General features: G+C 39.0%; 136 protein-coding genes and 1 other RNA gene (1 of these 137 only partly in view). 85 read left to right on the forward strand and 52 right to left on the reverse strand.

Annotated features, from left to right (window positions below):
* From sprA to AAC073_RS05025, 5 genes are all read left to right on the forward strand, one after another.
* Nucleotides 1-3,203 carry the 3' end of a cell surface protein SprA gene (sprA, locus tag AAC073_RS05005; RefSeq protein WP_339922879.1) on the forward strand. 3,808 nt of this gene lie to the left of the window's left edge, so only the last 3,203 of its 7,011 coding nucleotides appear in the window; its start codon lies beyond the left edge, outside the window; its stop codon occupies nucleotides 3,201-3,203.
* Nucleotides 3,204-3,255: 52 nt separating this feature from the next.
* A complete protein-coding gene (gcvH, locus tag AAC073_RS05010) occupies nucleotides 3,256-3,633 on the forward strand; it encodes a glycine cleavage system protein GcvH (RefSeq protein WP_339922746.1) in 378 nt (125 codons plus the stop codon).
* A gap of 47 nt (nucleotides 3,634-3,680) precedes the next feature.
* Complete coding sequence (locus AAC073_RS05015; protein WP_339922880.1) at nucleotides 3,681-4,019, forward strand: VanZ family protein; 339 nt, start codon at nucleotides 3,681-3,683, stop codon at nucleotides 4,017-4,019.
* 75 nt (nucleotides 4,020-4,094) lie between these two features.
* Complete coding sequence (locus AAC073_RS05020) at nucleotides 4,095-4,769, forward strand: energy transducer TonB (protein WP_146948280.1); 675 nt, start codon at nucleotides 4,095-4,097, stop codon at nucleotides 4,767-4,769.
* 92 nt (nucleotides 4,770-4,861) lie between these two features.
* Nucleotides 4,862-5,224 (forward strand): DUF2237 domain-containing protein, encoded by a 363-nt coding sequence (locus AAC073_RS05025; RefSeq protein WP_339922747.1) that lies wholly within the window; start codon nucleotides 4,862-4,864, stop codon nucleotides 5,222-5,224.
* A 105-nt stretch (nucleotides 5,225-5,329) separates the two neighbouring features.
* On the opposite strand, the gene AAC073_RS05030 is transcribed toward AAC073_RS05025, so the two are convergent.
* From AAC073_RS05030 to AAC073_RS05050, 5 genes are all read right to left on the reverse strand, one after another.
* Nucleotides 5,330-5,749 (reverse strand): NUDIX hydrolase, encoded by a 420-nt coding sequence (locus AAC073_RS05030; protein WP_339922748.1) that lies wholly within the window; start codon nucleotides 5,747-5,749, stop codon nucleotides 5,330-5,332.
* 248 nt (nucleotides 5,750-5,997) lie between these two features.
* Nucleotides 5,998-7,878 carry a 6-phosphogluconolactonase gene (locus tag AAC073_RS05035; RefSeq protein WP_339922749.1) on the reverse strand — a complete coding sequence of 627 codons (1,881 nt, stop codon included), beginning with the start codon at nucleotides 7,876-7,878 and terminating at the stop codon, nucleotides 5,998-6,000.
* Nucleotides 7,879-7,888: 10 nt separating this feature from the next.
* Nucleotides 7,889-9,355 carry a sodium:solute symporter family protein gene (locus AAC073_RS05040; RefSeq protein WP_339922750.1) on the reverse strand — a complete coding sequence of 489 codons (1,467 nt, stop codon included), beginning with the start codon at nucleotides 9,353-9,355 and terminating at the stop codon, nucleotides 7,889-7,891.
* Nucleotides 9,356-9,573: 218 nt separating this feature from the next.
* Nucleotides 9,574-10,767: a Gfo/Idh/MocA family oxidoreductase gene (locus AAC073_RS05045; protein WP_339922751.1), complete on the reverse strand. Its 1,194-nt coding sequence runs from the start codon at nucleotides 10,765-10,767 to the stop codon at nucleotides 9,574-9,576.
* 276 nt (nucleotides 10,768-11,043) lie between these two features.
* Nucleotides 11,044-12,396, reverse strand: coding sequence for a Gfo/Idh/MocA family oxidoreductase (locus AAC073_RS05050; RefSeq protein ID WP_339922752.1), 1,353 nt, complete (start codon nucleotides 12,394-12,396; stop codon nucleotides 11,044-11,046).
* 799 nt (nucleotides 12,397-13,195) lie between these two features.
* Between AAC073_RS05050 and AAC073_RS05055 the strand changes: the two genes are divergently transcribed.
* From AAC073_RS05055 to AAC073_RS05070, 4 genes are all read left to right on the forward strand, one after another.
* Entirely contained in the window at nucleotides 13,196-14,200 is a 1,005-nt protein-coding gene (locus tag AAC073_RS05055) for a Gfo/Idh/MocA family oxidoreductase (RefSeq protein ID WP_339922753.1), read from the forward strand.
* A gap of 314 nt (nucleotides 14,201-14,514) precedes the next feature.
* Complete coding sequence (locus AAC073_RS05060) at nucleotides 14,515-15,597, forward strand: LacI family DNA-binding transcriptional regulator (protein ID WP_339922754.1); 1,083 nt, start codon at nucleotides 14,515-14,517, stop codon at nucleotides 15,595-15,597.
* Between the two features lie 597 nt (nucleotides 15,598-16,194).
* Nucleotides 16,195-17,070: a carbon-nitrogen hydrolase gene (locus AAC073_RS05065; protein ID WP_339922755.1), complete on the forward strand. Its 876-nt coding sequence runs from the start codon at nucleotides 16,195-16,197 to the stop codon at nucleotides 17,068-17,070.
* Nucleotides 17,071-17,076: 6 nt separating this feature from the next.
* Nucleotides 17,077-18,153 (forward strand): agmatine deiminase family protein, encoded by a 1,077-nt coding sequence (locus AAC073_RS05070; protein ID WP_339922756.1) that lies wholly within the window; start codon nucleotides 17,077-17,079, stop codon nucleotides 18,151-18,153.
* A gap of 50 nt (nucleotides 18,154-18,203) precedes the next feature.
* Here AAC073_RS05070 and AAC073_RS05075 read toward each other — a convergent pair whose 3' ends face one another.
* Both AAC073_RS05075 and AAC073_RS05080 read right to left on the reverse strand, forming a co-directional pair.
* A complete protein-coding gene (locus tag AAC073_RS05075) occupies nucleotides 18,204-20,843 on the reverse strand; it encodes a PAS domain S-box protein (protein ID WP_339922757.1) in 2,640 nt (879 codons plus the stop codon).
* Nucleotides 20,844-21,252: 409 nt separating this feature from the next.
* Nucleotides 21,253-21,765: a VOC family protein gene (locus AAC073_RS05080; protein WP_339922758.1), complete on the reverse strand. Its 513-nt coding sequence runs from the start codon at nucleotides 21,763-21,765 to the stop codon at nucleotides 21,253-21,255.
* Nucleotides 21,766-21,881: 116 nt separating this feature from the next.
* On the opposite strand from AAC073_RS05080, the gene AAC073_RS05085 reads away from it, so the two are divergent.
* Nucleotides 21,882-22,196 carry a helix-turn-helix domain-containing protein gene (locus AAC073_RS05085; protein WP_339922759.1) on the forward strand — a complete coding sequence of 105 codons (315 nt, stop codon included), beginning with the start codon at nucleotides 21,882-21,884 and terminating at the stop codon, nucleotides 22,194-22,196.
* A 172-nt stretch (nucleotides 22,197-22,368) separates the two neighbouring features.
* On the opposite strand, the gene AAC073_RS05090 is transcribed toward AAC073_RS05085, so the two are convergent.
* The 13 genes from AAC073_RS05090 to AAC073_RS05150 form a co-directional block, all read right to left on the reverse strand.
* The gene (locus AAC073_RS05090) at nucleotides 22,369-22,926 is read right to left on the reverse strand and encodes a DsrE family protein (protein ID WP_339922760.1); all 558 of its coding nucleotides are present in this window, start codon (nucleotides 22,924-22,926) and stop codon (nucleotides 22,369-22,371) included.
* A gap of 302 nt (nucleotides 22,927-23,228) precedes the next feature.
* Nucleotides 23,229-23,720, reverse strand: coding sequence for a CIA30 family protein (locus tag AAC073_RS05095; protein ID WP_339922761.1), 492 nt, complete (start codon nucleotides 23,718-23,720; stop codon nucleotides 23,229-23,231).
* Between the two features lie 346 nt (nucleotides 23,721-24,066).
* Nucleotides 24,067-25,308 (reverse strand): polysaccharide deacetylase family protein, encoded by a 1,242-nt coding sequence (locus AAC073_RS05100; protein ID WP_339922762.1) that lies wholly within the window; start codon nucleotides 25,306-25,308, stop codon nucleotides 24,067-24,069.
* A 15-nt stretch (nucleotides 25,309-25,323) separates the two neighbouring features.
* Nucleotides 25,324-26,679 carry a neutral/alkaline non-lysosomal ceramidase N-terminal domain-containing protein gene (locus tag AAC073_RS05105; protein WP_339922763.1) on the reverse strand — a complete coding sequence of 452 codons (1,356 nt, stop codon included), beginning with the start codon at nucleotides 26,677-26,679 and terminating at the stop codon, nucleotides 25,324-25,326.
* Nucleotides 26,679-28,058 carry a hypothetical protein gene (locus tag AAC073_RS05110; RefSeq protein ID WP_339922764.1) on the reverse strand — a complete coding sequence of 460 codons (1,380 nt, stop codon included), beginning with the start codon at nucleotides 28,056-28,058 and terminating at the stop codon, nucleotides 26,679-26,681. Before AAC073_RS05110 ends, AAC073_RS05105 begins: the two co-directional genes overlap by 1 nt.
* 111 nt (nucleotides 28,059-28,169) lie before the next feature.
* Entirely contained in the window at nucleotides 28,170-31,223 is a 3,054-nt protein-coding gene (locus AAC073_RS05115; RefSeq protein ID WP_339922765.1) for a PVC-type heme-binding CxxCH protein, read from the reverse strand.
* Nucleotides 31,224-31,843: 620 nt separating this feature from the next.
* Nucleotides 31,844-33,418 (reverse strand): sodium/solute symporter, encoded by a 1,575-nt coding sequence (locus AAC073_RS05120; RefSeq protein WP_339922766.1) that lies wholly within the window; start codon nucleotides 33,416-33,418, stop codon nucleotides 31,844-31,846.
* Between the two features lie 16 nt (nucleotides 33,419-33,434).
* A complete protein-coding gene (locus AAC073_RS05125; protein ID WP_339922767.1) occupies nucleotides 33,435-34,817 on the reverse strand; it encodes a hypothetical protein in 1,383 nt (460 codons plus the stop codon).
* Between the two features lie 12 nt (nucleotides 34,818-34,829).
* Nucleotides 34,830-35,603 (reverse strand): SDR family oxidoreductase, encoded by a 774-nt coding sequence (locus AAC073_RS05130; protein WP_339922768.1) that lies wholly within the window; start codon nucleotides 35,601-35,603, stop codon nucleotides 34,830-34,832.
* 65 nt (nucleotides 35,604-35,668) lie between these two features.
* Nucleotides 35,669-37,000 carry an aspartate aminotransferase family protein gene (locus AAC073_RS05135; RefSeq protein ID WP_339922769.1) on the reverse strand — a complete coding sequence of 444 codons (1,332 nt, stop codon included), beginning with the start codon at nucleotides 36,998-37,000 and terminating at the stop codon, nucleotides 35,669-35,671.
* 45 nt (nucleotides 37,001-37,045) lie between these two features.
* Nucleotides 37,046-38,272 carry a Gfo/Idh/MocA family oxidoreductase gene (locus tag AAC073_RS05140; protein ID WP_339922770.1) on the reverse strand — a complete coding sequence of 409 codons (1,227 nt, stop codon included), beginning with the start codon at nucleotides 38,270-38,272 and terminating at the stop codon, nucleotides 37,046-37,048.
* 604 nt (nucleotides 38,273-38,876) lie between these two features.
* The gene (locus AAC073_RS05145; RefSeq protein WP_339922771.1) at nucleotides 38,877-39,512 is read right to left on the reverse strand and encodes a GntR family transcriptional regulator; all 636 of its coding nucleotides are present in this window, start codon (nucleotides 39,510-39,512) and stop codon (nucleotides 38,877-38,879) included.
* A gap of 341 nt (nucleotides 39,513-39,853) precedes the next feature.
* Complete coding sequence (locus AAC073_RS05150) at nucleotides 39,854-41,479, reverse strand: hypothetical protein (protein ID WP_339922772.1); 1,626 nt, start codon at nucleotides 41,477-41,479, stop codon at nucleotides 39,854-39,856.
* 465 nt (nucleotides 41,480-41,944) lie between these two features.
* Here AAC073_RS05150 and AAC073_RS05155 point away from each other — a divergent pair, with 465 nt between their 5' ends.
* From AAC073_RS05155 to AAC073_RS05170, 4 genes are all read left to right on the forward strand, one after another.
* Entirely contained in the window at nucleotides 41,945-42,511 is a 567-nt protein-coding gene (locus AAC073_RS05155) for a DUF6252 family protein (protein WP_339922773.1), read from the forward strand.
* Between the two features lie 227 nt (nucleotides 42,512-42,738).
* Nucleotides 42,739-43,416 (forward strand): helix-turn-helix transcriptional regulator, encoded by a 678-nt coding sequence (locus AAC073_RS05160; RefSeq protein ID WP_339922774.1) that lies wholly within the window; start codon nucleotides 42,739-42,741, stop codon nucleotides 43,414-43,416.
* Between the two features lie 527 nt (nucleotides 43,417-43,943).
* Nucleotides 43,944-46,427: a DUF5686 family protein gene (locus AAC073_RS05165; RefSeq protein WP_339922775.1), complete on the forward strand. Its 2,484-nt coding sequence runs from the start codon at nucleotides 43,944-43,946 to the stop codon at nucleotides 46,425-46,427.
* 314 nt (nucleotides 46,428-46,741) lie between these two features.
* A complete protein-coding gene (locus AAC073_RS05170) occupies nucleotides 46,742-47,410 on the forward strand; it encodes an SGNH/GDSL hydrolase family protein (protein WP_339922776.1) in 669 nt (222 codons plus the stop codon).
* 71 nt (nucleotides 47,411-47,481) lie between these two features.
* Here the strand turns inward: AAC073_RS05170 and AAC073_RS05175 are convergent, their stop codons facing one another.
* Genes AAC073_RS05175 through AAC073_RS05185 form a run of 3 tightly spaced genes read right to left on the reverse strand, consistent with a single transcriptional unit; the run spans nucleotide 47,482 to nucleotide 52,895 of the window.
* On the reverse strand, nucleotides 47,482-48,360 hold the full coding sequence (locus AAC073_RS05175; protein WP_339922777.1) for a YicC/YloC family endoribonuclease: 879 nt from the start codon (nucleotides 48,358-48,360) through the stop codon (nucleotides 47,482-47,484).
* 17 nt (nucleotides 48,361-48,377) lie between these two features.
* The gene (locus AAC073_RS05180) at nucleotides 48,378-51,809 is read right to left on the reverse strand and encodes a biopolymer transporter Tol (protein ID WP_339922778.1); all 3,432 of its coding nucleotides are present in this window, start codon (nucleotides 51,807-51,809) and stop codon (nucleotides 48,378-48,380) included.
* Between the two features lie 30 nt (nucleotides 51,810-51,839).
* Entirely contained in the window at nucleotides 51,840-52,895 is a 1,056-nt protein-coding gene (locus AAC073_RS05185; RefSeq protein ID WP_339922779.1) for an FAD-binding oxidoreductase, read from the reverse strand.
* A gap of 56 nt (nucleotides 52,896-52,951) precedes the next feature.
* On the opposite strand from AAC073_RS05185, the gene AAC073_RS05190 reads away from it, so the two are divergent.
* From AAC073_RS05190 to AAC073_RS05210, 5 genes are read left to right on the forward strand one after another with little or no spacing between them, the layout of a single operon-like run.
* Nucleotides 52,952-53,605, forward strand: coding sequence for an MBL fold metallo-hydrolase (locus AAC073_RS05190; protein ID WP_339922780.1), 654 nt, complete (start codon nucleotides 52,952-52,954; stop codon nucleotides 53,603-53,605).
* The gene (gene pssA, locus AAC073_RS05195) at nucleotides 53,602-54,306 is read left to right on the forward strand and encodes a CDP-diacylglycerol--serine O-phosphatidyltransferase (RefSeq protein WP_339922781.1); all 705 of its coding nucleotides are present in this window, start codon (nucleotides 53,602-53,604) and stop codon (nucleotides 54,304-54,306) included. The genes AAC073_RS05190 and pssA overlap by 4 nt, the downstream gene beginning before the upstream one ends.
* Nucleotides 54,307-54,343: 37 nt before the next feature.
* Complete coding sequence (gene porU, locus AAC073_RS05200) at nucleotides 54,344-57,550, forward strand: type IX secretion system sortase PorU (protein ID WP_339922782.1); 3,207 nt, start codon at nucleotides 54,344-54,346, stop codon at nucleotides 57,548-57,550.
* Nucleotides 57,547-58,761 carry a type IX secretion system outer membrane channel protein PorV gene (porV, locus tag AAC073_RS05205; protein WP_339922783.1) on the forward strand — a complete coding sequence of 405 codons (1,215 nt, stop codon included), beginning with the start codon at nucleotides 57,547-57,549 and terminating at the stop codon, nucleotides 58,759-58,761. Before porU ends, porV begins: the two co-directional genes overlap by 4 nt.
* Complete coding sequence (locus AAC073_RS05210) at nucleotides 58,758-60,035, forward strand: pitrilysin family protein (RefSeq protein ID WP_339922784.1); 1,278 nt, start codon at nucleotides 58,758-58,760, stop codon at nucleotides 60,033-60,035. The genes porV and AAC073_RS05210 overlap by 4 nt, the downstream gene beginning before the upstream one ends.
* A 10-nt stretch (nucleotides 60,036-60,045) precedes the next feature.
* Here AAC073_RS05210 and AAC073_RS05215 read toward each other — a convergent pair whose 3' ends face one another.
* Nucleotides 60,046-61,041: a glycosyltransferase gene (locus AAC073_RS05215; RefSeq protein WP_339922785.1), complete on the reverse strand. Its 996-nt coding sequence runs from the start codon at nucleotides 61,039-61,041 to the stop codon at nucleotides 60,046-60,048.
* A gap of 64 nt (nucleotides 61,042-61,105) precedes the next feature.
* On the opposite strand from AAC073_RS05215, the gene AAC073_RS05220 reads away from it, so the two are divergent.
* Nucleotides 61,106-61,702: a YigZ family protein gene (locus AAC073_RS05220; protein ID WP_339922786.1), complete on the forward strand. Its 597-nt coding sequence runs from the start codon at nucleotides 61,106-61,108 to the stop codon at nucleotides 61,700-61,702.
* On the opposite strand, the gene AAC073_RS05225 is transcribed toward AAC073_RS05220, so the two are convergent.
* The gene (locus AAC073_RS05225; protein ID WP_339922787.1) at nucleotides 61,695-62,297 is read right to left on the reverse strand and encodes a 3'-5' exonuclease; all 603 of its coding nucleotides are present in this window, start codon (nucleotides 62,295-62,297) and stop codon (nucleotides 61,695-61,697) included. The two genes, AAC073_RS05220 and AAC073_RS05225, sit on opposite strands and share 8 nt — an antisense overlap.
* On the reverse strand, nucleotides 62,294-63,784 hold the full coding sequence (gene nhaC / locus AAC073_RS05230; RefSeq protein WP_339922788.1) for a Na+/H+ antiporter NhaC: 1,491 nt from the start codon (nucleotides 63,782-63,784) through the stop codon (nucleotides 62,294-62,296). The genes AAC073_RS05225 and nhaC overlap by 4 nt, the downstream gene beginning before the upstream one ends.
* A 292-nt stretch (nucleotides 63,785-64,076) precedes the next feature.
* On the opposite strand from nhaC, the gene AAC073_RS05235 reads away from it, so the two are divergent.
* Together AAC073_RS05235 and AAC073_RS05240 are read left to right on the forward strand one after the other, a co-directional pair.
* Nucleotides 64,077-64,556 (forward strand): Mpo1-like protein, encoded by a 480-nt coding sequence (locus tag AAC073_RS05235; protein ID WP_339922789.1) that lies wholly within the window; start codon nucleotides 64,077-64,079, stop codon nucleotides 64,554-64,556.
* Between the two features lie 114 nt (nucleotides 64,557-64,670).
* A complete protein-coding gene (locus AAC073_RS05240; RefSeq protein ID WP_339922790.1) occupies nucleotides 64,671-66,686 on the forward strand; it encodes a cation:proton antiporter in 2,016 nt (671 codons plus the stop codon).
* Nucleotides 66,687-66,765: 79 nt separating this feature from the next.
* Here AAC073_RS05240 and queA read toward each other — a convergent pair whose 3' ends face one another.
* A complete protein-coding gene (queA, locus tag AAC073_RS05245; RefSeq protein WP_339922791.1) occupies nucleotides 66,766-67,815 on the reverse strand; it encodes a tRNA preQ1(34) S-adenosylmethionine ribosyltransferase-isomerase QueA in 1,050 nt (349 codons plus the stop codon).
* 117 nt (nucleotides 67,816-67,932) lie between these two features.
* On the opposite strand from queA, the gene AAC073_RS05250 reads away from it, so the two are divergent.
* Nucleotides 67,933-69,177: an ABC transporter permease gene (locus tag AAC073_RS05250; protein WP_339922792.1), complete on the forward strand. Its 1,245-nt coding sequence runs from the start codon at nucleotides 67,933-67,935 to the stop codon at nucleotides 69,175-69,177.
* Between the two features lie 31 nt (nucleotides 69,178-69,208).
* Here AAC073_RS05250 and recA read toward each other — a convergent pair whose 3' ends face one another.
* Nucleotides 69,209-70,258, reverse strand: coding sequence for a recombinase RecA (recA, locus tag AAC073_RS05255; protein ID WP_339922793.1), 1,050 nt, complete (start codon nucleotides 70,256-70,258; stop codon nucleotides 69,209-69,211).
* A gap of 182 nt (nucleotides 70,259-70,440) precedes the next feature.
* Between recA and AAC073_RS05260 the strand changes: the two genes are divergently transcribed.
* The 5 genes from AAC073_RS05260 to AAC073_RS05280 all read left to right on the forward strand — a co-directional run bounded on the left by AAC073_RS05260 (nucleotide 70,441) and on the right by AAC073_RS05280 (nucleotide 75,031).
* Nucleotides 70,441-71,235 (forward strand): DUF3108 domain-containing protein, encoded by a 795-nt coding sequence (locus AAC073_RS05260; RefSeq protein WP_339922794.1) that lies wholly within the window; start codon nucleotides 70,441-70,443, stop codon nucleotides 71,233-71,235.
* Between the two features lie 159 nt (nucleotides 71,236-71,394).
* Nucleotides 71,395-72,081 carry a response regulator transcription factor gene (locus AAC073_RS05265; protein ID WP_339922795.1) on the forward strand — a complete coding sequence of 229 codons (687 nt, stop codon included), beginning with the start codon at nucleotides 71,395-71,397 and terminating at the stop codon, nucleotides 72,079-72,081.
* Nucleotides 72,078-73,151, forward strand: coding sequence for an ATP-binding protein (locus AAC073_RS05270; protein WP_339922796.1), 1,074 nt, complete (start codon nucleotides 72,078-72,080; stop codon nucleotides 73,149-73,151). Before AAC073_RS05265 ends, AAC073_RS05270 begins: the two co-directional genes overlap by 4 nt.
* Before the next feature lie 69 nt (nucleotides 73,152-73,220).
* Nucleotides 73,221-73,934, forward strand: coding sequence for an RluA family pseudouridine synthase (locus tag AAC073_RS05275; protein WP_339922797.1), 714 nt, complete (start codon nucleotides 73,221-73,223; stop codon nucleotides 73,932-73,934).
* Between the two features lie 893 nt (nucleotides 73,935-74,827).
* Nucleotides 74,828-75,031 (forward strand): hypothetical protein, encoded by a 204-nt coding sequence (locus AAC073_RS05280; protein ID WP_339922798.1) that lies wholly within the window; start codon nucleotides 74,828-74,830, stop codon nucleotides 75,029-75,031.
* Nucleotides 75,032-75,353: 322 nt separating this feature from the next.
* Here the strand turns inward: AAC073_RS05280 and AAC073_RS05285 are convergent, their stop codons facing one another.
* Nucleotides 75,354-75,692 carry a hypothetical protein gene (locus AAC073_RS05285; RefSeq protein WP_339922799.1) on the reverse strand — a complete coding sequence of 113 codons (339 nt, stop codon included), beginning with the start codon at nucleotides 75,690-75,692 and terminating at the stop codon, nucleotides 75,354-75,356.
* Between the two features lie 157 nt (nucleotides 75,693-75,849).
* Complete coding sequence (locus tag AAC073_RS05290; RefSeq protein ID WP_339922800.1) at nucleotides 75,850-76,878, reverse strand: DUF4221 family protein; 1,029 nt, start codon at nucleotides 76,876-76,878, stop codon at nucleotides 75,850-75,852.
* A gap of 2,234 nt (nucleotides 76,879-79,112) precedes the next feature.
* Between AAC073_RS05290 and AAC073_RS05295 the strand changes: the two genes are divergently transcribed.
* The 5 genes from AAC073_RS05295 (at nucleotide 79,113) to AAC073_RS05315 (ending at nucleotide 83,718) form a co-directional block, all read left to right on the forward strand.
* Entirely contained in the window at nucleotides 79,113-79,493 is a 381-nt protein-coding gene (locus AAC073_RS05295; RefSeq protein WP_339922801.1) for a hypothetical protein, read from the forward strand.
* A 217-nt stretch (nucleotides 79,494-79,710) separates the two neighbouring features.
* Nucleotides 79,711-80,799, forward strand: a complete 1,089-nt coding sequence (locus tag AAC073_RS05300; RefSeq protein WP_339922802.1) for a cytochrome c peroxidase — start codon at nucleotides 79,711-79,713, stop codon at nucleotides 80,797-80,799.
* Nucleotides 80,800-80,802: 3 nt separating this feature from the next.
* The gene (locus AAC073_RS05305; RefSeq protein WP_339922803.1) at nucleotides 80,803-81,549 is read left to right on the forward strand and encodes an MbnP family protein; all 747 of its coding nucleotides are present in this window, start codon (nucleotides 80,803-80,805) and stop codon (nucleotides 81,547-81,549) included.
* 23 nt (nucleotides 81,550-81,572) lie between these two features.
* Nucleotides 81,573-82,631: a cytochrome c peroxidase gene (locus tag AAC073_RS05310; RefSeq protein WP_339922804.1), complete on the forward strand. Its 1,059-nt coding sequence runs from the start codon at nucleotides 81,573-81,575 to the stop codon at nucleotides 82,629-82,631.
* 10 nt (nucleotides 82,632-82,641) lie between these two features.
* On the forward strand, nucleotides 82,642-83,718 hold the full coding sequence (locus AAC073_RS05315) for a hypothetical protein (RefSeq protein ID WP_339922805.1): 1,077 nt from the start codon (nucleotides 82,642-82,644) through the stop codon (nucleotides 83,716-83,718).
* Nucleotides 83,719-83,852: 134 nt separating this feature from the next.
* Here the strand turns inward: AAC073_RS05315 and AAC073_RS05320 are convergent, their stop codons facing one another.
* Complete coding sequence (locus AAC073_RS05320) at nucleotides 83,853-84,062, reverse strand: hypothetical protein (protein WP_339922806.1); 210 nt, start codon at nucleotides 84,060-84,062, stop codon at nucleotides 83,853-83,855.
* A 484-nt stretch (nucleotides 84,063-84,546) separates the two neighbouring features.
* Between AAC073_RS05320 and AAC073_RS05325 the strand changes: the two genes are divergently transcribed.
* The 4 genes from AAC073_RS05325 to AAC073_RS05340 are packed head-to-tail and all read left to right on the forward strand — an operon-like array spanning nucleotide 84,547 to nucleotide 89,064.
* Nucleotides 84,547-85,776 carry a pitrilysin family protein gene (locus tag AAC073_RS05325; protein ID WP_339922807.1) on the forward strand — a complete coding sequence of 410 codons (1,230 nt, stop codon included), beginning with the start codon at nucleotides 84,547-84,549 and terminating at the stop codon, nucleotides 85,774-85,776.
* Nucleotides 85,773-86,417: a class I SAM-dependent methyltransferase gene (locus tag AAC073_RS05330; protein ID WP_339922881.1), complete on the forward strand. Its 645-nt coding sequence runs from the start codon at nucleotides 85,773-85,775 to the stop codon at nucleotides 86,415-86,417. The genes AAC073_RS05325 and AAC073_RS05330 overlap by 4 nt, the downstream gene beginning before the upstream one ends.
* An 11-nt stretch (nucleotides 86,418-86,428) precedes the next feature.
* A complete protein-coding gene (locus AAC073_RS05335; RefSeq protein ID WP_339922808.1) occupies nucleotides 86,429-88,027 on the forward strand; it encodes a LysM peptidoglycan-binding domain-containing protein in 1,599 nt (532 codons plus the stop codon).
* 44 nt (nucleotides 88,028-88,071) lie between these two features.
* Nucleotides 88,072-89,064, forward strand: coding sequence for a DUF3078 domain-containing protein (locus AAC073_RS05340; protein ID WP_339922809.1), 993 nt, complete (start codon nucleotides 88,072-88,074; stop codon nucleotides 89,062-89,064).
* Between the two features lie 73 nt (nucleotides 89,065-89,137).
* Here the strand turns inward: AAC073_RS05340 and AAC073_RS05345 are convergent, their stop codons facing one another.
* The 3 genes from AAC073_RS05345 to AAC073_RS05355 all read right to left on the reverse strand — a co-directional run bounded on the left by AAC073_RS05345 (nucleotide 89,138) and on the right by AAC073_RS05355 (nucleotide 91,864).
* Nucleotides 89,138-89,527 (reverse strand): hypothetical protein, encoded by a 390-nt coding sequence (locus AAC073_RS05345; protein ID WP_339922810.1) that lies wholly within the window; start codon nucleotides 89,525-89,527, stop codon nucleotides 89,138-89,140.
* 191 nt (nucleotides 89,528-89,718) lie between these two features.
* Complete coding sequence (locus tag AAC073_RS05350) at nucleotides 89,719-90,864, reverse strand: DNA polymerase III subunit gamma/tau (protein WP_339922811.1); 1,146 nt, start codon at nucleotides 90,862-90,864, stop codon at nucleotides 89,719-89,721.
* Nucleotides 90,865-91,003: 139 nt separating this feature from the next.
* Nucleotides 91,004-91,864, reverse strand: a complete 861-nt coding sequence (locus AAC073_RS05355; RefSeq protein ID WP_339922812.1) for a GNAT family N-acetyltransferase — start codon at nucleotides 91,862-91,864, stop codon at nucleotides 91,004-91,006.
* A 125-nt stretch (nucleotides 91,865-91,989) separates the two neighbouring features.
* Between AAC073_RS05355 and AAC073_RS05360 the strand changes: the two genes are divergently transcribed.
* From AAC073_RS05360 to AAC073_RS05375, 4 genes are all read left to right on the forward strand, one after another.
* Nucleotides 91,990-93,477 (forward strand): DUF5687 family protein, encoded by a 1,488-nt coding sequence (locus AAC073_RS05360; RefSeq protein ID WP_339922813.1) that lies wholly within the window; start codon nucleotides 91,990-91,992, stop codon nucleotides 93,475-93,477.
* Entirely contained in the window at nucleotides 93,474-94,172 is a 699-nt protein-coding gene (locus AAC073_RS05365) for an ATP-binding cassette domain-containing protein (RefSeq protein ID WP_339922814.1), read from the forward strand. Before AAC073_RS05360 ends, AAC073_RS05365 begins: the two co-directional genes overlap by 4 nt.
* A gap of 341 nt (nucleotides 94,173-94,513) precedes the next feature.
* Nucleotides 94,514-95,749 (forward strand): sulfite oxidase, encoded by a 1,236-nt coding sequence (locus tag AAC073_RS05370; protein ID WP_339922815.1) that lies wholly within the window; start codon nucleotides 94,514-94,516, stop codon nucleotides 95,747-95,749.
* A gap of 1 nt (nucleotide 95,750) precedes the next feature.
* Complete coding sequence (locus AAC073_RS05375) at nucleotides 95,751-96,203, forward strand: hypothetical protein (RefSeq protein ID WP_339922816.1); 453 nt, start codon at nucleotides 95,751-95,753, stop codon at nucleotides 96,201-96,203.
* A gap of 1 nt (nucleotide 96,204) precedes the next feature.
* On the opposite strand, the gene AAC073_RS05380 is transcribed toward AAC073_RS05375, so the two are convergent.
* Nucleotides 96,205-97,536 carry a DUF3748 domain-containing protein gene (locus tag AAC073_RS05380; RefSeq protein ID WP_339922817.1) on the reverse strand — a complete coding sequence of 444 codons (1,332 nt, stop codon included), beginning with the start codon at nucleotides 97,534-97,536 and terminating at the stop codon, nucleotides 96,205-96,207.
* Nucleotides 97,537-97,732: 196 nt separating this feature from the next.
* Between AAC073_RS05380 and AAC073_RS05385 the strand changes: the two genes are divergently transcribed.
* The 5 genes from AAC073_RS05385 (at nucleotide 97,733) to AAC073_RS05405 (ending at nucleotide 103,998) form a co-directional block, all read left to right on the forward strand.
* Nucleotides 97,733-99,898 carry a TIM-barrel domain-containing protein gene (locus AAC073_RS05385; protein ID WP_339922818.1) on the forward strand — a complete coding sequence of 722 codons (2,166 nt, stop codon included), beginning with the start codon at nucleotides 97,733-97,735 and terminating at the stop codon, nucleotides 99,896-99,898.
* Between the two features lie 219 nt (nucleotides 99,899-100,117).
* Nucleotides 100,118-100,564, forward strand: coding sequence for a hypothetical protein (locus AAC073_RS05390; protein ID WP_339922819.1), 447 nt, complete (start codon nucleotides 100,118-100,120; stop codon nucleotides 100,562-100,564).
* Between the two features lie 117 nt (nucleotides 100,565-100,681).
* On the forward strand, nucleotides 100,682-102,493 hold the full coding sequence (gene typA / locus AAC073_RS05395) for a translational GTPase TypA (RefSeq protein WP_339922820.1): 1,812 nt from the start codon (nucleotides 100,682-100,684) through the stop codon (nucleotides 102,491-102,493).
* A gap of 156 nt (nucleotides 102,494-102,649) precedes the next feature.
* A complete protein-coding gene (pfkA, locus tag AAC073_RS05400; protein ID WP_339922821.1) occupies nucleotides 102,650-103,624 on the forward strand; it encodes a 6-phosphofructokinase in 975 nt (324 codons plus the stop codon).
* A gap of 2 nt (nucleotides 103,625-103,626) precedes the next feature.
* Nucleotides 103,627-103,998: a hypothetical protein gene (locus tag AAC073_RS05405; RefSeq protein ID WP_339922822.1), complete on the forward strand. Its 372-nt coding sequence runs from the start codon at nucleotides 103,627-103,629 to the stop codon at nucleotides 103,996-103,998.
* Here the strand turns inward: AAC073_RS05405 and miaA are convergent.
* Nucleotides 103,986-104,870 carry a tRNA (adenosine(37)-N6)-dimethylallyltransferase MiaA gene (gene miaA, locus AAC073_RS05410; protein ID WP_339922823.1) on the reverse strand — a complete coding sequence of 295 codons (885 nt, stop codon included), beginning with the start codon at nucleotides 104,868-104,870 and terminating at the stop codon, nucleotides 103,986-103,988. The two genes, AAC073_RS05405 and miaA, sit on opposite strands and share 13 nt — an antisense overlap.
* A 72-nt stretch (nucleotides 104,871-104,942) precedes the next feature.
* Between miaA and AAC073_RS05415 the strand changes: the two genes are divergently transcribed.
* From AAC073_RS05415 to AAC073_RS05435, 5 genes are read left to right on the forward strand one after another with little or no spacing between them, the layout of a single operon-like run.
* Nucleotides 104,943-105,701, forward strand: coding sequence for a response regulator (locus AAC073_RS05415; RefSeq protein ID WP_339922824.1), 759 nt, complete (start codon nucleotides 104,943-104,945; stop codon nucleotides 105,699-105,701).
* On the forward strand, nucleotides 105,694-106,074 hold the full coding sequence (locus AAC073_RS05420) for a response regulator (RefSeq protein WP_339922825.1): 381 nt from the start codon (nucleotides 105,694-105,696) through the stop codon (nucleotides 106,072-106,074). Before AAC073_RS05415 ends, AAC073_RS05420 begins: the two co-directional genes overlap by 8 nt.
* Nucleotide 106,075: 1 nt before the next feature.
* Nucleotides 106,076-106,354 carry a hypothetical protein gene (locus AAC073_RS05425; RefSeq protein ID WP_339922826.1) on the forward strand — a complete coding sequence of 93 codons (279 nt, stop codon included), beginning with the start codon at nucleotides 106,076-106,078 and terminating at the stop codon, nucleotides 106,352-106,354.
* A complete protein-coding gene (locus AAC073_RS05430) occupies nucleotides 106,351-107,112 on the forward strand; it encodes an MBL fold metallo-hydrolase (RefSeq protein WP_339922827.1) in 762 nt (253 codons plus the stop codon). Before AAC073_RS05425 ends, AAC073_RS05430 begins: the two co-directional genes overlap by 4 nt.
* Nucleotides 107,113-107,155: 43 nt before the next feature.
* Nucleotides 107,156-108,679, forward strand: coding sequence for an NFACT RNA binding domain-containing protein (locus AAC073_RS05435; protein WP_339922828.1), 1,524 nt, complete (start codon nucleotides 107,156-107,158; stop codon nucleotides 108,677-108,679).
* A 194-nt stretch (nucleotides 108,680-108,873) separates the two neighbouring features.
* Here the strand turns inward: AAC073_RS05435 and pyk are convergent, their stop codons facing one another.
* Entirely contained in the window at nucleotides 108,874-110,304 is a 1,431-nt protein-coding gene (pyk, locus tag AAC073_RS05440; RefSeq protein WP_339922829.1) for a pyruvate kinase, read from the reverse strand.
* Nucleotides 110,305-110,315: 11 nt separating this feature from the next.
* Nucleotides 110,316-110,744, reverse strand: a complete 429-nt coding sequence (locus AAC073_RS05445) for an IPExxxVDY family protein (RefSeq protein ID WP_339922830.1) — start codon at nucleotides 110,742-110,744, stop codon at nucleotides 110,316-110,318.
* Nucleotides 110,745-110,892: 148 nt separating this feature from the next.
* On the opposite strand from AAC073_RS05445, the gene AAC073_RS05450 reads away from it, so the two are divergent.
* From AAC073_RS05450 to AAC073_RS05470, 5 genes are read left to right on the forward strand one after another with little or no spacing between them, the layout of a single operon-like run.
* On the forward strand, nucleotides 110,893-111,129 hold the full coding sequence (locus AAC073_RS05450; protein WP_010855324.1) for an acyl carrier protein: 237 nt from the start codon (nucleotides 110,893-110,895) through the stop codon (nucleotides 111,127-111,129).
* Nucleotides 111,130-111,148: 19 nt separating this feature from the next.
* The gene (gene fabF, locus AAC073_RS05455) at nucleotides 111,149-112,402 is read left to right on the forward strand and encodes a beta-ketoacyl-ACP synthase II (protein ID WP_339922831.1); all 1,254 of its coding nucleotides are present in this window, start codon (nucleotides 111,149-111,151) and stop codon (nucleotides 112,400-112,402) included.
* 2 nt (nucleotides 112,403-112,404) lie between these two features.
* Nucleotides 112,405-113,148 carry a ribonuclease III gene (gene rnc / locus AAC073_RS05460; RefSeq protein ID WP_339922832.1) on the forward strand — a complete coding sequence of 248 codons (744 nt, stop codon included), beginning with the start codon at nucleotides 112,405-112,407 and terminating at the stop codon, nucleotides 113,146-113,148.
* Nucleotides 113,149-113,186: 38 nt separating this feature from the next.
* Nucleotides 113,187-115,043, forward strand: coding sequence for an NAD(+) synthase (gene nadE / locus AAC073_RS05465; RefSeq protein ID WP_339922833.1), 1,857 nt, complete (start codon nucleotides 113,187-113,189; stop codon nucleotides 115,041-115,043).
* Nucleotides 115,044-115,075: 32 nt separating this feature from the next.
* Nucleotides 115,076-116,182, forward strand: coding sequence for a prolipoprotein diacylglyceryl transferase (locus AAC073_RS05470; protein ID WP_339922834.1), 1,107 nt, complete (start codon nucleotides 115,076-115,078; stop codon nucleotides 116,180-116,182).
* Nucleotide 116,183: 1 nt separating this feature from the next.
* Here AAC073_RS05470 and yidD read toward each other — a convergent pair whose 3' ends face one another.
* A complete protein-coding gene (gene yidD, locus AAC073_RS05475; RefSeq protein ID WP_081652350.1) occupies nucleotides 116,184-116,405 on the reverse strand; it encodes a membrane protein insertion efficiency factor YidD in 222 nt (73 codons plus the stop codon).
* A gap of 74 nt (nucleotides 116,406-116,479) precedes the next feature.
* On the opposite strand from yidD, the gene AAC073_RS05480 reads away from it, so the two are divergent.
* The 3 genes from AAC073_RS05480 to AAC073_RS05490 all read left to right on the forward strand — a co-directional run bounded on the left by AAC073_RS05480 (nucleotide 116,480) and on the right by AAC073_RS05490 (nucleotide 120,944).
* Nucleotides 116,480-117,940 carry a BamA/TamA family outer membrane protein gene (locus AAC073_RS05480; RefSeq protein ID WP_339922835.1) on the forward strand — a complete coding sequence of 487 codons (1,461 nt, stop codon included), beginning with the start codon at nucleotides 116,480-116,482 and terminating at the stop codon, nucleotides 117,938-117,940.
* Nucleotides 117,941-118,017: 77 nt separating this feature from the next.
* Complete coding sequence (locus AAC073_RS05485; protein WP_339922836.1) at nucleotides 118,018-118,845, forward strand: hypothetical protein; 828 nt, start codon at nucleotides 118,018-118,020, stop codon at nucleotides 118,843-118,845.
* Nucleotides 118,842-120,944: a helix-hairpin-helix domain-containing protein gene (locus tag AAC073_RS05490; protein ID WP_339922837.1), complete on the forward strand. Its 2,103-nt coding sequence runs from the start codon at nucleotides 118,842-118,844 to the stop codon at nucleotides 120,942-120,944. Before AAC073_RS05485 ends, AAC073_RS05490 begins: the two co-directional genes overlap by 4 nt.
* 45 nt (nucleotides 120,945-120,989) lie before the next feature.
* Here AAC073_RS05490 and mscL read toward each other — a convergent pair whose 3' ends face one another.
* Complete coding sequence (gene mscL / locus AAC073_RS05495; RefSeq protein ID WP_339922838.1) at nucleotides 120,990-121,409, reverse strand: large-conductance mechanosensitive channel protein MscL; 420 nt, start codon at nucleotides 121,407-121,409, stop codon at nucleotides 120,990-120,992.
* Between the two features lie 125 nt (nucleotides 121,410-121,534).
* Between mscL and AAC073_RS05500 the strand changes: the two genes are divergently transcribed.
* Nucleotides 121,535-123,595, forward strand: coding sequence for a S9 family peptidase (locus AAC073_RS05500; protein ID WP_339922839.1), 2,061 nt, complete (start codon nucleotides 121,535-121,537; stop codon nucleotides 123,593-123,595).
* Nucleotides 123,596-123,909: 314 nt separating this feature from the next.
* Here AAC073_RS05500 and AAC073_RS05505 read toward each other — a convergent pair whose 3' ends face one another.
* Nucleotides 123,910-124,983, reverse strand: a complete 1,074-nt coding sequence (locus AAC073_RS05505; RefSeq protein WP_339922840.1) for a DUF4221 family protein — start codon at nucleotides 124,981-124,983, stop codon at nucleotides 123,910-123,912.
* A 588-nt stretch (nucleotides 124,984-125,571) separates the two neighbouring features.
* Here AAC073_RS05505 and AAC073_RS05510 point away from each other — a divergent pair.
* The 5 genes from AAC073_RS05510 to AAC073_RS05530 all read left to right on the forward strand — a co-directional run bounded on the left by AAC073_RS05510 (nucleotide 125,572) and on the right by AAC073_RS05530 (nucleotide 131,057).
* Nucleotides 125,572-126,999: a circularly permuted type 2 ATP-grasp protein gene (locus AAC073_RS05510; protein WP_339922841.1), complete on the forward strand. Its 1,428-nt coding sequence runs from the start codon at nucleotides 125,572-125,574 to the stop codon at nucleotides 126,997-126,999.
* Nucleotides 127,000-127,013: 14 nt separating this feature from the next.
* Nucleotides 127,014-127,994: an alpha-E domain-containing protein gene (locus AAC073_RS05515; protein WP_339922842.1), complete on the forward strand. Its 981-nt coding sequence runs from the start codon at nucleotides 127,014-127,016 to the stop codon at nucleotides 127,992-127,994.
* A complete protein-coding gene (locus AAC073_RS05520; RefSeq protein ID WP_339922843.1) occupies nucleotides 127,991-128,731 on the forward strand; it encodes a peptidase in 741 nt (246 codons plus the stop codon). The genes AAC073_RS05515 and AAC073_RS05520 overlap by 4 nt, the downstream gene beginning before the upstream one ends.
* 51 nt (nucleotides 128,732-128,782) lie before the next feature.
* Nucleotides 128,783-129,640: a transglutaminase family protein gene (locus AAC073_RS05525; protein ID WP_339922844.1), complete on the forward strand. Its 858-nt coding sequence runs from the start codon at nucleotides 128,783-128,785 to the stop codon at nucleotides 129,638-129,640.
* A gap of 172 nt (nucleotides 129,641-129,812) precedes the next feature.
* Nucleotides 129,813-131,057: a metallophosphoesterase gene (locus AAC073_RS05530; RefSeq protein ID WP_339922845.1), complete on the forward strand. Its 1,245-nt coding sequence runs from the start codon at nucleotides 129,813-129,815 to the stop codon at nucleotides 131,055-131,057.
* Between the two features lie 57 nt (nucleotides 131,058-131,114).
* On the opposite strand, the gene AAC073_RS05535 is transcribed toward AAC073_RS05530, so the two are convergent.
* From AAC073_RS05535 to AAC073_RS05555, 5 genes are all read right to left on the reverse strand, one after another.
* Nucleotides 131,115-134,165: an efflux RND transporter permease subunit gene (locus tag AAC073_RS05535; RefSeq protein ID WP_339922846.1), complete on the reverse strand. Its 3,051-nt coding sequence runs from the start codon at nucleotides 134,163-134,165 to the stop codon at nucleotides 131,115-131,117.
* Nucleotides 134,166-134,168: 3 nt separating this feature from the next.
* Nucleotides 134,169-135,230 (reverse strand): efflux RND transporter periplasmic adaptor subunit, encoded by a 1,062-nt coding sequence (locus AAC073_RS05540; protein WP_339922847.1) that lies wholly within the window; start codon nucleotides 135,228-135,230, stop codon nucleotides 134,169-134,171.
* Between the two features lie 338 nt (nucleotides 135,231-135,568).
* Complete coding sequence (locus tag AAC073_RS05545) at nucleotides 135,569-137,119, reverse strand: SulP family inorganic anion transporter (protein ID WP_339922848.1); 1,551 nt, start codon at nucleotides 137,117-137,119, stop codon at nucleotides 135,569-135,571.
* Between the two features lie 177 nt (nucleotides 137,120-137,296).
* Nucleotides 137,297-138,181 (reverse strand): serine hydrolase, encoded by an 885-nt coding sequence (locus AAC073_RS05550; RefSeq protein WP_339922849.1) that lies wholly within the window; start codon nucleotides 138,179-138,181, stop codon nucleotides 137,297-137,299.
* A gap of 12 nt (nucleotides 138,182-138,193) precedes the next feature.
* Nucleotides 138,194-139,612 carry a DASS family sodium-coupled anion symporter gene (locus tag AAC073_RS05555; RefSeq protein WP_339922850.1) on the reverse strand — a complete coding sequence of 473 codons (1,419 nt, stop codon included), beginning with the start codon at nucleotides 139,610-139,612 and terminating at the stop codon, nucleotides 138,194-138,196.
* A gap of 976 nt (nucleotides 139,613-140,588) precedes the next feature.
* On the opposite strand from AAC073_RS05555, the gene ssrA reads away from it, so the two are divergent.
* The 16 genes from ssrA to AAC073_RS05635 all read left to right on the forward strand — a co-directional run bounded on the left by ssrA (nucleotide 140,589) and on the right by AAC073_RS05635 (nucleotide 160,257).
* Nucleotides 140,589-140,995: a transfer-messenger RNA gene (gene ssrA, locus AAC073_RS05560) on the forward strand.
* Nucleotides 140,996-142,477: 1,482 nt separating this feature from the next.
* Nucleotides 142,478-142,618: a hypothetical protein gene (locus tag AAC073_RS05565; protein ID WP_339922851.1), complete on the forward strand. Its 141-nt coding sequence runs from the start codon at nucleotides 142,478-142,480 to the stop codon at nucleotides 142,616-142,618.
* A 638-nt stretch (nucleotides 142,619-143,256) separates the two neighbouring features.
* Nucleotides 143,257-143,988 (forward strand): Fic/DOC family N-terminal domain-containing protein, encoded by a 732-nt coding sequence (locus tag AAC073_RS05570; RefSeq protein ID WP_339922852.1) that lies wholly within the window; start codon nucleotides 143,257-143,259, stop codon nucleotides 143,986-143,988.
* A gap of 39 nt (nucleotides 143,989-144,027) precedes the next feature.
* Nucleotides 144,028-144,348: a hypothetical protein gene (locus AAC073_RS05575; RefSeq protein WP_339922853.1), complete on the forward strand. Its 321-nt coding sequence runs from the start codon at nucleotides 144,028-144,030 to the stop codon at nucleotides 144,346-144,348.
* A gap of 109 nt (nucleotides 144,349-144,457) precedes the next feature.
* Nucleotides 144,458-144,586 (forward strand): hypothetical protein, encoded by a 129-nt coding sequence (locus AAC073_RS05580; RefSeq protein ID WP_339922854.1) that lies wholly within the window; start codon nucleotides 144,458-144,460, stop codon nucleotides 144,584-144,586.
* Between the two features lie 36 nt (nucleotides 144,587-144,622).
* Nucleotides 144,623-144,775 (forward strand): hypothetical protein, encoded by a 153-nt coding sequence (locus tag AAC073_RS05585; RefSeq protein ID WP_339922855.1) that lies wholly within the window; start codon nucleotides 144,623-144,625, stop codon nucleotides 144,773-144,775.
* Entirely contained in the window at nucleotides 144,772-147,771 is a 3,000-nt protein-coding gene (locus AAC073_RS05590) for a DEAD/DEAH box helicase family protein (protein WP_339922856.1), read from the forward strand. Before AAC073_RS05585 ends, AAC073_RS05590 begins: the two co-directional genes overlap by 4 nt.
* Before the next feature lie 323 nt (nucleotides 147,772-148,094).
* Nucleotides 148,095-149,072, forward strand: coding sequence for an FAD/NAD(P)-binding protein (locus AAC073_RS05595; RefSeq protein WP_339922857.1), 978 nt, complete (start codon nucleotides 148,095-148,097; stop codon nucleotides 149,070-149,072).
* Entirely contained in the window at nucleotides 149,050-149,604 is a 555-nt protein-coding gene (locus AAC073_RS05600) for a hypothetical protein (protein WP_339922858.1), read from the forward strand. The genes AAC073_RS05595 and AAC073_RS05600 overlap by 23 nt, the downstream gene beginning before the upstream one ends.
* Before the next feature lie 220 nt (nucleotides 149,605-149,824).
* A complete protein-coding gene (locus tag AAC073_RS05605; protein WP_339922859.1) occupies nucleotides 149,825-150,523 on the forward strand; it encodes a hypothetical protein in 699 nt (232 codons plus the stop codon).
* Between the two features lie 299 nt (nucleotides 150,524-150,822).
* Nucleotides 150,823-150,999, forward strand: a complete 177-nt coding sequence (locus tag AAC073_RS05610) for a pinensin family lanthipeptide (protein ID WP_339922860.1) — start codon at nucleotides 150,823-150,825, stop codon at nucleotides 150,997-150,999.
* Between the two features lie 69 nt (nucleotides 151,000-151,068).
* Nucleotides 151,069-153,051: a lanthionine synthetase LanC family protein gene (locus AAC073_RS05615; RefSeq protein ID WP_339922861.1), complete on the forward strand. Its 1,983-nt coding sequence runs from the start codon at nucleotides 151,069-151,071 to the stop codon at nucleotides 153,049-153,051.
* Nucleotides 153,048-155,243 carry a peptidase domain-containing ABC transporter gene (locus tag AAC073_RS05620; protein WP_339922862.1) on the forward strand — a complete coding sequence of 732 codons (2,196 nt, stop codon included), beginning with the start codon at nucleotides 153,048-153,050 and terminating at the stop codon, nucleotides 155,241-155,243. Before AAC073_RS05615 ends, AAC073_RS05620 begins: the two co-directional genes overlap by 4 nt.
* Nucleotides 155,240-156,535, forward strand: coding sequence for an HlyD family efflux transporter periplasmic adaptor subunit (locus AAC073_RS05625; protein ID WP_339922863.1), 1,296 nt, complete (start codon nucleotides 155,240-155,242; stop codon nucleotides 156,533-156,535). The genes AAC073_RS05620 and AAC073_RS05625 overlap by 4 nt, the downstream gene beginning before the upstream one ends.
* 3 nt (nucleotides 156,536-156,538) lie before the next feature.
* On the forward strand, nucleotides 156,539-159,268 hold the full coding sequence (locus tag AAC073_RS05630) for a lantibiotic dehydratase (protein ID WP_339922864.1): 2,730 nt from the start codon (nucleotides 156,539-156,541) through the stop codon (nucleotides 159,266-159,268).
* A gap of 83 nt (nucleotides 159,269-159,351) precedes the next feature.
* On the forward strand, nucleotides 159,352-160,257 hold the full coding sequence (locus AAC073_RS05635) for a thiopeptide-type bacteriocin biosynthesis protein (protein WP_339922865.1): 906 nt from the start codon (nucleotides 159,352-159,354) through the stop codon (nucleotides 160,255-160,257).
* Here the strand turns inward: AAC073_RS05635 and AAC073_RS05640 are convergent.
* Nucleotides 160,232-161,650 carry a methyltransferase domain-containing protein gene (locus tag AAC073_RS05640; protein ID WP_339922866.1) on the reverse strand — a complete coding sequence of 473 codons (1,419 nt, stop codon included), beginning with the start codon at nucleotides 161,648-161,650 and terminating at the stop codon, nucleotides 160,232-160,234. The two genes, AAC073_RS05635 and AAC073_RS05640, sit on opposite strands and share 26 nt — an antisense overlap.
* A gap of 117 nt (nucleotides 161,651-161,767) precedes the next feature.
* On the opposite strand from AAC073_RS05640, the gene AAC073_RS05645 reads away from it, so the two are divergent.
* Genes AAC073_RS05645 through AAC073_RS05660 form a run of 4 tightly spaced genes read left to right on the forward strand, consistent with a single transcriptional unit; the run spans nucleotide 161,768 to nucleotide 167,599 of the window.
* Entirely contained in the window at nucleotides 161,768-164,089 is a 2,322-nt protein-coding gene (locus tag AAC073_RS05645; RefSeq protein ID WP_339922867.1) for a TonB-dependent receptor, read from the forward strand.
* 57 nt (nucleotides 164,090-164,146) lie between these two features.
* Nucleotides 164,147-164,860 (forward strand): ATP-binding cassette domain-containing protein, encoded by a 714-nt coding sequence (locus AAC073_RS05650; protein WP_339922868.1) that lies wholly within the window; start codon nucleotides 164,147-164,149, stop codon nucleotides 164,858-164,860.
* Nucleotides 164,860-166,269 (forward strand): DUF3526 domain-containing protein, encoded by a 1,410-nt coding sequence (locus AAC073_RS05655; protein ID WP_339922869.1) that lies wholly within the window; start codon nucleotides 164,860-164,862, stop codon nucleotides 166,267-166,269. Before AAC073_RS05650 ends, AAC073_RS05655 begins: the two co-directional genes overlap by 1 nt.
* A gap of 4 nt (nucleotides 166,270-166,273) precedes the next feature.
* Nucleotides 166,274-167,599, forward strand: coding sequence for a DUF3526 domain-containing protein (locus AAC073_RS05660; protein ID WP_339922870.1), 1,326 nt, complete (start codon nucleotides 166,274-166,276; stop codon nucleotides 167,597-167,599).
* A gap of 530 nt (nucleotides 167,600-168,129) precedes the next feature.
* Here AAC073_RS05660 and AAC073_RS05665 read toward each other — a convergent pair.
* The 5 genes from AAC073_RS05665 to AAC073_RS05685 form a co-directional block, all read right to left on the reverse strand.
* The gene (locus AAC073_RS05665) at nucleotides 168,130-170,274 is read right to left on the reverse strand and encodes a right-handed parallel beta-helix repeat-containing protein (protein WP_339922871.1); all 2,145 of its coding nucleotides are present in this window, start codon (nucleotides 170,272-170,274) and stop codon (nucleotides 168,130-168,132) included.
* Between the two features lie 1,178 nt (nucleotides 170,275-171,452).
* Nucleotides 171,453-171,809 carry a helix-turn-helix domain-containing protein gene (locus AAC073_RS05670; RefSeq protein ID WP_339922872.1) on the reverse strand — a complete coding sequence of 119 codons (357 nt, stop codon included), beginning with the start codon at nucleotides 171,807-171,809 and terminating at the stop codon, nucleotides 171,453-171,455.
* Between the two features lies 1 nt (nucleotide 171,810).
* Nucleotides 171,811-172,104, reverse strand: a complete 294-nt coding sequence (locus AAC073_RS05675; RefSeq protein ID WP_339922873.1) for a type II toxin-antitoxin system HigB family toxin — start codon at nucleotides 172,102-172,104, stop codon at nucleotides 171,811-171,813.
* A gap of 1,370 nt (nucleotides 172,105-173,474) precedes the next feature.
* The gene (locus tag AAC073_RS05680) at nucleotides 173,475-173,798 is read right to left on the reverse strand and encodes a type II toxin-antitoxin system PemK/MazF family toxin (protein ID WP_339922874.1); all 324 of its coding nucleotides are present in this window, start codon (nucleotides 173,796-173,798) and stop codon (nucleotides 173,475-173,477) included.
* Nucleotides 173,789-174,034, reverse strand: a complete 246-nt coding sequence (locus tag AAC073_RS05685; RefSeq protein WP_339922875.1) for an AbrB/MazE/SpoVT family DNA-binding domain-containing protein — start codon at nucleotides 174,032-174,034, stop codon at nucleotides 173,789-173,791. Before AAC073_RS05685 ends, AAC073_RS05680 begins: the two co-directional genes overlap by 10 nt.
* Nucleotides 174,035-174,944: the final 910 nt, after the last annotated feature.

Genomic DNA, 174,944 nt, shown 5'->3' on the forward strand with positions numbered 1-174,944 from the left:
AAGAAAACGGACAAGGCAGCGACAATCAAAGCCCTTATGTATTGCCTCCAGGCATCAATAGAGACAGGGACAATACCTCAACCGTAGAAAGACAACTAAACGAACAATCCCTTCGCTTGTGCATCGACAACCTTCAAAGCAGAGACTCAAGGGCAGTCTTTAAAAATGTAAATCAAGACCTCGTACAATATGGTCGGCTAAAGATGTTTTTGCACGCCGATAGTCAGGATGCACAAGACGGGGAGTTATCGGCCTTTTTAAGATTGGGTACAGATTACACCGACAACTACTATGAAATAGAGGTACCCCTAAATATCACTCCAACAGGCACTAGGGACCCGAGCCAAATCTGGCCTTCGGAAAATGAAATAGATGTGGCATTTGATGAAATAGTAGGCGTCAAAGCAGAAAGAGACAATAACCAGCAACCTCAAAACCTCCCCTACTCTGTCATGGTGAGGCAATATAAGATCACCGTTGTTGGTAGGCCTGAATTAAGTTATATTCAAGGAATGATGATAGGTGTTCGAAACCCTGGAATCGGTGGCGCTAGTAAATCTATCTGTCTTTGGGCCAATGAATTGAGGGCTACAGACTTCAATAAGTCTTCTGGATGGGCAGCCAATGCGCGTCTAAATGCTCAAATTGCAGATGTAGCTACCATTTCTTCTTCCATCCGACACAATACCTTCGGCTTTGGAGGTTTAGAAACCCGCCTTTCTGAAAGAGCAAGAGAGTCGACCACTCAATATGACGTTTCTGCCAATGTCAACGTAGATAAACTGTTACCAAAAGGACTTGGGGTAAGTATACCGCTGTATGCAAGTATTGAAAACTCTTCTACCAAACCAGAGTTTGACCCACTCAATCCAGATGTACCTTTCGAAATTGCACTTCAGAAATTCAGGTCAGATACTGAAAAAGAAGAATATCAGAACCTGGTGATGGATCAATCCAAAAGCAGGAATTTTAGTCTTAATAACGTAAGAAAGTTAAAAAACCCTGAGAAAGAAACCAACCGCATCTATGCATTAGAGAACTTCTCCTTTTCCTATGCTTACGGCTCCGTTACACAAAGTAATATTCAGCTAGAGAGCTACAATTATGAAACCACACGTGGAAGCATTGCTTATAATTATCAACCTGACCCGCTAATAGTCACTCCTTTCAAAGGATGGGGGATATTTAATAGCCGTTATTTGCAACTGTTTAAAGACTTCAATTTAAACTTTTCACCAAGTCTCATTTCGGCAAGATTGGATGTGGACAGGCGTTTTATGCGAACTCAAAATAGGAATGATCTATTGACTACTGCAGGCGTTGATCCACTTTTCCAGAAAAGCTTCTATTTAAATCGTTTTTATAGCCTCAATTGGGACTTGACCGAAAATCTATCCTTTGATCTAAGCTCAAGTGTAAATGCTGTAGTAGATGAACCAGAAGGAGATTTAGACACGGAGGCAAAACTAGATTCTTTGAGAAACAATATAAAAAAACTAGGAAGGACGACCAATTACAACCAGCAAGCTGTCGTCAATTATAAAGTCCCACTAGACAAGTTTCCGCTTACCGACTGGATAAGTGCTGACCTAAGGTATGAAGCTACCTATGGCTGGATCACCGGGGCCCTAGGTCAAAGGGATACGCTGGGCAATGTAATTCAGAATTCTAGAGACAGGTCGATTTCAGGCAAGCTTGACTTGGTTCAATTGTACAATAAAAATAAAAGGCTCAATGCGCTAAATTCACCTAAGAGACCTACAATTCCAGGTAGACCTACTCCAAATGCAGATGAACCAGAAGATGGTGAAAAAGAAAAAGTACTTTCAACTGACGGATTTGGATCAAATTTATTAAGGTTCATGATGATGTTAAAGGATGTAAACTTTAGGTACCAGATCACGCAAGGTACTTACCTCCCTGGCTATATGCCCAATACAGGGCTATTTGGCATGGATAGAAGTTTTATCAATCCGGGCCTAGGTTTTATTTTCGGTGAACAGAATAGTAGCATTAGGTACAATATGGCCAATAGAGGTGCATTGGCTTCCAGTTCTTCATTGACGCAAGCTTTTAGTCAGAACGAATCCAGAAACCTTCAGCTTAGCTCATTGATAGAACCCATTAAAGACTTTAAAATCACGCTTGAGTTTAGGAAGCGAGAAAACGGAAACTACAGTGAAATATTCAGGAGAAATGGCCCTGGGGAAGACGACTTTGCATCCATTAATCCTAACAGGCTAGGAAGCTATAGTATTTCCTATAATGTACTTAAAACCGTTTTCAGCAAACAGGACGCTCAAAATAACTCTCCATTATTTGCAGAATTCGAAAGCTACAGAGCTGTCATTCAATCTCGGCTTGAAATTGAAAACCCTGGAGGAAGCTATAATGTGAATGGACAAGATGTATTAATTCCTGCATTTCTAGCAGCTTACTCAGGTCAGGCAGCTACTGACATTGCCCTGAATCCATTCCCTAAAATGCCTTTACCTAATTGGAGAGTGGAATACAGAGGATTGGCAAGATTACCCGCATTGAATGAATACTTTTCATCAATAAATTTGACTCATAATTACACTTCATCTTATGAAGTAAGTAATTTTTCTAATGCGCTTATTTACCAAGAAGGATTAGAGTTGTACAACACTTTACAGCGCCTTCCTATGGCGAGTATGACAGATGAATTTGGTTCTTATATTCCGATAATGATCCTGAATCAAGTAGTGATATCGGAAAGGTTTGCACCTCTGATAGGTGTGGACTTGCTTACCAAAGACCGAATGAATATTAGCTTTGAATACAACACCGAGAGAAACATTGGTTTGAACTTTTCCAATGCACAAGTTACCGAACAAGGCAGTCAGGATTTTAGGTTTGACCTTGGATATACCAAAGCAGGTGTGAAAGTTCCTTTCAAGATACAGGGAAGGCAAGAAGTACTTAACAATGACCTTACGATTCGAGTGTCTACCAGAATTGTAGACACCAACACGATCCAGAGAAAAATAGAAGGAGAGCATACACTTACGAACGGTAATCTTAACGTTCAAATAAGGCCTAGTGTAGGATATGTGGTCAATCAAAAACTTAATATTCAATTCTATTTTGACAGAACCATTAATGATCCAAAGGTTTCTACTGCCTATAGAACTAGTTCCACAGCATTTGGTGGACAATTAACATTTAATTTAAGTCAATAATTTTTTGTACTATCTAGAAACATCGTATTTTTGAACAGTTAAAACATTTAGCATGAAATTTCCAGAAGATTTAAAATACACCAAAGACCACGAATGGGTCAAAATAGACGGTGAAACTGTTACTATAGGAATAACTGATTTCGCCCAGAAAGAATTGGGGGACATTGTTTTTGTAGAAGTAGAAACAGTAGGTGATTCCATGGATTCCGGAGAGGTTTTCGGAACCGTAGAAGCAGTAAAAACTGTTTCTGATTTATTCATGCCTATCAATGGTGAGATTCTTGAACTGAACAGTCTTCTGGAGGACTCTCCTGAATTGGTAAATGAAGACCCCTATGGAGAGGGTTGGATGATCAAGGTGAAATGGGATCAGAAAAATGATACAGATTTACTGACGCAAGAAGAATACAAAAACCTTATAGGACAGTAATTCATTTGAGAGAAAAAGTCACTCTTGCACTACTCTGGTCATTTGGCATGGCTTATGCTCTATTTAGCCCAGCTAGCAATGTACCGGATATACCAAAATTCTATGGATCAGATAAGGTCATTCATTTTGGGATGTTTGTGGGTATGGCTTTCTTGTGGAACCGAGTGGTGCGTCATAACGTAAACATAAATAGGAAGAATAGCACGAAATTATTTACTAATTATTTAGTTTTATGGATTTTTATTGCTATATTGACAGAGTATTTACAAAGATTGGTACCAGGAAGGTCATTTGACTATTTTGATATTATCACGAATATTGTAGGCGTAATTATAGGTGCAGGTATTTTTATTTATTTGAATAAGAGGGGCAGCGTCCTTGTATAAATAAAAATTATTTGTTATGATTGTTAATTGGAATTATTAAACTGAATCAACAAAAATTAAAAAAGAGTTATAACCATGGAAGCCAAAAAAACACCAAAAGCTGACTTAACCAAAAAGACGGGAATGTTCCTAAATCTTGGGTTAATGGTCAGTGTTGGTCTGGTCCTCTTTGCCTTTGAGTACAAATCATTTGACGATGGTTTACTTAAAGACCTTGGATCGATCGATGATGACTTTGAGGAATTATTAGACATTCCGATTACGGAACAACCACCTCCACCGCCGCCACCAGTAGAGCAGCCGGAGATTAAAGAAATTCCTGATGAAGTGGAAATCGAAGAAAAAATTGAAGTTAACTTCGACGTAGATGTTCAGGAAGAAACAGTAATCAAGGAAGTGGTAATCGAAGAAGCTCCTGTTGTTGAAAAAGCAGATGAGATCTTTGATGTTGTGGAAAACATGCCAACCCCTCCGGGTGGAATGGAAGGATGGAACAAGTATCTTTCTAAAAACCTAAAATACCCCACTCAAGCAAGAAGAATGGGAATTGAAGGAACTGTTTACGTAGTATTCGTAGTAAATACGGATGGATCTATCCAAGATGTTGGTATCCTTAGGGGTGTTGGCGGAGGATGTGATGAAGAAGCCGTAAGAGTTGTGAAAAATGCTCCAGCTTGGGAACCAGGGAGACAAAGAGGTCGACCAGTTAGGGTAAAAATGAGATTGCCTATCAGGTTTAAATTGAGCTAATCGCTTTATTAAAATCTAGGTAAACAAATAGATATAAAGTGCCATGAATGAAAATTTCATGGCACTTTTTTAATTTTACTTCCCCTAAAAATATGGCTAATAATGTATTTGGCGAACCACTTATCCCCTGTTGCCTTTCCCCAATAACAGGTTTCTACAGGGATGGATACTGCCAAACGGATGCACTTGATACCGCAAAACATACCGTGTGTGCCGTGATGACTGAAGACTTTCTAAATTTCAGCCTTGCAACAGGCAATGACTTATCCACTCCAAGACCAGAATACGACTTCCCTGGGCTTAAACCGGGTGACAAGTGGTGCGTTTGCCTTACCAGATGGCTCCACGCTTATCAAGAAAAAAAGGCACCGGGTGTAATTCTTGAGGCAACACATGAAAAAACCCTCGAACTCATTCCGCTTGAAGAACTGATTAAATATGCGGTGAAAAATTAAGACAACCGATCTACTAAAGAAATTCTATTGTTCAATCTGTCACATTACAGATTTGAGCACTGTAACTAAAAAGCTTAAAACTAAATCCTGAAATGTAGCGCAGCCTTATAAGCCAGCGCTTTTAATAATATCCAGGTGGTCAAATGCTAGGGCAGGAAGTTCGGAAATAGAAAACCAAGCGACCTCCTGACTGTCTGATCCAGCCTTTACCTTCTCCAATAAGGCCTTATCGACTTCAAACAGATAAGCCACACTTACAGTCCATCCCCTGGGATCTCTCCCCTCTTCCCCAAAAACACCTAATAGATGGCCTCCTGTGAGTTGAAGGCCTGTTTCTTCATGCAATTCCCTTAAGCATCCGTTTATAGGCAGTTCATTCTTCTCAACAAAACCACCTGGTAATGCCCATTTTTCTTCAAAAGGAGGATTTTTTCTATTAATCAATAAGATTTTGTAGGCTTCAGCACAATATACCACAGCATCAGCTGTAAAGGCGGGTCTTGGATAATCATACGTGTATGGCATTTTATTTTTAGTTAATTCCCCAACAAATATCTGACAAACTTATTAAAACCAACCCTCATTAAGGTAAACTACAAGCAGCGCTATTTTCCTAATCGCAATTTCCCAAACGAATAAACACTACAAAAGGTTAGCTGTATTAGTTTTTGAGCAACAACAGTAAAAAAAACAGGGATGGAAAGTTTACCAAAGCTATTAACTTGATAACACTCCCACCCCCATATGAACACATTAGGAAAGTATAAAAAATATTATTTTTCTAGTGTTTGGTCGGAGACCAATTCCCCATCTTTATAGACTTTCTGTATGTTTACTACCTTGTCTTTGACTTTAAACAGTACCCAATCCTTATTCGACACCTTATCACCTGCCATGTATTTTAATGGCAGCACTGAGGCTTTTTTCCAAGCTTCAGACAAAGACAATAGTTGACTTTCAAGCAAGTAATCTATATTTTCCAACAGGTCCTTACCTGCCCCTGCCAATAATCCATTGGCACCTTTCATAGACAACCTTCCACTTGCTTCCAAAACAACCTTTCCACCAATGGGTGAATCATATTCTCCCGGAGCCATACCAGCAAAGCACGTGGCATCACTTACAAGCAAGCACTCATCACCTTTTGCACGGAAAACAACCTTTAAAAAGGAAGGTGGTAAATGAAAGCCATCAGCTATCAAACTGGCATAAATTCCTTCTTGAGCCATGAGTTCCCATATTATATTAGGATGGCGTTGCAAATTCAAAGGGACACCATTGCCTAAATGCGTGGCCAGGGATGCACCTGCATCTTTTGCCATTTGTACATGTGCTCCGGTGGCCAATGAATGTCCAATAGACACCTTGACCCCTCTTTTAGTACAAATTCTTATAAATTCTTCACTTCCTTCTAACTCGGGAGCAAGGGTAATTAAAGCAATTGGTTTCAAAGAGATCTCTTGAAGCTGATCCAAAAATGCTATAGAAGGATTTCTAGTAAATTCTTCGGGATGAGCGCCCTTAGCGCCGGGCTCTGATGAAATAAAGGGTCCTTCTATGTGAAGACCAGCCACGCAAGAATTTACCAAAGGATAGGCTTGGCAAGCCTTATTGATGGTCTCTACCAGTTGTAAAATGGTATCAAAGCCATTGGTGACAATCGTCGGGTAATAAGTGGTAACGCCTTTAGATAGCAAATACTTGGTACATTCCAAGATCGCTTCAGGCTTTGTTAAGGTCGTATTAAAATCTACTCCCTTGATGCCATTGATCTGAATGTCTACCAAACCTTCTCCTACATACTCATCTACCTCAAAATCTGCTGGCAATAGTACACGGGTATTGCTTATTGTATTCAATAGTACGGGTCGGTTGCTCAGGACATCAATAGCCGTTATATTAAAGGTTTTCTCTTCTTTTTGGATAGGAAAAGGATTTGAACCTGTGTCAAGAAACAATTCGCAATTTTCTAATTGTCGAAGAATGGAACCTGGACAACTGGTAGAAATTTCACCAAATAAGGATTGGTATACGGCAGCTTTTTTGGCAGTTCCTGGTACCACACAAAACAGGTAATTTCCATTGGTTAATGCAGGAATCGTCAATGTCAATGCAGTTTCAGGAACTTCAGAGAATTGGCCAAAGCAGCCATCATTGACCTGTTGTTGCCTGCAAAGCGTATCCAATGTCACCTTTTTAACAGTAAAAGAATCGTTAAAATCAGCCACAGGAGGATCATTAAAGGCAATATGACCATTTTCACCTATGCCTAAGCAAACGATGTCAATAGGCGCTTCATTGAGTAATTTTGAATACCTCTGTACTTCAATATCAGGGTTTACTTCACCGTCAAGTAAATGAACTTGATGAAAAGGTACGCAATCGAAAAGATGCCTCTTAAGGAAGTTTGAAAAAAGCGCTGGTGAATCCTTGGACAAACCAATATATTCATCCATGTGGAAGCCAATTATACGGTCCCATTGGATTTTTTTGCTAGAAGTAAGGTAGTTCAGCATCTCCGTCTGGGAAGGTGCTGCAGCAAAGATTATTCTTATATATTCTTTCTCTTTTAAAAGTTCTTCAATTCTATCCTCAACAGCTTTTGCAGCCGCGATCCCCATCTCATTTCGGGATTGGTGTAAATGTAAATTCATATTAGGTAAATTATTCTTTCTCAATGGACTGAAGTAAATCAGCTATTTTTTCTACATTCCTGTTGGCTTCAAAAAATCCAACAACAATGTACGTAAGGGTAGAGACTATTAAGGGTAAACTAATTTCTAATGCCAAACTTAATGCGTCTATGTTTTTTGTTACCACAAAGGTAATCAATCCAGCCACTATAGAACCTATTGCGGCAATAGGACCACTTTTCTTAAATACCGGAAGTAAACCAAAAAGCATCGGAATAGCGATCGGTCCCACTAAAGCGCCAAACCAAGAAATAATAAGGCCTAAAATGCCTCCAAAATATTCGTATTGAAAGGCTATTAATATAGTGAACATCGTAAAAACGAAGGTCGTCAATCTCGCCACAAACAAAGAGGACTTTCCTTTTTTGATTTTCTTGAAAACATTCGGTAAAATATCTCGGGTAATTACTGCTGATATAGTGTTAATATCTGAAGAGGTCATGGACATGGTATTGGCAAAAAGAGAGGCAATGACCAATCCAACCAAACCTGATGGCAATAACAATAGGGTGAGTTCTCCGTAGGATTTGCTTGGGTCAGCCAAATCTGGCAATAAAATCGGAGCAGCCCACATTGGGAAAAACAGTATTAGTGGCCATATTAGATATAATATTCCGGAAAGACGTGCCGCTTTAGTGGCTGCTTTTTCATTTGGAGAAGAAATGAACCGGGTAGCCAGGTTCCATTGCCCTCCATTATAGGCAAGAAAGTTGATAAATAAGAAAGCCAAGGCGAAACCTACTCCGTAAGGTTCATTGAATAGTTGCCCATTTTGTTGCGGAAGTTTATCCCACAATGTAAATATCCCTTCAATTCCTCCTAGGTGCTGTAAGACCACTACAAACATGACCAAGCCAGCCAGTAGTTGGACAATAAATTGAGCAAAATCAGTGATAACAACTGCCCATAAGCCTCCAAAAGTTATGTACAATAAAGAAATCCCACCTGATATTAATATTCCAACTGGAAGACTAACCCCAGTAAAAACATTGAGTAGAAGTGCTATAGCAGCCCATTTTGCGCCTACATCGAATAGTTTGAGGATAACGCCACTCCACGCCATCACTTGTTGTGTCCATAAATTGTAGCGGCGTTCCAAAAACTCCAACGGAGACTGTATCTGGTACCTTTTCCTTAGTCTAACCCAGTACACTGGAAAAACATGTGCACTTATTAATATCGATAGACCAATGGTTAATGCCCACCAAGTATATATAGCAAATCCATGTGTATAGGCCAATGCGGCATAAGCGACAAAAACGGCGCCACTGTATCCAGACACATGGTGAGAGATTCCTGAAAGCCACCATGGTAAATTGCCGCCAGCAACAAAATAGTCATCAGCGTCATTGTTTCTAAAATAAGCATATACACCTATGACGAGCATGAGCAAGAAAAAAAGGCCAATGACCACCAAGTCTAATTCATTCAATTTCATTGCAATATCTTTGTTTAAAGTTTAAGAGATATTCAATCTCTAAGTTAAATACGCACATTAACTACTTACTCCAATAGAATAAATATTTGGTTGGCATGGAGAAATAATAGGAACTGAGGGTTAATGCATTGGACCAATTAGGAAAAGTAAGAAAAACTGAACTCCTTCAGATTTCAGTTTTTCTACTCCTTGCTATAATGAGGGAAAGGAAAACAATTCTAACTTTTAGACCAATACTGGAATTTTTCTTCTTCCATGGCCTTATTGCCAAGGTGAACGGCCACTGCTGTGTCTTTTCCTTTGTTTACATCGCAAAAAGGTTGTCGACCTTCCCTTACGCAACCAACAAAATCAATTAATGCATAGGAAGTTGGGTCTAAGTCTTTACCATCATTTTTTCCAAATGGAATTGGTTCTCCTTTATCCCCTGACCCATTTTTAACTGTTGCTCCTGAAACACCATCTACCGTCCCTAGCTCCAAATATTTGGGTTCTGCATAAATAAATGCTTTGTCCCTCAAGATCTCTACCGTTCCCTCAGTACCTAAAATATTCATAGAATAGCCTTTGTACGCATTGGTCAATACAGAACTAACACTGGACATGATGCCTTCCGGGTAATAATAGGTAGCTCGAACGTGGTCAAAATTTTCTCGTCCATCTTTCCAATAATCCAAGGAACCCATACCTGTTACTTTCTGAGGAGAAGTACCAACAAACCAATTGACAATATCTATCTGGTGTGCGCAAAGTTCTGTCATCAATCCGCCAGAATATTCTTTGTACATCCTCCAGTTAATATGTCTCTCCATGGCAGGATCTTTCACTGGTTTTCTCCAGTCTTGGTTGCTGTGATATTGACATTCAAATTGTGTGACTTGACCACACCAGCCTTTGTCAATGATTTCTTTAACCTTATGGTACAGGGCATAATACCTATATTGGTGCCCAACCTGCAAAATGGTAGAAGAGCCATTCACTCTTTGCGCCAGCTTTTCTGCTTCCTCTATTGAGTAGGTAATTGTTTTTTCTACGTATATGTGCTTTCCTGCATCAATGGCATCCATTGCCATTGGAAAATGAAGGTACAATGGTGTGGCAATAATAACGGCATCAACATTGCCTTTCTCTAGTAGCTCCCGGTAGTCAGAAAATCCTTTTGCTCCTTTGTCTGCATAGGCAAGGCCTTTATCAAGGTGTTCTTTAATCGGATCGCAACAGGCTACCAAGGATATCATGGGCAGATTTCTCATAAGGGAAGCCAAACCTTGCCCTCTGCTTCCACATCCTATCAGTCCTACTTTCAATGGTTCTTCCTTATCTTTACTATAAGAAAATGGAGAAAAAGCAGAGAGGCTTAACCCTGAAGCAGCCATAGCACTGGTAAGTATAAATTTTCTTCTTGTGTTCATTGAGCAAGTAATTTTCGTTAACGTTACCGAATTAATTTTTAAATAAACGAATTTTTTTTAAAAAATCTAAATAACCCAAAGTATTTCCTTTCTGAACTTTAATTGGTACACAAAGGAAAATCAATGATTGTATCTTATATTCAATAGGAACCTATACCCCATTTGAGTTTAAATACCCAGTTTACGCAAAAAAAAGCAACTTCACCATAGATTTTCTAAGTTGAAATTGCTTTTTGTAAATCTCATTTAAGCCGTGTCAATTAACTTAAAGTGGCATCAGACTTTTGGCTCCCAGCCTTTTTCATACGCTCTGCTCCAAAATTTATTAGCAGCTTTGTTTTTAAGTATATGTCCATTGCTTGGATCGACATTTAAAGTTTCTCCACTCAACTGGGCAATATTACCAAGTTGACACAATAAAGTACTGATATGTCCACTTACAATATCTGAATTTAAAGGTACACCTTCTCTGATGTTGGAAAATAAATTTTGAATGTGTACACTGTCGAGGGCCTGGGCAGGATTTGCCAGATTTCTTGGATCAATTTTGGTGTCATTTTTAACCTCTTTGACAATGTTGTTGTTCAGGTCAAAGATGGTATAGGCATTTCCACCTTCAATTTTCAGTACACCTGTTTCTCCAAAAAACATTACGCCAACACTTGCTCCTTCTATGGTATGTCCATTGCAACTCCTGCCTTCCCAGGTAATCTGGGTATTGTTGTCAAACTCCATACTGATCGTCTGCGTGTCTGGGGTCTCCCAATCATCAGCATACCTGTATCTTCCACCAGAAGAATTCACTTTTACAGGATAATCAACACCTAAGCCCCATCGGGCAAGATCTATCATATGTGTACCATTGTTCAGGGCTTCACCAGTCCCCCAGTTCCAGAACCAATGCCAGTTATAATGTAGGTAATTATCTTTATATGCAGTTCTTGGCGCAGGACCTTGCCACAAGTCATAATTCAACCAATCCGGAACGGATGCAATTTTACCAATACCTATAGAGGGCCTATTATTTGTGTACCAGGTTTTGGCATAATAGGGTCTACCGATTACCCCAGCCTTCAATTCATTAATCCCTGCGATGACATTTGGCCAAGACCGACGTTGATTGCCCATTTGAAGTATTCGATTGTATTTTTCGGCTACTTTCACTAAAATTTCTCCTTCATTTGGATTGTGACTGGCAGGTTTTTCCAGGTACACCTCTTTACCTGCCTGGCAAGCAAGAATTGCTGCTGGGGCATGCCAGTGGTCTGGGGCTGCCACTACCAATACGTCCACATCCTTGTCCTCTAGGCTCTTCCTAAAGTCAGGAACAGCCTTTGGACTAAACCCTTGTGCTTCATTCACATGTGCAATGCATTTCTCAGCAGCCCTCGTATCTACATCACAAATATGGATAACGTCACAATTGTCCTGTTTGGCAAAATTTCCTGCCAAAGCTTTACCTCTGCTGTTTACCCCCATTACGGATACCTTAATTCGGTCATTGGCACCAAGGATGTTTCCATAACTTTTGGCAGAAAAAGCAGGAAGCATCCCCCCTACAGACAATGCTGTGGCACTTACGAGTGATTGCTTCAAAAATGTTCTTCTCGAATCTTTTACCTTTTTCATAAAATTTAATTTAATGCATAATTAATGGCCTGGATTTTGAATATTGTAAGAACAAAGTTTCAAATTAGTTTAATATATAAACGGAAATAAACTGTTTTCAACTTTGGCATTTATCATCATTTGAATCATATAGGGGACTTCATTTTTTTAATCATCCGAGTAAAATAATCCATCAATTTTTCAGCAAGAGTTTTACAATCGATTTCCAGATTAAAAGGACTAAAATCGGAATTTACTGGTGACATGTTTACGTTACCGGATTAAATAAAAATCCTGCTCTACCTATCTAATAGACAAGGAAGTTAGATAAAGAAAACACAAATAAATCCCAATAAACACCTTTAAATAAGGCATGTATCACAAACTTGATTATTAGAAATAATCTTACTTTAATAAGGAAGTAAAAGTTTTTGAAACCCCTTATTAAAAATCAAATTATCCAATAGTTTAAAACTAGCCATTTAAGCTAAAAAATCCTATTAGGATATATTATTCTAATGAACTGCCTTATAATAAACTAAAACACATTGATTTTAAAATAATGTAATTTAATTAACTACACAAGCATTCAATTACCAATATTTATTTGTTTTTATTATGTAAAACACTAGATTTACCAGTAATGATGTGTACGTTAACGAATAATCTAACCCATTGAACCTTATTTTTAAAAGATCTTGATTTTAAATTGTAAGCACAACTTTAAGAATGCTTGAAAGAACTGGGAATATAGCCTAAAGTTCCAAAATCGTTCAATATAAACCATCTGTCCTTTATCCACTTCAACTCAATACAAGACATGAAAAATCTCGAACAATTAAAACGCAGAATCTTTTTAAAAAGCTCAGTAGTTGCTGGCCTGGGTTTGACAATTGGGCTCCCCTCCTACGGGAATTCCCTGATAGAAGGGAAAAATGTGGGCATTATCGGCTTAGACACCTCTCATAGTCTTGCTTTTACTAAAGTTTTAAATGGAAATAAAGACAATGCAAGTTACCATGGATACCAGGTAGTAGCTGCTTACCCGTATGGCAGCAAAACGATACCCTCAAGTGCCGATAGAATACCAGACTACATAAATAAAATTAAGGAATACAATGTCACCATTACCAGTTCTATTCAGGAATTATTAGATAAAGTAGATGTAGTCTTGCTAGAGACCAATGACGGTCGACTTCACTTAGAGCAAGCCATGGACGTATTCAAATCTGGGAAACGAGTATTCATTGACAAACCTGTGGCAGCATCATTAAAGGATGCAATAGCAATATTTGATGCAGCAAAAAAATACGATGTTCCGGTATTTTCTGCTTCCTCTCTTCGATACATAAAAGGAATAGAAAAACTAGAAGGTAAAATAATTGTCGGTGCAGACACTTACAGCCCAGCAAGCCTGGAAGCTACCCATCCTGATTTATACTGGTATGGAATCCATGGAGTAGAAACTTTATTTACAGCTTTAGGCCCAGGCTGTATATCCGTAACGCGTACCCACACCCCATTTACTGATATTGTAACAGGCATTTGGGAGGATGGAAAGGTTGGTACTTTCAGAGGTACAAGGTCTGGAGATTCTGGTTTTGGGGGCACAGTATTTACTGACAAGGGTGCAATTGTGCTTGGCCCTTATGGAGGATATGAACCTTTATTAAAAGAGATTACCAATTTCTTTGAAACAGGAGTGGTTCCTGTTCAGCCGGAAGAGACATTAGAAATATTGGCCTTTATGACGGCTGCTGATGAAAGCAAAAACAAAGGTGGCAAATCTATAAAATTAGCAGATGTAATGAAAAAAGCCCGTTAATCTATTTGGTTGATACCAGATTAATTGGATGAATCATTCAATAATTGGTAAATGTTTTAAACGCGTTGAAATGAAGAGATAAGAACAGAAATTATAATTAATTAAGAAGTAGCAGATTTCTAAAATACAATAACAGATTGTCTTTAATTTGGTCAAATTAGGGGTAGCAACTACACTTAGATGAGAGAGCAATGAAGCAATTTGGAAAAAGTAGGGGTAAAACGAATTATTCTTTTAATTTTGAAGGTCAATTCAATCAGCTACGGATAAGTTTAATAATTCTTTACATTATCATCTATTGATTGTTTACTATAATGAAGCTTTATAAGGATGGAATGCATATGAAAAAACCAAGCAGTCAAACGGGAGTCAAAGAAATAGCAAAACGAGGAAATGTATCCATAGCAACTGTAGACCGAGTGATTCATAATCGCCCGGGAGTTTCAGCCAAAACCAAAGCAAAAATAGAGGCTATCATTAAAGAATTGAACTACCAGCCCAATGTATTAGCTAGCAGATTGTCCTCAGGAAAGGTTTTTCATTTAGCAGTTATTATACCCAAAACTTCCATACATTCCGATTTCTGGGAAGCGCCATTAAAAGGCATTGCCAAAGCAGAATCTGAAATCAGACAATACGGAGTTACGGTCGAAAACTATCTTTTTGACCTGACAAATAAAGCTTCCTTCGTTCAGGTTACAGAAGAAATCAAGGATAAAAATATAGATGGGGTTTTGATGTCCCCTTCCTTTGTTAAAGAGGCTGATGAATTCTTTCTTTATTGCCAAGCCAATAAAATCCCTGTGGTATGCATAGACAGTAATATTGAAGCTGAAGGGAGTCTGTCTTACATCGGCCCCCCTTTATTAGAAAGTGGCTATGTAGGAGCTAGTCTATGTAAACTTGGGATTTCCAAAACACCTAAAGTCCTAATTGTAAACATTGCAAAGCAAAAGAAAAGCTTCAATTTAACTCAAATTGAAGCAGGGTTTAAAAAGTTTTTCTCAGAGCCTCCAAACCAGGCCACTTGCATTAATTTAAACATTCAGGACATAGATCAGGAATCAGTAGAGCTCTTCCTTCACAAAACCTTTATAAAAAACCCAGATATTGAGGCTATTTTCGTTACAAATTCAAGGGTTTTTGCAGTTGCTGAATACCTGGAAAAGCGAGGGCGGACGGATATCATGTTAGTGGGTTATGATTTTCTTAAAGAAAACCAAAAACACTTAGAGAAAGGCACCATTAATTTTCTAATATGCCATAAACCTGAAGAACAAGGTTATAAAGGTATCATGAGTTTGTACCATTCCCTTGCATTAAACCTCTCTGTTGAAAAACTTTATTATATGCCCATTGACATTGTTACAAAGGAAAATCAGGAATTTTATAGGTAATGTAATTGAAGAATTTGGAGACAAATGTTCATTCAAACTTTTGTCAAACTTTCAAGTAGCCATAATCGACTGATTGAATCCTGATTTTTAGATCCATTAGAACACAAATTTGATTTGAAAGGTAACCAAGAATGTATTACAATTGACTGCTTAATTGAGATGCTAGGAATAGCGGATTTTGGCCAAAACTAAATATTCCGAACATTTCATCGCCTGTTTAAATACTTTGGGACTAAGACAAATCTCGACTTTTAGAAATGATGTTGTAATAATTGGTATGTAGTAAAGCTTATTTTTTCCACTTAATATCAGACTGTGATTTGATGGTAATAATTGTCTTTTTTCTCCCCTTTCTTGTCATTTACACCTACTCCCCATTTATATCTATATCAAAAACAAACTCAAAGCATCTACTATTCGTTACGATGAATGAAATTGGATAAAACGTTAAAAATATTAAACCAATCGCATAGTTATAGCCTTTCTATTTAATCGCTTACCAAAAATTAAAAATGCTAGAAAAGGAATTTAAGCATATCGTTTTGGGATTGCAGCATTAGGTGGTATCTTTGTTCACGCATTAAAAAAGAATTAATTTTGGCAAATAAAACTGTAAAAATAGGCTTGGTTCAATTGAGTTGCAGTGCTGATGTGGCAGCAAATCTTGAGAAAACCATTGCAGGCATACGTAGTTCTGCTGCACAAGGAGCTCAGGTAGTTGTGCTTCAGGAGCTTTTTCGATCTCTATATTTCTGCGATGTAGAAGATTATGAAAACTTTAAATTGGCCGAGGCTATACCAGGCCCGTCCACAGACCTCTTTAGCAACTTGGCTAAAGAACTAGGCGTTGTGATCGTTGCTTCTCTTTTTGAAAAAAGGGCGGAAGGATTGTATCACAATACCACGGCAGTTTTAGATGCTGATGGTACTTACCTCGGCAAATACAGGAAAATGCATATCCCTGATGATCCTGGTTATTTTGAGAAGTTTTACTTCACTCCAGGCGACTTGGGTTATAAAGTTTTTCCAACCAAATTCGGGAACATCGGTGTTTTGATCTGCTGGGATCAATGGTATCCTGAGGCTGCGAGAATTACCGCTTTGAAAGGTGCCGACTTTTTGGTTTACCCTACAGCGATTGGCTGGCACAAAGATCAAGATGGCCTAACCAATGAAGAACAATACGGTGCATGGCAGACCATTCAGCGTTCACATGCCGTAGCCAATGGCATACCTGTTGTTTCGGTAAACCGATGCGGGATAGAAGGCGACATGAAATTCTGGGGTGGCTCTTTTGTTTCCAATCCATTTGGAAGGGTGATTTTTAAAGCCTCTCACGAAGAGGAGGAAATTCACGTAGAAGAACTTGATTTTGAGAGTTCCGACCGATATAGAACACACTGGCCATTCCTAAGGGATCGGAGAATTGATTCTTATCAACCAATTACCAAAAGATTTCTTGACGAAGAATAAGCAATCATGAAAAGTATTTTTGATCTAGCTAATTCAGGGGAAGTTACTCCGGCAGAATTGGGGTATTATTTCCCTGCTGAATTTGCTCCACATACCGCTACCTGGCTAAGTTGGCCGCATAAAGAAGAATCTTGGCCAGGGAAAATTGAAACAGTTTACCCTGCTTATGCTGCCTTTATCAAAATTGTAGCCCAAGGAGAAATGGTAAATATCAATGTGAGCAATGAGGCCATGAAAGCCTTTGCCTTGACTCACTTAGAAAACGCGGGAGTGGATCTAAGCCAGATAAAATTTCACTTCTTCCCAACCAATGATGCTTGGTGTAGAGATCATGGCCCTGCATTTTTGATCAACCCTAACGCTGCTGAAGCCAAGGCAGTGGTGAAATGGAATTACAATGCTTGGGGAGATAAATACCCTCCTTATGACCTAGACAACTTAATTCCTCATAAAATTGCTGACCATTTAGGAGTGCCATGTTTCACGCCTAACATTGTAATGGAAGGTGGTTCTGTGGAATTTAATGGAGCAGGAACACTTCTTACTTCAAAGGCCTGTCTATTAAACAAAAATAGAAACCCGAATTTAAATCAGGCTCAGATCGAAAAATATCTGTGTGATTACTACGGGGTAAGCAATATTCTTTGGGTAGGTGATGGGATTTTAGGAGATGACACCGATGGACATATCGATGACATTACGCGTTTTGTAAACCAAGACACGGTACTTACTGTGGTAGAAGAAAATAGGCTAGACGAAAACCATTTAATTCTGAAGGAGAACCTACAATTGCTTAGAGATATGCGTTTAGAAGACGGCAAGCAATTGAACATTGTGGAATTGCCAATGCCGGGAGCTAAATTTTATGAAGACCAAAGGTTGCCAGCGTCCTATGCTAATTTTTATATCGCAAATGAAGCTGTAATAGTCCCTACATTTAAAGATAAAAATGACCAGAAAGCCATTGATATCATTTCAGGTTGCTTTGCTGATCGGCAGGTTGTTGGGGTTGATTCACTAGATATTATTTGGGGATTAGGTTCATTTCATTGCTTAAGTCAACAAGAACCAGCGGTAGTTTAGTGGATAAATGAATACCTTCTAATTGTCCAAATTCTAGCTTTAGTGAAGCTTTATAAAGCTTCATGGCTGGTTTGCACAATCTTTCTAATGACTTCATCTAGTTCAGTAGCTGATGTCATGATAAACTTAAGAACTTGTTCCTTTTCATCCTCACTTAAAGATTCTGAATCGGCCCTAAGTAACTCAACCAAGCCCATTATTCGTGCCAGAGGGGCGCGCACTCCATGAGATTGCATCCATGCAATTTTTTTGAATTTCTGGTTTTGGCCTTCAATGGCCTGAATATGTTTATAACGTTCGGTAATGTCTGTTGCCAATATTACTTCCGCGTCCTTGCCTTGATAGGTCAATGCATTGCTTTGTATTTCAACAATAATCTCTTGCCCATTTCTTTTTTTATGCAAATATTCATCTCTGTTATAGCCTCCTTCATTTTGTATTATTTGTAGGACAGCCGCTTCCAATTTAGGGATTTCAGACTTGGGCCTTATCTCTCTTAAAGTCATGTTCAAAAACTCATCATAGGAATACCCATAATGCTTAATAGCTGCTTTATTGACATCCAGAAATTTTAAGGTAGCCAAATCATAAACCCACATTGGCTGTGGACTAAGATGGAATAAGTTAGCATAACGTTGTTCGGATTCTTTAAGGGCTTTTTCATGTTGAATTCGGTCTGAAATATCCAGACCTAAAGCCTGCATTTCTGAAGGTGCTCCATTTGCATCTAAAACACAAATAAAATCCCAAAGAGTAGTGATGATTCTTCCATTGGTAGAAGGTTTGTCTAATTCAATTTTAAAAACTTTCCCAGGTTCTGCGATGCATTCTTCAACTGTACCTTGTACTTTCTGATGATGGTATTCCATAATGGATGACATACAATTTTCACCCAATATCTTCCCATCGGCATATACCCAGCCAAATTCTTCAATAAATTTTTTATTTACATAGGTGTAATCACCATTCATATCGGTACGGACCACATAGTTGGTTTGTGATTCGTATAAACCCCTGAAATACGCCTCACTCTTTTTTAATTTTTCTTCGGTGAGAATTCGTTCAGTAACATCTCTTGAATTGGCCACTATGCCTCCAACTGCTGAATCATCCATGAGGTTAGTAAAAATGGTTTCAATCCATCTCCATGAACCATCCCCGTGTTTAAACCTAAATGGCTTGATAGCGAGATGTTTCAATTGTTTCAAGCACAAGAGACTTTCATAAACAGTTTTCTTAAAATCAGGATGAATTAATTCAAAGGCATTTTTTCCAATATATTTCTCTGGCGGAGTGCCGAGCACTAAAGTAGAAGTAGGGCTTACGTATAAATAATTACCTTCAATATCAAGGATGGCAATTAAATCAGAGCCATTTTGAACCAAGGCTTTAAATCTTTTTTCACTTTGCTCAATTTCAAGTTCAATTTCTTTTTGATGAGTGAAATCAAGAATAATAGCGTCCCAAATAGTACTACCATCCTCCAAACGGGAAGGGCTTCCTGATCCCTTGTGCCATTGTGTTGTACCATTAGGATGATAATAGGGCCATTCATGCTCCCAAAAGCTTAAGTCTTCAGCAGATTTTTGAATTGTTAAAAGAAATGCATCTAAATCGTTCTTTTTAAATCTTTGCCAAATTAAATTATTGTTTTGCATAATCTCCTCGGCAGAGAAGCCCCAAAGGTTTTTGGCTCCATTGCTTAATAGCTGCACCTCACCTTCACCATTTGGGTAGCGCTTATAGCGAAAAACTGCACCGGGTATATTGTTAGTGATTGTCTGAAATTGTATTTCTGTGTTTTTCCGCTCGGTAATATCGGTATGGGTTCCCGCCATAAGAAGCGGTTGTCCATCTGCTGCCCAACTAACAACTTTACCTAAGTCATGAACCCACACGATAAAACCCTTTTTGTGTAAAAAGCGAAATTCACCTTCATAGAATTCGGATTTTCTTTCAACACAAGCTTTAACCTTTTCATTAAGGGCCATTGCATCTCCAGGATAGATAAGCTTTTGAAAAGATTCAAAGTTAAATGGTTCAAGTTCTTTTAACGTGTAACCTAACATTTCCGCCCAGCGCTCATTCACGGTAACTTTTCCATTTACAATATTCCATTCCCAAATACCAGCACGGGTAGCATTGATGATATTGTTTAGACGGATTGTTTCTAAAGAAAGATTGTCCCCTATTTCCTTGATCTCTATCCGATTTTTGCGTAACTCAAAAAGCTGAACCACCTGATTGGCTAGAGATTTCAAGGCTTCTAACTGTTTTTTTTCAAGGGATCGAGGTTGCTTGTCTAAAACACAAAGCGTACCAAGTGCATTTCCATCCTTACTTACCAAAGGCATGCCTGCATAAAAGACGATATGAGGTTTGCCAGTAACCATAGGATTATCTTTAAAACGCTCATCTTTTCTGGCATCTTTCACTAGGAAGATTTGTTCAGGAGATTTAACGGCATGCGCGCAAAATGACCACGTTATTGGTGTTTCAATATCAGTCAATCCATGATTTGATTTGAAAAATTGTCGGGTATCTGTCACAAGCGATACCAGAGAGACAGGCGTGTTACAGATTAAGGCCGCCAGACCGGTGATTTCATCATATTCTTTTTCAGGCAAGGTGTCCAAAATCTGCAATGATTTAAGATCATTTAATGCGCTATTACCTAAATCATTCGCCATTATCTCTCAATTTTATAAAACTACGAGACTTATTTAAATATCAAACCAATCCCAATAATACAGGAAGTCAGTAGAAATTACCATTTTACACAAATTATTCTAGCCTTAAAAAAATACCTTCTAAAAAGAAATTTAAAAGCTCGTTTAATTCTTAAAATAAATTAACCTCAACTCAATAAATATATTAAACTTATTAATAAATAATAAAGGCTAAATTTAGTGGTAATTGTCTTACCAATGGCTGATTTTTCCAAGAGATAATTTCAAGCAGTTACTGTATTCCACATCAAAACAACAGAGAGATAAAAAAGTTTACTTTTGATTACCCACATTCTAAGCCTTATTGCCTAATAATGCAAAACCTTTGTCTTCTTTGCTTAGCGTTTATGGTGCCTGAGGCTTCAAAGTTCTATTTTTGGTAAGCGCCTGAGGAATAGGTGAGCTCGTAACTATGGGTATAAATTTCAAAGACAATTCCAAAAGGATCTTCCACGTAACACATTTTATAAGGTTTGTCATTGGGATAATATTCTCTAATAGGCATTCTTTGCTTGCCTCCATAGGATAAAATCTTATCTATTAATGTTTCAATATTAGGATCTTGAATGCAAAAATGAAATAATCCCGTATTGAAAGGGTTAAATTCGGGCGCTTCCTTAACTCCGTGGGGAAATGAGAAAAGCTCTATTCCTATCCCATCAGAAGTTGACATATGGGCAATTTCAAATTCCTCCCAGTTTTCTCCAAAAACGTCTATGCACATTTGCCCAATGGCCGTATGGTTTTCTTTTTTTACTATAGATGGCTCCATGATGACATACCAACCCATTACTTCTGAATAAAATCGTACTGCCTCTTTAATTTTGGGTACGGTAATTCCAATGTGCGAAAAGGATTTTGGATAATTTTTATTTGCAGTCATATCTTAATTTTTTTTTCAAAATTGGGTTATATTTGCTTTAATTGCAAGAACACACTTTATGGTAACCTACTTACAAAAAAGGGTACTATTCTGATTATAAGTGATTTAAAATTAAAATGAAAAATAAAAGTTATTGCCCACTTAACTATACGATGGATTTAATAGGCACGAAATGGAAACCATTGGTATTGTTTCATTTATTGGATGGACCTTTACGCTCTGGAATATTACAGAAAAAGGTACCTGATATTTCTAATAAAATGTTTACCCAAACAGTAAGGGGGTTAGAAAAAGATGGTCTTCTTGTCAGAAAAGTTTTTCCTGAGGTTCCTCCGAAGGTTGAATATTACCTTAGTGAAAGAGGAAAATCCCTCGAGGATATTTTAAGAAGCCTAGACAGGTGGGGATTGAAAGACAATGAGAGTACCTGAGAAGCTCCATATCGAATATTAATTTGTATTCGTTAAGTCATGTACTAAAAATACAGTCAGGCAATAATCTTCCAGACTTATAACTATCAAAAGCAATCATTCGATTGCCATCCACTAGGATCAAACCAGAAAACCAACTTTTAGCACCTTGATTATTCAATAAGAATAAGAATTAGAATTTGATGAGACCATAATTATTCCTTTGGTATACGGTCAACACGGTCATAGCCGATAAACCAACTTTTACCTCAGGCAGCAAATCTTCTTTATTGTATCCCCTAGACATCATTGATTGCCCACAGATATAAATGCCTACCCCCATTTCTGAAAGGGTTTTGATCAATTCTTTATTGGGGTTTTCCACATTATACTTCGCCTTATAGGCTTCGGATGACAAAACATCTTTTGTAGATCCACCATGTACAACAAATGCCAGGTGTAAATTTTCTTTTGGTATTCCGGAACGAACATGCATATTGTAATAACGGTGCAAGCTTGATATAATAGCGTTGTGCTGACCTGGGTCTGCTTGATCTCTGTCCACATCAAATACCGCCTTGTATTGTTGGGTACTGTCTAGCGGGAAATCCACATTATCTATGGAATAAACAGGTCCATAATCATCGAAAACAGGCCCAGTAGAGGATTTGACATTTTGCCCAAAAGAGGGGGTTACATAAACTAAAATAATGGCTAGAAAGAATAGCTGACTTTTAAATGTTTTTTTCATAGGGTAATTAATTCCAATTTTCTAAATATGCATTTATAAATACACCACAAGTTAGCCAATGCTTAGCATCCCAATAAGAGCAATGACAGCAATTAGGCTTATTGAGCATTTTTCTTTGGTTTAGCCATTTTAAGTTATGAAAAAAAGCGAGACCATCATCAAACAAACCCCAGAATGATTTTAGCTAAAACGACCTGGCAGAAAATCTACCTCGCCCTACACCTATTCTTTTTGAATAATTAATATTGAAAAGCCCTTATTTGTGCGTAACCTGGCACGCGTTATTGTCTCCTTGTCAAATCTTATTTCAACACAATACTGTCTATCTCAAGATTGAAATTTTCTTCCTTCTTATTTCCTATTAAAAAAGTAATCTGTTCTAAAAAATTCTCGTGAAAATTTGCCTGATCAAGTTTTCGTCCTCGAAAAGATGGATACATCTCATCAAGAGTAAAGGCAATTTCCTGCCATTCTCCTGTGGTTGAAAAAGGTGCGATGTACGAATAGTAATCCTGAGAGTTAGCTTTTACCCTAAATTGATAATTCTTGCCATCTCCACGAAGTTTAACAGTAACTTTAGAAAATTCCTTTACATCCAATTTTTGAAATCTGTAGCGAACAGACGAAAACCCTCCATTATTAGCTAAAGAAATACGCCCCTTGAATACACCGTGTCCATCATCATTCAAAGTAAAGGACCCTGAGGATTCACCTCCCATCACCACATCATCTACAATTGTCCAGCCCTGTATGTCTGACTTTTTGTTAAAATCGTAAATTAATATCGAGTTCATTGAAACATATAAGATTATGCTATAAAGGATAATTTTCATATAACAGCGCTAAAATGGTTCGCGTCTACTTAAAGAAAGAACTTTTTATTTAAGCTAATGTTTAGAATAGCGCTTTTATAGCTTCAAGATTTTGGACAATCTTAATGAAATTTTTTTTACGATTTTTATTTTGCGCTAAAACACATTTGCTGATACGCCGATATGGAACAAGCATTTTATCTCAACTATTTCACCAAAAGAATGCAACCTGTCACTAGTGTAAATGGCAAGAAGTAGGTTGCAGTCCATTGGTAATCCCAATTGTGTAATCGTGCTTAATAAATGAAAAACACTGCCAAAATTTCGTTTATTTTTTGACCGGAACTAAAGTTAAAGCTTTTAAATCCATTAGGGCACCCTTATCAAACCCCTCTCCTGTTGCTACAATTATCCTGTTGAAATCTTCTTCGAGTGACAGTTCGCCAATCTTTATTTTTTGAAAAGTCTCCCAAGAACCTGAAGGTTTTATCACTCCTTTTAAAGTCTGGCTACCAGAAGTCAGCATAAAAGGTTTACCGGCTTCCTCATCTGAAACAGACCACTCCATCCAAACTTCGTAAGTACCTTCTCTGGGAAGGTTCATGTCCCATTCTACCCTATCCTTAGCCATAAACCAACCGAAAGCATTCCACTCGGGCATGTATTGAATGTCTGGACCTATTCCTCTTCCTTTCTCAGAAGTAAGGTAAATATTACCATTAGCTGCAGGTTTGGAAATTCCAGGGATATTCAAGTTCCCTTCCATTGCTTTTCGTTGTTCTTTCACATATTTGGCTACTGTCCCTACTGGTGCGATCCAAATGCCATTGGCAGGATCATTGGCATATTCACTTAACTTCCTCAACATACTCAGGTAAGTAGTTTGATTCCCTTCTGTGCCATTTTCATGTCCAGCAAGCACTAGCCACTGTCTATTTTCCGATGCTGCTTGAATTATGGGTAAGATTTCTTCAAAAGACATATTGTCCATTTTCATTCCAGTCAGCTGTGCCATGTCCGCATAATAAGGATCTACTGGGGCCTCATCCAGCCATCCTCTTCCCGATAGGAACATTTCAGAAATCAAAGGCACATAACTTTGGGTTTCTTCTCCCTTGCCTACAAACGAAAGACCACAAGGATAAGCAAATACTTCTGGTCTCACTCCTAATAGTCGCTCGATTTCATCGTTTGTATCAGACAATTCTTTCCGCATACGCGCGAGGGTATAATCTTCTAATGCCCTATCTCTAGACCATGCAAAATTACCGCTACAGGGGTGGTATAGGGAGTGGTTACCAATCTCATGTCCTGTTGCTACTACCATCTTCCATCCCTCAATATCCTGCTCCATACTTGCAGGAACCACATAAAAGGTGGCTTTTACCCCATATTCATTTAATAAGGTAGCACCAGGGTCTGGATTACTTGCCCTGGCATCATCAAAGCTTAAACTTATGGCCATCTTTTTTCCCTCCGGCCAAGGAAAATCTGGATTCTGTGCGCTTGCACTCAGTCCTCCAAAAACTAATACTACTATAATTGCGCTTACTGAAAATATTGACTTCATCTCAGGATTGGTTTATTATTTACTTTTTAATTCACTTTCCAGATAAGACAAAACTGCCTCACCGAATTTTGTGCCTGCACTTGGTACATATGGGGAAACCGTTGGTTCATAGCCTTTGTATTTCCATTCTTCTTCTGTCAGCATGTAGCCTAGCCAACCATTGGTATAACCATAATAGAAGGTATAAGGAAATGGTGAGCGTTCTCTTACTTCATTGGAAATTTCACAAAACAACTCCAAAGGACTGGCCCAAATGGCAATCTTATCATTGATATTGAGAAAACGAACAGGCAATTTGATCGTTTTAGCAGCTCTCTTTTCATCTACAATATAGTCATTCAAAGCTTCAGGCCATTTTAATCCTTCTTTCATAGGAGTCAAAAACTCCATCTCAGAAGCAGAGAAAGAAACCTGGTCTTCGTATTTCAAAATATCATCATTGGCCTTCAAAATCTTATCACCCAGTAGCCTTCTGAATTGATTCATCCTTCCAGCGGTGGCATTAGGGTATACGCTGTAAATCGGAGCGATATTTCCTGCCGCACCATTAATAAATAGCATAGGGGCTCCGGATTTTTCCTCGACATATTTTGACACTACTCCTTGAACATCACCGCTAATCAGTAAATTCTGCCCACCCAATACGGTACCGTGAATGGCATAATTGGCCACAGTAACCATCAATCGATGGTCTTCTTTATGTACAATTTTTAAAACGCCTATTTTCCTATCCACCGGACCATCAGGATCCATCCCTAAAAAAGCTTTGTCATCAATGTCCTTGGCCCTTCGATTTATATTGGCGGAGGAATGTCCCCAGCCAACTCCCAAACTTGCAGGTGCCAATTCTTTGATGCCTCTTTCGATCCCAGCCAATAATTTGGCAGTCACCAAATCAGTATAGTTGGAATCAATAGGATGGGTATATCGCTCTCCCATAAATGCCTCCGGAAGTCCGGGAGCACCTACTTCAGGTGCTGAATGGGTATGGGTTACTGACCACCAAAAATTACTGCGTGCTATTCCAAACTTCTTTTCAACCAATTTCGCCACTTGATCATAGGTGGCTGGTGAGAGCACACAGATATCTGTGGAGACAAGTGCAAAGGTGGACTCACCATCCTCTAATATTAAAATTTGATGGTAAATACTATCCAGAATCCCTTCGGATAGCCTGGCCCCATAGCCTAATAATTGTTTGGGAACTTTCGGTGTAATATTTTCCGTGACCACAGCAGCCCTAAAATCACCGGCAAAAGAAGATTGCACTGACATTAGAAGACCGAAGACAAGTGCCGTAAAGTAAGCTAAGGACCTACTTATTGGAAGCTTTCTATTGGCTTTTGGACGCATGTGTTTTAATAAATACATTACTTGCTTGATTTAGGTAAAATAGAATAAATGCCATTCATAATTATTTCTTCCACATCCTCAGTAAATTTAGAAGGTTTCTCATAACCGATCATCGCCGATTCTGCTTCGTATCCCCCTTCTTTCAATATCCTTAGCGATGGAATATAACAAGGCATGTCGCTGGCATAAGCATTTACCCATACGCGGTCTTCACCTAATTCCTGCTTTAGCCGGAGCGCATAATCTACCACTACTTCGCCTGCCAAAAATATCATGACCAGGTCTTTACCAAAATCCCAAACCTGAATAGGATAATTGATTTTCTCTGGAACATCGCCACTTCTGGCCATTCGCCCAAGCAAAAGCAGAGAGTAATTGCTTGTCCTTCCGGCTCCCTTGGCATCTTCCGCTAATTTTCTAGGGTCAGGCATTTCTGCAAAAGTAAGTTCCACATATTTCAATTTACCTTCAGGCAATTGACGGATACTTTTCCAATTGCCTTCTCCTAGCAAGCGATTAACTTCAGCAGCAATTTGTTTCCCTTGATCTTTGGCATACACCAAATCCATTTCAGGATTTTTATTGTTCATGCGTGGGGAAGAATTCTGATCTGCTCCACACCCTATGACTACCAATGCCATGGCACCTTCAGGCAAGTTTTCCTCCACCTGAATCTGTGCTTCTCCTACCCAATCACCGTGGGCCACATTGTTTTTTGGTCCTAAAGTTACTGCATGACAAGCATAATTAAGCATCACTGCTTTTGTCTTGCCTTCAAGATTTGTAATACGCATTACTGGCAAAGAATGGTCTGACACTCCATTTGGATTAATGGATGTCCTCCTGTTGACTGCAAAATTCACCTCTCCTTTGGCATGAGAAACCAAGGATGGGGCAGCGTTTGCTATGGCTTCCAAAGCCACACCTTTTAACTTTGGCACTAGTCCCATGGCAAAAAGTGATATTTCTGCTAGTTCGTCCGGGTCAAGGGGCTTATTGAAATGCGATACAATGTTTCCAATTTGTGGACCACTGTGTGTGTGGGAAGCACAAATGGATAGATTGGCAGCTGAAATACCTATTTCTTTTGCAAGCGCATCTCTTACCCTTTCAGTGACCTGATGAGGTATACCCAGCAAGTCAACGGTAATTATTATTCGGTATCCTTTTTCCTCCTCTCCGAATGCCATCGCTTTGGCCCATAATTCATGCTCAACACCTTCAAACGGGATATCTCTACTGGAATAGCCTGTTAACCGAACCGGGATTTCTGGGGTAATAACTACACGTGCCAAACCTACATTCAAGGGTTTTGGAGCAGCTCCATAAACCGTTAACTGAAAGAATGCAAGAGCCAACATCAATAGAACCAACCGTTTAAAATCTATAAATTTCATTTTCTTTTATTATTTGAGTGTTATACTAATCCTGATTTATGGGAATGTTTAGCTATAGTTGGTATTAATCCTATTGATTAGGTTTGAAAATAATGAGCTCTAAAAAAACCTTTATTCGGCTTTTCGAATATAAGCCAACAAATCGGCCATTTCCTGTAGTGAAATGCTTTGCTCAAGACCTGTAGGCATGGCCGACATTTCTATTAATTTCAAGGACTTAATATTCGTTCTGGAAATACTATTGTCTATACCTCCTGCATTTCTAAGGTTGATTGCCGTAGGTGTTTCTGAAGAAATTAACCCTTGATAGTGCTCACCATTTTGCAATTCCACTTCCCAAAGATCATAACCATCAGCGATGGACAAATTGGGATTGAGAATATCGCTCATGATGCTTGCCGCTCGTCTGTTTTTGAGGGAAGAAAGATCTGGACCAAAGGCAATCCCTTGATCCTCTCCCATTTGATGACATATCGCACAGTTTTTCTGAAAAACAGTGGCCCCTCGATCAATGGTACCATTAAGCTCCAAAGCAGGTTGATAGTTGGCTATAATTTTCTCACTCTCTCCTTCAGGTCGAGTCAAAATAGCCCTCGCCCTAAGTCTAAGTGCTTCATCCTTATTCGCCATTAAACCAACACTTCTTCTCCATCCAATTGTTGCCTTTTGAACCAAACCATTTTCAAGTGCTTCTAATAAAACAGCGATTCGCTCTCCATTCATCATCATGGCACTAATCCCCGCATCCCTCAATTCAGGAGTAAATCTATCCCAGCGATCAATAACCATTTGGGAAAAGGAATTGTCCTCAGATCTGCTTAAAGTACGGAATGCGGCCAACTGAACAGGTAGTGGCTCACTGGGCTCCACTAGACCAATAAGCATTTTTTGGTATTCAGCGATATTGGCCATGGCCAAAAACCGAATTCCCATACTTCGTTCATCGCCAGTCAATGCTTTATCCATGGCTATGGCTTCTGCTTTTGCTAAAGACTGGCTTTTACCAGCAACGTTATCCAAGCCAATCCCTTCTAATACCTGGATGGCTGCTCCTTTCACTTCTGGGGAAGGATGCTCAAAAACAGTGGTGGCCAATAAGCCTGCGCTTGATCCATGTGATCCAGACAGTTTTTTACTTTTGATTCCCTGCGCTAGACCTCTCAAAAGCGCCGGCTGCCAATTGTATTCATTTTTAGCATTTTTTCTTATGGCGCTTTGCACCATGGTAAGAATGGCATTCTCATCCATGCTTGCACCTACCATGGAAGCAAGTTTCTGCACCAATCCATTATAAGCTGGGGTGGCCTTATACCGATTCAGTACAGGATCAATAAGCCGACTACTTTCAGAAAAAGGTGCTGAAAGTGCTGCCAATTGTACCCACTTGTCGTCAATATCCTTAAACAAAAGTTCTTTTCGAACTTGAAAAGCACTTTCACTTTCAATGGAGCCCAGCGTTTGCATTAGCTGAAACCTCACTTTCGGATCTGAGTCATCTTTTAATGCCAATAATTTTGGCGCAAGTACTGTTGATTGGGATAAGAATAACTCTGACAATTTCACTGCATTTTCGCGAATGCCTGCAACAGGATCTTTTAAGGAATTGGCTACCGTTATCTCATCAAGTGCTCCAATTCCCTGCAAAGTCCACAGTGCATGAAGCCTACCCATTGGGCTTTCCCCAGACATGGCAAGCTCTTTTAAAGCAGGTATCAAAGTTTCCGGATGCTGATCCACTATCATTCGTTGCGCATTCATCCTCCACCATGCATTTTTATGCGAGAGTTTGCTAAGCAACTCATCAGGATAAGCTGTTCCCAAAGACAATTTATCTGACCAATCAATAGGGGAAGTCCCTTTAGGAGTGATCCTATATATCCTCCCTTGGTCTGTTCCATTGTACAATGCCCCTGATTGCACCACTTCCTCGGCCATCCATTCAGGATGCTCTATAATTTGGCGATAATAATCAATTATATACAATGCCCCATCAGGTCCAACATAGGCATTTACCGGCCGAAACCAAGCATCTGTAGAAGCCAAGAATTCCTTGTCTTCATGCTCCCTTGAAGCTTTAAAACCTGAACCATCATCTTTCACAAAATCCACATGAACCAAATTGCTGACCGGCTCTGAAACGAAGGTGGCTTGATTGTACCGCTCAGGGAAAGACGCCCCCAAATAGGCCGTCAATCCACAGGCTGAGGTTATTACGCCTAAATCTGTCAATAACTGATGCTGTGGATTAATGGTTATTGGAAAAACTTCAGCACCATTTCCGTGGTCAGAAGAAGACTGGGTAACCTCAGTAATTACCAAATGAGGATTTCTATCTAAGTAATCTGCGGTTAATACCTCCTGTATTATATGATTGCTATTGTTCACTAAAAACCTATGACCAAAAGCATCTGCAGTATGACCAAATTGGGTACGACTACTTAGCAATTCCAAGTCGTAGGTATCAGGTTTAAATCGGACACTTCTACCTCCTGCATTTTGGGACAACCTGTTCACATTTGGTTTTTCAGGGTAATAGACATCTGTCCCCTTATCGCCAAGTAAGTCTTCATAAATGGTTGTCGTCACTGCTGGTTCGTGACCTATATAAATCCAGTTGTCCAGCGCCAGTTTAGGGCTGTTGACATTGTGTTGAGGGTTGGAAAGTGCAAACCCCGTTAACAGGGTTTGCTTGATATCTGCTCTTCCATCTCCATCGCTGTCTTCCAGGTAATATACATTGGGCGGATCTGTTACGATAAGGCCTTGTTTCCAACGCATAATCCCAGTTGGTACCACCAGATTATCTGCAAAAACAACACTTTTATCCATAATGCCATCCCCATCAGTATCTGAAAGGCGTTTCACCTTACCGGATCCACTGAGGTCCAATGGATAACCATGCATTTCTACTACGTATAGACTACCATGTTCATCTATTACCATATCCACTGGATCTGCAACCAGCGGTTCTCCTGCAATAAGCTCTATCTGAAAGTCATCCTCAAGAACAAAAGTAGACAAAGCATTTTCAAGCGTTCTATCTTGGGTGGATGACTTAGGCTGGCAAGCATAAAGCATTGGTCCAAGGACCAATGCATAGAGGGGTGTGCGAAGCGTGTAAAATAGGTCTTTCATCGCAGGTAAACACAAATTCCTTTTTAGCATGTTAATTCTAATTTGTTCAATCTACATCCCACCAAAGAGGTGTATTAAAAATATATTTCAGCCTCTTGAATACATCTAACTATTTTGTGTCACAAAAGCCCAATTATTTTTGCAATCAATAAAACTGAGCAGACATGAGCAGAATTAATTATATAGGTGATCGGTGGACTTTGATAAATCTATCAAAGAATTTACTATTTACAAAATAGATTTATATCAATAGAAATTTTAAGAAAACATTAGGGCACAAAATCTACCCTTGCATAACCACATGTAACCAAAGATTAACCATTATTTTAACCTACACCTCTTGCTTTAGGTTGAAAACGATGCCCATACTCCATAGTTGAGTAGAGGACTAAAAACTAATACCAATAATCCCTTACCCAAACCACGCAATAGAACCATTTCTACTATTCTCAACCCTATTAAAACCTTCAATTTCTGTCTCACCAATTTTGGGATCAGAAAATCACCCAGTATGGTTTAACCAAAGCGGAAGGGAAGTTTTTTTCCTGAATGACAATTATCTACAGCAGCGGTTATTCTTATATGAAAGACCCCAGTTACTAGCCATCTATGCTAGCAACCGGGGTGTTCTAATCCCAACCAATTATGGGTTAAGCATACCTAATGTAGAAATATAAAACCATGACCATTACAATGGCCCACCAAATAAATGGATGTCGCCAGCCTTTTTGTTGCTCTCTTTCACTTTTGGGGAGAGACAGGCTTTCTTTGGTCCAAATCAACCCTTCCAATTCTTCATCACTTTTTCTCTGGCTCACCAAACTGACGAGGACGCACAGTAGCATACAGGTCCAGAAAACAATTCCCGTCCTGTTAAAAAATGGCATTTCTGGAAAGAAATACTCCACCAATAGAGACAAAGGGATGGTCAGTAAACCTGCCGTTAATGCCCCCGCATGGGTCGTTCCCTTCCAGAAAATCCCCATTAAAAACATGGTGGCAATACCAGGTGTAAACAAGCCATAAGCATTTAACAGGTAAATAAATATGGGTTTTTCGGAATAAAAAACTAGAACCCCGGTACACAAAATACCGATAAGGATCACAAGTATCCCAGTTATTCTTCCAAACCGTATAGAGGCGGCTTCAGAAGCATTGGGACGAAAATAGGGCAAATAAACATCTATCGTCAAGATGGTAGTACAAGAATTAATGGCTCCTGACAAGTGCGACATGATCGCTGCTATAAGCCCAGCCATCACCAATCCTACCAAACCTGTAGGAAGCAAGTGCTCAACCAGCATGGAAAAGAGCAAGTCTGGCTTTTCAAGGTCAGGGAAGATTTTTGGTGCCACGATGGCAGGTATGATGATCAATAGGGGAATTAAAAACTTCAGGTAATCGGCGAAAATCACCCCCATCCGCGCATGCCATTCGTTCTTTGCCGCAAGGGTTCTCTGCACAATAAACTGATTGGTTGCATTGTAAAAGATACTAATACAAAGTAATCCTCCCAAATACATGGTCCAGGGGAAATCAGGATCATTGGCTGGCAACATTAGTTCCCAATCCTTAGAAGATGCTACAATGGCCTCAAATCCACCAGATGCATCAATGGTATAATACGACAAAGCAACCATACCCAAAACAAGCACGGCAAGCTGCAACATTTCGGTCCATACAACTGCTCTTAATCCTCCCAATACAGTATAAACCCCTGTAAAAATCGCCAAAAATAGGATACTCGCCAACATAGGAATTCCCAGCAAGGATTGTAGAGAAATAGCTCCTAAATAGAGTACCGCACTGATTTCCACAAAAATATAGGTCAAAAGTACCAATATCGAATAGGCTGTCCTGGCTCCTCCACCAAATCTCTTCTGAAGAAACTCCGGCATGGTGTAAAACCCATTCCTAATGTAAAAGGGTAAAAACACCCATAGCAATACATTAAAACCTACCAGTATTGCCCCCCACTCTATTACAATCGCCACAAAGCCTCTTTCATATGCCACTCCCATGACCCCTACTAAATGATGGCTACTGATATTGGCAGCAATAATACTTCCTCCTATCATCCACCACGGAAGTTTGTCACCTGCAAGAAAATAATCACGTTTACTTTCACCGGTACTTTTCCTGGAGGCATATAGCCCTAGACCTATTATTCCCACAATGTAGAGGATGAATATCCCTAGATCTAAATTCGTAAAATTGGATTCCATATTATTTTAAAGCTAATCAGGGTTTGCTTTTCATTTTATTTAAAACCTTTTTGGCCAAAACCTCATATGCGCCTGCTTTAAAGGGTGTTTGCCAAACGGTATACATGTCCTTGTCATAAAGTTCCTCAGGTGGTAAGTACCCTACATGCCCATTGACGATATTTCCTACGACCACAGCAGAAGAAGGAAATTTTTCCCGTAGCGTTTGCTGAAAAACAGCATAGGCTTCATTGGGCTGCACTACGATCCGACAATCTCCCAGTCGCCAATACCAAACCTTGACTGTGACTTTAGCCCCATCACCAATTGAACTTCTCACGCCCAGTTTACGGATAAGCCTTTCCTTTAGCACAGGATCCTCACATTCATTGATGGACTGCTTAAGTTTCTTGATGGATGGCCAAGGCTTTAATGGCAATTCGATCCTGATTATTTCAGCTGACACCTTACTTTCGGTAGGAACTGACTCCGGTTCCCAAATAGCCAAAGGGGCCCCAGAGGCAACTGTTTTCTTAAAAACAAGTGTTTTGCCTGGAGCGGACATGCTTTCGAGTACCGCTAAAGCAGAAAATGCCAATTGTCTACCGTGTTTTTCCGCGAGCGCCACATTGCCTGAATATTGCTCCGCTGGCGCAAGGTCTCCCGATGCTCCCTGAATGAACAAACTTGGAGCACCGGTATTTTCTTTCATTATCTTTTTGAAAGTACCTGGGAAATCCGGAGAAATTTTAAGATTGCCCCAGGCTAAAGTTGTTGGGTGACAAGCATAATTCACAATTGTCCCCATTATTTCTCCAGCAGTATCCGTAATTCTCCCAACAAGCAAGGTATCATCGGCAGGTTTACTGGAATTGTAACCAACAAAATATTGATTGCCCTCTGGGGAATAATAATCCCGGTTTTTGGCCAGCCTACAACTACCATATTCCCAAGTGAGTACACCTGAAACTTTGTTCTTCAGACAATCTTTAATTAATTCAGCACATGTTTTCCTTAAGGCATCCAGGTAAGGAGCTATCATCTCTCCTCCTGGTTTGTCCTTGTCTCCTCTATTAAGGTTGGGGCCGGCGTGGGTATGAGAAAAACAAAACAAAAGAGAAGCCTCCTCCAGCCCTGTGTTTTCCAGGATAAAATCCCTAACATAGGCTTCATCCTGCATGTTTTTCCACCAGCCCAGATCCGCTGACAAAATAACCTTAGGAGAGGGATTGCTTTTCGTCTCTATACTTATACAGGTCACCAATAATGCCTGGTGAATGCCAGTGGCCGTGTCCTGAGAAGAAGCTCCCCAGTTTTTATTATTGATGCCAATAGGTGGCGTAATATCCCTTTGTCCTATCCCAAATTCTCCTTCAAATGGTCTATTCCCTTGTTTTCTATAAGTATTACCAGAGCTCATATTGGAAATAGTTTAGGACAGTAATGACAATCCCCCATCCATAAGCAGGGTGCTGCCTGTCATGTGTTTATTCTCAAAGTCACACAACCAGAGCACACTATTGGCAACTTCATCTGGGTGCATAATTCTTTTGACAGGTACTTTTTCTGTCGCCTTTAGCTTAGCTGATGCATCGCCATCTAAAACCTGCTTACTTAAACCAGCATCCACATAGCCGGGAGCAATTTCATTTACCAGAATATCGTTAGGAGCAAGTTCCAATGCCATGCATTTTGATAGCATTCTTAGACCTGCTTTGGACACACTGTAGGTAGGTAGATTTTGGTGAACCGTTTCTGCAGCCCAACTTCCTACGAAAACCAACCTTCCTGAGACCTTTTCTTGGAGCAGCTTTTCACTGGCAAATCTAGAAAGGTAAAATGCTCCGTCAAGATTCACTTTCAATTCGTTTGCCCATTCTTGAGGGCTAATTTCCATGATCCCTTTTATGGTAACTGTAGCGGCGTTAGGTACGATTATATCCAAACTTCCCAGCTCATTAGTAGCCCGATCGACCCATTGTTTCACTTGGGATGGATCTCGTACATCTACAGTGTCATACAAAACCTTCACTTCAGGATTTAAAAGATTTAGGCTAGCCAAAAACGCTTGTGCTTCATCGATTTGTTTCACATCTCCCAAAGCCACATTCGCTCCCTTCAGAACAAAAGCTTTAACTATTGACCTACCAATATCTCCAAGAGCACCGCTAATGATCACACTATGGTTATTAAATGGTCTAGGCATATTATTTTATATTTTTAGATAAAACATTCCTCAGTACACATGAATAAATAAGTCTGCATCCAGACCTATTTATTCATAAGTTTTTTCACAACTTTTTCAGTTTTATCCAGTGTTTCAGTGATGTCTTTTTCGGTGTGGGCAAAGGAAATACTGCCTTGTTTGATGGGCAAAGGAAAATTATAGACCCCTTCATTAATAAGTTCATTTCTATAAGCTTTATCCCACTCAAAATCATGATTCAACACAATGTCATGAAAATCTACCGGAGCATGATCCATAAAGTAAACACAATAGGCCGATTTTATACGTGCCACCTTAAATGGCTTATCATATTGGTTGAAAATGTTTGTCAATCCATTTTCCAACATTCCTCCCATCGCTTCCAGATGTTCATATACCCCAAATTCTGGTGAAGACAACTTTTTCAAAGTAGCAATAGCAGCAGCATCAGTGAACGGATGGGCGTTAAAAGTCCCAGCAATCAATACTCTCTTTCCTTTCTCTGGGTGATTAAAGTAATCCATGTACTTCTTCTTTCCTCCAATCACACCTATTGGGTAACCATTGGCCACAGCCTTACCAAAGGAACTTAAATCTGGGGTTATCCCACAAATGCTTTGATAACCACCTAAAGCATGGCGAAAACCTGTTTTCACTTCATCAAAAATCAAAAGAAACCCTTTCTCATCTGCCATTTCACGAAGCCCCTTGAGGTAATTCTCGTTTGGTTTTACAATTCCAATGTTTTGTAAAATCGGCTCGAGAATTATACAGGCTACTGGGTATTTTTCAACCACATAAGCTATTGATTCCAGATCATTGAAATTAACCACGTGAATCAGGTCTTTATGGCCTTGTGGAATCCCTGCTGACAAAGAATCATAAGGATACTCTCCCGGTGAAACCCTAGGGCCTATGTCTTCCATACTGCTCATCACATTTGCCGAGACATCGTTGTGCCAGCCATTATAACCTCCCTGAATGATAATAACATGGTCTTTTTCAGTAACTGCTCTTGATATTCGAATGGCATGATAGGTGGCCTCCGAACCGGTACAAGTCACCTGTATGCTCTCCACAGTAGGCACGCAGGCACAAAATAAGGCTGCTAATTCTCCTTCATGGGTGGTAGGCCCAGCCCCCATTAGCAGCTCATGATTTTGCATGGATTCCCTTACTGCTCCATTGACGTCTGAATCATTGTGTCCTAGAAAAGCTGAAGCAAAGCCCGCTTGATAATCGATGTATTCATTCCCATCAATGTCCCATATCCTACTTCCTTTGCCCTTGGTAAACGCAATATTTGGATCTGATTTTCGATTTAAAGAAACAACACCACCAGGTATCCATTTCTCGTTTTTATTAAGTAATGCTTTTGATTTTGGCCAATTATTCATAGTACTAAATTGAATTGTATTTAAAACACCCACTAAGGATGCCAATTATATGTCAAATGATGGGATCTTCATGTTTTCCCCTCCCCTTAGTGCTGACTGATGGGCAACGATACCAGGAGCGGTATAAGCTAATGCTTCATGAATATTCACCAAAGGATCTCGCTCATTTATTACTGCCTCCACAAATTCATGGGTGATAAAGGTATGTGAACCATCATGTCCACTATTGTGCCTCATTAATTTAGGCAAAGCATCCGTATCCCACCATTCCTGCTGATGGTAATCTTCTTTCTCTGCTCGCTTAAACAAAAACCCTGCATCATCTCTTCCCAATTCTTCAGACGCGTTGATTTTCACTTCATCGAGCCCATGCGGATCCCTGGCATACAAACTCATTTTATCACCATGCCATTCTCCCCTTTCTGTACCCATCAAGGCTCCTCTCCAACATACAGACATCCTGCTGGCATTGCCTTTATTGGTTTTAAAAAGTGCCGTTTCATTCCAGAAGGGATTGTTATAAGGGTTACCTTTCAAAGCTTCACTATCATCTCCCCAACCAAGACAACTCACATCGGTAAATCGCTCTCCAGTAACCGAAATATGGTAAGCCGTACAGTGCGTTGGATACATCATTGGGGCCATACCATGTCTCCAGGTAGGCTTTCCATCTTCATAAAAAAGCACTTCAAGACCTGGGTGATGATAATCGGCCTCTACCCTAAATATATTTCCAAATTTACCTTCATTATAGTATTTCCGCGCAGAAATCACCACTTGATGGAAAGCACTTGTTTCAGCCATCATATAGGTCAGACCTGTTTTATTAACAGCATTCCTAAGTCTTTCACAATCTTCTAGAGTCATCGCAGCCGGAACTGCACATAGCACATGCTTGCCCGCATTCAAGCAAGCAAGTACATGCTCAGCATGATCGGGTACTGGAGTAGCCACGAATACCGCTTCTACTTTTGGGTCTTTAATTAGTTGTTCCAGAGATTCATAACTTTTGGAACAGTTATACACCTCCATCAACTTTTCTCTCCGGTCTTTTCGTAAATCACTAACCGCCTCCACTACGCAATTAGGATGCTCATGAAAGAAAAAGCTAGCGCCAAATCTCCCACCTACCACTGCCATTCTTAGTTTTCGATCACTTTTAGGTGGGCCGGCAAAGGCGAACCTAGGACTCATCACTAAAGATGCTCCCAGTATACCTGCTGTTTTCAAAAAATCCCTTCGTTGCTTTCCTGATAATGATTCTGGTTTCATAATTATATTAAATTAAGTTTTGAGTTTTTAAATTAATAATACCTAAATAGACCATTGAATAGGGCCTGATAGCTACAAACCCGGGTTAATAGTTTGGGTTTTGAATTAACGTAGGCCCATCATTGGTTTCACTAAGGTCAATTTGCGCCTGCGGGATGGGATATATCTCATTTTTACCTTTTGTGAAGTAAGAACAATAGATTAAATAAAAAGCCCTTTCCTCTACCACTTCGCTCACATTTGTAATTCAGATTTTGATATTATAAAGTTTTGAATAATACCAGAAAGCTATGCGGTATAAAGACTTGTAATAATTAACATAGGTTTTAATTACATTTTGTTTACCAAAAATATATTTTTTTGTTTACAAAAGAAAAAACATATCGATAAAAACCCGATTATACTAGATAAAAAAAATGAAAACAATACATATGGCACTTATATTCAATAGGTTAATACTTAACCCTGAGAGAATCTAATAAAAATAACTTGAGTTAAGTTTACATTTAAGAACTACAATAAAAAAAACACTATAGCACTCAAAATAATAATTAAGTGCAATCTATAAATTCAGCAACTTAGATGAAAACCTTGAATTCTGACATTACAAGTCAAGAGAAGCCATTTCCCCCCTAAGCAAATGCTTCTTTAGCATTTCTTCAGCCTTAGTTAAGTCTTTATTTTTAATAGCGTCCACGATCTCCCTGTGCTCTTGGTCAGTATGTTCGTAATCACTCATATGCACCTGAGTATGCCCCAATTTTTGGTGGAAAAGCGGGATATTACTCAATTGATAAATTTGCATCAACTTTTCATTTCCAGAAAGCTCAATCATTTTCTCATGGAACCTTACATCTGCTTCACAGGCTCCTTCAAAGTACTCACGCTTAAACATGGTAGTAAAATCATCGCATATTTCCTCCAGAAGGGAGATGTCATTTTGGTTCTGCTTTTGAAAGACCAACCTCAACGCACCGAGCTCGATAATTTCCCTGACCTCACGTATCTCCTTAACATCTCCAGGTGTCAAACTTTTAACAAAGAAACCTCCCTTTTCGCCAAAAACCACAAGGTTTTCACCAAGCAAACGATTCAATGCTTCCCTTACGGCCATCCTATTTACATTTAAATAGGTTGCCCAATAATCTTCTTTCAAGCGGATGCCTGAAACCAAATGATTGGACAATATTTTCCTTCTTAGTTCTGAATAGACCTTGAAGGAAAGTGAATCATTTTTCATTTACAGCATGTTAAGTTTACAAAATGACCACAAAATAACACAAAAAACACCATTAAAATAGGCTTTTTCACTCAAACCTTAAAATTGTAAACAAAATAACTAAATATTGGTAGGGAAATCAATCATTCCATTTATAAAAAATATTTAAGATAGAGCAAATCGAGGGACATCTAAATCCGTTCAAACCATAAAAAGAGTTATGATTTGAACTGATTTTATCGAATAAAATATTTGATATTATTAATAAACGGACTTGAAACGTGAAATTCGGAATGGTCCGGAACTGCTTAATACATTGGGTGAAATGCTGACTTATTCAGAATGCCATCTTGAACATTGACCTATTCCATAATTTCTACCAACATCCATCCCTCATCGGTTTTAACAAAGCGCCCCGTTTCGATATCGGCCATTCCAGCACCTATGTCCCCCATCATAGAGTTTATCATATTTCCAGACACGCCTCCTTTAATACTTTTTTTGATTGAATAGTCACATACAAATCCTCCCCGGTTGGCAGACTTTTCACAGGTGATTTTTCTAAAATACTCCAAAACCACCTCGGCATCTTTTAGGAACATTCCCCCTAACACTAAGGGTAGATTCATTGAATTCTGTTTGTTCAGTTTCGTGTTGCTTATTTGTTCTATTTTTTTGTTTTTTAAATCAACCTGACTTTGAATTGCAAACCTCATTTGAGCCTCTGTAGGCTCCCCGGAAGCAGTAGTTTCACGCATCATGTCATCGATTTTTTTTTGCGCTTGCAGTCTTGCCATCCGCTCCATTTCTTCTTCCTTTCTTTTTTCTTCAGCAATTAGTTTCTGTTCCAATCTGGAAGTCAGGCTTTCCAATCTTTTTACAGCAGGTTGACTTTCAAGGTTTGATAAAAACAAAGCTCTTTTCTCAATTAAATGATTTCTGTCTGTTAAAGACCTGAAATATTCTCCTAGCTCACTTTCATTGTTCTCTACTATCTCTGTTTTCAATTTTTTCATGTACAAAAACATACCGCCAACTATAGGTAACCTACCAAACTCCCCTGCATCCTTAACAATCATTTGGTAGAGTAACTCTACCTTAACCAAGGAAGTAAAATCATCCATTGCTATATTGTTAAGTTCCTTCTCCCTTATCACTTCAAATACTGAGGCAAAGACCGAGGACACATAAGCATCGCCCATCTTTTTAAGTTTTTCTTTTTGGTCAGAAGAGATTTTACTGTATAGTTCCCTATGATTGTTAGAGAAAGCTGCTATTTGGTCTACATGTACCATATTGAGTGGTTGTTGAACGATTTGTTCCATTTTTTCATGAAGCATCGCAAAAGCTGCATTCTTTTCTCTACTGACAACAAGGTCGTCAAACGTTTTTTTTTCTTCCGGGTAGAAATAAAAATAATCATGTCTCATAAAATCCCGATAGGAAAGCAATTCTTCCCAGCCCATTGATTCATTGGATTCCATTTTTAAAATCATGGAATCGTAATCTTTTTTTACCTTACTTAAATCTTTCGCCAATTTTGCTGGTGCCAGCAGAAGCCTCCCATCATCTCTAGGATTTAACAAGTGATAGTTTTCGTTTACTACCCGGTTGTATTTACGTACCCATTGATTCTGATCATTAGTTTTCACAGGTACGCTTTTAACTTTCATTGTATTTTTGCTGATACCTCCTGCTATCAAAAGCCCCCCCAATAAACCTGCCCCTCCATAGGCTGCCGCATTTTGTTCTTGACTTTCCAGCCCTATAAACACATCAGAATAATACCCATACGCACCACCTGCTGCGACACCCAAAAGGGGGGCAATAAGCCATACACCGTTCTTTTTCACTTTCCATTGAGGTTCGACCAAGATGGCCCCTCTCTTAGTATCCAACTTTTCTACTACGGTAGGTTTTTTACTGACGCAGGAATTACCTATTGAAAAACAAATACCTACCAGGATAACAATACATACATTTCTCATGTCAATACAAATTAGCTTAGGACTTCAGTTCTATTAACCAAGGTAAAATTTCAAGATGCGTTTTCAATCACCAATAATGGTGGTTTTATGCAAAAACCACAGGTAACTTTATTTCTGCTGGAAGAAAAAATGGCAATAATAGAACATTAGGCTGAAGATTGTAACGTAATGTATAAGGCTTAATCCTATCCTCCCAAGTAGCTGATAGCTGTTATTTAAATAAAAAGTAGAGAGCGTATCAGGCTTAAATTAGAATTTATGAGATCTAGAAGTGGAATCAGTGAAGAGAATATTTCAAAGACCATCTCTTCTAAAAACAAGGGGCACACTTTTGAAGGACAGAAGATTATTAAAAACCACCATTAATGGTGAGAAACATTACCAATAAACCAACTAATTTTATTTGAAAATAAAATTCTAGTTAGGCTTTAACAATTAAAATCTTCCACCTAAAAATTTAGCCCTATGAAAATTAACCTAAGCTTCATTTACCTAATTTTATTATTCGCTTGCGAACCTGAACAAATAAATCCGCAGGACAACGTTCAGACTATCACTGCAAAAATTGATGGTATTGATTTTAAGGCCTCTTTAGATCCGAATGACCCAAAGGATTTTGAAGAAATCGTCACAAATCAAGTTACTTTTTCAAGCGGACTAGGCTTTGTTTTAGCCATTGCAGGAGCAGATTTCAGCCTTGAAGATGCTGCCGTTGCAGACATTAGACTGATATTGATAGGACCTGAATTGGCTGGGTTAAAACCAGGCACCGTTATCAATTCAAGAGGTACTGATTCCGAACCACCCTACACCTCTTTAATGGCTGCAGGCGGTACGACTAAGAAACTGCTTAATGAAGAGAATGCCTATGTAGCGGATACCGACGACTTTGGTGATATCGAGGTAATCATAACGGCTTTTGACACTACAGCCAGACGTATGTCAGGCACCTTTGAATTTACGGCAATTGATCCAGACAATAACGTAACAGTTAATGTAACAGAAGGAGAATTCAAAAACATTAGCTGGTAGGAAAAGAAAAAGAGTAAACAAATAATAGTAAAAAGTATAAGACCTTGGAAATTTATTGCATTTAGGAGATAATTCCTTCTGGAAATTAGATAAATTCCATTCCCTACTTTTATTGCTCACTCCCAAAAATAGAAGCTTCAAGAATTACCTAGCCACGCTCACGAACAAAATTTCCATCCATTTAAAACAGTTCCTTAATTGTAGTCAACCACTAAAGGCTATATACAATGGAACCTATACTAACACCTGAACAGGAATTTATCGAAACAAAAATAAATGGGCTAAAAATTGCTGGAGAATGGATACCGGGCATCAAAATTGTCCAAAGCACTCAGCCTATTCAAAATTTATTTATCTGTAATCTTGGCTTGAAAAAATACGGTCTAACAGAAAAATTTTTTCGCCACCTTCCACTCCATGAATACAGAAAGCTTATTTTCAATCCTAAAGGGTCTAACACTTGTCTTCTTGAAAGGACAAATTCATGTAGTAGCGACATCTCTGCTAAAGAGCTGTATATTCGGTATGCTCAGCATCAGGAAAACCAAGAGATAGAATTAATAATAATGTATCATTTCTTACCTGATAGTGATGGAAACACTCAGTATTCCTTTACCCAAATTCTACCTTTAGGTTTTCAACCCTGGGTTATTCCAAAGGCTAAAAGGATAGCTAAAGAAGTGACTTTCCGTAAGAAAAATCAGAAAAAGTTTTCGCAGCTAACAGATAGAAACAAAGAGGTCCTTACCCTTATGGGGCGTTGTCTAAAAGCGGAGGAAATTGGAGACAGGTTATTTATAGGAACGAATACCGTAAACTCCCATAAAAAAAGAATCAAAGAACTGCTGGAAACCAACGACACCTGGGATTTAATCCAATATGGTTTTGCCTTTGACTTGGTATAAATTATCCGAAGTACGTATCAGACCTCCCACTGTCTGAATACATCTATTTGGAATTAAAAAGCAAAAAATCAGTCAAATCCCCATCTCAGTAAGCCAAATACCTTTGACAAACAGGCAAGATTTTTTTATAATTCACCCAGCTATATAAACCTAGGTATAACATTTTCGCCAAAAATAATCGTTCTTTAAAAGGTTAACAGTTTAGGTCATGTCTATTTTAAAATGATATTAACTCGGACTTAACCAATTAATCAAAAAAATCGGAAACACCTTGACAAGGTATTTTACCAAAATCATTTCCATTTTTTAGTGCATTTCCCCACAATTACTACACTTATTACCTGTTCCAAAGGAGCAAAGACCTATGAAAACCTTTTAGTTAAATCTTAGGATGGCTTCATTATAGTTTAAAATAATAATATTTTTTAACAATTTTATTCTTCCAAATAGAACTTTTGCCTACTTATTTCGATTAACAACCTATGGTAAATTACTTTTTGCCAAAGAAAATAATTAACGACTGAAAATTGAAAACAAAATCTTTACTTTTAATTTTTTCTATTTTATTCTCCATGTCTACTTATGGACAGGTAGTCATTAATGGAAAAGTTACAGATGCTGAGACAGGGGACCCTATTCCTTTTGCTTCAGTTATATTGAAAGGCACTAGCACAGGTAACTCAACTGATTTTGAGGGCAACTACAGTATAACAAGCAACAGTAGCGCAGACAGTGTTGAGGCCACTTATATAGGGTATACCCCTCAAACAAAAGCCATTGGCAGCGGAAACGCCCTTACCATTAATTTTCAACTCCGACCTTCTGACTTTCAAATGGAAGCATTTGTTTTTGAGGCAGGAGAGAATCCAGCATTCGAGATTATCAGAAAAGCGGTCGAAAAGAAAAAACAATTTGATAAAAGAAGTCTCGATTCTTACGAAACAAAAAACTACACCAAAATAGAGATTGACATTGACCATGTCTCCGAATCCTTTACAAAAAGAAAAGCTGTTCAAAAAGTAACAGCAGTTCTAGACTCTATAAAGCAGTTGACCAATGATGAGGGCGAAAAGATTTTGCCAGTATTTTTCTCTGAAACACTTTCCTCCTTTTACTTTAGAAACAACCCTGAACTAAAAAAAGAAGTAGTAGAAAAATCTAAAGTTACAGGTGTGGGTATTACAGATGGATCCACTGCTTCCCAAATCACCGGTTCCGCTTTCCAGGAATACAATTTTTACAGAAACTGGCTGATTATTTTAGAAAAAGAATTCGTCTCCCCAATTGCAGATGGATGGCGTGGTTTTTATGACTACGATCTAATGGATTCTGTCAAAATTGGTGAGGACTCCGTTTATGCCCTGCAAGTTTATCCATTAAGAGAACAGGACTTGGCATTTTCCGGTACCATTTGGATCAATAAGAATACCTATGCATTGAAACAGGTAGACCTTACGATCCCAAAGGAGGCCAACCTTAATTTTATTGAAAGAATTAAAATCCAACAGGAGTTATCACCTACTCAGGAAGGTGCACTAATCCCTTCAAAGACTCGTGTTCAAGTAAAAATAGGGCAGATAACACCCAAAACGGCAGGCTTATTGGCCAAATTTTATACTGCTGTTGACAGTGTGAATACTGGGAACCCAAAGCCTACTTCCTTTTTTAATCAGGCCGTTGTTCTTAAACCCGATTTTGATACCGAGGGGGAGGAATTTTGGAACCAAAACAGAAAGGATCCGCTAACCAACGAAGAGCTGGCAGTTCTACAAATGGTAGACACTTTAAAAAAAATACCTGTAATCAGGTTTTACTCAGAAGGCTTGAAATTTCTCGCTACTGGTTATTTACCAATTGGCAAGTTTGATCTGGGGCCTTGGCCCGGTTTCTTTAATTACAATAATGTAGAAGGAATAAGGTTAGGTGCAGGTTTACGAACCAATTCGAAATTCAGTAATAAATGGTCACTTATGGGCTATGTTGCTTATGGTCTACTGGACCAACGCTGGAAATATGAAGGAGCAGTAACCAGAATTTTGGACAGGGAGAGGTGGACTACTGTAAAATTATCAACTCAAAAAGAAATAGACCAGGTTGGACTGGAGATGGAAAATTTGGATGGGAATAGTGTTTTCTTGGCCGCAAGTAGATTTGGCACACTAAGAAAACCTTTTATATCTACCAACCATCGACTCGACATTAAAAGAGAATTATTCAAAGGGCTAACCCTTTCAGGAGGACTTAAATCAAATCATTTTGACCCTTTGTTCAATTTCTACCACATGGACAATGAGGGAGATTCTGAGCTTATAACAGAATACAGAACCACTGAAGCTAAAGTAGGCATTCGGTATGGAAGAGACGAAACCTTCATCATTAATGACAATGAAAGGATTTCTTTAGGACCTTCCCGTTGGCCAATTTTCGCACTTAATTATTCTCAGGGTTTTAAATGGCTAAAAGGCGAATACGATTACTCCAAATTGAATCTGACCATTTCTCAAAAACTAAACATGGGCATGTTAGGTATTTCCAGATATGAAGCGGAAGCAGGTAAGGTTTTCGGGGAAGTGCCCTATCCTATAATGGAAAACCACTTAGGAAATGAAACTTTGTTTTATACTTCCGCAGCATTCAACACGATGAATTTCAATGAATTTGCTTCCGATCAATACTTTAGTATTCGATATAGGCACTTTTTTGAAGGTTTTCTTTTGAATAAGATTCCATTGATTAGAAAATTAAAATGGAGAGCTGTAGCCAATGCCAATGTGCTTTTTGGTTCGGCTAGTGAGGCCAATAAGTCTCATGCACCGGTGATGGATCCTGAAGGCTTTGCTTTACAACCTTTTGGAAGCCTTGACCCTACGCAGCCCTACCTGGAACTAGGATATGGTGTTGAGAATATTTTTAAATTTTTTAGAGTGGATTTCTTTCACCGGATGACCTATCTGGATGACCCTGCAACCAAACCATTTGCTGTCAAAGTCAGTGCCCAAATAATTTTCTAAATTTTGTTCCCTTGAATTATAGCAAGCTCTAACATAGAAATATCAGTACTTGATAGTCATCCAAAGAGATAAAATTGCTCAATTAAAAAAATAATCCTAGTTTAGGTACTTGGCAAACATAGATCAGGGAAAAGATTTTCCCTTCTAAAGAAAAGCTACTTCAGAAATTTAAGATTTAAGGAGAATGAGAATACTCCCTTGCCATCGAATTTGAAGTTATCCCTTTCCAAGAGTGATAAACGCTTGTACAATGAGGAATAACGAGGTTAACTATAATAGAGGATCATATAATGTATATATTCCAATATTTTAATATGAGAACATGCAAAATCAAATCCTTAATTATCCTTATTCTAATAATTCCCATAACGAGTTTTCATCAAAATAAACCTAAAATCCTTATTATTGGAGATTCAATTTCCATTGGATATACTCCTTATGTGAGGGATAAATTAGAAAACGAGGCAATTGTTTTTCATAATCCAGGAAATGCCCAGCATACTGGAACAGGTCTGGAGAAAATCGCTGAATGGATTGGAGATGAGCAATGGGACATTGTACAATTCAATTGGGGATTATGGGACTTATGCTACCGCCATCCAGATTCAAAAGTCCAAGGTAATAGAGATAAAATAAATGGGCAAATCACTTTTTCCCTGGAAGAATATGTTGTAAATCTTGATTCAATTGTCTCCAAATTAAAGGCAATCTCTGACGCTAAATTAATCTTTGTAACTACCTCCTATGTCCCTAAAGAGGAAGCTGGACGCTATAGCAAGGATGCCATCCGCTATAATGCTGCTGCAAAAAAAGTCATGAAAAAACATTCGATTGTCGTAAATGATATTTACAGGCAAACCATCCCTATCCACAAACAATATGGTAAAGGGCCAGATGATGTACATTATACCAATCAAGGATATAAAAACCTAAGCGAACAAATAGCAAATTTTTTAAGGGATGAATTAAACAATAAAAGGTAAGTAGAACATCACCACTTACCTTTTAAACATAAAAAAATTGCATTCTTGTAGGAAAGCATCTGCTACCCTCACTAAATGATGTTCAAAGCCTGTTCTTTGATCTTCTCCAATTCATCTTTCATATTGATTACATAGTGTTGTATGGAGGAATCGTTTGCCTTGGACCCTATGGTATTGATTTCTCTACCCATTTCTTGACTTACGAAACCCATCTTCTTCCCTTCAGATTTATTTGACCTTAACACCTCTGCAAAAAGGTTCAAATGAGCCTCTAACCTAACAACCTCTTCCGTGATGTCTAACTTCTCAAAATAATAGATAAGTTCTTGCTCAAATCGGTTTTTATCAAAATCCTGATCCTTTACCCATTCAGAAAAATTATCTCTAATCTTCTCTATAAGCCTGTTTTTACGAACAGGAACCAAGGAATTAATACTGTTTAGGCTTTCTGTAATGACAGCAAGGCTTTCTTGAAATTTCTCCATTAGCACAGCGCCTTCATCGATTCTAAATTGGTCGCAGTCTTTCAAAGCTTCTGCAAGAACTGGTAAAATAATTTTCCAGGCTTCATTGTAATTAGACTTCTCTACATTCACAGTAGTGACTCCTGGAGACTGTAGGGCCAATTTGAATATATCTGTGGTCGAACCTTTGACCATTTCGGCCATTCCTGCATATTTCTCGTAATACCTTTGAAAGAGCTCCTCTTGTATTATTATAGGAAGGTCGTCTTCTTTTTTGGCACTAAAATCAATGGAAACATTGACTTTCCCTCTTTCAAGAATGCTAGAAACAATGCTTTTTACTTCTGTTTCCTTTTCTGAAAACTGTTTTGGAGCTCTGAAATTCAGGTCTAAAAACTTGGAATTTAAGGTTTTAACTTCTACTTGAACTGTAAAATTAGCGTCCTCATATACTGCCAGGCCAAAGCCTGTCATTGATTTTATCATTTCAAAAGATTTTGTATCTAAAAATTATAACCCAAAGTTACATAAAATCTCGTTTTCTCAACCGTATAATTCCTTATTGGTCTTGCTGCATCAAACTTCACGTAATAATTTAACAATACCGTCCTTACCCCTGCGCCATAACTCTGTAGCCATGGGTTGTTGAAATTATTTAGCGTAATGACAAATGGTGAACCTTCGGTATTGATTACTTCTGTGTTTTGATCATTTACACGCTCCCAAGGAGCAGAATCTGACCAGGAAGAACCAGTGTCATAAAAGCCAACCAACTGAAAATTCCTAATGAAGTTTGAAGTGATGTTGCCCCTAGACAAGTAAGAAAACAATGGAATCCTTAACTCTGAACTAAAAGTAATGACATTATTACCTCTGATTTCATCATAATCGAAACCGCGAAGATCTACAAATTCAGCAAAGAGCAAGTTAGAATTTTCGACTCCGTCCTCATTTCTGATAGGCGAAACCTCTGGTCTATTGGAAGGTGGTTGGTAAAACTTATTAAATAACCAATTCTGCATCCCTCCAACTAAATATTTTTGAGGATTGCGCCCGAAATAACCACCTGCATACAGTCTGGTGGCAAGGGTGATGTTTTTATGGATTTTCTGATAATTCCTTAAATCCAGGAAGACATTACTAAAAGATCTTTCGCTTCGGTTTAGCCCTTGGTAGTGTAGCATACCTATTTTGCCTTTAAACCCTTGCTCCATGTACAAGCCCAAAAGCCTTGTTTTGTCTATGACCAATTCTGCTCGACCACCGGCATAATTGACATCCAACCGATTTTGGGTTGGGTCAGTCCCTCTAATAATTGAGTCTGGGTTTAAGTTAAAATATTGGGTTTTGGCAATAAAAGGAGACAAACTCACCCTAGCTCCTGTTGACAAAGGGTATGAAATACCAATCTCTGTTTTGCTAAGGATATATTTTTGGAAGGTAAGATCGCCTTCATTTCTCAATATTGAGCGACGATCAAATCGCCCACTAAAGTCCAGCTTGTATTTTCTATATTCGTATTCAAAATAAAGGTCACTTCCAGACTTGAAATCCAAAGCAGTTAAAACCCCTCCTTTAATGGCGTGGTTGTCTAGCAAGTCAGTCATTTGACCACTAATATTTAATCCAAAACCCCTCAATGGGTCAACTACGAAGGATGTATTGAGACTACTTGTTATAAATTGTGGCACATAATCTCTTGGACCTTGTACCTTCTTCACCATATTCTGCTTCCTAAAGGCATCCAGAATATTGCTCCTTCTGTCTGCGAGACCTGAGGGATCTTCCAATGGCTTAGAGGACTCTTGTCCATAAAGGTTTGGTATGGTATCAAAGCTGTAATTGTCGGTATCAAGACCACCCTCTGTCTCAAACCTTAACCTGTCCACATTGATAGCAGCCGTTATGGGTTGATTTTGAGAAGGGACGCTATCAGTAAGGGATGTGGACCTATCAGGTAGGTTGGCCCCTGCAAGTTGAGGATCACCTCCTGATAAAAGCTCTTCCAGATCCACTCCAGATACACTGGTATCTGCAGGAGTTAATAGAACGCCGCTATCCTCTTCCCCACTGCTTATAGGATCTTCACTGGAATTTTCAACCGATCTTTCCTCTTCTTGTCTTTGTATTCTTCTGTTGGATATCCTTTCGTTTACAATTTTAGCCTGCTCCAATTGGATCCGAGGCGTGCTTGGGGTAAACTGGTCCATATTGGGGAAGTTTTCCAAAATAAGTTTACTCTGACTCCCATCCTTAATGGAATAGGCCCATTTGTTGTTTTCTAAATCATAATCAAAGGACTCTATGCTCTTATTAAATGCAGAAACCTGACTTGAAACATTACTCCCTAGACCTAATCGCATCAAATTAGTAATTCCGCTCTGCTCACTAAGGAATAAAATAGTAGCATTGTTAAGCTTCTTTGGATGCAGGTTGATGTGATTTACATTGGTTAATTTGGTTTCTATTACCGAATCTCCCAAATCCAACTGATATATATTATAGTAATCAGGGAAATTTTTAACATCTATTACTCCTTTTAACAAACTGTCTGCCAGGTCGACTTTATTGGAGGCATAAATAATAGTAGTATCATTCAGGTAAATAGGTGTTCGGTTGTCAAAGACATCATTAGTAATTCTTCTCCCCTGACCTTTCAAATTTAAAGTATACACATCTGTATTGCCATTGTTTATAGCGGACAAAATCATGGTACGCCCATCGGGAGAAAAATCAAGGTCTAAAATTTGGGTAATGTTTCTTAGAAATATTTTATCTTGACTACTTCCGTCGATTGCTCTCATTCTCAAGGTCGTTACTCCCCTTTTGAATGTGCCTATCACTAAATTCAGGGTATCTCTCCAAGCAATAGTAGGCGTACTGTAATCTGCCTCCTGTTCAAAAGAAACATAACCTCCTTTATAGATCACCTTTTCTCTGCCCGAAGAAACCTCCCTGACTTTCACTTTAAATTTCCCTTCAACATTTTCTACATAGGCAAGGTTCTTGCCGTCAGGGCTAAATCTGATACCTGTAATCTCACCAAAGCGATTCTTTGAAGTAACGTTGATTACATTTTCCTCATTGATGTCTTTAAAGTTCTCAAATACGCCTGTATTGATGTCTTTGTAAAATTTGCTCCACTCAGTAGTAAAATCTTTGAAGCGACGACCTAGGGTGTTCGCTATACTGGTTCCTTCGTTTCGATTAATCCTACTTAGGTTAAGAATGCTGGAAATGTACCTTCTTCCATATTTTTCAACCACATAATTCCAAATAGACTGCCCTACTAGGCCAGCCTCTTCATTTTGAAGCTTAAATAATTTCGGATTATCATTGTCTCTTAGGTAGTGACGGACAAAGTCATCCATTTCTCGGCTCCAACCATAGGCCAAGTAATTAGCCGCTCCATCTATAAACCAGTCCGGGAAATTATTCACAAGGTTGGCCTGGAAAGCATCAGAAATGCTTGACCCATACAGCATCTCCTCAATGATTACTTTAGAAGTTTTGTATAATAATTCTTTCTTAAAAGATTCCCATGATCCCGAATAGGCTGCTTCGGCAAGGAGTTTACTAAAAAAAGTTTGCCCATCTACAGTAAAATTATTCGAGTTGAGATTTAAATTACTTTCAAGCAGCTCTTGTTTGGAGTTGTAAATAAAAACCTTGGGCTTGGTATAAGCTACATAACCTATGGACTGCGTTAAGTTATCAAATTCACTTTCTAAAAATTCTATAGCCCTACGTGCATTTGTTTGTCCACCATCATAATAGTACACCTCAAAATTATTGGATGTAAAAAAATACCATTCTTTATTTTTATGCTGAACCCTGTTCTTTCCAAATTTCTCCTTGTTGAACTGCGCCATTAACTCACCGCTAGTGAAGCAAGAGCTAAGGATCCATATTAATAATAAATATTTAAGTCTCATTTACGTGCCTTAGAATTATTAGCCAATGTTTTAAATATACTTAAAAAATCTATTTATGTTCACTTCTTTATGAGGTTCCTCACCCCAAACCATAAGTTTTACCATCTGATCACTCAAATATGGCATAAACGATACTCCCTTAGCTCCAAAGCCACCGAACAAGTAAACGTTATCTTTGCTAGGATGTTTTCCAAGAACGGGTAATCTATCTCTTATCCCAGGCCTGATTCCTACTTGGTGGTCCAGGATTTCTACCACTTCACGATCGATTAACTGTCCTAATTTATCAAGAATTTCCATTTTTCCTGCATCTGTAGGGCACAAATTGACTTCAGAATTATTGTAGGTAGACCCAACCTTACCAATTCCTCCACCCAGATCTATTCTAAACACGCCTCTATTAACTATTTCGGAAGAAAAGAAATCTTGCTTCACCGTCAATATTTCACCTTTCACTGGGATAAAAGGTATCCAGTCAAAAAAAGAATTGTTCCTCGCTTGGATGCCGTTAGCAAACACAACCTTCTTAGCTAGAATATCTTTAAATTGCCAATGCCCTTCTTGAGTTTGTACTAGATCATTTTCTGACATCACATAATTAGTCAGTAAGTTTCGCTCTTTTAACCATTCCTCATAACCATTGACCAATTCCCGAGTATCAATATAGCCAGTAGACTTGAGCAACAATCCCCCAAATGGATCCTTTACTCCTTGATTTCGCGTTTGGGAAAAGACCTGATCTATATAATCATTAAACTGAGGATCAGCACTTTTAGCAACCCATTCATTTTGTTCTTCATAAGAAACAAAAGGGCGGTATATTCCTACTGGATGTACGAATTTTTTATTAAGTAAGACCTCCATCTCGCGATAAAACACCTCTATTTCTTTAAAAAGAGCATCAGCTTGCCAGGTTTTTACCAAATTCCTACCCGTTACAGGGTTATAAAGTCCAGCAGCGATCTTAGAGCTGCTGTTAGGATCACCATCATCTATCAAATGAACACTAAAACCTTTTTGAATAAGTCGATGAGACAAAACGGTTCCTGCTAATCCCTGACCAATAAGTAAAAAATCCACTTCCATGCCTAAAATTAAATCATTCTTTGTTATTTTGATGCAGGAATTCAAATCAATTTAAAATGCTGCAGATTAAATCATTTACATTCAACCCTTTCTCGGAAAATACTTATATCTTATTTGATGAAACCAAGGAAGCATTAATCATTGATCCTGGCTGTTATGAAAAACAGGAAAAAGGAATATTGTATGATTTTATTACCAAAGAACAGTTAAAACCGGTAAAAATTATTAATACCCATTGCCATATAGACCACGTTTTAGGGAATGCGTTTATGAAAAAAACGTATAATATCCCCTTGTGGTTTCACGCAGAGGAAGAGCCTATATTAAAGGCTGTGAGTTCCTATTCTTCCAATTACGGATTCGCCCAATACCAAGAAAGTAGTGTGGATCACTTGTTACAGGAAGGTGAAATAGTGAAATTCGGAAATACGGAGTTGATGCCAATTTGGGTACCAGGCCATTCACCTGGACATCTGGTATTGTATCATCAAGCATCTAAAACATGTATAGCAGGTGATACTTTGTTTCAGGGAAGTATTGGCAGAACAGATCTTCCTGGTGGAGACCACAACACCCTTATAAATGCCATTAAGGAGAAACTTTTCAACCTTCCTGATGATGTGGTCATTTATCCAGGACATGGGCCAACAACAACAATTGGTTTCGAAAAGTTAAACAATCCCTTTGTGGGAAAAAACGCAGTAAATTGACCATAAAAAAACATATCCCAAACGCTATAACCAGCTTGAATTTACTTTCAGGCATGATAGGAATTCATTTCGTAATGGTAAATGGTCCCTATTATGGTTTCTACTTTATTATAGCAGCAGCCATCTTTGATTTCTTTGATGGCTTTGCTGCTAGAATGCTGAAAGTTCAAAGCCCCATTGGCAAAGAATTAGACTCACTAGCAGACCTTGTTACCTTCGGGGTCTTGCCTTCTTTTATCGTTTTCTTGCTTTTGGAATCTGTCAGCACCTCTGAATGGCTACCCTATATTGGTTTTGCCATAGGAATCCAGTCCGCTCTTAGGCTGGCCAAGTTCAATATTGATGAAAGACAAGCGGATAGCTTCATCGGCGTACCCACTCCTGCCAACGCTTTGTTTTTCTCCACATTGCCCCTATTGGGAACTTCAGTGCTTTGGATTGGAAATGGACTCGAAAACCCTTGGATACTCGCTGGCGTTACCTTACTCTTTTCCTATCTGCTTACTGCCGAATTGCCACTATTGGCCTTGAAATTCAAACATTTTAAATGGAAAGGAAATCAATGGAGGTACCTCGTGCTTATCATATCAGGGCTGAGCATCCTTATTCTAGGCTTTGCAGGAATTCCAGTTGCTGTTCTTTCTTATATTTGTCTATCATTGGTCAATAACTCGATAGACGGTCATGAGGTTAAGCTGTAAATTTGTTTTCAAATTCTTGATGTGGACATTAAGTAGTATGTACTACTTCATTCCCTTGCAAGGTCAACAAATTTACAAATTCCCGATTTTGCATGAAGGTGTCTATCAACTAAGTCAAGGACAGGCCACTGACTGGGGACTGGGAAATCTGGATCAAATCAGGATTTTAGGACACCCGGGAATGCTGGATCAAAAAATTGACAGTAGCCTCTTTGCTCAAGAGGAAATTCCACAGCTTAAAATAGCTGATAAATTGTATTTTTTTCTTGAAGGACCTGACCAAGTCTATTTCGATAAGGGAAAAGCCAAAATAAAAGAGCACCATTATACAGACACCCTTTACTACCTACTTCAGACGGGAAACCCATCCACTAGAAAGGTTACACAAGTAGGTGACGCCATAGAAATTGAAGAGGGACTGTACTCACCAAAACCGCTGTATCAGATTTCCCTCCATAAAGAAGAAGAAGACAATATTTTGAGCTCAGGACGAAATTGGTATGGATACCGAACGTTTAACAGTGGTAGCCACATAATCTCCATCGCTCAACCCTCAGCTAACTCTGAAGGACCTGTAACTATTTGGGCGCAATTGATGGCTCAATCCTTTTCAGAAAGCAAATTCACCTTCGCCGCTAATAACCAGGTCCTCGGTGAAGCCAGCATCCCTTCCATCCCTGACAGCAGGTATGCCATCAAAGGAAGGGAAGTAAGTTTTGATGCCAATTTCCCTAAACCTCAAGGCAATAAACCCCAGGACATAGTCCTCACCTATTCTTCTAACCACCCCAATGGCACAGGATATGTGAAAAACATCCTTTTGGGATACCCTTTTTCTTCTTCCCTGCTCCCTGAAGGGGTTTATTACAATCCTGACGACAAACCCTATCCACTGCAAACTACCTTTTCAGGATTATGGGATGTAAGTGATTTTTATCAAGTTAAGGACCTAAAAACAAGTAATGCTCAAGTAATTGATTCCCGAAAAATAGTCGTATTTAATCCTGAAAACACACCTGAAATAGCAAGTCCCGAAAAAGTAAAAGAAAGACAGAACCTTTTATCTGGACAACCCGAATTCATCATTATCACTTCTGAACTTCTTTACGGACAGGCAAAAAGGCTTTCTGAATTTAAAAATGCCTTGGGATTGTCCACCGAAGTGGTCTTGACCAATGCCATTTATGACAGTTATGGCTATGGCAATCCAGATATAACCAGTATTAGAAATTTCTTGGCAGACTACTGGCAAACAAGCGGCATTTTAAAAAATGTTTTGTTCTTTGGGAAAGGCAGTTTCGATTATAAACATAAATTAGGTGGAAGGCCCAACTTAGTACCCACCTACAGTTCCAGGGTCAGCCTAAACCCACTAACCACCTATGGGTCAGACGATTATTTTGGTTTTTTAGAAATAGGGAATGGGGATTGGTTGGAAAGTCCGGAAGGAGATCATATACTACAAATAGGCATCGGGCGAATCCCCGCCATTAATGCCAGAGAAGCTAAAATAGCAGTAGACAAAATCATCACTTACCAAACGGGAAATGATGGGAATTGGAAGCGAAATCTCTTATTTGTGGCGGATGATGGAGACAATAATATTCACCTCAAGGATTCAGAAAAACATACCGCCTACCTGCATGACCAATCTCCTGCATTTAAATTAAAAAAATTATACCTTGACGATTTTCCTCAGGAAATGACAGCCAATCTACAAACAGTGATAAAAGCCAAAGAAGCTTTTATCACTGAAATAAAAGAGGGGCTTTTGCTCCTTAACTATATTGGACATGGCAATGAATTGAACCTAACCGCTGAAGGACTGTTCACTGTAAGTGACATTGAAGACTGGCCTATTACCAATCGATTCCCTGTGATGGTTACCGCTACTTGCGAATTTGGGAGGCATGATAGTCCTTTTATTCGCTCTGGGGCCGAAGAGCTTTTACTCGCGGAGCAGAAAGGGGTTATAGCGATGTTGACTACCGGCCGGCCTGTTTTTAGTAGCATTAATTATGCGTTAAACAAAGCCTTTATAGAAGCCGCCTTCAAACAAGGAGAAGGATTGTCATTGGGGGAAATATTCAAAAAGACAAAGAACAATAGTCTCAATGGACCATTGAATAGAAATTTCTCTTTACTAGGTGATCCTTCGTTGAAATTGGACCTCCCACTATACGAAGCAACCGCAAAGGAATGGATGGAGGTGAACACACAATTTAATATCGATAGCCTATCTGGTCTGAATAGACTTGAATATAATGGTAAGGTAGAAGACCCACTGACCAGCGCCAATGTCACGCAATTTGACGGTACTTATGAAATATCCATCATTGCACCTCCTAAGCAAAAAGAAACCCTTGGTGACGAAAGCCCTGAAACCAGCTATACGGATTACAATCAACCCCTGTTTCACGGAATAGGAACAGTAAATAAAGGCCTTTTTACTGGAGAAGTTTTACTTCCTGAATTGGATGATTATTCTGAGGGTGAACTTCAGGTGAGTTTATTTGCAAGCCATAATGACTTAAGTATGGAAGCATTTGGGGCTACTAAAATCGTTGCTAAACAAAAGCATGCTGACATTTTACAGGAAGATATTGGGCCTGGGATAGAGGTTTGGATAGCGGATAGCCTTTTAAGTAAGCCGATAATCTCATTTAAAAACACCCCTATTTGGGTGGAATTATCTGATGACTCAGGCATTAGCACACAGCATCCCATGGACATATCACTTCAGGTAAATGATGCCAAAATCCTATCCCTAACCAGTGAATATACTGCCGTAAACGGGAGTTACAAATCAGGCAGAATCAACGCTTGGGTAAATGGCTTAAAAGAAGGAACAAACAAGCTTATTTTTTCTGCTACAGATCAGTTGGGAAATACAACCCATCACATTGAAAATGTGGAAGTAATAGGCAGCAACCAACTCAAAATAGAAAACCTTTTGGTATACCCAAATCCTTCAATTGATCAATTCAACTTTAAAATAGCTCACAATCGTCCGGGAGAAACCTTAAATCTAAACTTAAGTATATTTTCTTTGCAAGGAACTGAAATATTTTCTTACCAAGGACGTTTTCCAAAAGCTGAACGGTCAATATTAGATATCCAATGGATATTTTTGAACAGTAAGTCCAAAAATCTAATAAAAGGAACTTATCTTTACAATTTAAATCTATATTCTGAAGAGGATGCAACTTCGGATGTACTAGCAGGTAAAATCATTATTCAATGAAAGCAATTAAAAACAGTCTCCCAATTTTTACTTTTTTGTTGGTATTCGGCTCCTTTCAGGTCGCTACCTTAGCTCAGAATTCTGTCGTACTTTCAAGACAAGACGGAGGCCGAAGGGTCCTAATTACTGCAGTCCCATTCTTGAATTTCGCACCTGATAGTAGGCATTCAGCAATGGGTGATGTAGGGGTAGCTACTTCGCCTGACGCCAATTCGGCTCAGTGGAATGCTGCTAAACTCGCGTTTATAGAAGATGACATGGGATTTTCATTGTCCTATTCACCCTGGTTGGGCAGATTGGTTCCAGACATGTCTTTAAACTACCTTACCGGATACAAAAAAATTGATGATGTTTCTGCTTTCGGTATTGACCTCAGGTATTTTAATATGGGCGATATTGAATTAACAGATGGTCGCGGAAATTCTCTGGGAGCATTTAGCCCTAGAGACATAGCAATTGGCGGTACTTATTCCAGAAAACTCTCTCAAAATTTATCTTTAGGGATTAGTGCAAGATTTATACATTCCAACCTTTCGGGAAATATTAGTTCATCAGGAGGCAACGAAGGCAGACCAGGTGTATCAGTAGGTACAGATGTAGGGGTTTACCATACTTCAGAAATATTGATTTCGGATAAAGAAGGAACCCTTTCGTGGGGAATAAATCTTTCCAATATTGGACCCAAAATCACCTATAACAGTGCGGATGACCTGGATTACCTTCCCACTAATTTCAGAATCGGTACAGCATTAACGATTCCGATGGATGAAATGAACAAAATCACCTTTGCCCTTGACCTAAACAAATTAATGGTGCCAAGTCCCCCAATTTATAAAGTAGATGAAAATGGACAATTGGTCATCGACCCAAACACGGGAAATGCTGAAATTGAAGCTGGTAAAGACCCTTCAAGGCCTTTAATTAGTGGTATGTTTGGTTCCTTTGTGGATGCTCCGGATGGATTCAGTGAGGAATTACAAGAAGTGATGATTTCATTTGGTACTGAATATTCCTATGATGATAAATTTGCACTCAGGGCTGGTTACTTTTACGAAAACCCAAATAAAGGAGGCCGAAGGTACTTTACTATGGGTGTAGGCTTTAAATACAACCGTCTTGGATTTGATTTTTCCTACCTCGTCCCTTCGGTTCAAAACCATCCTTTGGCAGAAACGCTTAGATTTAGCCTGCAATACAACGTCCAGAAATGAGCATAGACCGAAGTCAGGCCCCTCCTTTTAGTTTTCCTGAAAAAATTCACCTTAACCCACCTCAAGGGAGGGTTTTGATCAATGGAACACCACTGTACTACATCCCATTTCCAAACATAGAGGCAGTAAAAATTGAGATCGTTTTTTCTCTTAAAAACACAGAGAAAGAACCTTATAAGCCTTTGTTACCTTTCTTTATGCTCCACATGCTGCTGGAGGGAACAAATACAATGGATGCTGAAAAACTAGATGATTTTTTTGATTTTCATGCTTCTGAAGTTGACATTATATCCAGTTATGAAAAGCAGGGACTGAGCCTTCTTACTACCAAGAAACACCTCCTAGAAGTATTGCCTGTTTTTAGGTCCCTGTTCACTGATGCTACCTTCCCGGAAAAAGAGCTCAACAAGCGAAAATCACAGAAAAAATTAAGCATCAGCATTAAAAATGAACAAACCTCGGCTCGCGCTAATCAGTTGATCCGAGGAAGTCTTTTTCACAAAGACCATCCCTTCGGCTTTCAGGTTAGTGAAAAAGATGTGGATGCTATCAATAAGGATGACCTTAGCCAATATTACCACAAGGAATTTTTAATTGCACCCCAGATTTTCTTAACTGGTCACCTCACTAGGGAGGAATTAAATCAAATTGAAAGTTCATTCAGCGATTTACCTTTGTCCGCTGAACTCCCTATTCACCTCCCTACTGGTGAAATCCTTTCCTCAAAAAAAGTAGAGAACAAAGCGGAGGCTTTACAGTCAAGCATAAGAATTGCCAAATGGATGGTACCTAAATCTCATCCAGATTACCCTGCCTTATACGTACTAAACACCCTTCTTGGTGGGTATTTTGGCAGTAGGCTAATTAAAAATATCAGGGAAGAAAAAGGCTACACTTATGGTATCAACAGCTTTCTTGGGGAATTGAATGGAAATGAATACTGGATGACTGTTGCTGATGTAAAGGGGGGCTATGGTGAAGCAGTAATTCAAGAAGTTTACAAAGAAATCGAACGCTTAAAAACAGAACCGGTAGCTGCAGTTGAACTAGAAATTATCAAAAATTATTTGGCAGGAAGTCTTTTGTCAAATTTCAGTAGCCCCTTTGATCAAATGAATCATTTTCAACAGGTGCATTTCCAGGGGTTAAATTTTGATTACTACACGCAGCTTCTTGAGTACATCACGCATTTTGACGGTAGAGACATCATGAATATGGCAAACAAATATTTCGATCAAAAAGACATGCTTGAAGTCATCGTTGGTGCAGGATAACAAAACGAACTTAATTAAATGATCTTCTCCGCCATTTTTCATACAAAGGGGAAAGGTCACATTTCACTTTGGCCCACACATAAAAAAACAAGAAGGTGAAATTCGCAGGATAGCCCTTTTTATAAAGTTTTAACATCTTCAAAGCAACATCGAAATTAGCAGAAACAGTAGCGTGTTTTATTTCATGGATTAATCTCTGTCTGAGCGCTTCCTTTTCTTGCTCTGTGCTAAGCATCTCTGCTATTTTTTCACAAACAATAAAAGTAGAAGGCAGTAATTGAGATTTTTTTGATCTGTATTGCTGTTGAGACAGTGATTCTTTAAGGATTCGCTTATTTACGCCCAAAAAATCTCCATAAACAAATGAATACCTGGCAGCCATTCTTACAAGAATATCGAAGTCTTCATAACTCAAATGCTCATCATAACACCCGATATCCTTAAATGCCTTTTGATCCATGACCAATGTAGGGGAAGAAATAACATATCTTTTGATCACCTCAGCAAAAACATTCCCTTCCACAACTGGAACATTTGCTTTTCCAGCATTATCTGTAGGGTAAAAAGGTTGCGTTTCACCATTGGGTAAATGCTCTAAGGCATTGCAAAAATACACTTTCGCTTCACTCTGTAATAGTTGCTTGACTGCAAATTCTAAATGCCTGGCATTAAAAAAATCATCTGCGGCCAAATCCACCAGAAAATCCCCATTTGAATTGGCAAGGGCCTGATTAAAGGATTTACAATAGTTTATGGGTGTTTTATGATAAATTGATTTTACAGGGATTTTATGCGAATTTCTATCCAACCATAGCTTAATTTCAAGTTTTGAATGGTCACTACTGCCATTGTCGATAATAGTAAGTGATAGTGGCCTATAAGTCTGCGCCAGGACACTATCCAATGCCTGAGCCACATAATCACCTTGATTGTAACAGGTGCAGATCACAGTCACAATAGGCTTTACTTTTTCTCCCTTGGCAGACCATTGGCTTAATTCCTTCATCAGATTAATTCTAATGACTAAATTAGCAAATGAAAATGGAGATTATTAAACAAAGGCAATAATAATGGAGGATACTTATCGCAGTATTGAAAAACCATCGACAGGTATTTATAAGGAAAAGGGAAGTAAGTTTTTATCATTTGCCTACCCGGTAGGGGACGAAGAAGAAATACAAGAATTGATACAACAACTCAAAAAGCAATATTATGATGCCCGTCACCATTGCTATGCTTATGTACTCGGAAAGGACATGGAAACCTATCGGGCAAATGATGATGGTGAACCGAATCATAGCGCAGGTGACCCTATATTGGGTCAAATCAGGTCTCAGGAATTGACGCAAGTATTGGTTGTTGTGGTACGGTATTTTGGGGGGACCAAATTAGGCGTTGGCGGACTAATACGCGCTTACAAAACAGCTGCTGCTGAGGCATTATTATCCGCAGAAATCATTTCAAAAACCGTTATGATCCCTCTTGCATTTACTTTTGGCTACCTTTCGATGGATGATATAATGAGAACCATTAAACGATACGACCTAAAGATAATCGCACAAGAATTTGACAATGATTGCCTCATAAAACTGGAATGCAGGGAAAGCTTGGTAAAAGAAGTCCTAGCCGTGTTATCGGATATCCCGACAGCCAATCTCCTCAAGTAGAAAAAATCTCATCCAAAAGCCCCTCCTCCTGTAATCTAAGAAAAATCTCCAGACAGGCCCAGGCGTCCGTAGCCGCATAAAGCATTTGCTTGGCTGTCAATACAGGTGCTTCCCAGTTTGAGACCTGCTCCGATTTTGAAATCCTAATTCCCAACACCATGGCGCTAAGATTTCTTACACCGACATTCAAGAAACCTACCCTCTTTAATTCTTCATTCAAATCAAAAAAGGAATCTGGCTCAAAGTTGGGAGCAATTTTTTTCAATGCTTTTAAATCATCCCTCACCGCAGCCCCTACTTTGACAATGTTCGGATTTTCCAAAATTGCTTTAGCACCAGGAGGAAAACCTGTATGGTTAAGTCTGATCAAGTAGGCATTCTCTGTTGTAGATAACTGAAGAAGTGCTACCTCATAACTTACTCCTTTTCTGAATGCTGGTCTGGTTTCGGTGTCAAACCCAATGATTTGACTGGCCTTTAAATCTTGCTCCATTTCGCGAAGCCCCGTTTCATCTTCAATCAAAATAATATTACCTGGAAAAGCCCCCAGTTCCAATGCATTCACTTCTTCTTTACTTATTTTAAATGGTATCATGCCACAATTTCTTCTTCGTTTATTAATTTCATTTCCTTTTTGGAGTAGTAGTTGATTCCCCAATTCATGTAGCCAAACAATATCGTCATTATTGGACTAATAATATTGAAAAAACAAAAAGGAGCATAGGTAAGTGTGGCCACTCCAAGGACCGATGCCTGCGTTGCACCACAGGTATTCCATGGTATCAATACAGAGGTAACTGTTGCGCTGTCTTCTAATGTCCTGCTCAGGTTTTCACCTTTCAGCCCGCGTTTGCGATATACATCCGCATACATCCTGCCTGGCACCAAAATGGCCAGGTATTGATCTGAGGTGGTGACATTAAAAAACAAGCCTGTACCTGCAGTAGCTGCAATTAGAGATCCTACAGAATTCACTTTGCGGATAACGGCCTCTGCTATTACCCTCAACATACCGCTTACCTCCATAATTCCACCAAAAGCCATAGCGCATAATATCAACCACACGGTATACAGCATGCCCGACATTCCACCGGTAATTAGTAATTCATTTACTATTTCATTAGAGGTAATTATAGATGTCTCTCCATACAGAGCTATCATCATGATCTTAAAAGATTGAAGCGATACCCCCCCTTCTATATCCAAGATAACTGCAAGGTTATGGATCACTTCCTGCTGGAAAATCAAGGCGAAAATGGCACCAAGAATAGCCCCTGATAACAGAACAGGAATAGCAGGTACTTTCTTAATGATAAGCAGAATTACAACCACGGGAACAATAAACAGCCAACCATTGATGGCGAATGTATCAGAGATCACCGTTGAGATTTCTTCTACCTGCCCTATCGTTCCCTCAGGATTCCCCATTACCCCTATCACCGCAAAAATAACTAGGGTGATGAGAATTGAAGGAATAGTAGTTTTCATCATATGCTTAATATGGGTAAATAAATCTGTGCCTGCCATCGCTGGAGCGAGGTTTGTGGTGTCAGAAAGGGGTGACATTTTATCCCCAAAATAAGCACCGGAAATTATCGCCCCTCCTATCAATCCTTCACTAAACCCTAAAGCTTTACCTATACCCAGTAAAGCAACACCTACTGTAGCCACAGTAGTCCAACTACTGCCAGTGGCGATAGATACTACACCACATACGATACATGCCGCCACCAAAAACACCGTAGGATTTAGGACTTTCAGCCCGTAATAAATCATAGCTGGAACAATCCCACTCAACATCCAGGTTCCGGCCAGTGCACCTATCAACAATAATATAAGGATTGATGACATGGCAGAAGAAATACTATTGATCATCCCATCCTGTAATACTTCCCATTTTACATTCAACCTAAAAGCAGCGATGAGACCAGCGACTGCAGCTGAAATAATGAGCACCAATTGATTTGAGCCAGACAAACCCTCCGTACCAAATACTTTGATATTGATTACGAGGAGAACCATCAAGAAAACGATAGGAAATAATGCCTCCCAAATGGAAGGTCTTTTTGAGGGGTTACCCATGTATATTCTGTATATTCATCAAATAAGTAAAACGATAATTAAGCACAAGGTTCACAGCCTGCAACCATAAGCGTCTACGACTACCTTTGTTTGCTACTATTTTAATTGAGCCCAGCACCTAATACAGTTTAAAGTTATAAAAATTTATGTGTTTTCGTCTTCAAGTCCAGGTACACTTTGAAAATTAATGCTGAATTATAGGTCCAGGGATAAAATTTCACTCGGTAAAATTTTATGAATTTTACCGAATTATTTTTAACTTATAGAGACTTTATTCAATAAACACGCTAGTATGAGGAAAATAGATGGCCTTTTAGAAGAATACGGTATTAGTCACCAAAACCCTACCAATAAGGCCATTCATTGGTTTTGTGTTCCTGCTATTTTTTTTAGCATTGTAGGGTTGATTTACAGCATTCCCCCTGGCCCTTTAGCTTCTCTAGACTTTCTATTAAGCAACTTTACCAACTGGGCAACAATTGTTCTAATGGTTATCTTGATTTATTATTACACCCTTTCACCGTCCTTGGCCTTGGGGATGTTCTTATTTTCAGCCATATGCCTGGCGCTAGCCAATTTATTAACCTATTATCTACCGTTTCCGCTTTGGCTTTTTTGTACAGTCCTTTTTATTATAGCCTGGATTTTTCAATTTTATGGCCATAAAATTGAAGGAAAGAAACCATCTTTTTTTAAAGATGTTCAATTCTTATTAATTGGCCCGGCATGGTTGATGCATTTCATTTATAAGCGATTGGCGTTAATTTATTAATCGCACCCCTAGCGGAACGTGTCAAACGTAAACTATTTTCGATTTGCCAACTTAGCTTAGAATTCTATTTATTATAGTATCTTTCTAACCCATTTCTTTTCAATTGCCCTAACTATGAATCCTTTTATATTAGCAGTAGCAGAAATACCTTTATTATCCGACATCGTAGTAATCTTTGGGTTAGCTACTTTGGTGATTCTGCTCTTTATGCGACTTAAGTTACCGACCATTATCGGGTATTTACTCACTGGGGCCATTGCTGGTCCCTATGGGCTCTCGCTCGTATATGCCTCCACTGCCGTGGAGGTCCTCTCTGAAATAGGGGTGATTTTATTACTATTTGTAATTGGCTTAGAGTTTTCGCTCAAAAGCTTGATGGCGATTAAAAAAGCTGTATTTATTGGTGGAAGTTTGCAGGTAACGCTTACCATAGCTGTCACTGCATTGATCAGTTATTTCTTTGGCTTCAGTTGGAATATAGCGGTATTTTTTGGTTTTCTTTTTGCCTTGAGTAGTACCGCAATTGTTTTAAAATTATTGCAGGAATCAGGGCAGGTCAACACCATTTCTGGACGTACCACATTGGCAATACTTATCTTTCAGGACATAATCATTGTACCCCTTGTACTATTTACTCCTATGCTTGCTGGAGAGTCGGATAATATACTCCTTTCTCTCTTCTATCTTGCGTTAAAGGGAGGATTAGTGATTGTTCTCACCATCATCAGCGCCAAGTATCTTATTCCTCAATTATTGTACAGGGTAGCAAAAACTAAAAACGAGGAACTCTTCTTGCTAAGTATTATTGTCACCTGCTTTGCTGTTGCTTATGTCACCTCATTACTTGGACTTTCTTTAGGCTTGGGAGCATTCCTGGCAGGCCTGATTATCAGCGAATCAGAGTACAGTCACCACGCTACAGGTAAGATTCTTCCTTTCAGGGAAATCTTTCTGAGTTTCTTTTTCGTTTCGGTAGGAATGCTTTTTGACATTGGCTTCCTGGCAGAAAATTTCTTACTCATTCTGGCTTTGGTAGCCCTTACTTTCATTGTGAAATTTATAGTTACCTCGATTGCGGTAAAGTCATTGGGCACCAGTTATAAGGAATCTTTTATTGTTGCCTTTTCCATCTTTCAAGTAGGTGAATTTTCACTTCTTCTTGCCAAAGAAGGGCTGAAATATGAGCTGTTGGACAATACTACTTATCAGTATTTCCTTGCCATCTCTATTTTGACGATGATCGTTACACCCTTCGTACTTAAGCAGCGAGAAAACCTTGCTTGTAGGGTATTGAACATTCCAATGCCTCAAAAATTTAAAGCCAAACTTGAGGAACGAGCACAGGTTCCAGAATTGGAACTTGAAAAAGATTTGTTAAATGATCATTTGGTCATTATAGGGTATGGATTGAATGGAAGGAATCTCTCAAGAGCAGCAAAAAGAGCTAAAATCCCTTATGTAATCATTGAAATGAACCCTGAGACGGTAAGGGTGGAAGCAGCAAAAGGAGAGCCTATTATCTACGGCGACGCCGCCAATGGGGTTGTTCTTGAGCACGTTCAAATTCACAAGGCCAGGGTGGCTGTAATTGCCATTTCCAATCAACCCGCAACAAGTGGCATAATTGAAAATATCAGAATGGCGTCACAAAGTGTCTTTATAATTGTAAGAACAAGATATGTAAATGAGATTGAATCCATGCTCAACCAAGGAGCAGACGAGGTCATTCCTGAAGAATTTGAAACCTCTATAGAAATTTTCACAAGGGTTTTGTATAAATACCTCGTTCCAAAAGGTGAAATTGATGAATTTACAGAAGATGTCAGGTACCATAATTATGAGGTATTCCGTACCCCTTCTAATGACAGAACTGTTCCAACATTGGACATCCCGGAAATTAACTTTTCTGGAATTAAAATTGATAAAGACCACGGACCATTTATCGGCAAGTCAATTAAGGAGAGTAATTTGAGAGAAAATACTGGTATCAATTTGGTAGCAATCAAACGAGATGGCAAAACAGTAACAGAAATAACCGGCAACACAAAAATCAAGCTCGGAGACATCGTTTATGTGGTCGGAAAACCAGAAGCTATAGAACATTTTGAAGAAGAAGTCGGAATTAACTGACCCATAAATAGGGTCAGCATCAAAAAAGCCCTGTCAATTAAATTGACAGGGCTTTTTCATATAATAACAAAAGTTACTGCTAGATAATCAGCATGGCATCACCATAACTGAAAAATTTGTAGTTCTCTTTAATCCCTTCTTGGTAGGCCTTCATGATAAGGTCATATCCTCCAAATGCCGATGCTGTCATCAATAAAGTTGACTCAGGCAAATGAAAATTAGTGATCATTGCATTGGCAATTTTGAATTCGTAAGGAGGAATAATAAACTTGTCAGTCCATCCACTACTGGATTTTAATCGACCATTGGCTGTCACAGAAGACTCAATGGTTTTCAAAGGAGTTGTACCTACAGAAACCACCCTTTTCTTTTGGTCAAGGGCCCTATTGACAAGATCAACCGTTTCTTGAGGAATGTCATAGTTCTCCGAATCCATCTTGTGCTTCGTAAGGTCTTCCACATCTACTTGTCTGAAAGTTCCCAAGCCTATGTGTAAAGTAATGGGACTAACCTCAACACCTTTAATCTCAAGGCGTTTCATCAAATGAGGGGTAAAATGAAGACCTGCAGTAGGGGCCGCTACAGCACCAACATGCTTTGCAAAGATCGTTTGGTATCTTTCTCTGTCCGCATCTACAACATCTCGCTCAATGAAATCCTTTAATATAGGGGTCTCACCAAGGGTATCAATCGTTTTGTAAAACTCTTCGTCTGTTCCATCAAATAGGAAACGGATCGTTCTGCCCCTTGAAGTAGTATTGTCAATGACTTCTGCTACCAAGTCACTGTCTCCAAAATAAAGCTTGTTGCCTACCCTGATTTTTCTAGCCGGATCTACTAATACATCCCATAGCCTAAGATCCTGATTGAGTTCCCTTAATAAAAAGACTTCGATCTTTGCTCCAGTTTTCTCTTTATTTCCATAAAGCCTGGCTGGAAATACCTTTGTATTGTTGGTTACAAATACATCTCCTGCATCAAAATAATCGATAACATCTTTGAAAACTTTATGTTCTATTTTACCTGTATCCTTATGAATGACCATCAATCTGGACTCATCCCTGTTTTCTGGGGGATGTAGGGCAATAAGTTTTTTTGGAATTTCAAACTTGAAATCTGATAACTTCATATATGTATATATTTAGGAAATACCTATTAAACGTAATTATCGTAAAAAATGCAAAGTTAATAAGAATTAAGCCAGATTCTATTTATATTGTCAAATTGTTTTAAATAATATTATAATTTGATCGTATTTAGACTTATTTGGGAAAGCTTTCGCTTTGCAATGGATGCATTGAAGTCAAATCTGACTAGGACTATCCTATCACTATTAGGCGTTACTGTAGGTATCTTTGCTATCATTGCTGTTTTTACCTTGGTGGATTCACTAGAAAAAAACATCAAAGACAGTCTTACTTTCTTAGGAAGCAATGTGGTACGGGTCGACCGATTTCCTTTTGCAGCTGGAGGACAGGATTACCCTTGGTGGAGGTACTTCAGAAGGCCACCTGGTACTTATGCTGAATTCACTTTCTTAGAAGAGCGATTAAAAAGCGCTGCAGCCGTCACTATTTCAGCGAACACTAGAACAACTGTAAAAGCAAATAGCAACTCTTTCGAGATGGCCAACTTGGACGGGGTGGTTTTTAACCACAAGGATGTTTACGATGTCCCTATTGACCAAGGCAGGTTCTTTACTGAAATGGAAATCAACGCAGCTAGAAATGTTGCTATTATAGGTGTTAAGATAGGAGATGCCTTGTTTCCAGGAGAGAACCCTTTAGGGAAGTCTTTTAAAATCAAAGGCTTGAAATTCACTGTCGTGGGCCTTTTCGTAGAAGAAGGTGAAGGACTATTCGACACTCCCTCAAAAGATGAAGCCTTATTGGTTCCATATGGTGCTTTCACCAAGCTATTTTATGTTGGGAAAAATGGGCGAGAACCAATTATTGCTGCCAAAGGAATGGACGATGACCCTGGACTGGTAATGTTGGAAAATGAAATGGCAGGACTTTTAAGGGCAAAAAGAGGCCTGAAACCAACTACTGAAAATAATTTTGCTCTAAACAAATCTGAGTTTATTCAAGATACCGTAGGCTCAATCTTCGCTGTAATCTCAATAGCTGGTGGAGTAATAGGCGGATTCTCTATCTTAATAGGTGGTTTTGGAATCGCCAATATCATGTTCGTGTCGGTAAAAGAACGTACCGGAATTATTGGTATCCAAAAGTCACTTGGCGCTAAAAATTATTTTATTTTGCTACAGTTTCTATTTGAAGCCACCGTTTTAAGTCTGATTGGAGGATTTGCAGGACTACTGATCGTTTATGCTGCCACTTTTGTCTCTTTAGGCAACTTGGAGATTATACTTACTTTTAAAAATATTGTCCTTGGATTGGTATTGTCCTCTGCTATTGGTATTATTTCTGGCATTATACCAGCTTCGTTGGCAGCAAAAATGGATCCGGTAGTTGCGATCAGAATGTGAGTACAACTACCAGATTTTTTTGTTAATGAATTTATTTTTCAGCCTTAGGTTTCTTAGCAGACTTGGCTTTTTCCTTGTCCAATTTAAGTATTCCTGCCTTCTCTTTGATCTTAAGTTCTATTTCATCCATAAGTTCAGGATTGTCTAGAAGAAGATTTTTTACAGCATCTCTTCCCTGCCCCAATTTATTCCCCTCATAGGAAAACCATGATCCTGCTTTCTTAACAATTTCAAACTCCACCCCCAGGTCAATTATTTCACCTACCTTGGAGATACCCTCACCATACATGATGTCAAATTCCACCACTTTAAATGGAGGCGAAACCTTGTTCTTTACCACTTTCACTTTGGTCCTGTTCCCTAGGATATTGTCCGGACCGTCTTTAATTTGACCTATCCTCCGAATATCTAGTCGAACAGAGGCATAAAACTTAAGGGCATTACCACCGGTAGTGGTTTCAGGATTTCCAAACATCACACCGATCTTCTCTCTCAGTTGATTGATAAAGATACAAGCACAACCCGTTTTATTGATGGCCCCAGTTAGCTTTCTTAGCGCTTGAGACATCAACCTTGCCTGGAGTCCCATTTTGGAATCTCCCATTTCGCCCTCAAGCTCACCTTTAGGCACCAAAGCAGCCACCGAATCAATGACTATAATATCTATTGCCCCTGATCTGATAAGGTGCTCAGCAATTTCCAAGGCTTGCTCACCACTATCCGGCTGTGAGATCAGCAGATTTTCAATGTCAATCCCCAATTTTTCAGCATAGGCCTTGTCAAATGCATGCTCTGCATCTATAAAAGCTGCCAAACCACCCGCTTTTTGCGCCTCTGCAATGCAATGCATAGACAGCGTCGTTTTTCCGGAAGATTCCGGTCCATATATCTCTATTACTCTACCTCTGGGTACTCCCCCAATGCCTAGCGCCATGTCCAAACCTAAGGATCCTGTAGAAATAGCAGGTACATCCAGTACCACATTATCGCTTAATTTCATTACAGTCCCTTTGCCGTAAGTTTTCTCCAACTTATCTAGCGTAAGCTGTAAGGCTTTTAATTTTTCAGTATTTACACTCATATTCTCTCTTCAGATATTCGCTAATGTTCATTCCTAATGTGAAAGTAAACATTAGGCAGGTCATTAACAACTATTGAATAACCATTGTTAGCGCATGACATTGTAGTACATTTGGATAACCTAACATCAGTGCTTGAAATCCACAATGGTATGAACTTTGAAGTAAAACAAATAAAAAAGGAATGATCATGTACCTTCAATCCCTTGTAATAGTGCTGTTGCTGCTATTTCAAACAGCCTCAACAAGTCAATCACTCGTCAAAAACAATGAAGCGTTTACCAAAGGCGAAACGCTCACATTTAATGTAAGCTACTTCCTCTTTAACGCTGCAGAAGCCAAGATGGTGATTGATGACAACATCCATTATATCAATGGAAAGCCTACCTACAAAGTCGATGTTTACGGAAAAACACTGAATATTTTCAAGCTATTTTATGTAAAAGACAATTGGGGAAGTTATATAGACACGGCCCAAATAATCCCTTATCGATCCTATAGACATATCGAGGAAGGCAATTATAGAAAGCATGAAATAATTGATTTTAATCATCAAGACCAGGTGGCCAGTAGAAAACTATTCGACAGGGAAAATGAGAAAATCAAGGAAAGAAATTCCTATGACATCCCTTCCCAAGTACAGGACATAGTCAGTGGCTATTATTTATTGAGGACAATGGATTTCAAAGGGTTAAAAAAAGGTGATAATATAAATATCAAAGGATTTTTTGACGAAAAAAATTATAACTTAAAGTTAACATACGAGGGTAAGGATGATATATCTACAGATATCGGTGATTTTGACACCCATATTTTTAGCCCAGAAATGCCTAGCAATAAACTCTTCAGAGGCAAAAAACCCATAAAAATATGGATTACTGATGATGAGAATCGCATTCCTGTAAAAATAAAGGCCAGCATGGTGGTAGGTTCTATCAATATGGAGATTGTCTCTGCAGAAGGGCTTAGAAACAATTAATTAACATAAAATTAAAACTACCTTCACATAGTCAGTAGTTTTTTTCTGTCATTAATGAGTATTTGAGCTATAGGGTATCCAAACCCTAATTTGTTTTTTTATAATCCTTATCTTTGTGGCTTAATTAAAAAAATAATTGTTTTTTTAGGAAATCAAACAATGGGTAACAATCAGAAGCAAAGGGTATTGGTAGTAGATGATGAGGAAGATATCATTGAAATTTTAACCTATAACCTGGAAAAAGAAGGCTATGAGGTTAACTCAGCAGGCGACGGAATAAATGCAGTAAAAAAAGCTGCTATATTCAAACCTGACATTATCCTTTTGGACATCATGATGCCCAATCAGGATGGGGTGGAAACTTGCAGGCAACTAAGAGAAAATCCTGATCTTAAAAATACTTTTATCATTTTCCTGACTGCTAGGTCAGAGGAGTACTCTGAAGTAGCGGCCTTTGATGTGGGGGCGGATGATTATATACACAAGCCTATCAAACCTCGAGCCCTGGTAAGTCGTATCGCAGCTTTGTTTCGTCGTGAAATTAAAAAAGAAGGGGACTCAACTAAAATCACCATAAAAGACTTAGTGATTGACAGAACAAGCTTTACCTTGCTAAAGGATGGGGAATTGATCGTACTACCCAAAAAAGAATTTGAATTGATCCACTTTCTGGCAAAAAATCCCAATACGGTGTTTAGTCGGGATGAATTGCTGAAAAACATCTGGGGAACCGATGTGTTTGTTTTGGCAAGAACTGTGGACGTTCACATCCGTAAAATAAGGGAAAAAATAGGTGATGATTATATCTTCACCGTTAAAGGAGTGGGCTATAAATTCAATTCATGATTAACACCTCCAAAGGTATTGCATTTGGGCTCGCCATATCTATAGCTTTGCTATTGGTGGCCTTTCTATCCCTCTTAGAGGCCTCTAATTCTATAATACTTTTGGCTGCGGGTACCTTAGCTTTTTCTATTTCCTATCTTTTGATCCACCTTAGTCTTGAATACCTTATTTTTAGAGAAATTGGTAATATTTACAGTGTGCTGGAGAAAATCCAAAAAAAGGACACCACTTTTAATGCCACCAATAAAATAAAGACCTCGCTCCCACCCTTAAAAAATATTCAGGCTAACATTCATAATTATGCTGCAGCTAAAAACAGGGAAATTGAAACTCTCCAAAAAAATGAAACCTTCCGAAGGGAGTTTATTGCAGACATATCTCATGAGTTGAAAACTCCCATTTTTGCTGCTCAAGGTTATATTCACACCTTAATGGATGGTGCAGTTGAAGACCATGCAGTAAGGGACAAATTCTTGAATAGAGCGGCCAAGAGTCTTAATAATCTTGAAGATCTTGTGCAAGACTTGATCACACTCAACCAGATAGAAAGTGGGTTCATCAGGTTTCATCCTATAAATTTTGACCTTAAAGAATCCATCCTTGAGGTCATGGAACAACTGGAAGGAAAAGCCCAGAAGAAGGGCATCAGCATGACCTTCCGATATGACAAAGAAGCAAGCTATCTGTCCTATGCTGACAAAGACAAAATATTCAGGGTTTTACAAAATCTCGTTTCCAACGCCATCAAATACAATAAAGAGGCTGGTTCTGTTACGATCCAATTAAATGCGCATAAAAATCACCTGACCGTAAAGGTAAAAGACCAGGGTATTGGTATTCAACCGGAAGATCTAAAAAGAATTTTTGAGCGCTTTTACAGGGTTGAAAAAAGCCGGTCCAGAGAAAATGGAGGTACTGGGCTTGGCTTGGCCATTGTCAAGCATATTTTAGAGGGACATCAGTCCAAAATATCCGTAAGTTCTACTCCTGGCAAGGGCTCTGTTTTTAGTTTTGAGCTGCCTCATGCAAGGAAAGCATTGGAGGTGCAGGGGAGCAAATCAAAAAAATAAAACCAAGTGTTTGCAATAAGGCTTTTTTTTATTGGCTAATTTCGGAACTTTGTATCGAAACACAACGGTATGAAAAAGATCGATTTTAAATCATTGGTAGTTAAAGAAACTGATGATTACCTAATAGTCAATAAGCCTCCTTACTTTTCTACACTAGAAGACAGGCATGAGGCGCAAAACATGCTTGCCCTTGCCAAGCAAGAATTCTCGGATATTCAGGTTTGTCATCGACTGGACAAGGAAACATCTGGCTGCCTGGTTTTCGCCAAAAACCCTGAAGCTTACCGTAATATTGCAATGCAGTTTGAGGACAGAAAGGTGGAAAAAGTATACCATGCAGTAGCTGAAGGCATCCATGACTTTAATGGCCTAATGGTAGACAGAAACCTCACGGCCAGCAATAATGGGATCGCACGAATAGTGGTCAATGGAAAATCTGCGCAAACCATTTTTAAAACTGTTAGGACTTACTTTTCACATACACTTATTGCCTGTAAGCCTATAACAGGAAGACTTCATCAAATTCGGATCCATCTGGCTTACCTGGGTGCTCCCATTTGTGGTGACGAACTTTATGGTGGTAAGCCACTGTTCCTGTCCAGTCTTAAACGCAAGTTTAACTTGAAAAAAGATACTGAAGAGCGACCCATTATGCAGCGGGTTGCGCTACATGCTTATGCCATATCATTTACAGACCTTTCCGGAGAAAAAATAAGTGCTGAAGCACCTTATCCCAAGGATTTTGCGGTAATGGTAAAACAACTTGAAAAAACCAGTAAATAGTAAGGGAGTGGTTCAGTACCTGTGGTTTCGCTGACCCTTTCCAGGGTTGGGTAATTTGATTTGACCTCATGCCCGTTTTTAATATAATATAGACGTTGTGATTTTGTCAGCATTGTTGCAGAAAAGAGCAACAATACCGCCAAAATCATATTAACGGATAATTTCACTAAACCAGTGGCTGACGCCACTGGCTACAAAAATATCACCCCTGCCGGGGTTTTAGGTTTCGAATAGGTTATTACATAGCTTAAAAATCAATGAGCAGGGTAACTTTTTTAAGTCAATATTACTTCAATAACAGATTTCTAAAAAGGCCGGGCAATTTTAACTCCTCTGGGAGTAGTTTTTAATTAATCCCTTTTATCTATTTTAAAAAAAAATGAGGCATTTGCAATGCCGGCTCCACCTTTCAGGGCTGAGATTTGGCTTTGCACTATAACATAGGGATAACACCATGGGCTGAAGAGATTCGCTATTTAAGACTAGGTAGAATGATTTGCCCTAATGCCTGTTTTTGATAAGAAATAGACGTTGTGATTTTGTCAGCATTGTTGCAGAAAAAAGCAACAATACCCCCAAAATCGTGATGGGGACATAATTTTCACACCAAGGGCTGACACCCTTGGCTGAGATATTTCGCCCCTTCAGGGCTGGAAAACAGGTCACTTTTCCATGTACTGCTCTCATTCCATCACTATGACTTCACACCTCCTCTGGGAGTAGTTTTTAACTAATCCCTTTTATCTATTTTAAAAAAAATGAGGCATTTGCAATGCCGGCTCCACCTTTCAGGGCTGAGATTTGGCTTTGCACTATAACATAGGGATAACACCATGGGCTGAAGAGTTTCGCTATTTAAGACTAGGTAGGATGATTTGCCCTAATGCCTGTTTTTGATAAGAAATAAACGGTATGATTTTGTCAGCATTGTTGCAGAAAAGAGCAACAATACCGCCAAAATCATATCAACGGATAATTTCACTAAACCAGTGGCTGAGGCCACTGGCTACAAAAATATCACCCCTGCCGGGGTTTTTGGTTTTGAACAGGTTATTTCGTGGCTTAAAAAATCATTGGGAAGAGTAACTTTTCCCTGAACTGCTCTCATTTCAAAACTTCATACCCTGATAGCTTATTCCTCAGTCAAAATCACTTCATCAATATTGTCGATTCTAAAAGCGATCGGCAATTTTACCCCGACGGATCCGTTGACATCGATAAACTGGCTTTGACAACTTCGACAGGCTGGCTTCGGCAAGCTCAGCCACCGGAGTCAACTTAGATATCGCAATTACCGGAGCCAGCGAAGGCACCTGAGGCAACACAGCAACCGTAACCACGGGATATATCTCAGCCAGTATTGCCAATCCCCTCACCGAATATTACATAATTAAGTTATTTCTGAACTTATTATACTCGTCATCCCAGGCCTGAAGGGCCTGAACAATAATAGCCGTGGGTGGCAACCCACGGGTTGGAAACCCACCTGAAATACCACAACCCTGGAAGGGTTGAACAGGGACTTCTTTCAGCAACCAAAGGTAAAACTGTAGCTTGATCTGGTTTGCGCTTAAAGATCACCGCACTATGTTCGGGGAATGCTTCAAGGACATATTCATAAAACCGGTCCTTACAAGTGTGACAACCATAGTCCAGCACAATAACAAACGAGGTAAATTGATCTCTTTCCATTCCCATTCGCTCCATATAGGCTTTGCCCTGATCATTCTGGCAGGCTGATAAAAAAGTCAAAACCATCACTAATGCAAGTATTATTTTTATTTTTCTCCTCTGGGAGTAGGTATAACTACTCCCATTTATCTATTTTAAAAGAAATTGAGGCATTTGGAATGCCGGCTCCACTAAAAAGGACAGATAAATCCAAAGACATTACTATGATAAAGGTTTCTACTGCTCATTTCCCCACATCAAACCGAACCACCATATACCTTAAATGATCCTCATCATAATCGGGACTGTTTTCATTGTTAAGCGAGAGGTATAAGCCTTCTTCTCCTACAAATACATTAGAAGAAGTATGTACTTGAAATTTATCAAAAACATGTTCACCTAAAATATTCAAATCCTTGTCCAAAACCATCACGCCTATAAAAGGCCTCGAGCGGTTTAGCATACTTAGTTTCTTTAAAGAATACTCTCTTTCATCCATATATCCCGGATAAAAAAAACGATAAAAACAATCCCTGTACTTGTCATAAAGAATTATTCCATAAAGGTCATGAATTAATGTATTAACCCTCCCCTCTTCACGGGATCCCGGAATCTCATTTAAAAAATAAAAGCTATTGATATGATCTGACTTAACATCTATCTTTTCAATTACCTTTTCCTTACTCATATCAAACACCTGGATTTCATGATCATACCATGGTGATATATAAAGCTTGTCCTTTCTTCTTGCCCATGAAAAATAGGCTCTTTTTTTTCCTTTGTCCCAATAATCCTTAGCATAATACACATCATACCATTTGGACTGATCTGAAACCATATCATAACTATAGACCAGAGAATGTTTTTGAATGTCTTCTTTATTCATCCCATGATGATTCATAAAATACGGCTGCATGCCAAAAACCTTATCACTGTAGCGATGAAGCTCCTTATGAAAGTCGGAGCCTACATAAGTAATATCAACCTTACCTGCAGGTATTTTCTTTTCAAACAGGATTTCGCCATCATAATTCAAAAATGATATAGCATGCGGGCTAAATGTTGTCCAAACCGTATCCTCTTCCAAACCTGCAATTCCAGAAAGTCTGCTCATACTATTTGGCCCATCGTATTCCAATACAATTTCCTTGGCTACCTTTCCGTTTTCCAAATTCAAAAACTGTAAATTCATTGAAACATGGTTCAGGTAAAAAAGGTATTGGCCGGAGTCCGATTCTATCAAATAAACATAAGCCGGGTTAGATGACATCATAACATCAGGCTTAATTTTTATCTCCTTAACCTTTACTATTTCCAGCAATTTATTTTCTTCTTCTCCCTGACATGAACAAAATAGGAAAATGAAAATGATAAAAATATTCCTGTTTTCTGATAAATTATTTGTAAAAATTAGCATATGAAGAGCTATTCAAAATGGAGTTTTTTCTTATCAAAGGTCACCTATAAAGTTTATCAATACTTAAAGGAAAGAGAACTAAACTTAACCATTTAACAACTAATATCAAAGTTTAAAATTTCTCTCTAAACTTTGATGGATAAATTTATGGCAACGTGTGGAGAAATTCCGGCTTGACCAATACAGGTTAAGGGAAGAAAATATTATATCATCCTTGCCATGGCTGGGATTTGGTTTCTCATTTTAACACAATGACCTAATGCGCGTTATTGACAAGAAATAGACGTTGTGATTTTGTCAGCATTGTTGCAGAAAAAAAGCAACAATACCGCCAAAATCATTTCAAAGGATGATTTTACTAAACCAGTGGCTGACGCCACTGGCTACAAAAATATCACCCCTGCCGGGGTTTAGATTACGGACAAGTTATTACGTGGCTTAAAAAATCATTGGGAAGGGTAACTTTCCCCTGAACCGCTCTCCTCTGGGAGTAGTTTTAAACTACTACCATATATCCAATTTAAAAGAGATTGAGGCATTTGGAATGCCGGCTCCACTTTTTAGGGCTGAGGTTTGGTTTTGCATTTTAATATAGGGTTGACACCATGGGCTGATGTATTTTGCATTTATGGCTGGGTAATTTGATTTGACCTCATGCCCGTTTTTGATAAGAAATAGACGTTGTGATTTTGTCAGCATTATTGCAGAAAAAAGCAACAATACCGCCAAAATCATATTAACGGATAATTTCACTAAACCAGTGGCTGACGCCACTGGCTACAAAAATATCACCCCTGCCGGGGTTTAGATTACGGACAAGTTATTACGTGGCTTAAAAAATCATTGGGAAGGGTAACTTTCCCCTGAACCGCTCTCATTACAAAACTTCACACCCTGAAAGCTTATTCGTCAGTCAAAATTACTTCATCAATATTGGTGATTCTAAAAACGATCGGCAATTTTAATCCCGACGAATCCGAACACTTCGATAAGCTGGCTTAGATGACTTCGACAGGCTGGCTTCGCCAAGCTCAGCCACCACAACTACCGTAGCCACCTGAGATATTGCAGTCACCAGATAAGGGACAGCCATAATTCTCGATACAGTAAACGAATACTATTTTAATTAATACATTCTGAACCTTTGATTCTTGCCCCACAGGCCTGGAGGGCCTGAACAATAATAGCCGTGGGTGACAACCCTCGGATTTGGCACATACAACAAACACTGCAACCCCGGACGGGGTTGAACAGGGATCCGGGAGTAGTTTAGAACTACTACCATTTATCCATTTTAAAAGATTACGAGGCATTTGGAATGCCGATTACACAAGAGAGAACGAATAAATCCAAAGGACTTACTATAATAAATGTTCTTATTGCTTAGTAAAAAGTAAATCCTTTGTCTTGTTCAACGCCCTTCGGGGTTGGGCTTTGTTTAGGGATTGACTGTCCACGGGTTCTCACCCGTGATTATTGTTGTTGAAGCCCTGTAGGCTTCTTTGGATAGCCTTGAACTTACCTAACTATTTTACCTTATCAAAGATGTTAAACCTGAAGAAAGTTTAGCAGTTAGCCTAAATTGCTTATCATCTATCTATATCTGGAACTCAACCTAAATCCTTCAAAAAATACTGAGGATAATAAAAAGGATAGTTTGCTAAACTTTTTAATCAATCAGTCATCCAAACCACCGCAGGCATCAGATATACCTCAGTCAAATTATCCAATGCAGTCAAGGGCATCTCTTTCAATACTTCAGTAAGTGAATTCTATATCACTTACTTTCATCCCCACAGGCCTGGAGGGCCTAATCAATAATAACCGTGGTTGGAAACCCACTTGAATTACTTCAACCCTGAATGGGGCTGAACAGGGACCAAATTTTACCCTAAATACTCAGAATGACCTGATAAATCAGCTTTTCCGCTTCACCTCTTTGAACCCTATCCAATGAATTGCTGTTACTTTTGATACACTTCGGCAAATTTAAGGGCTGCGATTATGATCAAAATCATAAGACCACGCAGCAATTTTAGTTTTGCAAACAAAGTGCATTTAAACAAATAAATCCTTACTTTTGCATTCAAATGGCGAAAGCATTTATTCACATATCGCTCTCCTTGATAATCTTGCTCAACGGCTTGGTTTTTTCTGTCATACAAATGGACTTCACCATTAACCGCGCTTATATCATTGAGAATTTTTGTGTGAATAAAGACAAGCCCATGCTGCACTGTGATGGGCAATGCTTCCTGGCAGAGAAATTAAAAAAGGCCCAAGACCAAAAAGAAAACCAAGCAGGAGGCATAGAGTTTAACAGAGACTTTGGTATTTTCATTTTACAAGAAGCCTCTATTTCAATGACAACCCTTCCATCCACAACCCTAAATCACGGAACTTCCTATCAGGAAGCCTACAGGGTTTCCCAACTCGTAGATATTTTTCACCCGCCCAAAGCAATTGCCTAAATTTCTTTGACAGTGGGCTGCGTTAAAATAGCTATTGTACAACATTTTGGTTAAAAGGCAGATTAGGCTTCCAGCTTAGTCGCTTTAACACCAAAATTACAATCAAACTTGCTTTTTTCAAGTTTATTTAAGGCAACCTGTCACATTTTCTATTATTCTACATTGGCTGGTAAAGGTTATGTCACGATACCCAATTACTTATTCTATTGGGATAATCATGATTTGTACGTCAATTTGGGCTTGTAATGAGGAAGTGGGTGAAGAACCTCTTCCCGAAAACACCGAAATTGAATTACAACATCCTGATTATTTCCCTAACAATATTGCTTCACCAAGCGACAATCCACTCACAGAGAAAGGTGTTGAGCTAGGCCGCATGCTTTTCTATGAAAAACAACTGTCATTGGACGGGTCCATTTCATGTGCCTCCTGTCATCAACAGTCCAAGGCTTTCACGGATGGTGAGCAGTTCAGCGCCGGTGTAAATGGCACCATCGGTGTAAAGAACGCCATGTCATTGGCCAACTTGCATTGGACCTCCAGGTTCTTTTGGGACGGCCGTGCAGAAAATCTGGAAAATCAGGCCCTTCAGCCAATTTCGGACCCTACAGAAATGAACTTACCCATAGAGGAAGCGGTAGAAAGGCTACAAAATGATCCGGACTACCCAACGCGCTTTAAAGTTGCCTTTGGAACGGAACAAATTAGTGCTGATCTGGTCAGTAAAGCCATTGCCCAGTTTTTGCGAACATTGGTCTCCGGCAATTCAAGGTTTGACCAATGGATTAAGGAAGAAATTGTCCTTACTGATATCGAACAATTGGGAATGGAGCTTTTCTTTACGCATCCGGAAGCTTCTATATCACTACGTGGTGGAAACTGTGGCGACTGCCACCTGGGGTTTTTGACCTCCGGGGACAGAAACGATTTGTTGGGATTTCATAACAATGGACTGGATTCAGATGAAAATTTAAATTCGGGCTTAGAAGCGGTTACGGGAAAAGTAGAAGACAAGGGGAAATTCAAAGCGCCAACGCTACGAAATATCGCACTAACCGCACCCTATATGCATGATGGCAGGTTTAACACTTTGGAAGAGGTCTTGGACCATTACAATGAGCATGTGGAAAGCAATGCTTCTTTGGATATCCTTATCCTGGAAGCCAGCAATGAAATCATTACACCTGGAGAGCCGGTAAAACTACACCTTACTAGCCAAGAAAAAGAGGCCATTATCGCCTTTTTACACACATTAACAGACGAAACATTCATAACCGATCCGGCATTTTCGGATCCTTTTAATTAAAATATGATGAAAAATTTAGCTATTATACTATTGGTCGTTTTAGGCTTTACCTCTTGTAAAGATGACGAAGAGGAAATGTTTACTTCAATTCAAGTGAACCTTGAATTCGCTCATGTACTCAATGGAGAAGCATTAGAACTGGACGGAAAAGCTTATACCTTACCATCAGGAGAAACCTTCACTCCAAGTAAATTCAAATATTACATTTCTAATATCACATTTGAAGACAGCCAATCCGGAAGCACCTACACCTTAGCAGATGGTTACTATCTCATTGATGAAGCCGGTAAAAAAGAAATCACTTTTGAAGTACCGGTGGGGAACTACGACAAACTGTCTTATTATGTGGGCATAGACAAAGAAAGAAACCTGTCTACAGATCAGGTTGGAGATCTTGACCCCAACAACGACATGGTCTGGAGCTGGAAAACAGGGTACAAGTTTTTGGTATTGGAAGGTGAATGGGAATACGAAAGTTCTGACAGAAGAGGGCTGGTCATTCATATTGGCAATAACGATCCGGAGACAGAAGTTAATTTCAAAGAATTCTCTTTTGACTTATCTTCAGAGGGCTTAACCTTAGGTAGTGAAGCCATGGTAGACCTTGACATTGAAGCAGAAATAAGCAGCTTGTTCACCGGTGAGAGTGACCTAGTGGTACACGAGCTAGAAAGCACAAGCATCATGGGAGGACCATTGGCCATTTCCGTTGCCAACAATTACCAGCAAAGCCTTTTCTCTATCAAATAAATCATTGGCACACCTTTAAGTAAATGGAATTCCGAAAATCCAGTTTGTCATTGATAATGCTTGCCACAGGCTTTTTGAATGCTTGTATGCCTGCATTTGAAGAGGTGGAAAAAAATGCACCGGAATATTATGTTCCGGTGTATTCTTCTTCGCTTCAACAGGGTGACTTTCCCCAACCGGAACGGAATTACCTCAGCAAAGAAGGAGTGGAACTGGGCAAAACATTGTTTTTTGACCCTGAATTGTCTGCCAATGGAAAAGTTTCATGTGCAGGTTGTCACTTGCCGGAAAAAGCTTTCAGCGATGGGCTGGCATTAACCAATATTGGAGTATCCGGATCGGCCTTGCGTAGGAACTCACCTGCCTTATTTAATCTGGCTTGGCATGATGGACTCTTTTGGGAAGGTGGAGCCAATGACCTGGAATCCATGGTTTTTGGCCCGCTAACACATCCCGATGAAATGGCAGCAGATCTAAATGACGTACTTCAATACATCAACACCCATGAAGCTTACCCCCTGTTATTTCAGGAGGCATTTTCTTCAGACAGCATTACAAGTTCAACCATCGCAAGGTCCCTGGCTCAGTTTATGCGGACGCTGATATCCGACGAAAGCAAATATGACCAATGGAAAAGGGACGAAACCGAGCTCAATTCCGAAGAGTTGAAAGGCTACAGCGTATACCAAGAACATTGCAGTAGCTGCCATAAGGAAGGGTTATTTACGGATTTAAGTTATCATAACAATGGTCTGGACAGCAGCTCTCCCGATCCACCCGAATTGGAAGGATTGTACCAAGGCAGGTACAGAATCACCTACAAAGACGAGGACATGGGTGCTTATAAAACTGCTTCTCTGAGAAACCTTTCTTTTACGGCTCCATATATGCATGATGGCAGGTTTGCTAATTTGGACGAAGTATTGGATCATTATGAAACTGGCATAAAGGCCAATAAAACCTTGGCTCCACAACTTGAGAAAGGCATTGTATTAAGTGCCACTGAAAGAACAGAACTATTGGCTTTCCTAAATAGCCTAAACGATAACAATTTTATTACCAATACCGCCTACCAGAAATAGGTTCACAACTATGAAAAGACTCACCATTTTAGCGATCACCCTTTTGTCCTTCTCCTTTATGCCTGAAGAGGCCAAAGCCTGTGATAGCTGTAACTTTTTTGAATACAGTCTCTTGCAAAACAGAAGTTATTTCGGCCTTTTCTACAGGCACCGTAGTTTTGGGGAGTACAACCACTACGGGACTACCTCCACCCAAGTAACCACTGCCGGTTTATCAAACACCATTTTTGAAAACAACGCTGCAAACAATTACACACCCAATGCGAGGGTCTTAACAACCACTAGTCCTGACCAGGTGGTCATGCACGAACCGGAAGGCACCGGACTGTATGTCAACAAAACCAAAATGGATTGGGAAACCTATGAAACGGTAGAGTTGAGAGGGAATTTCATGTTAAAAAACAACTGGAACTTCACCTTTCTCCTGCCTTATGAATCCAATAGGGTTTATTATGAGAAATTACTGGACCTTCCCAATGCTGTTCAGGACACCAGCATTAGTGTAAAAGGCTGGGGAGACTTGACATTAGCAGCTGATTATATCCATTACATCTACAACTCCAAGGCCAGACATACTTTCCGTCCGGGAATAGCTTTCACAGCCCCTATCGGCCAATCCCGAAGGGTAGCCAATGCTGAGCAACTTTATGATCCGATTATCCAGCCCGGCACAGGTTCCTGGAGTTTGATTGGTAGGATGAATTACCAGTTGTTTTATACAAAAACAGGAGCCAACCTTTCCTTCAGCTATAAAACAGCTACTGAAGGGAGCCAAGAATACCAATTAGGAAACAGTTTTAATGGATCTGCTGTAGGCTTTCATCAATTTACCTTTCAAAACAACTGGATTTTGGTCCCCAACCTAGGTGGATATTTTGAACATTCAGCGAATGACACTTGGGAGGGTGAAAAACAAGCCCTAACAGGCGGTGATGTGGTATTTGCACAGGCCGGAACAGACCTCAACATAAAAGATTGGACTTTAAGCTTGGTCTGGCAGACCCCACTGTCTCAAAGTTTAAATGGGAACCAAATCCTGCATAAGAACAGGATAAGCTTTGGAATAATTAAATCCTTTAAATTGTAACCTGGTGGGTAAGGTAAAAAAAATTAAAAAAATGTATATAAAAAACAGGTATTAGTAAGCCTCAAAAAATGCTACAAAAAATTTAAAAAGATTCCAGCACTAAACCCATAATGCTGGAATCTTATATTAAAAAATCAACTCAACACTTTCTTTTCGGTCTTTACATTGTTCCAAAACAAATAACCAAAACCTAATTGCGGTATTATTACTAACAATACATGAATAAAAGTTACACCTCCACTAAGAGAAATATTCAATTTAAAAAGACTGGCGACAGCAAGTATCATCACTAGAGATACCAAAGCAAAAAGATGGGCCACCATTAATTTTTTTTGACTTTTCATGATCTTAAATTTTACGTTATTAGAGCTATTATAAATGATTTGTGCAGTTATTTACACTTGACTACATGACAAATCTGGGGCATTTATTTCGAAATAACAAATCACCAAACTGTACTTAACACCTTTGTAAATCAATGTTTTACAATTTTTAACATTACGAAAAACCTTAATTGCAAATCGTTTTACTTAAATTGTATTTCACCTCAAAAAAACTTTTTGAAAAAAAATTGATTTATTTTTCTGGTAGCTCCAACTACCGGTCATCTATGCTTAAAATTGCTACAATTTTTCTTACAGCGAAGATTTTTGTTTTAAAGATTCTCCTTCTCGAATGACATATCAATCATTCCATTAGGTGTAGAATTACCTATTAGTAATACTAATGATTAATTCATGTAAAAATCTGTTTTAGTGTCCCAATTTTTCCACTACCTGGTTTCTTTCCCGATAATTGATGCTATTTTTGTTCTTTGGAAAAAGAGGCATGACATATCAAATCAAAGCGTTTGAAAACGGAATCAGAGTTGTACACCAGGAAGTAAACAGTACCCGATTGGTTCACTGTGGGTTTATACTCGATATCGGCAGCAGGGATGAAACGGAAGAGCAGGTGGGATTGGCGCATTTCTGGGAACACATGGCTTTTAAAGGCACCCAAAAAAGAAAGGCATTCCATATCCTTAACAGACTTGACTCTGTCGGTGGTGAGTTGAATGCCTACACAACCAAAGAAAAAATATGTTTCTACGCTACTGTGCTTCAGGAGCATTGGAACAAGGCTGCTGATTTACTTTGTGACATCACCTTCAACAGTACTTTCCCACCCAAACAAATAGAAAAAGAGCGGCAGGTAATATTGGAAGAAATGGCCATGTATAGAGATTCTCCTGACGATGCCCTGCAGGATGAATTTGACAGTTTGCTATTCCCCAATCATTCCCTTGGTTACAATATTCTCGGTACAGAGGATTCTGTGAGAAGTTTTACGCAGCAACACTTCATTAACTTTATTGCCAAGCACATGGACACCTCCCGAATCGTGGTCTCTGTAGTAGGTAATATAAGCTTTAAGAAAGCACTCAACAGGTTGACCCCTTTACTAAGCAATATTCCTACTAGCAGAAGTTCGCTTATGAGGACACCTTCCTTAACCTATACACCACAATCCAACACTTTTAATAAAGAAATCACCCAGGCCAATTGCGCATTGGGCAAGCCTGCATTTTCGATAGATGATCCAAGAAGGTTTAAACTCCATTTGCTAAACAATATATTGGGAGGGCCCAGCATGAACTCAAGGCTAAATATGGCTTTGAGAGAAAAGCATGGGTTGGTTTACAGCATTGAATCCGTTTATCAGGCATTTACTGACACAGGTTTTATTGGAATATATTACGGAACAGAAGAAAAGGCTGCTGAAAAAGCCCGTAAAATCGTCTTAAAAGAAATTCACCGCATTTGCACTAAAAAACTTGGAAGTATGCAACTGCACATGGGCAAAGAGCAAGCCATAGGTCAAATGGCCATGGCAGAGGAAAACTACGCAGGACTAATGTTGGTCTATGGTAAAACACTTCTTGACAAAGGGAAAATTGAAAGGCTTGAAGATATTTTCTCCAGCATTCGTTCTGCTACAGCAGAAGAGCTTATGGAGCTAGCCAATGAAATATATGATGTAGATAAATTTAGTTTTTTAACCTATCTGCCAAAATAATTATGATTGACGAAGACCTTTTAAACTATTGTGATCAATATAGTGGTAGTGAAGACCCGCTGCTACAAATGATACGGAGACAAACAAATCTGAAGGTGCTAAGGCCGAGAATGCTATCTGGCCACTTACAAGGGAAAATATTAGAATTACTAGTAAAAATGAGTGGGGCTAAAAATATTTTGGAAATCGGCACCTACACTGGTTATGCCTCCATTTTTCTCGCCCGAGGGTTAACCGATGATGGCAAATTGACTACGATTGATATCAATGAAGAATTGGAAGAATTGGTACAAGGTTTTTTCAATCAATCGGGCTTAAAAGACAAAATCGATTATAAAATAGGTGATGCACTTGAAGTTATTCCCACCTTACATGGCCCATTTGATTTTATTTTTATTGATGCAGACAAGCGCAATTATGTCAATTACTATGATCTTATCGTTGATAAATTAAAGCCGGGAGGTTTTATTCTAGCTGACAATATTTTGTGGTCAGGAAAAGTATTGTCTAAAAACCGCAAGAAAGTAGATAAGGACACAGCCGCTATTTTAGCTTTTAACAAAATAGTAAATGCTGATCAACGTGTAGAAAATGTGATTTTACCGATTAGGGATGGCATCATGCTTGTCAGAAAGCTTTAACAGTAATGAGAATGAAAAAAACAGTAATTGTAAGCATCTTATTTTTTTCAATACTTTACTTGCCTGTTTTGGGTCAGGCACCACAGGTGCCACAAGTCATTGACTTTGCAGGACTCACCTTAAAACTAAACGATGCCGCGAGAAAGGACATTCAGGCAGATGTAGATGCACAGTATAGAAGTGCTACTCATTTTCAAACAAAGCTGGATCGAGTAAACCTATACATGCCGATTATCGAAAGAGTGCTTAGGGAAGAAGGAGTACCTGATGATTTTAAATTTTTAGCCATTCAGGAAAGCAGTTTGATTTCCGATGCGGTATCCACATCCAATGCTGTGGGTTTTTGGCAGTTTAAAAAAGGCACAGCAGAAGAAGTGTTCTTAAGGGTAGACAATGAAGTAGATGAACGCAAAAGCATTGTATCATCCACTCGGGGAGCAGCGAAATACTTAAAGAAACATCAGAGATACATGGAAAACTGGGCCACCACACTGGTCTCTTATCAAATGGGTTTGGGTGGAGCTAGAGGTTATTATAAAGACAAGTACAAAGGCCAGCAAAGTATGGACATTGATAGGAACACTTACTGGTATCTCAAAAAGTTTCTGGCGCACAAAATTGCCTATCAGGGTCAATTAGGGAAAATGGTTAGCAATGGAAGTTACTTACATGAATACCCTATTCAAGGTCCTTCCAACCTCAAATCAGTAGCCAAAACACTTGGAGTGAGCGAAAATCATTTACAAGAATACAACAAATGGAGCTTAAAAGGCAGCATTCCAAACGACAGGACCTATACCGTCACGTATATTTTAAAAGGGATAGTTCCAGAGCGGCCATTACTTGCCAGTGACCCACCTTCTACCAAGGATAGCGGCCTACTTCCTATAAAATCAAATGCCTTGGGATTCCCGAAAATCACCGAGAATCCTAAAAAGCCTAATCAAATAAAAATAAACGGGATTAAGGGAGTTGTTGCGATTTCCAACAACCAAAGTCAACTTGCCATTCAGGCAGGGATAAGTGAGGGTAAACTAAGAAGGGTAAATGATTTAAAGGCTTCTGATCCTATACAGGCAGGAGGCTATTATTACATCAAAAACAAAAAAAGCAAAGCAAAAACACCTGAACATATTGTTCAACCCGGAGAAACCCTTTGGGAAATCTCTCAATTGTATGGCATCCGTAAACACAGCTTGATGGCAAAAAATAGGGTTTACAAGGACGAACAACTTCTTCCCGGCATGGTATTGCGCTTAAGGAAATATTACAAAAAAAACGAGGCAATTGCAAGGGTTAAATTAACGCCTGCACCTGTAGCACCAGCAAGAACGGCAACCCAGCAAAAGCAACCTCAAAGGACTGCTCCTGTAGAACGCCCGACATCTATTGCGATACCTGTACCTGATAAAAAACCAGCAAATACGCCTAAATCCCAAATACCTGTAGAAACAAAAACTAATTATAGGGAACACCAGGTAAAACCGGGTGACACACTGTATTCCATTTCCAGAAATTACGGTGTTACAGTATTGGAACTAAGAAATTGGAACAACATAAGTGAAGATAATATCCTCTCTGTTGGACAAAAACTGGAAATTCGAAAATAAATAAAATAATTGACTGTATATTTGTATTCCACCGTTTATTCGCCATGCACACAAGGATTGTTTTAATTTTATTTTTACTATTTGCCACAAAAATCAGCCTCGTACAGGCTCAGGACGCATTGTCAAAGGCAGATACTGTAATCATCGGTGGAGATACACTGGTAATGCTTGGAGATTCTTTGATTTTCACTACAGAAGTAGAACCTATTTATTGGAAAAACGGTGGCAACTTTAATTTTAGCTTGCAGCAAGTAAGTCTGAGCAACTGGGCTGCTGGTGGAGCAAGTTCTTTTGCTTTAAATACCGGATTAGTGTTGTTCGCCAATTATGCAAAAGAGAATATTATCTGGGAAACCAATCTTACCCTCAATTATGGGATAAACAGGCAAACCGGAAGGGCTTTCCCAACACGAAAATCCAATGACAACTTTATTTTCATCAGTAAATATGGGCGTCAGTTAAGTAAAAAAATATACCTTTCCACCCAAATTGATGCACGAACTCAATTAATGGAAGGTTATCGCTATTATAGAGAATCGGGTGCTGAAAGGGACAGTCGGAGTCGGCTTTCAGATTTTTTAAGTCCGGGATATGTACAGTCCTCCACAGGTTTAAATTTCCAAGTCACTTCCAAGAATGGCGGCAAGTTCTCCTCCATTCTTTCCCCCTTCACAGGAAGATTTACAGTAGTATTGGACGATTCTCTGAGTATGGCTGGCGCATTTGGTGTCATCCCCGGTGAGAAAGTAAAACCAGAGGCAGGTATTTCCTTGAGTTCTTCTGCCGACTTTAAAGTAATGGAGAATATCAATTGGAAAATGGACCTGAATCTCTTTACCAATTATGAGAAATTGGGTAATACGGTCGTCAACTTCAATTCAGTGATCAGCTTAAAGGTAAACAAATACATCACTACTAGAATTGCTACCATAATGATCTACGATGAAAGTGTCTATATCTCACAAGATGATGGACCAGCCACAAGAGCCATTCAGCTCCAAAACCTGCTAAATTTCGGGATTGCCTTAGACTTTTAAATCATTTTTAAAAATTGCGGTGTAAGCATGTATTTTTAGCTTAAGTGATGAAACACCTCCGCTATCTTTAGCTTTAAAAATCAGCATCTAAACCAAAACGTTTTTTCAATTCTTTTAGTGCAGGCGACTTCTCCATTAAATAAGTTAATTTCTCTCTGGAAGTATATAGGTTTTTTAAAGGGTTTTTTGCCTCCTTGGTGATTTCGTAGGTAACCTCTACATCAGGATGTCTCAGTTTTCTTCTTAAAATACCGGTAAGCTCTGGTTTTAACTTAGGGAATAAATCTTCATGTAAACCAGAACTTAGCATAAATACGACCTCTCGCCCCCTTAGCTCAAAGGGTTGACTGAGCAAAGCCATTTCCATATTTTTATGGTCCTCCTTAAACTCAACCAATACTTCGTCAAAAGCCGTTCTGATGGTATCCGAATTAAGCGGTTGTCTGGGAAGATTTTCATTCAACTCAGAAACTTCCTCTTTTACAATTTCTTTTTTAGTTTGGGTTTCTAGTGGCCTATCTTTGATTTGTTTTTCTACAGCTTCAAGATTGGAGGGAATGGTAAAGCTCTTTTTTTTGACCGGTGGAATGGAACCAGATTGACTGGCGGAATTTGAAAACCCTGAATTTTCAGCCTTTATTTCTGGTTCATTTGTCAGGCTTTTTTTTTTGCTTCATCGCTAGCCACAGCTGCAAGTGAAATGGCATGAGGCAACTTCGCTAATTTCATTAAGACCAACTCTACATGTAATCTTTGGTTTTTGCTGGTTTTATAAGACAAGTCTGCCTGATTACAAATATTCAAAGCGGACAATAAAAATGAGAAAGGAATCTCTGCAGCCTGCTCCACATACCTAGCCTTGGCAGTGTCAGAAACCTGGAGTAATACCACCGTATCAGCATCCTTACAAACCATTAAATCCCTAAGGTGCTCACTTAGGCCTACTAGAAAATTATGCCCATCGAAACCCTTTTTAAGAATCTCGTCAAAAATCAACAATGCTTTAGAGATACTTTCCTTTAACAATGAATCCGTTACTTTAAAATAGTAATCGTAATCCAGAACATGTAGGTTATTAATCGTTTCCTGGTAAGTAACTTTTTTACCTGCCGAGAAAGTGACTATCAAATCATATATAGAGAGCGCGTCTCTTAGGGCGCCATCAGCCTTGGTAGCTATCAATCTCAAGGCCTCAGCTTCATAATCTACTCCTTCTTCTTTAGAAATGTATTCCAAATGCTGACTGATATCTTGAATTTGAATCCTGTTAAAATCAAAAATCTGACAACGGGAAAGAATGGTAGGTATAATTTTATGCTTCTCTGTCGTAGCGAGGATAAAAATAGCATGTTTGGGAGGCTCTTCCAATGTTTTCAAAAAAGCATTGAAAGCCTGGGTGGTAAGCATGTGAACCTCATCAATGATGTAAACTTTGTATTTGCCTTTTTGGGGCACATACCTTACCTGGTCTACAAGGCTCCGCATGTCATCCACAGAATTATTTGATGCCGCATCCAATTCATGAACATTAAAGGAGCTATTGGAGTTGAAAGCCTCGCATGAACTGCATTCATTGCACGCTTCCCCGTTGTCCTGTCTGTTTTCACAGTTTATGGTTTTGGCAAGGATTCTGGCACAAGTTGTCTTACCCACACCTCTTGGTCCACAAAACAAAAAAGCTTGCGCCAAGTGATCATTTTTGATCGCATTCTTTAGTGTAGTGGTAATATGGCTTTGGCCCACCACACTTTTAAAGTCCGAGGGTCTGTATTTTCTGGCAGAAACAACAAAATTTTCCATCACCGCAATTTATAAAATTAATCGAACTTAAAACGTTCTGACCTGCCTTTTTAGCCCCCCACATTAGCTAACACGCTGGTAACATGCTAATTTAAATATTATTTGAAATTTGAAAAATAGCCAATGACACTTTCAGGACTTAGCCTAGCTCCGGTCCAGTTATCAAATAATAACTATCAATATCACCTTTTGTAGCTTGAGGAGGAATAAACATCCTAATTAACTCACGCTGCTTGGCAAAACTTCTTTTTTCAAGCCATGGATTTAAATTTGAATGATGCTCTACCAAGTCCAAAACGAGATCTATTTCATGAAAGTCTTCTAAAACCCTAGAAATAAGCGCTTGGGCAATAGCATCATTTGATGCTATCAATGGGCCTAGTTGCAAGAATTTACTCCCTAATCTACACAAAACAAACCCTACTAATTCACCTTCTCTTTTAACTAAAAAAGCACCCTGAGGAAATTTTTTGAACAGATAAAGTAGTACCACTTCCCTATCTATTCCAAAGGCTTTCTTATCAAAGTGCAATATCTCGGTGAAATCCTCTTTAGAAATTTTTAACACTTCATGAGGAAGAGGGTTTATCCATTGGAATGCTCCCTTAGGTCGAACCCATCTAAAGAGGGAGTACTCTTTTACAAACCCTATTTGTTCATATACTTTTTGACCTGCAGGTGTTGCATCTAATTTGATGGTTTGATTTCCGCCTATTCGCTGGATAACTTCATGCATAAGTCTTTTACTTATGCCCTTTCTTCTGTACATCCTGTCCACTAGCATCATCCCAATCCATGCCAGTTCCCCCTTATAGGAAAAGGAACAAACGGTTCCTACCACTTTTTCTTCCGCTACCACCACGAGGCATAAATCAGGGTTATTTACTAAAAACAGCTCCCAATCGCCCCTTGTTTGGTTCCAACCTTCCTCAGATTTCAGCCTCATGGCTGCATCCAGGTCTTCTACCTGCATTTCTCTTATAAATAATTCCGAATCCATATTTTTAAAGACATCTTAATATGAAATATAAACCAGTAAACTGGAATAATTAACTGCATTTGATGAAATTTTTCATATTTTAGAAATTCAAACCCTCAAAACCCAATAATAACCCGGCTATTTATATGGTGAAAACCCTGATAAGATTAGAATTATTAAAAAGGTTAAGAAGCACTTCATTTGCCAGAAGCCTGACAATTGGCATATTTGTACTGTTCATAGGTATTTTATTACTGGGCTACTTACTCCTTTTTGGTTTATTCTTAAATAAGCTGATAACGGAAGTTTTAGAAAAGCCTGATGCTATTTATTTCATCAACAGTAATTTGCTATATTTCTTCTTTTTAGAGCTTATATACCGGTATTTTATTCAACAACTTCCTGTAATCAATTTAGAAAATTACCTGCATCTACCCATAGCCAAATCAGGGATCATTCATTTCCTTTTGGTCTGTAGTTTCCTTTCTCCACTGAACATCATAGCTTTTTTAATATTTGGTCCTTTTGCTTTTATAGAACTAAATGCAACTTTTGGTCCCGGTCCAGCCTTTGCCTGGTTGGGCGCAGTACTACTCACTAGTTGGTCCATGCATTGGTTTGTGCTATGGTTCAAACAGCGGTTTGAGGACAGCCTTATCGGTACCTTGGTCGTTTTTAGTGCCTTATTGATAAGTATAGGCTCTAGCTATTTTGGGCTTTATGATCTTGGAGGATTTTTCGAGCCTGTTTTTACTTTTGCACTTGAAAACCCAGTTCCTGTTTTCCTTTTGGCAGTAGTATTGATTTTAAGCTATTTTCTGTGTTTCGCTTTCTACCGACAAAATGCCTATTTGGAGGAACTGTCTGAGGGCGACCATTTGCAATTTGCCAACCATGATTTAGGATTTTTATCCAAATTTGGGCTTGCTGGTGAGTTGGCAAATTTGGAATGGAAATTAATAATTAGACATAAAAAAAGCCGTACCTACCTTACCTTATGCCTACTATTCCTCCTTTATGGACTGATATTTTACAACAATCCTGCTTATGTAAAAGAAAGTGGATTCAGCTATTTGTTCATCTTTGTAGGCACCTTTATCACGGGCATATTTATGCTTCAATACGGACAATTATTCCTAAGCTGGAACTCTCCTACCTTCGACTTCTATGTGCACCAAAAAAATGGCCTTAGGGCGTTGGTAAAAGGGAAATACCTTTTATTTATAGGCATTTCCTTTTTATGCTTCATTCTGTCTGTACCCTATGTATATTTCGGTTGGAACGTATTACTTATCCACCTCGCTACGTTTTTGTTTAACATGGGGGTAACCATTCACCTTGTGATATACATGGCATTATGGAAACCTAAGCCAATGAACTTACACAAGGGCTCCGTATTCAATTACGAAGGCATGGGACTCTCTCAATTCCTGATGATCATCCCGCTGGTAGCTGTTCCGTATGCAGTTTTTCTTCCTGTTGCTTATTGGTTTGGTGATTATTCTGGATTGCTTGCATTAAGCATTATCGGCGGGTTTGGCTTGCTCATTTTCCCTATGATCTCAACAAAAATGGCTGATGCTGTAGTAGATAAAAAATATGAAATTTCAGCTGCATTTCGTCAAGAGTTATGATTAAAATAGACGCATTAAAAAAAATATACGGCACCACAACAGTACTGGATATTCCTGCCCTTACCATACCCAAGAGCCAATGCCTTGGCTTGGTTGGCAATAATGGAGCAGGCAAAACCACCCTTTTTCGCGTTATGCTTGACCTTGTCAGGGCTACAGAGGGCACCGTAACTGTAGATGAAGAGGAAGTAAGCAAGGGTGAACAATGGAAAAACAACGTGGGAGCCTACCTGGATGAAAACATGCTACTCTCCTACCTTAGCCCGGAAGAGTATTTCACTGCCCTAAGAAAGATCTACCGCTTGTCGGAAGAAGACCTTCAATTGCACCTGGAAAAATTTCATGATTTTTTTAATGGTGAAATATTAGAATCCAAAAAATACATCAGAGACCTTTCTAAAGGTAACATTAAAAAAGTAGGAATCGCCGCAGCGCTACTTGGAAAGCCTGAAGCAGTATTGCTTGATGAACCTTTTGAGAACCTTGACCCCAGCTCACAAATCAGGTTAAAAAAATTAATTCTAAAAGAAAAAGAAGAAAACCTGGTCACCTTTTTAATATCTAGCCATGACCTTAACCATGTGGCAGAGATATGTGAAAGAATCGTCCTACTTGAAAAAGGTATAATTATTAAAGACTTGGATGACAAAAGCCACATGACCGAAGAATTAAACAATTACTTCAATGTCAGTTAAAACAAACGATCAATCAGTCCAATCTATAAAAAATTGAATGTATTCTGATTACATGGGTATTGATGGCGGGATTTGAATTCTATCACTTTGATGTTCTCCAACTTACAGCATTACGACCTCGTTTTTTCATTAAACTTCGGAATTACCTAGGTACCAAGTGAGGATGCAGTAATCCTGTTCCAAGCCCTTGGAGGTCGTTTTAATTAACCATTCCAAACTAACATTAAGCCTCTAAGGACGGAAAAGACCTCTCATGTACATTGGAGATATTATAGGTTTTCGCTTGCGTTTTTCTGTTTAAATTGGCTTAATTTACAATCTCATTTGAAACCAAAATACCTATGGCATTAGCAGAAAATCCAAATAGGAGAAACTTTATAAAAAAAACAGCATTGAGTTCAATGGCGGCCTTATTAGGCTCAAATATAGTTTTTGCGCTTCCTGAAAATTACATTCCTGTAGCACTTGAACAGGACAATGACCCATTCACACTTTTCGGCAAGGATAAGGAAATGATCGTGTTAAACGACAAACCGTGGAATGTAGAATCCAAAGCCCATTTACTGGATGATGCCGTAACCCCTTCGGATAAAATGTTCATTAGGAACAATGGATTGATTCCAGATGATATAGATGTTGAAAATTGGACATTGACCATCAAAGGCGAGGCCATTGATGAAGAAAAAACGTACACACTAAAAGACTTAAAAACGAAATTCCCAGTCCACACTTACCAGCTAGTATTGGAATGTGGTGGAAATGGGAGAAAAGAATATTACCCCCCTGCAAAAGGCAACCAATGGTCCTTGGGTGCTGTATCTTGTGCCAAGTGGACAGGTATTCGCTTAAAAGATTTATTAAAAGATGCTGGTATAAAAGACAATGCGGTCTATATAGGCTACCATGGAGCTGACAAACACATCAGCCGAGACCCCAACAAAGAACCCATTTCAAGAGGCATTCCAATTGCCAAAGCCATGGAGGATTATACCCTATTGGCATTTGCTATGAATGGAGAAGACATTCCTATTGCTCACGGGCATCCATTGCGTTTGATCGCTTCTGGCTTTCCTGCATCGGTTTCAGGAAAGTGGGTAAAAAGCTTGTCCATCCGGGACAAGGTCCACGATGGTGAGAAAATGGCAGCCCCTTCCTACTCCGTCCCCAAGTACACCGTTGAACCTGGTGCTGAGGTGAAGAATGAGGACATGAAAATCATTGAAAGCATGCCTGTTAAATCATTGATTTCCTATCCTAAATCTGGCGCAATGATTAAATCAAACCAAGCCCTTGAAATAAGAGGCCATGCTTGGACAGGTGCTGAGAGCATAAATAAAGTAGAATATTCCATAGATTTTGGAGCTACTTGGCATTCCTGTACCCTTCAGAAAGCAGCCAATCGCTACTCTTGGCAACACTTCAAAGCCAAAATAAATTTTCCTGAAAAAGGATATTATGAGGTCTGGGCCAAAGCCACGGACAACAAAGGCCTTGGCCAGCCTATGGTCACTCCTGGATGGAATCCAAAAGGATACCTCAACAATGCTTGTCACAGAATCGCCATAAAAGTAGCCTAATATGAGAAAATTAAGAATTATCATAATCAGCATACTAATAGCTCTAGTAGCCATCGGCGGTTACCTATGGTCAGTTAGAGACACCCCTTTAGCGGATGGGGAATTTACAAAGGCTGACGCACCCATTGAGGCGAATCCTTTGGACACTGAGATTGAAAATGGTATTCATATGCCAACAGGTTTAATTGCAGACGAAGGGCTCAACTTAGTCATTGCCAACTGCACGGCCTGTCACTCTGCCAAACTGGTAACACAGAATCATGCAGATCGCGCTGGCTGGGAGAAAATGATAAGATGGATGCAAAGCTCCCAAAACCTTTGGGAGCTCGGCACTCAGGAAGACCTGATTCTTGATTATCTATCGAAAAACTACGCGCCAGAAAATGCCAATCAAGGTAATTCGAGCCGGAGGGCACCGTTGGTGAACATCGAATGGTATGAACTGAAAAACTAGCTCAAGGTCTTTCTGCAACAAAAATTTGTACCCGGCCTTCAACATCTTTGTTGAAGGCTATTTTATTTCCATCATTTGAATAATTTATTGCAAAGGGTGCTGTTTCAAAAACCTCACTTACAGCAATAGATTTACCAGGATTCATTGCCGCATCTACCCTATTGACATAAACCTGATTGTTACAAACATAAGCAAACTCTCTTTTCTTAGGATGCCACCTCACCGTACTCTGAACCGGTGAAGTATGAAAAGAGACCTGCTTAGGTGTACCTCCATTTACGGGAATGACAAATACCTGATCGATTCCTTCATTATCCTTGGCCAAATAACTTAAAAAGGCCCCATCCATAGATGAAGTTACCCAATGTCTAAATTCCGTGGTGACTCCTGGGTACTTATTCCCTTCCGTAAAAGTCAATCTTCTGACGGTAGCTCCCGCTGGAGGCATGGGCATGGTCGTTGAAGTTCCAGCTAAAGGACCTTCATCTCCTTCAACACTTATATCCTCTGGCACATCTACCAGAAAAACTTCTGTCAGGTTCTCCCCTTTGCTGGTCACTAGGTCTCCTAAAAATGCCCTAGCCCTCTGCCAACTCCCATTTGGTTTTTGATAGCCTTTTTCTCCTACCCACCAATCACTATAGGCTTTGCTGATTTCCCCACTTCCTGGCCGTGGGTTAGGTACCACTTTTACCACAAGTACAGAATACCACTCTCCTTGAAAATTTTCACCGGTTGAAGCTGAAATTTTAGGGCTTTTAATATTTCTCGCAGAAACCCCTACAGTCCTTAAATTATATGTATCTCCTGTCTTTTCTTCCAACTCATACATTAAAGCATCATTATAGGTATACCCTAACCAATCTCCATCCCCGCTCCATTGATGTCTATGGGTACCACCACGCAAAGCTCCGGCAGTAAATGGTGCGTCGATATCTCGGCTATCCATCCAATAGGCTTTTTTGGTAGATTCATTAACAATCTTACCCAGTCTCCTGTGCATGGCATAAGGATTTTCTTGACTGGTTGGTGGGAGACCATGAATAAAAACAACTTCATTTTTTTTTGGATGATAACTTACGGCTCCCACTCCAGGGCCGTGCTTATCGGCATTTTTCGTCTTGTATATTACCTCTGTTTTACCATTTGCAACATTTACTTTCTCTATAATCGCGTTTTCCCCTATCCCACCTTCATTTGGCCTTGTATCATAGACAATCCATGCATCATCAGGAGAGAAATTTTGATTATTGTCCATTGCATGGTTCTGGGCTTGATTGGTTACTTGCCTAACCTGCCACAATTCCTGTGAAAAGAGCGTTGAAGTACTCATGAGTAATAATACTGGTAAAAGACAAATTTTTAGTTTATTGAGGGTCATTTGCATCAAGAATTCAAATTTATATTTCAAATATACGCTAGAATGATTAAATAGTACCATTGTTTCACACAAGGTATTCTACAAGATTATTTTTAATCTTACCAACCTTACTTAATTCTTCATATTGATAGGTACTAATTTTAAAGCCATGAAATATCTGTTCTTATTTTGTTTTCTTATCTTCAATATTCACCAAATTGATGCCCAGCAATTGCTTTGGGAAAATATAGCGCCAGGGATTTGGAAGGGTACCGTAGGAGAAGCAGAAGTTTACAACCTACTCACTGCCGCGGATAGCAAACCAAATATTCCTGCTATTTCTCGCTTGGGGCAAGCAACCTTCCCTATAGAAAAAGCAGAGATCAAGGCCAAGATCTTGGATGGTAATACGTTGCTACAACTTCCACTTGAGAGAGAGGAACAAGTTTTTGGATTTGGCTTAAACTTCAAAACCATTCACCAAAGGGGCCGAATCATGCGGCTTCATGTGGATCATTATGGAGGACAGGACAATGGAAGGACGCATGCACCGGTTCCATTCTATGTAACAAGCAGTGGTTACGGTGTTTTCATTAATTCTTCAAGGTATTTGGACGTTTACGCGGGCACCGGATCCAGGTTAGACAGTAAGAATCCGGCAGAGGCCTTGGACAGAAACACCAATTCAGACTGGACCGCTTCCCCCTATTCAGATGCGATTGAGATTCTAGTACCAGCCAATGGAGTTGAGGTTTACATTTTTGCAGGTCCTTCCATGTTGGAAGCTGTTCAGCGGTTTAATTTATTCAATGGCGGAGGGCCTATCCCACCCAGGTGGGGCCTAGGTTTTACGCAAAGAGTACATCGACTTTTTGATCAGGATCAAGTATTGGCGGAGGTGGATGAATTTGAAGAAAAGGGCTACCCATTGGATTTCATAGGACTGGAACCTGGCTGGCAGAGCAAATCCTACCCCAATACATTTGCCTGGGATGAAAGTCGTTTTCCAGAGCCAGAAAAGTTAATTCAAAAACTTAAAGAAAAACACATTAGTCTAAATCTTTGGATCAACCCGTATGTTTCGCCAGAAGCAAGCTTCTACGAAAAACTCAAGCCCTATTATGGAAGCCATACCGTGTGGGCTGGAGCCGTCCCCGACTTAAGTATTCCCGAAGCACAAAAAATTTATTGGGAAAGTTTTAAAAAAGATCATGTTCTTCCCGGCGTCGGAGGATATAAGATTGATGAAGTCGATGGATACGACCGCTGGTTGTGGCCTGATGTGGCTCAATTCCCATCGGGACTCGCTGCCGAACAACTTCGTCAGACTTACGGTTTGCTGGTACAAAAACAATCCAGCAAGCTTTTCCGAGAACAAAACCGAAGGACTTATGGACTTGTAAGGGCTTCAAATGGAGGAGGTGTTTCATTCCCTTATGTCATTTACAATGATTATTATGACCATAGAGACTTCATAACGGCTATGATTAATAGTGGATTCTCAGGTCTCTTGTGGACACCGGAAGCAAGGGCATCAAAAACCTCAGAGGAATGGCTGCGAAGATTCCAGACAGTTGTTTTTTCTCCTATGGCGATGATCAATGCCTGGGCCAGCGGAACAAAACCATGGTCTTATCCCGAGGTAGCAACAGAGATTAAAGATATGGCGCTATTAAGAATGAAAATGATGCCCTATTGGTACAGTAGTTTTGCACTATACCATTTTGAGGGAATTCCCCCATTTAGGGCCATGCAACTTGAAAAGGGATTTGTTTTAAACAATGAAAGACAAACAAATGCCACTTCAAACCTAGAGGACAATCCATACCAAGAAGCCATAAAAAAAGAATTAAATGATCAATACATGGCAGGTCCATCCTTATTGGTAGCCCCAATCTTTGCAGGAGAAGAGGTCCGAAAAGTAGTTTTACCAAAAGGTAAATGGTATGATTTTTACACGGGAGAATATGTAGGAAATGGTGAAGTCATTACCATAAACGCTCGCTTGGACCAAATCCCAGTCTTTGTCAAGGATGGTGGAATTGTCCCATTAATGGAGCCCATGCTCCATGCACCCGGTAAGAACCAACCCTACGATTTAAAAATACTTCACTATGGGGAATCACCAGGTCAATTCACTTTGTATGATGATGATGGAATATCCTATGATTATGAAAATGGGCACTATTCTTGGAGAGAAATAAATGTGACAAGGGAATCCAATGGAAAATGGAAGGGCTCAATATCAGCTGTTTATGCCGAAAAGCCAAACAATGTTGGGAAAGTGACCTGGGTATTCATGTCGGAGAAAGAGAACCAGAATCCATTAAAGTAAATGAAGGGATTTATTCCTCCCGCATTAGGCTTAATATTTGCTCGTGAAATTAAACAGCCATTTAAATTTTATCAAAGCCTGTCACAGAATCAACTAATTTTGCAACGATCTCTTTGAAATATAACACTTATTTTCAATCCTAAGAGGAACATTTTATAGTGATTTAAGTTAAAAGCTACAATTGTTAAAAATAAAACGCCTCCCGAAAACTAATAAAAAATGAAAACCTACCTACTTACTAAAAAAAGCTGTTTCGCCTATTTCACCGTTTTTGCAGTGGCCTTAGCTTTTTCAGCTTGTTCTACAAAAGTCACTTTTCCTGTTTCCAATATTGTACCGGCAGCAGAACCAACTGCAAGCATTAGTAAAAACAAAGAAGGTGCTTATGATGTAAAAATAAACATTAATAATTTGGCACTTCCAGAACGACTTTCCCCTCCAAAAAAGCACTATATGGTTTGGATAGAGGCTTCAGGTCAGGGAATTACTAAACTTGGAGAGATCTCAAACAACCGAGGTGTTTTCAGTAATAAAGGAAAAGCCTCCTTTGAAGCGGAGACCATATACAAGCCTACTATGATTTTGATTACGGCAGAAAATAGTATGGATATTACGTACCCAGGAACTAACGTAGTGTTAAAAAGTAAACCCTTTAAAGTAAAATAACATTTGGAACAAAGGCTATCTTATTTGATAAAATATATTATTTTATAATTATCAATAAGAGATTTAAATACTTTTCCGAATTTTAATTCTTACTTTTGCGTCTTAATAATATTACACATGCAGAGTATTCGAAATATTGCAATTATTGCACACGTTGACCACGGAAAAACAACCTTGGTAGATAAGATAATACACGCCTCAAAACTTTTTAGGGAAAATCAACAATTTGATGACCTAATTCTGGACAGTAATGATCTAGAGAGGGAAAGAGGTATTACCATTCTTTCAAAAAATGTTTCTATTAGGTATAAAGATACCAAAATTAACATAATAGACACCCCTGGTCACGCTGATTTCGGTGGTGAAGTTGAAAGGGTTTTAAAAATGGCAGATGGTGTTATTCTTTTGGTTGACGCCTTTGAAGGACCTATGCCCCAAACACGATTTGTATTGGGCAAAGCACTTGAGCTTGGTCTTACCCCTATAGTAGTAATTAACAAAGTGGATAAAGAGAACTGTCGCCCTGATGAAGTTCATGAAGCAGTTTTTGATTTAATGTTCAACCTCGATGCCACTGAAGAGCAGCTGGAATTTCACACCTTGTACGGTTCAGCCAAAAACAACTGGATGGGTGAAGATTGGAAAAACCCAAATGACACCATTTTCCCTCTTTTGGATGCGGTAGTTAAGTATATACCTGAGCCTAAGATTGAAGAAGGCACTACTCAGATGCAAATCACCTCTTTAGATTATTCAAATTTCGTTGGCCGTATAGCCATTGGAAGGTTAAAAAGAGGAAGTATCAAAGAAGGTCAGCAATACGCGCTTTGCAAAGAAGATGGCGTTATTAAGAGAGTTAAAGTAAAAGAACTCCACGTTTTCGAAGGATTAGGCAAAAATAAAGTAACAGAAGTTCAAGCTGGAGACATTTGTGCCATCACAGGTGTAGAAGGTTTTGACATTGGAGATACCATTGCAGATCTTGAAAATCCAGAAGCATTAGAAAGGATCTCAATTGATGAGCCTACTATGAACATGCTTTTCACCATTAACAACTCACCTTTCTTTGGAAGAGAAGGCAAGTTCGTTACTTCTCGTCATTTGAGAGAAAGGTTGATGAAAGAAACAGAGAAAAACCTTGCGCTAAGAGTTGACCCTACAGACAGTGAAGATAAATTCTTGGTATATGGTAGAGGTATTCTCCATTTGTCAGTACTCATTGAAACAATGCGTAGAGAAGGTTATGAATTGCAAGTAGGCCAGCCTCAGGTTATTTATAAAACGATCGATGGTGTTAAGCACGAGCCGATTGAAACCTTAGTAGTTGACGTACCTGATACCTCTGCAGGAAAAGTAATCGAATTAGCTACCCAGAGAAAAGGAGAGCTTTTGGTAATGGAACCTAAAGGAGATTTACAACACCTTGAATTTAGCATTCCGTCCAGAGGATTAATTGGATTAAGAAACAATGTATTGACTGCTACTCAAGGTGAAGCGATCATGAATCACCGTTTTTCTTCCTATGAGCCATTTAAAGGCCCTATTCCAGGAAGAATCAACGGTTCATTGATCTCCATGGACTCAGGTCAGTGCACGGCCTATGCCATTGATAAATTACAAGATAGAGGTAACTTTTTTGTGGATCCAGGAGATGACCTTTACACAGGTATGGTTATTGGGGAGCACTCAAGGGATAATGATATAGTGGTAAACGTACAGAAAGGTAAGCAACTTACCAACATGCGTGCATCAGGATCGGATAACAACGCAAAAATTGCTCCCGCCAAAAAATTCTCATTAGAAGAATCTATGGAGTATATCCAAAAGGATGAGTATCTCGAAATCACTCCTAAAAGCATACGGATGAGAAAAATCTATTTGGAAGAAAACGAAAGGAATAGAGCTGCCAAAGCGCAGAACGCTCAATAAAAAAAAAGGATGGAATTAAATTTCCATCCTTTTTTTTGCTCAAACATTAAGTGTGTACTGTTAATTGGTTAATTTTACATTTCAGGTCTACTCGGGATTTGACAGGTAGCCCATTTTACCGGAATACCGAGTATTGCTCATTTATGAAAAACATTTATGAAAAAAATTGCAGTATATACCTCTGGTGGGGATTCTCCCGGAATGAATGCTTGTATAAGAGCAGTAGTAAGAACAGGAATTTATTACAACCTGGAAGTTTATGGCATCAAATACGGATATGATGGCATTATTAATGGCAACATTAAAAAAATGCAGTCTCATTCTGTAAGCAATATTCTTCAAAGGGGTGGCACTATCTTAAAATCAGCCAGAAGCAATGAATTTCGCACCAAAGAGGGGCGTCAGAAGGCTTATGAGCAACTCACCAAACATGGAATAGAAGGGCTGGTAGCCATTGGCGGGGACGGTACTTTTACGGGTGCAAAAGTTTTCTATGAGGAATTTGGTATACCTGTAGTAGGTTGCCCGGGCACCATAGACAATGATATTTACGGAACAGATTACACCATTGGTTTTGACACAGCGGTCAACACTGCTTTAGAAGCCATAGATAAAATCAGGGATACTGCAGCAGCGCACGATCGTGTGTTTTTTGTAGAAGTCATGGGAAGAGACAGTGGCTACATCGCTATAGAGTGCGCTATAGGCGGAGGTGCTGAGATGGTGATGGTACCTGAAACAAGCACAACCATTAGTGAAGTAACTGACTACTTAAAGAATTTGAGAAAAACAAAAACTTCAAGTATAGTAGTAGTAGCAGAAGGTGATGAAGAAGGTGGCGCAAATACGATAATGGAGAAAGTGAAAGTTGATTTCATTGGTGATGAAAAAAAATTCAAAGTGACTACATTGGGTCACATTCAGCGTGGAGGAAGCCCTACGGCTAAAGACCGGTTATTGGGCAGTAGAAGTGGGCTTTCTGCTGTAGAAGGATTGCTAAATGGCCAATACAACTGTATGGCCGGGATAATAAATGATCAGGTAGTTTATACTCCATTTGACGATTGTATCAACAAAAGTAAACCTCTGAACAAAGACTATCTTAAGCTTCAGGAAATTTTAAGTATTTAAACATGGGTTTTATTCCAATTTTCTTAACCCTTGGAGGTTTTGTTTTTCTTTTCATGATGGTAGTTCATCAAAATTTTAAACAGAAAAAACACCTATTTGAGAGCGAATTAAAGTCCATTTCTACTTCAATCAGTCGCTTATCCAAAACAAATACTGTTGGAGAAACCGTTCCAAAGAAGGTCAATATCAAGGATGTAGAGAGATCATTGCAATCCTTAAATAAGAAGGATAAAACTGCCGAGGTTCAAATCGAAACAAATGCCCTCCGTCAAAAATTAGGCGAAATTAAAAGGCTTCGCTACAACTATAACAAACTAATCAAAACAAAACCATATAGTTTTGTGGCGACCCTCATGAGAGATCATTCCATTTGAGCCTTTATTAGATCGACCATACCATTGATTTCATCTGGATGAAACCAATGGTATGTTTTGTCTTTATTGAGCCAGGTCAACTGCCTTTTAGCATACCTTCGAGAGTTTCTCTTCAGGAGCCTTATGGCTTCTTCTTTATCATAAAGGCCATTTAAATAGGCGAAAATCTCCTTGTAACCTACTGTATTGAGTGCATTCAAGGCCTTATAGGGGTACATCTTGGTGGCTTCTTCAAAAAGTCCTTCTTGAATCATATTGTCCATCCTCCTGTTTATCCTTTCATACAGTTCTTCCCTATCCCTTTTCAGCGCAATTTTGACAGTCTTAAAAGGCCTAATAACTTTCTTTTTTATCCTAAAGCTGCTGAAGGGAAGGCCAGTCCCCAAGCAAACCTCCAAAGCTCGAATCAAGCGTTGAGGATTTTGTTTGTCTACAACTGCAAAATAATCAGGATCTAATTTTAATAACATCTCCTGCAGGTAGCTGATGCCTTCCTTCGCATAGACAGCATTTAATTCTTCGCGGAAGCTTGAATCAATTTGTGGCATATGATCCAACCCTTCAACAATAGCATCAGTATACATGCCCGACCCACCGGTTAAAATCAACAAGTCATTTTCCTTGAACAAGGAATCGATACAGGCTAGCGCTTCGGATTCGTACTTTTTAACATCATACAAATCATGAATAGACTTATTCCCAATGAAATAGTGAGGTACCATTGCCAGTTCTTTTTCAGAAGGTTTTGCTGTACCTATATTAATTTCTTGAAAAAATTGTCTACTATCGGAAGAAATTATGACGGTATTAAATTTTTTGGCTAAATTTATGCACAAATCAGTTTTTCCAACAGCTGTTGGACCTGTTATCACCAGGATTATTTTATTTAATGGAGTCAAGATTCAATTAGCTATTTTAAGCTTCGAATTTAAGCAAATTCGCCTATGAAAAACAAAAAAGTCTTGATAGTAGACGACAATGCCCTAAATCGGAAGGTATTTGAAAATGTAATCGGACACAATTATTTTTTTGAATCTGCATCTGATGGACTTGAGGCAATCGAATTATTAAAAAGCAGCAAATATGACATCATATTGATGGACATACAGATGCCTAAATTGGATGGGATAAGTTGTCTCAAAATTATAAAGGAGGAAGAAATAACAGATATACCTGTCATAGCCATATCTGCTTATTCAAATCAGGGAGACCGTGAATATTTTTTATCGACAGGATTTGATGATTTTATTGCCAAACCGGTAAAACCTAAAGATCTGCTAGAAGCAATCCACTTTCATTTAAATCAGAATAAGACTAGAATAAACATTCCAGAAAAGGAAAAAGAGATTGATGTTGATATAAATGAATCTGTAATCCAACAATTATTAAAATACCATAGCTTGGATAACATCAAATCCGTATATAAGGATTTTTTAGAAGAGGCTGAAAACCTCACGGAAGAAATAAAAATATTGGCAGAATTCAATAAATTTGAAGAAATTGGAGAAAAACTTCACATATTGAAAGGCAATTCCGGTACACTTGGTGTAAACGTGATGTACAAGGTAACTGCTTTGTTTGAGAAAAAAATCAAAAATTCGATTACCGAAGAATTAAATGATGATATTGATCAATTGAAGTCCAGCCTAAGTAAGTTCAAACATTTGGTTGAAAACGATAAAATTTTTATAAAATATGAGTGATGCAAAAAAAGTTTTGGTAGCTGAAGACAGTTCAGTTATTATCAATTTAACAAGAAATGTACTTTCCTTCGAGAATTTTTCAATGACTGCCGTCAAAAATGGCAAACAGGTTTTAGACCTACTCGAAAAAGAGGATTTTGATTTGATTCTTATGGACATAAATATGCCGGTAATGGACGGCATAGTTTGCACCAAAGCCATAAGAAATCTTTCTGACCCCGTAAAATCAAAAATACCTATAATCGCCATTACAGGTAATTATAAAAATTTCACCTTAGATGATTTTAAAAAGGCTGGATTAGACGATTATATTCAGAAACCGCTAGATTACGATTTATTGTTGTCCACCGTGAAAAAACATATTTACAAATAAAATGGCAGTAAAATACACCAAAAATTTTTTGGATAAACTGGAGAATATCTTTGCTTCATCAGAGTATCATTTGCGATATGAAAAGGGCAATTTTAAATCTGGTTATTGTATTTTAAAAGAAACAAAGATTGTCATCGTTAACAAATACTTTACGCTGGAAGGAAAAATCAATGCCTTGCTGGACTTACTTAAAACACTTGATTTCAATCCTCAATCCTTTGAAAATCAAAAACAGCAGGATTTCCTTATTGAATTAAAACAAACAGAATTGAAGCTTTGAACATCACATTTTTAGGAACTGGCACCTCGCAAGGCGTACCGGTAATCGGTTGTAATTGTAAAGTGTGCTCTTCTTTGGATTTCCGAGACAAACGACTCAGGTCTTCTATACACCTCGAAATAGATGGGCTAAGCCTTGTGATAGACACTGGCCCAGATTTTCGAACACAGATGCTAACAGAGGCCATAAAACGCCTAGACGCCGTGATTTTCACCCACGAGCACAAAGACCACACTGCAGGACTTGACGATATTCGTCCATTTAATTTTAAACAGCAAATCGATATTCCACTGTTTGGAACAAATCGAGTCCTGGAGCAGATTAAAGGTGAATTCTCTTATATTTTTGCAGCAACCAAATACCCAGGAGTGCCAAGGGTAATTCTGAATGAAATTTCCAATTCACCATTTGAAATTAAGGGCATTCGAATCACTCCTATACAAGTAATGCATCACAAACTGCCTGTATTTGGATACAGAATTGGAGACTTTACCTACATCACTGATGCGAATTATATTTCACCAGAGGAAATTGAAAAAATTAAAGGAAGTAAAATTCTGGTTGTAAATGCATTACAAATAAAGCCACATATTTCCCATTTCACCCTTTCAGAGGCATTGGATTTCATCAAATTAATCGCACCTGAAAAGGCTTACTTAACGCATATTAGCCATCAGATGGGGACACACCAGGAAGTAACCGATACATTGCCTCCAAACGTAGCCATCTCTTATGATGGGCTGAAATTGCACCTTTAACATGCACCTTAATTATCATTTCTTTAAATTTTTATGCCCTGCTTTGAAAGATGAAATTTCAGGAGGCACCATTTCCGCCTGTTTTTCTCAAAATAAAGAAGAGCTAATTATAGAGGTTAGCAAAATTGATGGAAGCCCTTTTTTTATCAGGGCTTTACTACTGCCTTCGAATACAAGCATAAGTTTTCCCAAAGATTTTAAAAGGAGTAAAAAAAACAATATTGATTTATTTCCTGAAATTATTGGAAAGAAAATTACCAACATCAAATTATTGAATTTTGAAAGGGCATTTTACCTCGCTTTAGGTGAAAGTCAGGCATTGTTATTCAAAATGCATGGAAGCAGGTCAAATCTATTGTATTTCAAGGATCTTGAGGCCACTCCTTTTAGCATCTTTAGAAAGGAGCTTAAAGAAGACCTTATGCTGACTGTACCCGAACTTGAAAAATCACTGGAATTAACGAAGGCTAGGTTTTTGGAACTTGAAGGAAATGCTTCTCAATTTTTACCCACATTAGGTAAACGCCCAAGGGCCTGGCTCAAGGAGGCTGGTTACTTGGAGGGAAATATAGAAACAAGGTTTGCATTGATGGGTGAGGTGATGGACATGCTCGAAAGTCCATTGTTTTCAGTTATCAATGAAAACGACAATTATTACCTTACCCTCTTACCTTGCACGACTCCAATAGCGAGCACTTCAGATCCGCTAGAAGCTTCTAATATCTACTTTCAAAAAGCAGTAGTCAAAAAGAACTTTGAAAACGTAAAAAACCAATTGCTCCGTACCCTTTCTGAGAAACGTAAGAAAACGGTAAATTATATAAGTAAAACCAGACAGAAACTGGAAGCGATGGAAAATGAACCTCCTCCTAGTCAAACGGCAGATATAATCATGGCAAACCTTCACCAGATCCCTGTTGGAACAGAGCTGGTGAGCCTTTTCGATTTTTATGCCAATGAAACTAGAGAGATCGCCTTAAAAAGAGGATTGAGCCCACAAAAGTTTGCCGAACAGCTATACAAAAAAAGTAAAAACAAGAAAATTGAATTTGAGCAATTGCGTAAAAACCTGGCGCAAAAGGAAAAAGATCTTGAAGAAATAGCGACAGAAGAAGAATTCTTGCTTGATTCTGAGGACTTCAGATCGATTAAGTCATTAATCAAAACTGGAGATAGGTTTTCAAAAGTGCAACCACAGTTACAATTGCCCTACAAACGATTTGAAACAGATGGGTTTGAAATTTGGGTGGGAAAATCAGCAAAGGCCAATGATGAATTACTAAGAAGGTACACCTGGAAGGAGGACCTTTGGCTTCATGCAAAAGATGTGTCGGGGTCTCATGTAATTATCAAAACGCAATCAGGAATGGTGCCCACCAAATTGGTACTTGAACGAGCAGCAGCACTGGCAGCACATTATTCAAAAAACAAAACTGCCTCCCTTGCAGCAGTCATGTATACTCCTTGCAAATATGTACGAAAAGTCAAAGGTTCTCTCCCTGGGGCCGTTAAAGTAGACCGTGAAAAGGTGATTTTAGTGAAGCCAGAAGGCCCGGAGGAAATTTAAGCCACCACAAGTACTCGTATTAGGACCATACTATTAATGGCCGTGCTCAAGGCCGTGTAACATTGATAAGTTGACTAACCCTTTCTAGAACGATTAAAAAAAGAAATGGCTGCCGAGCAAATCAGGCAGCCATTTTTTATAATTCATTTCTTCAACTGGAAGGATAACCCATTCCAATTTTTTGAAGCCTTCATTTAATCTACAACGTGAATCTTCAACATATTGGTTCTGCCCTTTGCTTTGAGAGGCATACTTGCCGTATTAATGACAATGTCACCTGCAGCAACGTGTTTTTCGCTTTTTAATCTTTCTTGAATGTCCTGAAAGGTACCATCTGTTGAAACCTGGCTATCGTAATAATAGGCCCTTACACCCCAAACCAAACTAAGTTGGGTAAGTAGTTTTTTGTTACGGGTAAAGATAAAAATATCAGCAGAAGGACGGTGTGAAGAAATTCGAAGGGCTGTAAAACCAGATGCGGTAATCCCAACGATTGCCTTGGCTTTTACATTTCTAGACAACCTACTAGCCATAAGCAATAAGTTATTGCTCAAATAGCTTTCTGTATCTTCTGGTATCTTATAAAGGTTGTGGTAGATATCAGCGTTGACTTCAATGTGATCAATGATACTACTCATTGCTTTAACCGCGGCAATAGGGAATTTTCCAGAGGCTGTTTCCGCAGAAAGCATTACGGCATCAGCACCATCCAATACAGCGGTAGCCACATCATTGGTCTCTGCTCTGGTAGGCCTTGGGTTTACAATCATGCTTTCCATCATCTGGGTAGCGATGATAACTGGCTTGCAAGCGATTTTACATTTTTCCACCATTCGCTTCTGCCACAATGGAACAATTTCCATAGGAACTTCTACTCCAAGGTCACCTCTGGCCACCATTATTGCATCTGTTGCGTTTATGATCTCATCGATATTTTCGAGGGCTTCAGGTTTTTCAATTTTAGCTACAATTTTACAGGATTTTCCAGCTTTTTTAATTCTTTCCCTAAGGTCAAGAATATCTTCTGCGGTACGTACAAAAGACAAGGCAATCCAATCGACTTCATTTTCCAAGCCAAACTCAAGGTCAATAAGGTCTTTTTCTGTAAGTGATGGTGCACTAATTTTGGTATTTGGCAGGTTGATTCCTTTTCTGGATTTCAACATTCCACCGTGTATTACTGTACAATCCACATTTTTACCATCTGTACTAAGTACGACCAACTCTAAATTTCCATCATCAATCAGGATTCTGTCGCCCTTTTCAACATCGTTTGGCAAGTTTTGATAAACAGTACTTACTAGACTGGCCGTGCCCACCACTGGATCGTTGGTTATCGTTATCTGATCTCCTGGTTTAATTAGCACCTCATTATTTTCAATCTCGCCCACTCTAATTTTTGGACCTTGAAGATCTTGCAAGATACCAGAACTAATATTCATGCTATCGTTGATTTCACGAATGGTTTTGATAACCGCTGCGTGAATACTATGATCGCCATGGGAAAAGTTCAACCTGAAAATATCAGCCCCTGCCATCACAAGCTCTGTAATGGTTTCCTTATTATTACTGGCAGGTCCAATAGTGGCTAAAATTTTGGTTTTATTAAAAACAGGTACTCTCATTTTCTATTTATTTAATATGTTAACAGGTTTTCTTTTGATTTTAACTTTATAGTATCAATTTTCACTATACTATGAATACCTTTTACTATAGAAAGGCCGTCAATATACGTATTTAAATCCACTTCATCTGTAAAGTCCTGACAGAGTAAAAAGTAATCCATACTTTGGAGTTCAGGAATCAGGTATCTTGAGTGACCACCCACCGGATAGGACTTGTTTTTCAATAACTGTATGAATCCATGCTCTTTTTTAATAATAAATTGAGAAATAATTAAATCGGGTTGATTTAAGAATTCCATGTGATAATCTTCTGCTTTTTTTAGATTAATTCCCAAAGCACCATTGATCAGCCAAGCCATTTTATAGTCCTTTAAAGGGGCTACAAGGCCTAAAAGATCAAAATCAAAGGTGGTTTCAAAAAGAAGTTTGCTTTTCTTCATTCAGGAAGAATTTAAAAGCTCAAAGGTAAAAATTTTATTCCAACTTCAACCTTTCAGTGAAAGTTCTTAATTTAGTTTGTCATTTTTTTTGACATTAAGGTATATAATAATTTTCTTTGCGGAGTGTTTAAACTAAACTGATCACAAAATGTCTGAAATTGCACAAAAAGTAAAAGCCATTATCGTTGATAAGTTAGGCGTCGAAGAATCTGAAGTTACTCCTGAAGCGAGCTTTACCAATGACCTTGGTGCTGATTCTTTAGATACGGTAGAACTTATCATGGAATTCGAAAAAGAATTCAACATTTCTATTCCGGATGACCAGGCTGAGCAGATCGGCACGGTTGGTCAGGCTGTTAGCTATTTGGAAGCTAACGTAAAATAACCCATACTTAAAATCATTTATGAATTTAAGAAGAGTTGTAGTAACAGGTTTAGGTGCCCTTACACCAATCGGTAATACCGTTCCAGAATTCTGGGACGGTTTATCGAATGGTGTAAGCGGCGCTGCGCCTATTACCCGTTTTGATGCCTCAAAATTCAAAACCCAATTTGCCTGCGAAGTCAAAAATTTGGATGTCCTTCAGTTTATGGACAGGAAAGAGTCCAGAAAGATTGATCCATATGCACAATATGCAATGGTTGCCGTAGCGGAAGCCATGGAAGATTCGGGACTTGACCTAGAAAAAATTGACCTTACTAGAGCCGGAGTAATCTGGGGATCTGGTATAGGTGGATTGAAAACTTTCCAGGACGAAGTCACTGATTTTGCCGGCGGAGATGGTACACCAAGATTTAACCCTTTTTTCATCCCTAAAATGATAGCTGATATCGCTGCAGGGTTTATTTCCATTAAATATGGATTTCAAGGGCCTAATTTTGCTACCGTTTCAGCTTGTGCCTCAGCTACTAATGCCTTATTGGATGCATTCAATTATATCCGATTGGGAAAAGCCAATGTCTTCATTTCTGGAGGATCTGAAGCTGCAGTAACTGAAGCAGGTGTAGGAGGTTTTAATGCTTTGAAGGCACTGTCTCAAAGGAATGATGACCCAAAAACAGCCTCCAGACCCTTTGATAAGGACAGGGATGGTTTCGTTCTTGGGGAAGGTGCCGGTGCATTGATTTTGGAAGAGTACGAACATGCGAAAGCACGTGGTGCCAAAATTTATGCTGAATTGATCGGCGGCGGTATGACTGGTGATGCTTACCACATTACTGCACCTCACCCGGAAGGACGAGGAGCTGCCAACGTAATGAAATTCGCCCTAGAAGATGCCGGTTTAGAACCTGAAGCTATCGATTATATAAATGTGCATGGTACTTCTACTCCACTTGGAGATTTAAGTGAAGTGAAAGCCATTAAAAAAATCTTTGGCGATCACGCGTATAAAATTAATATCAGTAGTACAAAATCCATGACAGGTCACCTTCTGGGAGCTGCCGGTGCTGTAGAAGCCATAGCATCGATTTTGGCTATGAGAAACAGTCTTATTCCTCCTACCATCAATCATTTTAGTGATGATGAAGAAGTGGATGAAAAATTGAACCTCACCTTTAATAAAGCCCAGAAAAGAGAAGTCAATGTAGTATTGAGTAACACTTTTGGATTTGGAGGGCATAACTGCTCTATCATCTTCAGAAAAATAGCAGAATAAATTTGAAATTACTTCGGTTGCTCAGAATTCAGGAGCTAACTTACAATAAGAAAGATAAAAGGCTTGCTTTCGCTATTAAAAACATAGTGGGTAGCAAGCCTTTAAATTTATCTCTCTATAGACTTGCATTCAGACACATTTCTGCATCGAAGGAAGTAAAATCCGGTGTAAAAATCAGTAATGAACGCTTGGAATACCTGGGTGATGCGGTATTGGGTACAATTGTGGCCGAATACCTTTTTCAAAAATTCCCCTATCGTGATGAAGGATTCTTGACCGAAACAAGGTCTAGAATCGTAAATAGGGAAGCGTTGAACCAAGTAGGTCAAAAGATAGGATTGCCCAAAATCGTGGAATCCGAGATGGGTAGCAAAGTTCCTTATAGTTTTAAATCACTTTATGGTGACACCCTTGAAGCCCTCATAGGGGCTATATACCTCGATAGAGGATATTATTTTTGTAGAAAATTCATAAACAGTAGACTGATCACTCCATTTTTTGATTTGGACAATATCATCGCTACTACCACCAATTTTAAAAGTAAAATCATTGAGTGGGCACAAAAAGAAAACAAAGAAATTGACTTTAACCTTAAATCTGTTGAAGGAAGCCAAAGGTTTAAAGAGTTTAAAGTTGAATTAAATATCAATAGCGAGCCTTTCTCTGAGGGGAAAGGTGCTACAAAGAAAAAAGCTGAACAAGAAGCCGCTAGAATAGCCTGCGAAAAGCTCCAGATAATCCCCTAAATCCAAGCATTTTCATTTCGGTCTCAAAATAAAATATCATGTCTTCATTACTTCTGGCTGGCGCCACACTCAATCAAACTCCACTGGATTGGGAAGGAAACCTGGATAACATCTTTCAGGCAATTTCCCTAGCAAAAGAAAAAAAAGTGGACCTTTTGTGTTTTCCGGAACTATCTATTACTGGATACGGAAGTGAGGATTTGTTTTTAAGCTATTGGTACCCAAAGAAAGCACTTGAAAACATTAAAAAAATCCTTCCACATACCGAAGGCATTACTGTATTTGTAGGCCTTCCTATCAGGATTAGCAATCATGTGTACAATTGCATGGCGGTCTTAGAAAACCAAGAGATCCTAGGCTTTGTACCCAAGCAATTTTTAGCAATAGATGGAGTTCACTATGAAGCCAGGTGGTTTACGCCTTGGAAAGCAGGAGAAGAAATCTCCTTGGAATGCTTCGATTCTCAGTACCCTTTTGGGGATATCCTTTTTGAAAAAAACGGACACAAATACGGCTTTGAAATCTGTGAAGACGCATGGAGAGCCAATAGCAGACCTGGATACCGCCTAAAAGAAAGAGGAGTTGACATTATATTTAACCCTAGTGCCAGCCACTTTGCCATGGGCAAAAGTGAACAAAGGGAAATTTTGGTTAAAGAAAGCTCAAGAGACCTGGGGGTGGCCTACCTGTATGTCAATTTGCTTGGAAATGAAAGTGGCCGAATGATATTTGATGGGGAAATACTTTACTCCGAACAAGGCCAATGTTTGGTGAAAAACAAATTGCTCTCTTATCAATCTTATCAATTGGCAACAGTAACCTATCCTTTTCAAGATCCAAAACCATTAAAACTAGAACACAATTCACATACCAAGAATGAGGAATTCATGGCAGCCTCCACTTTAGCGCTGTTTGATTACCTTAGAAAAAGCCGAAGCAGGGGTTTTGTCCTATCACTCAGTGGTGGAGCTGATTCGTCTTCAATAGCCATCCTTGTGGCCGACATGGTAAAGAGGGGAGTGAGGGATCTAGGAACAGCCTTGTTCTTAAAAAAAATCAATCGCACTTCTGACATTGAGCCAGAAAGCAGTATTCAAGAGATTACCGGCAAGCTTTTTACTACAGCCTACCAAGGAACAAAAAACTCCTCTGCTGCCACCCTGAATAGTGCCCGGAACCTAGCAAAGAGTTTGGGTGCCACCTTTCACCATTGGACAATTGATGCCGAAGTAGACTCCTACACCAAGAAAATTGAAAAAGCTTTGGGCAGGGAACTGACCTGGGAACAAGATGACATAGCCCTTCAAAACATCCAGGCAAGGGCAAGATCTCCGATCATCTGGATGTTGGCCAATATAAAAAACCACCTACTCCTGAGTACCTCCAACAGAAGTGAAGGCGATTTAGGCTATGCCACAATGGATGGCGACACCAGCGGCAGTATATCCCCAATTGCAGCAGTAAGTAAAGATTTTATTTTACAGTGGTTGCAATGGGCTGAAAAGGAAAAAGACTATGAAGGCTTAAAGGAAGTCAATGCCCTTCAACCAACTGCAGAATTGAGGCCTCAGGAGCAGAGTCAGACCGATGAAGAAGACCTTATGCCCTACCCTATTATCTCTGCTATTGAAAAATTAGCCATAAGAGACCGAAGGTCTCCTATGGATGTATACCTGATTTTGAAAGAAGAAATTTCTCTTGAACCATCTCTTTTAAAAGCTTACATTGCCAAATTCTTTAGGCTTTGGTCAATCAATCAATGGAAAAGGGAACGTTTGGCGGTATCTTTTCATTTAGATGAATTTAATGTAGACCCTAAAACCTGGTACCGTTTTCCTGTACTTTCCGGAGGGTACCGGGAAGAGCTGGCACTAATGGAAACCCTAGAAGAGTAAATCAACGACAAACATCAAAAACATAATAACCCATGATCAATAGTATTTTGTATTACGTCGTATGGAGTCCAAATCCTTCGATTTTTTCAGGATTTGACAGGTTACGCTGGTACAGCCTGCTTTTTGCATTAGGCTTTATTATCTCCCAACAGGTGATGATCCATTTCTATAAAAAAGAAGGGCATGATGAAAACCTGGTGGACAAATTGACCATTTACATGGTATTGGCCACCATCATTGGCGCTCGACTCGGTCACGTTTTATTCTATGAGCCAGAGCGCTACCTAAGCAATCCCCTTGACATCTTGAAAGTTTGGGAAGGAGGCCTTGCCAGTCATGGTGCAGCCATCGTTATCCCTATAGCTATATGGCTGTATGTCAGAAGAACTCCCGGTCAGTCTTATTTATGGGTAGTAGATAGGGTCGTAATTGTAATCGCTTTAACTGGTGCTTTGATTCGTTTTGGCAACTTAATGAATTCAGAAATAGGTGGTATGCCTACTGGTACAGACAGTGGATTTGTCTTTGCTCGAGATACAGAGGAGATTCTGAATACAATGAAACTCCCGATATCTTCTATCAAGGCTTATAGACCTGAAGACCGACAAAGCGAACTTTCTGGAACAGGACGTGTACCCGTAAATTTTGACATTGAAATTGATAAAGGAGGTTTTGATGAGGCAAATCTAAGGTCTGTGCTTGAGAGGGATGTCAAGTATGCCTTGACTCGGTTCAATAGCTCCAAAAAATATATGGCTGAAGATCCAGAAACTCCTTTGGACTTGGAGATCAAAGATCAAGGAGATCATTATCTGGCAGTGGTTAAAACATTTGGTCAAGCGAAATACCCCACTCAAATATATGAGTCCCTCACCTATTTATTAATTTTCTTCTTGCTATTTATTGGCTGGACTAAATACAAATCTAAAATACCCGAAGGTTTATACCTGGGATTATTTCTCATATCCGTATTCGGAATGCGCTTCTTTTGGGAGTTTTTCAAAGAAAACCAGGTAGACTTTGAGGACAACCTCACCCTTAACATGGGACAAACGCTAAGCATTCCATTGGTCATTATCGGCCTAGGATTTGTTGTATATTCCTTAATGAATAAAAAAAATAAATCCATCCAAAACTAAATCAAGGGACAGGGTCGTGGCCCTGTCCTCCCCAGGGGTGACATCTCCCTATTCGCTTGATTCCCATCCATCCACCTTTTAAAACGCCATGTTTCATTATGGCTTCTTTGGCGTATTGACTGCAGGTAGGATAATACCTACAAGACCTTGGAATCAAAGGAGAGATAGCATATTGATAAATCAAAATGGGAAATACTGCAATATTTTTCACTATTCTCTTCACTTTTTCGTATTTACATTAAACAAGTCTATTTTTAAAATTAAAGTTCTGTTTCGAAAATCAAAATTAAGATTCAATTGAACCTAAAACCACTATTTTACTGGCTACTCCTTTTCCTATTCATTCTGGAAACAGGTGGTGGTAAAATTCTATTTGCCCAAAACACTGACTCTTTGTACATCAGTTCAGATAAGGTAACTACCCCTAAGCAGGTTACGGTAAATAATATTTTTATCGTTGGGAATGAAAAAACCCGTAAAAACATCATCCTACGGGAAATGGATATTGCTGAAAACATGACCTATAATTGGGAGGAATTTGTGGCATTAGTAGCGGCAGACCAAAAAAAAATATACAACCTTCAACTTTTCACAACTGCTACCGTAACACCGCTTTTTGTAGGAGATGAGCAGGTAGAACTTTTGGTTTCCCTGAAAGAACGATGGTATATTTTACCTAGCATAATTTTCAAGCTTGCCGACAGGAATTTCTCTGAGTGGTGGTCCAATCAAAACAGGGATTTTTCCAGGGTGAATTATGGTGTAAAGCTGGATCACAATAATATAGGGGGAAGAAACGAAAAACTCAGGGTGATCGGCCAGATGGGTTTTACTCAAGCCATTCTATTAAATTACACCATCCCTTACTTTGATAAAAACCAGCTCCATGGCCTGGCAGCAAAATTTAATTTTTTCACAAATAAAAACATACCCGTCAGGTCCATTGGCAACAAGCAATATTTCTTCAGGAATCAAGAGGAAGACGTATTGCTAAAAACCCTCAATGGCTCGCTAACCTATAGCTTTAGAGGGAGTTTTTATAACTTTCATTATTTTACAGCAGGCTATAACAATACCCAAATCCATGAAGATGTGATCATTCAAAATCCAGATTACTTTACTCATGACGGAAAAAAACTGAAATATTTCCTGGCGTCTTATCGCTACCGGCACGACAATAGAGACAATGTGGCCTATGCTACCCAAGGTACTTTATTGGATGCTAGCTTAACCAAATACGGACTGTTTGGGAAGGATGACATAAATGAGCTTGAGTTTAGTATCATGGCCAGCACCTACAAAAGGCTTGGAGATAAAGCACACTTTGCTACCGGAATTTCGGGCTCAGCATTCTTTAGCGATAATCAACCCTATACTTTGGTCCGTGGCATTGGCTATAAGCCAGATTTTATAAGGGGCTATGAGCTCAACGTCATCGAAGGGCAACAATTGATCGTCCATAAAAACAGTTTGCGCTATAAGCTGTTTGATGTGGCATATGACATTTCTGATTTCATGCCCATAGAAGAATTTTCAGTTTTCCCTATTAAACTATACCTCAGTGGTAATTTTGATCATGGTTATGTAAGAGATGCCAACCGATTGCCCCAGAATGCAGCACTCACCAACAAGTACCTGAGTGGATATGGAATGGGTTTGGACCTGATCGGGATGTATGATGCCGTTTTCAGGTTTGAGTACTCTGTCAACAATATGGGTACCGGAAGTTTCTTTATCAATGTCAAAGCGCCATTATAATTCGTTTTCTGTTTCTTCATTACGTTTTTTTATAGTATATTCAAGTAATACTTTCTTTTTTCCCTTATTTTTTTATTATGGAGAAATGGGTGCTACTTGCTATGTTTTTGCTTATTTCCAGATTAGGCTGGTCTCAAAACAGCATGGATCATTTTCCAAAAGGGGCCCAGAGCATGGGTATTGGAAATGCAAGTGTAACCTTAAGCGATCCTTGGGCTATATTCAACAATATTGGCGCCTTAGGCAAATCTCCATCTGAAACCTATGCCATAGTAGGATACGATCACAGACTTGGGTTAAATGAATTGACCACTCTTGCAGCAGGCATTACACTACCTACAGAAAAAACAGGAACAATAGGAATTGGGATTTCGAATTACGGTGGAGAGTTATTTAACCAACAACAGATAGGCTTGGGTCTGGCCAAACAACTTGGCTTAGCAAGTTTGGGTATAAAAATCAATTATTTCCAGACCAATATCGAAGGCTATGGAAGAAGTGCCAGACCAGTCCTTGAACTCGGTGGAACAGCCGAACTTATTCCTGCTTTGTTTTTTGGAGCGCATGTATACAACATTACCCGAGCCGCCATAAGCAAAGCGAGTTTAGATTATTTACCCACAATCGTTAAAGCTGGGGTATCCTACCGGCCGGCCACAAACCTAATGGTGAACATCGAAACGGAAAAAGAATTGTTTTCTCCTCCACAATTTAAAGCTGGGGTCGCTTATAGCTTTGAAGAGAAATTCTGGGCGCGAACAGGTATCAGCAGCCAGCCCAACAATTTGTATTTTGGTATAGGTTTTAGACCCCGAAGATTCCAGGTAGATTATGCAATGAGTCGCAATTACCTGCTTGGGTTTACACATCATTTTTCTTTAAACTATAACCTTAAAGCACCTTGATTGGCCGACTTGTCATCGGTCTTGCCCTGTATATGGTGCCTTTTGCCTTATTTTCCCAAATACCTTCGCGAAAAGAACTCGATATAGAAGCTTTTGTAGAAGAACGATTTGCTATGCAGGAGGAAGACATTCCTTATGAGGACTTGTATGAAAGCCTTCTCCAGCGCTATTTTCAGCCATTAAACCTACAGGAGGCCACCAGCGCTGAGCTTCAATCCTTGTACCTACTCAGCCCTCTACAAATCCAATCTTTTGTTAAATATAGAAATCGATTTGGGAAATTCTCTTCCATTTATGAGTTACAGGCAATCCCCGAGTGGACTTTAGAAACCATAGAGAATATTTTGCCATTTGTGGTAATCAATTCCACCCATCCCAATCAAAGCAACCCAGGGTTTAAACGTATCATTAAAGCAGAAAATGCTTATTTGCTCTTTCGACAAAGAAGGGTCTGGCAAACAAGAAAAGGCTTCACTGCTCCTGATACCTTAAGCAATGGTGACCTGAGTAACCGCTATGTGGGAGACCCCAATGACTTTTACATGCGATTTCGATTACAACAACCAGCAGATTTCAGTTTTGGACTAACTTTAGATAAAGACTCAGGAGAAAAGTTTACCTGGGATCCTGAAAGCAAACGCTACGGATTCAATTTTCTTTCGTTCCATTATACCCTCTACAACAAGGGAAAACTAAAGACGCTTACTTTGGGAGATTACCAATTGCAATTCGGTCAAGGCCTGGTTTTCGGATCGGGATTTTCTGTAGGGAAAGGGGCTGAGACGATCACCACAGTAAAAAGAAGTTCGACTGGATTAAGACCTTACACTTCCGTAATGGAGGCAGGGTTTTTTAGAGGGCTGGCCGGGACTTACTCATCAGGAAACCTAGAATGGACCGTCATGCTTTCCAGAACCTCTAGGGATGCCAATTTACAATACATTCAGGACAGCCTTGCCAACGAATCTTCCTATCTGTCCTCATTGGTTTTGTCTGGCCTACACCGGACAGTAAGCGAAATTGAAAAAAAAGGCCAGGCAACCGAACAAAATATTGGATTAAACATTAATTACCACCAACCCAATAAAGCTTTCAGATTAGGTTCAAACCACCTTTACACACAATATAGCCAGCCACTTATTCCTTTGGAGAGAATCTACAATCAATTTGAATTCCAAGGGAAAAACAATGTCACCAACAGTCTATATTTCACCTACAATTATCGAAATCATTATATATTCGGCGAATCTGCGATATCCAAAAGTGGTGGTATGGGGCATGTGGCAGGGGTTATGAGTAGCTTGAATAGCAAGGTTGATTTCTCCATGATTTGGAGAAAATATGACCGCAGTTTTCATTCTCGCTATGGCAATGCTTTTTCAGAGGGGACCCGACCAATTAATGAAGAAGGTCTGTACCTTGGAATTCACTTTAAACCCAGCAGAAAAATTAGCTGGTCTGCTTATTATGACTACTTCAAATTTCCCTGGATGCGGTTCAGAATGTATGCCCCATCCACTGGGCACGAATGGCTTAGTAGGATAAAGTTTCAGCCAAACAAGCAATTTATGCTGTTTTTCCAATTTCGGGAAGAGCTAAAAAGTAGAAACGTACTGTCAGAACATCAAACCACCAATCAATACTTGCTAGCGCAAGGGAAAAGGCAAAACTTGGTGTGGAACCTGACTTACCAACCCAGTCGCTGGTGGCAGGCTAAAACACGTGTGCAGCAAAGTTTTTACCGCATCAGTGGCCATAAATCCAAAGGTTATGCAATCTCTCAAGATTTATCAGGGGAAATCGGTGCATGGAAACTATCAGGAAGGATTTCGCTGTTTGACACAGACGATTATGAAAACAGGCAATACTTGTATGAAAAAAATGTGCTTTGGGCCTTTTCTATACCTAATTTCTATGATCAGGGAATTCGTGTATATTTTTTAGCACAATATAAATTAAGTCGAAGGCTCACATTTTGGGGCAGGTGGGCGAAAACGACTTATACAAATAGAGAAAGTATTGGTTCCGGCTTGCAAGAAATTCAAGGCAACGAATTGGTAGAAACAACGTTTCAGCTAAGGTATCAATTTAACCGGTAAGGATGCTTAATAGCTCCTTACCGGCCAATTTTTCCTTATCTGAAATTATTTGGTTTTAAGCAAGTCCCTGATTTGCTCCAATAACACTTCCGTTTTATTAACAGTAGGTGGTGGTGGTGTAGGAGCTGCTTCCTCTTTCTTTTTCAAATTATTAATCACTTTAACAATCATAAAAACTGCAAAAGCAACGATAGCGAAATCAACAGTAAACTGAATAAAGGTACCGTAATTAATGGTTACTGCATTAATTTCCTCTCCGGCCGGGTCTATATAGGCCTCCTTGAGGACTAATACTAAATCTGTGAAGTCTACTCCACCGACCAAAAGGCCAATAGGTGGCATGATAATATCTTTTACCAGAGAAGAAACGACCTTCCCAAATGCTGCGCCAATGATGACAGCTACTGCTAAATCGACTACATTGCCTTTTACAGCAAAATCCTTGAATTCTTTAATCAAACCCATACTTTTGTTGGTTAATGGTTATAAGTTGAATTTATAAATAAACTTGATAAGCCTGTCAATATAAGAAAAATTCTATGACTATTACAAAATAATTATATTCCAAACATTATATATACTGAATAGGCATGACCAAAATAAAGAATATAACTCAACCAATAGCAGGTATCATAACCAAAACGCTTGAACATGAAAACTCAACCAGAAGTGATGATTATTTCTGGTTGAATGAAAGGGAAAATCCTGAAGTTGTGAAGTATTTGGAAAAGGAAAATGAATACAAGCGTCATTGCCTAAAGAAAACAGAGCCCTTACAGAAAACCCTCTTTGAGGAAATGAAAGGACGTATTAAAGAAGATGATGCCAGTGTCCCTTATTTCAAAAATGGCTACTTCTATTATAATCGTTTTGAAAAAGGCAAAGAATACCCTATTTATTGCAGAAAAGAAGGGAACCTGGATGCCGAAGAAAAAACGCTTTTAAATATCAATACCCTGGCAGAGGGGCAGGAATACATGAATGTGAATGCACTGGCAGTAGCTGAAAACAATCAGTTGCTTGCGTATTCGTTTGACAATGTCGGCAGACGTATCTACACGATTCATTTTAAAGATTTAAAGAGCGGAGAGGTATTGGAGGATCAATTGAACTCCGTCACAGGAAATCTGGTATGGGCGGGGGACAATGCGACCGTTTTTTATACCCAGCAAGACGCCATGACCCTAAGGCCAAATAAAATTTTCAGACATGTCTTAGGCCAGCCTCAAGAATCGGATGAATTGATCTATGAAGAAACAGATGAAACCTTTACTGTAGGAATAAAAAAATCCAAGTCCAGAAAATTTTTATTCATTGCCAGTCACAGTACCATTTCCTCAGAATATCGTTTTCTCTCGGTGGATCAGCCTGGGGAAAGCTGGAAAGTGATACAAGAAAGACAGGATGATCTGGAATACGAAGTCGACCATTATGAACAGCATTTCATAATTCTTACCAATGCAGACAAGGCCACTAATTTTAAATTGGTGAAAACCCCTATTGACAAACCTGAAAAAGAGAATTGGGAAGATATCATTCCAGCCAGGGAAAATGTTTTTTTAGAAGAATTTGAAGTTTTTAAGCATCACTTAGTCATTGCCAACCGGTTCAATGGATTGCAACGCCTTGAAATTAGGTCCTGGGATGGCGATAAAAAACACACCATTAGAATGGAGGATCCTGCCTATACGGTGTGGATCGGCAATAACCCAGAATTCTATACCGATGTGCTTAGGTATGGTTATAATTCATTGACAACTCCTGCCACTGTATATGATTACAACATGGAATCCAGGGATAAAACGCTAATGAAGCGCCAAAAGGTAGTCGGAGGACATACACCCGAAAATTATCAATCAGAACGTGTATGGGCGACCTCTAAGGATGGAACAGAAATTCCCATGTCACTAATTTATAGAAAAGACTTGTTTCATCACGATAGTCAAAACCCTGTATTGCTATATGGTTATGGCTCTTATGGCCTAAGTTCAGACCCTTATTTTAGCTCTAGTAGATTAAGCCTATTGGATCGTGGGTTTGTATTCGCCATTGCGCATATCAGAGGTGGTCAGGAAATGGGTCGGCACTGGTATGAAGATGGCAAAATGTTAAAGAAGAAGAATACATTTGAAGATTTCATAGCCTGTGGTGAATATTTAATTCAGGAAAAATATGCCCATCCTAAAAAGCTTTTTGCCATGGGAGGAAGTGCTGGGGGACTCCTAGTAGGTGCTGTGATCAATCAGCGACCAGATTTATTTCATGGTGTAGTAGCAGCCGTTCCATTTGTAGATGTGGTGACGACAATGCTGGATGAAAGCATTCCTTTAACTACAGGTGAGTTTAACGAATGGGGCAATCCTAAAGAAAAGCCCTATTATGACTATATGCTATCCTACTCTCCCTATGACAATGTGAAAGCGCAGGACTACCCGCACCTGCTGGTTACTTCTGGCTTACATGACAGTCAGGTGCAATACTGGGAACCTACCAAATGGGTGGCAAAATTAAGGGCAATGCGCTCCAACCAAAACCTATTATTATTGCATACTAATATGGAGGCAGGGCATGGCGGTGCATCAGGTCGATTTAGTGCTTTAAAGGAATTGGCAATGGAATATGCCTTTATTATATTCCTGGCAGAGAATTAAAAGCAAAAAGAGTACCTTTTAACCCAGGTTCGAAGACATGTGAAAATGATACGCAATGAAGAGATTTTGTCAGCATTGTTGCAGAAAAAAAGCAACAATGCCGCCAAAATCTGGATCTGCACTTAATCTTTTTACCAAGATCTGACACCCTTGGCTAAGTTATTACGCCCATTGGGGCTGGGGAATGCCGAACGATTAAACTTCATTTCTTTGTGAGGAATACTGTATCGACGATTATAATCTCCAAGCAGCAACGAAACGACTGGTTTTAAAGCGGTTTAAGCACTTAATAGATTGCCTTGTCTAATTGGGGTTTAATCAATGTCAGCTAGCTCGAATAAGGCAAAAGACAGGTAGTTTTCTTTAAGTTCAGGGTTATCTGGATGGTTTTTGGAGAGGTATAATCCCTCTTCAGTTATAAAAGCATTGTCTGACAAAAATTTATCCTTATCAAATAAGGTTTCACCAATAATACTCAAGTCAGTGTCTAATATTAATATGGAGAAAAGCTTAGGTATAAATCTATACTTCATTATATCCTCCTCACTGCTCACCTCAATTTCCGGATAACAAAACCTGTAGTAGACGTTTCTAAATTTATCATAAAGGATACTTTTATAATTAGCAGCACTTGCGTAGTATTTATAATGTTGCTCTCGCGAACCAAACACGTCGAAGTTCTGGAATCCATTGATGTATTTACTTTTTGAAAGTGCTGCTGTTAACCCTTCCTGCATCGAATCTGAATAATACAGGTTATGATCAGAATGAAAGGAATAAACCCATCTGTCTTTCCCTTTTGCAAAACTGAAGTCGAAAAGTTTATACCCTTCTTCCAAATAGTCATTGGGGTATTTATGATTCAAGAGTTCCGTCTCCCCATCGTTGAGGTTGATGCTATAAGTCAAATGTCTTTTAGACAGCACATCATTTGTTATTTCTTTATAATCATCAGCAGGACGGGTTTTCACCACTAACGCGTCAGCTATAACCACTACTGGAGATGAAAAGTAAGTGGAGTGTACAAACGGAGGGGTATGCATTTCTGGTACCTGAACTGTAATTTTATTCTTGATCGACTGACTTGTGTCGGTTAAATATATATCAGTGCTAAACTGCTGAAAGAGAAATATACTGTCCAGATTGTATATGTGAAACGAAAAAATCCGACCAACGCCATTGTTCCCTTCAACGGGAAATTTCAATCTTTTATGAAGGGATTTGTCTTTCAAATCATACATCTGTATCTCGTTGGTACTCATGTTAAGGTTAAACAACCAATCCTTAGAATCTTGGTAATGGACCAGTTGTGTACTTCTATTTACCGTTAATGAATCAATCGGAATTATTAAAGATTTTGAAGATTTAACTAATTCTTTTGATACCACAGACGCATCTGCTTTGCCCAGGTTTTCACCTTTATTACAAGCAGAAACAAATACCAAAAGCAGTATGAATCCAGCGATTTTGTAAAGGTTATTCTTGCCTATTTTTTTTGTCTGCTGCTCATGTTAGCCTTTTAATGAATTTGATGATGCTATTTTCTGGTTTTGCCCTTTTTGCTTAAAAAAACAGCTATTAAGCTTACTTTCTAAGAGGTCCATACTTGAAGGCATTGAAATTATAATACAGGAACCTTATAAGGCACACTTACCATTTTATATAACTGAAAATTTAGTATATACCGTTTGAATTAACAACTTTCCATAAGCATTAAATTTATTGCTTTCAATAGCTACTCCATTTGATAATTGCTCAGCTCCTCAAAAAGCAACCAATTGAACTTGAAACTGGGCTCAGGCTTTTGACTTGATCACTAAACAAATCTTTTATGCAGCAGCACTTCATAATCACAGAACAATTTTCTTAAATATTAATAAGAAGCTTCGTTTATTTGCATAATTAAAATATTATACCTAATTTTTATAACTTCTATAATTCATAAGTCATTAATCCAACTGTTTTAATTAGGCAAAATGAAGGTAAACCACGAAAACCAACATTCCTTTTATGATGAAATGTTTGATGAACATCAGACATTACGTGATCACTACTCTAGTTTCGGAGCGTTTATTGAGAACACTTCTCCCAAAAAGCTTAACCAGTTACAATACTCGGCAGACAAAGCCCAGATGGCCATGGGGATGACTTTTAATGTTTACCATGACAAGGAAGGATCTGAAAAAATTCTACATCTGGACATTATCCCCCGAATTATTCCTGGAAAGGACTGGCATATAATAAACGAAGGGCTCAAGCAAAGGATTACTGCATTAAATCTCTTTCTTCAAGACATCTACAATGACCAAAAAATTCTCAAAGACAAAGTAGTTCCTTCGGACTTGATTTTGGGGAGCAAAGATTTCTTGAAACCATGCATGGGTTTGACGCCTCCAAAAGGAATCTGGTGTCATATTACAGGCACTGACCTGGTCAGGAATAATAATGGGGAGTTTTATATTTTAGAAGACAATCTACGCTGCCCTTCCGGCGTCTCCTACATGTTGGAGAGTCGAGAAATCATTAAGCGTGCCTACCCAGATTTATTCAACAAACTCGGTGTAAGGCCTGTGTCAGATTATCCTGCAAAATTGCTTGAAATGTTGCAGTTTTTGTCTGACAAACCAAAACCCAAAATAGGAGTACTGACGCCCGGTGTTTATAATTCCGCTTATTTTGAACATTCTTACCTCGCCCAGCAAATGGGGGTAGAATTGGTTTCAGGTTTGGATTTAATCGTAAGGGACAAGAAGGTTTATATGCAAACCACCAAGGGTTTGGAACAAATAGATGTGCTTTACAGAAGAATAGACGATACATTCCTTGACCCACAAGCATTTAATCCAGACTCAATGCTAGGTGTCCCTGGACTTTTTGAAGCTTATAGAGCTGGAAACATCGCACTTGCCAATGCCCCTGGCACAGGTGTGGCAGATGATAAAGCGGTTTATGCTTATGTGCCCAAAATTATAAAGTATTACCTTGATCAGGATCCAATCCTCCATAATGTACCAACATTCCTTTGTAGAGAGGAAAAAGACAGGAAACACGTATTAGAAAATATTGAAGATCTGGTTATAAAAGAAACCAATGCCGCAGGAGGTTATGGCATGATGATCGGCCCTAAGGCTGATGCTGAAGAGCATGAGAAATTCAGACAATTGGTCAAGTCAAACCCTAACAATTACATCGCCCAGCCTACACTTTCACTTTCCACGGTACCGTCCATTGTAGACAATAAGACCATTGAGGGACGACATGTAGATTTGAGACCTTATATATTGTATGGTAATGAAGTAGAAGTAATTCCCGGTGCCCTTACCAGGGTAGCGTTAAAAAAAGGTTCTCTTGTAGTCAATAGTTCTCAAGGTGGTGGAAGCAAAGACACCTGGGTATTGTATTAAAAAAAACAAACGATATGTTAAGTAGAGTTGCAAATTCAATTTACTGGCTGGGGAGATACATGGAACGGGCTGAAAATTATGCCCGATTTATCAATGTTAATTTCAACTTAATGTTGGACTTACCACCTGACTTAAAGGAACAATGGGAACCTTTAATTATGGCCACAGGAGACCATGAACTATACAAATCCCGGAACCTAAGTTATAACATGCAGGAAGTAATCTACTTCCTGGCTTTTGATCAGTCTAACCCGAATGCGATTATTTCTTCTATCTCTAAAGCCAGAGAGAATGCAAGAATGATAAGGGAAAACCTCACCAAGGAGACCTGGGAAAAATTAAATGAAACTTATCACTTTGTAAAAAATGCCTCTGACGCAAAAATATGGAAAAAGGATGATCCCAGAGATTTTTTTGAAGAGGTAAAATCCCAGATCTTGCTTCTCTACGGATTAGCAGACAACACGGTAGCACGAACAGAGGGTTGGTATTTTAGACAATTGGGCCAGTACCTGGAGAGAGCAGACAAAACCTCACGTATCCTTGATGTCAAATACCACATTTTACTCCCTTCCGCAGATGAAGTGGGTTCCCCCTTAGACTTTCTTCATTGGATGGCCTTGCTAAAATCTGTCACTGCCTTCAACACTTACAGGAGGCTATATGGCAACATTTCCCCTTCAGGAGTGGTGGAATTTTTGCTGCTGAATAAATACTTTCCCCGATCAGTTTTCTTTTGCTTAAAAGAAGCTGAGCAATGCCTCAACAAAATTTCAGGTGCTAATGGGGATGGCTATACCAACAGCGCAGAGAAAGAAATGGGAGAACTCCGCTCTAAGCTGGAATACGATGATGTCAATGACATTATTTCCAGCGGTTTACATGAATATATCGAACACTTGCAAATCAAGATTAATAATATTTCAAATAAAATAAACGACAATTATTTCCAAATAAAAGATAACTTTGCCTCCCAAACAATGGGACAAGAATGACATTTTGCATTGGAATAAAGACAAAAGACGGAATTGTAGGTTTATCAGATACCCGCATTACTTCAGGTAATGACACTACCACTTCTAAGAAGGTATATACTGTAAATAGAAGAAATCATTCCTTCTTTATTATGACATCTGGGCTTCGCTCCGTAAGAGACAAGGCCATTACCTATTTTGGAGAATTAATTGAAAAAAATGATTCTACCTATGACAAACTTTATAAGGCTGTCAATGGCTTTGCCGATCAGGTAAAACGCGTTGCAGGAGAGGACATGGCTTCATTGGAAAGTTCTGGGTTTTCCTTCAATTTGTTTTCTATCATAGGTGGGCAACTTGAAGAGGACAAAGAACCAAAGCTCTATTTACTATATCCACAGGGAAATTGGATAGAAATCAGACAAGGAACGCCTTTTGTCATCATCGGCAATACTGGATTTGGTAATCCTGTCTTAAGGAGGTCTCTCAAGTATGACGAACCACTATTGCTCGCACTTAAAAGTGCTTTTCTGGCTTTCGATGCCACTAGAATAAGCTCAAATGATGTGGATTACCCTATAGATACAGTGGTATTAGAGAATGACAGTTACAATATCGTTGAAAATCGATTTGAACAGCATGAATTAAATCATTTATCTGAGATTTGGAACGATTCACTGAAAGAAGCCATCCATAGTCTTCCTGCAGAAATCCTTGAAAAGGCATTCTCTCGAAAAGAGTATATTAATAATAATTAATTGAGCATGCGTAAATAATGTTGTCTTTTCTAAATTAAATCATTAGCAATTATGCATCTGAAAATACAACATACCACCACCTATGGATACCAAAAGTTGGTGAGGCTAAATCCCCATCACTTTTACCTTAAACCACTTCAAAGAAATCACCTGAAAATCAGTGCCTATTCGCTGGATATAAATCCCAAGCCAGAAGGTATGAATGAAAGGTACAGCATTGAAGGAAACCCCTATTTTCAAGCTTGGTTTACAGGAGAGACAGAAAATATGGTCATTAAAGTAGATTTTGAGGTAAACACCAGTCATTTTAACCCCTTCCTCTTTTTAATGGACCAGTGGTTTTTACAAAACTTAAACCCTGAAAATGACATTCCATTTGCTTACCAGCAAAAAAATTTACCAATTTTAAATCCTTACTTACTCCATAGCAATAACAATTTACTAAAGAGCTATGCACTTGAAAAACTGAACAGCGATGACCCAATTCAATTCTTGACACAATTGAATGCTGCCATTCATGCCGATTGGCACCACATCATAAGAGAAGAAGAAAATCTTTGGTCAGCAGCCAGAACCTTTGCTGCTGGAAAAGGCTCTTGTAGAGATCTTTCTTTTATGTTAATTGAAATGTTACGGCATGTAGGATTGGCCGCAAGGTTTGTCAGTGGTTATGCTTTCAATCCTGAATTGGAGGAAGGCCACGAATTACATGCATGGGTAGAAACCTATCTGCCTGGTGCCGGTTGGGTAGGATTGGACCCAAGTCTTGGGCTAATGGCCGACGAACATTATATTCCCCTTGCAGCCAGCTTTCTTCCTGAAAACACACTTCCGGTCCATGGTTCTTTTGGGGGAGAAAATCTAAAACCTTCTACCCTTCACACTTCTGTCAGCATTCAACAAATTTAAACCAAATAATACCTCCACCCACTTAAATCTCTCATCCTGAAAGGATAGTGAGAAATAAAGGCTGACCCGAATTTAAAAGAAAAACCCTGTTTTCTTAAATCGAAACGATAGAAACAAAATTTTATTAACCTTCTTACATGATTACCAGTTTAATAGAATAACATAAACTATCATGAGAAAAGTGGGAGGCACCTTATTTATCATTACATTACTATCAATTATTGTTTTTTTAGATTGGTACGTATTTCAAGGAATTAAAGCAATTTTGCCTGCAGACTATTTAACGCAAGGTAAAATAATATATTGGACAGTAGCAGGAGCCGTGGCTATTTGGTTGGGTTTTACTTTTTACACCATTATGCGGGAAGGCAAAATATCAGCTTCCTCTCAGCAATCCCTTAACTTGTTTTTGGTCATTCTTGTCACCCAGCTCACCGTCATTGTCTTTCTGTTTGGAGAAGACATCGTCAGGGGAATTGGCTCTGTATATGGCTATGCAACAGGTGCATCAAATGAAAATGGATCGCTAATGGCTTCCAGAAGAAAATTTATAAGCCAGATAGCTTTTGCCGTGGCGGCTATTCCTATGACTGGATTTATCTACGGAATCATAAAAGGAAAATATGATTTCAGGACCATTAAAAAAACACTTTACTTTAAAGACCTCCCAGAGGCCTTTGATGGGTTCACCATCACCCAGATATCAGACATTCATGCGGGTAGCTTCACCGATTATGAGGCGGTAAAAAAAGGAGCTGACATGGCTGCAGCCCAGCAGTCTGATCTTTTTGTATTTACTGGCGATCTGGTCAATCACAAAGCGGATGAAATTGACCCAATAATTGATCTTTTCTCAAAAATCAAGGCGCCTTTTGGTCAATTTTCCATTTTGGGAAATCATGATTATGGAGATTATACTTCCTGGCCAAGTCCGGAAGCCAAAGTGAAAAATCTTCAGTCGCTAAAAGACAAACATAAAATCATGGGCTTCGATCTTTTACTTGACGAGAACAGAGTGATCGAGAAAGATGGACAAAGAATAAGTTTATTAGGCGTAGAAAACTGGGGATTGGGCTTTCAGTCTAAGGGTGATCTTGAGAAATCCCTTCGGAACGTTCCTGACGATGCCTTTAAAGTTTTACTCTCTCATGATCCTACACATTGGGATGAACAAGTGAAAAATCACCCCAAAGACATTCACCTTACCCTTAGTGGGCATACCCATGGTATGCAGATAGGTATAGAGACGCCTTTTGTTCGTTGGAGCCCTGCGCAATACCGCTATACCAACTGGGCTGGAATCGCTGAGCAGGCAGGGAAATACCTTTATGTAAACCGAGGTTTTGGCTTCCATGCCTTTGCTGGAAGAGTAGGTATTTGGCCAGAGATTACGGTAATAGAATTGAAAAAAGGATAAACATTTATCCTTGTCCAGCTTTTGCATCAGCTTAAGCTAAATAGGGACTATGTTTTTTCAGCCTTGAAATTTCACCGCTCCTCGCTGCCCAGACAGAAACCAATAAGCAAGGGGCACAAAATACAAAGCCGTAAAGGTACCTATCGTCAGTCCTCCTATAACAGAAAAAACCAGGGGCCTTTGTAAATCTGCCCCCAACCCAGCACCAAAAACTACAGGGCTCAGTGCAAGAATAGTGGTAACTGACGTCATCACTATTGGCTTCAATCGTATCTCACCAGCATGATAAAGTGCTTTGACCAAGGCTTCTCTTGCAAGCAATCCTTCTTTAGCCTGGTAAGTAATTCTTAGTCGATTGATGGTGTCAATCTTGAGGATAGCATCATTGACCATAATCCCTAACATCACCACCAATCCAATAGCAGACATTACATTTAATGATGTACCTGAGAGCCATAGCACCAAAAAAGCTCCTCCCACTCCTAAAGGAAGGGTGAACACAACAATAAGTGGCTGTAGAAAACTCTCAAATTGGGCCGCCAGAATAAAATAAAGCAATAGAATGGATACCATCAAAATGCCCAGCAACTGCTTGATGGTTTCCTGATCTTGAAAGTACTGCCCAGCAAACCCAACAGCAAGGTTTCTTTCAACACCCCAAGCCAGAATGGCTGTCTCATGATTTTCAGACTCGGACACATCGAGGTTTAGGGATTGATAAATCCCCGCCCTGTCGGAGGTCACAAATTTATAATGCGAATCGTAAGAAAACGCTATGAATTCATCCAAAGCGTAGGGCACTCCTTCTTCTCCATAGATATAATTATGCTTCAGTAGCGTTTGAAAATCCAATTGGTCATTTCTCAATTGAATGGGAATAATCTCGCCGAATTGCCGAATATCGGTAATCAGGTAATTGCCAAATAACTGTTCTATTGTAGTGATCAAATTATCTACTCCCAAACCATATAAAGCCAATTTCTCAAGGTCTGTCTTAAATATCACAGAAGACCCTTCTTGCAGCCCTGGTCCTTTGGAAACGGTAGCTAAAGGAAATTCCTCCATCCATAAATTCATTTGGCTTGGGCTTATTGGCTTTTCAGATTCTAATTGCTTCAAACGTACTTCGAAATAAGGTTTGTTTGAACTGAACAGTTGATCGAAGGCATTGGGGGCATCTTTTATTTCTAAACTGGCCTTTGGGTAGTTTTGGCGGAAAAATTCATGAAGTTGCTTGCTAACATTTTCTTTGCCTTTATTATCGGCAAACATCAGGTAAAGATCGGCTTGTTGAATGGCATTTTCACCTTCATACAAGATAAATTGCCTTAGCCCTAAATCACTTTCAGCAACGGTATATTCACCCTCCAATTGGGCCAGTAGACTTTGAATCCTGTCTCTATTTTGGCTTGCATTGATAGATTCATTCCAATCCAGAGAAATCAATACGTCAAACTTCTCTATCGGTGGCAGGCCCTCCACTTTCAGGAATTTAACAGTGGCCAACAGCAAGGGAATCATCAGAAACAAAACCAGCAAAGACAAGCCAGGACGAGCAAACAATTTCTGGTAAATTAATTTATACCCGCTTAGCATACCTTTGTAAAGGCGACTGTCATCTTTTATCGTACTTTTCGTCTTGTTTTTAAAGAGCAAGAAATACAATAAAGGAAGTAGGATAAAGGCTACCAATAAAGAAACACATAGTATAGCCGCCACTGATACGGCCTGGTCATAAAACAAAGCTCCGGCCACCCCACTTAAAAAGACCAATGGGACAAAAACGGCCAATGTCGTTAGCACAGAACTTATAAGGGCTGACTGAACTTCATTTACCCCATTGACACAAGCCTCAAACAGTGGCATACCTTCCTCGCGCTTTCGATTGATATTGTCCAACACGATAATGGCATTGTCAATAAGCATTCCCAAACCCAGAGCCAGTCCACTCAAAGAGATTACATTAATGGAGATGTCGAAAAAATAAAACACCATAAAACTGATCACTAGAGAAGCCGGTAAGCTGATTCCTATAATGATTGGCGTTCTATAATTGCCCATGAAAACAAACAGAATTGCGAAAGCAAACAAACCCCCAAAGAGCAAACTGGTTTGCAGGTTATTGATGCCTGCATTTAGCAAGGAGGACTGGTCTTGTGTCAATTCAAAATCTACCTGCGGATAATCTTCTTTAAACAATTCTACTGCTTCATAAATCAGCGGCATGGTTTCATTCATTTTGGCTGAAGTCTGTTTGTGCACAGTCACCACAAGTCCTTCTTTGCCTTGAAACAAATGAAAGCCTGTTGGCTTGGCCAGTGAATGGTGGACTTCTGCTATTTTTGATAGGGTTACGGTATTTCCTGATGGTCCTCTTACGGGGAGGTTACCAACGTCTTCCGCCGTTTCAAGCCTGGAAGCTAATCGCAAGTAATACCTGAATTGACCATCCTCCACACTTATGCCTGGCAGTTCACTGTTCCCATCCTTAACGGCACTGATTAAGTCTGCCTCTTTAAGGCCCAAGCCAGTCATTATGGGTTTGTTTGGCGTGACAGTGATCACCTTTTCCTGCCGGCCATTAATGTCTACCAGCGCCACGCCTTTCAATTGTTCCAGCCGCTTTTTTATCACATTCTCCGTAAGCATCGAAACTTCAGCGTAATCAACACCTTCTTTAGGAATTATTTGTAACCGTACAATCGGGATATCATTGGAATTGATTCGAACCACCTGTGGCCGCGGCATGTCATTCGGAAGACTGTTGGTAAGCCTGTCAATTTTTTCATTGACTTCAATATACGCCAGCTCCATCCTTGTCTGGAAATCAAAAGTCAAACGAACATCCCCAACTTCAGAACCTGCCTTGCTTTCTAAATCCTCTAGCCCATTTAAAGTGACCATGCCTTCTCTGATTGGTTCCAGCACATTCCGTTCTATGGACTCAGGGGAAGAATTGGGATAATTTACTTTAATGACAATTTGCGGCACATCTATAGGAGGCAGCAATGAAATAGGTAGTGTTCGAAACAAAATCACACTAAAAATTAGGAAGGCCAAAAAGGTCATTCCTACGGCTATCGGTCTTGAAAGTAAAAATCTAACCATAGCTTATTCTGTTGTAATCTCCACAGAAGCCTGATGTCCTAGCTGCACGTTATTGCTCACAATAACTGTCTGATCAGCCTCAAGCCCATCCAATACTTCAATTTCTCTTCCATTGTCCTTCCCTACCTCTATATAATTCCATATGGCTTCATTCTTATCTATTGTAAAAACGACAGGCCGACCAGATCGATAAACCACCGCTTCTTTTGGAACAACGAGGTTATTGTTCTGTGGGGCCCTGATGACCGCCCTTGCATTCATCCCTGGTAATAGGCTTCCACCTTTATTGAGTTTTATTGTAACCTGTACCAATCCATTTTCATCCACCTTGGGATTAATGCTTATAACTGTACCTGCTATACTTTCACTCGCCCCTGATACAGGATAAATTTCTGCTTTATGTCCTTTTTTTACAAAGGAAATGTCTGACTCCAAAACTTTCACTTTCATTTCTAATAAACCAGTACTTAGCACCAAACAAATTTCGTCGCCGGCATTGACAAGACTTCCTTTCTTAATTTTCAGGTCTGCAATTGCCCCTGTGATGGGTGCTTTAACTTCTGTTTTATTAAGGTTATTTTCAGCCTCTCGTACAGCAATTTCTGCTGCTAATAATCCACTAGAAGCCTTCCAGAATTCATCTCTAGCATTTTTATCCAGGTCTTCCGAAAAGGTAGTTTCTACCGTGGAAACTATTTTTAGGCTCTGATACTCCGCGCTTGCAGTTCGCAGGCCCACTTGAGCTTTCTCCCATTCCAGCTGACTGTCTGTCCTATCCAGCAATGCGATAATCTGCCCCTCCTTCACTTGCTGTCCTTCTTCAACCTTGAGATCTATAAGATAACCACTACGCTCTACAATGGACATGACTTCATTTTCTGCTTCTATTTTCCCTGAGGCATTGATCAGGTAATCAAAGGACTTTTTTTGAGAAAGTCCGACTTTCACAGGGGTAGCTTTCACTTCATCGCGAAAAGTCTCCATAGGAATTTCTTCCATTTCTTGGGTTTCTTCATTACAGGCGAAAAAGAAAATTAAGGAACAAAATAAGAGGGTTTTGTTCATGTCTATGTTTGGCTAAAGGGTTAATATTAGGTTGAAGGAATATAATTAACTAAAATTTTAAATCTCATGCAAATATTGACTATTAATTTTGTCAAAAAAGTGATAAAACCCCAAACACGTTCACTAAGATTCAGGCATAAGCAATAATTAGGCTTAATAGAGACGCATACAATTTCTGTAAATTGGCTAGAACTAGGACTTAAACCCAAATTTTAATACACGGAAAAATAGAAAGCAATAAAGGTAACTTGATAGGATTAATCCCCTTGGCAATAATCCAAAAAAAATCCGGGTTGAATTAATCAACCCGGATTTTTTTTTCCATTCAACCTGAAATCTTATTTCAATACCTTTTCATCAGCATGCATAAATTCAGGATCATCATCTTTATAATTCACATGAATTATTGGACTGGCCTTGTGTAGCAATGCCCTACTGGAAGTATTCAGGTGTCTGATATAAACCGTTTTCCCCAATTTGCTGTAACGCTCAGTCACTTTATGTACAGCTTCTAAGCCGGAATGGTCAACAATTCTACTTTCCTCAAAATCAATGATTATTTCATCAGGATCATTTATTGGATCAAATTTCTCTCCGAAAGCAGTTACTGAACCGAAAAACAAGGGGCCAAAAATATCATAATGTTTTATGCCTTTTTCGTCAACACGTTTTCTAGCACGAATCATTTTAGAATTTTTCCAGGCAAAAACCAGTGCAGCAATAATAACGCCTATCAGTACTGCCAAGGCAAGATTATGTAAAAAGACGGTTACCAAGGTTACCAAAATCATTACCAGCACATCAGATTTTGGCACTTTTCTAAATACCTTAAAAGAAGCCCACTCAAAAGTCCCTATTGCTACCATAAACATTAACCCTACTAAGGCGGCCATGGGCACCATTTCTATGTAAGAGGAGAAGAACAAGATAAAGGTAAGTAAACCCAGGGCAGCTACTATTCCAGAAAGTCGGTTTCTACCTCCTGCATTCACGTTGATTAGTGACTGACCGATCATGGCACATCCACCCATTCCTCCAAAAAACCCTGTAGTTACATTCGCTACTCCCTGGGCAATACATTCTTTATTGCCACTTCCTCTTGTTTCAGTAATTTCGTCTACGAGTGTCAACGTAAGCAAACTCTCGATCAAACCTACACCAGCCATAATGGCTGCATAAGGTAAAATAATCCAAAAGGTCTCCATGGTTAAAGACACCATTGGGATATGAAATTCAGGAAGTCCTCCAGATATAGAGGCCATATCACCTACTGTTTGGGTATCTAGATTACCGAAAATCACAATTAAAGAAACAGTGAGTATTGCCACTAATGCGGAAGGAACTACTTTGGTCAACAGAGGCAAAAATTTAATAATAATCATGGTCACCAAAACAAGCCCTAACATTAAGTACAAAGGATAACCGGTCATCCATACGGCAATTCCCTGAGCATTTACTGTTTTAAATTGTGCAAACTGGGCAGTGAAAATTATAATCGCCAATCCATTGACAAATCCAAACATAACTGGATGAGGAACCAACCGAATAAGTTTCCCAAGTTTCAGCACTCCTACCAATATTTGAATCAATCCCATTAATACAACCGCAGCAAAAAGGTACTCAATCCCATGATCGATTACCAATGCTACCACAACTACCGCTATGGCCCCTGTAGCTCCTGATATCATCCCAGGCCTACCTCCTAAAATGGAGGTGATTAGCCCAATTATGAAAGCTGTGTATAGTCCTACCAAAGGACTAACTCCTGCTATAAGAGAGAAGGCTACTGCTTCGGGAACCAAAGCCAAGGCAACAGTTAAACCTGAAAGAACTTCATCTTTTAGATTGGCTTCTTTTGGTTTGAATAAGTTGTAAAAGGCCTGTGTCATGGATCAAAATTATAGGTGAATTTATAATTAAAGCATTGATTAATTTAAAAAATTGGTATTTACTCCATATCTGGCGAATAAATAAGGTGCAAAGATATTAAAATAATGTTTAATTAAAATAATATTTGGTTTTTTAGAAAGGGAATAAACTGAAGGCAAGCCCAATAGCGTTCCATGCTATGGTTTTACCACATGGGTATAAATCAATTGACTGATTTTCGCAATTGTTTCTTTACCCAGTTCTTCATTCTTAAGGTTTTTGCTCAGAATAACCAATACATAGCTTTCCCCATTGGAAAAATCCACTATAGCAGCATCATGCTGTACTCCTGTAATAGCCCCAGTTTTATGCGCTATTTTTATAGTCTTGGGTAAATATTTTGGAATCAATCCATTGAAATGCTGGTCGGAGAGAATTTCAATCATATTGTCCGATCCATGCACCTTGCCTTTGGCAATGGCCTCCATGACCAGCATCATATCAAAGGCTGTAGTGGTATTGCTTAGGCCTGCCTCAAAAGCTTTCAGGTCTTCTACTCCCCTCAGCACCTGAATATCCTGCGCCCCTAAATCCCGCATGGTTTGCGTTACATTTTCAGCGCCTACCTTTTCGATTAATATATTAGTCGCCAGATTGCTGCTTTTGACAATCATCTGATACATCAATTCATAGATGCTGCCTTTTTTGGCAATTCGACTGTACAAAGCCTCCTGACTGTCCACTCCCAAATCCATACTGTAGGTGCTGCCGTCCATGATGCTCTTAAATTCATTGCGTATTGGTATCGAATCTTGCAAGGAGAACTTTCCTGTAGCAGATTGCTTAAAAAGTTCGATCATTACGGGGGTTTTCATGGTGCTTGCAGCATGAAACACCTCTTTTTCATTTATAAATAATTCCTTATCAGAATCGTCCAGCAACCTAAAGGCCAGGCCAAATTCTCCTTCTACCCCCTGCATCAGGTCTTGAATATCCTTCTCCAATTGGTTTAATTCCTGTTTCTCCTTCGGGCCTCCACAGGATAAAGACAAAAGCATGGGCACTAACAAGTACATTTTCATAGCCTATTTTTTTTAATGAAATAAGAGCACCCAGGCCATTACAGCTGAAAAAGCTACTATAGGCCCGAGAATAATATAGAAGAGACCACCAGTCCTGAAATCTTTTTGCTCCACCATCCCTGTAGCAAATGCAATGGCATTGGCGGGAGTAGAAACGGGGAGCAACAATGAACAAGAACAGCTAATGGCAACCATCACAGGTCCTGCAATACCATAAATACCCGGTAAAGCAAGACTCAATGGGACCAGAATGGAAGCTGCTGCCGTATTGCTCATCACATTGGATAGCAACACCGCTACCAAACAAAAGATAATGGCTATAAAAACCTTGGGCAAGGGAAGTGCATTGATTTTTCGCATGACAATTTCTGCCAAACCTACTTCCACCAGGGCAATGCCCAAGGCTAGCCCACCAGCCACCAACATAAGCGTATCCCATGGGAGACTTCGCACATGCTCGGAATGAATCACCTGAGTCATTGTTAGCAATACTATGGGGATTGCAGAGGTAGCTGCAACAGGAATCCCATGCAGGGGTTCAGTCAACCACATCAATACAGTAACAATCAATGTGACAATTACCGCGTATTTTTCAAAACTGCCTACATTCCCTTCTCCTTTAGGCAAAAGGGAAAGATCAAGTTTAACATCAGAGAAATCCTGGGTTCTGCACAGAAATTTCCAAAACAACCAAACCAATAATAATCCGGTAGGAAAGCCTACCACCATCCAATCCATAAAGGTAATACTAATCCCTTTCTCCTGTAATGCACCCACTGCAATCGCATTGGGTGTGCTTCCGATAATTGTGCCTATGCCACCTACCGATGCCGAAGCAGGAATTGCCGTCAACAGTGCCTTGCCATAAGGCGCATTTTTACCTATCAAACGTACCAATGGAATTATAGAGGAAATAATCATAGCAGTGGTAGCAGTATTGGACATGATCATGCTCGCAACAGCTGTAGTCAACATTAGCCCCAATAATAGGCGCTCTGGTTTCTGTCCAAATTTTTTAACCGTAAACTGAAACAACTGCTGATCCAATTCTACTATACTCATGGCTTTGGCCAGAAAAAAACCACCTAAGAGTAGCCATATCACATTACTGGTCCAGGTACTCACGTAGAGTTCCGCTGGCATGGTTTTGTCAAAAAAGAAATCGGTGCTAAACCCAAGCAACAAAGTCGCAATGATAAAAATCCCCACCGCAAAAGGAGGCAAAGCTTCGGATATCCACAAACCTATCGCCAGAATACTGATAAAGAAGACGAAATTGACCTGAGCATCGTAGCCTATTTTACTAAAAAAATAGGTTACTAGTAATGTGATAAGGAAATTGCCAATAAAGGTAGAAGTGCTGAAAACCCAATTTAACTTAAGCTTCCTGTAGAGAATCCTGGCTCCACTCCTGGAATCGGCGTCGAACATTCATTAATGGCTTTAAGAATAAAAATAAGACTCGTAATAAACATATTAAATGGCAGTAATTGGAGCAAGCTTTAACCCGTTCCAACCTTCAAGCAATTTAACGCTTTTTTGAAAAGTATCCCCTCTCTTTGTATCAAATTCCGTAGGCCATTTTTGCTACTAAGACTAGAAGTAATTTTAAAATTGAAAAATAAATGGAAACAAAAAAATAGGTCGAAGGAATAAAAGTAACTTTCCTTGGCACTTTAATTGAATTCATAAAGGATAAGTCTATGCTTTCAGCTTATTGTTTATTTGCTTGGAGTAAGTTATTCTTTACCATTGGATTAAAAAATAATTAAACTGCTAGCAAACTATTTAAATTAATTTAAGGCTGCGAAGATCCAAAAAAGACAACTGTACGTAATTGTTTTTATAATTAAGAAAACAGCTTGGATAAAAATATTAACACGCTTTAAACCGGCCACAGACAATATTTCGGAAAGGTGATTTTTTTAGCTTATTTAGTTCAGAGGCCATGGTTACGACTCCATGGCCTTTTTTTATTTTTATATGTCCGCACATTAGGCAAAGGCATTCATTGGCATTAATAAGACCAATCCAAGTTAACCTTTATGAATCTAACTATTAATCAATTACTTTAAAATCGTACTTCAGAGGTAATCGGCTTTTATACAGTACCAGTCCCCCCTTAACCGTGCGTTTTAGAATCTGTCATCTTTTGGCATTGAAAGAACATTGGGAGGGTAATGCCTGGGGAATCCTCAGATAAAAATCTAACCTTCCTCATTCCTCTCAATTGGGGTAAAAGTGAGGTTTAAAGCTTATTTTTTATAACGACCTTAACTAGAAGGCTTCCTATGAGGTAAATCCACATAAGTATTGATGCGTTTAGCCCTCTTCAAGGTTTATTAACTACAAAAATATTTAGGTTTTGGAACCAAATTTGTGTTAGCTTTGTCAACTTAATTCACATGGGGCTGACCGGTTTTGACAGTAGGAGTAAAGATTGGGCTCGCATGCAGGCTGGAGTATGTACTGCCTTGAACGATTCATACAAACCATAATTGGCGAAAATAATTACGCCATGGCTGCCTAATCTTACCCTTAGGGGACTAGATAATGCTTAAAGGGTTGAGTTTCGATAGATACTCCCCGGCCACATCCCGCAACCCTGTGTCTTTTCGGGGTTGATACTGGGGTGTCGATAAGGAAGGACTAGTGCTTGTGATACTGCTAATCAGGTGCGAAATTAAGCAGATAAGCCGAAAGTAGGTGTGTCAGCCAGCGGCTTTCGGTCGACAATTCAATAGTTGACTAAGCATGTAGACGGTACGGTGTTTCCCTATCTGGACGCGGGTTCGACTCCCGCCAGCTCCACAAACTAAAACCCTAAATACTTGAAATATAGTAATTTAGGGTTTTTATTTTTAGATCTGGGGCGGATTATGGGGCGGAATGTTTCAATTTTTAACGGTCCGGCTAAGGTTTTTTATTTTTCCATAATTTCGACGATCAAAAAAAATTGCAAAAAATAATTCAAGATGAGCAATTACTTGCTTCTATTCAGCACACTATTAACCAATTTCTTCACGGTTTTCATTTCTTAAGGCTTACTGGTCGTAATAAAAAGTGTTAAAGATGATCCTATCAAGAATATAATGATCAATGTTCCTGGTGATCTTTCTGTTGCCTTCTAATTGAACTATCCGGAATTTCCGGATAGTTAGTTCTTGATCCAGTTTTGTCTCCAGCCATTATCAGTTGCTTTTCTCTTCTCGTCCTTTAAAAATCCGAGTTGCGAGGATTTTTCATTTCCCCAGCAAATTTCAAAACCAGCTCGTCGGGTTTGGAATTGGTGAGGCAAGTTCGTTTTTGGCACAATAAAACCGATAGGATTTTGTCGGACAAAGACACAACTTGCAAAGACCCCGCACAGCCAAATGGTGGTGTGACCAAAAGGTTGTTTTGGCACTGGACGAATTATTCAAGACTATTTTATCAATAATCAAATTTACTTATTTTAGGACATGACTTTTTTTATTATTTCAATATGGGTATATCTAGTTAAAAACCTATAAGGATGGTCAAATATCCCTATGTGTCTCGATCTATGTATCTGAAAAATTATGTATTGAGGTATACGTATATTATTTTTAATATTTAGACATAAAGATAATTATAGGTATATGTAAATATTTGAAAACCATCCGGGCAGGTGGAAAGCCTAACTCCAACTATCATTTTTCCGTGATGCTAAAATATTCCTCTAATCGGAATTCCTTGTACGTCAGGTTAGTTTTTAATGATTATAAAGTCTGAGACACTCAATAGGAAGTCAGTTCGGGAAAAAGCTGGCTGATGAAGAAAAAAGTAAATCCACTTAGAAGGCAGTTTGTTTCCAAGCTCCCGACATTATATAAGCCATATTTATTTTCATTTATTTTTAAAGTTTAAAATTCCGTGAAAACCACCTACTACACCTACTACCTTACTACATATGGCATTTAATTAATTGGTAACCTGTATTTTGTGAGCATCATGACTCAAGATCCACCTTACTACAAAAGTCTTTTTTGTAGTAGGGCGTAGTAACTTGATTTACTCTATCTTACTACAGGTTAAGGTACTGATTTTCTTTAATTTGCAACCTATATGTAGTAAGTAGTAGGTTGATTGTGTTTGTGAAATATTCCTTTTAGGGGAGGGCAGATTTTGATAGGTAAAATTAACGGCACAACCATTTAAAAATCAGAAAAAAAGAAAACGTTTATAAAATAATAATTGGTTCTAACTGGAATCAGAAGCTGATTGTGAAGCGCAAAAATCTTTTCCAACTTTAGACATAATATGTCAACAATGGTTATGTCAACACTTGAATTCAATAGCTTAATTGACATTAATCCTTATCTTAGGCTCTCTGTCTCTGAAAGTGGAGACAGAGACAAAGAGGCCATTAAAACAGCATTACCACAAAAGCCAAACAGCTGCTCCAATATTGCATAGAACCAAAGTCTAGGAAGGCAATTTTCGATAAAATTGGATTATACAATAACCCCAAAAATTTTCGAAACCATTTCAACCCTTTGATAGATGCAGTTTGGTTTCAACTCACACTTCTTGAGAAATTCAGGAGTAGAGACCAGCAATATCTTAGCACTGAACTTGGTAAGCAATTGTTATTAATTTAAGAGGAAGATAATACAGGAAAAACCGGACGCATTCCCGTAGTGTCTTCCAATATTGCCTCGGCAGACTATGTTGCAGAAAAGAAGGTTTTAGAAATAGAATTAACGATGGGCTGTTTATCAGTATTTTGATGTACCGGAAAGGGTATTTTAAGAGTTGGTAAGTTCAGCAGCAAAGGAAAGTTACTATTTGAATGAAATCAAGAAAAGGTCTAATTACAATAGTAAATGAACTAATATTGCTTTAAATACGAAGGAAGTCAAAATCGACAAAGATATTTGACAATAACAAAGAAATTTTAAAACAATTGGGAAAATAAATCCTATAATGAAAATTAACCAAAAAGGACTTGCGAGACTTTTATTCAGGAGAAGATGGAAAGGATGAATACCGGCTAATTGAAAAGGAGATCAATGAGTTGTAATTTATAGGAATACGCATTTTAATTTTAGGCTATGGCAACAAAATCACATAAAGCATTTAACGATTTACCTCTTCTTCCTCCAAAACAATCTTTGGTAGAGACAATTGCTATTCTCAAACAGGAAAGTAAATCTGCAGTTGCACTGGCAGAATTAAAAGGTCTTACGAGTACATTACCGAATCCAAATATTCTCATCAATGCTGTTATTTTAAAAGAAGCTCAAGCGAGTTCAGGAATTGAGAACGTGATTACAACCCAAGACAAACTTTATCAGGCGTTATACGCCAAATCAGCAAAACCAGATGTTGCAACAAAAGAGGTTTTACGATACAGAGAAGCACTTCTGATGGGTACGATTTTAATCAAAGAAAAAAGATTTCTTAATACAAACGGAATAATTACCATTCAGAAAGAATTGGAAGAAAATAATGCTGGACTCAGAAAACTTCCTGGAACGGCATTAATTAACGACTTGACTAATGAAGTGATTTATACTCCGCCTGATAATTTTGATTCGATTAGTGGCTTAATGAAAAACCTTGAAGAATATATCAACATTGATGAAGATGATGTTTCTCCATTAATCAAGTTAGCCATTCAACACTATCAATTTGAAAGCATCCATCCTTTTTATGATGGTAATGGTAGAACTGGAAGGATTATCAATGTCTTGTATTTAATTTTGAAAGGTTTATTAAACGAACCTGTATTGTATTTGAGTTCTTATATTATCCACAGAAAGGGAGATTACTATCGATTATAACAGGAGGTTCAGACTAAAAATAACTGGGAAGATTGGATTTTGTTTATACTCAAAGGTATTGAGCAGACAGCGCTGAGTACAATTGAGCAAATAAATAAAATCAATCAACTGTTCAACGAAACACAAAAATTGGTGCAGGAGAAATTACCTAGAATCTATTCGAAAGATTTGATAGAGCAGCTTTTCGTTCATCCTTATTGTAAAATAGAGTTTTTGGTGAAAAATTTAAACTTAGAACGTAAAGCAGCTTCACGACATTTGAATAATTTAAAAGAAATAGACGTTTTAAAGTCACTTTCAAAGGGAAAAGAGGTTATATACGTAAATGAAAAACTGTATAATTTACTGAAAAATGGCTAAAAATAACGTGGGACATTTTGGGACACGTCCTGAAAACGTGAGACAATTTATACGTTTTTAGGACACGTTACAAAAACGCGGGACATTTTGGGACATATAATAATCAACTATGGATACAGACGATTTATCAATACCAACTTATAAAGGAATCATTTTAGAAGCCGAAAAATTCAATCACGAGTTGACTTTGCAATTTGGTGTTCTGGCGTCCAGTTGTAAAGATGATGACGACTATTAGAATCAAGCGGAAGCCTTAATAAAAGATTGGCTTCAAATGAATGATTTTGAAGATATTATTGATGGTATTTTCTTTGGGCAAAAAGTAAATGAAAATGCGTTCAGAAAAACTTTAAACATAACCCTATCCAATATTGCTGAAATCAGAAAAACACCAATGAAGCAACGGGAATTTGAAGATTGGGGATGAGTATTATCAATAAAATGGTTTCCAATCACGAAAATATCAACCTTTTACGCTCCCTATTCAAAGGGCGTGAAAACATATTTGCCGTTCGTTGGGAGAAACCTGCCCGTCCGTCAGGCGGGGGAAACAAATCAGGCTATATGCCAGCCTATTTTTATGACCCTTATCGTTTAAGGGCGCATAAAATGAATGGAGGGACGTTTCAGAATTTTACCGAAAAGTCTTATCTGAAATATACAGATGAACAAATCCAAAAGCATTTGGACGGCTTTCATCATATTGGAATTTACCCTCTATTTCAAGACAATACCACTTGGTTTTTAGCTGCAGATTTTGATAAAGCGAATTGGCAAGATGAAGCCGTTACTTTCCTTAATACTTGTAAAGAAAAAAAAATCCCTGCCTACTTGGAGCGTTCACGTTCAGGTAACGGTGGACACGTTTGGATATTTTTTGATAAACAATATCCCGCCATAAGAAGTCGCAAAATATTCATTTCAATTTTAGAACAATCGGGAGCGTTTTCAATGTTTGATAAAAGCTCCAGTTTCGATAGATTGTTCCCCAATCAGGATTTTCTTTCAGGCAAAGGTTTTGGAAACTTGATTGCATTGCCGCTTTTTAAGCCAACTTTTGAAAAGGGAAATAATTGCTTTATTCATCCAGAAACATTTGAACCATTCCCAGACCAATGGGGTTTCCTAAAAAATATTCAAAGGGTTTCCACAGATTTTTTAGACGAGCTATGCAAAACATTATCGCCTAATGTTCCGATAATAAAATCGCAGCCAATAAATGAAAAACTTGGCATTTCTTTAAACAATACGATTCGAATCAGCAGAAATGGATTAACCCCAACGCTTACTCATTTTCTGAAAGAAGAATTAAATTTTGCAAACTCTGAATTTTTCATCAAAAAGAAATCAGGAAGAAACACCTTTGAAACAGTCCGTTATTTTAAACTGATTGAGGAATCAGAAGGTGAGGTTTTCATTCCTCGGGGATTTATCGGAAGACTACTGCGCTTTTGCAAGGAATCACAAATCGAATTTGGGTTTGTTGATGAAAGAAAACTAAAACCAACTATTCCTTTTGTGTTTAATGCTGCTTTACGAAACCATCAACTTGGAGTAATAGAAGCGGTTTCTAAAAAGGACTACGGAGTAATAGTTGCACCACCAGGTTCAGGAAAAACAGTGATTGGATTAAAAATAATTGGGGATAAAGGACAACCTGCACTCATTATTGTTCACCGAAAACAGTTATTGGAGCAATGGACAGAACGGATTGAAGCATTTTTAGGCATTCCCAAAAGAGATATTGGAGTTATCGGTCAAGGAAAATCTAAAATAGGCAAACAAATTACCGTAGCAACAATTCAAAGTTTGCCAAAACATATAGAATCTGTTGAAAATCAATTTGGAACTATCATAGTGGACGAATGCCACCACGTTCCTGCCGAAACTTTCAGGAAAACAATTGAAAAACTACAAGCATATTATCTGTATGGATTGACTGCTACCCCTTTCAGAAAGTACAATGATGGGAAAATGATTTTTACCCATTTGGGAGAAATTATTGCCAATATTCAACCCACTGAAATTGAAAATTATAAACAGGCGAAAATCATCATCCACAACACTGAATTAAATGTTCCATATAATTCTAAGACAGATAGTTTTGAAACATTGTCAAAAATTTTAGTTCACGATACTGCTCGAAACAAACTGATATTGGAAGATGTAAAAACAGAACTGAATCAGGGTAAGAAAGCGGTTATCATCACCGAACGAAAAGAGCATATTGATACGCTGTATTTATTTTTAAAACAATCGTATGAAGCTATTACGCTGAGCGGAGAAGATTCAGAAACTTCTAAAAAAGCCAAATGGAAAACATTAAAAGAAGGGAATTTCCAGGTTTTAATTACAACAGGACAATATTTTGGCGAAGGAACAGATTTACAAAATGTTAGCTGTTTGTTTTTGGTCTATCCATTTTCTTTTGAAGGCAAACTGATCCAATATATAGGCAGGGTGCAACGCTCGGAAATAAATCCGATCATTTATGATTATCGAGATTATAAGATTGATTATCTCAACAGACTTTTCTTAAAGAGAAATACGTATTATCGAAAAATCGATAAGCAGGCAACTTTGTTTGATGAACCAAAGGACGAAATCACAAAATCAAACCATGTTATATCCTTAGAAAAGAAAATCAAGGTTCCAATTGAGGAATTGGATTTTCATTACGGAAGTATAGCGTTCAAATATTCAGTTGTAGAGATGAATACCGAACTTCAATTTCAGGTCGAAAACAACGAGATTAGACCAGGATTTGAGGTTCTTAAACCCTATTTCATCAAAACATTGAAGTCAAAAAATATTACCGTAGAATTGTTAGCCGAGTTTGAAAACGGAAAATTGGTTTCTCAATTAGCACTATCAACTGATATTGACCGAATCAATAAAGAAGTGGTTGAGGGAGTGAAATTTCAATTTTTAAATAAAGGATTGCTCAAACAATTCAGCGCCAAAAATCAAAACATTTTGACTTCTGATGAATTACAAGAGCAGGATAAAATTTATTCAAACGCAGAAGAGTTATTGACTGAAATTCTTAAAAATAAGCAATACAAACATTCCCAACACATTCAATATTTAGCAGAAAGACATGAAAGTTCAATAATGAAAATTCGTTTTGTCCTCAATCCATTTTCATTCGTATTTCTGCTTGCAGGAGAGCAAAGTTATTTTGTTGTTTTGGAAACCTTGGACACAGAAGAGGCGACTTACATTTGGCATTCCCCTAAAAATAAATCGTCTTTAATTCAGGAAGTAAAACAAATTGACAGCCAATTAAGCACTATTAGAAAAAAAGGAAGACAGGCATTTTTGGAAAATAATCCTGAAAACTTTACTAGAATTATGCATGATTATTCAGATAACAAAATAGGATTTATAATATGGAAATCAGCATTAGAAGAGATTGTTTAGGATAGTACACGATGGTTTAAATATCACATAATAGCTGCTCTTTTATTATTTAGAACCTGATTTTCGAGTAACTCATCGTTATATCCACTTTGTCGAGTTTAAAATGAAATTTGTTTCCCATAATCTAAAAATTGACTGAAGTAGAAAGTTTTTATGAAGTAATGGAGCTAAGGTAGTTTTCTCGACAGCTGATTTTCATTAATATGTTGCTGGTATGAAAATTGAGCATAGAGATGATTCTGTTTGGTTCTTGTTATCAAAAATAGTTTGAGTTCCCAAACTAAAAATTAACATGCTTAGTAAATAACGCCAAAATCTGAAAAATGGAAGAAACTATAGTAAGCATTATAGGCGGAGGAGCTTGCGGGGTTGCTACGCTGGCAGAGTTGATGGTACAGCTGAAAATCTCAGGCAAACATAAATCCACAAAAGTATTAATAATAGAAAAAAGAAGAGAATTAGGAGTGGGACTCGCCTTCGGCACCGGTCAGCAGGGTCACTTGCTAAACACGCAGGCAGATTTAATGGGGATACATTCCTTTGAACCTAAGCATTTTTCATTTTGGTTAAAAAAAAATGGAGAAGACAACAACCCAGAGGTGAAAGGGGGGAATAATTTAGATCAATCCTATGCCACGCGTCGTCTTTACGGGAAATATATTCAGGAACAAGTCAATCGCTACCTTAATGAAGCCAAAGAAATTGGCTTAGTCATTGAAATAATCCAAGATGAAGCAATTGATCTCATTCCAGAAAAGGGCCGTTGGCAGATTAAATTAAAAAATGGACCAAACAGGAGTGCGGATCATGTAATACTCGTTCCCGGAACGCCTAAGCCAAACAACTTTCCTGAGTTTGACGGTTTGAAAAATTACTTTGGGTTTCCATGGCCTAGTGAGCCAATTATTAAGGGAATACCTCAAGATGCTGAGGTTTCTATTCTTGGTTCTAGCCTCAGTGCCATTGATGCGATAAAGACACTAACAGATAGTGGTCACTATGGCAAAATCTCTCTTTTCTCATTGGATGGCTTAATGCCCAGGGTTCAGCCCAAAGATGAATCTTCGTACGGGAGAAAGTTTTTGACGCTTTCTAACATACACCGTATTCGACGAACAGCGTGGAGAAAACCAAAGATCAAAGAATTGTTTCGGTTATTTCAGCAGGAAGCGGAAAACTACGTAGGCCATCCAATTGACTGGAAGACTACAGAGCGAAAGGGAATTCCAGCGGATCAACTTCTTGAAGAAGATATTCGGATCGCAAAAGAGGGCGGCGATGCATTCATCAACATTTTGTGAGTATAGTTTACGGTATGAAACATCTCAGATTTGGGAATGGCTTTCTGTTTCTGAGAAACAAAAATTTAAGCAGTGGTTGGGCCCGTATTGGACGGTAACACGTTATGGCATGCCCTTGATCAATGCACACAGATTAAGAGAACTGTTCAAAAGCGGAAAACTGGAAGTCCACTCCCCCCTGTATAAGGTAAGTTATGATGGAGATAAGAAAAAATTCATTTTTCAGCATGGCAACAAAAAGCAACATGAAGGAGCGTATTTAATCAATGCAACAGGTCCGGCAAATAGAGTTGAAAATATGAAATCCACCTTGTTGCAAAATTTATTGAAAAGCGGAGTTATAGAAGCTCATCCCATTGGAGGAATTTACATAGATGCCGATAAAATGGAAGTCATTAGTTCGAAAAATCCACATAGAAATCTTTATACGGCGGGACATATTTGTAACGGAATGTTGCTGGATGTCAATGCCGTGTGGTTCAATGTAAAGTCAATTGCAACACTTTGTAACCACATAAAGAAAAAAATATAATATGGGTGTTTTTTTTGACCTTTATAAAAGCCTTCTCCCAGTACTTGCGTTTATTGGAGTTGGTTATTTTATAAGAAAGTGGTTTAATCTTAAACCAAACATCATTTCCATCCCATTAATTTTTTTGCTTGTCCCCCCACTGGTAATTTACAATGTGTCCGAAGCAGATACATCCAAAATAATTGTAATTCCTGTCCTATCTTTTCTGATTTCATTAGCTATGAATCTCCCGGCCCTTTTGGCAAAAAAGACGATTGCCAAGGAGGAAGACATTAACTTGTTAAAAAGCTCATTTACCTTCTTTAATGTACTTTTTTTTGGAATTCCGGTTATCATCGCTTTGTTTGGAAAGGAGTCCACCAGTGTACTTATCTGCGTGTATTTAGGTACTGCCATGTATGGGAATGTCATTGGCTATTTTCAAGTCGCAAAGACAAAGTTGTCCACAAAAAAGGCTTTGAAAGAAATGATAAAAGTGCCTTATCTCTATGTTTTCATAATTGCGATCGGTATTAAGGTACTGGGTGTAAAAATCCCAGAAGAGGTAGATCCAGCCATGGACATCGGTAGTTGGGTGATTTCTTGCCTTGGGATGATGATCGTGGGTGTGCACCTGACTGACGTCAATTTCAAAAATATAAATATCCCTTATTTTGGAAAATTGTTAGGTTTCAGAACTATTTCTGCCATACTTATTTCAGTTTTAATTATTGGAGCTGAGTACTTGATTTGGGGAAATCTGGAAACAGAAGACTATTTAATGTTGATTTTAATCCCATTTTTACCGGTCGCTTCCAATATCTCCTTATTCGCTTCATACCTGGAGACAGATGAGGAGCGCTTCTCGTTGGTCGTAGTCCTTTCGATTGGGCTGTCGCTTGTTTTGGTACCAATTGTAGCGCAATTTTTCCCATCATAAAAAAGGAGTCCCGACCAAAACGACAACCCTATCAGGTAAAATATCTGGTTTGAATTTTAAATTAAATAAATATTTTTTTAGTGAAGGTTTTCACCCTTTCCCTCTAATTATTAATCAATTCCAACCAAACAACAGCAAAAATAGGCAATATTTTAAAACAATAGTTACATCTTTTTTTATGCAACATTATTGCATAACAGATCATAATTTGCTATATATGCAATATTGTTGCAACATTGAAAAAAGGGGTAGCCGAAAACCTTTAATAGAGTAAGCTTAATTTTAAAAATTTTATTACCATGAAAAAGAAGTTAAAATTAGACGATTTCAAAGTAAAAAGTTTTGTTACTAGCCCTAAAGATGCTTTTGGTGCTGCAGGTGTATTGGCAGATGATGCACATACCACTATTCACACTAAAAAATCAAAAGATACAGCGCATTGCTGCGCTAGCGAAGTTAGCCTGAAATTGGGTTGATTTACTCCTACGGTAAACAACCTTGTTTACCGTAGGTTTTAACTTTCCTATAATCACAAATGAATACCCATGGACAAAGCCCTGCTTTATGAAAAAATCATCAGTATAGCAGATAAGATCACCTCCCAATCCATCAAAAGCAAGGACAGCACTCATTTTTTGACCATGAAACCATTAAGCCATGGAAATCACATTTATTCCTGTGATGACAGCCTCTATACCGGCAATGCGGGAATCCTTCTGTTCTTTGATGCCCTATACACCTATTCAGGAGAAAGAAGGTTTTTGCAAATGTCAAAAAGCATCGGAAACTGGCTGATTCAAAACAAATCGGAGGCCCCCATTCCTTCATTTTATTTGGGCGAATCCGGTATAGCCTATTCCTTGCTTATGCTATATAAACAATGTGGAGACGAAAAATACCTTATTTCAGGCTTAGAAAAACTAAAAAAATGTACTGAAACCTATCCCAACTCCATTCCTGCAGAATTTTTCAATGGTTTATCCGGTGTCATCCTTGTATTGCTTTGCTTCCATCAAATTTCTGGTGAAGCTTGGCTTTTGGAAAGAGTTGATAAGGCCATTGAAATCATTCTACAAAGAGCTCACCTAAGTAAAGAAGGCATTTGCTGGGATAGAAATTTTGATCAAATTCATGGATTATGCGGTTTGTCGCATGGGGCTTCAGGAATTGCCTATGCGCTGTGGACTGTTGGCGAGTACACCGGAAACCACAATTTTTACTGGTTGGCCAAAGAAGCTGTTCGTTATGAAAACAATTACTTCAATCAAAAAGAACAAAATTGGCCGGATTTCAGAACCTCAATTAGTGATAGTAGCATTCAAAGCCAATGGATACAGGCATTTAAAGAGGGAAATGAGTCAATTTTCACCGCACCTACCTTTTTCAATGGCTGGTGCAATGGTGCTGTAGGCATTGGGCTTGCCCGTTTGAAAGGGTACCAACTTACCAAAGATCCTGAATTGTTGCAAGATGCTAAAAATGCAGCAAGGAAAACTGTACAGACTGATGTATCGGAGGACAACCCTTTTGGTTCTTATACTCTATGTCATGGAGGCTGTGGGAATGCCGAATTATTTTTGGAATACGCCAGAACAACCGGCGACAAGACTTATTTCAAACATGCCTGCTACGTTGCGGAAAAAGCCATTGCTCAACACAAAGAGCAGGGCTTGCTCCGATGTGGATATGGAGGCCATTCCGCTGAAGACATCAGTTTGTTCATGGGGACCGCAGGAATTGGACACCACTTTTTACGTTTATTGGACGGGAAGAAAGTAGGGTCCGTACTCTTACCTCAAATTAGCGGGCAAAAATGGCTTTCAAAAGATAAAGGCTTCAATTATCTAAACCTCTCCTTGAGTGCATTAAAGAAAAACCTCTTAAAAAAGTCCTTTCCAAAATCCATTGATAGCATGCTATTTTCCTCGCTACCATCCTCAACTGATCCGAATAGCAATATTGATCAAACCCTAAAGGAAATGGAGCATAAACTTCTAGATTCGACCGCCTCCAACAACCATCTTGAAGAAATATTTAAAATAGAATGGGCCAAAGTACAAATTGATTGGAAAAGTACCAGTGATGTCCTTTCCTACATTAAATCAAAAGTTGTACAAGAAAGGACGGAAAACATCCTTCTCTTCGAATCCGAAAAATTAACAGAGACCATGTTAATTCTAAATCCTGATTTGGAGTATAATAGGACGAATGAACACGCACAGAACGAGTCAGGCAGTTACCTGGTACACAGACCAGCGTTTAACGGAGTCATTGTTATAGAACTGGACGAATTACGTTTTGAAATTTGTCAACAATTTCAAAACGCAACCTCCATAAGAGCTGCGTTTGATGTTTTTTTGGCATCATATGATACAGCCAATCTTCCAAACATCACATCAACCTACCAACTTTATATCCAAAACGTGGTGGCAGCCATGAAAGAACAAATCATTATACCTGCGGATATTGCTCCTTATTTTCAAAAGCATAAGGACAGGATTCCCAACAACCCTTCGGAAGTATTATGAGTTGGGGAAAATTTCCGTTTTATCGACAACACGACTATACTGACTGTGGCCATACATGTTTACGCATGATTGCCAAGTTTTACGGTAAGTCAGTATCTCTGGCTCGCTTAAAGGCAATGAGCGATGTTTCTTTTATTGGATTGTCATTACATAGTCTGGGAAAGTTGGCTGAGAAACTTCAACTTAGGGCACTCCCCATACAAACAGACTACAAGCAATTGTATGAGGAGGTACCCCTGCCTTGTGTTGTGCACTGGAACCAGAACCATTTTGTGGTCGTGTACAAGGTGGAAAAAAACAAAGCATATATTGCCGACCCTTCCTACGGCAAGTTGAAATTTTCTCGAAAGCAATTCATCAAACATTGGACAGGATCTGAAAAGGAAAATACAGTAGGAAACCTATTATTACTGGAACCAACCCTTCAATTCAATGAACAAACGGAGGATCACGAACCTTATAAACCTGGCATAAAAGCCATACTTCAGCAATTAAAAGGGCAGCAAAAGTTCATCGTTCAGTTGTTTTTGGGCTTAGCTGCAGGCAGTGTTCTCCAATTAATATTCCCCCTTCTCACCCAAGCGATGGTGGATATAGGCATCAGCAATAGAGACGTTGGTTTTATCTACCTGATCCTTTTTGCCCAGTTGCTTCTATTTGTAGGGAGAACCACCATAGATTTTATAAAGAACTGGATTATTCTCCATTTAGGTGTAAGGGTTAATATTTCCATAATTTCAGATTTCTTGATTAAGCTTATGAAATTGCCTTTGGCATTTTTTGAGACCAAGCATATGGGAAATCTGCTTCAGCGAATTACGGACCACGAACGGATTGGTACCTTTTTCAATTCCACTCTTCCAGATTTAATGTTTGGGGTCACCACCCTACTGATATACAGCATAATCATTGCTTTTTATAGCCTAGATATTTTTGCGGTCTTTTTTGTCGGTAGTGCCTCGTACTTTGCATGGATTTATATTTTTCTGGAAAAAAGAAAAAGACTTGACTATAAAAAGTTTTCGGAGGATGCCCGTAATACCAGCAACCTAATAGAACTTTTTACTGGCATGAAAGAAATTAAATTAAATGGTGCCGAGGTGAATAGGCGCTGGAAATGGGAAGGGATTCAAGCAAAGTTGTATCAAGTTAATATCAAAAGTCTTAGCCTAAAACAAACCCAAGAGGGAGGGTCTCTTTTCATCAATGAGGTCAAAAATATTGTTATCACATTTATGGCTGCCCAGCAAGTGGTGAATGGAGAAATAACCCTTGGTATGATGCTGGCTTTGTCTTATATAATTGGTCAGTTGAACAATCCTATCTTACAAGCCATCGGTATGATTCGGAATTGGCAGGACGCCCGGATTGCTTTGGAGCGAATTTCTGAAATTTATGACCACCAAGAAGAAGATCCGAAAGAAGTGGTCAGAACCCTAACCCTTCCGGAATCACCCGACATCCATATCCGAAACCTATCCTTTAAGTACGAGGGTGACCACAATGCCTATGTGCTTAAAGAGCTAAACATGGACATCCCCTTTGGGAAGACCACAGCTATTGTGGGAACAAGTGGAAGTGGAAAAACCACCCTACTGAAATTATTACTAAAGTTTTATCCCCCTTCCAAAGGCAGTATTCAGGTAGGAGGCATCGACCTGGAAAACATATCCACCAATGAATGGCGGAAATATACAGGTACAGTAATGCAGGATGGTTATATCTTCTCTGACACAGTATCGGGCAATATAGTAGTAAACGAAGATGAGGTTGACCTTGACCGATTGCGCCATGCGGCCAAGGTAGCCAATGCCACAGAATTCATCGATCAGCTTCCTTTGGGATTTGATACCATGATTGGCAGGGATGGTTCTGGACTGAGTGTGGGTCAAAAGCAGCGAATTCTAATTGCCCGGTCCATATACAGAGATCCTTCTTTCATGTTATTTGATGAGGCCACAAGTGCCCTTGATGCCAATAATGAAAAGACCATTATGCACCAGCTCAACTCTTTTACTAAAGGGCGAACAACGCTGGTCATTGCTCATAGGCTGAGTACGGTAAGAAATGCCGATCAAATTGTAGTTCTAGAACAGGGCAAAATCATCGAACAAGGAACCCACCAAGAACTCACCTCATTGAAGGGCAAATATTATCATCTAGTAAAAAACCAATTGGAGTTAGGTAATTGAAAAAGCATATAGAAAAGGAAGAACGGAGTGAGGACGTTCAGGAGATTTTGGGGAAAATGCCCCACTGGATAATTCAGTGGGGCATGAGCTTCATTGCGCTAACCATAGTGCTTATCCTTATTGTCTCTGCATTTATAAAGTATCCGGATATTATTTCTGGTAAGATCCTCATTTCCACAGTATCCCCTCCCATAGAAGTTGTGTCCAACAGTCCCGGGAAAATCAGGGAATTAAGGATTTCTGATGGAGAAACAATGAAGTCCGGGGATATTGTTGCAGAAATTGAAAACACAGGAAATTTGGAGGAGATCATGGTTTTGAAAGGACAAATTGATTCTCTGGAAAAAGCCCTTCAACACCCAAACCAAATACCATCTTTTGAATTAAGTAGGCATTTGAGAACTGGTACCATGCAGGAATCCTACAACAATGTCCTCACGGCGATGGATAAGTACAAAGACCTTAAGACTACCCATTATTTCGCTAGTAAAAATGCGTTATTGGAGGAGCAAATAAGAAATTACAAAGAAAATATCGAGGTCATATCTAATCAAATATCCATTGCCCAACAAGAGCTGGAAATAGTGAAGCAACACCATGAAATCAATAAAATGCTCTATGAGCAAGGGGTGAAAAGCAAAATAGAATATGAAGAATACAAGGCCATTTACCTAAAGAAAATGCGAGAGGTTCCCGAACTGGAAAAAAGCCTAATCGACCACCGAATTAGTCTTAGTCAAAGTAGTGCAGAACAATTGGATTTGAAAAGAGATAAAGAGGTCATTTTCTTGGAACTGCTTTACACATTGAACAATGGGGTTCACCTGATCAAGCGGCAAATCCGGGATTGGGAACAACGATATCTTCTCATAGCGCCTATAGACGGAAAAGTGGTTTATAAAGAAAAATGGGAGGAGAATCAATTTTTAGGAACCAATGAACACTTTATGACCCTAGTTCATGAAAGCAAAAACATCATTGGATATATCGAAGTCCCCTCCTATGGCTTAGGAAAGGTCCAAGTTGGGCAAAGGGTGCGAATCAAACTAGACGCTTATCCCGAAGACCAGTATGGGCAATTACTGGGAACGGTAGAAGAGATTGCACTGCTTCCCACCGATGATGGATATAGAATTCGTGTAAGTCTCAATGAGGGACTCGTCTCTTCTTATGGGAAAAACCTGGATTTTAAGCCTGAGTTAAGAGGGACTGCTGAAATCGTCACCACAGACCTTAGCCTATTGTCAAGACTTTTTAACAAGTTAAATCATCTCATAAACAACAAAATATAAAACATGCAGCTTTTCCCCTATTTTATCATTCGGCTGGCAAGTGGAAACATGAAAAACCTACACAGATTGGAGGTACCAAAAAGTGTTGATCAGGTGCAAAAAATAATGGAGGCCACAGCTGAAATTGATCTTTTGAAAAATAAAATCAACCAAAATCTTTTTGAAACGATATCTCAACAAGCGGACACAAACCTTCAAAACAAACTGTTACAGCTAAAACGAGACATCCATAACCGGCGTCCAATAAATGAAAACATCTTTGATCTGCCACTATTTAAAACAAGTTCTGAGCTAAAAGATGACATCAACGTTTACATGCAACTTGAGCGGGCCTTGGAATCTTTAAAGGCTGAATGTGAGGACATTTACAACAGTGAACTAAAACAAACCTATAAACACCTCTATACACTATCATTAGAAGAAAACCTTCGCAAGGGCATGGTACTATCCAATCAATCACTGATTGACAATATGGACAAATACATCCCAAGGGTATTGAACAACAGCCCCAGAAAAAAAGAGTGGCAGACCATCTTGGGAATGATGAAATATTTAACAAGGATGACCACGAAAACATCTCCATTCAGTGTTTTCAATAATATTGGGCTTGGCACAATTGAGGATTCGCTACCCAAACAATGGGATTTTGATGGGGAATGGGGGGCAAAAAGTGTGGTAAGGCTGAACAACTACCTCTTTGCCTATCTTAAAGAAGCCATCTTAAATGTCGAATTCATCCGGAAGCAGTGCTTTATTCAATTAAACCCATCAGTGAGTATTAAAGGTGAAAACCTTTATTTCTTGACCAACAGTAACAATATAGAGTCATTTCAGCAAATTCCACTCAGCCCGGTCAACACTATGATTAAGGAGGAAATATCCTCCAAAAAAATTGAATACCAAGGCCTATTGGATATTTTAGGTCAACAGGTAGATGCACCTTACCAATCCTTAAAGGAATATCTTGACAGCCTAATCGATATTGGTTTTGTTGAGTTCAAATTTTCCACTTCGGGAGTAGATCCAGACTGGGACATTCATTTTAGCGCGGAATTACAGCTCCTAAAAGATAAAAATCCTTTGATTAAAGACTTAATCGATGCCCTTCAAAAGCTAAAACAGCTCACTTCCAACATGGAAAATGCCTGTGAAAAAGAACGTAAAACCCTACTGAATGATATTCACGGCCTTTTTAGCCAAGTCTACACCAACCTCTTAAATGCATCCTCCATTTCAAGCGATGCTGTTCTCCAAGGGGATAAGCAATTGGAAGAGCAAGCCTTTAAACAAATCCATTTTGAAGATTTTAAACTAAAACCCCATCAAATTGTATTTGAGGACAGCAAGCATACTGCTAATTTCAGGGTTTCAAAAGCAATGGTTACTCCTTTAGTCGAAAAGATAAACCAGTTATGCCGCCTAATGAGCAGGTTTGAAGTACAATTGGACAGAAAAGACAAACTTAAACACTATTATACCCTTCACTATTCGGACCAAAAAGTGGTAGATGTTCTTGCCTTCTATGAAAATTATTACAGAGATGTAGAATTACCTGAAATAACCCATGGTATCAACATGCCGGGATCCAAAGTTAGCATTCATAAGGTATTAGAAGTACCGGACATTAAAACCCGTCAGGAAAGGAACAAAAAATGGGAAAAGGAATTGGCCGAAGCCTTGAAACCATTGTTGTTGCATAATGCTAACCACCTGAATTTAACTACCGAACTATTGGAAGGGCTTAACAGTAACGAAAAAGAGGTAAAGTCTTCCTTAAAAACCGTCCAATCCTTGTCGGCATTTACTCAGTTGTTCAAGACAGAAGGAGAAGAATGGAAAGCGGTTCTCAACCTCACTTATGCCGGATATGGCAGGATGTACTCCCGCTTTTTGCATATTGTAGACCCTGAGGTTTCAGAGCTGCTAAGAGAGAAAAACCAAGAAATGGGACAAGAAGGCTTAATGGTAGAAAACACAGACGCCTCTTATTTCAATGCAAATTTAAGGCCTCCCCTGATGCCCTATGAATTGGAGGTACCCAATGGCCACCGTAATTTGCCTGAAGGAAATCAAATACTTGTAACGGAAGTAGGAATAACCTATTGCCAAAAGACCGATCAATTGCAACTCATTCACAAGCCTAGCTCTAAACCCCTCTATTTGTTTGACCTTGGCTTTCAATCCCTAAGGGGCCGTTCCCAATTGTACCAGTTACTTGAAAGGTTTACTCCGGCCACCTATGTTTATCCAACATTGCTATCTGAAACGATAAATTCAGCCTTATACCTTAATAAAGTAGAAAAAGGTGCCCTAACGGTTCAATTCCCAAGGATAACTTTTGAGGAGGATATAATCATCCAGAGAAAGACTTGGTTTTTTGCCAAAAAGGGAATTCCTGTCCGGCATCCCAATGAATCGGATGCAATGTTTTTTTTACGCTTGAACCAGTGGCGAACGAAAAATGAAATTCCAAGTGAGGTATTTATCTATGTGACAACTCCCCAAGAAATGGCAGCCCTGCCCCTAAAAGAGCAACAAAAGGTAGGCTTGGATAACCAGAAACCTCAATATATATCCTTTTACAACCCTATTCTCATCCGTTTATTCGAAAAAATGACCCAAAAAGTCCCTAAGGTTTTGAAAATAGAGGAAATGCTTCCGCAACCCTCTCAACTAGCCCGAATGAATGGCAATCAGATCGTAAATGAATGTGTCTTCCAATGGTACAATTAAGTCATAATAATTCCAAAATTGAGGATTCGTGCTCACAAGTCAAACCTTATTGGCTTTCCGCCCATTTATACCATGAAGGAGACATGAGGACATTCCTATTGCAAGCTGTCCGCCCATTCATAAACAATGAATTATACAAAGTAGGTAATGATAGCTTCTTTTTCATTCGTTATTGGGACAAAGGTTCTCATATCAGGCTTCGCATACCCTACTTTGACATTGAAAAGGAACAGGAAATAAAGCCGAAATTGATCCGTTACTTTCAAGATTATTTTAAAGCCAATCCCTCTGAGAGGGGGGGCGATTATGACATCAAAAACTATCCGGATTGGCAGACTTGGTATCCAAACGATTCCATTTTATTTAAAGAATATGTACCGGAAACCAATCGCTATGGAGGAAAGGATGCAATTAGAATTGCCGAAAAGCAGTTCTTCTATTCCTCAAGAGCAGTATTGGAAGCCCTTCCATACTTGACCTCTTACGACCAGTTAATTGGTACAGCGATTCAATTTCACATCAGCCTGTTTCATACCTTTGGGTTGGGGCCGACAGAAGCCCCAATATTTTTCGGCAAGATCTATGAAGACTGGTTTTTTTCGGCCTTTAAATTAAATGATAAAACGAAGGCCATGGAGAAGGAACGTTCTGAGGCAGAAATGATATTTAAACAGGAGTTTCAAGCCCAACGCTCAGTAATTAGTCCTTTTATAAAAGCATTTTGGGAACTACTGGAAAATCCTGAGGCTATTGAAAGCACATGGATACCGTCTTGGTTAAAAGGAATGAAAGAGGTAGCTCAAGATTTGGAGGCAGCTCAAAAAAACAGTTCATGGCAAACTTCTTATACAAACGACAAAGAAACAAACCGAAAATTGTGGCCCGTCTTAGAAAGCTATGTCCACATGACCAATAATCGGTTGGGGATTTTAAATAAGGATGAGCCCTTTATTGCCTATTTTATTAAAGAGAGCTTCCTTGAATTTTAACCACACCCTTTTCCAGTAACTGTTCCAAGGATTGCAACACCATGCCCCGAATCTCTTCCACAGAAACTTCAAAAAGGACGCAAAATTGAATCAGAAGGTCCTCCAGTTTAATGGGATCCCCCATTAACTTGAGGATTTCAAGTACCACTGGTGTTGTTGCCAAGGATCCTAATCCTTCCGGAAAGAGGGTTACAACAGGTTCGTTTTGTTCGGATATTTGTCCTTCAATCTTATACGAAACCGCACAGCTTATAGAAAGATAGGAGCTATTTTGCAAAGCCTCTACCGGGCCTTTATTAATTTTCCTTGCCAAAAATTGCCAATTCATATAGCTTTGCTGCAGCATTGAACCTGGACGGCTAAAATTGGTATTCTCCAAAGTCGATTCATTCACCCATTCAAAGCCCTTTTGCTCAAAAATTGCTTTAAACTCCTCCGCTGCATACATGGAAGATTCATCAGGGAAATGGTATTCTAGCGGTCCAAAGTGCAAGAACAAGCCACCAGGCTTGAGCACTCTATTCACCTCGTCCAAAAGTAAATCCAGAGGAAATACATCTGTAAAGTAGGCGGATAAGACCACTTCTATGGATTTGTCTTGAATAGGCATGTTCAAGGCATTGCCTAAAATGTAGTTGGTTTTTTGTGCAGATATTAACAAATCCTTGTCTCTATTTAGCAATGATGCGTTTTTTTCTTGTACCATTTCAGAAATGGTAAAGGCCCTTTTTAATTGCACATCATAAAAATCTATGGAACTATCCAGTAGGCGTTCAAAGCAAATGGCCATGGTCGGAGAGTTGTCCAATGCCAAAACCTCCTTAAAGTTTTTGCCCACTTCCACTGCTATTCGTCCCATTCCGGCACCTAAAACCAACATTCGATCATGAGATTGATAATAGGGAGACAACATATCTCCTATACTATCCACAATCTTCGAAACCTCCTGCTCATGGACCTCCTCCCCTGACCAATCTCTTAACAAATAACTAAGGTCAGTAGTATAAGCCATTTTTTCAATCGATTCAAAATCAATCGATTCTTTTGGCAAGAAACTGTGCAGGCTACTTTGTACCTCCTCGATCACCTTAAGGTTATGGTTTAACCCCTTTACTAATAGATCATAAAAAGGACGACGGTCTGTGATTTCACGCCCCTGACTTTCAAATTCAGCGATGCGTTTTCTCTCCTTATCGATATAGTGCTGATAGTAATTGCTAAACTGTCCAAGGACCTTCTCAGGCTGTGGAAATAAAAATGGAATTCGCCCTTTAATCAAAGGAAATCTCGATTTACAGTTGTTGCAGGAGACATAAGAAGCATCAATCGAGGCTTCTGAATCAAGGGAATTTCCACAATTAGGACAAATTAATACGGAAGGTGGTTTGTACATAAAGTATAAAATGCAATAGAGTTGCAATTATAAAAAAAATCGTTTATGTTCGCAACACTATTGCATTATTTAAAAGCTACACACTAACTAATAATTAATCAAAACTTTCTTCAATTAATGAAACTATTCTTTACACATTTATTCTTATTGGTTCCCATTCTTGTATGGGGACAACAAGCCTCCATCGAGGGGAAAATTATTGATGCCAACAAAGTCCCTCTACCTGGAATAACCATCATGCTGGAAGGCACATCCTATGGCACCTCTACAAATGGAGCAGGTATTTTCAGTTTTAACAATTTACCTGAAGGCTCCTATGTGATTGTGGCTTCCGGGGTAGGATATGAGGCAAAATCAACTTCAATTCTAATCCAGCAGGGAAGAACAACTTACCTTGAGTTACAACTTAGAGAGGGAGAAACCGATTTACAGGAAGTGGTGGTAGAAGCCATTCCCTTATCCCTTGAGAGTAAATCAGTAACAAGGACAAGTATACCATTGATCAACGTTCCCCAGCAGGTCCAAGTAGTGGATAGGGAGACAATGGATGATCAACAAATGTTTACTATGGATCAGGCTATGAAAAATGTTGCCGGCGTAAATGTTTCCGGTTCCAATGGCGCCATGAATATCCGTGGTTTTGGCACCAATGCTGTCAATGCATTGGTCAATGGAATGAAGGGCACTCCCTATCCTGCCGGTGTTATGCCACTTTTAGCCAATGTGGAAGCTGTGGAAGTAATCCATGGCCCTTCTTCTGTTCTTTATGGCGAGGGATCATTGGGTGGCCGTGTAAACATGGTAACCAAACAACCTAAAAAAGAATCACACGCCAATGTATCTGTTGGCGGTGGTAATTATGGCCTTTTTAGGGCCATGGGAGATGTGACAGGTAAACTAAACTCGTCCGAATCCCTTTATTTTCTTATGGGTGCTGCCTATCAAAGCGGAGGAAGGGTAACAGATAATTTTGACAATGAAAACTTTCAGATATATGGTAGTTTGAAGTGGGATGCTTCTGAAAGAACCAGCATGCAGCTTAATGCCAATTTCAATATGGATCGTGCTACCAGTAACTGGGCACCGGAAATCCCTGTTTTGGATGGTCTACCGGTCTTTTCCTTGCCTCGGGAATTCAATTACCAGTCTGATGATGCCTATTATGATGGCAATAGCTACCAGATCCAATTAATTACAGAACATAAACTGAACGCCAACTGGAAAACCAACCTACTTTTCGGCGCTAGCCAAAGCAAGGCACAGCGGAATCAATATGGTTTATCATGGATGTATGACCAAGAAACCGGTGACATAGGCAGAAGTTATACTGAGCAGGAAGTTATCTCCCCCACCATTACTGTCAATCCCTATATTGACGGTGAATTCAATATCGGAAAAGTAAAAAACAATCTTGCCGCAGGGATAGACCTTACTTATTCCAGGAGCAATTACCCCAATGGTATAAAATATTTTGATGCCCTTCCACTAAACATCAATTCCCCAAATTATTCATCAGGAATAACAGGAGATTATTTAGGCTATAGCAGTCATACGGAAAAGTTCACTTATAACACCGTGGGAGTCTACCTTCAGGATCAAATAGAACTTTCTCAAAAACTCAACGCACTGCTCGGAGTACGTTATACCAATTATTACATGAGGTACTATGCAGACGATGCTGAAGGAAATGCCATCTATGATGAGAAACCTGAAAATACAGAGGCCATTACCCCAAGTATAGGATTAGTTTACAAAGCTAAAGAAAACACTTCCTTCTATGTGGATTACAGCAAAGGATTTGTACCACAATACAGCAACGAAAGGAAATTTGGAGGGCCGTTCGATCCAGAAATTTCTCACCAATATGAAATCGGTTACAAAGGGGAGTATTTCAAAAACAAACTACATACCACCTTGGCATTGTACCATATCACAAAAGAAAATGTATTGGTGTTTTATACTGATCCCGACCTACCTGATGGATATGGCTACAAACCATTAGAGGAGGTTCAAAGTAAAGGTGTTGAAGTAGGAATTTCCGGTTACTTGACAGCCCGACTTTATTTGATTGCCAATTATAGTTACAACAATACCGAGGTATCAGAAAGCGACAGTCCTGAAAATGAGGGGAATACTTTTTACAATTCTCCAAAAGATCTGGCCAATGCTTGGATTAAATATGCCTTGACTAAAGGAGGGGCAGTAAGCACTACAATCGGTGCTGGTGTAAATTATGTGGGAGATCGTACCACTTATTTTGGAGATATCCCGGAATACACTGTAGCTGATGCCATGTTAAGTGTAGGGTTTAAGCGATACAAATTACAACTAAACGTCAACAACTTATTTGATGAGGAGTATGCCATCAGTGGAGGTTATGTAGATTATTTACCTGGAATGGGCCGTAATTTCCTTATCACTGGTAAATGGTCCTTTTAATGGCCCAATAACTTGTCAATTCAAGGAAAAATCTTCAAACAAAATCTGGTACAGTTCATGATCCATCTTAATAAGGTAACCAAATCATTTGGAAATAAAATTGCGTTAGACAATTTAACCCTGAATTTGGAAAAAGGGGAAATCTATTGCCTGCTGGGAAGTAATGGCGCCGGCAAATCGACCACACTATCCTTATTGCTTGGATTCATAAAGCCTGATCAGGGGGAGGTAAAGCTCAGCGGAGCCTCCCCATTTGACCAGCCATCCAAGGCCAGGAAAAGCATCGGTTACATTGCAGAAAATGTTAGCCTGTATCCCTATTTAAGTGGTGTAGAAAATCTCGATTATTTCTGCAGAATTGCCGGACTCAAATATCCTAAAGAGACCCTCAAGGAGACACTTTTGGAATGCGGACTTCCTTCTCATTCCCATGACCTTCCCTTATGCAGCTATTCCAAAGGAATGCGTCAAAAGGTGGGCATCGCCATTGCTTATGCCAAGAAGGCCACGGTTTACCTGCTCGATGAACCTGCAAGTGGACTGGATCCTGCTGCCAATAAGGAATTGTCCCTTTTGCTCAGAAAACTGGCCAAGCAGGGTGCTACGGTATTAATTGCCTCCCATGATATCCTTTGGGCAAAGGAAACCTGTCACCATATTGGGATTCTAAAGGATGGCCAGCTGAAAGGCGAGTATAAAGCTTCAGAAATCAGTATACAGGAACTAGAAAAAACCTACCTGGACTTCATGCAACAACCCCTTGTATCATAATGTTAGCAATAATAAAAAATGAATGGAAGGGCCAACTGAGAAATAGGCTTATGCTATTTTTGGGTGGTTTTTGTTTTGTCATTACAATTTGGGTGACATTTTTAGGACAATGGCAAGTGGAACGTCAAGGAGAACTTTATACCCATGCAAAGGAACATATGCGTGAGCAATGGGATGACATGGGAGATACCAACCCACACAATGCAGTTCATTTTGGCACTTTCGCTTTCAAACCTTATGGGTTTTTGAGCAGTATTGATGAGGGTGTTCAAGCGGTAACAGGCAATGTTATCAGACTTGAAGGTCATGTGCAAAATGAAATGACATTTCCTGACGCTTCCAGATCGCTGGCTGTTTCCTATTTCGGGAAATTGAAACCAGCACTTATCCTACAATATCTGGTGCCGCTACTCTTAATTTTTGTGGCTTTTTCCAGTGTAAGTGGTGAAAAGGAATCGGGGAGAATCCGCTTGCTTTTGGTACAAGGCCTATCGGCCCCAAAAATCATCTTTGGCAAAACCTTGGCAGTAGCCACAATTGGCTGGCTTATGCTAACAATGGTACTTGCCATTACTTTATTAGGAGCTGATACTTCAATTAGTCAGGATGAGACATTTCGTCTCATCCTGTTATTTGCTGCCTATTTGGTATTTTATTTCCTATTGGTGTTGCTAACAGTCTGCCTCTCGGCAATTTTCAAAAGCGCCACCGCTTCGCTTTCAGCCATACTTGCCCTTTGGGTACTATGGGTGATATGCATCCCTATCGTTATAGGAACAATTTCTGAGGAAATCCACCCCTTACCCAGCCGTCGAACCTTCAAAACTGAAATGGAACATGACCGTCACCAAGGAATCAATGGACACAATCCTTCAGGGGAAAGGCAAAAAGCCTTTACTGATAGTTTACTGGCAGTTTATAATGTAGAGGAAAAAAGCCAACTTCCCGTTAATGCTGATGGACTGATCATGCAAGCAGATGAGGAATATGGCAATATGGTCTGGGACAAACATTTTGGCAAGAACGATACCATTTTAAATCGCCAAAAAAGAACCCGGCAGCTGATGGGTGCCATTGATCCTTTTATGGCACTGCAACATTTGAGTATGGGACTAAGTGGCAATGACCTCTTGCATGCCCAAGATTTTCAGGTCAAGGCAGAACACTACCGTAGAGAAATAATCAAAGCCATGAATGATGAGCATGCTTACGGAGGTTCGAAAACCGGAGATTGGAGCTGGAAAGCCAAGGCAGAATTCTACCAGTCCATCCCTGAATACACTTACGACAAACCAAAAATCAACACGATCTTGAATCGATACGTAGTCGACATTGCTGTACTGGTTTTTTGGACTTTTCTGCTGGTATTGCTGGTTACCTTTTTTGCCCCTAAACTGAAATTGGAATAATACTATGAAAGATACATTCATATTGGAATGGAAACATCTGTGGAGGACACGATCCAAGGTCATTGCGCTTTTATTATTCATGGCATTGAGTCTCTATGCCATGAACAACGGCTATGCGATATACACCAAACAAAGCCTGGAGTCCAATGAAATTCTTTCAGCTCAGGAGGCTGATTTTAAAACAGTAAGCGCCTGGATGGATAAGGAACACAAGGGACCTGAAGGCAAAGATTATGTGGACATATCAGAAACACTCTGGGCGATCTGGTATACTCCTTCATGGAAGGTAAAGCAACCTTCTCCAATGATGGTTTACAGTATTGGCCAATCAGGAAATTTCGGATATTATAAAAAAGTTATGGAGTGGTCAACGATTTACGACAATGACCTAATTCAGGAAATAGCCAACCCCGAACAGCTAGCAGCCAGCTATTTGGATTTTGGTTTTGCTGTGCTTTATTTGGGCCCACTGCTTTTAATCATCCTTCTTTACAATATCAAAGGCTTTGAACAGGACCATCACATGATAGGACTTTTAAAAGTTCAGGTCAATTCATTCGCTAAATGGTTAATGGCTCGTATTTCATTCTACTACCTTTTGGTAATTGCAACCATTCTGTTCTTGATGATTATTTATGGTGGAATAGCGGGAGTATTGCTGACAAATACATGGGCATTTATCACGTTTTTCATTACCGTTGCCCTTTACCTGTTGTTTTGGACAGTGATCCTGTCTTTGATTATGGCAATGAATACAGGAAGCACCATAAAAGCGGTATCGATGTCTGCTATTTGGCTGGTATTGGCTGTTTTGATTCCCGGATCTGTCCATCAATGGATGGCCTTGTCCCACCCATCCAGCTATATGACTGAGTTTTTGGACGCACAAAGAAATGGGAGAAATGAGCTCTACGCAATGTATAGTTTTAGTCAGGATTCCTTACAAAAGGTACTATTGGATCCAAAACTAGAGTTACACCAAACCCTTGCGGGAAAGGACAGTCTAATAGAAGAACCCTTAATTAGCAATGCCCTACCCTATTTGGCCAATAGAAAAACCAGCAAGGCAGCAGCCGATATAGAAAAAGCCAACGAAGAAAGAAATCGATTGATTCAAGCCAGTTATTTCTTCAACCCTGTTACCTTTTTTCAAAACCGCTTAAATGCCATCTGTGAAACGGATTATTATGCCTACAAACGATTTAGGGAACAGATTCAGGAAATTATAGACCGGCGATCGGAGGCCAAAGCCAAAGACTCCTGGAATAGAATTACTGTGGACAGCCAAAGACTTCAATATTATAAAAACTATTTCAATTTACAGGAATAAGGTAATGGTGGGGGGAGGCTGGAAAAGAATAAGTCAAATAAATATTCACTAGTAGAAAATTCCCTACAAAAAAGCCCTGATTACTTTAAAAGGTAGTCAGGGCTTTTTTTCGTCAAAGTCCCCTTGAAGTAAAATTACGGAATATAGAATGAAAAGCTGAGTGGTGGTTAAAAAGGTGCTGATTCAATTTAAAGACAATAATGCCAATCGTCAATCTTGGAATTAGCGAAATCCATCCGCCACGGCGAAAGGACAGAGAGTTTGTTCCGACCAAAGTCGTAAGGGATTCCGGACGCAAACCTTCTAAAATATCAAGTTGAAAAGGAATAACTTTCCCTTATAAATCCCCCTGCCCCCTTGTCAAGGGGGACTTGTGGAAATTATAATTGAATGCTGAAATGATAAAACTTAAACGTGCTGACTTAATTTAAGGTCAGTAAGGCCACTCGCCAATCTTGGAAATAGCGAAATCCCCCTTCAAAAAAGGGGGACAAAGGGGGATTTATAACGCTAACATTCTAAAATATCAACTACTCCTTTTCCATATTCTTCGCTACCTGCTTGTCAAATGCTTCCAATATACTCGAAGGAAGCTTGGCTTTTTCTTTCCAACTCGGTTCTCCATATACACCAATATTGTCAAGGTCAAAAACCTCAAAATCTATGTGCTTGATGGCTCGTTTGTTTTTGAACTCAAAATTGAAGTTTTCCGCATCTTTGAAACGGGGATCTAAAATAAGGCTGTGTTGATCGTGCCCAAACTTCTGCCATTCAGAAAAAGATTTCCCATTGAAGACATAATCCTCTCCTCCGGTATTCCAATACATGTTATGGTCCATGGCAATATCAATCTTTTCCCATGCCCCTTGCAATACTACCCCTTCATTAAATACGATGATATTGTTCGTGAAATCAAAAGACCGGTGCTCCTCCACCCTGGTACACTGCGCCTGGTACATTTTGGCAAAGGCAAAGATATTGTTGCGGATGGTATTATTGGCACCGTAATGCTGGTGAAAACCACCTGTTTTGGTACTGTAAACCAAATTGTTTTCCATCACAATATCAGAAGAGCCTTCATCGGTATACAAACCCCAGCCTCCGTAGGAATAAGCATGCACATGATGGACCCTATTGTTGCTGATCACAGTCCCCTCAGATTTTCCCAAGGTATAAACCGCTGCCATGTCACTAAGTAGCGTCCAGCCAATATGGTGGATATGGTTATTGGTGATTTTATTCCTTTTGGCTTTGCTTTCAGCATATCCCCAAACCCAGCCAACTGAAATTCCGGTATAATAAAAATTACCTATATCGTTGTGGCTGATTTCATTGTCAGAACTATGGCCTACCCACACGCCTACTGCAGAAGGATACTCTAAACCTCCGGTCTGCAGGATATTATTGTACAGTTTTATGTGGGAAGTATGGTCTACACCCTCTCGGGCTCTAAAATCTCCCAGGTAAATCCCACCTCCGCCAAGGTCATGTAAATAACTGCGTTCTACCGTAGAATTATGACAAGCTTTGCCATACCAAAGGGCATGTTGGCCTGTTTTCGAAATCTCACAATCCACAAAATCAACATGATTGGCTCCTTCCAGCATCACCGCTGCATTGATCAAAGCTGCCGCTTGATTGGGCTCAGAACCTGTAGGCGGAACCGCATAATGGCAATGCATAAAGGAAAGGCCTTCAAATCGAACATGCTCAACCGGCCCTCCTTTGGCAGCCTCCCCTTTAACCAAAATCAGGTTTTCCAGTACAGGAGCAATAACCTCTGAGTCCTCAAGTTGCTCTCCCGGTCGCGGCATATAATACAAGGTGCCTTCAGGGTTTAAATACCATTCTCCGAGTTCATCTAGTGCTGCCGCAAAATTTTCAAACACAATCCTACCGCCTTCCTTAATTGGGTTCCAGGGCTTCATTCCCTTGCCTGAAGTAATTACCCTTGCGCTATCTCTGTCCAAATCATCAATATGCCTCATGGTGAAATCCCATTTATGATAGGCCCTGAATCGAACAAGCTCTAATTCTTCTGCTTGAATTCCCTCAAGGTGAGAAAAGTTTTCTTCATCAAAAGAAAGGATTTGTTGTGCTTTTTCAACTACTCTTCCGGAACCTTTTATCCAGTCATTTTGCCTTACCGAGCCTATGTGCATAAAATCCTTATTTGGGGTTCGAGCCAAGGTTGCCCTTTCTCCATTGACATACAATTGGTCAAAGCGCCATTTGTAATACCGGCTTTCATCAAGGTCCAGTTCCCAAATACCCAGTTCATTTACCTTAAATCCAGTTAGTTTTTTTCCGCCGCTGAACACAGGCTTTTCATCCTGATAGGCTTTGTATACTATAGGAGCATCCTCTGAGCCTCCATCCTTTGGGTACAATTCTAGTGGAGCCATCATTTGGTATTCACCACCTCTTACCAACACTGTAACCGGGCCGGTAGTCCCATTGTTCTGTTTGTGTGCTCTAATCCAATCACGGGCACCAATAAGGCTTGCCAAGGGTTGGTCGATGGTTCCTTTATTCTTGTCGTCTCCATTGGGAGCTACATAAACCGTAATTTCTTTTTCGTTGACCTGTTTTGCAATTGCAAAGGCCATAGGCATAGATTGCATGAGAAAAACCAATAATAATCCAATAGTCCTACTAATTCTCATATGATTCATTGTCCTTTTCCTTTGTTAAACGAATTTAAGCCAATTTACAATTATAGGTCAAACAATTCCACCAAGAGACACATTTTCAATTAAAATCGGGAGACAAATGGGTAAGGAGGGAATATCTGATTGGCAAATCTCGATAGAGATTTTGTCAGCATTGTTGCAGAAAAAAGGACAACAATACCGCCAAAATCGATTGATGTTACATTTCTAAACCAGTGGCTGAAGCCACTGGCTACAAAAATATCACCCCTACCGGGGTTTTAGTTGGCGTAAAGGTTGTTAAGTAGCTCAAAAAATGAATGAGTACGTTGTGATTTTGTCAGCATTGTTGCATAAAAAAGGGCAACAATACCGCCAAAATCGATTGGCGATTGGACTTCCATTTTCCGTGGGTTGACACCACACGGTTATTATTGTTGAAGCCCTGTAGGCTTCTACGGACTTTGTAAAAGGGACGTTATCATCTTGCTAAAATCGTGAACATTTCTTTATCGACATTAAATAAACTCAAAAACTCAAACCAAAATCGATAAACCAGTGGCTTACGATACTGCCTACAAAAATATCACCCTTACCGGGGTTTAGTGCTTTCGTAAGGATTATTGTGCGATTTTGGTAATAATTTGACGTTGGGATTTTGGTGGAGGTTCACAATTCTCCCTGGACTGACACCCATGACTATTTTATTGCGCCCCGATAGGACTTGGTGATATCATAAAATGAAATTAACCTCTACTAGGTGTAATTTGCAATTACTCCTTTTTATCAATAACCATGAACTATAGAAAAATTATTTTTTAAAGGCCATTTGTAGTGGACTATCCCTAAATCACCTCAGAAAAGGTTACTTGTGATAGAATTGGCATTATTCATTGAATCCACGGAAAGATGGCCGAAAAAAAATATCAGTAAATTATTAATGTTAGCAGCTACCTGAAAGCGGCAGCAAAGGATCGGAAGGTAGGTCGAGTTTAACTTTGGACTATTTTATTTGATGAATTACAAGTTGATTAGGTAGTCTTATAACCTATTGCCATAGATTATTTTTTTTTGGGGGGGGGGCTCTGTTGAATTAAAATAGGTTTTCGGCCCAGTGGCTGGAAGAGGTATAACTTAATTTATGATTTGTTTTAGCAATAGACTCAGCCCGGCTATTTTCTTGTTGCCATTCTCAATAGAGTTCAATAATCTTGAATTAAAACTTCAGTGGGGATGTTTAATTTGGCATTCAGTTTTCTAATCATATCTAAAGTCAGTTTGCGTTTTTTATTCATTATTTCGCTCACTCTACTTTTAAAACCAATCATATCGACCAAATCTTTTTGTTTCAAACCCATTTGTTCCATCCTAAAATTTATGGCTGATATTGGGTCTGGCATTCCAATCGTGAAATGCTCACTTTCATAATTGTCAATTAGGATTGCAAGTATTTCGAGTTCGTCGCCCTTGTCAGTCTCTCTTTTAGCATCAAAAATCACCTCTAAGCGCTTAAGCGCTCTTTGATAATCTTCTTCATTTCTAATCGGTTTAATATTCATCCTATATCTCGTTTGCGTTAATTTTGTCATATTCAGCGTGCGTACCGATAAAACGTACCCATGCAAGTTGGTACTCAAAATTAAATTTTACAATCAGTCGGTAATCATTGCTTTTAATATTAAAAACAATCCTATTGCCTTTCAAAATACTTGCATGTGGATATTCCGATTTGAGCTCATTGATAGATGACCAATTCGATTTTTCAGTTTCACGATACCAGGTTTTCAATTGAAGTTCGCAGCTATTGTGCTTCTCCCAAAAATCTCGCAATGTTCCCCTGGAAAATATTTTCACTTCAATTTGTTTGCCACAAATATAATGAAAAAGTTACCAAATTGATAACTTAATTATTTTTTTCAGAATTATAGTCAGTGGCTAGCTTTGATAAGTGAGGTTTAGAACGAAGTCCCCTTCCATTTGCTCATAGCATCTTCTTTTATGAATTCTTTGAATTCACGCCTAAGTTAAAAATATTTAAAGTCAATTGTTATAAATAAACATAGGGCAACAACGTCCCAAAGCCACGCTGTTTTTGTACGTATCCATCATTGTCCAGTGGCTAGCCTTTTAATACAACGTGATTCTCCGCTGATTAACCTTCCTTTTCCACTTAATTGAAGATTTTGTCAGCATTGGTGCAGTAAAAAAAGCAACAATACCGCCAAAATCAATTGGCGTTTGGGCTTTCTTTTTCCGTGGGTTGACACCACACGGTTATAAAGGTTGAAGCCCTGTAGGCTTCTTTGGAGCGAAAATATAAACAATACTTTTACTTTAATCCTAAACACGAGTCCGCTGCATGAAACCCGTGACTGTAATATTGTGTCCCCTCAGGGCTTGTGAAGTAGGAAACATTCTATGACAGTATGATTTATTAGGCATTTTCGGCCTTCAAAGCTTATGGTTTTTGGGGATGGATGGAGGGCGTTAAGAAAATGAGTTAGCTCCAACAAGGAGATCCACTCATTTTTAGCCTGGAGTCCAGCTCCAAAAATCAAATAATGGATTCGTATATGAATTTTTTTATGTAATCATTGTCCATTATTTGAAATGAGATTTGACAGCCTTGACTTTTTTGGTTCGTTTTTGGGTCAAGCCAAAAATGAACAGTGGAAACATATAAAAATTACCCTATTCCGGTTAAATTCAAGTTTTAAGCCCAATTCATTTCTAGGAAAAAACGGTCAACAGGGAGAATTTGTCAGCATTGTTGCAGAAAATAGGCAACAATACCGCCAAAATCGATTGGCGTTTTTTTCACTAATCCAGTGGCTGAAGCCACTGGCTCCAAAAATATCACCCCTGCCGGGGTTTTAGTTGGCGTAAAGGTTAATGTGTGGTTTCTGTAGAGACCAGTTCCGTTGTGATTTTGTCAGCATTGTTCGGAAAACAAGCAACAATGCCGCCAAAATCAAGATGTGTATAATCTTCCTCACCGAGGGCTGACACACTTGGCTGTGGTATTGCGCCCCGTCAGGGCTTGGTGTAATCATAGGACTTGGTGTATGATTTTGGTAAGGAATGGACGTTGGGATTTTGATCTTCATCTAGGTGTAATTTGCAATTACACCTTTCTATCAATACCCATTAACTTTAGAAAAATCATTTTAAAAAGGCCATTTACAATGGCTTAATCTATATAATATCAGCAATTTGATTTGTTCTTAATCTACAAAAATTTCTTTAAAAATGGCTTTCAATTCTTTTATTTCAGGTTTTGATAGGCGGCCCAAAGGTCTTACAATTCGCCCTTTATCAATGGTTCGAATTTGGTCAAGAACAATCCAGCCAATCTTATTGTCATGTTTCACCTCAATTCTAGTGGGATAGTTCTTGGAGCTAGTTGTCATAGGGGCAATAACAAGGGTCCTGAGGTATTTATTCATTTCGTTGGGAGAGATGATAACACAAGGTCTGGTCTTTTTTAATTCACTCTCAATGGTAGGATCTAGATTCACCAAGATGATCTGATATTGTTCTATTTCCATTCTTCTAGATTGTCATCTTCAAAGACATCATTAATCAAAAGCTTGTCGTCCCCATTTTCATTCATTTCTTTAAAAGCCTTTTCCCAGCCTTTTCTGGGAGTAGCTAATGGCCTTAGAACAATTTGGTCTTTCTCAAGAATCAGGTCAATCGTGTCTTTAATGTTATACCGCTCTATAAGCGTTTTACTTAGCCTAATTCCCTTAGAATTCCCTATTTTTACCACTGATATTTCCATAATTCAAGACCTTAGTGTAATTACAAAGTTATTACATTTGAGCTGTTTTTCCTAATGTTCATTAAAAGGATTGCGCAAGAAATTAAGGACATCCTAAAGCTATGAAGAAGATTTTGTCAGCATTGTTGCATAAAAAAGGGCAACAATACCGCCAAAATCGATTGGCGATTGGACTTCCATTTTCCGTGGGTTGACACCACACGGTTATTATTGTTGAAGCCCTGTAGGCTTCTTTGGGAGCGAAAATATAAACGATACTTTTACTATAAGCCTAAACACGAGTCCGCTGCATGAAACCCGTGACTGTAATATTGTGTCCCCTCAGGGCTTGTGAAGTAGGAAACATTCTATGACAGTATGATTTATTAGGCATTTTCGGCCTTCAAAGCTTATGGTTTTTGGGGATGGATGGAGGGCGTTAAGAAAATGAGTTAGCTCCAACAAGGAGATCCACTCATTTTTAGCCTGGAGTCCAGCTCCAAAAATCAAATAATGGATTCGTATATGAATTTTTTTATGTAATCATTGTCCATTATTTGAAATGAGATTTGACAGCCTTGACTTTTTTGGTTCGTTTTTGGGTCAAGCCAAAAATGAACAGTGGAAACATATAAAAATTACCCTATTCCGGTTAAATTCAAGTTTTAAGCCCAATTCATTTCTAGGAAAAAACGGTCAACAGGGAGAATTTGTCAGCATTGTTGCAGAAAATAGGCAACAATACCGCCAAAATCGATTGGCTTTACAATTCTGAACCAGTGGCTGAAGCCACTGGCTACAAAAATATCACCACTGCCGGGGTTTTAGTTGGCGTAAAGGTTAATGTATAGTTTCAGTAAAGACCAGTTCCATTGTGATTTTGTCAGCATTGTTGCATAAAAAAGGGCAACAATACCGCCAAAATCGATTG

Origin of the sequence: uncultured Cyclobacterium sp. (assembly GCF_963977555.1) — a bacterium.
In the GTDB taxonomy this organism is placed as follows: domain Bacteria; phylum Bacteroidota; class Bacteroidia; order Cytophagales; family Cyclobacteriaceae; genus Cyclobacterium.

Bases quoted from the DNA above. Each gene is read 5' to 3' on its own strand.
- gcvH (WP_339922746.1), top strand. From the start codon at position 3,256: ATGAAATTTCCAGAAGATTTAAAATACACCAAAGACCACGAATGGGTC.
- AAC073_RS05015 (WP_339922880.1), top strand. From the start codon at position 3,681: ATGGCTTATGCTCTATTTAGCCCAGCTAGCAATGTACCGGATATACCA.
- AAC073_RS05020 (WP_146948280.1), top strand. From the start codon at position 4,095: ATGGAAGCCAAAAAAACACCAAAAGCTGACTTAACCAAAAAGACGGGA.
- AAC073_RS05025 (WP_339922747.1), top strand. From the start codon at position 4,862: ATGGCTAATAATGTATTTGGCGAACCACTTATCCCCTGTTGCCTTTCC.
- AAC073_RS05030 (WP_339922748.1), bottom strand. From the start codon at position 5,749: ATGCCATACACGTATGATTATCCAAGACCCGCCTTTACAGCTGATGCT.
- AAC073_RS05035 (WP_339922749.1), bottom strand. From the start codon at position 7,878: ATGAATTTACATTTACACCAATCCCGAAATGAGATGGGGATCGCGGCT.
- AAC073_RS05040 (WP_339922750.1), bottom strand. From the start codon at position 9,355: ATGAAATTGAATGAATTAGACTTGGTGGTCATTGGCCTTTTTTTCTTG.
- AAC073_RS05045 (WP_339922751.1), bottom strand. From the start codon at position 10,767: ATGAACACAAGAAGAAAATTTATACTTACCAGTGCTATGGCTGCTTCA.
- AAC073_RS05050 (WP_339922752.1), bottom strand. From the start codon at position 12,396: ATGAAAAAGGTAAAAGATTCGAGAAGAACATTTTTGAAGCAATCACTC.
- AAC073_RS05055 (WP_339922753.1), top strand. From the start codon at position 13,196: ATGAAAAATCTCGAACAATTAAAACGCAGAATCTTTTTAAAAAGCTCA.
- AAC073_RS05060 (WP_339922754.1), top strand. From the start codon at position 14,515: ATGAAGCTTTATAAGGATGGAATGCATATGAAAAAACCAAGCAGTCAA.
- AAC073_RS05070 (WP_339922756.1), top strand. From the start codon at position 17,077: ATGAAAAGTATTTTTGATCTAGCTAATTCAGGGGAAGTTACTCCGGCA.
- AAC073_RS05075 (WP_339922757.1), bottom strand. From the start codon at position 20,843: ATGGCGAATGATTTAGGTAATAGCGCATTAAATGATCTTAAATCATTG.
- AAC073_RS05080 (WP_339922758.1), bottom strand. From the start codon at position 21,765: ATGACTGCAAATAAAAATTATCCAAAATCCTTTTCGCACATTGGAATT.
- AAC073_RS05085 (WP_339922759.1), top strand. From the start codon at position 21,882: ATGAAAAATAAAAGTTATTGCCCACTTAACTATACGATGGATTTAATA.
- AAC073_RS05090 (WP_339922760.1), bottom strand. From the start codon at position 22,926: ATGAAAAAAACATTTAAAAGTCAGCTATTCTTTCTAGCCATTATTTTA.
- AAC073_RS05095 (WP_339922761.1), bottom strand. From the start codon at position 23,720: ATGAACTCGATATTAATTTACGATTTTAACAAAAAGTCAGACATACAG.
- AAC073_RS05100 (WP_339922762.1), bottom strand. From the start codon at position 25,308: ATGAAGTCAATATTTTCAGTAAGCGCAATTATAGTAGTATTAGTTTTT.
- AAC073_RS05105 (WP_339922763.1), bottom strand. From the start codon at position 26,679: ATGTATTTATTAAAACACATGCGTCCAAAAGCCAATAGAAAGCTTCCA.
- AAC073_RS05110 (WP_339922764.1), bottom strand. From the start codon at position 28,058: ATGAAATTTATAGATTTTAAACGGTTGGTTCTATTGATGTTGGCTCTT.
- AAC073_RS05115 (WP_339922765.1), bottom strand. From the start codon at position 31,223: ATGCTAAAAAGGAATTTGTGTTTACCTGCGATGAAAGACCTATTTTAC.
- AAC073_RS05120 (WP_339922766.1), bottom strand. From the start codon at position 33,418: ATGGAATCCAATTTTACGAATTTAGATCTAGGGATATTCATCCTCTAC.
- AAC073_RS05125 (WP_339922767.1), bottom strand. From the start codon at position 34,817: ATGAGCTCTGGTAATACTTATAGAAAACAAGGGAATAGACCATTTGAA.
- AAC073_RS05130 (WP_339922768.1), bottom strand. From the start codon at position 35,603: ATGCCTAGACCATTTAATAACCATAGTGTGATCATTAGCGGTGCTCTT.
- AAC073_RS05135 (WP_339922769.1), bottom strand. From the start codon at position 37,000: ATGAATAATTGGCCAAAATCAAAAGCATTACTTAATAAAAACGAGAAA.
- AAC073_RS05140 (WP_339922770.1), bottom strand. From the start codon at position 38,272: ATGAAACCAGAATCATTATCAGGAAAGCAACGAAGGGATTTTTTGAAA.
- AAC073_RS05145 (WP_339922771.1), bottom strand. From the start codon at position 39,512: ATGAAAAATGATTCACTTTCCTTCAAGGTCTATTCAGAACTAAGAAGG.
- AAC073_RS05150 (WP_339922772.1), bottom strand. From the start codon at position 41,479: ATGAGAAATGTATGTATTGTTATCCTGGTAGGTATTTGTTTTTCAATA.
- AAC073_RS05155 (WP_339922773.1), top strand. From the start codon at position 41,945: ATGAAAATTAACCTAAGCTTCATTTACCTAATTTTATTATTCGCTTGC.
- AAC073_RS05160 (WP_339922774.1), top strand. From the start codon at position 42,739: ATGGAACCTATACTAACACCTGAACAGGAATTTATCGAAACAAAAATA.
- AAC073_RS05170 (WP_339922776.1), top strand. From the start codon at position 46,742: ATGAGAACATGCAAAATCAAATCCTTAATTATCCTTATTCTAATAATT.
- AAC073_RS05175 (WP_339922777.1), bottom strand. From the start codon at position 48,360: ATGATAAAATCAATGACAGGCTTTGGCCTGGCAGTATATGAGGACGCT.
- AAC073_RS05180 (WP_339922778.1), bottom strand. From the start codon at position 51,809: ATGAGACTTAAATATTTATTATTAATATGGATCCTTAGCTCTTGCTTC.
- AAC073_RS05185 (WP_339922779.1), bottom strand. From the start codon at position 52,895: ATGGAAGTGGATTTTTTACTTATTGGTCAGGGATTAGCAGGAACCGTT.
- AAC073_RS05190 (WP_339922780.1), top strand. From the start codon at position 52,952: ATGCTGCAGATTAAATCATTTACATTCAACCCTTTCTCGGAAAATACT.
- porU (WP_339922782.1), top strand. From the start codon at position 54,344: ATGTACTACTTCATTCCCTTGCAAGGTCAACAAATTTACAAATTCCCG.
- porV (WP_339922783.1), top strand. From the start codon at position 57,547: ATGAAAGCAATTAAAAACAGTCTCCCAATTTTTACTTTTTTGTTGGTA.
- AAC073_RS05210 (WP_339922784.1), top strand. From the start codon at position 58,758: ATGAGCATAGACCGAAGTCAGGCCCCTCCTTTTAGTTTTCCTGAAAAA.
- AAC073_RS05215 (WP_339922785.1), bottom strand. From the start codon at position 61,041: ATGAAGGAATTAAGCCAATGGTCTGCCAAGGGAGAAAAAGTAAAGCCT.
- AAC073_RS05220 (WP_339922786.1), top strand. From the start codon at position 61,106: ATGGAGGATACTTATCGCAGTATTGAAAAACCATCGACAGGTATTTAT.
- AAC073_RS05225 (WP_339922787.1), bottom strand. From the start codon at position 62,297: ATGATACCATTTAAAATAAGTAAAGAAGAAGTGAATGCATTGGAACTG.
- nhaC (WP_339922788.1), bottom strand. From the start codon at position 63,784: ATGGGTAACCCCTCAAAAAGACCTTCCATTTGGGAGGCATTATTTCCT.
- AAC073_RS05235 (WP_339922789.1), top strand. From the start codon at position 64,077: ATGAGGAAAATAGATGGCCTTTTAGAAGAATACGGTATTAGTCACCAA.
- AAC073_RS05240 (WP_339922790.1), top strand. From the start codon at position 64,671: ATGAATCCTTTTATATTAGCAGTAGCAGAAATACCTTTATTATCCGAC.
- queA (WP_339922791.1), bottom strand. From the start codon at position 67,815: ATGAAGTTATCAGATTTCAAGTTTGAAATTCCAAAAAAACTTATTGCC.
- recA (WP_339922793.1), bottom strand. From the start codon at position 70,258: ATGAGTGTAAATACTGAAAAATTAAAAGCCTTACAGCTTACGCTAGAT.
- AAC073_RS05260 (WP_339922794.1), top strand. From the start codon at position 70,441: ATGATCATGTACCTTCAATCCCTTGTAATAGTGCTGTTGCTGCTATTT.
- AAC073_RS05265 (WP_339922795.1), top strand. From the start codon at position 71,395: ATGGGTAACAATCAGAAGCAAAGGGTATTGGTAGTAGATGATGAGGAA.
- AAC073_RS05270 (WP_339922796.1), top strand. From the start codon at position 72,078: ATGATTAACACCTCCAAAGGTATTGCATTTGGGCTCGCCATATCTATA.
- AAC073_RS05275 (WP_339922797.1), top strand. From the start codon at position 73,221: ATGAAAAAGATCGATTTTAAATCATTGGTAGTTAAAGAAACTGATGAT.
- AAC073_RS05285 (WP_339922799.1), bottom strand. From the start codon at position 75,692: ATGGTTTTGACTTTTTTATCAGCCTGCCAGAATGATCAGGGCAAAGCC.
- AAC073_RS05290 (WP_339922800.1), bottom strand. From the start codon at position 76,878: ATGATGTCATCTAACCCGGCTTATGTTTATTTGATAGAATCGGACTCC.
- AAC073_RS05295 (WP_339922801.1), top strand. From the start codon at position 79,113: ATGGCGAAAGCATTTATTCACATATCGCTCTCCTTGATAATCTTGCTC.
- AAC073_RS05300 (WP_339922802.1), top strand. From the start codon at position 79,711: ATGATTTGTACGTCAATTTGGGCTTGTAATGAGGAAGTGGGTGAAGAA.
- AAC073_RS05305 (WP_339922803.1), top strand. From the start codon at position 80,803: ATGATGAAAAATTTAGCTATTATACTATTGGTCGTTTTAGGCTTTACC.
- AAC073_RS05310 (WP_339922804.1), top strand. From the start codon at position 81,573: ATGGAATTCCGAAAATCCAGTTTGTCATTGATAATGCTTGCCACAGGC.
- AAC073_RS05315 (WP_339922805.1), top strand. From the start codon at position 82,642: ATGAAAAGACTCACCATTTTAGCGATCACCCTTTTGTCCTTCTCCTTT.
- AAC073_RS05320 (WP_339922806.1), bottom strand. From the start codon at position 84,062: ATGAAAAGTCAAAAAAAATTAATGGTGGCCCATCTTTTTGCTTTGGTA.
- AAC073_RS05325 (WP_339922807.1), top strand. From the start codon at position 84,547: ATGACATATCAAATCAAAGCGTTTGAAAACGGAATCAGAGTTGTACAC.
- AAC073_RS05335 (WP_339922808.1), top strand. From the start codon at position 86,429: ATGAAAAAAACAGTAATTGTAAGCATCTTATTTTTTTCAATACTTTAC.
- AAC073_RS05340 (WP_339922809.1), top strand. From the start codon at position 88,072: ATGCACACAAGGATTGTTTTAATTTTATTTTTACTATTTGCCACAAAA.
- AAC073_RS05350 (WP_339922811.1), bottom strand. From the start codon at position 90,864: ATGGAAAATTTTGTTGTTTCTGCCAGAAAATACAGACCCTCGGACTTT.
- AAC073_RS05355 (WP_339922812.1), bottom strand. From the start codon at position 91,864: ATGGATTCGGAATTATTTATAAGAGAAATGCAGGTAGAAGACCTGGAT.
- AAC073_RS05360 (WP_339922813.1), top strand. From the start codon at position 91,990: ATGGTGAAAACCCTGATAAGATTAGAATTATTAAAAAGGTTAAGAAGC.
- AAC073_RS05365 (WP_339922814.1), top strand. From the start codon at position 93,474: ATGATTAAAATAGACGCATTAAAAAAAATATACGGCACCACAACAGTA.
- AAC073_RS05370 (WP_339922815.1), top strand. From the start codon at position 94,514: ATGGCATTAGCAGAAAATCCAAATAGGAGAAACTTTATAAAAAAAACA.
- AAC073_RS05375 (WP_339922816.1), top strand. From the start codon at position 95,751: ATGAGAAAATTAAGAATTATCATAATCAGCATACTAATAGCTCTAGTA.
- AAC073_RS05380 (WP_339922817.1), bottom strand. From the start codon at position 97,536: ATGAGTACTTCAACGCTCTTTTCACAGGAATTGTGGCAGGTTAGGCAA.
- AAC073_RS05385 (WP_339922818.1), top strand. From the start codon at position 97,733: ATGAAATATCTGTTCTTATTTTGTTTTCTTATCTTCAATATTCACCAA.
- AAC073_RS05390 (WP_339922819.1), top strand. From the start codon at position 100,118: ATGAAAACCTACCTACTTACTAAAAAAAGCTGTTTCGCCTATTTCACC.
- typA (WP_339922820.1), top strand. From the start codon at position 100,682: ATGCAGAGTATTCGAAATATTGCAATTATTGCACACGTTGACCACGGA.
- pfkA (WP_339922821.1), top strand. From the start codon at position 102,650: ATGAAAAAAATTGCAGTATATACCTCTGGTGGGGATTCTCCCGGAATG.
- AAC073_RS05405 (WP_339922822.1), top strand. From the start codon at position 103,627: ATGGGTTTTATTCCAATTTTCTTAACCCTTGGAGGTTTTGTTTTTCTT.
- AAC073_RS05415 (WP_339922824.1), top strand. From the start codon at position 104,943: ATGAAAAACAAAAAAGTCTTGATAGTAGACGACAATGCCCTAAATCGG.
- AAC073_RS05420 (WP_339922825.1), top strand. From the start codon at position 105,694: ATGAGTGATGCAAAAAAAGTTTTGGTAGCTGAAGACAGTTCAGTTATT.
- AAC073_RS05425 (WP_339922826.1), top strand. From the start codon at position 106,076: ATGGCAGTAAAATACACCAAAAATTTTTTGGATAAACTGGAGAATATC.
- pyk (WP_339922829.1), bottom strand. From the start codon at position 110,304: ATGAGAGTACCTGTTTTTAATAAAACCAAAATTTTAGCCACTATTGGA.
- AAC073_RS05445 (WP_339922830.1), bottom strand. From the start codon at position 110,744: ATGAAGAAAAGCAAACTTCTTTTTGAAACCACCTTTGATTTTGATCTT.
- AAC073_RS05450 (WP_010855324.1), top strand. From the start codon at position 110,893: ATGTCTGAAATTGCACAAAAAGTAAAAGCCATTATCGTTGATAAGTTA.
- fabF (WP_339922831.1), top strand. From the start codon at position 111,149: ATGAATTTAAGAAGAGTTGTAGTAACAGGTTTAGGTGCCCTTACACCA.
- nadE (WP_339922833.1), top strand. From the start codon at position 113,187: ATGTCTTCATTACTTCTGGCTGGCGCCACACTCAATCAAACTCCACTG.
- AAC073_RS05470 (WP_339922834.1), top strand. From the start codon at position 115,076: ATGATCAATAGTATTTTGTATTACGTCGTATGGAGTCCAAATCCTTCG.
- AAC073_RS05485 (WP_339922836.1), top strand. From the start codon at position 118,018: ATGGAGAAATGGGTGCTACTTGCTATGTTTTTGCTTATTTCCAGATTA.
- mscL (WP_339922838.1), bottom strand. From the start codon at position 121,409: ATGGGTTTGATTAAAGAATTCAAGGATTTTGCTGTAAAAGGCAATGTA.
- AAC073_RS05500 (WP_339922839.1), top strand. From the start codon at position 121,535: ATGACCAAAATAAAGAATATAACTCAACCAATAGCAGGTATCATAACC.
- AAC073_RS05510 (WP_339922841.1), top strand. From the start codon at position 125,572: ATGAAGGTAAACCACGAAAACCAACATTCCTTTTATGATGAAATGTTT.
- AAC073_RS05515 (WP_339922842.1), top strand. From the start codon at position 127,014: ATGTTAAGTAGAGTTGCAAATTCAATTTACTGGCTGGGGAGATACATG.
- AAC073_RS05520 (WP_339922843.1), top strand. From the start codon at position 127,991: ATGACATTTTGCATTGGAATAAAGACAAAAGACGGAATTGTAGGTTTA.
- AAC073_RS05525 (WP_339922844.1), top strand. From the start codon at position 128,783: ATGCATCTGAAAATACAACATACCACCACCTATGGATACCAAAAGTTG.
- AAC073_RS05530 (WP_339922845.1), top strand. From the start codon at position 129,813: ATGAGAAAAGTGGGAGGCACCTTATTTATCATTACATTACTATCAATT.
- AAC073_RS05535 (WP_339922846.1), bottom strand. From the start codon at position 134,165: ATGGTTAGATTTTTACTTTCAAGACCGATAGCCGTAGGAATGACCTTT.
- AAC073_RS05540 (WP_339922847.1), bottom strand. From the start codon at position 135,230: ATGAACAAAACCCTCTTATTTTGTTCCTTAATTTTCTTTTTCGCCTGT.
- AAC073_RS05545 (WP_339922848.1), bottom strand. From the start codon at position 137,119: ATGACACAGGCCTTTTACAACTTATTCAAACCAAAAGAAGCCAATCTA.
- AAC073_RS05550 (WP_339922849.1), bottom strand. From the start codon at position 138,181: ATGAAAATGTACTTGTTAGTGCCCATGCTTTTGTCTTTATCCTGTGGA.
- AAC073_RS05555 (WP_339922850.1), bottom strand. From the start codon at position 139,612: ATGTTCGACGCCGATTCCAGGAGTGGAGCCAGGATTCTCTACAGGAAG.
- AAC073_RS05565 (WP_339922851.1), top strand. From the start codon at position 142,478: ATGTCAACACTTGAATTCAATAGCTTAATTGACATTAATCCTTATCTT.
- AAC073_RS05570 (WP_339922852.1), top strand. From the start codon at position 143,257: ATGGCAACAAAATCACATAAAGCATTTAACGATTTACCTCTTCTTCCT.
- AAC073_RS05580 (WP_339922854.1), top strand. From the start codon at position 144,458: ATGGATACAGACGATTTATCAATACCAACTTATAAAGGAATCATTTTA.
- AAC073_RS05585 (WP_339922855.1), top strand. From the start codon at position 144,623: ATGAATGATTTTGAAGATATTATTGATGGTATTTTCTTTGGGCAAAAA.
- AAC073_RS05590 (WP_339922856.1), top strand. From the start codon at position 144,772: ATGAGTATTATCAATAAAATGGTTTCCAATCACGAAAATATCAACCTT.
- AAC073_RS05595 (WP_339922857.1), top strand. From the start codon at position 148,095: ATGGAAGAAACTATAGTAAGCATTATAGGCGGAGGAGCTTGCGGGGTT.
- AAC073_RS05600 (WP_339922858.1), top strand. From the start codon at position 149,050: ATGCATTCATCAACATTTTGTGAGTATAGTTTACGGTATGAAACATCT.
- AAC073_RS05605 (WP_339922859.1), top strand. From the start codon at position 149,825: ATGAATCTCCCGGCCCTTTTGGCAAAAAAGACGATTGCCAAGGAGGAA.
- AAC073_RS05610 (WP_339922860.1), top strand. From the start codon at position 150,823: ATGAAAAAGAAGTTAAAATTAGACGATTTCAAAGTAAAAAGTTTTGTT.
- AAC073_RS05615 (WP_339922861.1), top strand. From the start codon at position 151,069: ATGGACAAAGCCCTGCTTTATGAAAAAATCATCAGTATAGCAGATAAG.
- AAC073_RS05620 (WP_339922862.1), top strand. From the start codon at position 153,048: ATGAGTTGGGGAAAATTTCCGTTTTATCGACAACACGACTATACTGAC.
- AAC073_RS05630 (WP_339922864.1), top strand. From the start codon at position 156,539: ATGCAGCTTTTCCCCTATTTTATCATTCGGCTGGCAAGTGGAAACATG.
- AAC073_RS05635 (WP_339922865.1), top strand. From the start codon at position 159,352: ATGAGGACATTCCTATTGCAAGCTGTCCGCCCATTCATAAACAATGAA.
- AAC073_RS05640 (WP_339922866.1), bottom strand. From the start codon at position 161,650: ATGTACAAACCACCTTCCGTATTAATTTGTCCTAATTGTGGAAATTCC.
- AAC073_RS05645 (WP_339922867.1), top strand. From the start codon at position 161,768: ATGAAACTATTCTTTACACATTTATTCTTATTGGTTCCCATTCTTGTA.
- AAC073_RS05650 (WP_339922868.1), top strand. From the start codon at position 164,147: ATGATCCATCTTAATAAGGTAACCAAATCATTTGGAAATAAAATTGCG.
- AAC073_RS05655 (WP_339922869.1), top strand. From the start codon at position 164,860: ATGTTAGCAATAATAAAAAATGAATGGAAGGGCCAACTGAGAAATAGG.
- AAC073_RS05660 (WP_339922870.1), top strand. From the start codon at position 166,274: ATGAAAGATACATTCATATTGGAATGGAAACATCTGTGGAGGACACGA.
- AAC073_RS05665 (WP_339922871.1), bottom strand. From the start codon at position 170,274: ATGAATCATATGAGAATTAGTAGGACTATTGGATTATTATTGGTTTTT.
- AAC073_RS05670 (WP_339922872.1), bottom strand. From the start codon at position 171,809: ATGAATATTAAACCGATTAGAAATGAAGAAGATTATCAAAGAGCGCTT.
- AAC073_RS05680 (WP_339922874.1), bottom strand. From the start codon at position 173,798: ATGGAAATAGAACAATATCAGATCATCTTGGTGAATCTAGATCCTACC.
- AAC073_RS05685 (WP_339922875.1), bottom strand. From the start codon at position 174,034: ATGGAAATATCAGTGGTAAAAATAGGGAATTCTAAGGGAATTAGGCTA.